Source organism: Nocardia sp. BSTN01 (genome assembly GCF_015354405.1).
Classification (GTDB): Bacteria; Actinomycetota; Actinomycetes; order Mycobacteriales; family Mycobacteriaceae; genus Nocardia.
In genome coordinates, this window is sequence record NZ_JADKYP010000004.1 from 1 (window position 1) to 230,686 (window position 230,686).

Here is a 230,686-nt window from a genome sequence, read left to right on the forward strand (position 1 = left end):
ATCGGTGGCGACCCGGTCATCGGCACCACCCACATCGACGCCATCGAGGCGTTCGAGAAGGACCCGGAGACCAAGCTCATCGTCATGATCGGCGAGATCGGCGGCGACGCCGAGGAGCGGGCGGCGGCCTACATCAAGGCCAACGTCACCAAGCCGGTCGTCGGCTACGTCGCGGGCTTCACCGCTCCCGAGGGCAAGACCATGGGCCACGCCGGCGCCATCGTCTCCGGCTCCTCGGGCACCGCCGCCGCGAAGAAGGAGGCCCTCGAGGCCGCGGGCGTGAAGGTCGGCAAGACCCCGTCCGAGACCGCCGCCCTGGCGCGCGAGATCCTGGAGAAGGCTTCGATCACCGCGTGATGGTTCGCTGCCGTGCGGCAGCGGGACACAGCGCGAAGGCCGCCTTGTCGTAACGGCAAGGCGGCCTTCGTTTTTCACTCGGCAGGTGAACGACGTGCTGCTGGGCAGGAGCAGCTCGCTGCTGTGGGCAGGGTCGGCAGCGATTGTCACGGGCAGGAGACAACCGTCGTTCAGGGTGCCGGGAACAGGTGGCACAGGCCCAGCGCCCGCACCACCGTGCAGAACATTTCCGAAACGTCCATCCGCTACCTCCGATCGTCTTCGGTGACAACACGATCGATCCGGGTATGCGGTTCATAGTGAATTCTCGAGCTTGCCGCCAGTGGCGTCGTGGCCGTGACCGGTGCGCTCGAGTGCAGTAGCGTCAAGGGCATTCAGCCTGAAAGCCGATGAAGGACTCGATAGGAGACGACCACATGTCCTACCCGACCGGGGGATCCGGGTACAACGCGCCCAATCAGACGCCCTCGCCCACACCCTCGTCCGCGCCCAGCTTCGGCCAGCAGCCGACAGGTAGTACCGGCGGCGGTTCGGGGCTTTCGGCGTTGAGCGCCAAGGGGCTGACGTTCTACCTGACCGTTGGAATCGCCGCGCTGGGCGTGATCAACTTCTTCCTGGGCTTCCTCGATTTCTCGACCTTCGACGAGGGCGCGATGAACAGCTCCAAGGAGCCCGACAAGGGCATGAGCCTGTTCCAGGAAGGCGGCACGGCGCCGCTGCTGCTCCTGCTGTTCGCGGGTCTGGTGGCCGGTATCGCCCTGCTGCCCAAGCAGGAGGCCAAGAACGCTGTGGTCGCGGCGGCTTCGGCGGCCGGCTTCCTCGGTGTCCTGTTCCAGGCGTTCGTGACGCCGACGCTGTACAAGACCGCGGGAACCGCCTGGGTCCTGGTCTTCCTGGCGCTGGTGCAGCTCGCCGCGGCCGTGGTCGCGCTGCTGTTCGAGAGCGGGATCCTCTCCGCGCCCGAGGCGAAGCCCGCGGCGGCCGCCGCCCCGGGTGCCGGCGGTGCGAGCGCCTACGGCCAGCAGTCCTACGGCCAGAGCCAGCCGGGTCAGCAGCAGTCCTACGGTCAGGCCCAGGCCGGTCAGCAGGGCGCCTACGGCCAGTACGGCCAGCAGTACGGCCAGGCGCAGGGGCAGGCCCAGCAGCAGGGTCAGCAGCAGGCCGCCTACGGCCAGTACGGTCAGCAGTACGGCCAGGGCCAGTACGGTCAGCAGCCGTCCGCGTACGGACAGCAGCCCTACGGCCAGCAGGGTCAGCAGGCGCAGCAGGGTTACGGCGCGCAGGGTGCGCAGTCGCCCTACGGTCAGCGCCCCCAGACCGGTGGTGACGAGGCCGCGACCCAGCACTTCGGCGCCGCGGGCCAGCAGCCCGGCCAGTCCGGTCAGCAGTACGGTTCGCTGAACTTCGGTCAGCAGGGCCAGCAGGGGCAGCCCGGCCAGCCCGGCGCGCAGCCGTTCGGTGGCGAGCAGACCGGCAACCCGGCCGCCGATGCCACCAAGGCCTTCCGTCCCGAGGACGACCAGAAGTAGATCCGCTCGACGCGACGATCGGCGAGTCAGGCGCTTTTCACGGCGCGCCTGACTCGCCGATCCGTTTCCAGCTGAGACCCTGTCATGTCGGTGGTCGTGTCGTGCTTCGGCGAGTCAACCGGACGAGTCAACCAGGATCCCGCGAGGTAGTTCTATGAAGTCCGCACTGGTCCGATGGGCCGACCTTCGCGAACAGCGGGCCGGCACGAGACCGGCGCAGGCTCGCCCGAACGCGGATGCGCCCCGGCGGCGGAGCGGTCACGGCGACCCGGACGCCGGCGGACCCGAGGATCCGGTATTCCTCTCGCTGAGTCCCGAGCGGGCCAAGGTGCTGCTCGTCATCGCGGCTCGGGCGTCGAGTTTCACCGTGGTCGCCATCGTGGCGATCGTGCTGATCACGCTGACGGCCGCGGGCAGCGGTATGACCGGCGCGTCCGGCGCGATCGCGGCCGGCTGGCTGGCCGTGCATCAGGTGCCGGTCGTGGTCGGCAGGACTTCGCTCGGGCTGCTGCCGCTGCTGCCGACCGCGGGCGTGTTGTGGCTGACCCTGCGCGACTGTGCGCATGCCGTCTCGCCGCGCTCCTCGCGGGCCGATCTGGGCTGGATCGTCGGCGCCGCGCTCGCCGGCCCGCTGCTGGTCACCGCCGTCTGCCTGGCGGTGGCCGAGGACGCCGCGACGGCGGTGCCGCTGCAGTCGCCCGATACGCTCACCGCCTTCTGCTGTGTGGGGGGTCTGCACCTGCTCGCGGCGGTCACCGGCATCGCCACCCGGCCCAATGCGCTGCGCGACCGGATCGCCTCCTCGCTGCCGGACTGGGTTTTCGCCGGGGCGCGGGCGGCGGCGCGGGCGCTGTGGCGGCTGCTGCTCGGCGGGGCGATTCTCACGCTGGTGTCGTTCGTGCTGCACTGGTCGGTGATCGGTGACACCTACGCGGGCGCGGGCAATATCGCGGGCTTCGTCGGACTGACCGTGCTGTCGCTGGCTTATCTGCCGAATGTCGTCATCGCGGCGACCAGCGTGCTGATCGGCGCGGACGTGCACATCGGCGCCGGGGCGCTGAGCGTCTTCTCGGTTGCCGGTGCGCCGGTGCCCGCGCTGCCGGTGCTCGCGGCGGTGCCGAGCGGACCCGCGGCGGGCTGGTGGCCGGTGTTGCTGCTGGTGCCGGCGGCCGTCGGCGTGCGTGGTGGCCTGGACTGCGCGCGTGAGTCCGCCGACGAGGTGCGCAGCCCGTGGGCGACGGTGTTCTCGGCGGCGCTCGCCGCTCTCGCGCTGTTGCTGCTGGGCCTGCTCGCCGGCGGCACGGTCGGATCGTTCGGGGAGATCGGACCGGGCGTGCTGGTCGCCGCGGGGCTCACCTTCGCCTGGCTGACCGTTGCCGGATATCTCGGATTGCTGTGTGGGCGAAGGTTTCTCGGAATCCCGCCCGCTGTGGTCGAGGTGGATCTCGGCGGGCGGCGCGGCCGGTACCTTCCCACCGACTACTCGCACGACGAGTACGACGAGGACGCGGATCACGGCTACGACCCCGACCCCGCCACCGCTCGCGACGACTACTACGACGACCGCGCCGAACCCGGCTACATCGACCAGCTGTACGACGACCCGCGCTACGTCGAATACGAATTCGAGGACGATGTCGCCGTCGAGGACGACTATCCACGACCGGCCTACCGCCGCACCGTCTCCACCGAGGTCGTGGAGGTCGACGGCGAACTGCTCGACGACGACCTCGCGCCCGCGCACGCCGATCCGGACGCCGAATTCGTCGCCGGAAACTCCGACATCGTCGACGCCGAAGTGGTAGAGGGTGACCTGCCGGAGAGCCCCGGCAGGGGCGGTCGTTAGGCTCTAACCCGGCGGACCTCGGGTTCGCCGCCCTCCGGCAGCCCCGACGCACAGGGAGTAGAGCGCTGACCACCCCGCCCGCCCAGCTGGTCCCTCCGACCGCGCCTGCGACCCTCGTCGTACTCGCCTCGGGCACGGGATCGCTGCTGCAATCACTGATCGCGGCCACCGAGCGGCCGGGCTTTCCGGCGCGGATCGCGGCCGTGGGCGTGGACCGGACCTGCGCGGCGACCGAGCACGCGGTGCGGGCCGGCATCCCCGACTTCCGGGTGGCCCCCGCCGACCATCCCGATCGGTCCGCCTGGGATATCGCGCTCACCGACGCGGTCGCGGCCTACGCACCCGATCTGGTGGTGTCGGCCGGATTCATGCGCCTGTTCGGCCCGAAGTTCCTGGAGCGATTCGAGGGCCGGATCATCAACACCCATCCCGCGCTGCTGCCGGCGTTCCCGGGCGCGCACGGGGTGCGCGACGCGCTGGCCTACGGGGTGCGGGTGACCGGTTCCACCGTGCATCTGGTCGACGCGGGTGTCGACACCGGACCGATCCTCGCTCAGGAGCCGGTCGCGGTGCTGCCCGGTGACGACGAGGCGAGCTTGCACGAGCGCATCAAAGTTGTGGAGCGTCGGCTGCTGGCGGACACCGTCGCCGCCGTCGCCACGCGAGGCATTGTCTGCGACGGACGAAAGGCAGTAATCCCAGATGAGTGAGGCCCCGGTGAGTGAGCGCAGCGAACGACCCGAAGACACGGGTGCACGCAGGGCGATCCGCAGGGCGTTGGTGAGCGTCTATGACAAAACCGGGCTCATCGAGCTGGCCACCGGACTGAACGACGCCGGTGTCGAGCTGGTGTCGACCGGTTCGACCGCCGCCCGCATCGCCGACGCCGGAATTCCGGTGACGAAGGTCGAAGACCTGACCGGTTTCCCGGAAACCCTCGACGGCCGGGTGAAGACGCTGCACCCTCGCGTGCACGCCGGCATCCTCGCCGACACCCGCAAGCAGGAGCACCTCGATCAGCTGGTGGAGCTGGGCGTCGAGGCATTCCAGCTGGTGGTGGTGAACCTGTATCCGTTCACGCAGACCGTCGCCAGTGGCGCCACCCCCGACGAGTGCGTCGAGCAGATCGATATCGGCGGCCCGTCGATGGTGCGCGCCGCGGCGAAGAACCATCCCTCGGTCGCGGTCGTGGTCGACACCGGTGACTACGACGACGTGCTGGCCGCGGTGCGCGGCGGCGGTTTCACTCTCGCCGAGCGAACCACGCTGGCCGCCAAGGCTTTCCAGCACACCGCGAGCTACGACGTCGCGGTCGCGAGCTGGATGACCAACGTGCTGACCGCCGAGGACGCCGCGGATTCGGCTGCGGGCGCGCAGTTCCCGTCGTGGATGGGCGGCGTGTGGACTCGCGACGCGGTGCTGCGCTACGGCGAGAATCCGCATCAGGCCGCCGCGCTGTATCGCAACGACTCCGGCCCGGCCGGGCTGGCGCAGGCGAAGCAGGTGCACGGCAAGGAGATGTCGTACAACAACTACACCGATGCCGATGCCGCCTGGCGGGCCGCGTGGGACCACGCCGAACCCGCGGTGGCCATCGTGAAGCACGCCAATCCGTGCGGCATCGCGGTCGGCGCCGATATCGCCGAGGCGCACCGCAAGGCGCACGCCTGTGATCCGGTGAGCGCGTTCGGCGGCGTGATCGCGGCCAACCGCGAGGTCACCGTCGAGATGGCCGAACAGGTGGCCGAGATCTTCACCGAGGTCATCGTGGCCCCCGCCTATGCCGACGGCGCGGTGGAGGTGTTGCAGCGCAAGAAGAACGTGCGCATCCTGATCGCCGACGAACCGCGGCGCGGTGGCGTCGAACTGCGGCCGATCAGCGGCGGCGCGCTGCTGCAGCAGACCGATATCGTCGATGCCGACGGTGACGACCCCGCCAATTGGACGCTCGCCACCGGCGAGCCGGCCGATGCCGAAACCCTCGCCGATCTCGAATTCGCCTGGCGCGCATGCCGCGCCGTGAAATCGAATGCGATTCTGCTGGCCCACGACGGCGCCTCGGTCGGTGTCGGCATGGGGCAGGTCAACCGCGTCGACGCCGTACATCTGGCGGTGCTGCGCGCCGGTGACCGCGCCAAGGGTTCGGTGGCGGCTTCCGACGCCTACTTCCCGTTCCCCGACGGTCCGCAGCAGCTGATCGCCGCGGGCGTGAAAGCCATTGTGCAGCCGGGTGGTTCGGTGCGCGACCAGCTGACCATCGACGCCTGCCGGGAGGCCGGGGTCACGATGTATCTCACCGGGGCGCGCCACTTCGCGCACTGATCGGTCCTCACGAACGTCGCCGCCCGCTGGTGCTCCAGCGGGCGGCGATGTCGTTCTATGGTCCGGTCGCGGGCGGACCGGCGAATCAGTTCGCGCTCAACACCTTCCGATCACCGAGCGGCTTCTTCAACGGGATCTCCAGGGTGCCGAAGACGGCGATCATGGTGCACATCCGGCCGGCCGCCTCGGGCAGCGTGCCGGCCTTCAGGGCGACGGTGACGGTGGTGTCGGTTTCGGTGGTGGTCGCGTCCACGCCGTAGCACTCCGGCGAGCCGATCTGGAAGTTCACCGCGATCCGGTCGGGCGCCACCCGGCTCCAGCTGTCGAACGGCAGCGGGTGCGGAGTGGTGATCGTCGAGTTGGCGGTGAACATCCGGCCGGGTTGCGGCGGGTTCTGCTCGGTGGGCGTGCTGACCGCCGCCGTGGTCGTATTCCCTTGTGCCCCACCGTCGTCGGAGTTCCCGCATGCGGTGACCAGCAGGGCCGGTAGTGCGAGTAGCGCGAGTGCCGCCGTGGTGATGCGGCGGCGTCCGGGGATGGAGTCCATGGGGGTCACCCTATCTGCGGGGGCGAGGCGGCTGTGATGCACGTCCCAGTGAACATTCTGCGAACGTCGGCGCGTAACGGCTGCGAAATCCGCGGCGGGGCAAGTATGGTTCGCAAACGATGAGCGAATGCGGCTCTGCGCCATCGAATCACCGATCGACACGACCTCTTCTCGAAAGGATCCACCGCGTGGGCGACACGTTGCAGGTAGGCGAGGAACTGGGCCTGGGTCAGGCCCTTCAGGGCGGCGCGTACACGCTGACTCTCCAAAACGACGGCAACTTGGTGCTTTCCGAGCCCGACGGCACCGTGGTGTGGGCGACCATGACGCACGAGCGTGGCGTCGAGCGTGCCGTTCTGCAGGAGGACGGCAACTTCGTGCTGTACTCCGGCAGCGGACCCGTGTGGGCCACCGAGACCAACGGACAGGCCGCCGATCATCTGATCGTGCAACCGGACCGCAACCTCGTTCTGTACGGCCGGGACGGCGCCTCGCTATGGGCGTCGGGCACCAATACCGACAACCCGATCGTGGTCGACGAGCCGGTCGCCGCACCCGCCGCCGAGCAGGTGCCTCCGCCGCCGGCGCCGGAACCCCGCACCTACACCGTGGAGTCCGGTGACACGCTGTGGGCCATCGCGGAACGGTTCTACGGCGACGGCAACCGCTATCTGGAGATCGCCGGTGCCAGCGGCATCGACAACCCGGATGTCATCAACGAGGGGCAGCTGCTGACCATTCCGTGACCGGAAACGACCGAACGCCCCCGGTGCCGCGGCACCGGGGGCGTTCGTTGTTCGTTCGCTACCTACTGGTGAACGGAAGCAGCGCCATCTCGCGCGCGTTCTTCACCGCGACCGCCACCTGCCGCTGCTGCTGCGGGGTGAGCCCGGTGACGCGGCGGCTGCGGATCTTGCCGCGGTCGGAGATGAACGTGCGCAGCAGGTTCACATCCTTGTAGTCGACGGTTTCGACGCCCGCCGCGATCAGTGGATTCTTCTTGGGCCGCCGGGCCTGCTCGGCGCGGATCCGCTTCGACGGTGCTCGCTTGACTGCCATGTGGGCCATCCTTTCTCGGCGTGAGCTCTGGTCCTACGCTGTCGCGCGGGCGCCCCGACCGCTCCTGCCGGTTCCTTCCGACGAGATCTGCGATGGTCTACCAACTCGATTTGTGTACACCGGGCAGCTCCCCCCGGTGGGCCAGCTCGCGCACACGTACCCGGGATAGTCCGAACTTGCGGAGATGACCGCGGGGGCGGCCATCGGTGGCGTCCCGATTGCGCAATCGTACCGGACTGGCGTCGCGCGGCAGTCGCTGCAGCGCGAGCTGTGCTGCCGCCCGGCGATCGTCGGCGGTGGCCGGATCGCGGATCAACTCTTTGAGCTCGGCCCGGCGTTCGGCATAGCGGGCCACGACGGCGCGGCGTTGCTCGTCGCGTGCGATCTTGGATTTCTTCGCCATCACCGCTCCTCGCGGAAGTCGACGTGCCGGCGCAGCAGCGGATCGTATTTGCGCAGCACCATGCGGTCGGGGTCGTTGCGGCGGTTCTTGCGGGTGACGTAGGTGTAGCCGGTACCGGCCGTCGACCGCAGTTTCACGATGGGCCGAATCTCGTTGCTGCGCGCCATCACACTCTCTCCCCACGCGCCCGGATACGAGCCACGACCGCTTCGATCCCGTCGCGGTCGATGGTCTTGATGCCCTTGGCCGAGACGCGCAGCGTGACGCGACGGCCCTCGCTGGGCAGGAAGTAGGTCTTGCGCTGGATGTTCGGGTCCCAGCGCCGGTTGGTTCGGACGTGGGAGTGCGAGACGGACTTACCGAAGCCCGGCTTGCGACCGGTGACCTGGCAGTGGGCCGACATGTGGCTCCTTTCTGAAAATCATTTTCGACAACGGTCGCCGCAGACTGTACCGTGGGCGTGGAGTAAATGAAAATCATTATCGAAAGGGGTTCCGGTGCTGTCACATCCCGACCGCCGCACGCCCGTCGTGCTGCTGGCGGGCTTCCCGGGGCCGGTCGCGGACGGTATGGATCACCTCGCGCGGCTGCTGGGCGCGGCGCCCGGCACCGTCGTCGTGCGACACGATCTGAGCTCACTGCCCGAAGGTGTGGTGCGCCGCCGGGTGCGCCTCGACGGCCGGGAGACGGCGAGCGTGCACGAACTCGCGCACGGTTGCGTCTCCTGCACGCTGCGCGCCGATCTGCTGCCGCTGCTGTGCCGGCTGGCGGCACGAGATTCGGTGCACCGCATCGTGATCGCGCTCGATCCGGCCTTCGAGGCGGAAGCGGTGTGTCATGCGATCGGCACCGTGCCCGTAGTGGACCTGGTGGGCCGCGTCGACGGGCCGGCCGCCCGCGACGTGCGCGTCGAGGCGGTGGTGACCGGGCTCGATGCCCGCAGCTGGCTGCCGGACGCGCTGAGCGACGAGACGATCGACGAACGGGCGGGCGGCCCCGGTGACGACGACCGGACGGTGGCGCAGCTCGCCGTCGGACAGGTCGAATTCGCCGACGCGCTCGTGGTTTTCGGTACGGACCAGGTCGGCGAGGATGAGCGCGACGTGCTGCGGTCGGTCGTGGATCGGCTGGTGCCCCGGGCTCCGTCGATCTGGGTCGGCGACGGGCGGGATATCGCCGCGGTGCGCATCGAGATGCTGCTCGACCGCATCCCCGCCGATTCCCGGCGTGGCCGCATCTTCGACGCGCACGCACCGTTGTTGCGCGGCCGGCCACCGCTGGCGGAGGAGAACGGTGTGGCGTTGATCGAATTCGCCACCGATCGCCCGTTCCATCCGACCCGCCTGCACGAAGCGATGGATGTGCTGTTCGACGGCGTGGTCACCGCGCGCGGACGGATCTGGCTGGCGACCCAGCCCGAGCGTGTGGTGTGGCTGGAATCCGCCGGCGGCGGAGTGCGGGTCGGCGACGCCGGAACCTGGCTGGCGGCCATGACTCCCGCGGAACGCGAATCGGTCGATCCCGATCGGCGGGCGCTGGCGGCGCTGCGCTGGGACGAGGATTTCGGTGACCGCGACATCTCGATGGTGATCCTCACCTGCGGTGCGGATCCGGACGACATCCGCACCGCGCTGCACTGGGCGCTGCTCGACGAGGCCGAGATGATCCTGCTGCGCAACACGCCGGATCTGGTCGCGCACTGGGCCGATCCGTTCGGTGAGTTCCACGAGGACCCCTGCGAGACAACGGAATCCGACAACGCAAACGGCCGCGGCGTCGAATCCCGGCCGAACGAAAGGTAGGGCGATGAAATCAGGGATCCATCCGGAGTACCACCCGGTGGTCTTCGAGGATGTGAGCACGGGCAAGCGCTTTCTCACCCGATCGACGGCGACGAGCACCCGCACCGTCGAATGGTCCGACGGCAACAGCTATCCGCTGATCACCGTCGACGTCACCGCGGACTCTCATCCGTTCTGGACCGGGGCGCATCGTGTCCTCGACACCCAGGGCCGGGTGGAGAAATTCGAACGCAAATACGGCAGGCGCACACCGCGTCCCGGTGCTGTGCGAGGGGAGAACTGACATGGCGGTGCCGAAGCGACGACTGTCGCGCGCCAACACCCACAGCCGGCGTTCGAACTGGAAGGCGACTCCCCCCGACCTGGTGCCGGTCAGTGTCGGGGGCGTCGTCCACAAGATCCCGCGCCGATTGGTCACCGCCGTCCGGCGTGGCCTGATCGACCCGACTCGGCTGTAGGACACGGGTTTCGGTCGCCGAAATTATGTGGCGTTTGCCTGAATCGAGCGACCAATTGGTTATCGAATAAATCGGAGTCAGCAGGGGTATCGGTGTTGCCGCGCTTGCGAGGCGGTAGCTGGACTGTGAATCGCCAACTGCTGGTTGGTTTTTGGTGGCGGAAAAAGTCCCGCGGAAACGCTGCTTTCCCGAGTCGGCCCCGGTACCCTCGTGGCTGAGGGCGGGTTCTCCTGGCAACAGGAGAACCCGCTCATCGCCACTTTCAGGCCCGATCGCTCATATCGTGCGACAGGCGCGGCGCTTCCAACGCTCGCTGTCCGGGCTGTGGCGCATCGTCCGGCTTCGGCCGCAATGCCTCCAGCAATGACTCCCAGCGCGCGATCTGCTCACCGATCACCGCCGCCGGGTTCTCCAGCAGGGCGGCCACCAGCGACAGCGGCCACGGCAGTTCGGCCGCCGGTGGCGCCTGGCGGGTCAGTTCCAGCACGGTCGTCTCCAGGTCGGCGATCTCGGTCCGCAGCTCGGCGATCTGCCGCAGGGCGGCGCCCAGCGCCTCGACGACCGTCCGTTCCGATATGGCGCCGCCGTCCGTGCCGTCGTCGTCGCCCAACTGGGGCCAGCCCGCCAAACCGGGACCGCGCAGCTGCACCTGTACATCGCGCAATATCGCTTCCTGCTCCGGAGTCACATCCGGTACCTCTCTCATCGCTCCCACCGCGGGCTGAAATGCCTGCTCCACACTGTAATTCGCGGCGCCCCTGCCGTGTGCGCCGAGATCGGGCGGGTGACGCCCGGCGCAGCGGTTACCCCGCGGCTGCCGGTCAGCCCTCGGGTGTCCCGTATCGGGGGGGCGGAGGCGGCGGTGCGCGGACGGCTGCACACTTGCCAACCCGTGCTCACAGACCGGAAAATGTCCGAATTTTCAGCTTCTTAACATTCCTGGCATCTTCTTGGCGGCTTATTAACGGCCTTTGTTACGTGTTCGTAATGGGTGCACGACAGCCTGTCTAAGGGTTTCGAGTTCGAGCTCAGGCGCCAGGGTATCGGCGCCGCAAACTGCTGAAGAAAGTGTATGAGGGAATGAAGCTCAGGAAGTTCGCCGCAACATCGGCTCTGGTCATCGCTGCTCTTGGGATCTCCACCGGCACCGCATTCGCAGCTCCGGCTCCGGCCGCCAACCCCGATATTCATTACACGGCAAACGTTGTCGACAAATCCGTCGTGGTGAAGACCGACGCGGGATCGCTGACGACCGAAGGCAACGAGTTCCAGGTCCGCGACAACCAGGGCCAGGTAGTAGCCGGATTTCCGCTGAGCTATCAGCACGACGGTCTGGAGTATCCGATCGCCGCGCAGATCGACGGTAACCAGGCCACCCTGGTTCCGAGCACCGACCGCGCCGCCGCCCACCCGGCGCCGATGCTGCACGATGTGGCCAGCCGTTCGGATCTGGACGCGGCCAACCAGAGCGCGATCAACGAGCTCGGTATCGCCACCAGCATCGGCACCCTCGTCGGCACCGCGATCGGCCTGGCCGGCGGTTGTGCGCTCGGTGCCGTCCTCGGCACCCCGTTCCTGGTCGTTCCGGGCTGGATCGGCGGCTGCCTGACCGGTGCCGCCCTGGGCGCCCCGCTGGGTGCCGCGGCCGGTCTGGTCGGCGTCGGCGGCATCTCCGGCGTGCTCGTCGCGATCGAGTACTTCAACCGGATCAACGCGCCCGCCGAATCGTAATCAGGAGTAGCGCAACGCGATCGGGGCGGGCCGTGCGGCCCGCCCCGATCGTCGTCTGTGCGCGGCCCGGCCGCCGCGAATCCGCTCAGCTCACCGGCTGCGGTGTCCGACTCGCCGGCCGCGCCTTGCCGGCCGGCGAAGTGGTCTGTCCGGCAGCAGAATTCGCCGCCTGGGCCAACTGCCGGGAGCGGGTGGTTCCGGTGCGGTCGGGAGCGACCAGGACCGCGGTGATCGGTACCGCCAGCGACAGCGTCCCCATCACGAACACCGGTACGAAGAGGGTGAACAGATCGTCGCCGTCGGGCTGGCCGACCGCGGTGTCGAGATGTACGTGCACCCCGGCCTGGCCGAGGTAGTGGATCGCGGTGACCGCCAGCGCATACAGCGCGGCCGTTCCGGCCAGTGGCAGCATCGCGTGGAAACGGGTGGTGGCCCACAGCACACCGATCGAGGCCGCGACGGCCAGCGCCCCCGCGCTCAGCGACATCCAGATGTTCACATCGACCGATCCCTGCACTCGGATCGCGCCCATGGCGAGCAGGTGCATGATCCCGATACCCAGGCCCATCACCACGCCGCCGCTGATCACCCGCACCAGCGTGCTCACCTTGCCCGTGATCACCAGACCGGCCAGGACTCCCGCCACCGCGACGACCGTCGCCACGACCATCCGGGCGATGTCGTAGCGGATCTCACCGGACGACACCCCGACGCCGAGCATGGTGACGTACACCGCCAGCCAGGTGCCGACGCCGCCGATGGACACTGCCGCCGCGGTGAGCCACACCATCCGGAACCGCGCGGTGACCGAGAGCGTCGACTGGCGGACACAGGCCAGTCCGACGACCGCGCCGGCCGCGGAAACCCCGAGTGCCAGGCCCAGCACCCAGTACCCCATGGTGAAGTAGTTCATCGCTTCCCCTCAGCTCGCACCGCTCAGCTCTGTCCCACCGTCGCGTGGGTGGCGGTCAACCGCGCAATCGCGTATTCGGTGACCGCGGCGAGCGCCCGCCGAACCTCCCCGGCGTCCCGGGCGTCGATATCGACCACCGGCACGCCCTCGCGGATCGACAGCGCCTCCCGCAGTTCGGCGACCGGGAAACGCGGTGCGCTCGGAAACCTGTTGACCGCCACCAGGAACGGCAGCCCGCGCGCCTCGAAGAAGTCGACCGCGGCGAAGCTGTCCTCGATCCGGCGCGTGTCGACCAGCACGACGGCGCCGATCGCGCCGCGGATCAGGTCGTCCCACATGAACCAGAACCGGCGCTGCCCGGGCGTGCCGAACAGGTACAGCGTCAGATTGCCGGGCAGGATGATGCGGCCGAAATCCATGGCCACCGTGGTGGTTTCCTTGCCCGGGGTGGCGGACAAGTCGTCGATGCCGTCGGATACGCCGGTCACCATGGCCTCGGTGCGCAGCGGCACGATCTCCGAGACTGCACCGACGAAGGTGGTCTTCCCGGCGCCGAACCCGCCCGCGACCACGATTTTGGTCGAGGCGGTGCGGCTGTCGAGCTCCGGGTGGGGCGGCATCGGAGCCGTCGAGTTCTGAAAGTGCATGGGGGGATTCTGGTATGGAAGCGGCGGTTGCGGGTGTGTGCCCGGGGAATTGGGTCCGAGCGGTCCGATCTGCGCGGAATCGGGCTGCGGCGCGGGCGGATACCGCTCGGCCGTCGAGGGCGCCCCGGTGGGCAGGGGCGGTGCCGCGGTGTCAAAGGGCACGGAGTCCACGCAGGGTCCTCTCCATCAGGGATCGCCGCTCGTCGAATGTGGCGTCCTCGCTGAGCGTGGTGTGCACCCGCAGTGTGCCGGCCACCACCAGGTCGCCGATCACCACCCGGATCATGCCCAGGGGACGTTGCAGATGGGCGGCGATTTCGGCGACCGAGAGCCGCCCCGCGCCCAGACGCAGAATATCTGTTCGAATATCGCCTGCGGGCCAATCGAATTGATTGGCGTAGGGCAGTGTTTCCACGACCGCCTCGAGAGGCAGTTCGACCGCGGGTTCGGTGCGCCCAGCGGTCAGCGCATAAGGACGGACGCGAGTGGTTGGCCGGCCGGACCCGGCTCCGAACGAGCTGGACATCGCAATCGTCAGACCGCCGAACGGGCCGTGGCTTGCACGACCGATCCGACTCGATCGACGAGCAGGGCCATCTCGTACCCGATGCGGCCGATGTCGTGCTGCTTGTTGGCCAGTACCGCCAGATGCGAGCCGTTGCCGACGCTCATCACCAGCAGATAGCCGCGCTGCATGTCGACGATCGACTGCATCACCTTGCCGCCGTTGAACAATTGCGCCGCCCCCGCCGACAGACTCGCCAGACCGGCGGTCACCGCGGAGAGCTGTTCGGCCCGATCGGACGGGAGGTGCGGACTGGTCGCCTGGAGCAGGCCGTCGGCCGAGACGAGCACCGCGTGCGAGACTCCAGGCACCTCTCTGGTGAAGCGGGTGACGAGCCAGTTCAAATTCTCGTCCGTACTGTTCTGCGCAGTGTCGGTCATGCAAAGCCTCCGTCGTTCTGCTGAGCGTTGTTCCGCCCGGCCTGGTCGTACCCGGCCGTATCGGCCGGGTCGTACTGGGCCGTGTTGTCTCGGACGCTGACGCGTCCGCTGCGGACGCCGCTCAAATGTCTGGACAAGTTGTTGCGGATTTCCTCCGGATCCCGGGCCTCGACGGCGTCGTCCTGCGTCACTCCGCCGGGCACCAGCTGCGCACCGGGCCGGCGGATGGGCAGGCCACCCGTGGTACGGGTGGTCGCGGTCGGGGTACTGGCGTCCGCTGCCGCCGCCCAGCCCTCGTCGGCGGGAGACGGCCAGGCGCCGGTCGGCGCGTTCGAAGACGGTTCGACCAGCCATTCGGACACCATGCGCTGATAGATCGGCGTGGGGGATTCCGGTTTGGCCGGCGCCTGAGCATCCTGCTGCGAGGCATCGTGCTGATAGGCATCGGGCCGGGGTGGCGCGAGAGTCGCGCCGTGGCGGGACAGCGGCGCCGGTTCGCGGTCCGGGGTGCGCTGTACCGGGGCCATGATCGCCGTTTCGGCCCAGAAATCGATCGGCTGCGGCTCGGGTTGCGGCCGTGGATCGGCCGGGGTGGGACGGCGCGGCGGCACGATCTGTTCCAGATCGCGGTCGGTCACCGGGTTCCACGGATCGGAGGCCGCGGCGAAATCCTCGCCGCGGTTCGCGGTTTCGGCCTCCTCGGCCTCGGCGCGCTCGTCGCGGTGGTTCTCCTCGGCGCGCTCGTCGTGGAAGGCGTTCTCGCGTCCGGTCTCGACACCGCGCAGCACGCCGTCGTCGAGCGGTTCCGGCGCGCGGTTGTCGTTCTCGGTGACGTCCGGCAGCGGGGTGAGCCGGGTCACCGGGGCCCCGGATTCGGAATCCGACGGGCCGGCCGGGCGGCGTTGCGGCAGTCCGGCGCTGGTGAATCGGGCCGGCTCCGAGGTCTCCCCGAATCGCTCCGGTGGATTGGGCACCGCGGTGAGTGTGCGGCCGGGAGCGGGAAATTCGGTGACCGGGGAGGGAAAGTCCGCGGCCGGCGTGGTGAACGTCGAGATGGGCGGTGGGACCACGGCCTCGGTGGGCGAGACCAGCGCACCCGGTAGATGCACACTGGCCGTGATACCCGGCTGCTGTGCCATCGTGGAGGTGCGGCGCAGGCTGACCGTGATGGTGTGCCGTGCCGCCAGGCGGCCGACCACGAAAAGACCCATGCGGCGGGCGGTTTCGATGGTGACCTCACCACCGGAGGCCAGGCGCTCGTTGATTGCGCGCATATCGTCGGCGGACATGCCGAGTCCCCGGTCGGTGATCTCGATCAGATATCCGCCGTCCACCGCGCGCGACACCGAGACCGCCACCGGCGTATTCGGCGGCGAGTAGCGCAGCGAGTTGTCGATCAGCTCGGCCAGCAGGTGTTCGATGTCGACGGCGGGCTCACCGGCGACGATACCGTCGGGCACCGAACCGATTTCGACGCGCTGATAATCCTCGACCTGGGAGACCGCGCTCCACAACATGTCCGACAGTGGCACCGGCGGCAGATGACCGCGGCGCAGCGCGGTGCCGGCGAGCACCAGCAGGTTATCGCCGTTGCGGCGCATGCGGGTGGCGAGGTGGTCGAGGCGGAACAGGCTCTGCAGGCGATCGGAGTCGTCCTCGTCGCGCTCCAGATCCTCGATCAGCGACAGCTGCTGTTCGACCAGTGATTGGCTGCGCCGCGAGAGCGTTTCGAACATATTGCTGATCTGCAGGCGCAGGCGGGCCTGTTCGGCGGCGAGGAACAACGCCTGGCGGTGCATGTCGTCGACCGCTCGGGCCAGCTGGCCGATCTCCTCGGTGGTCTGCACGTCGACCGGGACGATCTCCGGGGTCGCGCCACCGCCGCGCACGACCGCGAGTTCGGCAGGCAGGTCGGTGTGCGCGACCTGCAGCGAATCGCGGCGCAGGCGGCGAATCGGGACGACCAGCGAGCGGGCGACCGCCAGCGCCAGGGCCAGACCGGCCAGCAGCGTCACGACCACCAGCGCCACATCGCGCAGGACCGTGCCGCGCGCGTCGACCGAGCGGTCCGACAGTCCGGAGTCGATCAGGTCGACCAGATGGTTGGTGGCCTCGTTGTAGGTGTCGGTACTGGTCTGCAGCGACTGCGCGACGCCGGGCACGTTGATCGGCTCGACCGCGTTCTGGCTCATCGCCGCGATGCGCGTCTGTAACGCGCCCAGCAGCACATCCGGCTTCAGCGCCGATTCCGGCTGCACGACCGCGTACTGGTTGATCATGGTCAGCTCGGCGCCGGTGGCCGTCAGGACCTGAGCCAGCACGGCCGGGTTGTTGCCGATCTCGCCGCTCTCCAGCGCCAGCTGCTGCTGGGTGAACATCTGGCGGGCGATCGCGATGACACCCATCTGCACGTAATAGCGCTCGAGGGTGGTTTCCTTCGGCGTCGCCAGCGACGAGACGGCGTTGCTGACGTGGCCGTTCACCTCGCTCGCCTGTTTGACGACCTCCTGCGCCGCACCGCCGTGCAGGCTGTTGCGCAGGGTGCGCCCGGCCGCCAGCGCCTCGGTGAGTTCGGTGGCGACGCGCTTGTCGGCCGCCGAATTCTGCAGCGCCGTCTGCAGATCCGCGGCGGCCTGGTCGAACCGGGCCGCGGCCTGGTCCAGCGCCGACTGCGGAACGTGTTCCCCGTTGCCGAGGGTGACGGCGAGATTGTTGGCCGCCGAACCGAAGTCGAGGGTCGGCCGAATGATCCGCGCCTGCTCACTGGCCGTGTTCAGCTGTGAGATGGTGCCGAGTTCGTCCTTGATTCGAAGAACGGCGAATGCCGATGCCAGCACGACCGGCAGCAGTAGCACGATGCCGACCTTGCTAGTCACGGACAGATTGGACAGACTCCTCTGCCATGGCCGCGGTGCAGTGCCCATGCCGCTTCCGTCGCCTCCGCTCGCGCACGTGCCCCGGGTTCCGGCCGCCGCCCGCGTCTGGCCGTTCGGGTCCAACGGGTTGAGAACCAACTAGAGGTTTACTTTTACCGCAGGCAACATACCGCGAGAACACGTTCGCGGCAATTTGGAGGGGTCCAGCGACAACGGTCTAAATCGGCTCGGCGCAACAACTTTCGTGTGCGACACATACTTCTCGGAAGTATTTTCGATGATTCCGCAGGTCACCTGTTGTGGATGTGCGGCGTGTCGAATGGTCGGTTCTCAGTCGGCTCTCAGTCGATCCGGTCAAACTGGAGGCCATGCGCATTCTGGTAGTCGACGATGATCGCGCGGTGCGCGAGTCGCTGCGCCGGTCGCTCACCTTCAATGGATATTCCGTCGAGCTGGCGGTCGACGGCGTCGACGCCTTGGAGAAGGTCAGCGCGTCCCGGCCCGATGCATTGGTACTCGATGTGATGATGCCGCGGCTGGACGGCCTGGAGGTATGCCGCCGCCTGCGCAGCACCGGTGATGATCTGCCGATTCTCGTACTCACCGCCCGGGATTCGGTGTCGGAGCGGGTGGCCGGCCTCGACGCCGGCGCCGACGACTATCTGCCCAAACCGTTCGCGCTCGAGGAATTGCTGGCGCGTTTGCGCGCGCTGTTGCGCCGCACCACCGCCGACCCGGCCACCGATTCCTCGGAGACGATGCGTTTCGCGGATCTGTCCCTGGATCCGGTGACGCGCGAGGTATCGCGTGGCGAGCGCGCCATCAGCCTGACCCGCACCGAATTCTCGCTGCTGGAAATGCTGATGGCGAATCCGCGCCGGGTGTTGACGCGCAGCCGCATTCTCGAAGAGGTCTGGGGCTACGACTTTCCCACCTCCGGTAATGCGCTCGAGGTCTATATCGGCTATCTGCGCCGCAAAACCGAGGCCGAGGGGGAGCCACGTTTGATCCACACCGTGCGCGGGGTGGGTTACGTGCTGCGCGAGACCCCTCCGTAGGCCGGGTCGTCGTGGCAAGAGCTCATCCAGGGCACGGTGGCCGTCCCGATCGCGTGGCCCGGCTGGGGCCGCGTCCCGATCCGCACGAAATGCGCCCGCCGATGCCGCTGACCCGATCGGTGTCGCTGCGCTGGCGGGTGACGCTGCTGGCCGCCTCGGTGGTGGCCATCGCCGTCGCGGTGACCTCGATCGCCGCCTACGCACTGGTCGCCCGCGCCCTGTACGCCGATGTGGACAGTCAGTTGCGCAGCCGCTCGGAGGTGATGGTCAAGAACAACATCGACCTGCAGGGATTTCAGGCGATCATCATGTTCAGCAGCCTGTACTCCAACGATATCGGCATCGCGCTGATCTATCCCGACGTCGATGTGCCCTATGCCCCGCCGCAGCCGATGGATCCGCCGATCGGCCCGGCCGAGATGGCGGTGGCGCACGGTAAGGCCGATGTCTCGCTGCGGACCGCGAACAATCAGCGCGTGCTCGCCCGGCGCACGAAATCCGGTGCCACGCTGGTCATCTCGCGGTCGCTGGAACCCACCCGTGAAGTGCTCGACCGGCTAGCGTGGCTGCTGTTCACGATCGGCGGGTGCGGCGTGCTGGTCGCCGGAGCCGCCGGTGCGACGGTCGGGCGCACGGGGCTGCGGCCCATCGCGCGATTGACCGCGGCCACCGAACGCGTCGCGCGCACCGACGATCTGGCGCCGATCCCGGTCACCGGTGACGACGAACTGGCGCGGCTCACCGAAAGCTTCAATCTGATGCTGCGGGCGCTGGCCGAATCCCGCGATCGGCAGCGGCGACTGGTCGCCGACGCCGGACACGAACTGCGCACCCCGCTGACCTCGCTGCGCACCAATATGGAACTGCTCATCGCCTCCTCGCGCCCGGACGCGCCGCCGATTCCCGAGGAGGACATGGCCGGGTTGCGTGCCGATGTGATCGCCCAGATCGAGGAGCTGTCCACGCTGGTGGGAGATCTGGTGGACCTGGCGCGCGAGGACGCGCCCGAAACCGTCTACGAGCGGGTCGATCTCGGCGAGGTCGCCGAGCGCGCACTGGAACGGGTGCGGCGGCGGCGCGTGGACGTCGAATTCTCGGCGCAGCTGCGGCCGTGGTTCGTCTACGGTCACGACGCCGGACTGGAGCGGGCCATCCTCAACGTGCTCGACAACGCCGCGAAGTGGAGTCCGCCGGAGGCGCAGGTCATCCTCACCATGCGCGAAACCGGGCCCGGGCTCATGGAAATCGCCATCGACGATGCCGGGCCGGGCATTCCGCCGGAGGAACGGGAACTGGTCTTCGAACGCTTCTACCGCACCACGGTGTCGCGATCGATGCCCGGCTCCGGGCTGGGTCTGGCGATCGTGAAACAGGTGGTGTCCAAACACGGCGGCACGATCACCGTGGACACCTCCGAGCGCGGCGGCACGCTGGTGCGCATCGTCCTTCCCGGCGAACCGCCGGTCGCCGGAGAGCGCCGGGCGTGATCACCGGCGAACCCGAATCACCGGGCGCGCGCAAGGGCGCCCCATAAACTGGGACCCGTGCGGCGTCCCGCTTCCGCGGAAACCCGGATACGACACCGGATACGGCACGGAGTCACGGAGAACTGAAAGCACGGTCTCAGTCCGCTCTCAGTCGCTGTCACCAGGCTGGGCGACAGACTCGAGGAGAAACGAGAAATATGACCGAGGATTCGAGGGACAGGGATTCGAGGGACAGGCGCGACGAGCCGACCGGTTCGACTCCCCAGTCGGGAGGGCCCGAGCCGACTCCGCCGTCGGCAGGTTCCGGGACCGCCTCGCAGGAGGGGGAGGCCGGGAACGCCTCGCGCGGGTGGGGGCAACCGTCGCAGTGGGCAGGGCCGTCGTCGCAGGCCGGTGGGGCCGACCCGGGTGCGCAATCGCAAGGATCGGGACCGGCCGGGCCGAGTGGGGGCCCGCAGGTACCGCCCGGTGAGCACGCGTCCGGCGAGCATCGGACCGAGCAGTTCACGAGTCAGCAGGGCGGGCCCGACCGACCGGGGCAGGGGTGCGGACCGGGGCAGCATCCGGGGTTCGCCGCCGATCCCGCGGCCGGTCACACCGCGCCGATGCCGCCGTACAACCCGTACGCCTCGGGCCACACCTCGGGCCAGGGCTATCAGCAGCCCGGCTCGCACGCCTCCGGCACGCCCTACGCCGCCGGCGAGCAGCGCGCCGGTGACCCGTATCCCGCGGGTCCGGGCGCCGATCCCACCGGCGCCTACGCCGGGACTCCGCGTCGCCGCGGCCGCGCGGGCCTGCTCGCCGGCGCCGTCGTGCTGGCGCTCGTCGCGGGCGGTATCGGCGGTGCGGTCGGCACCCTCGCCACACGCTCGGACGACAACAACGCCCCGGTCGACAACGCTCTCAACGCGCCCGCGCCGGTCGATCCCGCCTCGGCGAGCGCACCGCCCGGATCCGTGCCCGCGGTCGCGCAGAAGGTCCTGCCCAGCGTCGTGATGATCCGCGTCGCGGGCGCTCGCGCGGAGGGTGAGGGCTCGGGCGTGGTGCTGTCGTCGGACGGGCTGATCCTGACCAACAACCACGTGGCCAGCGGTGCCGGCCCCAACGCCAAGATGGAGGTCGCCTTCCAGGACGGCACCACCGCCAACGCCTCGGTCGTCGGCGTCGACCCGGTGTCGGATCTGGCCGTCATCAAAGCGGCCGGCAAGACCAACCTGACGCCGATCGAACTCGGCACCTCACGCAACCTGATGGTCGGCCAGCCCGTAGTGGCGGTCGGCTCGCCGCTGGGCCTGGCCGGAACCGTCACCACCGGCATCGTGTCGGCGCTCAGCCGCCCGGTGTCGACCAGTGGTGAGGCCGGCTCACAGGGCACGGTCATTTCCGCGATCCAGACCGATGCCGCGATCAACCCCGGCAATTCCGGTGGCGCGCTGGTCGATACGAACGGCAAGCTGATCGGCATCAACACCGCGATCGCCACCCTCGGCGCCTCGGAGATGCCCGGTTCGCAGAGCGGTTCGATCGGCCTGGGCTTCGCGATTCCGGTGGATCAGGCCCGTCGCGTCGCCGATGAGCTCACCAAGTCCGGCCACGCCACCTATGCTCAGATCGGGATCTCGGTGCGCGCGCAGGACGACGTCAACGGCGCCCGGGTCCTGGACGTGACACCGGACGGTCCGGCCGCCAAGGCGGGCATTCCGTCGGGTGCGATCGTCACCCGGGTCGACGATCAGATCATCGACTCGGGCAATTCGCTGATCGCCGCCGTGCGGTCGCACCAACCGGGTGACAAGGTGAAGGTCACCTACACCGATCCACAAGGACAGAATCCGAAAACCGTCGAGGTGACCCTCGGCGCCGCACCGGCGGAGGGTGGCCGATGATCCGTGAACCGCGTCCTTTGACAGTGCTCCCGACACCCGACGCCGACGAGCCCGGGGGACCGGAGTGGTTGTCGCCCACGGACGCTACGGTGAGCAACATGGAAATCGATGCTCCCGTGGCGGGCCGGGCACTTGTTGTGGTCGTGGACGATCGAACCGCGCATGGCGGGGTGGACTCGCTGGGGCCGCTGGTGACCGAACTGCTCACCGAATTCGGCTTCCTCGTCGACGCCACGGTGTCGGTGGCCGGCGACGAGATCGAGATTCGCAACGCCCTCAACACCGCCGTGATCGGCGGGGTCGACCTGGTGATCTCGGTGGGCGGCACCGGTATGTCGCCGCGCGATGTCACCCCGGAGGCGACCCTCGAGGTGCTCGATCGCGAATTGCCCGGCATCAGCGAGGCGCTGCGCGCCTCCGGACTCGCGGCCGGTTCGCTCGACGCCGGTCTCTCGCGTGGTCTGGCCGGGGTCTCGGGCAGCACCCTGGTGGTCAATCTGCCGGGCACCCGCGATGCCGTGCGCGACGGTATGGCGACGCTCGGCCCGCTGGTGAGCCGGGTCGTCGACGAGCTGTCCGGCTTGGCGGAATAATCACGGTATGACCGATAAGCCGGCGGGGGCGCAGCGTCCGGGCGATTCGCACTCCGCGGATCGCCCGGCGAAGGGCCGCGCCCGGTCGGCCGCGGAGGCCGCGCGCTTGGCGCGGGTCTTCGGCGAGACGCTGCCGCGCACCAGCAGCGACGAACGCGCCCCCGACGGTGAGCTACCCCGCTCCTCGGACGACTGGCTGCGCGCGCAGGTGCCCCCTCATCACGGATAACTCGTGACGTTGACGCCGATACGTGCGGTAATCGACTGTGTCCCAGATCATGAGCCGTTTCACCGCCGGATGTTGGCAGCGGTGAGATGGGCCGTTTATTGTCCCGTTCAGGCGGCTTCACCTGCGGTTCTCGAAGCCTTCGGGTAGGTGCGGTCGTACCGCCCGGTGGCGTTCGAGGCCGACCTCGAGAACCTGATGAGGGGACATATGAATACGAACCGTGCGAACGGTCGGCGATGGGGTGCGCGTATCGCGGGCATCGGTGCCGTGGCGGCCGCCGCGCTCTGCCTGTTCTCCACCGGCGCAGCCAACGCCGCCACCTTCGTCGCGCTGCCCGGCGGGGACCTGTCCAAGACGCTCTCCGACGGCACCGTGGTGCATGTCTGGCTCGATGGCGAATCCGCGAACATCGATCCGTCGCTGGGCGCGACGCCGGTGCACCGCAATGCCTGGGTCTCCGGCAACGCCCATGTCGAACTGTCCGGCGACACCACTGCCGTGGGCGGCAGCATCTACCCCGGATACACCGTGGGCTGCCAGGTCGACATCTCCGGCGGCGGCGTCGACGGCGGTCCCAGCGCGAGCATGGACTGGAGCGACGGCGAGAATGCCAAGCCGGATGCCGGCGGAAATATCGGCGGCAACCTGACTCTCGGTCCGGGCCAGGCGAAGTCGTTCTACGTCCTCGACATCGAGAAGGACGACTTCGGACAGGATGTGCACAAGACCCGCAACAAGTTCCAGGGTGACAGCGGTTCGGTGGCTTGGTCCGACGAGACCATCGGCCTGACCGGATGTGGCGGTTACGCGCAGGCACGCGCATTCGTCAGCATCGAGGTCGAGACCGACAACGTCATTTCCTGGGTGACGCTGTGGGGTAAGCCGTTCAGCCTGGGCTGAGCTTTTCCGGATACGCGGCAGGGCCGGTGCCGTCACCGGCTCCGCTGCGTATCTCCCTGTCGGCGTAGGGAATCGACGTCGGCGAACTCGTGCCGGCCGCCGGCGCTCTTGCTGCCCTCCGAGAGCAGATCGCGGATCTCGGTGAGCAGTTCGACCTCGGTCATCACGGCTTCCTTCTCGGTGCCGTAGCGCTTCATCAGCCGGCCCGCCGGCAGCACCAGAATGAAGTACAGGATCGCCGCGATGAGAATGAAATTGACCACGGCGGTGACGATCGGACCGAGTGCGATGAATGTGGACGGCTTACTGGAATCCAGATAGAAGCCCCAGCCGTGTTCGTTCGCGCCACCGAACAAATCCACGAGGGGATTGACGATTCCCGTCACGATGGCGGTGACGACCGCGGTGAACGCGGTACCGATGACGACCGCGACCGCCAGATCGATCACGTTCCCGCGGAGCAGGAAATCCCTGAAACCTTTCAGCATTGCGGCTCCTGTCTCATCCGGCGTGTCCGCGCCGCGCCGTTCGGTCTGGTCGTGGCATCCGATGCGATTGCTTCCCGCTATCGAATGAGGTACTCGGGATGCTAACGGACAGTTGCGGCAAATGCTCGGCGAACACAGCGAACATCAGTGAAACACCACGGTCAGGGCGGTGTGCAACGATGCGGCCGCGACGGTGGTCGCATGCCCCGGATCGAGTGCCAGCAACACGATTCGTTCGGGGGACGCGCGGGTTCGGGCGCCGGTGTCGGCGGCACCGGAAATCAGGACGACCGCGGCATCGGTGGCGAGCGTGTGCGCGGACGGTGAACGCTCCCGTGGCGCCATCGCATCCGGATCGCTGTGCTCCCCGGTGTCTTCCGCGGCGACCACGTCCACTCGGTCGCCGGGGCGCAGAATCTCGGCAATGGCGTTGTCCGCCAGGCGCATCGGCACGATCCGGGCATTCGGCGTGCCGGTCGCCGCGGCTGCCAGGCGCGGGCCGACGATCCGGAGATCGGTGAGTATTTCCCCGGCGTGCACAGCGCCGGTCGACGTCGCGCCGAGCAGGGTCGCGGGATCGGTGACGGCGCCGTCCGGTACCGCGTCCGGCGGCAGGTCCGCATACCGCAGATCAGGGGGGGACAGCACCTGTCCGGGTTGCACGTCCCGTGCCGCGACCACCACCGGTGTGCGATGCCCGGCGGGGTCGCCCCGCAGGGCGACGACGGCTGCCGCGGCGGCCAGTCCGACCGCCGACAGCCGGCGGATCAGGGTCAGGTCGAGCCAGGGCGGCCGTATCCGAGACAGGAATTCGGTGCCCCGCGCATTGCCGAGATCGGTATCGACGGCGCGTAGCCGATCGAATCGAAGGGTTGCCATACCGGCCACCGTAGGGCGCGCGGCAGGTCGGTCATCCCGGAAAAGAGCAGGTCAGAACTTTTCTGTGGATAACGGAAAGGCTGTGGACAACTGAGGCCGGCACGGGCGGAGGACAACAACCGGCCGGGCGGTACGTGGCCGCCCGGTGCGGGGTGGGTCAGGCGACGGCGGTGCTGGTCGCCGAGGAGCTCGACGACGAACCCGAGCTGCTCGACGAGCTGGTCGAACTGCTGGAGCCGGCCGAATCGCTCGACTTGGATTCGCTCGACTTCGCGGCGGGCTCGCTGGCCGACGACGAGCCGTTGCGGCTGTCGGTGCGGTAGAAGCCGCTGCCCTTGAAGACGATGCCGACCGAGTTGAACAGCTTGCGCAGCTTGCCGTTGCACTTCTCGCAGGTGGTCAGGGCGTCATCGGAGAACGACTGCACGATGTCGAACTTGTCGCCACACTGCGTGCACTGATACGAGTAAGTAGGCACCTGCGAACCTCCACGGTTTTCGTCTTTTAGCACTCTACAGCCGACAGTGCCAACAGTGCCAATCCGGTATTGATTCCCATGGTGCGCGTGAGGTCGCACCGGCGCCACCGAGTCCGAGCGCCCGGTGCCCGCTTCATACGCTGGAATATCGACCGCCGATCTCGCGATCGCCGGCATCGAGCCTGCACAGTCCGGCCTCCGGCAGCAATGCCCACCCCATCCGGCGATCGTGGGGTTCCTCCGGCAGCACATCCAGCAGTTCCGTGTCTCGAACGACCGCCACCAGACGTGCGTCCGATCGCGCCGCAGGCAGCGTCCGGTCGTAGTACCCGGCGCCTCGCCCCAGCCGCACACCGCGCCGATCGACCGCGAGCGCCGGGATCACGATCACCTCGGGCCATTCGATCGCCGCTACGCCCAACGGCGGCCCTTCGGGCTCGAGCAGTCCGTAGCGGGCGCGCCGCAGCCCCTCGATGCCCGTGTATTCCGCCCACCCCAGCGGACCGGGCGGTCCCGTCACGGGGACCATCACTCGAACCCCCGCGACCCGCAGTGCGTCGAGCATCGCGACCGAACCGGGCTCACCCGCGACCGGGATATACCCCGCCACCCACCGCGAGCCCGCAGCCTCCGAGCCGGATCCTCCCGCCGGGCGGCGATCGTCGCTGTGCGGCCCATCGGTACGCGGCCGGTCGATGTCCAGCACCCGCGACACGGCCCGGCTCAGCGCCTCGGCCTCCGCGGCCCTGGTCTCCGGCGGCACCGCCGCCCGGGCGGCCAGCAATTCCGCTCGCCACCGCCCCTTGTCCCGCTGACCGGCGATCTCCACAGGGCTCACCCTAGGTGGGCGAACGGTGAGTTTGCCCGCTCCCGTGTTTCCAGGTGCCCTCGGTGGGGAATCGCTGACCCGACGCGGTACCGCGAACTCGCTGGTGAGGGTTGCTGCCGCACCGTTTCGGTGCGACGGCGCCGCCGTGGCCGCCTAGGCTTCCCAGATGCCGGGCCGGTGTCGAGCCGGTCCGACGACAAGAGCGATGGATAGGGTGTGCACTTATGACAGCTGACGCCGGATCGGACGCGACGCAGGCCGTGAGTTCCTGCTTCCGCACCGCGGTGGTCCCCGCGGCCGGACTCGGGACACGGTTCCTGCCCGCGACCAAGACCGTGCCGAAAGAGCTGCTGCCGGTGGTGGACACACCCGGTATCGAATTGGTGGCCGCCGAGGCCGCCGGCTCGGGCGCCCAGCGGCTGGTCATCGTGACCTCGCCCGGGAAGGACGGGGTCGTCGCCCACTTCGTCGAGGATCTGGTGCTGGAGAGCACGCTCGCCGAACGCGGGAAGTTCCAGCTGCTGGAGAAGGTGCGCAAGGCTCCCGGCCTGCTCGATGTGACCTCGGTCGTACAGGACGAGCCGCTGGGGCTGGGCCACGCCGTCGCCCAGGCCGAGCAGGCGCTCGATCCCGACGAGGACGCCATCGCGGTGCTGCTGCCCGACGACCTGGTGCTGCCGTGCGGGGTCCTCGACGTGATGAGCCGCGTCCGGCGCAAACGCGGCGGCACGGTGCTCTGCGCGATCGACGTCCCGAAGCAGGAGGTCAGCGCCTACGGCGTGTTCGACGTGGAGCCGGTGACCGACAGCACGAACCCCGACGTGCTGCGCGTGGTCGGCATGGTGGAGAAGCCGGCGCTCGAGGAGGCGCCGTCGACCTTCACCGCCGCGGGCCGGTATCTGCTCGATCGCGCCATCTTCGACGCCCTGCGCCGCATCGAGCCGGGTGCGGGCGGTGAACTCCAGCTCACCGACGCCGTATCGCTGCTGATCGCGGAGGGACATCCGGTTCATGTCGTCGTCCACCGTGGGTCGCGCCACGACCTCGGCAACCCTGGCGGTTATCTTCGTGCTGCGGTCGATTTCGCTTTGGAGCGAGACGAATACGGCCCCGCCTTGCGCGAGTGGTTGCAGCGTCGGCTTGCTCCGGATTGGAACCCGCAGCTGATCTCGTCGTGACGACGGGGTCGGCCGGGTCCCGTCACCGCGGGACCGGGTGATCAGTCGGAGTAAAGGGGAAGGGCGGCATGCGCTCGGTTGAGGACCAGCAGATCAAGGTGACCGCGGCGGCCGTGGCCCCGCGGCCGGTCCGGGTCGCGATTTCCGAGGCTCAGGGTCTGCTGTGTGCCGAGGATGTGGTCACCGAGCGTCCGCTGCCCGGATTCGATCAGGCCGCCATCGACGGGTATGCCGTGCGCAGCGTGGATGTGCAGGGCGCCGGCGCCGACATCCGCACCGAGGACGGTGATCCGATCGATCTGACGCTGCCGGTGGTCGGTGAGGTCGCCGCCGGTTCGCGCCAGCCGATCCGGTTGCAGCCGCGGCAATCGGTGCGAATCGACACCGGCGCTCCGCTGCCCACGCTGGCGGATGCGGTGCTGCCGCTGGATTTCACCGACGGCGGCCGAGCCCGGATCAAGATCTACGAGCCGGTCCGGTCCGGCGATTACGTGCGGCGCATCGGTGACGATGTGCAGCCCGGCGATATAGCGGTCCGGGCGGGCACCATCATCGGCGCGGCGCAGGTCGGCCTGCTGGCGGCGGTCGGCCGGGACAAGGTGCTGGTGCATCCGCGGCCGCGGCTGTCGGTCATCTCGATCGGTGGCGAGCTGGTCGACATCGACCGCACGCCCGGTCCGGGACAGGTCTACGACGTGAACTCCTACGCCCTGGCCGCCGCCGCCCGTGACGCCGGCGCCGATGTGAATCGGGTCGGCATCGTCAGCGCCGATCCCAAGCGCCTGCGCGATGTCGTCGAGGGACAGCTGGTGCGTTCGGAGGTCGTCGTGATCGCGGGTGCGGTCGGCGGCTGGGCCTCCGATCAGATCCGCGAGGCCCTGGAGGGGCTGGGCGAGCTGACCATCGATCGGGTCGCCATGCATCCGGGTTCCGTGCAGGGTTTCGGCCGGCTCGGCCGCGACGAGGTGCCGACGTTCCTGCTACCGTCGAATCCCGTTGGCGCGCTGGTGGTTTTCGAGATCATGGTGCGGCCGCTGATTCGGATCGCGCTGGGTCGCCGGCATCCGATGCGCCGCGTGGTGCGGGCCCGCACGATCATGCCGATCACCTCGATGGAGGGCCGCCGCGGCTACCTGCGCGCCCAGTTGATGCGCGACGAGCAGACCGGCGAGTACCTGGTTCAGCCGCTGGGAGTCAACGGCTCGTCGCATCTGCTCTCGACCCTGGCCGAGGCCAACAGCCTGATCGTCATCGACCCGGAGGTCACCGATATTCGCACCGGTGACGAGGTCCAGGTCGCATTTCTCGCGCAGCGCGGGTGATCTGTGGACATGAACGTATTCCGGGCCGCCCAGCATCCCGGCTGGCCCGCACATCTCGGTCCGGTTCGCGTCGCGGGCGGGCGGGTGACCCTGCGCCCGATCCGGCTGCGGGACGCGGCCGCCTGGTCGCGTATCCGGCTGCGCGACCGCGAACATCTGGAGCCGTGGGAGCCGACCGGCCGGGGTAGCTGGGAGGCGCGCAATCACGCCTCCAACTGGCCCTCGCTGTGGTCGAGTCTGAAGGCCGAGGCGCGGCGGGGTGCGATGGTGCCGTTGGTGATCGAGGTCGACGGATCCTTCGGCGGTCAGCTGACCATCGGCAACATCGTGCGCGGGGCGTTGCGTTCGGCGTGGATCGGCTACTGGGTCGCCAAGGATGTCGGCGGGCAAGGGGTGGCCACCGCCGCGCTGGCGATGGGCCTGGATCACTGTTTCGGGCCGGTGGGCCTGCACCGGGTGGAGGCGACGGTGCGCCCGGAGAATCTGCCCAGTCAGGCGGTCCTGCGCAATGTGGGCTTCCGCGAAGAGGGCACATTGCGACGCTATCTGGACGTCGACGGCGCGTGGCGGGACCATCTGCTGGTCGCGATGACCGCCGAGGAGGTATCCGGCACGGTCGTCGATCGCCTCATTCGCTCCGGTCGTGCCACGCCGCCGTGAGTGGCCCGGTCACACGGCGTGTCCCGTGTCGACGCGCCCGGGCGGAGTGCTGACCGGCTTGTGACGGATGGGACGGGTGTGGGCGGCGCGCCTGCGGGATATTCCTGTGACGCCGCATTAACCTACGGACGTCGGTGGTGCGTCCGGTGCCAGGACGGAACAGGTGGCGAGAACCTGCCCAGTGGTCGAGAAGGGACAGTGGTCAGGCGGGGACGGAGGTGGGAGCGCGATGCCGAATTCGATCTTGTGGATCGCGCTGGTCGTGCTCTGGGTCTTCGTGCTGTTCCCGATGCTCGCGGATCGGCATCCGCGGATCCGCCGCACCACGGACGTGGCCCTGGCAACCCGGGTGCTGCATCGAGGCGGTACCAGACGACGTGCGAAGAAAGGGCCGGCCACCGGACATGAGACCGATCCGGACTGGGTGCCGGCCCCTCGGCAGAAAAGGCTTTCCCACGGCGATGATGCGGAGGACCGGATGACGACATCGGCCGATGAGCCCGTCATCGAGGACGACCGGAACGCACCCGAGCGCGCCGAATCGGAGGTGACGCGGGCCCGCCGCAGTGCCGGTGATCCGCCCGGTCGCGCCGACGCGGCCGAAGAGCACACACCCATCGACGCCGCCGATGCCGAGCCGGACGGCGACGAACGCGACGACGCCGGCGGCACAGCCGAAGGCGAGGGTGACGGTGACCTCGTCGGAGACGTCCGCACCGACGATCCGGGCGATGCCGACGATCGTGAGGAGGCCGACGACGTTCCGGCCGCCGCCGAGACCGAGGATCGCCCGCAGACGAGCATGGCCCGCATCCCACCCGCACCGAGCGCGGCGGTTCCGGCCCGGCGCGGCGATGTGGATCCCGACGCCGATCTCGACGACTCCGAAGACGCCGACGACCTCGACGACCGCGTCGACGACGAACCCGAGTCGGCCGCACGCGATTTCGTCCCGTCCCGGCGTGGTCGTGGCGGGTTCGATCCGGAGGCCGACGCGATCGCGCGCGCGGCCCGGTATCGCTTCCGGCAGCGCACCGCACTCGGATTGGTCCTGAGCACACTGCTTTTCGGCGCCTTCGCGATCGTCGTGAACGCGACTCTGTGGTGGGGTTGTGCGCTGTCGGTGGTGGCGTTCGGGGCCTATCTGGCGTATCTGCGGCGGCAGGTGCGCTTCGAGGAGGACATCCGCCGTCGTCGCGCCGCGCGGCTGCCCGGGGCGCGGCAGCGCCCGGCCGGCCACGCCGAACCGGTTGCGCAGGACCAGGTCCGGGCCGAGCGGCGCCCGGGCATGGACCGCGACGCCGCTCGTGCCCTGCGCCGTCGCGCGGTGGTGCTCGACGTCGACGACGAGGACCCATTGTTCGACCATCTGGAGCACTTCGACGCCGCCGCTGCCCGGGCCACCCGGAACCGGGCCGCGGGTGGCGAAATCCGCCGCGCCGCAGGCGAATAGGATCCGACAGCGCGTCGCCGACGGCCGCCGCATCGTAGCCAGGGGCTGCGAGCGGCGGCCGTTTCGGCGTGCTGGGGCGATTTTCCATCGCTGGGAGCGGGTGAATCGGCATCTGTGGCTAACTTCCCGCATCCCACATGAGGGGTGGGGTGTGGTGAGCTGTCAGCCGGAATGTGAAACGCCCGTGTCCACTCACCGGGAGTGCCGAGAAGGCGGCAAATTCATAGATAACCTCTTGCCGTTGTGATCTGCCCGTTACGAGTGGCTCGCGGGCTATTTCGGGAGTAAGCTCGGGCATCGTGCAGAATCGCTGTCCACAAGATCGAAGGATTTAATCCTTCCGGTACGGATGCGTGGTCACGGGTATTGACACGCCGCAGCAGGTGAGGACGCTGCGCGTGGGGTAGCTGGGCGGTTGGAAGGGTTGATCGACGTGTATGAAAGCACTCTGCTATCGATTTTCACCGGCCTGCCGTCGTAACAGATCGAGAAATCGCGATGAACAATTCAACGGTCATCGACGAGATCGAGATCGATCTTGCCGAACGGGTCACCGCGCTCGATCTCTATCGTCGCTGGGAAATGCAGCAATGGCAGGCGCAGAGCCTGGAATACGAGCGTGATGCCGAGGGCTGGGCCCAGCTGCCGGCCTTCGCGCGGTTGCCGCTGCTGGCCACCCTCGCCCGCTTCCTGATCGGCGAGACGACCGTGACCGAGACCTTGGCGCCGCTGGCCTACGCCGCGCCCGAGGTCGACTACAAGATGTATCTGGCGACGCAGCTGGCCGACGAGGCGCGCCACACCGTCTTCTTCCGGCGTTACCTGGCCTTTCTCTCCGACACCCTGGGCAACGAGGAGTTGTCGCAGGTCAGCGGCGTCGATCGGGTGGGTGACCTGTTCGAGAAGGCGCTCGTGGACGCGGTCGAGCGGGTGCGGGCGGATCCGGCCGACACCGCCGCCTGGTACGAGGGGGTGGTGGTCTACCACCTGCTGGTCGAGGGTGCGGTGGCGATGACCGGTCTGCACACCGTGCTGGGCACCGTGCGGGCGCTGCCGCGCTTCGACATCCTGCGGACCGGCATCACGAATGTCGCCCGTGACGAATCGCGGCATATTTCCTTCGGGGTGCTCGCGTTGCGCAACGGAGTCCGCGGCGGATATCGCGAACATATTGTGGAGATGATTCGCAGACATCTTCCGGCGGCGGCCCGGACTCTGGTCGATCCGGAAACCCGGGATCCGTTTCCGCGATTGGTTCCGGTATTGCAGAAACGCGCCGAGATACTTCACGAACAATGGGAATTCGCGGAGAGTTCTCTCGGCCGGAGAATGACGTCGATCGGAATACCGCGCGACATTATTTCGGAACTCGCGGAAAACTGGCGCGAATCGTGCGCGGCAGCCGCCGGAGAATATTCCGATATACACGGCGAACCACATCCGATCACGTACCTCGTGCGGTGAACACAAACAATTCGGGAGCATTTCGTGGACGAAAATGAAGTGCGCGACCAGGTACGGGAACTGGTCCGTCGGCACGCCCCCCAGCCCTCGGCGGAATTGACCTCCGATGATGTGCTGGCCGAACAGCTGGGTTATGACTCGCTGGCCCTTATCGAACTCGCGCTCGGCCTGCAGGTGCGATTCGGAATCGACGCCGGCGGTGACTCCGGTGCGACGAATGTGGTGACCGTCGGCGATATCGAGCAGATGGTGTGCGACGCGCTGCGGGCGAAACAGCCGTGACGGGGCTGCTCGACTGGCTGGCCTACGACGGCGAGGACCGGGGCTGGACCATCGCCGACGAGGGCCAATGGCGGCGCGTCGGCTACCCGCGGCTGAGTGAGCGGGTGCGGCGGGTGGCCGCGGCCTGTATCGACGCCGGGGTGCGTCCGGGTGCGGTGGTTTCCATCGTGGAATCGGCTCCGGAACGATTCATGACCAATTTCTTCGGCGTGCTGGCCGCGGGAGCGACACCGAATCCGCTGGCGCCGCCGCTACCGCTGCAGAACGAGTCGGCGTATCGGCAGCAACTGTCGGCATTGCTGGCCGCGGCCGCACCGTCGGCGATCATCGTGGCCGAGGAACTCACCGCGGTGGTTCATCCGGTGCTCGAATCCCTGGGCGGGGTCACGATTGTCGGGACGTCGAATGAGACTCCCGCCGTGACGGAACTGCCGGGTTGCGAGCCCGACCGGATCGGGTTGCTCCAATTCACCTCCGGCAGTAGCGGTTCGCCCAAAGCGGTACGGGTATCGGTGGCGAATCTGGAGGCCAATTGCGCCGCGATCGACCGGTGGCTGGAGTTTCGGCCGACGGACCGGATCGCCACCTGGCTGCCGCCGTATCACGATATGGGGCTGATCGGCTGCATCATCACGCCGACCATTCTGAATCTGGACATTCAGGCCATGACGCCGATCGATTTCATTCGCGATCCGCTGTCGTGGCTGTCCTGTTTCGGCCGCGACGGTGCGACGATCACGGCGACACCGAACTTCGCGCTGGCGTATCTGCTGCGAAAGATGACCGACGAAGCCTTGGCCGGAATGGATTTCGATCCCTGGCGGGTGATGATCGTGGGCGCCGAACGGATCGATCCGGCGATTCTGCGCGGCTTCGCCGAGCGGCTGGCGCCATACGGATTCGATTCGCGCACACCGTGTCCCGCCTACGGGCTCGCCGAGGGCACGCTCGCGGTCTCCGGTCTGCGTCCCTCGGAGCCGGTGCAGGCCGCCGCGGTGACCCCCGACACCGGCGCCGTGGACGGTCCGTTCGACCTGATGTCCGCGCCGCTCGAGGACGGCCGGCGCTGGCTGGTCGGCTGCGGCGCACCGCTGGACGGGGTGACGGTGCGGACCGCGTCGACCGACGAATATGCCGGAGCGCCGGGCGAATTGATCGTCGGTGGTCCGAGCGTCGCTCGGGAGTACCAGACCGCGGAGGGCACTCGCGACCTGTCGCGTGCCGAGGACGGCGCGCTGGCGACCGGTGACGCGGGCCTGCTGGTGGGTGGGCAGCTGTATCCGATCGGCCGGGTCGGCGACGCGGTGAAGGTGCGCGGTCGCACGGTCTATGCCGAGGACATCGAGGCGGCCGTGGTGGAGGCGTTCGGCGTGCCCGCCAATCGTGTGGTCGCGCTGGCAGGCAACGCCTTCGGCGCCGCACGCGTCGCCGTGCTGGTCGAGGACAAGCCGGTGGAGGCTGTGCGACTGCGGCAGGTCCTGGCCGGGCAGCTCGGAGCGGAGACGTCGCTGCGGTTGTTCATCGGCGACCGGGGACTCATCGCGCGTACCACCAGCGGTAAGCCGCGGCGGCGGGTGATGTGGAACCAGTTGCTGCAGGGCGAATTCGACGCCCTGGAGAGGAGTTGACGATGGCGCCGGTACCGCTGTCGACCGTCGACCACATGTGGACGGCGAATATGGCCGGTCCGCTGCAGTTCGTGGTGGAGTTCGGCGAGGTGCTCGACGCCGATCGGATCGTCGAGGCATATGTCGAGACCGCCCGCGAATTCGTCGGCGCGGACGCGGCACTGGTGCAACTCGACGAGCGCACCCTGGCGCTCGACGTCGACGATCCGCGCCCCGCGATCCGGGCCACGGTCGCCGAATCCACCGTGCCGCTGAGTGAATGCCTCGACCCGGTCGAGATCGGGGTGGGCCATGTGCTCGCACGCGGCCGGGTGGTGACCCGCGGCGACCGCACGGCCGTCGGGCTGTCGATGTCGCACGGCTTGGCCGACGGCTACGGCATGTTCTTCTTCCTGGCCGCATGGGCGGCTCGGGCACGCGGTGCTCGCTTCCTGTCGCCGCGCTGCGACCGCCAGGTGCTGACGCGGCCGCAGGCCCGTGAACGCGACAGCGTCGATCCGGATGCGTTGCGCCGGGCCGGTTTCGTCATCGTCGAGCCGGATCTGGAGCTGCCCGAACTCGACGTCCACACCGGACGGCTCGACCTCACCGAATGCGAGGCGCAGGCCGAGGTTTCGGGCCTGTCTACCGCGGATCTGGTGGCGGCGGGCCTGTTTCGCGACTACGCGGCGACCAAGGACACCGACCGGGTGACCCTGGCCTGCCCGGTCGACATCCGTCGCTTCGTCCGCGAGCTGGGCCCCACGTATTTCGGTAACGCCTTCGTGCAGGTGCTGGTCGATGTCGACACCGAGCGGGTGCGCAACGCCTCGGTTCCGGAGATCGCCGGCTGGGTGCGGGACGCGGTCGCCACCGCGCCCGAACGCATCGACGACGCGATCGCCGAACTCGAGGCGTTTTTGCAGGTGCACGGCGTCGCGGGACTCGACCGGGTGTGGGGATATCCGCCGCAGTCGGGCTTCCTGGTCAGCAATCTGTCCCGGATCCCCGCCTCCTGGCTGGATTTCGGCGCCGGGCCGCCGGTCGGTCTGGTGACACCGGGCCGCCGGCCGCGCCAGGACGGGGCCTATCTGCTGCCCGATCCGGAGCGAGCGCACAGCCTGCAATGGGCCTCCACGCTCGAGCACGAACCGGCCGCGCGTTCGTAGAGAGACGAATCCGATATGGCTGCAGCGATGACCTACAGCATGGCCGTCGGCGATCGCGATGCGGCGCGCCTGGCCCTGCTGGATCAGCATTACAACCCGAGTTCCCGGGCCTTCCTCGAGTCGGTCGGGCTGTGTGCCGGTGCGACGGTGGCCGATATCGGCTGCGGGCACGGCGCGATGACGGCCTGGCTGGCCGAGCGGGTCGGGCCGGACGGCATCGTCTACGCCGTCGACGCCTCCGCCGAACAGCTCGAGATCGCCCGCCGGCTGGTCGGCGATCTGCCGCAGGTGCGCTACGTGCACGCGCGCATCGAGGACGCACCGCTGGAACCCGGATCGGTCGACTGGGTGTACAGCCGCTTCCTGCTGATGCATGTGACCGACGCCGCCGCCGCGCTCACCGCGATGGAGCGCATGCTCGCCGACGACGGTGCGCTGCTGCTCGAGATGTCCGACGTCGGGGCACTGCGATTCGTCCCCGCCGACGATCCGGCCGCGGATCTGTGGCGGGAGTGGTGGTTCGCCCTCGGCCGGGCGCGCGGCGCCGCGCACGACATCTACGACCGCACTCCGCAGCTGCTCATCGAGGCCGGCTTCATCATCGCGCGCCGCGATCGCTTCCAGCCGGTGTCGGCGATGCCGGAGGCGAAGATGTTGCACGCCTTGGGTTTCGAACAGTGTGTGCCCGCCTACCTGGAACACGCCGGCGCCGACCCGGCGGCCATCGATGCCCATCGCGCCTTCCTGCAGCGCGTCGTCCCGGATACCGACATCGCCGTCGAACTGTATGCGACCAGCCAGTATTTCGCCCGCAAACGTCCGCGGGCACGAAGATTGTGAGCCTCCGCCATGGTGAGAACACCAGCCGCGCAACCGAAGTCGATCATGGGGATCAGCGGTCTGCACAACAGTGTGCCGTTCAAGCAGGCCCGGTTTCCGGGACTGGAATGGCGTGATTATCGCATCACCCAGGGCTTCGATTCCGCGGCGGCGCTGCTGCACGAGGGCGAGCTGGTCAGCGCGGTCGCGGAGGAGCGGTTCACCGGCGAGAAGGCGACGGGCGCCTTTCCCGAACACGCCATCCGTTTCGGCTGCGAGCGGGCCGGGATCTCGGTCGATTCGCTCGACGTCCTCGCGCACGGCTTCTCCTACGAGCCGTTGCGAGCCGAATTCGATCACAGTGAGCTCGGGCGCGCGCGCTTCCGCGAGGTCTTCGCCCGGCAGGTGGTGCTGGACAAACTCGCGGAGACCTTCGGCGGTGACTGGGACGACCGGCTGGTGCAGGTGCCGCATCACCTGGCCCACGCGGCCAGCACGTTCTATCCGAGCGGATTCGATTCGGCGCTGATCCTGGTGGCCGACGGCATGGGGGAGCAGCACAGCGCGACCGTCGCGCTCGGAACGGATGCGGGCATCGAACCGATCGCGACGGTCTCGGAGCTGAATTCCCTGGGAATTCTCTACGGCGTCTTCACCTACTATCTGGGCTTCGCGTTCGGCCTCGACGAATACAAGATCATGGGGCTGGCGCCCTACGGTGACCACCGCAAACACTTCGCGGCGATGATGGATCTCATTCATCTGCGGCCGGACGGTACTTTCACGATTCCCATCCTGTACCGCAACGAAACCGATCTGGACCGGGAAACCTACCGCGGCACACTGAAAGCCGTCGAGGAGATCTTCGGGCCGGCCCGCGGCCCCGAGGACGAACTGACCGACCACCACCGCGATATCGCGGCCGCCCTGCAGGCGGCGCTCGAGGCGACGCTGCTGCATACGCTGCGGCACTTCCGCAAACAGACCGGCGCGAAGAATCTGTGCATGGCCGGCGGGGTCGCGCTCAACTGCACGGCGAACGGCGTGATTCTGCGCAGCCGCCAGTTCAAGCGCATGTTCATCCAGTCCGCGGCCGGCGACGACGGCACCGCGCTGGGTGCCGCGTTGTACGTCCACCATCAGCGTGACCAGGCGGCCCCCATCGCGGGCATCGAGACCCCGCTGAACGGCCCGGAATACTCCGACGACGAGATCGCGGCGGCGCTGACGGGCCGCACCGACTGCACCGCAACACGATTCGACGACTTCGCGGCGCTGGCCGCCGAACTCGGCCGCCGGTTGGCCGCCGGGCAGATCGGGGCGCTGTTCCAGGGGCGCCTGGAGTACGGACCGCGCGCCCTGGGCAATCGCAGCATTCTCGGTGACCCGCGCCATCCGCGGATGCGCGACATCATCAACGCGAAGGTGAAGAAGCGGGAGGGGTTCCGGCCCTTCGCCCCCGCGGTCCTCGACGAGTACGCGACCACGTATTTCGACATCAAGGACACCGAGGTCGACACCTACGCCTGGATGTTGTTCATCACCTCGGTGCGGCCGGAATTCCGCGAGGGATTGCCGGCGGTCACCCATGTCGACGGATCGGCCCGGGTGCAGACGGTGTCGCGGGACCGCAACGAACGGTTCTGGACGGTGATCGACGCCTTCCGGCGGGAAACCGGAACGCCGATCCTGCTGAACACCTCGTTCAACGTGAAGGGCCAGCCGATCGTGTGCACGCCGGCCGAGGGCCTGGACACCTTCGTCACCGCCGGACTGGACGTGCTGGCCATCGGCAATTACCTGGTAGAGCCGGTTCGCGCCGGATAAGTGGGATCGAGTTACTGTGCAAGCCGACTTTCTTCCCGGCGTCCTCGCCATCGCCACCGATTTCCGCCGCGCACCGGTGCAGCGATATCTGCGTGCCCGGGAGGAGTATCGTCCCGGCGCGTCGGGCCCGGCGGTGGCGGCGTTGGTCGCCCTGATCCACAGGCATTCCGAACACGCCGAGGTCACACTCGGCGTGATCGCGCCGGAGGATGATTCACCGATTCCGCTGCGGATCGCCGTCGATCCGGATCGCACGGCGGAAGCGCTGGCCACCGACGTCGACGACGCCCGGTCGCGGCTGGTGGCCGCGCGTGCCGACTTCGACCTCGACGAGCTGATCGAGAAACTCTGCCCCACACCGATTTTCGATCGGCATCCGCTGTTCCAGATCGCCTGTTGCGAGCTCACCGGCGACCACGATGCGGACGCGGCGGAGGATGCGCTCGAGGCCGTCGTCGGCTGCGATCTGGTCTTCGTCGACGATCGCGGCGTCGGCGAACTGCGCTGCGAATACGATGCCGAGCTGTTCGAGCCACAGACGGTGCGCCGGCTCCTCGCGCAGTGGGCGCTGCTGATCGACGCGTTCACCGCGCATCCGGATACCGCGCTCGCGGCCTTGCCGATGCTGCCGGAGGACGACCGGACGGCCCTCGACGAGTGGTCGGCCGGACCGCCGGCGGCCCGCCCGGCGACGACCCTGCACGCATTGATCGCCGAACGAGCGGCGCGCCGGCCGCACAGTCCCGCGGTGATTTCCGAGGCGGGCACGTTGAGCTACGGCGATCTCGACGACCGCGCGGCGCGGGCCGCCGGATATCTGAGCGCCGTGGGTGTGCGGCCCCGGCAGATCGTCGCGCTGTGCCTGCGGCGCTCGCCTCGCGTGCCGGTGCTGGCGCTGGGTGTCATGAAGGCCGGCGCGGCCTATCTGCCGCTGGATCCGGCGGATCCGGATGCGCGGCTGGCGACGATCCTCGCCGATTCCGGCGCGTCGGTAGTGCTGTGCGACGATGCCGACATCGCCGGACGCTTATCGGCCGAGGGCGTCACGGCGATCGATCTGGATGCGGTGTGGGACGACCTGGAACAGGTCGAGCCCGCGCCCGCGCGGGTCGGCGCGCCGACGGATCTGGCCTACGTCATCTACACCTCCGGCTCGACCGGCCGGCCCAAAGGTGTGCTGATCGAGCACGCGGCGATCTGTAATCGTTTGCTGCACGGCGCGATTCGCATCGACGAATCGGACCGCGTGCTACAGAAGACGCCGCTGACCTTCGACGTGTCGGTGTGGGATCTGTTCTATCCGCTGGTGCACGGTGCGCAGTCGGTGCTGTGCGATGCGGAGGGGCATCGGGATTCGCGCTACCTGCTGGAAACCATTCGCGCGCAGGAGATCACCGTCGCTCACTTCGTGCCCTCGATGCTGCGCACGTGGCTGGCCGAGCCGGGAGTCGAGTCGTGTACCTCGCTGCGCTGTGTGACCACCAGCGGTGAGGCGCTGCCCGCGGATGTGGCCGCCGAATTCCATCGGCTGCTGCCGGATACCGCGCTCCACAACTATTACGGACCGACCGAAGCGGCCGTCGACGTCACCTGTGAACAGGTACTTCCGGGAGCGGCGGTCACCCTCGGCCGGCCGATCGAGAACGTCCGCGCCATCGTCTTGGACACGGCGGGACAGCTTGTGCCCGTGGGAGTTCCGGGCCAGCTGCATCTGGCCGGAGTCTGCTTGGCGCGCGGTTATGTCGATCCCGCCGACGAGATCGGCCGCTTCGTGGCCGACCGGCGGACCGGAGAACGGCTGTACGCCACCGGCGATCGGGTGCGGCGGCTGGCGGACGGACGCCTGGAATATCTCGGCCGAGCCGACCATCAGCTGAAATTGCGTGGCCTGCGCATCGAGGCCGGTGAGGTCGAGTCGGCGTTGCGCACCGCCGACGGGGTGCGCGAGGCCGTGGTCACGGTCTTCGGTGACGATCCGCAGCGCAGCGAACTGGTCGGCTACGTGAGCCCCGCGGACGGGGCGGTGGCCGACGCCGATGTGTTGCGTGAGCATGCCCGTGCGCTGCTGCCGTCGTACATGGTCCCGGCGAGAATTGTTGTGCTCGATGAATTTCCGCGCAATACCGCCGGGAAGATCGACCGCGGGAGGTTGCCCGCGCCCGTCGCGACGGTGCGCAGCGCAACCACGGCGTCGCCGAACGAACTCTCCGACGCGATCGCGGCGGTGTGGGCGCGGGTGCTCGAATGCGACTCGGTTCCCGCCACCGCGAACTTCTTCGATCTCGGCGGCAATTCACTGCTCGTGGCCCGGGTGCACCTGGCCTTGGAAGAGGCACTCGGCATCTCGATCGCGCGCACGGACCTGTTCCGCTATCCGACCGTCGCCGCGCTGGCCGCGGCCCTCGCCGGCTCGGTGGCCGCCCGAGATGTGGCCGACGAGGCCGCCGACCACAGCGGTCCGTTCGCGGTGATCGGGATGGCCGTGCGCGTGCCGGGCGCCGCCGATCTCGACGAATTCTGGGATGTCATCGCGGGTGCGCGCACGACGATGACCGACCTCGACGACGAGCAACTCCGGGCCGCGGGCGAGTCGGCCGAGCGCATCGCCGCGCCGAATTATGTGCGCACCGCGGCGGTCCTGGACGATATCGCCGGATTCGACGCCGACTACTTCGGCTTCACCGCCCGCGAGGCGCAGGTCACCGATCCGCAGCACCGGCTGCTGCTGGAATGCGCGGTCGAGGCGCTCGAACACGCGGGCTACGGTGGTGCGCCGCAGCGGCCGCGCACCGGGGTGTTCGTGGGCGGACTGCCCAGCAGCTACTTCCATCGTTATTTCGCCGACGACTTCACCCAGTTGCCCTCCACCCAGCACTACCAGATCAAGGTGGGCAACGAAGCGGACTTCCTGCCCACCTCGATCGCCTATCGCCTCGACCTGCACGGACCTGCCGTCACCGTGCAGAGCGCCTGTTCGACCTCGCTGGTCGCGATCCATCTGGCCTGCCAATCCATCGGCCGCGGCGAATGTGAGATCGCGGTGGCCGGTGGTGTCGCCGTGCGAGTGCCCGATCGGGTCGGGTATCTGCATCAGGAGGGGATGGTCGCCTCGCCGGACGGGCACTGCCGCGCCTTCGACGAGCAGGCCGGCGGCACCATCTTCGGCAACGGTGCGGGCGTGGTCGTCCTCAAACGGCTCGACGACGCGGTGCGCGACGGTGACCGGATCTTCGCCGTGGTGCGCGGCACCGCGATCAACAACGACGGCGCGGCGAAGGTCGGCTTCACCGCGCCGAGTGTCGACGGCCAGGTCGAGGTCATTCGCCGGGCGCACCGTGTGGCCGGGGTAGCGCCCGCGGAGATCGGGTACGTCGAGGCGCACGGTACGGCCACCCCGATGGGTGATCCGATGGAGATCGCCGCGCTCACCGAAGCTTTCGGGGGACCGCGCGAGGATCGGTGCGACGTCGGGTCGGTGAAGGCCAATATCGGCCATCTCGATACCGCCGCCGGAGTAGCGGGATTCGTCAAGGCCGTACTGGCATTGGATCACGCGGTTCTGCCGGGACTGGCGAATCTGGAGCGGCCCAGCAGCCGCATCCCGTGGTCCGAGACGCCGTTCCAGGTTTCGCCGCGGTCGCGGGCGTGGCCGCCGGATCGGCCGCGGATCGCCACCGTGTCGGCGTTCGGCATCGGCGGCACCAACGCACACGCGGTGCTCGACGCCGCGCCGCCGCGCGCCACCACCGCCGTCCCCGCGGGCTGGAGCGGTCTGTTCCGGTTGTCGGCGCGTTCCGATGCGGCCCTGCGCGACCTCGCGCAACGCTACCTCGATCGGCTGACCGACGATACGGCCATCGAAGATATCTGCTACACAACAGGTTTCGGTCGCGAGCAGCACGAACGTCGGCTGGCCGCGGTGATCTCCTCGCTGCCGGAGTTGCGGGCGGTGCTGGCGGCGTACCTGCGTGGTGAACCCGCGGCGGCATTGTTCACCGAGGCGGAACAGCATGCGGACCGGCGGCTGTGCCTGGTCCTGGGCGACGCCCCCGAAGCCGGTGTCGACGCATTCCTCGACCTGTACGCCGACGATGCGGTGGTGCGGACGGCGCGGGCGGAGGTGACCGCCGCGCTCGGCGGCGCCGAACCCACCGGACTCCAAGCGGATCTGGCCCGGCTGTACGTCTTGGTGCAGGTGTGGCGGGCGTGCGGCCTGCGGTGGGATGCGGTGATCGGTTACGGCACAGGCGAATACGTGGCGGCGGTGATAACCGGTGTCGTGGATCTGGCGACCGCGATGCGACACGCCGCCGCTGCGACACCGCTGGCGCCGGGTGATCGCCGCGAGCTGTGGCTCGTCTCGCGAGCATCGGATGTCGAGTCGTGTGTGACGGCCGCGGGTTGTGATCGGATGCTGGTACTGGGCCGGCGCAGCGACGAACGCGCCCGACTGCGGCTGGCCGCCGATCGGCACGGGGTGCACACCGTACTCGCGGCCGACGGGCCACACGATGTCCAGCGGACCCTGCTGATCGCCGCGGCGAAACTCTATGCGATCGGTATGGATATCTGCCCGACGCCGTGGGGCCCGTTCGCGCTGGGGAGCCGGATCCCGCTGCCCACCTACGCCTTCCAGCGCAGCCGCTTCTGGATCGAACCGGAACGTGCGCTTCGCCGTACCGTCGGCGCCGCCGAGGACACCGGGCTGCCCGGCCGTCCGGTGGATCTGCCGCTCTCGGAGGAGATCCGCTACGAGCGGAGTTTCGCCTGCGACTCCCCGTCGTATGTGACCGATCACCGGCTGTTCGGCACCGCGGTCGTGCCCGGTGCCTCGCATATCGCGATGGTGCTGGCCGCGGCGGCGCACCACATCGACGGGCCGTACGCGCTGCGGGACACGTTGTTCCTCAATCCGTTCGCCGTGTCCGACGGCGGGAGCCGCCGCGCACAATTGGTGCTGCGCCCGAACGGTTCGGGCTGGGACGTGACCCTCGTCGCGGAAGAGGAATCCGCTGTGGGCGCGGCGTGGCCGGCGCTGTTCCGCACCGCGCTGGACAGTGCTCCCGCCGAATCGGATGCGACCTTCGGTGATGCCGATCGCGGCGATGTTCTCGCCCGCTGTCCGCAGCAGCTGTCCGGACTCGAGTTCTATCGGGACGTCTGGGTGCCGGGGCTCGACACCGGGAACTCCTTCCACTGGATCGAGACCATCTGGCGTGGCGACAACGAGGCACTGTGCCTGACGACCCGTCCCGAGGGGGTCGAGATCGGGCCGGAGCCGCTGCACGCGGGGCTGGTCGAAGCCGCGTTCCAGGTGCTCAACAGCTGCTGGAAATACGACAACGCTCTGCTGCGGGCCCAGGAGAACATCTACGTTCCGTTCAGTATCGACCGCTACTACTTCTCCGGCCGCCGCACCGAGGGCCCGCTGTGGATCCACGCCCGTTTGGCGGGCGGGCACGGCGCGGGGGACGAGGCGTTCACCGCGCATATCCGGATGTACGACGTCACCGGCGAATTGGTGGTCGCCGTGGACGGATTCGAATCGCGGCGCATCAGCCGCGCACAGGTGGAGCGGGCGCTCGCCCGCAAGACGGCCGATATCACCCACGAACAACACTGGCAGCGCACCGAGGCGGCCGGGGCGGGCGCCGAGCCGGTGTCGCTGCTGGTGATCGACGACGAACCCGACCGGTTGAGCCGGTTCGCGCGGGTGCTGCGCGAGCGGGCGATTCCGGCCGTGACCGTGTTGATCGGCGCGGAGGTACCGCCGGGATCGGGCATCACCCGCCACGTTGCCACCGACGCCGAAGCAGCGCCCTGGCCGGTGGAATTCGCCGCGGCGGATCGTCGCGGCTTCGTCGACCTGCGCGGTTTGTCCACGACGGACGGCGAGAGCGCGCAGTTCGTCGGCGAGGCCGCCCAGCGGTGTGCCGCGGCTGTGCGACCGCTACCGGCGCTGGCGTCCGAACGCGTCCGCGTGTGGTGGCCGACTCGTAGCGCTCAGCCGGTGACCGGCGACGTCGACGTCACCGATCCGGCCGCGACCATGCTCTGGGGTATCGCCACGGTCGTTCGACGCGAGTACCCGGAATTACACTGCAGCACAGTCGATCTGGACGACGATGCGGATTCGTCGCTGGTGCGGCTGGCGGAGGAGATCCATCGGTGGTCGCCGGAGATGCGGATCGCGCATCGCGGGAAGGACCGCTACGTCGCGCGGCTTCGCCGTGCACATCCGGGGACGGATGTGCGGATCCGGCCCGATCGCAGTTATCTCGTCACGGGCGGTCTCCGGGGCATCGGCCCGCGCGTGGCGCGTCTGCTGGCCGAACAGGGCGCGGGCCACCTCGTACTCGTCGGCCGCACCGCTCCCGATCCGGAGACCGCGCGGCTGCTGGACGAGATCCGCGACGGCGGTTGCCCGGTCACCGTGCACACCGCCGATATCGGCACCGAATCGCTCGCCGGCGTGATCGCCGCGGCGCCGCATCCGCTCGGCGGGATCGTGCACGCGGCCGGGGTGCTGGACGATGCGACGATCGCCGGGCTGGACGCCGGGCGATTCGAGAAGGTCCTCGCGCCCAAGGTCGGCGGGATTCGTTCGCTGCGCGACATCCTCGGCGCGGAAACCGATTTCGTGGTGTTCTTCTCGTCGCTGACGGCGACCGTCGGTGCGGGCGGGCAAGCCAACTACGCCGCGGCCAATGCCTATCTGGACGGGTACGCGTCCGTGCTGCGGGCCCAGGGTATCCCCGCGACCAGCATCGCGTGGGGTCCGTGGGCGGAGATCGGGATGGCGGCCCGGCTCGACGCCGAGGATCGCGCGCGGGCTCGGCTGCGCGGTTATCGCCCGCTCTCGCCGGAACAGGGACTGCGACTGCTCGCCGGCAATCTGGTCGCAGCCGGACCGACCGTCGTCGCCGCCGATCTGGACTGGCCGAAACTGGCCGCGGCCGCGGGCGGTGACCCGTGGTACGGAAGTATCGCCGCCACCCCCGCCGCCGCCGGACCGGCCGCATCGCTGCGGGAACGGGTTCTGACCGCTGCCCGGACCGACCGGCCGGCCCTGGTCCGTGACCTGACGGCCACCGAGGTGAAGGCGGTGCTGGGACTCGACGACGGGCATCTGATCGACCCGGAGGAGGGGTTCACCCAGCTCGGCATGGACTCCCTCGCGGTCGTCGAACTGCGCTCGCGCCTGCAGGACGGTTTCGGACTCGCGCTGCCCGCGACCTTCGGATTCGACTATCCGACCGTCGAGAAGGTGGCCGAATACCTTTCGGCCGCAATCGGTTCCGGGGAAGCCGACGTGCCGGCCCCGGCTGCGGTCCCTGCCCGGTCGCAACAGGTGACGACACAGGACGGACCACCACACGCCGCCGCCGTACCACCCAGGGGCTCGGCACCGACCGGGTCGTATTCGGACACCTCGGCCGCGCCGACTTCGGCTGCGCCAGCTGCGCCGGTTGCGGATCCGGCGGCGCCGACCGCCGCTGTCGCGAGTCCGGCCGGTCCGTCCTCGGCCGAGTCGCAAGCGGCAGCTTCGGAACCACCCCCGTCGGCGCGGCCCGCCGCACCCCCGTCGGAGGATCCGATCGCCGCCGAGCTGGCTCTGCTGGAGGCGGCATTACACAGCGACGCACAGTGGTGAGGGATATGTCCGCAGCACCTTCCGAATCCGCCGGCACCGGCGGTGCGACACCTGACCGCGAACACCGCATCGCCGCGGCCCTGCGCGCGGCCCGCGAGCGGCTGGCCGAACCCCGCCCGGCGGAACCGATCGCGATCGTCGGCATCGGCTGCCGCTTCCCCAGCGGCATCACCGATCCGGACAGCCTGTGGGACGTCGTCGCCGGTGGTGTCGACGCCACCGGCGAACAGCCGGGCGATCGGTGGGATGTGCACCGGTTCTACGATCCGGACCCGGACAAGCCCGGCACCATCTACACCACCCGCGGCGGATTCCTCGACGCCGTGGATATGTTCGACGCCGACTTCTTCGGCATTTCACCCCGGGAAGCGCGCGCGATGGATCCGCAGCAGCGGCTCCTGCTGGAGATCGCGTGGGAGGCGGTGGAGAACGCGGGTATCGCGCCCCGGCGGCTGCGCGGATCCGATACCGGGCTGTTCGTCGGATTCAGCTGGCGCGACTACGACCGCGTCGCCGTCGCAGATGTCCCCGAGGCCATGAACGCCTATGCGGGACTGGGCAATACACCGAGTATCGCGGTGGGCCGGGTGGCGTACACGCTGGATCTGCACGGACCGGTGTCGCTGGTCGACACCGCGTGCTCGTCGTCGCTGGTGGCGGTGCATCAGGCGGTGCAGAGCCTGCGCAACGGCGACTGTTCGACCGCGCTGGCCGGTGGCGTGAATCTGATCCTCTCGCCGTTCTCGACGATGTTCTGCTGCCGCATCCGCGCGCTGTCGCCGGACGGCCGCTGCAAGACCTTCGATGCCTCCGCCGACGGGTACGGCCGCGCCGAGGGAGCCGGTCTGGTGGTGCTCAAGCGGTTGTCGCAGGCACAGCGCGACGGCGACCGGATCTACGCGGTGATCCGCGGTTCCGCGGTCAACCACGACGGCCGGACCGGCGGGCTCACCGTGCCGAGCGCCCGCGCCCAGGAGGCGGTGGTGCGGGCCGCGCTGCGGACGGCGAATGTCGAACCGGCGCAGGTGAACTACATCGAGGCACACGGCACGGGCACCGCCCTGGGCGATCCGATCGAAATCGGCGCGCTGAATTCCGTCTTCGGCGCCGCACGAGCGCCGCTGTGGGTCGGGTCGATCAAATCGAACTTCGGGCACGCCGAGACGGCCGCGGGAATCGCCGGCCTGATCAAGGCGGCACTGGCCGTACAACGCGGTGTGGTGCCGCCGACCCTGCATGTACGGGAACCGAACCCGCGCATCGATTGGGCGTCCGGATCGGCGCGGGTGGTCACCGAGACCACATCGTGGCCGGCGGGATCGCGGATCGCGGGCGTCAGTTCGTTCGGGTTCAGCGGGACCAACGCGCACGTGGTGGTCGAACAGCCGCCGGTGGCCGTGCCATCCGCGACCGCCGTGCCCTCGGGTCTGCTGACGTTGTCCGCGCGGACCGACGAAGCGTTGCGGGCGCAGTCGCGGCGATTCGCGCTGGCACTGCGCACCGCCGAGCCAGCGCAGCTCGAATCGGTCTGCGCGACAGCCAATCTCGGACGGAACACGTTCGAGCACCGGCTCGCCGTGGTGGCCGGGAGTACCACCGCGATGGCGGCCGCCTTGGACGCCCATTCCACCGGACAGTGGCAGCTGGCGGTCACGACCGGCCATGTGCCGCGCGGTCGAGCCGTGCGCACCGCCCTGTTGATCGGCCATCGAGAACCCGGTGTGGAGCCGCTCGATCGCGAGAACTACACCGGCTCCGGCGTTTTCCGCACCGCCGTCGACGAATGTCTGGACGCGACCTCGTCGCGGGAGAGTTTCCGCACCGCCCTGTTCGCGGGGCTCGCACCCCATCAGGCGCAGCGGGTACCCGGCCTGGCGGATGCGCTGGCCTTCGTGCACCGCTACGCCCTCACTCGCCAGCTGCTGGCATCAGGACTGCGCCCGGCTGCCGTCCTGGGCGTCGGGGTCGGGGAGTACGTCGTCGCCGCGATCACCGGAATTCTGGAACCCGCTGTGGCACTGCGGGCTTCGGTGTCGACCGCGGCCCTGCTCGGCGAGCGTGCGGTCGCACGCACCGACGACGACGCCCTGCTCGACGCGGTGCTGCGCGAAACCGGGGCGCGCCGGTGCGGTCACACCGGCAACCGCTACCTGCTGGAGGCCGGTCCCGGCGGCCGCGAGCCGCTGCTGCAGCGCCTGCGCGCCGCCGGTATCGCCGCCACGACCCACGCCGAACTGCGCGATCACCTGGGAACGGCCGTCCCCGACCTGGGACAGCCGGGCGATCCCGAACTCACCGTCGTCTCCGCGCACACCGGGATGCGCCTCGGCCGCGAAGCAGCCGATCCCGCGTACTGGTCGGCCCGCCCGCTGTGGCCCGCACATCTGGACCGAGCCTTCGCCACGCTGCGGGAACTCGACTGCACCGTCGTCGCCGAAATCGCGGGGGCGACGCTGACCGACCTCGGCGGGAACCGCCTGACCGAATCCGAGAACCGCCGGCTCACCACGGGTACCACCCGCGGCGAACTGACCCGGTGCACGGCCGGACTGTTCGCGGCCGGAGCCGTCGACGACCTGCGTGACCTGCACGGCACCCACTACCCCCGGATCACGCTGCCCACCTACCCGTTCCAACGCCGCCGGTACTGGGTGGAAGCGCCCGGCTCGGCCCTCGGTGAACCGAGTGCGCCGGCCGCGACGGCGCCCGCTCCGCATGCCGAAGCGCTCGGCGTGGACGCCCGCGACGCCGCCCGGACGGCCACACTCGACACGGCCGACGCATCGCGTCCGGCGACGACAGCATCGGCCGAAATCCGGGAACCCGTCTCCGATTCCACCGTCCCCGAATCGGCGCCCCGCGCTGACGTAGATGCGACCACGCCGGACGCGTCGGCGACCGCGGCCGTCGAGCCCGCGCGGTCGGCCGCGGACCTGTTCCTGCTGCGCCGCCGGGTGAGCGCCGTCGTCGTGGCGAGTGTCCGGCAGGTGTTCCAGATGCCGGAGTCCGATCCCGTCGATCTGCACACCCCGCTGCAGGAACTCGGTTTCGACTCGTTGATGGCGATCGAATTGCGCACCGTCCTGGGCCGTGCCCTGGCGCTGCCGATCGAGGCGGCGTTCGCCTTCGAATTCCCCACGGTGACAGCGCAAATCACCGAGCTCACCGCTCGATTGGCCGTCGCGCCGACGATCCCGCCCGAACCGGTTGCGCAACCGGCGATGCCGGTACCGGCGACCGCGGCGGCACCGACGACGACCGATCCGGGCCCGGAGCACCACGACGCCGCGGCCGGCCCGCACCCCGCCCCGTTCGACATCCCCGTCAGCACGACCCGTACTCCGCTCGACGGGCTGAGCGAATCCGATCTCATCGCGCTGGCTCGCGCGGAAGTGGCCGCCCTGGAAGAGGTGCTGCGTTGACCCCGACCGCGACGAATCCGAGTGCGCTGCCCGAGGACGGCGACAGCAGCGAAGCCTTACGCGGCGCCATCGCCGCCTTGCGCACCGCCCGTGGGGCGCTGGCGCAGCGCAGTGAGCCGGTCGCCGTGATCGGTGCGGGCTGCCGCCTGCCCGGCGGGGTCGATTCGCTGGACGGCTTCGCCGAATTCCTGCGCGCGGGCGGCGACGGCGTGGTCGACATTCCGCCGGACCGCTGGGATGTCGAGCACTACTACGACGCCGATACCGACGCACCCGGCCGATCCTTCATCGCGAAGATGGGCGCGCTCACCGATATCGGCGATTTCGATGCCGCCTTCTTCGGTATCTCACCGCGCGAGGCCGAGGCCATGGACCCGCAGCAACGACTGCTGCTCGAGGTCACGTGGGAGGCGCTCGAGCACGCCGCGGTCCCACCGGAAACCCTGCGCGAAAGCCGAACCGGCGTCTTCGTCGGCATGTGCCCCAACGATTACGGCGCCGCGGCCACCGACCCGGCGGCGATCGACATCTACTCCGCGACCGGTCTGGCGCCGTCGGTGGCGGCCGGGCGCATCGCCTACCACCTCGGACTGCAGGGCCCCGCCCTGGTCGTCGATACCGCGTGCTCGTCCGCGCTGGTCGCGCTGCATCTGGCGGTGCAGAGCCTGCGTTCGGGAGAGTGCGATCTGGCCTTGGTGGCCGGAGTCAATCTGATCGTCTCCCCGCAGTCGATGATCTCGATGTCGAAACTGCGGGCGCCCTCGCCGAGCAATCGCTGCGCACCCTTCTCCGCGGCCGCCGACGGACTGGTGCGGGGCGAGGGATGCGGCGTCGTCGTACTGAAGCGCGAATCCGCCGCCCACGCCGCCGGCGACCGCGTGCTGGCCTCGATCGTGGCCACCGCCGTCGACCAGGACGGTCGTAGCAACGGCCTCACCGCCCCCAACGGCCGCGCCCAGGAACAGGTGCTGCGAGAGGCGTTGCGCGAGGCGAAGGTGGAGGCCGGCCGCATCGACTACATCGAGGCGCACGGCACCGGCACCCCGCTCGGCGACCCGATCGAATTACGCGCGCTCTCGGCGGTTTTCGGTGCCGAACGCGACCGACCGCTGCTCGTCGGATCGGCGAAGGGCAATCTGGGACATCTGGAACCGGCCGCCGGGATCGCCGGACTGCTCAAGGCCATCACGGTCGTCCGCGACCGGATCGTCCCGCCCACACTGCATTTCGACGCACCGAATCCGCTGATCGACTGGGATGCCACGCCGATCGTGATCCCCGCCGCCGCGCAAGAGATCCCCGGCGCCGAACCGGTCTACGCCGGGGTCAGCGCGTTCGGATTCAGCGGGACCAACGCGCATACGATCATCACCGCGGCCCCCGGAACCGGATCGGCACCCGAGGAAGCCGCCGAACCGGCGCGGGAACTGCTGGTCCTGCCGCTGTCGGCGGCAACCGGTCAGGCCCTGCGAGAGACGGCACTTCGCGTGCGCGACGCATTGGCGGCCGATACGCCCGCGCGGGACCTGTGCTTCACCGCGTCCCGCCGCGCCGCACTCGACCATCGTGCCGTGGTGATCGGCGAAACCGCCGCCGCACTGCAACGCGGCCTCACCGCCATCGCCGAGGACCGCGACCGCGCGGGCGTGATCCGTGGCCGCCGCGGCGAACCGGGCGCCCTGGTCTTCGTCTTCGCCGGATTCGGTGGGCACTGGCCCGGGATGGGCGCCCAGCTCATGGCCGATCATCCGGTCTTCGCCGAGGCGGTGCGGCGATGCGCGGCCGCCTTCGAACCCCATCTGGGCATCGATATCGCGGAACTGCTGGCCGCCGGCGAATCCGACGGCGGCCGTATCGATCTCGCCCAGCCCATGTCCTTCGCCGTGCAGATCGGATTGGCGGAGTTGCTGGCGGCGAACGGATTCCGCCCCGATGCCGTCATCGGCCACAGCGTCGGTGAGATCGCGGCCGCCCGGGTGGCCGGGGCACTGAGCGTCGCGGACGCGGCCGCGGTCATCGTTCACCGCAACCGGGTGCTGCGGGCGATCGAGGGAACCGGCGGCATGCTGTCGGTGCCGATGAGCGTCGGCGAGCTCGACGGATGGCTGGAGCGGATCGAAGGCGCATTCGACCTGGCCGCGGTGAACGGCCCCGCGCAGGTCGTCGTCTCCGGCACGGTCGCCGATCTGGACCGGCTCGAAAAGGCGCTCGCCGCAGCGGGATACGACCCACGCCGGGTGAAGATCGAATCGGCCGCGCACAGTCGTCAGCTGGATCCGCACCTGGACGCCTTCGTCGAACGGATCGCCGGCATCACCGCGATGCAGGGTGGCCGGGCCGCATTCCTGTCCACCGTCGAGTCCGACTACCTCCCCACCGGTGCGCTGACCGCCGACTACTGGGCCCGCAATCTGCGCAGCACGGTCCGCCTCGACGAGACGGTCGAGCGGGTGCTCGCGGAGGGCCCGGCGACCTTCGTCGAGATCGGGCCGAATCCGGTCCTGGTCGACGGTATTCGCGCCCGCATCGATGCCTCGAACGACCGGGGCGCGGTGGCCGGTTCCCTAAGGCGCAAGGGCTACGCCCGCCGCGACATCCTGGAGCTGATCGCCCGGTTGTACGTGCACGGACTACCCGTGGACTGGGCCGCTGCCGGGGTGCGCGGCCGGATCGTCGACCTGCCGTCGTATCCGTGGCAGCACAAGCGGTTCTGGGCGCGCTCCGATTGGGATGTGGCCGCCGAACAGCACGGCGGACAGGCTGTGGTCGAATCGTCCGTCAGCGGCGAACGCCTCCTGCAGCGGGTGGTCGATCCCGCCCGCTCGCCCTGGCTGCTCGACCACGCCGTGGGCGACACCCCGGTCGCCGCCGGTGCCTGGCTGGTCAATCTCGCCGCCGCGGCACGCCTGCAGCACGGTTTCGGACCGGGATGCCATTTCGCCGATATCCGGTTCGAACGAGTGCTGACCCTGCCCGAGTCCGGCCGCCGAGTGCAGGTGGTGTTGCGCGACAACGAATTTCGGATCAGCGCCCGTTCGGCCGAATCGAACGACGCGGCCACGGTGTGGACCGAGCACGCCCGTGGGCGGATCGTCTCGGGCGAGCACCTGCCGGAGGCGCCGGGCCTGAGCGCGGCACAGCGGCGCTGCCTCACCGCGGTCGATCCGCAGGATCTCTACGCGGCCTACACCCGCAACGGCACCCGCTACGGGCCCGCGTTCCGCACCGTGACGGAGCTGTCGGTCGGCGACGGCGAGGCGCTCGGCCGGGTGAGCGCGGTCACCGGCGCGCGCGATCCCGAGCAGGGAGTGACGGCGGCCGCGGTGCTGGACGGATGTTTCCAGGTGGTCGGCGCCCTGGCCGGGGACGAACTGTTCCTGCCGTCCGCGATCGGCGCCCTGTCCGTCGCCGACCACATTCCGCCTCAGGTCCACGCCCACGTGCGCCGCTACTCTCGCGAAGGACGCCTGCAGACCGCCGATCTCGACATCTACGCCGACGACGGTTCCCTCGTCGCCACGGTGCGCGAGTTGACCGCGACCCGCGTCGACAGCGCGGATACCGCCGAGGCCGCCGTCCTCGCGGTCGATTGGCAGCAGCACCCGCGTACGACCGGCCGGCTCTCGGGGCGCTGGGTGGTCGTCGGCGGCGACGCGGAGGACGACGTACCGCTGGGATCCGCAACGCTGATCCGGGAGCTCGTGGCGGCGGGCGCCGAGACCGCCACCGCCGCGGTCGCGCCGAGTGCCGACGAGAGCGAACCGGAGGCCGCGTCCTTCGATGAACCCGCGGACCACATCCTGTACCTCGCCGGAACCGAGGACGGCGCAACGGCATTCGCCGATCTCGCCGCCCTGCTCGGCCTCGCGCGCACCCTCGTGCGGATGACCTCCGCGCCGCGCCTGTGGGTGGTCACGCGAGGCGGACAGGCGGTGGCGCGGGAATGCGTCGATCCGTGGCAGGCCGGTCTGTGGGGTTTCGGCACGGCCCTGGCCGCCGAACACCCCGAATTGCGGACCACGCTCATCGACCTGGCCGCCGATGCGGGCGTGGACGGCGACGACGCGGCCGATTTGGTCGCGGAACTCGCCGACGGCAGTGAGCGACATATCGCGCTGCGCGCCGGAATGCGCTGGGTCGCGCGCCTCGACCGGGTCCGGCTGAACCCGGATCCGCCCGTCGTCGCCGCCGGAACCCGCGGGTTCGGGGTGGATATCGACGAGCCGGGCCGATTGCAGACGCTGACGCTGCGCGGACGCGGCCTCCCGCGACCGGGCCCGCGCGAGGTCGTCATCGCGGTGGCCGCGGCCGGTCTCAACTTCGCCGACGTCATGTGGGCCATGGGCTTCTTCTCGGATCTCGACGCCGTGCCCCTGGGATCGGAATGCGCGGGCACCGTCGCAGCCGTGGGCACCGACGTCGATACGGTGCGTGTGGGCGACCGGGTGGTGGCGGTGGCGCTGAACAGCCTGGCCACCCATGCCGTCGCGGACGCGGCACTGGTTCATCGGCTGCCGGAGACGTTCCCGCTCACCGACGCCGCGGCGCTGCCCACCGCCTACACCACCGCGTGTTACGCGCTCGAACATCTCGCCCGGGTGCGCCCGGGCATGCGCATCCTGATCCACTCGGGTACGGGGGGAACGGGTTCGGCGGCCATCGCGGTGGCCCAGCGGCACGGGCTGGAGATCATCGCCACCGCGGGCACCGAGGAAAAGCGCCGCTTCCTCCGAGAGCTGGGTATCGAGCACGTCTTCGATTCGCGCACTATGGAATTCGAGCAGCAGGTTCTCGACGTCACCGGCGGCGCGGGGGTCGATATCGTGCTCAACTCCCTCACCGGCGCGGCCGCCGAGGCGAGTCTGCGCACGGTCGCCGCCGACGGAATCTTCCTCGAGCTCGGCAAACGCGATATCTACGGCTCGGGGCGGCTGCCACTGGAACATTTCAAACGCCGGATCACCTACACCGCGGTCGATATGGCCGGACTGCACCGCGAACGCCCCGCCGTGTTCGCCGAACTTCTGCACCACACCCTGGACCGCGTCGTCTCCGGCGAACTGAGACCGCTTCCGGTGCAGACCTATCCGATCGCCGCGGCGCCGGAGGTCTTTCGTCTCATGAGCACCGGCGCGCACACCGGGAAACTGGTGCTGGTGACCGACGAGGCGGCCACCACCGACATCGTGCGCGGCGCCGCGCAGGGGCTGGCCGAACCCGGCTGCATCCTGATCACCGGCGGCCTCGGCGGGCTCGGTCTCGACCTGGCCCGCACCCTGGTCGAACGCGGCGGCGCGCAGATCGGGCTGCTGGCCCGCCGCGAGCCGAATGCCGAGGAACGCGCGATCATCGACGAACTCAATGCCGATGGAGAGCGGGTCCGGGTGGAGCGCGCCGACGTCGCCGACGCGGCCGAGGTCGGCGCCGCCGTCGCGCGGTTGCGCTCCCGGGTCGGCCCGGTGCGCGGTGTGTTCCATCTCGCGGCCGTCCTGCGTGACGCCGTATTGACCAACCAGAGTTGGGCCCAGTTCGATCCGGTGCTGCGCCCCAAGGCGTTGGGAGCGTGGAATGTGCACCGCGCCGTGGCGGGTGACCCCATCGAGTACTTCGTGATGTACTCCTCCACCGCGACGGTGCTGCCCTCGGGCGGTCAACTGAACTATGCCGCCGCCAACGCGTTTCTCGACGGCCTGGCCCACTACCGGCGCGCCCAGGGCCTGGCGGCTACCGCGGTGGCCTGGGGCCCGTTCCGCGATACCGGACTCGCCGCACGCAGCACCGCGACGGAGGAGTATCTGGCCGGCCGCGGAATCCGCTCGCTGACACCGGCGGCGGGGTACACACTGCTGGAGACGCTGCTCGACGACGGTCGCCCGCGCGCCGCGATCATCGGTCTCGACGCCGACGCCTGGCTCGGCGCGCACCCCTTCGCGCGCGCCGTTCCGCTGTACGAACCGTTGCGCGCCATGGGTTCCGGCGCCACCTCGGCCTTGGCGGACGAGTTGCGCTGCCTCCCGGCCGAGGAGCGCGACACCGCGCTGTGGGAGCTGTTGCTGAGCAGGACGGCTGCCGTTCTGCGCATCGACACCGACGAAATCGACCCGGCCACACCCTTTCTGGAGCTCGGCATGAGCTCGCTCGCGCTGCTCGAATTCAAGAACGGACTGTCGGCCGCCCTGGGCATCGACCTGCCCGGCGCGGTGCACTGGGAACATCCGACCGCGCGGGCGATGCACCGCTATCTGTCCGGCCGCCTACGCGAGGAGCAGTCCCGATGAGCGTCTACCTGCACGGGATTTCCTACGCGGTCGGCGCCCGCGAGCCGATCGCAGGCCTCGAACCGCTGCGGGAGGACCCGGCCATGCTGCGCGATATGCACGGCCTCGGCCTGTACCACTACTGCCGCACCGAACAGACGCCGCTGCAACTGGCCGCCGACGTCGTCGCGAGCACCCTCGATCGGATCCCGGTGGATGCCGCCGAGATCGACCTGCTGGTCTACGCGTCGTCGAGCCCCGAAACCGGAGCCCTGGCCGGTGGTGACTTCCTGCGCTTCTGTGAGCGTTTCGGTCTCACCCGCGCCACTCCGATCGGTGTCACGCTGGCCGAATGCGCGAATTTCGGGAGTGCCCTGCGCATCGCGCACAGCCTGGTCGCCGCCGGATCGGCTCGCAACGTCCTGGTGGTCACCTCCGACGCGTGCCCGGACCCGCACGCCCGTATTCTGCGCGACGCGCTCTCGGTCCTGAGCGACGGCGCCGCCGCCTGTCTGATCACCTCCGCCGAACCGTCGCGGATCGAGGTGCTCGGCTCGAACCAGGGCACCAACCAGTTGATCCGTGTGGCGAAGATGCCGGCCCTGGCGGGGCTGACCAAGCGTGGCCTGTCCCGCGCGGTGGCCGATATGCTCGACCGCGCCGGTCTGGACCGCGGCGACGTGCGCCGCATCATCGCCAACAACGTCAACGAGGAGGCCGTGCGGTTCATGGCCGATTCGGCCGGACTCGACCACGACCTGTGCTACCTGGACAACATCGCGGACTACGCGCATGTGCATTCGGCCGACAACCTGATCAATCTGCAGACCTATCTGGAGGACGGCGTCGCGCCGGGGGAGATCGTCATGACCATCAGCCACGGGTTCGGCACCTGGGGCGTCGCACTGTTGAGGATCGGCTGACATGCTCGCATTCGTATTTCCCGGTCAGGGAGCGCAATTCCCCGGCATGAGCAAGGCGCTGGCCGACACCTACCCGGTCGCGCGCGAGATCTTCGACCGCGCCGACGCGGCGATCGACTTCGGCCTGAGCGAACTGTGCTTCGCCGGCGACCCGGCGGAGCTGGCCCGGACCGAATACGCCCAGCCCGCGATCCTGGCCACCAGTGTGGCCGCCTATCGAGTGCTGGTGTCGGAGACCGGCATTCATCCGATGGTCGTGGCCGGGCACAGCCTCGGTGAGATCACCGCGCACGTCTGCGCCGGCGCCCTCGACGTCGAGACCGCGGTGCGCCTGGTGCGTCGCCGGGGCGCCCTGATGCAGGAAGCGGTGCCGCCGGGGGCGGGCGCGATGGTGGCGGTGATGGGTCTCGCCGCCGAGGAGGTCGACCAAATCTGCTCCGCCGCAGCGCGTTCCGAGGTCGTGGCGGTCGCCAACTACAACGGCGCGAGCCAGATGGTGATCTCCGGGCACACCGGCGCGGTCGGCAGGGCCCGGCAACTCGCCGAGGAACGCGGGGCGATCACCCGTGCGCTCGACGTCAGCGCGCCGTTCCACTGCGCACTCATGGCACCCGCCGCCGCCACCTTCCGATCCGAACTCGCCGGCGCCGCATTCACGTCACCGCGAATACCGGTGGTGGAGGGCACGTCCGGGCGGTGGCGAACCGACGCCGACCCGGTCGACTCGCTGTCCGCGCAGATCTGCGCACCCGTGCGCTGGGATGTGGTGATGGCCGGACTGGCGGCCCGCGGCATTCGATACGTGATCGAAGCCGGGCCCGGCGCACGCCTGACATCCATGCTGCGCCGATCGGAAAAAGGCATCGGCACAGCGCATTTCGGTGAGCCGCAGGATCTCGACGCGGTTGTCGCTCTCCTCGGTGACCGGCCGTGGCTGCGGCGCGAGCCCGGGTACTGGCAGCACGGTGACCGCGGCGACCTGTACGCGCCCGCTACCTCCGAGATCGTCTGGGCCGGTACCGACGAAGCCGAGCCGATGACCGACGCGGCCTGGACCACCCGTTCCGACGGCTCGCGTCTGCGTCGCTACGGCCCGATGGCGGTGATCACGGCGGACAACGCGCTGCGCACCTACGATCCGGCCGTCTGGACGCCGCGCGAGGACGGCGCCTATGTGCGCCGCGACCACACCGCCGTCGAGCACCCGGCCACCGGCGGTGACAGTTTCGACCCGGCGGACTGGATCGTCGACCCGTCCGGGACCATGTGCCGTCGCGACGGCTCCCGCGTCGTCTGGCCCGACGGCGACGAGTGGAGCTTCGCCACGCCCTGAGCGATCTCATACGGTCGTATTGACCGACGGTTCATACGTTCGTATGGTAGGTCTCATACGAACGTATGAAAGGGTGTGCGCGATGTTTCGTCTCGTGGAAGTGCTCGGTCTGTGCGCGCCGCTACTGGGAGCGGCGATCGTGCTGTACTACCGCCGGCGACTGGGGCGCGCCTTCGGCAGTGCGGTACTCGCCGCGGTGGTGGCGGTGATCGGTTCGGTGGTCGGGCTGGTCACGAGCCGGGCGATGTGGTTCGGTTCCGGTGGCGCCGAGGGCATGACACATCGCATGGAGTTCGGCGCCGGCGTCCGCAATCTCCTCCTGGTGCTGGCCTGGGCGCTGTTGCTGGTCGCCATCCTGCGCCGTCCAGCGCGGCCGGAGCAGGCGCGATGAGCAGCGCGCAGGTGGTGTTCGGCGCCGGTGAACTGGCGGTGGTGGTGCTGGCAGGGGTTTCGCTGGTGGCCGCGTCCCGAATGGTGCGCGGCTATCGCACCGCCGGGTTGTCGCTGGCCGCGGCGGCGGTGGTGTGGCTGGTTGCCGAGGGCGTACACCTGGTGCAACTCGAAGCCGTCCTGCCCGCCTTGCCGGGGCCGGACCACGAATCGGCCCGCATGCTCGTCACCCTGCTCGGCGACACCGTCTACTTCGGTCTGGGCGGTGCCGGGGTGCTGCTGCTCTTCTTCGCGGCCGTCGTGGAGCGGCCTTGCCGGGACGACGGCCGCCGGGAACCGGTGGCGCTGGCGCGTCGAGTGGGGGCGCGGGCGTGGCGCTACTATCGGGCTCGCGAGCAGCGGGAGAGGAGTCGACGCGGTGGGCGTTGAGCGGGCAGCGGCGGACGCAACCGCGACGGACCGTCGTGGCCACCTGCTCGACCGGCTGGCCGATGTCATCGCCGAGGATGGTATCGAGGGCGTCAGCATCCGCACACTGGCCGCGCGCGCCGAGGTGTCGATCGGTACGGTGCAGTACTACTTCTCGACGAAAAACGATCTCCTGCACCGGGTTTGGGAGTACGTGCGGGACGAGGCGGCCCACCGTTTCGATGCCGCGGCGGTGGCGCAACTCCCGCCGGAGCAGCGTTTGTCCCGCCTCGTCGACCTGCTCATCGCCCCCGGCAGCGAGGATCGCCTCGCCCGGGTGTGGTTCGCGCTCGTCGCGCGCGCCGCCCACGACCCCGAGATCGCGGCGCTGCATCGTGCCCAGTGGCAACGCACGGAGGATCTGATCGCCCGGGCACTGGTCGCCGTGAACCCGGAGCGGGCCGCCGAATCCGGTGACGCCGCAGCGGAACTGCTGGCGCTGCTCGACGGGCTGACCCTCGCGGTCCTCACCGAACCCGATCGCATGCCGCCTGCCCGGGCACGCCGGATCGCGCGTGGCTGGACCGATCGCTGGGTGGGCTAGCGACCGCCGCTCGTGCGTTGTCAGTGCACCCGTGAGGAATCCGGAATCAGCCGGCCTTCCTCGACCAGCACTCGCAGCGCGGCGCGGCGGCGCGGGCATTCGTCGGTGCGGCAGCCCCGGTGCATCTGCATGATCTGATGGGCCTTCTGCGGGGTGAGGTCGAGCGGTTCCATCCAACAGGTGCTGAACATATCCACGGTGTAGTCGCCCTCCTCGATCCCTGCCTACCCATCGGCCATCCCGTGCCGATGTCGGTCTGTCGAGGTTATGCCCCCACTTTCGGGGGCCGGAATGTGCCGAACGGACCGAATATTGGTAATTTCGGACTGTGGTTGGGATCGGTACGCCGTCCGATGTGTTGCCGCACGGCAGCGTCAGTGTGCGAATGATGGTCAGTGTCGGGCTCGCGCATGGATTGGACGAACCGCTGTTATTGGCGGGCACCGGAATCGAACCCGCGGATCTGGCCGATGAACAGGTGCGAATTTGGCCGGATCAAGAATTCGCTGTCGCGCGCAATCTGATTCGCGCGCTCGGCGACCGGCCCGGTCTGGGCGTGCAGACCGCCGCGCAGGCCTCCCTCGGCAAGGCCGGTCTGGTCGGCCTCGCGGCCCTGGCCAGCGCGACCATGCGCGATGTGCTGAACATCGCGGTCCGCTACCAGGATCTGGTCTCGGTCTCGGCGCGCTATCACCTGGAGGAGTCCGAAGGCGACGAGGTCGCACTGGTGGCCGACGGCTCGGGAATACCGGCGGACCTGCGCGGATACTTCGTCGAACGCGAGGTGGCGCTGATCTTCGTCGCTGAGCGGGCGCTCGATGTGACCATCCCCGCCGTACGCCTGGAACTGGAGCTGGGTGCCGATCGGGCCGCCGCACTGGCCGAGTTCACCTCGGTCGACAACATCCTCAGCGACTGTCCGCGAACCGCGCTGGTACTGCCGCGCTCGTTCCTGGAACTGCGCATGCCACATGCCGATTCGCATACCGCGAACCTGATCGAACGGCAGTGTCGCGAGGCGCTGCAGGTGCTGCTGGACGGCGGCTGGAAGTTGTCGACGCTGGTCCGCGAGCGCCTGCTGCGCGATCCGGGTTCAGTGCCGTCGATGGCCGAAGTAGCCGCTGAGCTGCACATCAACGTCCGAACGCTGCGCCGGCAGCTCGCCGCCGAGGGCGCCAGCTTCCGGGGCCTGCTCAACACCGTGCGGGAGAGCACCGCGGCGGAGCTGCTGCGCGCCGGGTCGACGGTCGAGGATGTGGCCCGCCGGCTCGGATATGCGGAAACGGCCAATTTCACTCATGCCTTCACGCGGTGGATGGGGATGTCGCCGCGGGCATACCGCCAGTCGCTGACTCGAAATCGATAGCGAATCGTGTCCTGACCCGTATTCGGATTTCAGGAATCCGTGATTTTCGGTGCCCGAAACAATGTGTGGCACGGTGTCCCGGATAACTCGCTACGGCCTTTTTCGCTGCCCACATTCTGCATTCGCAATATGGCGACCGAATGCCGAAGAATTGCGCTGCCCGGCCGCCGACGTCCGCGCTCGACCCGGTGGCGCGCTCGGGTCGTCTGCTGTCCGGTCCGTCGCCCCACCTTCCGCGGCGTGAGTGCTGCCTGTCATATAGTTTCCTAGTAAAATACCTGTTAACCTTCTTGGGTGTCGCATCGTGCTCCCGCCTCCTCACCCGCCGGTTTCCGTACCACCCTGCGGATGCTGTCGCTGCGCGGCGCCTTCCGGATGCGACCGGTCGCCGACACCTGGTATCAGGCGGCGCTGTGCGCGGTGATCGCCATCGGCGGGCCGGAGGTCGTGCTGCTGGCCACCGGGCAGGTGCAGCTCGCCTTCTACACCAGTGCCGGCGGTCTGTGCGCCCTGTACGGGCACGGCCTGCCGTATGCCGCCCGCGGCCGCACGCTGGCCTGGGTGGTGCTCGGAATGTTCGCCGGCACGGCGGTCGCGTTGACCGCGTCGGCGCTGATCGCCTCCGCGGCGGTGCGGGTCCTGGTGATCGCGGTGCTGGCCGGGCTGTACAAACTGGTCTGCGATGCCTCCCGGATGGGGCCGCCCGGCAACATCATCTTCACCTTCGTGGTCTCCAGCGCGGCCTTCATCCCGCAGCGTGCCGGGCAACTCCCCGGCCACCTCGCCCTGATCCTGCTGGGCGGCGTCCTGGCGTGGTGTGTCTGTATGGCCCCCGCGCTGATACGCCCGCACGGACCGCAGCGCCTCGCCGTGGCGCGCGCTCTCGAATCGACCGCTCGGCTGCTGCGGGTGTCGCTCGGCGATGCCGGAGTACCGCGTGCCCGGCACGACGCCGCGGTCGCCGTGCAGGCCGGATGGACCGCGCTGGCCCGGGTGCCCGCGACCGCCCGCACCGCGGCACAACGCACCGCGCTGGCCGGTCTGCTGGCTCGCGCCGAAACCCTCGCCGCCACAACCCGGCCCGCCGATTCCGGGTTGTCCCGGTATCCCTCCGATGCCGGAAGTGCCGGAGCGGAAAAGGATTTCACGACAACCCGGGAGCGAACCCGAATCGACGCCGAGTCGGGCGCCGACACCCTCGAGCAGTCCGCCCGCACTCTGCGCCGCGGCCGCGAGATACCCCGGATCCATTGCGCCGCTGCCGAAGAGTCCGAGATTCGCGGTATCGGCCTCGGCCGAACCGGTGGCACCCGCGGCCCGGCGTTGCGGCGCGTGGGACGGGCCTTCCTGCCCGGCGCCGCCGGACTGCCGCTCGCCGCCCGAGTCACCCTCGGTTCCGCGGCCGCGGGCTGGATCTCGTTGGGGCTGGGCGTGAATCGCCCGTACTGGGCGGTGATGACCGCCGCCGTTCTGATCGTCGCCAACACCGCGCAGTCGTGGCAGCGTACTGTGCAACGCGTGCTGGGCAATCTGGTGGGTGTCGCGCTGTTCACGGCGGTGGCGCCGTGGGCGCACAGCGCCGTCGCACTGGTGGTGATGGCTCTGGTCTGTCAGGTGATCGTCGAGGCCACCATCTCCCGGAACTATTGGGTCGCTTCGGTGTTCATCACACCGATGGCCCTGGCGATGGTGGAGTTCGCCACTCCGCGGCCGGCCTCCGAACTCGGACTCGATCGCTGGCTCGACACCTGTGTCGGCGCCGTGATCGCCGTCCTGATCTGTTTCGCCGTACCCAATCGCCGGGTCACCGACCGGGTGGCGGCGGCGCTGGGCGAACTCGATGCCGCGATCGGCCGCGCCCGCCGGGCGGTGGACTCCGGTACCGGTGGTCCCGCCGCCCGGGCTCGGCTCGCGGCCGCCCTGATCGAGGTCCGCACCTGCGCCGACACCGCGGCGGGGGAGTGGTGGAGCGCCCCGCTTCCCGACGAACGCATCATCGCCGCGGAACGCACCGGACATCAGCTGCTGGATCGGTTGCCGGTCCGGACCCTGGCGGCGGTGTCGTGATGACCGCGCGGAACCCGGCCCGAACGCGCGGTGCCGTCGCGGAGAACGCCGACGATGCCGTCGCCGAGGTGATGCGGCAGTGGGCGCAGGCCGCGCCCGAGCTCGATGTGAGTCCGATCGCGGTGATCGGCCGCATCACCCGCTGTGCGGCGCTGCTGCAACAGGTCGCCGACGCACCGCTCGGCGACGAGGACCTGGCGCGACCGGAATTCGACATACTGCTGGCGCTGCGGCGCGTCGGCGGTGAACTCACGCCGGGCCGGCTGGCACGCGAAACGTTCGCCTCGCCCGCGGCTGTCACCAAACGGCTGCGGGGGCTGGAAGAGCGCGGGCTCGTCGGCCGACGGGCCGATACCCGGGACCGGAGGGTCTCCCATATCGCGCTGAGCGCGGACGGCCGTGCGCTGATCGATCGGCTGATGCCGCGCCAGCTGGCCTACGAGGCGGGATTGCTGTCCGGACTACCGGACGCCGACCAGCGCGAACTCGCCCGAATTCTGGCCGATGTGCTGGTGCGGTGGGAAGGGCGGTTCGGCGGCTTGCCCCGCTGATTCCCGCGACGGCTCGGCCGGCGAGGACGCCCGCATCCGGTCGTGCGAGGACCGCGGACCGGATGCGGGTGGATTCGCCTGCGAATCAGCCGTTTCCGACGGCCGAGAGCGGGCGGATCAGGGGAACGCCGTCGGATGCGACGGGTACCGGGACGGCGAGTTTGTCGATCGCCGCGTAGTAGGCGGATTCGTATCCGGCGCCCAACTGGTCGACGGAGAACTTCTCCACCACCCGGCGCCGGCAGGCGGCCGGGTCGATCTCGTCGGCCGCGGCGATGGCCGCGGGCAGTTCGGCGGGATCGTCGCAGATGATGCCGGTGACGCCGTGCTCGACGACCTCTTCGACCGCGCCGCCGCGCAGAGCCACCACCGGGGTGCCGCAGGCCATCGCCTCGATCATCACGATGCCGAACGGCTCCTCCCAGCGGATCGGGAACAGCAGGCAGCGCGCCGAGGCGAGCAGCAGCCGTTTCGCGATCTGATCGGCCTCACCGAAGACGAAATCGGTGTCGCGCAGCAGCGGCCGCACCGCGTTCTCGAAGTAGGCCTTCTCCGGGGGCTCGTTCATCTTCGCCGCCAGCACCAGCGGGATCCCCGCCTCGTGCGCGGCGTGCAGGGCCAGATCGGGACCCTTGTACGGGGCGTAGCGCCCCAGAAACAGGCCGAAGTCCTGTTTGCGGGTCTGGAACGGCCATTCGGCCGGGCGGACCGTGTTGTAGACGCGGCCGACCCAGTTGAGATTCTCCGCGAGTGAGCGCTGCCGATCGCTGATCGCGACGAACTGCGCGGTATCGGTCAGCGAGCTGTAGTACTCCTGCGCCTCCCCGTCGACCGGACCGTGCACGGTGACGACGGTCGGAATGCCGAGGGCGGTGTACATCGGAGCATTCAGCGGCCCCGCGAAGGTGTGGTCGTGGACGACATCGATCCGTTCGGTCTGCGCCAATTCGGTGATGATGCGCCGAACCTTGAGCGCGTTGAGCACCTCCGGGAACGGATCGCCGAGGCGATCGGCGAGGATGTCGTCCCATACCCGGATGAACCGAGCGGTAGTCCCGGAGCGGCCGGCGCCCAGCAGGGTCACCCGGTGCCCGCGTGCTACCAGTGCGTCCGCCAGTTGAGCCACCACGGCTTCGACGCCGCCGTAACCGGCAGGCGGCACTTCGAAGTACGGCGGTGCGACCATCACGATGTGCAAGGGCGCGCCGGATTCGTGGAGCCGGTAGATCAAGGATTCCGAGTCCGCCAGTGAAGCGTCCTCCAAGGAGGCCGAGTACGCCGATTCCGGATAGTGCAGGGAGTCGTCGTACTCGACGGGACTGGAGCCGGACGGACCCGAGGAATCCGAGCCTGACGGGTTACTGCTCATGGTACTGCCTCCTCAACGTGTGAAGCTGCGACCAAGCATGGCGAGAGACCAGAAACCACCAGGCGTCTCTCGGGAACTTCGGTTTCCCTCATCGGGCGGGCCGGAGCGACCCGGTGGGTGATGTACCCAGCAGACGTCACGGTAACCCCTCGACAGTAAATTGTCCGGGAATGCCTGGTAGAACACGAAATTTGTGCGACCCGACCTGGGCCGACGGGTGGGATTGCCGAGCGGTAGGACATCGCGGCGGACCGTGTCGCCGCCCCTGCCGGGGTGTCCGGGGCCGGCGGCGGGCCCGGCGGTGGCACCCTCGGACGGCCGGCGTGGGCATACATGGCGCACATATATATAAGGCATAGATAGATCGACGAATTGAAATCTCGACAATTCGGGCAATCTAGACAAATTTCCATTGTGACGCGCCGACGATTTTACTGTTTCACGCCAGAGTATTGACCGTTGATTTACCATTGCCGCGCCGCTGCGAGCGGCGTCCGAATGTTCCGGAAAACGCCCTCATTTGCAGGTCGTACGGCGTAGAAGACGATAGCCGGTCGATGACTGAGCCTATTCGCCCGGAGTGTCCGGCGCAAAATTCAAGATCAAGTATATGAAGATCAAAAATGTTGCTACGCAAGAAGGTTGGTCTGTGTAAGCTGACCTCGATCACGACCTACTACGAGGTGGGATGGCGGCGATGGTGGTGTCGCAGTGAGTATCGACAAACTCCGGCTGCGCCGTGCGAGCTATATGGTAGCCGCATTCGGTGTGCTGGCTTTGGTGGTGACCGGTCCGCTGGATCGGTTGATGTTGGGTGTTTTCATCTGTATCGGGCTGGGGCTGGGATGGCTGAACGCGCAATTGACATTGCGGTCGGTCACCGGCATCACCCGCTCGGAATCGCCGAATAAGCAGGCGCTGGCCTTGTCGACGGCCGCGCGGCTGATCATCGTCACCGTGCTGGCGATCATCGTGGCGTTCCTGACGCGCCCGAACGGTGTGGGCATCTTCTTCGGACTCGCGTTGTTCCAGGTGATCCTCGTCTTGCATACCGTCGTGCCCGAGTGGAGAGGGCTCCGTCAGCAGTCATGAGCAGCACAATCGCGACGATGATCCTGGCCGATGAAGAGCCGAAGATCGAAGTAGGTCACCACGCCACCACCGAACTCTGGGGATTGACGTTCAACGTCGACACCATCCTCTCGACGGCGGTCGCCGCGGTGATCGTCATCGCCTTGGCTCTCTTCCTTCGGATGAAGATCACCTCGGGCGTACCGAACGGCGTCCAGTTGTTCTTCGAAACCGTCACCGTGCAGATGCGCGGACAGGTGGAGTCCGCGATCGGCATGCGTATCGCGCCCTTCGTATTGCCGTTGGCGGTAACGCTTTTCACCTTCATCCTGCTGTCGAACTGGATATCGGTGCTGCCGATGCAGTACGGCCGCGGCGAATTCATCTTCCCGCCGGCCTCCGATGTCAATTTCGTCTACGCCCTGGCATTGTTCGTCTTCGTCTTCTACCACGCCGCGGGTGTCAGACGCCGCGGTCCGGTGACGCATGTGAAACAGTTGCTGAAGGGCCACACGGGGTGGGGGCCGATGGTGTTGATCAACATCATCGAAGAGATCGCCAAGCCGTTGTCGCTGTCGCTGCGATTGTTCGGAAATATGTTCGCCGGCGGCGTCATGGTCGCGGTGATCGCGCTGTTCCCGTACTGGATCGCGTGGGGCCCCAACGCCATTTGGAAGTTGTTCGACTTGTTCGTCGGCGCCATTCAGGCGTTCATCTTCGCTCTTTTGACCGTCCTCTACTTCAGCCAATCCATGACGCTGGAGCACGAAAACCACTGAACGGCAGTCCCGATCGGCCCCACCGATCGGTCAACGTTGGAGAACAGGAAGAGAAAATGGCAGCAGATCCAGCAATCGTCCAGGGTGCCCTCATCGGTGGTGGCCTCATCATGGCCGGTGGCGCCATCGGCGCGGGTATCGGTGACGGTCTGGCCGGTTCGGCACTGATCAACGGCGTTACCCGGCAGCCCGAGGCCGAGGGCCGGTTGCGCGGTAACTTCTTCCTGACCGTCGGTCTGGTCGAGGCCGCGTACTTCATCAACCTCGCGTTCATGGCGCTGTTCGTATTCGCAACTCCCGGTAAGTAATCGGCGAGATGTCCGCGCGAACCGATGTGGTGGCCGAGGGGAACTTCCTCATCCCCAACGGCACCTTCTTCGTCGAGCTGATCATATTTCTGATCGTGCTCGGAGTCATCTGGTTCTTCGTCGTTCCGCCGATCCGCAAGGTGCTGACCGAACGCGAGGAGCGGGTGGAGGCGACCGCCGCCAACGCCAAAGAGGCGAAACAGGTCTTCGCCGACGCCCAGGCGAAGTATGAGACGGCGCTGGAACAGGCCCGTACCGAGGCGGCCGACATCCGCAACGAGGCACGGGCCCAGGGCCGGGCGATCATGGACGACCTGCGGACGCAGGCACAGCAGGAGGTCGACGGCATCGTCGCCGAATCCGCTGCTCATCTGCGCGCCGAGGCCGACCGCGTCAAGTCCGAGCTGCGACTCGAGGTCGAGCCGCTGGCCCAATCGCTCGCCGATCAGGTGGTCGGTGACAGTCGCCACGCCGGCACCGCCGGTCGTAGGAGGGGCAGGGATTCGTAATGATTGACACCAGCGGCGGTGTGCTTGCCGCAGGCGGATACCAGATCACCTTCGACTGGCCGGTCTTCTTCAGTCAGCTGTTCGGCTTCGCCGTCATCATCTTCATCATCTGGAAATGGGTCGTCCCGCCGGTGAAGAGGTTGATGGCCAAGAGTCAGGACGCGATCGCCAAGCAGCTCACCGAAAGCGATCACGCCGCACAGCAGTTGGAGGAAGCCAAGCGCTCCTACGCGAACGCCCTCACCGAAGCGCACACCGAACTCGAGCAGATTCGCGCCGACGCGCGCGCCGACGCCGAGTACATCGTGGCGCAGATGCGAGAAGCGGCCGCGGCGGAGGTCGAACGGGTGCGACGCCAGGGCCGCGATCAGGTCGCGCAGCTGCGTCGCCAGATGGTGCGCGATCTGGAAACGGATCTGGCGGCCGCGATGCTGGCGATCACCGAGGAGAAGGTGCGCGACCAGGTGGCCACCCCCGAGGCGAAGTCCGACAGTATCGAACGGTTCCTCGAGGACCTGGAGATCCTGGCGAACTCGTCGTCGGGCAAACGGCAGGCCCAACCGGGCTGGAACTGAACATCGTGTGCGAGTAGCCGGTGGACCACGGTCCACCGGCTACTCGTTTCACACGGAGACGGCGGCGGGCGGAATCAGCGCGTCGGCGAGCGCCGCGAGAGTGGGCGAACAGCCGGAATCGATACGGACGGTGGCCTTTTCGTCACCGCGGGTGGCGCCACGGTTCACGATCACGACCGGCTTACCGGATTTCGCGGCGCGGCGGACGAATCGCAGCCCCGACATGACCGTCAGCGAGGAACCCGCGACGATCATCGCGTCGGCCGCCTCGACCATCGAGAACGCCTCGGCCACACGATCTTTCGGGACGTTCTCGCCGAAGTAGACGATATCGGGCTTCAACATGCCGCCACAGACGGCGCAGTCGACCATGCGGAAACTGCCGGTCTCGCGGACCACGGCATCGGCGTCCGGCGCCACCTCGATACCCGTCGCCGTCGCCAATTCGGCGAAGCCGGGATTGGCCGCCTCCAGCCGGTCGGCGAGTGTCATGCGCGAGATCAGGCCGTGACACGACAGGCAGCGCACCCGCGCGTACGTGCCGTGCAGATCGACGACCGCGCGGTGCCCGGCCTTGGTGTGCAGCAGGTCCACGTTCTGCGTGATCAGCCCGCCGACCACGCCCGCACGTTCGAGCCGGGCCAGCGCGCGATGGCCGACATTGGGCCGCGCCGCGTCCATACGCCGCCAGCCGACGTGATTGCGCGCCCAGTAGCGCTGCCGGAACACCGGATCACCGACGAACTGCTGATAGGTCATCGGATTGCGGGGCGGTGAATCCGGCCCGCGATAGTCGGGGATACCGCTGTCGGTGGACATGCCGGCCCCGGTCAGGACCACGATCCGCCGGCCCGCCAGCACCTCCACCGCACGATCGAGGCCGGCTGTCGTCGGCAGAGTCGCGAGCTCGGACATGAATCCAGGTTACGAGCCCGGGCGCGATGTTCTCCCAGGGCCTATTCGATGACGCGGACCAGATCGTCGTCCGCCTGCTCCGGGTTGGTCACGTGGTAGTCCTTTCCGGGCCGCGAGCCGGCGACCGTCTCGACACAGGGACGGCGGCATTCTGCCCGCTCGTCGCTGAGACGACGCTGAGATCGTGACGGGCGAGGCCGTCGCGGGCGATGATGGGCCGTCGTGGTCGATGATGGGTGGGTGCATCGGTTCCGGCGCTGGACACATCCGTCGCGGTGGGGAGTGCGGATCCGGTCTGCCCTCGTGTCGGCCCTGGCGGTCGGTGTCGTGCTGCTGGTCGCCGCGGGCGCGATGGTCTGGTTGTTGCACCGCTCGCTGATCGACGAACTCGACGGTGCCGCCCAGGCCCGTGCCGCCGAGATCGCGGAGACGCTCGAACACGACCCGGCTCGGGTGCGCGAGCTCACGCGCGCGGAGGACGGGCGCATCGCGGCGGCCCAGGTCGTCGCGCCCGACGGAACGGTGATCTGGGGATTCGACGATCCGCACGGAATACTCGCCACGCCGCCGGCGGGAGCCGGACGCGCGGTCGGCCTGTCCGCCGCACCCGGATACGACGAGGACTTGCGGGTCGCGAGCCGTGTCGCCGAGACGCCGTCGGGCCGGTACCGGGTGCTGGTCGCGGTCGACACCGAATCGGTCGAGCGGGCGGTCGCCCGGGTCGGCGCATTGCTGGCGGTGGGGGCGCCGATCGTGGTGCTGGCCGCCGCCGCGGCAACGTATCTGCTGGTCGGCCGGTCACTGCGGTCGGTGGAGGCGATCCGCGAACGGGTGGCTCGGATCGGCGCCACCGAGCTGTCCGACCGGGTACCGGTACCGGCGCCGCGCGACGAGATCGCCCGGCTGGCCGAGACGATGAACGATATGCTCGCGCGCGTCGAGGCCGGACACCGGGCCCAGCGGCGCTTCGTCGGCGACGCCTCCCACGAATTGCGCAGTCCACTCGCCACGGTCACGGCCGCACTGGAATTGGCGCGTCACCGTCCCGAGATCGTGGACGCGGAACTGATCGACGGCACGCTGCTCCCGGAAGCCGAGCGCATGCGCCGGCTGATCGACGATCTGCTGACCCTGGCCGCCGCCGACGAGCAGGGACTCGAATTACGCACCGGCGACGTCGATCTCGACGATATCGCCCAGTACGCGGCCGCCGCCGCTCGCCTGCGAGGGGAGACAACGGTCGAGACGGACATCCGTCCGACCCGCATCGTCGGTGATCCGGAGCGGTTGGCGCGGGCGCTGCGCAATATCGTCGACAACGCGGTCGCCCATGCGCGTTCGCGGATTCTGATCGTGGCCGCGGAGAATTGCGAGCCGGGAGCGTCCGGCGCCCGCATCGTCGTGGACGATGACGGCCCGGGCATTCCCGCGGCGGACCGCACGCGGGTATTCGATCGTTTCGTGCGACTCGAGGCCGACCGATCCCGGACGACCGGAGGTTCGGGTCTCGGGCTGGCGATCGTCGCGGAGATCGTGGCGGCCCACGGAGGCGCCGTGCGCGTGGCCGAATCACCGTGGGGCGGAGCGCGATTCGTCGTCGATTTGCCGCTGACCGGACCGCCGGACCGGTGACTCAGTCCGGTGCGGCAGCGACCTCGGAGTCGATCAGCCGATAGCCGACTCCGCGCAGGGTTTCGATGCTGTTGCTGCCGAACGGCGTATCGATCTTCTTGCGCAGATAGCCGATATAGACCTCGACGACATTCTCCGGGCCGTCGTAGTGCGCATCCCAGACGTTGCGCAGGATCTCGGTTTTGGTGAGGGCGCTGCCCTTGTGCCGCAACAGGAATTCGAGGAGCCCGAACTCCCTGGGTGTCAAAGCCAATTCGGCACCGGCGCGGGAGGCCGAGCGCCGCCGCGGGTCCAGTCGCAGGTCGCCCGCGGCCAGAATCTCGGGCTGCTGTGGTGTGCGGCGGCGCAGCAGGGCGCGCAGGCGCGCGGTGAGCACGACGAAGGAGAACGGCTTGGTGAGATAGTCGTCGGCGCCCAGATCCAGCGCGTCGGCCTGGTCGTAGTCGCCGTCCTTGGCGGTGAGCATCAGCACCGGGGTGGAGATGTCGCGTTCACGCAGCCGGCGCAGCACCTCGTAGCCGCTCAGTTCGGGCAGCATGATGTCGAGCACGATGACGTCGAAGTCGTCCTCGGTCGCCCACCACAGGCCGTCGGTCCCGGTATGAGCCTGCTGGACGACGAAACCCTCCAGCTCCAAGCCGCGCCGCAGGGTCGCGGCGAGCCGGGGCTCGTCCTCGACCACCAGCACACGCATCTCCCCAGCATGCCCGACGCGTATCGGGGCCTCGGGGGCACTACCACCAGATGCCCGATTCGACGACCCACACGCCGCCGTTGTTCTTGCGGGCGGGCTGGGACAGGTGCAGGGAGACGCGCTGTCCGTTCGGTCCGGTCGCGACGGCGAGGTAGGCGCCGTCGTGGGCGATCGTCGGCCGCGACCAGCCGAAGCGCCCGGAGACGAAGGCGCGCGCGACGGCATCCTCGTCCAGCCGCCACGGCTGGTGACCGGCGTCGGCCGACTGCTGCAACTGTTCGGCCGCCTCGCCGCTGATGCCTTCACCGGGGAAGGCGGTGCCCGCCGGTGGCCGGTCGCCGGCGGGCGGGCTGGACGGAGAGACGACGGGAAGCTGGGCCGTCGGTGCGGCGGGTACTTCGTCGAGTCCGGACGGCGTCGGCTCGGTACCGCCGGAGCCGTCGTCGGTTTCGCCGGAGGTGTTCGCGGCGGCCGCTTGCGTCATCGACCGGTATCCGACGGTATTCGGTCCTTCCGAGGCCGGTGAGTCGGTCGAGCAGGCGACGAGGGTGGCGGCGACCGCGACGCCGGTCGCGACGGTGACGATGCGGAGTATGTCCGTGGCCCGGAGCTGCCGGTGGCCGGAGAAAAGAGGGAGTCGAGTGTGGGAGCGCATGGGCGGTCTCCTGAATGCGATCGGTGCCGTCATCGTGTGATCCGCGCGCGATCGGTGAGTGTTCGCGGCGGTGCGGCGGGTCGGCGCGATCGAGACCACTCCGTCATCGTGACGGTCGCGGGCGATGGTGATCGCTCACCTGCCGCGACCACGGCGTCAGCCCGCCGCGGATCTCGGCGGCCGCTGCCCGCACCCGCGGTGCGATCCGCCGCAGCGCCGCCGGACGATCACAGACGACACCCACCGCCGCCGACGCGTCGACGGCCACGGCCACCGCGGACAGCCCGGACCCGAATTCGTCGTCGTCGTAATCTGTTGCGCGACTGCCTATTCGATGGAGACGTCGATGCAGGGCCGCGAGATCGAATCCGGGCTCGACATCGGTCACCCGCGCGTCGACATCCTCCGGCGGCAGTTGCGCCAGCGCGACGCGGCCGAGGGTGCTGCGATGGGCCGCCACCCGGGTCCCGACCCGGGTGGGCACCGCCGTCGCGGCCCGGCCGCCGAGTTTGTCCAGGTAGAGCACCTCCCCGCCGTCCAGCGCCCCGAGATGGACGACGGCGGCGGTAGCCAGCAGCAATTCGTGCAGTATCGGCGCCGCGCAGGCACGTAGGCGGGACAGTCGCGCGGTGTCGGCGTTCCACGTGCGGACCCGCCGGCCCAGCGCGTAACCGTCCGCGCCGTGGGTGAGCCACTCCAGTTCGATGAGCTGCCGCACGATCCGATGCACGGTGGCGCGCGGCAGGCGGGTGCGGACGGCGATCTGGCCGAGCGTCAGATGCCGATCCGGCACCCGGAACAAGTCCATCACCAGGGTGGCGCGCTCGAGCATGGTCAGAGGCAGCTGAACTGCGGCTACCTCGGACATGTACCGATGGTAGGAGTCGCCCGTGGTGCGCGACGGCCAAGTTATCCATTCGGTACGCCGGGCTCACCCGCCGGATCCGGACGCCGATCCGGCGCCGAGGCCGTTCGCGGATCCGCTGGGCAGTTGCAGTTGTGCGTCGGGTGCGCCGGTGCCGTTCGGGTCGAGCATTCCGCCCTGTCCGGCGTAGGAGCTCTGTCCCGGTGGGGCCTGCAGGACCGTGAGGTAGTTCCACAATCCCGCCGCGAGCGCACCGCCGCCGACCAGCACCGTCCCCGCGACACCGCCCGCGCCGGCGAATGCCAGGACGGCCGCCGGAATCGTCGCCAGACACCCGGGACCGACCACCAGGCAGGTACTCGCTCCGACCGCGGCGCCGACGAGGGCGCCCAGCACGGTGCCGACGACCGTCCCGATCACCGGCCCGCGCGACATGGTGGTCGCGAAATCGTTGAGCGCCAACTGGTTCTCCATCGCGGAAGCCGCGGGGCGTCCGGCGATAACCGGTGTCATCGTGAGGGTTCGCCCGCCGTCGCCGATGCGGGTGTCGATGCGGTGGGCGATGCCGTCCACGGTGAAGCTCGCAGGCAGCGTCGCGACGGGAGTGCCGCCCACGGTCACGCGGACGGAACCGTCGGCACCCGCGCTGAATGCACCGGTGGCGAAGCCGCTGAGAACGATTGCCCCCGAGACGGTTTCGATACTCGGCGCGGGCGGCTCGGCGGTCGCGGTGGCGACGGTGACGGACGCGGTCAGGGCAGCGGTGGCCGCGGTCAGCGCGGCGATCGTACGGTGGGACATCGTCGCCTCCCGCGCTCAGCGACCGGTGTCCGGCACGCCGGGCCGGCCACGCAGATCGGGGGCGTATTCGCTGGTTCCCGGCGGTGCCAGCAGCGTCGTGACATAGCGGTAGAGCCCCACGGCGGTGGTGGGACCGCCGCCCAGCACCAGGCCCGCGACACCGCCCGCGGCCCCCGCGAGGCTGACGATCGGCAGCACCGCGACCACGCAGGCGACGCTCAGCACCGCGCACGAGGCGCCCGCGAGCGCGATGCCGAGCCCGACGCCGAGGACCGCGCCCACCGCCGTGCCGATCAACGCGCCGACGGACGTGCCGATACTGACCGCGTTGACCAGGTCGTTCATCGCGAGCTGGTTCTCCAGTGGGGAGGCGGCCGGGGTCAGGGCAGCGCGGCGCAGGCCCGCGGTGTCCGGTGTCAGCGTGAGGGTCGTCGCATCCGCGCCGATCTGCTCGCGGATCGGCATGCGCTGGTCGCCGATCGCGTACGCCAGCGGCAGGGCATCGAGCACGCGTCCCGCCTCGTCCCGGACGGTGACCGTAGTGCCGGCGGGGTCGACGGCGAAGGTGCCGTGCGTCAATTCGACTGTCACCGAACCGCTGTCGGTGGTTTCGGCGTGGTAGGTGACGACGGCCGGGACCGGATCGGCCGCTGCCGTCCCCGCCGCGGCCAGTGTTGCGGCGCAGACTGCCGCGATCGTCGAGATCCGAATCTTCATGGGGCGCCCCCTCGTCTCGATCCACCGGGCGCTCGGGACGCCCGGCCCCGGTTCGGGTGCGGTGTCGCACGCGACGTGCGGGGAGCCGGACCGTAGCGCGGCGGATTCGGAAGCGTCCGAAGGCGTCTCGCTCAGCGAGACAGATGTTCCTTCGTCGCCGGGAGTCCGGCCAGGAAGGTGGTGATCGCCGAGGTCACGGTCTCCGGATCCTCGACCATCGGCAGATGTCCGCAATCACTGAGGACGAGACGCTCACGTGGACACAATGTTTCGTCGAGCCGAGCGCCGGCGGCCGCCGACAGGATCCGATTGCGCCGGCCCCAGACGGTGCATATCGGCGGAAACTCGGGACCCGGAGTGAATTCGTCGAGCGCGGCGAAGGCGGGGAAGTCCTGCACCAGCCGGTCGAGGGCGAGCAGTCGGCCGCGATCGCTCCAATACGCCTGCAGGCGTGGGTCTTTCTGTAATTCCCGGTCCCGCCCGCGCGGGCCCAGTTGATGGGCGACGATCAGTGCGACGAGCGCCTTCGGCAGCGCGAGCCGCCGGGCCAACGGCGCGAGCGGCGCGAACCGGTCGAACCACATCAGCGGCGCCTGATCGCCGTGCCGCACGGTATTCCAGGTGAGCGGGTTGATCAGCACCAATCCGCGCACCCGTGCCGGATCGCCGATCGCGAAACCCAGCGACGTCGCGCTGCCCAGGCAATTTCCGACCAGCACCACCCGGTGCAGCCGGTGCTCGTCGAGAAAGGCCCGAAGCATCGCCACATAGTCGGCGAGCCGATATCCCTGCGGCTGTTCCGATTCCCCGTATCCGGGCAGATCCACTGCGAATACCTCGTAACGGCCCCGCAACGACGCCACCTGGTCGTCCCAGATCCGCCGCTGGGCGCCCGCATTGTGGATGAAGACGATCGGATCGCCGTGGCCCGCGTGGTCGTACACCACGCGCCGCCCTCGATATACGAATTCCGCCACGACTCCTCACATCTACGAACATCAGTGTTCGTAAGTGGGTACGGTACCGCACCCGCGCAGACCTCGCTGCTCAGCGGGCCAATTGCAATGCCAGCGTCGCCGCGGCCGGAATCAGATACAGGCCCGGGAAGATCGTGGTCCCGTAGGAATGGGCACGCACGGTGGTCGCCATCGCGCCGAGGAAATACAGAATCAATCCCACGGCCGCGGCCACTCCGACCGCTGGGACGAAGAAGCCCGCCACCAGCCCCAGCGCCCCGGCGGATTTGGCGAGGGCGAGCCAATTCCACCAGCTTCGCGGCACGCCGTACTGGTTCAGCGGTTCCACGACGAATTCGCTCTTGTTGAACAGTGAATAGCCGGAGAATCCGATCCACAGGGCCGCTGCGGTGCCGACGATGTAATACGCGATGTTCATACCGGTGTGACGACGTGGCGGGCCGCAGTGTGACACGGCGCCGCGGGCGATGGTCCGATCAGCGTCGCTGCAAGGTGATGCCCGCGATCGAATACGGGGCGTCGATCGAGGTCGCGGCGGCATTCACAGTGCCTTCCCAATAACCCTGCGGTGCGTCGACGGCATGCAGATCCCAACCCGTCGGCATCCCCTCGAACGTCACGTAGGTCTCATCGGGGCCGGCCGCGTTCTGGCGGCCGGTCTTCGAGGAATTCCCGCACACCAGCGTCACGGTCGCGCCGTCCACGAAGACCTGCAGGTCGCAGTTGTGCACGGGCGAGCCGATCATATTGTCGGGGTGCTGGGTGATGTGGTACGTCCCGGCCGGAAGGATCCCGTTGCGGGGAACTGCGGGGTCGTCGGCGGAGGCGGCGGCCGGCACCGCGGAAAAGGTGGCGGCGGCGAGTGCGGCTCCGGCCGCGGCGCGTCGAGCATTCATGGTCCGGCTCCATCGGTCGATCCATCGAAATCAGCCGGATGCCGGAGTCGTCTGGGCACCCGGGTCGCTCTGGTGGGAGGATTCCCCGCTCCCGCAAACGAAACCAGCGACACCGACATCGGCGCGGTGGCGCCGCATGCGACTGGTGATCATCGTGCGGACGAACTACCGCTGTCCCGAGATATCAAGTTTCAGGTCTCGGTGAGGTAAGAATTTGCGCCTGTCCGGGCCTACCGTTGAAGGCATCACCCGGTGCCGGACTCGGCGGTGAGCCAACCGCCGCAGCGGATGCACCGAGACAGTGCGGACCGCAGATCGCGAGCCCTCGCGGCGTCGATGCGCCGGTCCTGTCGGAAGAGGAGATGTCCTGTGCCACAAGCCTTTCGTTACTACGAGACCGGAGCGCCCGAGGTGCTGCGGTGGGAGAGCGTGGAAGTCGGCGATCCGGGGCCGAACGAGGTGCGGATTCGCCACCGAGCGGTGGGCCTGAACTTCGCCGACACCTATTTCCGTACCGGGCTGTACCCGGCGCCCCTGCCCGCCGGGATGGGCGTGGAGGGTGCGGGTGTGATCGAGGCGGTGGGCCCGGGTGTCACCGACTTCGCCGCGGGTGACCGGGTGACCTATACGGGCGGTCCGCTGGGGGCCTACAGCACGGAGCGCGTGATGCCGGCCGAACATCTGATCGCGCTTCCGGACCGGATCGGCTTCGACACCGCGGCGGCGATGACCATGCGCGGTCTGACGGCGGCGTATCTGCTGCGCCGGATCTACCCGCTGCGTCCCGGCGATACGGTGCTGTTGCACGCCGCCGCGGGCGGGGTCGGGCTGATCTTCACGCAATGGGCAAAGCTGCTGGGCGTCACCGTGATCGGCACCGTCTCCTCCGACCGGAAGGCCGAGATCGCGCGGGCCCACGGCTGCGATCACGTCATCGTGTACACCCGGGAGAACGTCGCGCAGCGCGTGCGCGAACTCACCGACGGCGCCGGTGCCCGCGTGGTCTACGACAGCATCGGCAAGACGACCTTCGAATCCTCGCTGGATGCGCTGATGCGGCGCGGGATGCTGGTGTGTTTCGGCACGGCCTCGGGTCCGGTGCCGCCGATCGACGCCATGACACTGGCCGCCAAGGGTTCGCTGTTCGTCACCCGGCCGGCACTGGCCGATTACATCAACGACGCGGCCGAACGCGCCGAACTGGCCGGGGAGCTGTTCGCCCACGTCGCCGCGGGCCGCATTCGCATCGACATCAATCAACGCTACGAGCTCGCGGACGCCGTGGCCGCACACCGCCATCTGGAACAGGGCACGAGCATCGGTTCGTCGGTCTTCACCGTGGGCCGGGAAGGACAGTCATGACAAGCATTGCCCCCGTGCATCTTTCGGCGCGCTGCGCGCCGTTCGGCGTGCGACCGCTCACCTGCACCATCGGCGCGGAGCTGTTCGATCTGGACCTCGCCGAGGTGGCACGCGACGACACGCTGTTCGCCGCACTGAAGCAACTGCTCCTCGAACACAAGGTGTTGTTCTTCCGGAATCAGAACATCAGTCGCGCCGAACATGTCGCTCTCGCACAGCGTTTCGGGCCGCTGGAGGGCCATCCCGTACTGGGCAGTGACCCCGAACATCCCGGCCTGGTTCGCATCTACAAGGATCTCGACAGCGCGCCGGAACATTACGAGAACGCCTTCCATTGCGATGCGACCTGGCGCGAGGCCCCGCCGATGGGGTGTGTGCTCCGCTGCGTCGAGACGCCCGCGGTCGGCGGCGACACCATCTGGGTGAATATGGCCGAGGCGTATCGCCGACTGCCCGAGTCGGTGCGCTCGCGGATCGCGGATTTGCGGGCGCGCCATTCCATCGAGGCCAGCTTCGGCGCGATGCGTCCGGACGAGGAACGCCTGCGGCTGCACGAGCAGTTCCCGGATGCGGAACATCCAGTGGTGCGCACACATCCGGAAACCGGCGAAAAGGTGTTGTTCGTCAACGCCTTCACCACACACTTCGTCAATTACCACACGCCGGAGAATGTGCGCTTCGGCATCGACTACGCGCCCGGTGCCTCGGAACTGCTGAACTATCTGGTCCGGCAGGCGAGTGTCCCCGAATATCAGGTCCGCTGGCGGTGGACCGAGAACAGCTTCGCCATCTGGGACAACCGCTGCACCCAGCACTACGCCGTGCAGGACTACTTCCCCGACGTTCGCAAGATGGAACGCGCGGGAATCATCGGTGACAAGCCGTTCTGAAAGTCATTTCACCACAATCCATTTCGATCGGAGTACAGCCATGTTCTTTCACGACGACGCCTTGTTCCCGGAGAACCAGGACAAGCTGGTCATCACCAGCGCGCCGTACGGGCCGGAATGGGAGCCCGACGATTTCCGCGAAGATCTGCCGTTGACCATGGCGGAACATATCCAGCAGGCGGTCGACTGCTACGAGGCCGGCGCCACCGTGCTGCACATCCACGTACGTGAACTCGACGGCAAGGGCTCCAAGCGCCTGTCGAAGTTCAACGAATTGCTCGCCGGGCTGCGCGAGGCCGTCCCGGAGATGATCCTGCAGGTGGGCGGATCGATTTCGTTCGCGCCCGAAGGCGAAGGCGCCGAGGCGAAGTGGTTGTCCGACGACACCCGTCACATGCTGGCCGGACTCGATCCGGCGCCGGATCAGGTGACGATCGCGATCAACACCAGCCAGATGAACATCATGGAGTTGATGACCGCCGACGATATCGCCGGTACGTCGATGCAGCGGCCGGAACTGGCCGAGGCATACCGGGAGATGACCGTCCCGGCCGGACCGGCGTGGGTCGCCGAACATCTGCGTCGCCTGCAGGCCGCGGGGATCCAGCCGCATTTCCAGCTGTCGAGCATTCCGCAGCTCGAAACGGTCGAGCGGCTGATCCGTCGTGGCGTGTACACCGGTCCGTTGAATCTGACCTGGGTCGGCATCGGTGGCGGCTTCGACGGACCGAATCCGTACAACATCATGAATTTCATCCAGCGCGTCCCCGACGGGGCGTGCCTGACCCTCGAGACGTTGATGCGCTCGGTATTGCCGGTCAATGCGATGGCGATCGCCATGGGCCTGCACACCCGCTGCGGTAACGAGGACACCATCTGGGGACGCAAGGGTGAGAAGTTCACCTCGGTGCAACAGATCCAGCAGCTTGCCCGGATCGCCGGTGAATTGGGCCGCGAGGTCGCCACCGCCAAGGAGGCGCGCGACATCTACAAGATCGGCACCACCTACGCCGACGCCGACGAAACGCTGGCGAAGATCGGGTTCGCGCCGAACCGGAAGCCCGGTCAGGTCGGATTCACCCACCACGCCTGACCACACGCGTCGCTGTGGCCGGTTGCGTCCGAGTCCGGACACTCGCCGTGGCCACGCGTCCGCTGACACAGAAAGATGTGCTGCACAGTGCAATTCATCATCGAACCGACCGTTGTGATCGTGCCCGGACTGCGCGATCACGTCCCGGATCACTGGCAGACCAGGCTGGCCGAGGATCTCGACCGGGTGCGCACGGTCGCGCCGCTCGAGCACGACAAGCTCGATCTACCGGCCCGGGTGGACGCGCTGGACCGGGTGCTGTCGGAGGTGGACGGCCCGATCGCCCTGGTGGCGCACAGCGCGGGAGTCGTGATCACCGTGCACTGGGCGCAGCGGGCCACCCGGGATATCCACAGTGCGCTGCTCGCGACGCCGGCCGACGTCGAAAAGCCCTTTCCCGCCGGCTATCCGACGACCGACGAGCTGAATCAGCGAGGCTGGCTGCCGATTCCGCGTCGCCGCCTCCCGTTCCCGAGCATCGTCGCCGCGAGCACCACGGATCCGCTGGCATCCTTCCGGCGGGTGGCAGGTATGGCGGAGGCATGGGGCAGCCGGCTGGTCGACCTGGGTGATGTCGGGCATCTCAATCCTGCCTCTGGTTTCGGACCCTGGGACCGCGCCCGGGATCTCCTCCGGGAGGCCGTCGACCTGGGCCGCCCGTCCGCCGCCGGGCAGGAGGTGTGATGACCGAGGTGATGACGTCGGCGGCCGCCGCGGTCGCCGATATCTCGTCCGGCTCGTCGGTGGCGGTGGGCGGATTCGGCTTGTGCGGCATCCCGGACACGCTGATCGAGGCGCTCGCCGCCGCGGCAGCGGACGACCTCGCCCTCGTCTCCAACAATTGCGGCACGACAGCGCACGGGCTGGGAATTCTGCTGGCGGACAAGCGGGTACGCCGGGTCATCGCCTCCTACGTCGGTGAGAACGCGGAATTCGCCCGGCAGTATCTGTCGGGCGAACTCGAAGTCGAGCTCACTCCGCAGGGCACCCTCGCCGAACGGCTGCGCGCCGGCGGCGCCGGTATCGCCGCCTTCTACACACCGGCCGGTGTCGGCACGCTGATCGCCGACGGCGGAATGCCGTGGCGTTTCGGGCCGAACGGCAGCGTGGCGGTCGCGTCGCCGCCGAAGCCGGTGGCCACCTTCGCCGGTCCCGCCGGGCCGAAGCGCTATGTGCTGGAGGAGGCGATCACCACCGACTTCGCCCTGGTGCACGCGCTCGTCGGTGACACCGCAGGCAATCTGGTCTTCGACAAATCGGCGCGCAACTTCAATCCACTGGTCGCGGCCGCGGGCCGGATCTGTATCGCCGAGGTCGAAACACTCGTATCCGCGGGCGATCTCGATCCCGACCGCGTCCACCTGCCCGGAATTTTCGTCGACCGCATCGTGGTGACCGGCCCGGCGCGGGGTCTCATCGAGAAGCGGACCGTGCGCATCGAGGAGAAGAAATGAGCGGCGTCATCGCCCGTTCCGGGTGGGATCGCTCCGCGATGGCGGCGCGGGCGGCGCGAGAACTGCGCCCGGGTGAATACGTCAATCTCGGTATCGGCCTGCCCACGCTGATTCCCGATCACCTGCCCGCCGATATCCGGGTCACCCTGCACTCGGAGAACGGCATCCTCGGTACCGGGCCCTATCCGGCCGAGGCCGAGGTCGACGCGAATCTGATCAATGCCGGCAAGGAGACCGTCACGGTGCTTCCCGGTGCGTCGTTCTTCGATTCCGCCACCAGTTTCGGGATGATCCGGGGTGGCCACATCGATACCGCGATCCTCGGCGGTATGCAGGTGTCGGCGACCGGTGACCTCGCCAATTGGATGGTGCCGGGCCATATGGTCAAGGGCATGGGCGGGGCGATGGATCTGGTACACGGCGCTCGCCGCGTGATCGTGCTGATGGAGCACACCGACAAATCCGGCGCTCCGAAAGTGGTGAGCCGCTGCACATTACCGCTGACCGGCGTGGGGGTGGTCCATCGCGTCATCACCGACCTGGCCGTTCTCGACATCACCGCATCCGGTCCGGTGCTGCGCGAATGCGCCCCGGGCGTGACCGAGGACGACGTCGTCGCCGCGACCGGCGCACCCGTCCGCATCGACCTCGGCGGACACTGACATCAGCGGTCATCGACCGTGTTCTTCGATGCGGCCCGACGCCATTGGCTCGGGCTGCATCCGTGATGGCTGCGGAACCAGCGAGTGAAACTGGCGGGGCTGGAGAAGCCGAGCATATCCGCGATCTCGGTGAGTGAACGTCCCTGATTTCCCACCACCCGGCGGGCCAGATCCAGCCGGGTGGTGTTCACGATCTCCGAGTAGGTGTGCCCCTCGTCCGCCAGGCGGCGGTGGACGGTGCGGCGGTCCACGCCGAGACTGCGCGCGATCTGGTCGGCGGAGCAGCGGCCGGTGGGCAGCAGCATGTCGACCAGTTCCTGCACCCGGTCGCGCATGGCCGTTACGTGGGCGGTGTCCACGACGCCGAGCAATTGTTGCGTGTACGGACGCAACAGCGGGTCCGACATCGGATTCGGGGTATCGAGATCGCTTGTGTAGAGCGTTATTCCGCTGAATTCCTGATCGAATCTCAACTGCGGCCCGAACAATCTCAGGTGCGTGCCGCGGTCCCGCGGCGCGGAATGGGTGAAGGTGGTTTCCGCCGGTTGCCATGTCGCGCCGAGGAATGCACGCAGAATTCCCTGCATCGCTCCCATGGCCAGTTCGGTGGCCTGCCGGGTACTGCGATGCTCGCCGATATCCAGACTCAGACGGACGTGGGCGATGCCGTTGCGTTCGGTGAGCCGGATATGCAGGGATTCGTTGTAGGTGTGCTGATGGCGCACCATCAGTTCCAGGGCGCTGCGCACATCGGGTTCCTCGCGGATCACCAGACTCAGCGGCCCCAGATTGGACAGCCGCCGCCGTTCCGCGAGCAGCAGGCCGAAATCCTGCCGTCCGGATTCGGCGGCGGAGCGCTCGAGAAGTTCGGTGACGGCCGCGGCGGGCACCCAGCGGTCCTGCAGGCTCAGGCCCGCGGGATCGAGCCCGGCCTCGCGAATCAGGCGGGCCGGGTCGAGTCCGAGAGATCGGCCGAGATCCACGTAATCGTTCAGTGCCGCGTACCGCGCCAAGGGTTTCATCAGCGCCTCGCTGTCCCAGATCGTTCACATCGGTGTCCCCGAGAGTAAAGCACGATAGGGCCGGCGACCCTACTGTTGTCTCCATCACATCGAGGTGGGCGCCCGATTCCCCGAGCGGCCACGGGCCCGAGCGTTCCGGCGCCCTACCTTCCCAGCTCCGGCGGGCGGTTGATCGCCCGCCGCGTTCGTAGGAGCACCCATGCAGTTGAACACCACCCCTGAGCGTCCCGCGGCGCCGGATTCGGTCGCATCGACCGGTCTGCCCGCCCGGGCGCGGCGATACCCCTGGCTGGTCTTCGCCCTCGCCTTCGGGCTGTTGCTCGCCGACTACATGTCCCGGCAGGTCCTCAGCGCGGTCTTTCCCCTCCTCAAAACCGAATGGGGTCTGACGGATTCGCGACTGGGATCGCTGAACAGCGTGGTGGCGCTCATGGTGGGGCTGCTGACCTTCCCGCTCTCGCTGCTGGCCGATCGGTGGGGGCGGGTGAGGAGCCTGGTGCTGATGGCGACGCTGTGGAGTATCGCCACCCTGCTGTGCGCGCTCGCGTCGAACTATCACCAGATGCTCGGCGCGCGGTTCCTGGTGGGCGTCGGTGAGGCGGCCTACGGCAGCGTCGGGATCGCGGTGGTCCTCGGTGTCTTCGCGCCGCGAGTCCATGCGGCGCTGAGCGGTGCGTTCATGGCCGGCGGGTCGTTCGGTTCGGTTCTCGGCGTCGCGGCCGGCGGTGCCATCGCGGTACACCTCGGGTGGCGGTGGTCGTTCGTCACGATGGCGGTGGCGGGCCTGCTGCTCGCCGCGCTCTTCGCGGCGCTGGTCGACGAGCGGAAACTCGCTCGGCATACGCACCCGGAATCGGCCGAACCGGTGACGCACAACGGATTTCGCGCACCGGTGTCGTCGCTGTTCACCAATCCGGCGGTGCTGTGCGCCTATGTCGGTGGTGGGGTGCAGTTGTTCGCCGCCGCGGTACTGCTGGCGTGGACGCCGAGCTTCTTCAACCGGGTCTACGGTCTGGCCGCCGATACCGCGGCCGTCGCCGCGGCGGGTGTCGTCCTGCTGATCGGCGCCGGAATGGTGTGCTGCGGCATCGTCACCGACCGGATCGGCCGCCGCGACCTCTCGCGCAAATGGCTCGCCGCCATCGCGTTCTGCTCGATCTCGCTGATCTGCCTGACGCTCGGATTCAGCATCGAACACGGTGCGGCGCAACTGATTCTGATCGGCATCGGCGCCTGGTTCTCGGGGGGTTCCTCGGGTCCCACCGCCGCCATGGTGGCCAACCTCACCCATTCGTCGGTCCGTGCCTCCGCGATGGGGACCCTGACGCTGTCCAACAGTCTGCTCGGAATGGCGCTGGGCCCCTTCGTCGTCGGCGTGCTCGCCGACCACTACGGCCTGACCGCCGCACTACGACTGGCCCCGCTCGCCTATCTGGTCGCGATCGCCGCCCTGGTGGCCGGTCGCTGCCTGTACCCGGCCGGGCTTCGCACACTCGCCGCTGTTCACAACCGATGATGAGGAATCCGATGAAATTCATGACACCCGCACTGATCACGGCTCTCGGGGTCACGGCCGCCGCCGTCACCACCGGTACCGCGCACGCGGAGCCGGATCGCACCGCGGTGCACTACGAGATCGGGCGCCGCGCGGATTCGGCCCTGGTGACGACTCCCGACGGCAAGCTGAAAGTCGTTGCGGACCAACTGATTCTCACCACTCGTGACGATCGGCCGGTCGCCGCCGTACCGCTGACCTTCGCCGTCGACGACACCGCCTATCCGATCACCGCCCGCATCGACGGCGACACCGCGACACTCACCCCCGACCGCGGCCACGGGCGGCCCACCGAGGCGCGGCGCGACGTGGTCTCCGTCCGGCAGGCCGCGGAATCGTTCACGCCCCGCGATTCGCAAGCGCTGGGCGCATTCGGTCAGCGTGTCGCCATCGCGGCCGGAGTCAGCGCGGTGCTCGGTGCGGTCATCGGCGGCGGAATCGGCTGCCTGGTCGGCGGCGCCGTCGGCGCGGCGATCTCCAGTCCGGTGATCGTGCTGCTGGCGCCGTTCGTCGGCGCGACCGTCGCCGGTTGCGTCCTGGGCGCCGCCACACTCGGCGCCGTGGGCTCGATGGCCGGCCTCATTCTGGCCGGTGGCCCGATCACGCTGTTCTCCGCCATCCAGTACTTCTCGACCGTTCTGGCGCCGTGCCCGCCCGAGCTGCCGTACTGCAAGGACCCCGCCCAGCCCGCGCCCGCCAAGTAAACGGCCGACAGGTTCGTCGACCACATCTCAGGAGGCATCGTGTTCGATTCACCCGCACCGGTTTCCACGCCGGTCGTCGACGGCATGCGGGCCGGCGGAAGCTGGAACCCGCTGTGGGATCAGCTCTACGAATGGGACCCCGAATGGACCGAACGGTTCATGGCCGTCAACGCCACACCGATCGAGCGGCACATCTTTCCCCCGGAATTCGTCGAATTGCTGAGCATCGCCATCGACGCGGCCTGCACCCACATGTACGCCCCCGGCGTACGCCGCCACATCCGTGCCGCACTGGATCTGGGCGTCCCACCCGAACAGATCCTGACCGTCCTCCAGATGGTCAGCGTCCTCGGCATCCACGCCTGCAACCTCGGCATCCCCATCCTCGCCGAGGAACTCGGCAACCCGCTCACGCCACCACGGCAAGCCGATCGATAACGTCGATCAACCGGGTGGGGTCGCCGCGCGGGCGACCCCGCACCGGGCCCACCTGGGACCCACCGACGGTTCTGGCAGGTCGTCTCAGGTGGTCCCATAGACGGTGTTCAAATCCACTAGCAGGGGCGCGTCCTGCCCGGCGACGGTATCCCCTGGACCGCTCCCGGCTGCCTGGAGGTTCTCGTCGAATCCGGCACCGCTGTAGCAGGCCAGAACTGTCCGACTGGTGTCATATCCTTTGGCCGACAGCAATTCTCGCGCGCGGCGCAGTCGGTCCACGTGGCCGAGGGTCATGGTCCGGTCCCACTTCGCCTCGCCCAGCGAGAGGATTCGGCGTGGTCGCCCGGTCTCCTCGGGGGCCAGCACCGCGACGTCGATCTGGATCTGCTTCTTGTCGCGAGGATCGTTGACGGTGGCCGCGGCGACATGCCCCGGGAAATCTCCGAATACCTCGTCGCCGACGGACATCGCCCACTCTCGGCATATTCCTTCGAAGTGCGGTCCCACGACTTGCGACCGGAACGTCGCCTGCGAATTACGCCATGCCGCTTCGGTATTGCCGCGCTCCAGTCGAGTCCACTCGCGGCGCATGATCGCCTCATAGAACACGATGAGAGGTTCGGCGATCCGGTACGTCGATTTGCCGCGGCTGAACGGATCGGTCTCCCGGGTGATCAGCTGTGCGTCCTCGAGTACCGACAGCGGATGGCCGATATCGGTCGAGGAGCGGCCGATGGTATTGGCGATCCCGCCGCGTGTCGTATGGCCGCCCGCAATGGCGCCTAGTACCGCGTGGTAGAGCGCTACGTCGCGGATTTCGGTTTCCTCGGCCAAGAGATACCGCGCCTCGCGGAAGAGAGGGACCTGGGGGTTGAGGACGGTGCGCAGTACCCAGGAGTCGAAGTCCGCCAGCGAGTTCGGCGCGTCGCCGGCCACGAATTCCCGCCGGTATGCGGGCGTGCCGCCGACGATGGCATGGACCAGCACGGCGAGGTGTGGGTCGTCGAGCCCCCAGAAGCGAGCCGAATCCCGATATCCGAGCGGTCTGACGATCAACTCCATGCTCGCCCGGCCGCGAAGAGGAGCGTTGCCGGACAACAACTTTCCCATGACCGACATCGCGGAGCCGCACAGCAGAATCCGCGATGCGCACTTCCGGGCCGAACCTCGCGGGTCGAGAGCGCGCTGCAGAACCGACGGCAGCGATGGGCTCGCCTTGCTCAGGTAGGGGAACTCGTCTATCACGACCAAGCCGTTACCCACCACGGCGAACAGTCGTTCCAGGGCCTCGTCCCAGTCCCGAAACGCGTAGCGGCCGCCACCGGCGTACGAGGCGACCGCTTCGCCGAACCCTTCGAGAGCCTCTATCTCGGTAGCGTCCGTGGCGGTGAAGAAGAAGCCGCCGACGGCATCCGCCAGGGCATCGAGCAAGAACGTCTTGCCCTGCCGCCGCCGCCCACTGACGATGCCGAGCCGCACGTCCGGACTCTCGGACGCCGCGAAACGAGTGAGTCCATCCCACTCGCGCTCTCGGTTGAACACCCGATCCGGTTTCACCAGGTTCGCCATAGTTAAAACTATACTTCTAAGAACTATAGATCTAACTTTTATCGTCGACTGAGCGCGAAGTGCGGCGTCCTGTGCCCCGCCCGTCCCGCTCGCCGTGTTGACACCGGTGGTCCGGTGTGGGGTCGCTACGCTGGCGCGGACCCCGGGAGAAGGAGCGTTCATGGGTGCCGCTGTCGATCGGTTGGCCGAGATCGCGTTTCCGTTGCCGGCGTGTCCGGACGAGAGCCGGGCGTTTCACGAACAGTGGCCGGTGCGGCTCGGGGACACCGATGGGGACGAGCGGCTGCGGCTCGATGCGGTGGCGCGGTATCTGCAGGACATCGGCTACGACCATCTGAAGGTGGTCGAGGACGGGGATCAGCATCCGGGGTGGATCGTGCGCCGCACGGTGATCGACGTGCTGCGGCCCATCGAGTTCGGGGATCGGGTCCATCTGCGGCGCTGGCCGTCGGCTTTGTCGAATCGGTGGTGCAACATGCGCATTCAGGTGCGCAGCGAAAACGGCGGTCTGATCGAGACCGAGATGTTCCTCATCCACGTCGATATCGAAGCCGGGCGGCCGGCGCGGATGACCGAACGGTTCATGGCGCCGATGCGCGCGGTCACCGACGAGCACCGCTTGCGGTGGCGCGCCGCCCTGCGCGAACAGTCCGGAGACGGCGGTGAAGTGCGGCCGTTCCCGCTGCGGGTCACCGATGTGGACCGCTACGGACATGTGAACAACGCGGTACACTGGGGGGCCGTGGAGGAGGCGCTCGCGCGATTCCCCGACGCACCGGCGCCGCCCTATCGGGTGATTCTCGAACATGCCGGGCCGGTGCTGGGCGCCGACGAGGTGCTGATCCGCGCCCGGCGGGACGAGGACGGGCTGCATGTGCAGCTCGAAGTCGACGGCAGCGCCCGTACATTGGCGCGGATCGAACCGCTGCCCGCTCGCTGAGAGGCTGCGCCGGGCGTTTGCCGCCGCCCGGCGCAACCCGCGATCAGCGCGGCGCGTTGGCCGGATCGGCGAGGGTCGGGGTGCGTCCCTGGTGGTGTGCCTGCCTGGCGTCGTCGAAGAACTCCCGGCTGAACAGTGCCGAGAGGATCGCGATGCCGCCGCGGTGAACGCGGAATTCGCTCTTGGTGCTGGTCCCGGTCAGCCGGACGATCCGGCCGGCGGCGTCCTGCGGCCGCGCGAAATCCTTCACCCGGCCACGCCCGGTCCACTCCAGGTCGCTGTGCTCGACGACCGCTTCGTTGGGAACGAGGAGTTTGACCATGGCGTGGTCGAGGTCGGCGTGAACCACGATCGGGTCGTCGCCCTCGATCCACGGCGAGCGCAGGTCGATGACGACGCTCGCATAGCGGGCCTTCACCGCGAAGTCGGTGGCGTGAGTCCAATCGCCGAGGCGCTTGGTCGTCTCGTGGTCGGCGTGAATGCGGACGGTCTCTGTCGTGACGGTCATTGCTCTGGTCCTTCCGGATCGCAGTGGACGGGTTCGCCTGCTCCTCGATAGTGGCACACAAACTAGTGTCAAAGCAACTAGTAATTTTAAAACTAGTTGTGCGGCACCTAGTAGGATGAGCCGCATGCCCACCCCCGACCGGTTCAAGCGATCCCCGCTCGCCATGGCGGTGCTCGGCATCCTGCACCTGGAGCCGATGCACCCGTACGCCATTCAGCGCCGCATCAAGGAGTGGGGAAAGGACAAGGTCGTCAACGTGGGGCAGCGCGCCCAGCTGTACAAGACGATCGCGCGACTGCAGGACGCCGGTTTGGTGACGGTCCGCGCGACGGGGCGCGACCAGCAGTATCCGGAACGTACGGTCTACGAGATCACCGACACCGGCCGCGCGGCCTGCACGGCCTGGATCACCGACATGCTCGCCGTGCCCCGCAACGAATTTCCCGAATTCCCTGCGGCCCTGTCGTTTCTGATGCTTCTCGGTCCGGACGGCGCCCGGGAGGAACTGGAACGCCGGCTGAAAGCGTTGCGCGCCGGGCATGCCGAGCTCGAGACCGGTATCGCCCAGGCCGTGCGATTCGGCCTGCCGAGGGTCACCATGCTCGAAGACGAGTATCAGCGTGCCGTCACGGAGGCCGAAATACGATGGCTGGAAGGCGTTGTCGCCGACCTCGCTGACGGCACGCTCACCTGGTCGTGGGAGTCGCTGGCACAGTTCCAAGACCAGGGCCCCACCGGCGGCTAGGTATGCGCACCGTGGCGAGGTGCGGCTCGATGGCCCTATCGTCGGATACGGTGCGACGTCGACACGTACCGGCGCGGACCGCCGGTGACCAACGAAACACAGGTGATGGCAATGGCAAAGATCGTGTTGTTCGGAGCGACCGGCTACACGGGCCGCCTCACGGCTCGGGCCCTGGTGGCTCGTGGCGCCGAGCCGGTACTGGCCGCCCGTAACGCCACCGCGCTGGGGCAGCTCGCGACCGACCTCGGCGGCGTCGAGACCGCCGTGGCCGACGTGGCCGATCCCGCATCGGTGCGCGCCCTGCTGGGGCGCGGCGACGTGCTGGTGACGACGGTGGGACCCTTCCTGCGGTACGGCGGCCCGGCGCTGGGCGCGGCGCTCGAGGCGGGCGCGCACTACTTCGACTCGACCGGCGAGGGCCCGTTCATCCGCCGGGTGTTCGATCGCGACGCCGAGGCGCGCCAGGCGGGTGCCGGTCTGCTGACGGCGTTCGGATTCGATTACGTCCCAGGCAATGTGGCCGCGGCCCTCGCGTTGCGCGACGCGCCGGACGCCGCCCGCGTCGACATCGGCTACTTCATCGCCTCCCCCGGCACCAGCGGCGGCACCCGCGCGTCCATGGTCGGGATGTTGTTCGAACGGGGCTTCGCCCTCCGCGACGGCGACATCGTGCCGGAGCGGACCGGTGCGCGGACCCACACCTTCGACGTGGAGGGCCGTGCGCTCACCGGCGCCTCGATTCCAGGGTCGGAACATCTCGTCCTGCACCGCGCCCACCCGAATCTGCGCGAGGCCGACGTCTATCTCGGAATGCCCGGTAACGCAGCTCGCGCGCTGCAGGCGACCTCGCTCGTCACGGACACCGTCGCGCGTGTGGCCCCCGTGAAGCGGCTGGCCGAACGCGCGTTGAGCGCCGTGGTCAAGGGCTCGACCGGGGGACCCGATGCGGCGACCCGCGCGCGCACCCGCACCTGGGCGGTCGCCGAAACCCGCGACGCCACCGGCCGCATCCTGTCCTCGGCCACGCTGACCGGCGTCGACCCCTACGACTTCACCGCCGAAATCCTCGCCTGGGGTGCGCAGACCACACTCACCGGCGGGCTCCTCGGCACCGGCGCCCTCGGCCCGGTCGAAGCCTTCGGCCTGGACGCGCTCACCGCCGCCGCGGCGGATGCCGGACTGCGCCCGGCCGAATCCGCGTAAACTGATTTCCGGACGTGCGAAGACCCGGCCGGGTATGGGTTAGTCCCGGTGACGCGAATCGTTGAACACCGCACCTTCCGCAGGTGCGACCTGTGCGTCCCTTCCGATGATGTTGTCCGCGAAGGGATTCGGTCATGTCGAGATTCACTGTCATCGTCGCCGGCGCCGGGCTGGGCGGGCTGGCGTTGGCGCAGGGGTTGCGCCGCCGGGGCATCGATGTCGTTGTGTACGAACGCGATTCCGCGGTGGATACCCGTCGCCAGGGCTACCGGCTGCATCTGGACGCCGCGGCGCGACGGGCGCTCCATCGGGTCCTGCCCGCGCCGCTGTGCGCACTGTTCGATGCCACCGCCGGCACCCCGAAACCCCGATTCACCGTGCTGGACAGTGCGCTGAACGAACGGTTCACCCGGGATTCGGCGGAACCGGCCTTCGCGGTCGACCGTCTGACACTGCGCCGCATCCTACTCACAGGTATCGAGGATCGCGTCGTATTCGGCAGGGCCGTCAGCGGTTTCCGCACCGAGGGTGATCGCATCGTCGTTCACTGCGCCGAGGGCGACGCCGCCGCCGACGTGCTGGTCGGCGCCGACGGAATCAATTCCGTTGTGCGTCAGCAGTATCTGCCGCATGCGCGCATCGTCGACACCGGGGTGCGTCAGCTCTACGGCGTGAGGTGATACCGCTGAACGCGCGGACTCGAAACATGTTCGACGACAGCATGTTCGGCATCTTCACCATGATCGCCGGCCCCGACGGGAGTTTCGTCGGTGTCGCGCCGGTCGAATTTCCGCAGGACCCGGCGACCGCGGCGGCCCGGCTCGTTCCGGCCGCGAAACTGCCGTCCGTCTATTCCGTTGTCGCAGGCCGTGATCTGCGCACCGCGCTGCACGATTACGAACAACGCCTGGTCGAGCACGGATTCGCCGCGGTCCGCACCGGGGCCGCGAACGGCCACCGCTTCCTGGGGCAGAACCCGCTGCCCGCGTAGCGGTACGGTGACGGCGTGGGCTCGGCGATCAGGCCCGTCCCACGCCGCGCGGTCCCCGCACGGGCATGGCAGGCTGCGGGCATGGAGCCCTCGCGCTGTGTTGTGCTGGTCCCGACCCACGGATCGATCGCACCGGATTTCGCCCGCAACCTGGCCCGGCTGGAGCATCGGGGTTACGAGGTCCGGACCGTCACGGGATTCGCCGCGATCGATCAAGGACGCAGCCAGATGGCCACCGACGCGTTGCGCGACGGGTTCGAGGGGCTGATGTGGATCGATTCCGATATCGCGTTCGACGTGGATTCGGTGGATCGGTTACGCGAACACGATCTGCCGGTCGTCTGCGGGATCTATGCGAAGAAGGGGGTGCGCGGCCTGGCCTGCCACGTGCTGCCCGGCACCGGGAACATTGTGTTCGGCGAGGGCGGGGGACTGCTGGAGATCAAATACGCCGCCACCGGATTCCTCTTCACCCACCGCGACGTCTACGAGACCGTCGCCGAACACGAGCAACTTCCGGTGTGCAACCTGCGGTTCGACCGCCCGACCGTCCCGTACTTCCTGCCCATGCTGGTGCCCGACGGCGAACACACCTGGTATCTCGGCGAGGATTACGCGTTCTGTGAGCGGGCGCGGCGCAGCGGCTATCGAATCATGGCCGACAGCTCGTTCCGGCTTGGGCATGTGGGGACCTACAGCTACAGCTGGGAGGAAGCGGGTGCCGATGCGCACCGCTACGCGAGTTACAACTATCGGCTCGGGTGAGCGGGCGGATCGCGCCGATCGAACGTGCGGACGCCGCTACCGGCTATTTCGCGGCGATCGATCCGTTCCGGGACGGGATTCGCAATGTGCGTCCCGCTGGGGTTGAATCGGGATATGCGGTCGGACTATCACGCGAATCTGCGGCAGCTCGCCGAGTTGCTGCACGCCATGTGTGAACAGGACCGGACCGCCGTTTCGGCGGCCACCTACGCGGTGGTGAACGCCGATATCGAACAGGCCGAGGCCGCGCTGGACGTCGTCGGCCACGTCGAGGAGATGGCGCAGCAGACCGAACAGGAAGCGCTGCGCCTGCTGGCACTGCAAGCCCCGGTCGCCAGCGAGTTGCGGCGTGTGGTGACCGCCATCCAGCTCACCGGCCACCTGCAGCGCATGGGCGCCCTCGCCGGGCATATCGCCACCAGCGCCCGCCGGCGCCATCCCGAACACGTCGTTCCCGAACCGGTGCGACCGCTGGTCGAGCGTCTCGGCTCCACCGCCTGCGCGATCGCCACCAGCGCCGCGGCGGTGCTCGAGACCGGCGACCCCTACGACGCGGCCGGTCTCGACGCCCAGGACGACGCACTGGACAATCTGCACGAGCAGTTGCTGGCCGCGGTGCTGGATCACCAATGGGCGCACGGCATCACGGCCGCGGTCGACCTCACGCTGCTGGGACGGTATTACGAGCGCTTCGCCGACAATGCGGTGGAAGTGGGACGTCGCACCATTTTCCTCACCACCGGCGAAACCGCCGACAACTGGGCGCCCGCCGACGAGTGATCGGTCCGGCCTCCGAAACTCATGGGGCGGAACCGTATTCGGCCAGCACCGTGCCGTGGCGGACGACTCCGGAGAGTCCGGGCAGCTCGGTCGGCGCCGACCAGGTGCGGAAGCCGTCGTAGCTGTCGCTGTAGAGATAACGGCCCTCGGTGTAGGCGTCGAGATAGATGCGATGTCCGCCGACGGGGAGCGGCACCACCGACGGCCCCTCCCGCGGGCCACCCCATCCGGCCCAATCACCCCTGGCGACAAAGGTATACGGGCCCAACGGGTTGTCCGCGACCGCCAGTTCGACCAGTTTGGTGTCCTCGTTCTTCACGAAGGCGTACACCCGTCCGTTCCACCGCATCAGCTGCGTGTCGATGAATCCCAGCGAATCCGGACCACTCGGGCCCACACCGAACAGCGGAATCGGCGGCGCCCACGTGGACAGTCCCACGCCGACCGGTAGCAGCAGATGCGGAGTGAAACCATGCCCCCAGGTCAGCGACACGATGATCCCGACTCGGCCCGCCGCATCGACGTACCACTCGGGGGCCCATGTCCCTTCCGGGCGTCCGGGCACCAGCATCGGCGCCGGGGTCATCTCCGTCCAGGCGATCCGGTCCCGGCTGCGTGCCAGGCCGATCGAGGTCGCGTCGGGGGCCGTGGTGTAGGTGAGGTAATACCAGCCGTCGGTGTGCAGCATCACGCTGGGATCGCGGGCCAACCCGGTCCGCGGCGTGAAGGTGTGGTCGGCGACCGGCGTGAACCGCGTCCCGTCCATCGATTCGTACACGGCCACGGTGGAGTCGTCGTCGGCACGAAAGGCGGCCATCGTGTAGCGGGTGGGCGCGCGCTGGGGATCGGCGCCGATTCCCGGTGGCGCCGACTGCGCGCGTGCCGTTCCAGGGGCCAGCAGGGGCAGACCGGCCAGCAGTGCGAGTGCCGCTCTGCGCCCTATCGCCATGACCAGCGATTGTGCGGTTCGCCCGCGACGATTCGCGGTAGGCGCGCCGGAGCCGATTCGCCTCCGCGTGGCGTGGCACACGCGTATCGGTCGCTGTAGTGGAATCGATCAACAGCGTGTGGCTCGGCCCGAACATGAAGTGATCTTGCTCGACACCATCGGCCTCGACATCCCGACCGTTGCGGTGGGATTCCGTCGCCCGACCGAAGAGGGAGAACTCACTGTGCGAACAACTCTCGTGGCGCCCGTGCTTGCTCTATTGATTGCGGGCGGTGCCGCCACGGCAAGTCCGGCCCGCGGGGAGTCCGAGCCGATTCCGATGAACCCGCGCACATCGTTCGCGATGGTCTCGTTGATTCCCGGAACGGCTACCGGCACAGGGAATTCGGATGAGAGGCGGCCCGCCCTGTCGATCATCAAGCTGTATCTGGTCGATTACGTGCTGCGTCACGGCGACGGATCCCGCTCGGATCGGCAGGCGGCTCAGCGCGCGATCCAGCTCTCCGACAGCGCCGCCGCGACTGAGCTGGATACCAAGTATCCGCACGCCATCGATGCCACCGCCGCGGAATTCGGTTCGGCCGACACCAGGCGCGGTTCGTTCTGGGGCGACTCCTACACCAGCGCCCGGGACGTCGCCGAATTCCTCGTCGTCAAGCAGCGCACCGATCCCGCCTCGCCGCTGCTGTGGTGGATGGCCACCGCGAGTCCGATCGCCGCCGACGGTACGGCGCAGAACTGGGGGACCGCGCACGTCCCGGCGACCGTCGGCACCAAATGGGGGTGGTCGGACGACGGCTCCTACGTCGCCTCGGCATCCTTCGGCCCGGGCTTCGCGATCGCCGCCTTCACCCACGGCGATGCGGACGACGAGAACGCCGACCTCGCGGCGTTCACGGGGGATAGGGGCGTTTCCGGCCGGGCTGTTCGGGCCGAAACGCGACGGTGTGCCAGACTGGATGGTGAGCACGGGTTGTTGCAGTGATCGCCCGGCTCGCAACAGGAAGTAAAACAAAAGAATGTCGCAAGGCACTGTGAAATGGTTCAACGGCGAAAAGGGCTTCGGATTCATCGCCCAGGATGAGGGCGGCCCCGACGTTTTCGTCCACTATTCCGAAATTTCGGGTTCCGGCTTCAAGTCCCTCGATGAGGGGCAGCGTGTCGAGTTCGAGGTAGGCCAGGGCCAGAAGGGTCCCCAAGCTCAGAACGTCCGCGCCATCTAGGAGCCGACAAACCAGCGAAACCCGCGCCCGCGGCGCGGGTTTCGTGCTTTTCTCCCACGGCTTTCCCGCCGCCGCGCGAGGCCACGTGGACAGGGATGGCCTGGTCGCGTAGAGTCGAAATAGATATCCGGTCCCACTCGCGTACGGCTGCCCTCGGAATGGCAGCGCGAACAGACGTTATTTCGTTTCGGGAAACGGTCCCTCGAACGCCGCGGAGGCAACCGGATACGAGTGCGCTACGACGAAATTTCGTGAGCTGCACAGGCTGTTTCGCCGGTCTTCTCGAGCATGCCGATACGAATGTATCGCAACCGATGCGGACACAGATGTGGACATGTCGTCCACCGGTGATGTCGGCCCGGCACCTGTTTCCGCAGGTCCCGAAATTGTCATTACACGGCCGATCTTCGGCCGAGTCAGGAGCGTCGGCATGACCCGACCGAACCACCATGTGCACAGCCCCGCGCGGCCCGACGTCGAGCCCGCCGCACGTGTCCAGTTCAAGGACTACGAAACGAAAACCGGATATGTCGACGGCGCCTGGTGGCCCCGTAGCCCGGATCTCGCCACCGAACTTCCCGGCCTGCTCGCGGCCGTATCGCCCGCCCTCGGCTCGATCCACCGGGTCGTGTACAACGCCGCCGAATGGAACCCGGTCGCGGGCTTCGAAGCGGTGCGTCTCGACGGGACCCGGCACGGCACAGCCCACACCGTCGAGGTGCTCGGGGCGCGCGACCGGCGTCGAGTACTGCTGATCATCCCGCCGCGCACCGATACCCATCGCGCCTGCGCTGTCATGGCTCTCGCGTGTCGCGCGAACGACGAATCGACGGTCGACGAACTCCTGGCCCAATTACCCGGCCGCACCGGGCGGGCCGCCGCCCTTCGCCGGTGGCGCAACGGCGCGACCGGCCGTGAGTCGGCAGTGGCCGGCCGCATCCATCCAACTATCGAAAGGCACCGCCTGTGAGCGAAAAACCTTTGGGACCCCAACTTTTCAGTCACCGGGACTCGGCCACCGACAGCCCGTCCGACGTCGTGGCGCGAGGGGACCTGCGACCGACTTTCTCCGCCGCGCCGGACACCTCGGCCGCGTCGCCTGACCGAACCGCCCGCCGCGCAGACGCGAAATAGCGCCGCGGCCGGCGAGAGCACTCACCGTGTCGTCGGCAGGGTGAACGCGGCGGTGCGGACGACGTCGTCGTGCATGAAATCCAGGAACAGCCGGTAGGTTCCGGGGCCGGGGACGGCGGTGTGGAAGGTGACGTCCGGGCCCGGGGCGGTGACGCCGTCACCGGGTTCGCCGTTGGGATGAACGTGCACGTAGGCCAGGTCACCCGCCCGCAGGATCACCAGATGTCCGTAGGCCGCCAGGTACGGCTGGAGGTCGGTGACCGGCTCGCCGTTCTTCCGCACGGTCAGGGTGAGCAGGCGGCCGTCGCCGGGCACCCGATCGCCGTCGGGATCGTCAGGCTGGTCCAGACGACCGCGACCGGCCGGACCCGTATCGGGCCCGGCCGGTCGAACAATTACCGGTCAGCTGAGGCCGGTCACTTCCTGGGCGATCGCGGCGAGCCGGGTCTGGGCGGCCGACACGACGCCGTGGCGCTTCTTGTGGGCTTCCTCGTAGGCGACGATCGCGCGGATGTCGGCCGGCTCGGTGAGGTCCTTCACCGCGGCGACGGCCTGGGACACGTTCAGCTCGTCGTAGTCGCCGACCGGCAACTCGCCGGGTTCGAGGACACCGGTGGTCGCGCGGATCGAATGCAGGGCGTCGGCGGCCGCGGCGGCGCCTTCGTGGCGCGTGACCTGTTCGGCGCTCTCCAACGCGGCATCCCGGGAGGCCGACAGCGTCTTGACCGCGACATCACCCGCGTGTGCGCCTCGGGCGAGCAGCTCACCGAGCGCGGGCGGGGTGGTGCGGACGGTGTCCAGCGCACGGTCCAGGCCGCGAGCCGACCAGGTGACGGGCAGGTTGAACAATTTCACCGCGGTGCCGGTCGCCGCCTGCAGCACGGTGCGGCGCAAGGCGGCCGGCCCGCCGAGGGCGTCCTCGGCCAGGACGGTGGTCAGCCATTCCACCGTGGCCGAATGCGCGGTGATCAAGCGGTCGGCCAGCGTCACGATCTCCCGCTGCCCCGCGGCGGTCGCGAGGGCCTTGATGTAGCGGGAGCGGTCGAGCAACTGGTGCTCCAGAGCCAGATCGCCGAGCAGGGCCTCGTCGAACGGCTGGGCCTGTTCGGCCATCGCCTTGATGGCGGCGACCGCGCGGCCGAGGAACGGGCCGACCACCTCGGGCACACTGCCCAGATCGCGGATGGCGGCCTCGATCGCCTCGGCGCGGGCACGGCCCTTGTCGGCGTTCTCCGACAGTTCCTTGCGGACGGCCTCGGTCCGCGCCTGCGCGATCCGGGTCTCGGCCACTTGTATCTCGGTATTGGTCAACGTCAGCAGTGCTCGTAGCTGGGCCAGCAGGGTGGACGTATCAAGAGTGCTCATGCGAATCTCGTCCTTCGGCGTATAGACAGCATCAGGTCGGGGCGCAACGTTGCACCATATGTCTGCGACTACCCGCCATTACCGACGACTAACATGTTCGGCGACGCCGCATGCGGGCACCGGGCACGCGCGGATCGGCCGAGTGGGCTGGATCCGCTCAGCCGAGGTAGGTCGACTCGAGCACGAGGTCCTTGAGAACCTTCTGGTATTCGGCGTGCGTCCGGTGCTCGCGGGTTGTCCACCGGGTGCCCTCCTGGCGACGCATGAACGCTCGATACTCCGGTGCCCCCGGATATTTCACGTTGTCCGCCACGACGACCGCACCGGGGCGCAGCCAGGCCCGGTCCAGGATCCGGTGGAGATCGGGAAGATATTCGTCCTTCTCGTGGTCGAGGAAGGCGAAATCCAATGCACCGGGGGAGAACTCGTGTTCGTCGCCCAATGTTCGGAGCGTCTTCCCGTCGTCGCCCAATGTGCCGACGATGACGACGATGCGGTCGCCGACGCCCGCGTGATCCCAGATCCGCTGGGCCACAGCGGCATTGGCCGCGTTGAACTCGATCGAGTACAGCACGGCATCGGCCGGCATGACCCGCGCCATGCGCAATGCGCTGTAGCCGCAATAGGTTCCGAGTTCGAGCAGGCGGCGCGGTTGCGCGGCGGCGACGGCCCGGTCGAGGATGCGACCCTTCTCGTCACCGATGTTGATCAGGTAGCTCTTGGTGTAGCAGAACTCGTCGATCGCCCGGATGACGTCGTCGATGTCGTTCTGTCGCGCATGCGCGCACACATAGTCGGCCAGCGCCTGTTCGCGCCCGTCACCGACCTGCCAGGTGGCGCCCATATGCCGGAGGCCGAACAGAAACCGCACATACGACCAGCGCAGGAACATCACCGGTTTGCCCACGGTCTCGTTGGCGGCAATCGCCAGGGCGATCGCGGCGACGGCGGCCAGCGCCGCGCGCGGGAGACGGAGACCGAACACCGCCGGCCGTCGCGCGGCCAGCATGATCGAGGACGCAGCCGACACCGCGGATGCCACGATCGCAGCGGAATGCTTGCTCACATGCTCTTCCCTTCGCCGTGCCGATTCAGTTCGGCCTCCAGGATCGGCCCGATGACCGCGAGCGCCTCGGGGTTGGTCATCTGCGCGTGGGTGACGTCGACCCGGTGCTCCGCGATCCGGCCGGAAACCCAGGGCCGCCACATCTCACCGGTCAGTTCGCCGGTGATGCCCTCGGTCGCTGAGAAGTACAGCAGATCGCCGTCATAGGATGCCGGCCGGTAGCTCGTCGACATGGCGACGCTGTCGACATAGCCCTGGTGCAGGCGTTCGAGCTGCTCGCGGGTCAGCCCGCGCCCGGGGCCGGGGCTGTCGGCGAGCACGTCCACCGCTTCGTCCAGCGTGAGCGGCCGCGTGTCGGGAGTGGCGGACTCGTTGCCCTGCAAGTGGGTGACCAGATCACGGACGGTGGGCGGTTCCGGCTGCGGCGCCCCCTCACCGAAGGCCACGCTGTCGAGCATGACGAGCAATCCCACGTCGTGCCCCCGGGCGCGCAGCCGGGCGGCGAGCGCGTGCGCGAGTTGGCCGCCCAGCGACCAGCCCAGCAGGTGGTACGGCCCTTCCGGTTGCACCCGCGTGAGTTCCCGCAGATACACCTCGGCGAGCTCGTCGACGCTGTTGTATCGCCGCGATTGCCCGGAGACGGCCGGCGACTGCAGCCCGTAGACGGGCCGGTCGGTGACGTAGCGCAGCAGGCCCGAATAGCACCACGCCAGCGGAACCGCGGAATGCAGGCATATCAGCGGCGTCCCGGAACCGCTGTCCCGCAACGGAAGAACCGGCTGCAACGCCGAACCGCCGACTGCCGCATCGCTGTTCCCGCCGGCTGCGGTGGCTTCGATGGCGGCGGCCAAGGTTTGCACCGTCGGGGTGAACAGCGACGAGATCGTCACCGTGGTCCCGGTCCGCTCCGACAGTTGCCGGCACAGTTCGACGCCCAGCAACGAATTGCCGCCGAGTTCGAAGAAATTGTCGTCCAAGCCGATTCGAGACTGTCCGGTCACCTCGGCGATCGTCTCCGCCACCGTGCGCTCGATCTCCGAGGCCGGCGCGCGGAACACCGGGCGCGGCTGCGTCTGCGGATCCGGCAACGCGGATCGATCGGTTTTGCCGCTGCTCGGATTGATCGGTATCTCGGGCAGCGGAACCAGCATCGCCGGAACCATGCCGGGCGGCAGGACGGTCCGCAACCGCGCCAAGACAGCGGCCCGGTCGAAATCGTCCTTCGCCTCCGAGGTCGGCACGACATAGCCGATCAGCCGATCGCCGAGTGTCTCCGACGTCCACACCCGCACCACGGCCTGATCGACCGTCGCGTCGGCGGCCAGGGCGCGTTCCACCTCGGACGGCTCGATGCGCTGTCCGCGCAGCGAGATCTGAACATCGCCTCGGCCGAGGTACTCCAGCGTGCCGTCGGGTTGCTCGCGGACCATGTCGCCGGTGCGATACATCCGGGTTCCCCACTGCCCGTACGGATTTGCCACGAAACTCTGCGCGGTGATTCCGGGCCGCCCCAGATATCCGCGCGCCAACGCGTCACCGGCGAGATACAGTTCGCCGCGGGCGCCACGGGGAGCCGGCCGCAGCCGGGCGTCCAGGACGAGAGTCTGCACGCCGGGCAGCCCGCGCCCGATCGTGATCGGCGAGCCGGGGGCGAGCGGTTCGGTCTGGGTCACCACGACGGTGGCTTCGGTGGGCCCGTAGGAGTTGAACATCGGTAACCGGCCCGCCCAGCGTTCGGCCAGTACGGGCGGACACTTGTCACCGCCGACGGTGACGGTCCGCAGCGCGGGCAGTCGATCCGGGTCGAGCGTGGCCAGGATGGCCGGCGTGACGATCAGCTGCGTGACGGCCGCGTCTTCCATCACCTGCGACAGCCGTTGTCCCGCAACGATGTCCGGTGCCAGGGCGATCAGCTTCGCGCCGGGGGCGAACGCGGAGAGATATTCGAGCATCGACGCGTCGCAGAATGGCGAATGTGCTTGCAGCACCACGGCATCGCGGCCGATGCCGTTACGGGTGCGCAGATCGTCGGCCAGGGCCGCCAGTCCTTCGTGGGTACTCAGCACCCCCTTGGGTTCGCCGGTGGATCCGGAGGTGTAGATCAGATAGGCCGGGTGCGCGGCCCGCAACGGTCGTATTCGGTCGGCGTCGGTCACCGCTGCGGCGGACCGGGAGGCGGCGGCGCGGGTGAACTCGTCGCTGTCGAGCAGCAACCAGTCGACCGTCGTGGTTTCCAGGGGTGTGCGCCATCTGGTGAGGGTGATGCCCAGCGTCGCACCGGAATCGGCGATCAGCTTCGCGACGCGGGCCGGCGGGTCGGTGGGATTGACCGGGAAGAACACCGCGCCCGCCCGGGCGACCGCCCACAACGCCATGACCGATTCCACCGACCGCGACAATGCCACCGCGACAACGACTTCCGGCCCGGCGCCGTGCGCGATCAGTTCACGCGCCCACCGGGCGGTCGTCTCGTCGAGTTCGCGATAGGTCACCGCGCGATCCGGCCCGCTCAGCGCGATCCGGGCACCGGCATCGATTCCGCCCGCGAGCAGGTCCGGCAGCAATCGCTGGTGGTGCCGCTGCTGCGGGGCGGCGATCGTGTGTGTACCGGCGACGGCCGCGAACACCGTGTCGGCGCCGTCGGCCCGCAGGAATCGGGTCAGGCAGTCGACGAACTGCTGCCGATACCCCTCCACTTCGTCTGCTCGGTACAGCTCCGGGTTGGCATGAAAGTCGATGACGAACGGCTCGGTGCCGAACCGGTAGCAACTGATCGCCAAATCCTCCACCGGCCCGGCCGAAAGCAATTGCGTCCGACCGCGAACGGCGCCGAAGTCGATGCTGTCGGGCAGGCTGAGGACGTTGATCAGCGGCCCGTAGCCGTGCCGGCCGGCCTGCCCCACGCCGTGGTCGCGGACCAGGTCTTCGTGCCGGTACAACTGATGGCGCAACGCGCCGATCATGCTCAGGCGTACCTCGCGAACCAGCTCACCGACCGTGCTCTCGGCCACGCCGCGCACCCGCAGGGGCACCACGTTCGAGACCATTCCCGCCGACTGCCGCAGGGCTCCGGTGGTGCGCCCGGCGACGGGCAGCGACACCGTGACATCGGTATCACCCGTCATCTGCGCCAGAAACGCGGCCACCGCCGCGACCAGCACCTCGGCCATCCCGGTGCCATACCGGTGGGCCGCGTCGCCGAGCCGTGCCATGACCTCCGCGTCAACGGTCGTGTGCGCGATATGCGGCCGGGCCGAGGGTGCGGCGTACCGCTCGCTGAGGCGGGTCACATGGTCGAGGCCGGCGAGCTGCCGTCCCCAGTACTCGCGATCGGCGGCGAACCGAGGCGAGGACCGATACCGCTGCTCGGCCGCCACGATCTCGGCCAGCGATACCGCCCGGCACGCCGCCGCGGGCCGCCCTCCGGTTGCGGCGGAATGCAATTCGGCCGTTCGCTGCAACACCTGAGCGGCGCCGAAGCCGTCGACGGCGATGTGGTGGCTGCGCGCGTAGCAGCGATACCGGCCGGGACCGAGGGTGAACAGCACCGTCTTCGTGACGTCGTCTCCGGTCAGATCGATGCCCGCGTGATGATCCCGGCTCATCCACTCCTGGGCGGCGCGTTCGGGATCGGGGTGATCACTGAGATCTATGCAGTCGAATCCGGTGTCCACATCGTGGTCGAGATATTGGCGCGGCCGCCCACCGACGATGGCGAATCGCACATGGGGTGACTGTAATTCGCGTGCGGCGCGGCGGGCGCACCGCTGGAGTAGTTCCAGGTCGAGATCGCCGTGCACATCGGTGTATTGCGAGATGGAGAACGGAACCGTGGGATGTAATTGCTGAGCCAGCCACAGTTCGTACTGCGCCACCGACAATTCGAAGAAGTCCGCGTCCGGAGTCGCGTCGTCGTGACGACGCGTGGAACTCGAAAGGTCTACCACCGCAATTCCTTACGGAGAAAGGTCGTTACCTCCGCCATCATCCGGCCGACCGAATCGGCGACGAAGAGGAGAGGTTGACAAATGCTGTCGTCGATATCGGCGGCGAGTATGTCCTGCACCCGGAACTCTCGCAGATCCGCGTTCACGAAGGACTCCATCTCGGTCACCGAGGACAGGATCGCGGCTCCGTATGCTCTCGGGTGACCCTTTTCGGCGACCACGCCGACCTCCAGGGTGAACCAGAACAACCGCGCGATCGCGGCCCGCTGCTCGTCGGAGGTGGCACGGTTGGCGGCGCGGCCGATGCAGCGATACAGCTCCGCGAATTCCGGATCGGCCAGTATCACCGCATGTCCGACCAGTTCGTGGATGACGTCCGGATCGGGCGAGAACGATTGCTCGGTCACCGGCCGCACGTCCGGAGTGGCGTGCAGAATGCCGTCGGCCATCGGGCCGTAGAACAGGCGGCCCGGTTGGCTTCCGATGGCCGGCGCCAACTCGAAACCGGTCAGCGAACGAAGCATGCCCGACACCTCGCTCATCTGCGGTACCCGCCCGGCGGGCAGCCGAACGAGGCGAGCCGCGGAGCGATAGTCCGCGCACGCGAGCTGTTCGTGCATGGCCTGAAGCGTCGCGAAAACGCGGGACCACAACGCGTCTTCATCTCTGCTGTAGACGAATTCGGGCAGAGGCTGCCCCGGGCGGCACGCGCGGGCGACCCGCTCACGCTCGGACCGAACGTCGAGACCAACCGTCATCGCAATCAATCCTCTCCTCGAGTTGCCTAAGTTGCGCAGGTCATCACCACTCGGAATCGATCGGCGCTGACAATAGGTGCGTTCTGTGTGCGCGAGTACCCCGGCCGATTTTCAGCAAACAAATCGGCAAAGCCGGCGAGGATAAAGTAGAAGGCGATTTCTCGCAATACATTCGGCGGAATTTCAGATGACAATTCGGTGCTGGCCGAGGGTGCTCGCGTGGGCAGGTTCGGCATCGGCCTCTCCGTTCTTCTCAGGCGAACAACGGTAATCAGTCAAGCTACTACAGGCCCGGGAGCAATCCGGGGAACCCGGCCGTGCGGGGTGGCCGTCAGCATCGGCGCCGGCAACGAGGGGGGATCCGCGAGGTCCGCATGCGCCGTCATCGTTCGGGCGGCCGGCGGTCGTGCTCGTATCGCCCGCATCGCGAGGTCGGCCTCGGCGGTGTCCCGGCGGCTCGGCAGCCGCTGTGCGATGTCGTACCGGCAACCCTGCGTCGGCGCTCTTGCCTCGCCTCGACGTCCCATTGGCATGTGGGGATTGTCGGGGCGAATGCCGCGTGCGGTAACCACCCGAACGCTGAAGATCGGTGCGCGTCGATATATTCTCAGGTCGAGGCTTGTATTCGGGGGAATTGCAGGAGCGGTCGAATCGGCGGTCCGGCCGGTACGTGGCACGGAAATGAGAAACTGTATTGAAAGAATCTTGCCGGAATTAACTTTCCAGACTGAATAATTAATTGCGGATAATGATATTTTCTTCCCGATTGGATTGCGCAATTTCGGCCATGGAAAGATGAGAAGAGGCTATATTTTAGAAACTCGGTGTTGCGGTCCGGTATTCGGTCGTAACGTTGCTCTACATTTTCTGGAGTCAGTCATGAGATCCATCTCTTCCCTGGTTCGTGCCGGCGTTCTCGCTCCGGTGGCGGTCGCGACCGTCTTTTGTCTGGCGGCACCGGCAAATGCCGCCCCGGTCAGCGTGAACTGGAACTGTAAGGGCACCATTTTCGGGATCGGCCAAACCTCGAGCATGATCACATCGGTCACCGGCACCGCGTCGGGTTCCGCGGTGGCCATCACTCTCACGCCGGGTTCGTCGTCGGTGCCCAGTTCGGCGTCCGGCTTCACCGTGAACAACATCAGCAACCTGAAGATGACGTTCCCGACTCCCGCGAATTCGACATTGGTCTCCGCTACCGCCTCCGGGGGTACCGTGGCCGGCACCGTCGCCACCTCGGGCGGGAATGTCGTTCTGACCGTGCCGGGTCCGATCGCCGGCGGCACCAGCTTCACGCCGCCGGCGGTGACCATCAATGTCACCGCTGGAACCCCCGGAACGCCGATCACCAGCAAGTACGCGGGGACCAGTTACACCAGTCCGGGTATGACCATGACGACCAACGTCGCTTTGGTCGGCAATGTCGCGACCTCGTGTTACCCGAACCCGTCGCCGACCCTCACGACCACCGCCGTCAGCTGATTTCGCGGGCAGCCGCCACGGCGTGACGGCCGGTGTCCGCACCGGCGGCCGGTGGTGAACATGCCCGGGCCGGGTTGTGTCAGCAGCCCGGTCCGGTCTCACCAGGGCCGGACGGGCGGCCGCGGTTCCTCATAGTGATTGCCCCGCTTCACGTTTGGTGCTGGGGCAGCCACTCGCACCGAATTCTGTGATGCACCGTATCGCATGGGTCGGTGTGTCGTACAGTGCATGTCCGACACAGCCACGGTCGCTTCGGCGACCGGAGCTGTGCCAGCTTTCGTGATGTTCGGCGGCCGCGGTTCGGGTTGCCGGCCAAATCGATTGACAGGAGCACATATGCCCACTTCACGCGACCGGCGGCGATCCCTACCGTACGCAGGGGAAATGATGGTCCACACACCCTGATCGGCGACTTCTCTTGAGCGGTGCCATGTTTCACAGTGATCGAGGGGAAAGCTCGTGTGCCCGAGACCAATCGAACCCGCCCGGATCTCGGCCGAACTCAAAAGCGCCCTGGGGTTCTACCACGGAACCGTCGAGGATCTGACCCGCGAATTGATCCGGGTACTGGGCGTGAACGAGACCGACCGGCGGGCACTGGAGATCGTCCTGGCCGACGACGAGAAGTCCACGACGCCGGGAATGCTGGCCGAACGGCTCGGCATCACCGCGGCCGGCGTCACGATCATGCTGAACCGGCTCGAGAAGCAGGGCTATATCGCCCGTTCGCTGCATCCGACCGATCGTCGTCGCGTGATCGTGATGGCGACCGACCTCGCGGCCCATCGCATACAGCAACTCGTCGTACCCATGATCGTCGAGAGTTACAAGATGTTGCTGAGCTGGTACGACTCCGCCGAACTCGAGATAATCGCCGACTTTCTCACCCGCGCCGGTGAATTGCAACGAATCCATCGGCAACGGCTGCGCGACGTGGATCCCTACTCCAGGGCCTGAAACGTCGACCACGAAGCCTCGTCCACAGAAATTCGAGGCGCTGCCGGATTCGGCGCCCAGACCTTGCCGTGAAGTCCGGTCACGCAATATGCGGGCGATGCTCTTCTCGGCAGAACATTGACGTATGGATGGCCCCGTTCGAGTTGTTCGGCGAGGCGACACCGTAATGCTCCCGCTTCGGTGTTCGCGGAACCGCCACAATTCGATATCCGATTCTCGGGCGTGTTTTCGGTGGTGCAGACGGTGTGATCACCGTTTCCCGGCAGCCGGCGCATCCGAAGGAAGAAAGCGAAGTGGGATGGGAACCGTCGACAACAGCGACAACCGAGCGGGTGCGCCGCGGGCTCGAATTCCGCGGTGGTCCGGGCGGCCGACCACCGAGCCTCCGGCCGATCGGCTCCGGCGGCAGCTCTCGCGCGCGGGTGTGGTCGTCGCGTTGGTGACCACGGCAATCGGGATAACGCTCGTGGTACGAGCGGATTCGAGTCCGCCGGTGCGTGTGAACGATTCTCGGGCGTACTCGGGCGAACCCACCGCACAGACCTTCGACGGCGCCGCCTCGCGAAGCGAGATCGCCGCTGCGAACGCGAGTACGGCCTTCGACGCCGCGAGCGAGCTCCCCGGACCGGTCGACGCCTCGGGCGATACCGACGCGGCTGCCGATCCCGGAACCGCCCCACCGGCTACCGATCCCGCCGACCCGGGTTCCGGCCCGGCCACCGGGACGGAATCCACGCCGCCCACGGCGCCGGATCCCTCGGCTCCCACCTCCACGGCCGAGCAGGGCGGAGCGAGTTTCTCTGCTACGGCGAGTCTTTCGATCCAGATCATGCCCGGCGTGCCGGACTCGGACCTTGTCGTCCCACCCCCGATGTCCACGCAGGCGGAGACGTCGACGGTCACGGTGACGGCCGACCCGCCTACGACGACCGCGATGGTGCCGACAACGACATCGCCCACCACCACAGCGGCGATTACGACACTGCCGACTACGACATTGCCGACTACGACGCCAGCACGGGCCCACACCGCGACGACGGCACCTACCGGTACTCCGACCAAGCCCACGACGGTGTTCCCACGCACCACGACGGCCACGATTGCGGCAAGTGCGACGCCATCCCCGTCACCAGAAGTCGTGACGACATCCGGGTCACCGAGAACCCCGGCGACCCGATCTACGACGACGGCGGCGCCGAAGACGACCGCGCCTCCGCCACACCCGAAGTCGGCGCGTCCGACGGATCCGGCGACAGCACGCCCACCGGCCACATCGCCGAAAGACGCAGGGGGATAGGTAGTTACACGATCGAGGGGCGCGGTGCACTCGGGCATCTGGGATCGTCGACGGATCATCCACGGCCCGCGCCTACGTAGCCGGATGGGATTCCGGCTGCCAGTCGTAGACGACTGTGGTGCGCAGGACGATGTCTTGAATCGAATGCCGGCGCGAATCGACCACCACCCAGAACAATCCGACAGCGAACATCACGCAGAACACCGCCCGCAGCAAGGCCCGCGGCCATCCCACGAGTTCGCCGTCGCGGCTCACCACCCGCAGTCCCATCATCACGGCGCCGACGGTGCGACCGCTCACGGCCCAGCATCCGGTGAGGTACAGCACCGACACCACGATGAATATGCTCGTCGACATGACCGCGCCGGTGTCCGGCCACGCGAAGTCCTGCGGTGAGAACAGCAGTCGAGCGAACGCCAGACACAGGTAGAGCCCGGCCATGATGGCCAGGACGACGGCGATATCGATTCCCGATGCGATCGACCGCGTCACGATTCCGGCGGGGCGATGAGCAGGGGCGCTCACTCCGTGCCCGATTCGGACGGTGCTCGCCGGAGCAATTTCCCGACGAACCCCGCGACCGCGTCGTCGGCATGCATCCCCTGGCTTCGGATACCGAGAACCGCCTCCGTAGACATCGAGTCGGTGGATTCCCGGATGATCCGGGGGAGATCGACGCCGTCGATCACGGTGTCGGCCAGCCCGACCAGGTCGACCCGTCCGATGATCTTGTCGACATCGATCCGTTCGGCCACCGCGTCGAGATCCACGTTGTCGACGACGATCGCCGTGAGGTCGACCGCGCCGAGCGCGGTCCGCACGATCCGGCCGATCACCGCCTGCAGCACCCGCTCGGTGAGATCATCGACGGCTTCCAGCGTCTCCGCACCCCGCTGTCCGAGTTCCGCGAGCACCGGCTCGACGCCCGGCACATGCCGGCCGACGTCGAATCCGAACCCCAGCACGCGCCCGGCAGCTCCGCCGACCTTCGCGGCGGCGCCGACCACCAGATTCACCGGCCTCGACATCGTGGTGCCGTCCACATCACCATCAAACTCGCTCGGCGCCGGGTGGGTATGCCTTTCGAGTTATTCAATTTTCAGACATCGTCCGAGGTCGGTCGGGGATACGGTCGCGCTGCCAGATCCGGCGGGACGTCGACAGTGTGTCGCTGCCCAGCTCCGGTGGAGTCGCCCAGATTCGGCGAATCCGTTCGGGGGTGTCGAATCGCGGCCATCCGGGGTCGCCGGTCGTGGCGAAGCCGATGAAGGCGTTGCGCATCGCCGCCGCGAGGTCGGCGAAATCCGGTGGAATCTCCGGCCCGATGAGCTGCGCGGCGAGCGGGCCGTGGGGGGGTATCGAAGGTGAAGGAAACGTCGAGGCCGTGGCAGGCCCGAAATGCGCCGTCGCGTGCCGGGCTCGGCCACGCGAACTCGTACAGGTAGGTGTCGTTTCCCGCCTCGGCGCACCACAGCGTGGGTATCCGGAATAGGGCGTCGGAGAGGATCAGAGCGTGCGGCTCCTCGTCGCTGATGCCCGGATTCCCCGTGCGGTAGGTCCGGACCGCGTTCGCGTCGAGCCCGCAGGCACGGGCGGTCTCGACGGGGTCGGAGCCGGACAGGTCGACATCCGCGGTGAACATCCGAGCCTCGTCCGTGGTGAATCCGCATACGAGTTCCCGGTTCGTTCCGGACGCTCGGTGGTCGAACCAGGGCGGCGCCTCGAACAATTCGCCGTCGACGATCATCGAGTACGGCGCGTTCGGATGGGTCCACCGGCCCGGCTCTGCCGCCATGGCAGCCACCGGCGCCATCTGTACCGCATGTATCGCTTCGGGCGCCAGCGCTGCACTAAAAAGGAGGTGCGATGCCGAAGATCGTCGATCGGACACGACGGTTTCAGTGATCTTGTCGCTTCAATTTCTGGTCGAAGTCCGCAACTCGAAGAGTCTGATGTGGACCGGCCTGCATACTGGACCTTGTCCCCGACGCCGACGTTGTGTTTACGGCTACTGGCGCATGCGGCGACCAAGACTTTCTTGTCCGACTGCTCGCAACAGCCCGCACATTCCGCTTTATCGACCACTCGACGAGAGGTTCGACGGATGTCAGGTTTCCGTGTAGGTGTCATGGATACGCTCGTTGCCGCTCGTCCGACAATTGACATGCTTACCCGAGGCAGCTATCTCGGTGCTCTTGCTGGTTCTGCCGACTCGTTCTGGGTCCCTGATCACGTCAACGGACTGCTCCCGCGATCGCTGTGGCAGCCGCAGTACTGCGGTGCGACACAGCTCATTCCCACCAGCGACGCGTTTCTGGAACCGTGGACCATGCTCGGGCACATCGCCGCCCAGAACCGAATCGGCCGCCTGCGCTTGGGTGTGGGGGTGACTGACACCGGACGACGGCATCCCGTTGCCACCGCGCAGGCCGCCGCGACACTGCACTTGTTGACCCGCGGCCGCGCGATACTCGGCATTGGTCCGGGCGAACGCGAGGGTAACGAGCCCTACGGAGTGGACTGGTCCAAGCCGGTCGCACGCTTTGAGGAGGGTGTCGCGACAATACGGGCACTCTGGGATTCCGGCGGGGAGTTGGTCGATCGAGACTCTCCGTTCTTCCCTCTACACAAGGCGTTGTTCGACCTGCCCCCATATCGAGGGAAATGGCCGGAGATCTGGATCGCCGCCCACGGTCCTCGAATGCTGCGGACGGCCGGGCGCTACGCCGACGGATGGTTCCCCGCCTTCCCGCAGCAGCCGCAGGATTACGCCCGACGTCTCGAGGTCATTCGATCGGCGGCCTCCGACGCCGGGCGCGACCCGATGTCCATCACTCCCGCGGTGTGGTTCTCGGTCGTCACGGGCAGCAATCGCGACGACGTCGATGCCGCACTGGATTCCACGCCCGCCAAGGCGTTGGGACTTACGGCCTCCGCCGAAGTTTTCAACCGCCACGGTGTCGAGCATCCTCTTGGGGTGAATTTCGCCGGCGCTCAAGACCACCTGCCATACGCCCTGGACGAGCAGGCAGCGTTGGCCTGCGCCAGCCAAGTCCCGCCGTCACTGATGCGGGAAATAGTGCTGAATGGGACCCCGGACGAGATAATCGAGCAGGCGGCGCGGTGGCGCGACTGTGGCGTGCGCTACATCGTCGTGGCGAACGTCAGCATCCTTCAGCCGAGCATGCGCAAAGGCTTGATGGCGACCCTGCCCTTCCTCAAGGTCGTCCGGGCGCTCAGGAAACTCTGACTGGGCGCCTTCTCCGCCGATACGACGCATTCGCCGAAGGGAGGCAACGACTTTCCGGACGCTGGCAGGGCATCGCAGGCGCACTGTGGCGCAGGTTCTTGCCGCGACGTGCAGAAGGTGTCAGGGAAACTCGAATACGGGCGAATCTCGCCGCTATCGGCGGCTCGATGAAACGTCCCTGATCAATGCCACTATTCGAACTGACCTTGATCGCACAGTTGTCCGGTCCCACTCTTCGGCGGCTACGGTCTTTCGACGCTGGTGGCGTGGGGCAGTGCTGCGGCTGCGAAGAGTCCGATGACGGCGGCTGCGGCGAGGGTGAGCATCGCGGTGGCGTAGGCGTGGCTGCTGAGTCCGGCAACGAGGATGGTGCCGGAGATGGCGGTGCCGAGCGAGGAGCCCAGGTTGGAGACGCAGCGTGAGAGTCCGGAGATTTCGCCTTGTTGTTGGTCGGTGAACGCGGATTGGACGATGTTGACCGAGGGGGTGAGCATCGAGCCGAGTCCGAGTCCGATGAGCAGCAGTCCGGGCGCGAATGCCCAGGGGTTGAGGCTGTGCCCGGCCAGGGCGATGAGAATGACGATGCCGATGGCGACGACGACGAATCCGGTCATGACGAGGGTTCGCTGGGCGAAGTGCCGGGCGAGCCGGGCCGCTGACAGCGAGGAGATGAGCAGTCCTGCGGTGGCGGCGGTGAAGATGATGCCGGTGCGGATGGGGTCGTAGCCGCGGACGACTTGCAGGTAGGCCGAGACGACGAACGACGTTCCCATCAGGATCGACCATTGCAGCAGTTGAGTGGCGAGCCCGAAATTCGAGGCGCGGCTGTGGAACAGGCTGGTCGAGACCAGGGGATCGCCGCCTGCTCGTTCGGTGGCACGCACGTGGAGGAAGAATCCGGCCAGGACCAGGATCGCAAGCGCGATCAGGATTGCGCTCCATCGTAAGTCGTTGTCGGCGGCGAGGATTCCGAGTACCAGGAGGACGAGCCCGGCTGCGGAGAGGATGGTGCCGGTGATGTCGAGGGTTCTGGTGGGGTCGGCGGGGAGGGGGTCGTGCACGCGTCGCGTCGATACCAGGATGGCGGCCACGACCAGCGCTTGGAAGGCGAATGCGGCGCGCCAGCCGAGGCTCGAGGCGATCAGCCCGCCGAGTAGCGGACCGGCGGCGGCGCCGATTCCGCCCATCGCCATCACGACACCGAAAGCTTTTGCGCGCGTGGTGGTGTCGGTGAACAGCAGGGTGGTGAGGATGTAGACCGGCGGGATCAGCAGCGCGGTGCCCACCCCTTCCAGCAGGGAGTTGCCCAGGGCCAGCACGCCCAGGCCCGGTGCGAGTGCGCTGAGTATCGCGCCGATGCCGTAGATCGAAAGTCCTATGGTGAAGCAGCGTTTGCGGCCGTAGCGGTCGGTGAGTTTGCCGCCGGGGATCATGAAGGCGGCCATGATCAGCAGGAACAGGGTGATCACCAGTTGCACCCCGGACACGTCGGCGTTCAGGTCGTGACTGATGTCGGTGATCATCACCGCCATGTTGGTGCCGGCGAAGCTGCAGATGAACTGTGCGAGCGCCAAGGGTGCCAGCACGCCGCGGGGCCGGGCCGGGGCATCGTGGTCGCTCATCGGCTCACGGCTTTCCGGCACCGGCTTCGAGTCGGTCGAGTTCGTCGTCGAGTGCTATGGCGGCGGCAACCAACGCCAGGTGGGTGAAGGCTTGCGGGAAGTTACCCAGTTGCTCACCGGAGGGCCCGATCTCCTCGGCGAACAGCCCGACGTGGTTGGCGTAGGTGAGCATTTTGTCGAATGCGTAGCGAGCGTGGTGAACGCGTCCGGCGCGGGCCAGCGCTTCGACCCAGAGGAAGCTGCAGAGGTTGAATGTGCCCTCGGAGCCGCGCAGCCCGTCCGGCGAGGCGGCGGGGTCGTATCGGTAGACGAGGCTGTCGTCGACCAGCTCGTCCTCCATCGCGTCCAATGTGCTGAGCCAGTCCGGGTCGTGGGGGGACAGGAATCCCATACGCGGCATCAGTAGCAGCGATGCGTCCAGCACGTGAGACCCGAAGTGTTGGACGTAGGCGCGGCGCTCTTCGTTCCAGCCACGCTCGAGAATCTGGTCGAACACGGCGTCGCGCGCGTGAGTCCAGCGCTGCAGATCCGCCGGGCGCGCATGCTCGGTCGCGAGGCGGATGCCTCGGTCGAATGCGACCCAGGTCATCAGCCGGCTGTAGGTGAAGTCTTTTCGGCCGCCGCGGGTTTCCCATATGCCTTCGTCCGGGCGATCCCAGTGGTCGGTCAGCCAGTCCAGAAGTTCGGCGAAGACCCGCCACCCGGATACGCTGCCGACATCGGAGGTCTGGGCGAGCGCATCGGCGACCTCGCCGTAGATGTCGAGCTGCAGTTGGTCGGCTGCGGCGTTGCCGACGCGCACCGGCGATGATTTGCGGTATCCCTCCCAGTGCTCGAGGATCTCCTCGTCGAGGCGCGGGTCGCCGTCGATGCGGTACATGATCTGCAGTGGTTCACCGGAGGGGGTGCTTCCGGGCAGTCGCTCCCGAAGCCAGCGGCGGAAGGCGTAGGCCTCGGCGGTGAATCCGAGATCGATCAGCGCCCGGACCGAGAGGGAGCCGTCGCGCAGCCACGTGTAGCGGTAATCCCAGTTCCGTTCGCCGCCGAGTTGTTCGGGCAGCCCGAGGGTGAGGGCGGCGATCGGTGCTCCGGTCGGTGCGTAGGTCAGCAGTTTGAGTGTGATCGCGGAACGGTTGACCATGTCGCGCCACCGTCCGCGATAGGTGGAATTGCGCAGCCATGCCTGCCACCATTCCCGGCAGTGCGCGAATTCGGCGGCCACTTCGCCGCGTTGCGGAGGTGTCGGGAACTCCCCACCCGCACCGGTGGTGGTCAGCACGAGGAACGCCGTCTGATCTTCCTCGAGGGTGAAGCTGCCGGTCGCGTCCGTGTCCTCGACACGCAGCACTATCGGGTCGGATGCTTGCAGATGCAGCGTGGTCTGGGGGCTTTCGAACATGACCCATTCGGGATCGTGTGCCACGGTGCGGTGTTCGGCGCGGCCGTAGTCGAAGCGTGGCCGGCAGGACACGGTGAAGGGCATCCGGCCTCGCAGCACCCGCACGATCCGGATGAGCCGATGCCGATCCGTCGGTGTGTCGGTGTCGATCGGCGGCATGAAATCGGCGACCTCACCGACTCCTGCGGGAGCCATGAACCGGGTGACGAGCACGGCGGTGTCCGGCATGTATAACTGGCGGACGGTAACCTCGTGCTCTGGCAAATCCGCCGCGACACGACAGTAGCCGCCTCGCTCGTGGTCCAGTAGGGCGCCGAAGAGGCTGGGTGAATCGAATCGCGGTGTGCACCACCAATTCACCGTGCCCGCCGACGACACCAGCGCCGCGGTCTGCAGATCGCCGACTATTCCGTGTTCGGCGATCGGAGGATACGCATCCATCGGGCCCTCCCGGAGGTGGCGGAAACCAGGTGAAACGATTCGGCCGGATCGTCGGGGCCGGTCGACATGAGGCGTATTCGTTTCTCATTGTGCGCCGCGAACAGGCGACCGCCGGGAGTTATGGCGAAATTACAGCAAACGATGCGAACTGGTGTCCTCCCTGAAGTACCCAGGGCGTCGACCGCGCCGCGGGCCGTGAACGCCGACTCGGGTGGGCTCCGCCGACTAGTCACATGTGAGGCTGTCAGGCCAGTACGCCGGCGAATGTATCCGCGCGAGCGCTGGCGCCGAATCATCCTTTCCACGCTGGACGCCCTCGAAGCCGCGAACTGACCGCCCCAGGTTCCCGAGCCGCGGAGAGCGGGAAAAGGGGGGAGTGGTAGCGCACGATTTGCGGCCAATGGCTCGAGAAATTTCCATTCCACATGGGATGTGACGTTTTTCGGCGCTGGAGGGCTATCGCAGATGGTGTCGACTCTGTTTGAATCAATCTATGTGCCGGTGGATGGCGTACTGGGGTGAGCCGATCCTCGTCGAGGATTTGTTGTTCCGCCCTGAACATTCTCTGATCGATCAGAGCTTGCACTCTCGTCTGGGAGAGACGACCACTAATGGTGACGGTTTCGGTATCGGCTGGTACGGCGAGGGTGCCGAACCTGCGGTGTACAAGGGGATCGAGCCGGCCTGGAACGACAGCAATTTGCGGGAGATCGCCGGTCAGGTGCGCACGTCGAGGTTGCTCGCCCATGTGCGAGCTTCGACCGGGACCGCGGTCCAGCGCAGCAATTGCCATCCGTTCCGGCACGATCGATGGTTGTGGGTGCACAACGGCGCGCTGCGCGGTTTCTCTGAAATCAGGCGCGACTTGTTGATGGCGGTGGATCCGACGCTGTTCTCCGACATGGAGGGCTCAACGGACACAGAAGCTTTGTTCTACCTCGCCCTGACCTTCGGTCTCGTCGATGATCCACTCGGTGCCGTGGCTCGCGCGGTCGGTTTCGTCGAGGACGTCGGGCACGCGAACGGAGTTGAGCATCCGGTTCAAATGACAGTCGCGACGACCAACGGTGAAAGTCTGTGGGTTTTTCGTTATTCCAGCGAGCGCCGATCGCGGTCCCTGTTCTTCTCCACCCGGCTCTCGGCGTTGCGGGCATTGCACCCCGAAGTCGAGGTTTTGCGCGAACTGGGCGGTGAGACTCGCTTCGTGGTGTCGGAGCCGCTGCGCGATCTCGAGGGGGCGTGGAACGAAGTGCCGGAATCCTCGGCTGCGGTAGTGGGATCCGGCGCCGACGCGATCTGGCCCTTCGCGCCGATCTCACCTGTCTGAGGTCGGCACAAGCGCCGATGAGCGTCTGCGGCGCCGTTGCCGTTTCGCGTGGCGCCTCGCCGCAACTACCGGCATGAGTGATGGACTGAGCAGTTGTGCGCGGATCGCTGGCGTTGCGTTTGTGCGGGGGGTCAATGACCTCCCGGTGCGGTACGGAGGGGTAATGCCGGCCGTGGTGTGCATCCCGGCCGTCAGGCCGGCTGACGGTCCTCGGTGGCGGCGCACCCTTCGGTGGTCAATCGTGACATCTGTTTCAAGACCTGAGTGGGGCCTCCGATGCGCAATGCTTCTCGTTGTCGAACTGCGCCGTTGCCGTCACGCAGAATTGCCGCCAACGTGCCGCGCGTGAATTCGTAGTCGCCGGACTGTTCGAGAGCGGGGCGGATATGCGAGAGCAGGTGTGCAATGGAGGCCTGCTTGGGAACGGAATGCGTTGTTGCAGCGTGGAATTGAGCGCAGGACAGGCCGTCGCGGGCCGCGCGCCGGCATGCCGCCCGGAGGTGTGCCAGTCCGACAGGGTCCGATGGCCGCCCGCTGTCTACTGCCGCGACGGAGGTGATGACCAGTGCGCGGACGAGGCTCGCGAAGAGTGCCGTTTCCTCTACCGTGGCCGGAACGTCGCTGATGCGGATTTCGATCGTGGGCAGATGCGAGGACAAGCGCACATCCCAATAGACCATCGCTGTGTCGAGGATGCGCCCGTCCTCGGCAAGCTTGGTCACCGCGTCGTCGTATTCGGCGGCGGATCGCAGGTACGGGGGAGGCCCGGCGCTGGGCCATCGTGCCCACAGCAGGTGGCGCCAGCTGGCGTATCCGGTATCGGCACCACCTGTGATCGGGGAATTCGCCGTCAGCGCCAACAGCGCCGGCAGCCATGGTCGAAGGTGGTTGCTGACCTGCACCGCGACGTCGCGGTCGGGCACGCAGACATGGACGTGGCAACCGCAGATCACTTGCTCGGCGAGTTCGCCGAAATGTGCGGCCATGAGCCGGTATCTGGGGGTGTCGGTTATGCACCGGGTCGGCGGTCCCCAGATCGGCACACCGACCGCGAGTGCCAGCGCACCTGCGCGTGCCGCTGCCTGCGTGACCGAGAGTCGAGCCCGTCGAAGTTCGCGGTGCAACTCCGGAATGCTTGCGCACACCGGCGTGCAGGTCTCGACCTGGCACTGAGATAGTTCCAGTTGCAGTTCGGCATCCGGGGAGCGTGCCGCGACGATGGTATTGGTCGGCGAGGGCAGGCCGGTGGCCGGATCGACAAGAACGAATTCCTCCTCCACGCCGACGGTGAATGGGTGAATATTATTGCCGTGCAATGGTTCACGTGGCTCACTCGACACCATGGACGTCACGGCCACCTCCCGGGTTGTTTGTGTCGAGGCATGCGCGCTCGCCGAATTCGCCGCATTGTTTATTGCTGACAGCTCGGACGGCGTTGGTGGAACGATCTGTCCCTGATTCTCCGAGTGCGGTCTGTACTGCTACGAAGTTCGGTTGAATTGAGTCTTGAAGCTTTTTCTCCGATTCGTCGACCAGCGTCATAGCCACGCTGGCGGAAGTTTTGTTTCCTGCTCCAGAATGTGAGTTACATGAAGTTTACCGGAAAATTGCCCACTAAACATGGCGTTGGTGAAGGTCTTGTGCCTTCCTCTTCGAACCCGACTGCATCCTGACTGACGGCGGAAGGGCTGTCCGGCGCGCGGCGGTGTCGCCAGCGGTGCGGGTGCGATGCGTCGGGAAGCTCCGCCGCGCTCGAGTGTGCGTTGCCGTCCTGATGCGCGGCGGTGGAGTCGCCCGGGACGAGGGTGGCTTTTACACGCGACCCGCCAGCGGCCTTGCTCGAGCAGGCGTGACGTCGTTGCGATTCGATCTGCGTGGGGCACGGCGATAGCGAAGGACGGTACGAGGTCATACGCGCGTGACCGGCGAGGCCAGTGCGCTGGTTGTGGCCGGGGGCGGTACTTGACCGGTCCCGGCCGCGGCGCCGAGGGCGGCGCCTGCGGCGGCACCGGCCAGACAACCGCCGGGTGCGCCGGCGAAGAAGATCGGCGGCATCAACGCCGCGCCGACCACGGCGCCGGCGACGCATCCGATGCCGAGCCCCGCGGCGGTACCGACCAGGACTCCGACTCCGGTCGCTAGACCGATCTGGTTGGCGGCGACGCCGATCGCATCGTTGAAGTCGCTCTGCGCGTCCACCGGCGTGAGGTCAGGAGTCGCCGACGCCACGGCGTCGGCGGGGTTGCGGCTGGGGGGGCCGTGGCGGCGCAGGTGTAGTCGGTCGCATTGCCGAACGGGCGCGGCATCGGCGGGGCGAATCCGAATCCACGACCGCCTACGAGATCACTTGCGGGGCCACACAACGGAGTCCGTGCCGGTCAACCGGCTCGGCCACGAGCCGGGCGAAGCTGTCGGGTCGACAAGCCGCCGAGCGCACCGACGAGCAGCTCGAAAGTTTATTCGCTTTCCGCGGTGTGGCTTTCGTTCCTCTGACTCGTCATCTTCACGAACCGCAAGATACTGACAGTGGCGCGACCGTCCTGGGTTTTCACCAGGTTCCTCGAATCGTCGCGTCGGTAACCATACGAAATGTCGCAGGCCTCGCTCGATGAACACCAATTCCGATAATCGCATAAATGGGATTAATTGGACATGCGGTGAGATGGTGCATGTCTGGTGAACTGCGGCTGCCGTGTGTCGAGGCGGTGAACCTTTTCGCAAGGCGCGATGGCTCGGGGGTCCGGGACGTCGAATTGAGCATCCGCTGAAGCATTTCCGGCTTCACCAAGGTCAGCGTGTGCGAGATCGACAGGCGATAACCGCGAGCGGTGTGTTGCGCCGCGGCGGAACCGACGTCAGGCCACGTTGTGGCGCCCGGTGGGGCGTTGTTGTCCGAACTCGCGCCGCAGGAGTGTCCCGGCTGCCTCGTCGACGAAGTCGGCATGCGTGTCGTGTCGGCCCGGGGCGGTCGCGCGTCGTTTCGGTTCGTCGTTGTCGTCGTCGGTGCGCCGCACCAGATACAGCAGTGCGACGCCGACGACGACCGGGACGTGGGTCAGCAGCCGGGTGGCGTCGACATCGCCTCGGATGACGTCGAAGACCGACGCGGTGGCCAGGGCGCCGACGAACACCGTGAGCATCGGCAGCTGCGCGGCGGCCGTTCGGGTGTGCAGTGTCGCCCACAGCAGCCCGATGCCGACGGCGAGGTTCCACGCGGCGCTCTCGTGGCTCATGTGGCCCATCATGAACGGCATGGCCTCATGGCCCATGCCGGTGTCCACGCCGAACAGTTGGGTCAGGGCGAGAGCGGTCTGGACGACGGCGACCACGCCGAGAGCAACTCGGAGCAGCGAGTACGCGGTGCGCGGCGCCGGCAGTTCGGCGAGAATCGCGTCGGTGAGGTCGGGGATCGCGGGCGCGGGGGCGAGCAGCATGGTGCGCCGCAGGCCCTCCGCGCGCGCATGCCAGGCCCGACAGGATGAACAGGTCGCCAGGTGCTGGTCGACCGCGGCGGCAGGCACCGGTTCCTGTTCGCCGTCGATACGCGCGGACAGCGCTTCGCGAGCCGTATCGCAATTCATGTCTCCATAGTCGTCCATCGAACAGCCGGAGTTCCCACGACCGTCTGTAGTACTGTGCTCGATGTGCGTGGCGTCGACGATGGAGATGACCTCACCGCACTCGCAATGGCCGCGGGGCGTGGTGACCGACGGGCCTTCGAGATCTGGGTTCGCGCTTTGCAGGCCGATGTCTGGCGGTTTCATGCCTATCGCGCGGGCGCATCGGCGGCTGATGATCTGACTCAGGAAACCTTCGTACGGGCGTATCGGAGCTTGCCTCGTTTCGCGGGGCGATCGACCTCGCGCGCATGGCTGTTGTCGATCGCGCGCCGGGTGGTGGTCGACTCGATTCGCGCCGCCCAGGCGCGTCCTCGGGTGCGTGACACCGACGATTGGGAAGCGGTCGCCGAGCAGCAGGGCACACCGCGCAGTCGTGGGCGTGGTTTCGAGGATCTGGTCGAGGCGCGGATGCTGCTCGACCAACTCGAGCCCGAACGTCGAGAGGCGTTGGTGCTGACGCAGATTCTCGGCCTGTCCTATCAGGATGCGGCCGATGCCTGTGAGGTGCCGGTCGGCACGATCCGGTCCCGGGTGGCGCGGGCGCGTGAGGACTTGTTGGCGGCCGCGTCGGAGACGACCGACGGCGTCGGCTGAGAATTTCACTGCGCCAGGAACTTCGGCGCCATCGTGTTCGACTGTCTGTATGTGGATACGCGAACCGACGTGGTGAGTTCGCAGCGGACGCTGCTGACGTGGCTGATGGTCACCGCGATGACGATGTCGATGCTGCCGCTGTTTCTGCTCGGTGCGCTGGGTCCGCGCTTGATCGCCGAATTCCGGGTCCCCACTTCGGCTTTGGGGGTGCTGGTCGCCGTCGGTTTCGCTGTGGCGGCGGCGCTGTCGCTGGTTGCGGGGCCGGTCGTGGCGGCGTGGGGAGCGCGCCGATGCCTGATCGGCATGTTCGTGGTGTCGGCGATCGCGCTGGGTTTGTTCGCCGCAGCGCCGGCGTTCCCGGTTCTGGTTGTCGCGGTCGCGTTGTCCGGTCCATCGCAGGCGCTGGCGAATCCGGTCACCAATCAGCTCATCCAATCGCGGGTCGAGCAGACCCGGCGCGGTGGTGTTGCCGGATGGAAGCAGTCGGGCGTGCAGTTCGGTGCCTTCTTGGCCGGGTTGCCGCTCGCCGCGGTGGCCGGTTCACTGAATTGGCGGGTCGCGGTGGCGATACCGGCACTGGCGGCCCTGCTCGCCGCGGGGGCGGCGGCGACGGTCGCCGGTGATTCCGAGCCGCCGCGCCGACCGGCGTGGAAGGTTGCGGTGCCGCGGGGTGACGCCGGGTGGATGTGTGGATATTCGGTGCTGCTCGGCGCCGGAATCTCTGCGATCAACACCTATACCGCCGTGTATGCCGCGCATCGGCTGGGGATGTCGGCGGCGGCCTCGAGTGGCCTGGTTGCGGTGCTGGGCGTAGCGGGAATTCTCGGGCGGGTGGGCTGGACTCGGCGTTCGGCATCGTTGCGCAGTCCCGCGATATTGCTGGCGCCGTTGGCTTTCGGCGCGGTCGGTGCGAGTCTGGTGCTGCTGCTCGCCGGTGCGACGCAGTCGTGGCTGGTCTGGCTGGGCGTGCTGGGGATCGGTGGGTGTGCGGTAGCGGCCAACGCGGTGTCGATGATGACGGTGATCGCCACTGCGGCACCGGAATCCGTCGGCCGTGACTCGGCGGTGGTGTCGGCTGGTTTCTTCGCCGGATTCGTGGTGGGGCCGACGATCTTCGGTGCGCTGATCGATGTCGGATCGCCGCATTTCACCGTGGCTTGGGTGGTCGTGGCGGCGGAGTTCCTCGCCGCCGCGGCGGTGTCGTGGTGGTGGCAGCGACGGGTGTCGCTGCGATGACCCGCAGCGCGGCCGCGGCGTGGTCACGAGGGCGGACGTTCCGGCAGGCGCTTCGGCATATGACGGACCGCATTGCCGAGACCGAAGCGTCGGTGGGAGAGCGCTTTCCGCTCTACGCCGATCCGGAGACCGGAGCCTGGGTGTCGACGCGGCGCGGATCCTGGGTGGCCGGCTTCTGGGTGGGGCAGCTGTGGCTGCGCGCGCGGCTGTCGGATTCGGGTGCCGACCGTGCGGCGGCCGAAGCCGCGGTGAGCCGTTTACAGCCTGCCGCTGAACTGGACACGGTCACTCGGGGCCTGCTCTTCTGGTACGGCTCGGCCGCTGGCACCCGTCTGGGAATCTCGGAAACCGGTGCGGCACTCGCGCAGGAGGCCGCGAGGCAGTTGGCCGCGACGTTCGACACCGAGGCGGGGATTCTGCCCTGGGGTACGGGGTTCGGTGATCCGTCTCGTCCGCCGGTGGGCCGAGTGGACGGTCTGGCCGGTGCGGTGCCACTGCTGGCGTGGGCGGGCGAGTCGGTGATCGCCGAGCGGTTCCTGCGTACTCTGCTGGTGCGTCTGCGATCGTCGCCGCGGGTGATTCCGGCGTGGGAATTCTCTGCGGGACAGTGGTATCCGCGTTCGGAGCCGCCGCCCGACTGGTCTCGAGGGGCGGCGTGGACCGCGCTGGCGGCCGCCGACGCCGGCTATTGGATCGATCCCCGCTTCGCGGATATGGCGGACGAAATACTGTCGCGTACTTCGCATTCCAACGGCGTTCCCACTGCTGCCACTGCGAGCGGACAGGTACCCGACACGTCTGCGGCCGCCATCACGGCCGTCGCATTGTGCAAACTCGGCCGCCCGGCTGCCGCGGCCGATCTGGTCGAGACCTTGATCCGCGACCACCTGTCCGGCGGCGATCGCCCTGGGCGTCTGCTCGACGGATGCTATGACGGTCTGCGGGACCTCGCGCCGAACCACGAATTGATATGGGGCAACTTCTTTCTCATGCTCGCCCTGGCGATACTCGAAGGTGAGGTGTCGGCCACGGCGTTGTGAGCAGTACCGGCCGGGCCACCCCGTCGTGGCCCGGCCGCTGATTCAGCCCTTCAGTGCGGCGCTGATCTTCGTTGCCGTGTCGTCGTAGACCGTGAGCAGATCGTTGCCGCTGGTCGGATAATTGCTCAGATCGAGCTGCCGGACGGTTGTTCCCGGCAGGACGGTACCGGTATCCATTTGCTCGTTGGCGAAGACCAGCTCCGGCTTGGCCGCCGACAGATCCGCCACCTGCTTGGCGGTCACCTGATCGGGTCCGTAGGTTCCCAGCACCTGGGCTCCGGACATCTGCGCGGCGAAACCCATGAACGTCTGCGCAACAACCTTGGGAGGCTGGCCGTTTCGCCATGCGGACTTGATTTGCGCGGCGAGTTGGTCGTATCGGGCCCCGAAGGTCTGGAGCCACTTGTCGGCCGCGGTGCGGGTTCCGAACATGTCTCCCAGCCGCTGCACCTCCTTGACGACGTTGTCGCGGCTGTTGTCGAGATTGACCGCGACCACCTTCGCCGAGGACCCGGCGGCGTCCTTGATCTTGGTCGCGAAGCCCTCGAAGGGTGCGTAGAGGACGTAATCGGCCTGCGACACCGCGGCCAGATCCGACGGTTTGGGGTCGTAGTCGGGCGCGTGCTTGATCGCCGGCGGCACGATGACGGTCACATGGGTCGCGCCGGCGGCCTCGGCGAAGGCCGCTTCCCAGGTACTGGTCGCGACTACGTTCGGGCCGTCGTGGTGCGGCTGGTCACTGGACCCACAGCCGGTCAGTGCAGATACGCCCGCGATCAGTGCAGCGAGACCGATCCCGAAGCGTGCGAACCGTTTTCCTCTGCGGAGGGCCATCCTCGTCTTCTCCCATCGGGTAACACATGAACGGCGAGGGCGACCGCCCCGGCCGCGAGCACCAGCACCGGACCCGGCGGCAGGTCGAACCACACCGCGAGTACGAAGCCGGTGACGTTCACCAGCAGACCGACGACGACCGCCGCGATCACCATGCCGGGTAGCGAATTGGCCAGCCGTCGCGCCGCCAGCGCGGGCAGCAGCGTGAGTGCGTCCACGAGCAGTGCGCCGGTCAGCCGGATTCCGGCTGCCACCGCCACCGCGACCAGAACCAGCAGTACGAGGGTCAACTGGTTGACCCGGACTCCGGAACACGTGGCGAGTTCACGATCGAACAGCAGCAACCCCAGTTGGCGGCGGCGCAGTACGAACAGCGCCGGGATCAGCACCGCCAGCACGCCGAGCAGGACGACATCGCTGGTTCGGGTGGCGAGAATCGACCCCCACAGCAGCTCGAAGGCGCCGTTGGCGTTGACACCCGAAATCGACAGTGTGAGTAGAGCTCCCGCGATCGCCAGGCTCATCAGCAGGCCCATCGCACCGGAGAGACCGGCTGGGCTGCGGGCCAGCGGCGTCAGCGAGGCGCCTGATATCGCGCACGCCACCAGTCCGCACAGTAGCGGGTCCAAGCCGGTCAGGATCCCGATCGCGATCCCGAACAGGGCCACGTGCATCATGGCGAACCGCACCGGCATGATGTCGAGTCCGATGATCACCACGCCGACGATGGGCAATCCGATGGCGCCGAGGATCAGGGCGACCAGCGCGCGCTGCACCGGAACCAGTTGCCACAGCTGCCAGAACTCGTTCGCGTGGTTCACCGCGCATCCTCTTCTCGGGAGGTGATCTCACGGAGGCTTCCGCCCGCCATCTCGAGTACGCGGTCGCAGCGCGCGGCCAGCGCGCGGTCGTGTGTCACCACCAGCAGCGTCACCGGTATGTCGGTCAGTAGCTTTGCGGCATCTTCCTGGCCGGCGAAATCCAATGCGGCGGTCGGCTCATCGGCCAACAGCACACCCGCGCCCGCGGCCACGCAGCCCAGCGCGCGGGCCAGATACATCCGCTGTAGTTGTCCACCGGACAAGGTGTGCAACGGGCGGGCGGCCAAGCTGCTCACGCCCAGATCGTGGGCTGCGGTCATGGCGGCGTCGAATGCGCCGCTGCTGTGCAGCAATTCGCGCGCCGGGAGCGGAAAGCGCCCCGCTGCCTGGCGCTGCGGAATCCACGCCACCGCGCGGCGGCGCAGGTCCCAGTCCTGCGCCGTACGCGCGGTGGCCCCGCCGACGGTGATCGTCCCGCCGGCAAGCGGATGCAGGCCGAGGATGGCCCGTAACAGTGTGGTTTTGCCCGAACCGTTCGTCCCGGTCAGCGCCACCCGTTCCCCACCGGGTATTCGCAGATCGACGCCGCGGACCACTGTGCGCCGTCCGTGCGTGCAGTCAACCCCGGACAGTTCCACCGTTGCGCCTTCGAACAATCTTCACTCCACCTTCTTCCGCACTAACAGGTCGGGCGGGGACCGGAATTAGTTCCCGGCGAGCGGGTTCCGGTTCGGGGCGGCCGTGGCAGGTCGGGTGTACTCGCGAATTACCCGGCGTGCGGTGGCCTCTATGTGGAATTCGTCGGGACCATCGAGAATGCGGGCCGCGCGAGCAACGCGCAGCAGTCGGGGCAGTCCCGTGGCGGCGGTGAGTCCCTCGGCGCCGAATATCTGTATGGCGTGGTCGGTGGCCAGGCCGAGAGCGCGGGCGGCGGCCACCTTCGCGAAGCCGACCTCCACGTGCGCGCGCCTATCCGCGGCAACTGCGGCGGCGGCTTGTTCGGTGAGCGCACGGGCCGAGCGAACAGCCAGTTCGGCGTCGAACACCATCTGCTGTACCAGTTGCCGCTGGGCCAGTGGCTGATCGTCCACCCGGCGCTGGGCTGCCCGCTCGGCCAGCAGTTCCACAGCTCGCTGTGCCTGTCCGACCCAGCGCAGTGCGCGCAGTGTGCGGCCCAGCGCCAGTCGCTCACCGGCCAGTGTCGCGCCCGCACCGACCGCGCCGATCAGCCGCGACGCGGGCACCATCACGTCGTCGAATTCGATCTCGTATTGGCCTCCCGTGCCGAGTACATCCAATTCCCGGACGACCCGGAATCCGGGTGCGGTGGCCGGAACGGCGAAGATCGACAACGACTCTCGCATCGCGCCCGGGGCGGTGCGGGCGACGACGAGTACTTCGTCGGCTGTTCCCGCGCCGGTGATGAACCATTTGCGCCCGGTGATCCGCCAACCGGTGCCGTCGGGGGTCGCCGCAGTCCGCAGTGCGGCGGGATCCGATCCGGCTACGCCGGGTTCGGTCATGGCGTAGCTCATCGTCAGCTGGCCGGAAACCAGTGCGGGCAACAGTTTTTCGCGCAGATCGGGATCGGCGTGGCCGTCGATCATCCGGGCGTTGAGCAGCGCGGCCGAGCCGAGCATCTCGGGTGCGTGATCGCTGCGTCCCTCGATCTCGGCGACGGTGAAGTAGTCGGCCGGCGTCAGCCCTCCGCCGCCGTACCGGGCCGGCAGTGGCAGAGCCCACAGCCCGGCATCGACAGCGTGTTCGCGTAGTTGGGCGCGGATGGCGCGATCACCGGCGTCGAGTGCTGCTTCTGCCGGAATCACCTGGTGGGCAACGAAATCGCGGATCCGCGTACGCAGTTGCTCGCATCGTGGGGAGAGTGTCGAGGGTTCGTCGGGCATGACCGCATCACACCATTGCCGGGAACTCACCCGCCACCGAGACCGACCTTATCGGACATCGGCATGTTTCTCGGTGGAAGGCAACCCATGACGAACACATCCGCATCCACACTCGCGGCCGAGCTGTTACCGACCGGCACGGTCGCCACCGTGACCGGGAGCGGACCGACCGCCGCGGTTGTCCGCGATCATCTCGGCGCCTTGGGTGCGACCCTGGCCGAGGGCGGGCCGCCCGGTTCCCCCGACGTCGTGGCGGCGGTCATGGTGGAGTCGGCCGAGGGCGTGCGGCGTGAGCTGGTGGTCGAATGGGCGGGACCGGTGCGCGTGCCCGGATGCGTGAACGAGACGGCGGTGCAAGCTGTCTGTGGTGTCATGCACGTCAACGGCCGGCGGTACGGCAGTCCGCAGGGAATCGGGCTGGATTACTGCTCCACCGCCACAGGTGTGCTCGCGACGACGGGACTGCTGGCCAGCTTGCTCTCACCGGAGCCCGAACTGACGGTGCGGACCAGTGTCGCGGAGGCCGCGTTGCTGTCGGTCTCGCAGTATCTGGCCGCGGCGGGCGCCGACGATCCCGAGGCGGTCGCCCTCGCACCCGGTGGCCCACCGTTCACCAGCGCCGACGGGGTCCGCTTCGAAATCGAAGCGCTGCAACCGGAACCGTGGGCGGCGTTCTGGACAGCCTTGCAGGCCGATCCGTCGGCGTGGCGGAAGGGCTGGCGTCCCTTCCAGTTCCGCTACGCCACTGCGACCGCGCCGTTGCCGGTCGAACTGCATCGGATCACTCGAACGCACACCTTCGCCGAGATCGCCGCCCGCGGGGCGGCAACCGGTGTGGCGGTGTGCCGGCTCTACAGCGCCGATGAATCCGCATTGTCCGCTGGACCGAGGTGGGTGCCGTGGGATGTCGATACTGTAGCCGGAGCTGTCACGCGCGACGAGCAGGTAGGCGCCGCTGCCGAACCACTCAGCGGCACAGTCGTATTGGAGGCCGGCCGCCGCGTTCAAGCTCCGCTGGCCGCTCACCTGCTACGCCTGCTGGGAGCGTCGGTGACGAGGATCGAACCGCCGGGCGGCGATCCGTTGCGGGATATGCCGCCCTGCAGCGGAGATGTGTCGAGCCGGTGGCTGGCGCTCAACCGGCACAAGGACGCGGTGCAGATCGATATCAAATCTGCCGCCGACCGCGCCGAATTGCGACGTCTTGTCGCCGAATCCGATGTTTTCCTCCACAACTGGGCTCCCGGCAAGGCCGAGGAGTTGGAGTTGTCGGCGCCACATCTGCCGGCGGGAACGGTCTACACCTACACCTCGGGCTGGTCGGGGGTGGATCTACCGGATCTGCCGCCGGGCACCGACTTCATGGTGCAGGCGCGCACCGGCCTGGCCGAGCTGGTCGGCGCACCGGAGACACCGGCCGCGCCGTCGCTGATGACCCTGCTGGACGTGCTCGGCGGCATGCTGGGCGCCGAAGCGACGGTCCTCGGATTGCTACGGCGTCGGCGCACCGGTACGGGAGTGGCGGTGCAGAGCAGCCTGCTCGGTGCCGCACGAACCTTGCGACGCTTCGGGATCACCGCCGAAACCGCACTGCGCCAACCCTTTCGCTTGGACGGACGATGGCTGGCGGCCACGGGACCCGGTGCGCACACTCCGGTCGTCACCGACCTCGCCGACCTGCTGACCGATCCCCGATTCGCCGACGTGGTGGCGCGAGACGAATTCGGCTGCCCCGCCCTGTGTCCCCCCTGGAGACTGTCGTGAACCGAACCTACGAAACCCGCTGGTACACCGATCTCGTCCCGATCGAGTTACGTCGATTATGGTCGGAGCAGGGCTATTACCCCGACCTCGATATCTTCACGATGTTCGCTCGGCACGCTGCCGCTCGGCCCGACGCGCCGGCGTTGATCGATGCCGATGGCATGCTCACCTACGCCGAACTGCTCGACAGCGCACGCCGGCTGGCGGCTGGTTTGGCGAATTTCGGTGTTGCCGCCGATGATGTCGTAGCCGTGCAGCTTCCCAACAGCCGCTGGGCATGCGTGGCGGATCTGGCGATCGCGGCGCTGGGAGCGGTCGCGCTGCCTTATCCGGTGGGCAGGGGACATCGCGAGGCGGCGAGCCTGTTGCGGCGATCCGATGCCGTCGCCGTGATCGCCCCGGCCGATTTCCACGGAACCGGTATCGCGGCGCAACTGCGCGAGATGGCCACCGACCTGCCGGCGCTGCGCGCGGTCGTGGCATTGGGCGGGCATACACCGCGAGGGTGTATCCCCATGCATGCGCTGCTGGCGCCGGAGGCGGCGGACTTCGAGCCGCATCGGCCCGATCCCGATGGGCCGGCTCGCATTCTGGTGACCTCCGGATCGGAGGCGGAGCCGAAGATGGTGCTCTACTCGCACAATGCGCTCATCGGCGGGCGGGGCGCCATGATGGCGGCGTTGCACGACGACCCCGCGGCGATGCGCAACATGTTCATGGTGCCGTTGGCCTCGGCGTTCGGTTCCAGCGGCACGGCGGTCACGCTCGCCGCGTTCGGCGCGACGCTGGTGCTGCAGCCGAAATTCGAACCGGCGGCGACCCTGTCGATGATCGAGAAGGCACGGCCGACTCATCTGCTCGGGGTACCGACCATGATCCGGATGCTGATCGACCGTCCCGAACTCGATGACACCGATCTGAGCAGCGTGCGTGCGGTGGTGCTGGGTGGTTCTCCGCTCGACGCGGAGACGATCCGGCGCGCCCGAGACCGGTTGCGATGTCCGATCGTCAATTTGTACGGCTCGGCCGACGGCGTCTCGTGCCACCCCGCCCTCGATGATCCGCCCGAGTGTGCCACCACGGCCGGACGTCCGAATCCGGCGGTCGCCGACATTCGGGTGGTCGATGCGGAATTGCGCCCGCTCCCAGCGGGAGAGATGGGCGAGATCATCTCCCGCGGACCCATGTCGCCGCTGTGTTACGTCGGGGCACCGGAGCTGGACCGGCGTCTGCGAACGTCCGACGGATGGACGCGCACAGGGGATCTGGGCCGCTTCGACCGGGCCGGATATCTGAGCATCGTGGGACGCCGCAAGGACGTCATCATTCGCGGCGGCCTCAACATCAGTCCGGCAGAGGTCGAAGGGTTGCTGATCACACATCCGTCGATCAGCGACGTCGCCTGTGTCGCGGTGCCGGACGCGCTCTACGGCGAGCGGATGTGTGCATGCGTTGCCGTGTCGGAACCGGTTACGTTGCAGGATATTTCGGACTTTCTCCGTCGGCACGGGCTCGAGCCGCGCAAGTTTCCGGAGCGGTTGCTGACGTTGGATCGCCTGCCGCTGGGACCGGCGGGGAAGGTGGACAGGCGGGTGCTGCGCGAGCAAGCGCAGAAGGACACCGAGTGAATCGGTGTATCCGTCGAAAGCTCGAATTGGCTAGCAGGGCAAAAGGTTTCACCGAGGGTGATTCAAAACACATTTCGTAACCAGCGGAACCCGAGTGCACAGCGTCCCGACTTGTTGACCGGCAGCCGAAACCGATCTGCCGATGAGGGACATCGAAATATGGAGAGAACAATGAAGTTTCGCATGGGAGCCGCGTTCGCCGCGCTCGCGGTGTCGACCGTGATCGCGTCGACCGGCACCGCGTCGGCAGACCCAGCGACCGCTGGACTGGACATCCACTTCCAGGCGCACGCCGTGAACGGCTCGGTGGTGCTCGACATGGATGCCGGTTCGGTGACGGTGGCCGACAACCACCTGCACTTTATCGACCGCAACGGTGCCGAGGTCGCGGCCCTGCCACTGGCTTACCGGCACGAGGGCAAGCAGTTGCCGATCGCGGCGCATGTCGCCGGAAACTCTGTCGAACTGACGGCGGTTACCGATCCCGCGGCGGCGCGGCCTGCCGATGCGGTGACCGCTCAGGAGATCGATGCCCTCTCGCATCCGAATTTCAATGCGGCGTTCGGTAATTTCAGTATGGAGATGATGGCCGCCGCGACGGTGGGCAGTCTGCTCGGCAGCACGGTCGGCGCCGGGATCGGCTGTGTCGCAGGCGGAATCGTCGGCGGCGCGGCTGGTGGAGTGGTGACGATCGGGGTGCTGGCCGTACCCGGCGCGATCGGTGGCTGTTTGGTCACGGGCGCTGCGCTGGCGGCGATGGGCGCTGTGGTCGGCACGATCGTCGTGGGTGTGCCGGCGTTGATCGCGGCCGGTGCGCAGTTCTGGAACGATACGCACTGACCTCGTCGGCGATACGACGGTGCCCGGCAGCCATGCAGGCCGCCGGGCACCTGTCTTCGTGGTCGTGTCCGCGCGGCACGAGACCGCGCCGGGGACCTGAGATCAGACGCCGGTGAGTTCGTAGCCGGCGTCGGTCACCGCAGTGCGCACGGAGTCGACGGGCAGCGGTGCGCTGCTGCGCACGGTGACGCGCCCGGCATCGACGTCGACATCGACCGCCTCGACTCCGTCGAGTGTCGTGAGTGCCCGGCTGACCGCGCCCGCGCAATGTCCACAGGTCATGCCTGCCACTGAATAGACCGTCTCGTTCATTCCGCGATCCTTCCTCGTTTTTCGATCGGCGGGAACCGCGAACCGCTTCCGTCCGACCTCTCGTATGTGACTTTTCGAGTAGTCGGCAACAGGATGGGACCCGAAACGAGATGACGACACCGGCGACCGTACAGGATCCACCCACCCGACGGGTGCGATTGGCTGTCTCCGGAATGAGCTGCGCGGCCTGTTCGGCGCGCGTCGAGCGCGCGCTCAACAAGATGGACGGCGTGGGCGCCAGCGTGAACTTCGCCACCGGCATCGCGACAGTGGACATACCCGCCCACCAAGAAGCAAAGACGCTGTGCGACACGGTGATCGGTGCCGGATATCAGGCCGCCGAACTCACCGACACCGATCCGGTGGTCGACACCGGTCCCGAGGATCGCGCGGCCGCCGATCTGTTCCGGCGCCTGGTGGTCGGCTTGCTGCTGTTCTTCCCGCTGGCCGACTTCTCGATCATGTTCGCGACGGTGGCGAGCGTGCGCTTTCCCGGATGGCAGATCCTGCTGACGGCGCTCGCGCTGCCGATCGTCACCTGGGCGGCGGCCCCGCTGCATCGTCGCGCACTCGCCGGGCTGCGCCACGGCACCACCAGCATGGAGACTCTGGTCTCGATCGGGATCACCGCTGCCACGGTGTGGTCGATGATCACCCTGTTCGTCCGGCCCGTCCCGGCGGTCACCCATCACGGGGTGTGGGCCGCGATCATGGGCGCCGATTCCATATATCTGGAAGTGGCGGGCGGGGTGACCGTCTTCGTGCTCGCAGGCCGCTACTTCGAGGCCAAGGCACGTCGGCGAGCAGGGGGAGCGCTGCGTGCGCTCGCGGCCCTGAACGCCAAGGACGTGACGGCACTCACCGCAGACGGCCGCGAAATCGTCATCCCCACAAGGGAGTTGACCATCGGTCGACGGTTCGTGGTGCGGCCCGGTGAGACGATCGCCACCGACGGCCGGGTGATCGAAGGGTATTCCAGCGTGGACGCCGCGGCCATGACCGGCGAGTCCACTCCGGTCGAGGTGGCTCCCGGCGACGAGGTCACCGGTGGCACCGCCTCGCTGACCGGCCGCCTGGTCGTCGAGGCCACCGCGGTCGGCAGCGACACCCAATTGGCCGGGATGATCCGTCTGGTCGAGGAGGCGCAGACCGGCAAGGCGGCGGTCCAACGGCTCGCCGACCGGATCGCCGGCGTGTTCGTCCCGGCCGTACTCACCCTCACCGCGTTGACTCTGGCCGGATGGCTGGTGTCCGGAGCCGATCTGGACACCGCGATCGGTGCGGCGCTGGCCGTCCTGGTGATCGCGTGTCCGTGTGCGCTCGGACTGGCTACCCCGACCGCGCTGATGGTGGCCTCGGGCCGTGGCGCGCATTTGGGCATCTTCCTCAAGGGACATCACGCGCTCGAGACCAGTCGCACGATCGACACGGTTGTCTTCGACAAGACCGGCACCGTCACCGAGGGCGCGATGAGCGTGGTCGCTGTGCATACCTCAGTTGCCGACAGCGACGAAATAGTCCGTACCGCAGCGGATGTGGAGTCGGCCTCCGAGCATGCGGTGGCCGCCGCCATCGTTGCCTACGCTCGTTCGCGAGGACACAACCCGCGAGCGGTCGAGGACTTCGTGGCGCTGCCGGGCCTGGGCGCGCGGGGCACCATCGCTGGGCAGCGCGTGTTGATCGGACGACCGGCACTCGTCGAATCCGAACACGTCGCGGTCGCCGAGGACCTGCGCCTGGCGTTGACCACCGAACAGTCCCTCGGGCGCACAGCGGTCTATCTGTGCCTGGACGGCCGTGCGGTGGCGGTGTTCGCAGTAGCCGACACCGTGCGGGTGGGTATGGCCGAAACGGTGGCACGGCTGCATCGGCGCGGATTGCGCACCATGCTGCTGACCGGCGACAACGCCGAGGCCGCGCGTGCGGTGGCCGAGGAGACAGGCATCGCCGAGGTTGTCGCGGATGTGCTGCCGGAGGGCAAGGTTCGCGCGATCCAGCAGTTGCAGCAGGAGGGGCGACGGGTCGCAATGGTCGGTGACGGCATCAACGACGGCCCGGCGCTGGCCACCGCCGATCTCGGCTTGGCGATCGGGCGTGGCACCGATGTCGCGATCGGTGCCGCCGACATCATCCTCGTCCGTGACGATCCGGCCGCCGTTCCCGATGCGCTCGAACTCGCGCACGCCACGCTGCGCACCATCCGCGGAAATCTGATGTGGGCCTTCGGTTACAACCTGGCCGCCTTGCCGATCGCCGTCGCGGGGCTGCTCAATCCGCTGCTGGCAGGTGCCGCGATGGCGTTCTCCTCGTTCTTCGTGGTGTGGAACAGCTTGCGGCTAAGTAATTTTCGATAAACAGCCGGATCCACCACGAGGGAGCAATTGTGCCGGTAACCGTATCCATCCCGACCATCATGCGGACTTTGACCGGAGGTGAGAAACGAGTCCAGGCGACCGGGGCCACCCTCGCCGAGGTAATCGGTGATCTCGAGGCCAACCATCCCGGTTTCGCGGGCCGCCTACTGTCGGACGGCAAACTCAACCGTTACGTCAACATCTACGTCGACGACGACGATGTGCGATTCATCGGCGGGCTCGCCGCCGAGGTCCCGGCGGGAGGCTCGGTCACCGTCCTGCCCGCGGTCGCCGGAGGCGCCGTGGAGGAGCCGCGGAAGGCGAACATGCAGATCGCGATCCTTCTCTACGACCGGTTCACCGCGTTGGACGCCATCGGACCGTATGAAGTGCTGAGCCGGATGCCGGACGCGGAGACGGTTTTCGTGGCCGAGCAGGCCGGACCGGTGCGCAACGATATGGGCAGTCTGGCGCTGACAGCCGACCGCACCCTCGGGGACGTGGTCCGCCCCGACATCGTGTTGGTGCCCGGTGGGCCGGGGCAGACGGCGCAGATGACCAATACGACCGTGCACGACTGGCTACGGGCGGTCGACGCCACCAGCACCTACACGACGTCTGTGTGCACGGGCTCGCTGCTGCTGGCCGAGCTCGGGTTCTTGACCGGCCGCCGTGCTACCTCGCACTGGCTGGGGCTGGAGGAATTGCGGCGGCGTGGCGCCGAGCCGACGTCGCAGCGGGTGGTGGTCGACGGCAAGTACGTCACCGCGGCGGGGGTTTCGGCCGGAATCGACATGGCCCTGACTCTGGCCGGCATGATCGCCGGTGACCGGCACGCGCAAGCCATCCAGTTGCTCACCGAATACGATCCGCACCCTCCCTACGACGCCGGATCTCCGGCGAAGGCACCGCAGGAACTGGTCCAGGAGATGCGCGCCGCCAGCCGTCATCCGAATTAGCCGATCCGCGAAGCGGTGCGCAGGCCATGCATCGGTGTACGAGCTTGCTCACCGCTTGTCCGGTTGGAACAAGCGGTGATGCCAGGGGCTATTGGCGCGATTTTGCTGTCCCGCACCGGCTGAAACGAAGAAGCTCGGCTTGGGACGGTGATGGTCGGATCGGGTCAGGCGACGGTGAAGTTTCCGCCGGTGCGCAGTGCGCGCTGGATCTCCTCGGCGAGTAGTTCGTGGTCGGCGTCGACGGTGACCCTCGAGAGTCCTTCGATGTCGAGATCCACGGTGACCCGATGAACATCCGGGATGGCGGAGATCGCCTTCTCCACGGTGCCGACGCAGCCTTGGCAGTGCAGACCATCCACGGAGAATGTGGCTACGGACATGTCGCTCCTGTCATCGATGATCATGGACGAATGAACGCAGGCCCCGATGGGGCGGTCACGACGCTACAAGCGGAACCCGAGTGAATATTACTGCGATTGCTACTTGTATGCCACGGCCACGGCAAGCGGCAGTACCGGCCGGGAAGACGAGCTCTCCCGGCTGATACCGCTGGTCACAGCGTTGCAGTGTCAGCGGCGTCCGGTGGGCGCGATCCGGCAGTCCGGTTGCGAGGACGACACGGGCCGGACGACCGCCGCCACCCAGCCGGCCGCCAGCACCCCCTCGCCCACCGCGGTCAGGGCGAACCATCCAGCTCCGAGTACGCCGCCTCCGGTGCGCAGGGACCAGAACGACAGCAGAGATACCACCGTCGCCAGGCCCGCGGTCATCGCACCTGCGCACATCCACGGGAAGCGGCGCGCGAGCACCGCCCGGACGGCCGTGCCGACGGCAGCCACAGAGATGACGATCGATATCCCCGGTAGCAGGGGTCGCGTGGCAGCTACGGCCGTCGGCGCTGCGGCCGTCAGAGATAGCGTGGCTACCCCGGCCGCTGCCAGCAGAATTCGCACGGCGACCGGGCCGAGGTGGACCTCGTCCATCACCGACCGTTCGATCCCGCGCATCGATCGTTCTACTTCGCGGAGCCACTGCTCGGTTGCCGGGTCAGCGAATCGCTCTGCCATCGAACTCCTGTGCTCAGGGCCGTTTCCGACCATCAATGCATTCATGCCGTACCCGATCGCCGACTGCGGCGAGAAGACGACTGTCGGGCGGTCGCGCGCAATCGCACACTGTTGCCGATCACGAGAAACGACGACATCGCCATCGCCGCTGCGGCGATCAGGGGATTCAGCAAGCCTGCCATCGCGAGCGGAATGGCCAACAGGTTGTACCCACCGGCCCACAACAGGTTTCCCCGGATGACGGACAGGGTCGCGGCGCCGAGGTCGAATGCCTTCGACACCGAGCGCAGGTCCGTGCCGAGAAGTACGACATCGGCCGAACCGACCGCGGCGTCGGCGCCCGACCCGACCGCGATGGCCAGATCCGAGATCGCGAGTGCCGGGCCGTCATTGAGCCCGTCACCGACCATCGCGACCCGCAGACCCCGGTTCTGCAAGTCACGAATCGTCTCCACCTTCTGCTCCGGCGGTACTTCTGCGACGATTTCGGGGATTCCCAGTTGGTCGCCGACCGCGCGAGCGGCGAAACGGTTGTCACCGCTCAGCAGGATTGTGCGCAGGCCGCGACCGTGTAACTGTGTTACCGCCGCGGCGGCGCTCTCGCGAATGCGGTCCGAGATGGCGATCACTCCGATCGCCACGTCGTCCACCGCTACAACGACGGTGGTCCGCCCGTCGAACTCGCTGCGCCGATGCGCGTCGCGAAGTTCGCTGGAGATCGAGATGCACTGTGAAGCAATGTATTTGAGGTGCCCGATGTGCACTCGCCGACCGTCCACCAGACCGCACGCACCCTGGCCGGGGACTGCGGTGAACGCGGTCACCCTTCGCGGCGTGCCGCATTCGCGGCGCGCGAGTTCCGCGATGGCTGCGGCGAGTGGATGCTCCGACACCTCCTCCACCGCGCCGGCCAGACACAACAGCTCGGCACGCGAAATTCCTGCGGCCGAGACGATCTCGTGGACGACCGGGATGCCGTCGGTGAGTGTTCCGGTCTTGTCGAAGGCGACCACATCCACGTGTTCGGTGCGCGCCACGGCGTCGTGGCCGTTGAAGAAGATACCCAGCTGGGCGCCGCGCCCGGCGGCGACCGAAAGCGCCGTCGGAGTGGCGAGCCCCAGCGCGCACGGGCACGCGACCACCAGCACTGATAACCCGACCTCGAGCGCTCGGTCAGCCGATGCTCCGGCGAACAACCAGCCGCATACGGTCAGTAGCGCCAACGCCATGACGACCGGCACGAATCGCGCCGCGAGCCGGTCTGCCAGTTGCTGCCACCGTCCCCTGCCCACCTGCGCGCGTTCGGCCGCGCGCAGCAACAGCGTCGAGCCGGTGCCGTCGGCAGCCGCCTCGACGATCAGATAACCCGAGCGGACGACTGTTCCCGCTGTGACCGCGACACCGCTGCACATCGCCGACGGTGTCGATTCGCCGGTCAGGACGGCGGCATCGATCAGCGACGTTCCCTCGACCACGAGTCCGTCGACGGCCACCGCCTCTCCCGCGCGCACGATGAACCGTTGCCCGGCACGCAGATCACCGGCGGGGATCGACATCCGACGACCTGAGTCGGTCAGAACCGCAACAGTTTTGGTGGTTCTGGAAACGAGATCGGTCAGCGCCGACCCGGCCCGCTGTTCGGCCGCAGTGCGCAGATATCGGCCGAGGAGCACGAAAGCGGTGACTCCGGCGGCGGTTTGCATCAGCAGGGTACTGGGAACCAGCTCGCTCGCTTGTGCACCGAGTGCCCAGCGCGTCACCGTGCTCACCACCGACCAGCCGGTGGCGGCACAAATTCCGGCCGACACCAGCAGGTCCATCGTCGCGACGCCCGTGCGCAGCTTCCGTAGCGCCGCCGCATGTATCGGATGAGCGGCCCATGTCACCACCGGCAACGCCGCGATCGTGGCCGGCACCGCAGCAGCGTCGGCCTCCGATCCGAAGGGCAGCATCGACGGGTACGCCACCATCAGAGTGAGGCATACCGCGACGACCACTCTCCTGCGCAACGCTGTCGATGGCGCAGCGGCCGGGGCAGAATGTGGCGACAGTGCCTGTGTTGCAACGTAACCGGCGGATTCGACGGCGCGACACAGTTCGGCCGGACTGCGGTCGACAGGCGCGTCGACAGCAGCCAGCCCGGTCAGTGGATTCACCGATGCCGCGACATCGCCCAGTGCCTGCAATCCACGCTCGACCCGCACGGCGCACGCGGTGCAGGTCATTCCCTCCACGGCAAGGGTCACCCGCCGAGTCGGCGGCGCGCTGCCGATCCGGCGCGTTGCCACGGTCATTCGGTCTCCCTTTCGGATCTCTGCGCGGGATAGGGCCACTGCGCAGCACACACTCTTCGGTCGGGCGACGCCCCGGTGTGGTTCCCGGCAGCGGGCGGTGTGTTGGGCGGACGTTTCTCGATGCACGGGTGTGATCTGCGTCCGTTCGGGAACTCCGCGCTGTTCGCATCCGACTCCTCGAAGATGTGGCACGTAGCGGAGCCGGCCGTCGATGCCGGACTCGGTCTTCCGGCGATGGTGTAGAGGATGCGACGAGCGCCCGACGAGATATCCGGGCACACAGACCGTGGCGACCGCGGGAATGCCATGCTCCTGATCGGAGCGTTCGCGGCGGTGGTGATCGTCCTGATCGTCACCCTCGCCGGCGGTCACTCCCGTTATGCCGATCAAGGGCTTCCCTTTCCGGGGTGGGGTTCGGCGGTCGGATACGCGCTGGTGCGCCTGGTGGCTGGGCTCGCGGGCGGACTGTCACTCGGATCGCTGATGTATGCGCTGTTCTGTGCGCCGGCCACCGCTGCCGGGCGCATCGAGGTCTGCGGCTATCGCGGGATACGGGTAGCCGAGTGGTCATCGGTGGTGTGGTTGCTCGCGTGCGGAGCCTTGATTCCGATCTCCGCGGCTGACGCGGCCGGAATATCGGTGCAGCGCATGATGAATATCGGAGGAACCGGTGCGCTGATCGCGGCCTCGACCGCTCCGAAGGCGTGGATCGTGGCCACGCTGTGCACGCTCGTGGTGGCTGTGGCCGTGCGGTTCGCGTTGTCGTGGAACAGCGTGTTCGGCGTGACGGCCTTGGTCGCGGTGGCGGTGCTGTGCCCTCCGGTAGTCGGCAATGCGGGCGAGGGCCCGAACCACGACTACGCGACAGGTGCGGTGATTCCGTTCACCGTGGCGCTGTCGGCGCTGGTTGGCCTGAGCTGGTGCGTGCTGAGCGGCCGTGCCGACGCGAATGCGAGCGAACGCGCGATCGTATTGTGGCGCTATCGAACAGCGCTCGGAATTTCGGTTGTGGTGATGGTGGGCACCGCGGCGATTCTGGTTCCGATTCTCACTCCGCCCTGGGCGTTCGGTGGCTGGTACGGCAGCCTCGGTGTGGTCGCGGCCGGACTGCTCGCATCGCATGCAGTGCTGTGGTGGTGGTTGGGTCGGACATCGCCGGATTCCGTGCGGGTGCCTGCTGTGCTGCGGGCGGTGGTGGTGGCCGAGCTGGTATGGCTGGGGATTTCGGTGGCCATGGCGATTCAGCCCGCTCCTGCCTTCCGGCACCGCTCGTTCACCGCGCAGCAGGTGTTTCTGGGTTTCGACGTGTCCGCCGCGCCGAGCGTGTGGCGTGTGGCGTCATTGTGGCGATTCGATGTGGTGCTCGGGACCTCGGCCATCGTGTTGGGGCTCGCCTATGTCGCCGGGATGATCCGCCTTCGTCGCCGCGGCGATCAGTGGCCGCGCTGGCGGCTGGTGTCGTGGCTGGCCGGTTGTGTGGGACTGCTGTTGGTGACGTCGTCGGGGATCGGTGCCTACGGCTATGCGATGTTCAGCGTGCACATGGCGGGTCATATGGCGCTGAATATGTTTCTGCCCGTGCTGCTGGTGCTGGGTGCGCCGGTGACGCTGGTGTTGCGAGCGGTCGAGCCGGCCGGTCGCAACACCGCGCCCGGACTGCGGGAATGGCTGCTGTGGCTGATGCATTCGCGGTTCACCCGTGTTCTCAGCCATCCCGCCGTTGCCTTGGCGGTATTCGTTGTCTCGCTCTACGGGCTGTACTTCACGCCGCTGTTCGACGAGCTGATCCGCTTCCACTGGGGTCATCTGCTGATGAACATCCACTTCCTGCTCACCGGCTACCTGTTCTACTGGGCGATCATCGGTATCGACCCGGGCCCGCGCCGGCTGCCTCATCTGGGAAGGCTGGGAATGTTGTTCGCGGTCATGCCCTTTCACGCCTTCTTCGGCGTCGCCGTGATGTCGATGGAATCTCAGGTCGGCAGCACCTTCTATCCCGAACTGAAGCTGTCGTGGATGAGCGATCCCATGCACGACCAGTGGATCGGCGGCACATTGGCCTGGATTTCCGGCGAGATCCCGGTCCTGCTCGTAGTCGGCGCACTACTGTCGCAATGGGCCAAACAGGACCGGCGCGAGGCCAAACGCAGCGACCGCCATCAGGAACGGTTCCCCGATGACGACGAACTGGCCGCCTACAACGCGATGCTGGCCGAACTCGGCCGATCCCGCCGCTAGACAAGCGCCTACGGCCGGAACGTCGCCCCTCCGATCCGTCGCAGAATTTGCGCGTCGTGAGGACGACTGTTCTTCCGTCCGGATCGGGTTCCCGGCCGCGGTTTGCCTGTGGCGGTCATGTGGCTGTCGATGCGGAAATGACGCTCGAGCGATACGACGTGGTGGCGGGGTTGTTCAACACCGCGTTCGGTGAGCGACGGTTGCTCGAGGTCACGACGTCGTCGGTCGAGGCGTTCCTGAAAAGCCTTGGCGCGGCCAAAGGGCCGTCGTCGATGCGGACCGGGCGCAATGTGCTGTCGGGGATGTTTCGCTACGCAGTCCGCAAGGCCGCGCTCAGCGTCAACCCTGTTCGAGAGTCGCAGCTGACGATGAACATCGAAGCCAAAGGCCGAACTGGCGGCACTCGCGACATCACCATCGAGAAGTTGCGGTTCATGCTCGCGGCGGTGCGGACCTCGCGGCTGCCGTGCCCGCGCAAGTTGTCTCGCGCGGAACGCAATCGCGGGACTCCGGTGAAGTCCTATACCGCGCCGACGGTCGCGGACTACTGCGAGAACACCGACCTGGCCGATTGGGTGACCCTGCTCGCGGCTACCGGCCTGCGTCGCAGCCAGACGCTGGGTGGCAGCGAGTCCGCGACGCCCTCGGCATCCCGGAGGACGTCACCGCCCACAGTTTCCGCGGCGCGGTCGCCACGATCCTCGACGACGCGGGTCTGTCGGCACGAGTCACCGCCGACGTTCTGATGCACGTCGATCCGGCCATGACCCAACGCCACCACATGGCCCGAGGCCGAGCCCACAGAGCAGCTGCCGATGCGCTGGACCGAGCCGTCATAGGTATTCGGGCGGAGAAAACCCGCCCTGACCTGCAAGCTGAGTGGAGCTTGCGGGAAGCTACTCGAAACAAGCGCACCTGTTGAATCGACTGGTCAAGACATCGCAGCGCGCCGGGGAGGAGGTGCGCCGCATCGACCCTGAGCCTGATCCGCGCCGCACGTCGAATGATCGGAAGAAGCCGACCAGGGCAGAGACGGCGGAGATGGTGCGGCGGTACCTGGCCGGGGCGTCGCTGGCAGAGCTGAAGGTCGAGCACCATATGTCGAAGAACACCGTCGCCAAGATCCTTCGGGACGCCGGTGTGACGATTCGCCCCCGGGGTCGGCGCAAAGGGCAGCTGGTCGGCCGCCCGCCAAGGACCACTCACGTTCTATAAGAAGCTGAGTGACCGATCAGGTTGCGTTACTCCTTCGCGAAGACTCTCGGTGTGCCGAATTCCTCGGAAGTCAAGGCCGACGCGGAGTCATGGTATTTGTGCCTACTCCACTCTTTGAGTCTGAGTTCGCCGGTTGTCTTGCGGCTGGTGAAGTAGCTTCCGCCAAGAGAGTTACCACGACCGGTGACGTATAGTTCGCACACACCTTGATGCTGGTTGCTGCGCGAACTCACCTCCGGCCGCGGCTTGTTTGTGTACACGAAGGTAACGCGCCAGCGGTCGTCCGACTCCTTGACAAGCTGGCCCATCCCGGTCGTCGATGAGGACTCTCCAGTGAACAACGTGACCCATATGGCGGTATCGGTCTGCTTGATCAGGAGCACGGTCGGGATGGGGTCTATCCGCCGGCCGTCGCGCTCGAAGTCACTCTGGAGTTCGCCGCGCCACGTTCCGTTTAGGTTCGGCTTCCCCGTGAAGTACCGGACGAATGGCCATGCCCATCCCCATCGCTCGTAGACGAGGAAGCCGAGTGTCACAACCGCACCTGCCATGGAGAACGTTCGCAGCGCCAACCATTGCCCATCATGGCGGCCGGACACGATCGCGATGATCAGCCAGATGGCGGCTGCGGAACCGATGGCAATACGCGGACGCAGCGAACCTCCCATTAGTTCGACCCCGCCTTGAGGTCGAAGAGACGCCAGACCTCAAGCATGAGCGTATTCGCCTCGGCCATGGTCCACTTCTGTCCGGACCCGAACAGTGGCTTGATCTCGTTGGGCTCCAACCACCCCAACGCGTCGCCGCCTTCCTGTGTTGCCGACCAGATGTAGGCAGTTGCGCTTGTCAAATCATCGGTCAGCGGTGTGTCGGATAGGTGGTTGAAGTGGTCGTTGGGAACGCGATACATCAAGCACTCCATGAAGTAGCTCGGGAGTTCCTTGATCCGCCCCGCCGCAACCAGGTCATTCTCAGCCCGCTTGAGGATGCGGACGAGCTTCTTGTACCGCCTGCTGGTGGCATTATTCTTGGCTCTGCCGTTCTCCAGCTGCTGAAGCGGGTAGTTCACGACTGACGTGCCGTCGGTCTTGAAGACCTTCTGGCCGCTGTGGTAAGCAATGCGGCCGTGCACGTCGTAGTAGTATTTCCGGAAATCGAACGACGGCACGATGTCCGCGCTTACCCGTCCTGAGTTTTCGATCAGTTCGATGGCGGTCGAGCCGGTGGTGTCGCAGTCCGATCCGAACCGTACCTTCAGGCTCTGGGCCAAGCTATTTCGAAAAGCGACACCCTCCAGTGGAAAGGTCTGTCCGCTTCCGGTCTGCTTGTCACTCTCGCGAAGTTCTGAGGTATCGAAGTAGTAAAAGTCTGTACGGACCACTGCGATATCGACATCGCTGTCCTGCCGAACATTGGTGTTATTCGCGTAGGACCCCTTCGGTACGTACGAGATCCGGACGTCCTCGTGGTCCACTTTCCAGATTTCTACAGCGTTGCGAACCATCCGCTCAGCGCGATCCTGTTTTGCCTGTTCATGGTCGCTGGACGGCTGGCAATACCTTCCGAGCTTGTCTTCCAATGCAGTCATTATGGTCCTATCGCGTGTATGCACACGCCGAAGTGAAAATTGGTATAAATAAGTCCCACCTGAGCATGATTATGTGATTCTCTGCTCAGATTGGCAATAGGAAAAACTCCGTTTTGGCCGGCTGGGAATCGTCGGTGCTTACGGGATCGCCGCGCGGGCCGTACATCGGGTGCGGCGCGCGCAGAACTAATCACATCGCTCAGGCCAGCTGGTCAGCTTCCAGTCGACGCTCTTGCCGCCGTACGGCGGCAAGACATTGCCCTGGCGATGGGCGCGGTGGTCGACGGGGTGCCGACGACCTGCCATACGCCGCTCTCCGGGCAGTTCAAGCCGGTGTGTGCGATCGTTCCAACCCCGCTCAAATTGGAGTCACCTTCCACTAGGCCGCCTGCGACTGCAGGTCGCAGGCGACGTGGCACCAGCAGCAGGTGTAACTCAGGTCACGATGTGTCTTCCCGTACTGACGGGTAGCACGTCCCCCTGATAGTTTGAGCGTCCTACCGTCGCAAGTAGACACCAAACCCCAGGACCAGAGCCCCCGCAGGCATCTGGCCTGGGGTTTGCTGTGTACCGAGCGTCGAGTTTACAGGGCCGTCCTCCGGTTTAGAAAGTATGCCGGACAGTAACTTAAAGCTTCAAACGATGATCTACGCCACACTGCCCAGGCGGGTCGCCGGCCTCTCGACCGGCTGTTGACCTGGAAAGATAGCCTTAGCTAATCGCTGGGAGCCTCGGCGACGCCAGGCTCGGCTGGCTCCTGAACAGCGGCAGTCGAACAATATCGTCGGCGTTGCCGGATCTTTGCGACGTGCGTCCCGGCCTCCAAGGTCGAACCGGGGCGGGCGCACCTAGTTAGCTGGCGCCTCTGCGATCCGTGAAGCAGCACAAGAAGACGGCCAACGTCGAGCTGGGCAGCAACACCCCTTCGCGGCGTCGTCCGCGGCAAGGCTCGCTTACGGGTGACAGGCCGCCGTCGACTTGTTCCATATGCGAAGGCCATTGGGCTGGCGCGCGGTGAGAGGGTCGATGCATGCAGCGTCAGCTCCACGCTTCTTCCGCCAGGGGCGCGCTGTTCAATTGAGCTTGTCTGGCTCGCCAGTCGGGAAGATGTTGATCCATCAGTTGGACGAATCGTCGACCATGGCCGCGTTCGAGATAGTGCAGCATCTCGTGAACCACGATGTATTCGAGGCAGCCGGGGTGTTTCTTGGCAAGTTCGAGGTTGAACCAAATGTGCCGAGTCGCGCGGTTGCAAGATCCCCACTTGGTTTTCATCCGCCGGATGCTCCATTTAGGAACTGAAAGGTTGAGCTGTTTCTCCCATGTTGGAATCAGAGTGGAAAGGCAACGGCGGAGCTGTTCGCGATACCAGCGATCGAGAAGTGCTCGACGCCGTTCAGGCGTCACGTCCGCAGGTGTGTAAAGGAGTAGATTGTGCCCTTCCACTTCGAAGTGGGTACGGCCGGGTCGAACAACTACCTTGAGGCGGTGCCTGACACCCCACACATAGTGCGATTCGCCAGTGACCATCTCGCGCACCGACTGTCGCTCAGCCGCCCGCAGCTGGTCTCGTTGGCGTTTTATCCACCCGAGCTGCTGGACAACGGCCAAGCGAACCTGGTCGTCGTCCAGCCGTACTGGGGCAGCGACCCGTACGCGACCTAATGGCGGATAGACGCCGATGTGCAGGTGTTTGATGTTCTTGTAGCTAACATCAATGTCGATCCCGCGGACGACCAGGTGGGCGCTAGTGGTATTCGCCATGCGCTTGTATCCGCTTGAGCAGTTCGTCAAGCTGGTCGAAGTCCGGGAGGACGTTTTGAAGGGCGCGCTTGACCTTCTTCTCCTTTATCCGATTCCCGACCCACGAGTCCGGTTTCGTGTGGAGTACTACGGTATCGACCAATGCGGCAAGTTCCGGTGCGTCTTCGAAATAGTCGACCAATGCTCTGCGACCACGGGTATCAGCCCACGCCGGGTACTTGCCGTCAAACTCGGACGTGCCCAGCTTGGTGGCCAGGTCCAGCATCTTCGCCAGAAAGTCCTTGTATTCGAGGGCTCCTCGGCGCCGCTCTTCAAGGATGGCATCAAGCAATGCGGACATTTTGTCGTAGTATTTGGGATTCAAGGCGTGCTCATCGATAATCACTTTGCGCACATTGTTCGTGATCGTTGCCGAGACCGCGTCAGGATTTCTCCTCATATCCCCTGGCAGCTTGTCGAGTGCGCCGGAGCCCAGATTTACGATCAGCTGCACAAGGCCAGCATCTTGGAAGTCGGAAACAACTTCGGAGGGCCTAGCACTAATGTACGTGTCGAGCAGGTGACGCATGCCGGCCTCGTATTGCTTGAAGTCAATATTTTCGCCGGCACCGATCTTGACCTCTAACCGGACGTTAACGTAATGCTCGATCTCCTTCTTGATCGCCGCGGCATCCGCATCGCTATAGCCAGCTTGATTCATCTCGTTGGCGATGTTGCCGTATGCACGAACCAGCGCCGTGACAGCTTTGTAGAGTTCGACGCGCTTCGGTTCGTTGGCCTTCAGCTGTGCAGCGTCGCCTTGGTCACGGGCGCAAAAGTACTGCTGATACTGCAGAGTGCCCTGTGGGGGTTCAACGGGCTCGCAGAGCGCTCGGATCCTCTCCAGCGCATCATCGAGGTCCTCATGGGCCTTGTCGAACCTGTCGGGTAGAAGACCCTCGACGTCTTCCTTGTCGTAGCCGTCGAGAGCTCCGCCGGTGTAGTCCTTAACCGCGGTCTTGAGTGAGTTGAATAGATCGCGGTAGTCGACGATGTATCCGTAATCCTTGTCCTCGCCATCGAGGCGGTTCACCCGGCAGATCGCCTGAAACAGCCCATGGTCCCGCATCGCCTTGTCGATGTACAGGTACGTCGCGCTCGGGGCATCGAAGCCGGTGAGGAGCTTGTCCACGACGATGAGCAACCGCATCTGGGCTGGGTCGTTGACGAAGCGGTCTTTGACGTCTTTCTCGAACCGCTCGACCTTTGTGATCGCCTTGTCCGCGGGTTCGTTGAAATGGTCCGCCAGCATCTGCCGGTAGATCTCGTACTGGCGAAGCTTCTCGGTGGCGCCTTCCCCAGAGTCTTCCTTGGAGATGCCGCCGGCCTTCGGCACATAGGAGGTGACGATGGCGCACTTGCCCTTGAAACCGGCCTGCGCGAACAGCTCGTAGAACTTGCACGCCTGGTAGATGCTGGAGCTGACGAGCATTGCGTTGCCGCGGCCATCTGACAGCCTGGGCCGTGTGTCCATATCGTACAGAATGTCGGTGACGATCTGCCTGGCCCGTGGCTCCGAGCTGACGACCTTCTGTACGGTGCCCCACCGCTTTTTCAGCTCGGCTCGCGACAGATCTGTCATGCCTCTTGTCTTCGCCGCGAACCACTTGTCGATCTTCTCTGGCGACGTCAGGTCCTGGTCAATGTTGCGCGCCTCGTAGCGCAGATCGAGCACGACGCCGTCTGCGACGGCCTCGTCGTACTTGTAGGTATGGATGAAGGTGCCGAACCGCTCGATGGTTGTCTTCTTGTCCGCCTTGAGCAACGGCGTGCCGGTGAAGCCGATGAACATGGCACCCGGCATCAGTTCCTTCATCGCGTCATGCATGACCCCTGACTGGGTGCGGTGGGCTTCATCGACAAAGACAAAAAGGTCGCCCTTCGCGCGGAAGCCCTTCGGAATAGCTGCCTTCAGTTCGCGGATGAAGTCGTTGTCATCGTCAGCATTATTCCTGGCTCCGGGCTTGCGGAACTTATGGACAAGGGAGCAGACCAACCACTCGTCGTTGGTGTTGAGGGTGGCGATCAGGTCGGCACCGCTCTTGGTCCGGTAAACCTGCGCGTTGACGCCGCGGAAGACCTTCTCGATCTGTTCGTCCAGCTCCGTCCGGTCGGTGATCAGCAGCACGCGAGTATCGCCAGGACGCTCGCGGATCCAGTTGGCCAGCCAGACCATGGTCAGGGACTTGCCTGAACCCTGCGTGTGCCAGATGATGCCGCCCTCACGCTTGGCGATCCGCTCTTGTGCTGCCTTCACGCCGAAGTACTGGTTATGCCGGCACGTCTTCTTCCTGCCGGAGTCGAAGACCATGAAGTCATGGACCAACTCAAGCAGGCGCTCCTTCGAGGATAGTTGCGTCAACGCGCGATCAAGCGGGTTGCCGATATCGGACGGCTCTTTCCACGTCAGCCAGTACTTGGCCGGAGTGTCGATGGCGCTGTAACGCAGGCCCTGTGTGTCGTTACCTGCCATTACCAGCTGCACCGTTGTGAAGAACGGGCGGATGAAGTCCGGTCGCTGGTTACCGATGCTTTGCCGAATCCCCTCGGCGACATCGATCTTCGAGCGCTTGAGCTCGATCGTTGCGAGAGCAATACCGTTGACGTACAGCACGACATCGGGCCGCTTGGCGTTCTGGCCCAGCACGGTGACTTCTTCCGCCACAGCGAAGTCGTTGTCGTTCAGGTGCTCCCAGTCGATGAGGTTGACAGTCTCCGTCTTCTCTCCGACCCCGAGCTTAACTTTGACCCCGTACCGCAGCAGGTTGTACACGTCGCGGTTCGCCTCATACAGGTCGCGGCCACCACCGAGCGACGCATCGCTCTTCAGTTTGTCGATGGCCTTGCCGATCAGGAGATCGCTGTAGCCGCGCTTGCTGAGATTCTTGGTGAGTAGATCAACTTCGATATTCGAGTTTCCGTCGCGATGCTTCCAATTGCCGAGGTAATCGTAGCCTAAGGAATCGTCGAACAGTCTAATAACCCGATCCTGAGTATCGCGTTCGGGTTGGCCGACATTGCTCACGCCAGATCCTCCTTGCCTGGTAGGCGTGTACGGCCAGTCAAGAGCTGCTGCATCATGCCTTGCCTGATAGCTTGATTCTTAACAAGCATTCGCTCCAGAGCAGTTATCTGCTGGTCCTGAACAAGGAGAGACGCAACGATCCGCTTTTGCTCGGCCAAGGGCGGAACCGGAATACGGACACGAAGGAGATTCTCCTTTGTAAGATGAGCCAGGCTGGACTTTCCCGCCAAGGCCGAAAGTTCTCCGGTATTTGCCAAGCGTTCCAGAAAGGCAACGAGCAGCCGTGGTTCATAGCGCCCTTTCGACCGGAGGCGATGAAGAGTGTTCAAGAAATATGCCTCAGGAATCTCGGCATTCCATACGCTTGCACGGCCGATTTCGCCGCCTTCACATACTAGGACATCTCCGGCCGTGAGGCGCAAATCCCGAATATCTGCATAGCTTAATGGCGCCAGCACGGACTCGGAGACCAAAACACGGCCCCACCGAACCGCTCTATTGTTGATGCACTCTTTCAGGACGCCACGATTGACGGCAGCATCGAGACGCTTTCCGAGCTGGACGTGAAACTCTTCTCCTACGCTGGAACTTCTCCAGCCCTTGCCCCTACCACTCAGGAGCTCCTGCGTCACCCCCTGTTTGATTGCTTCCTTCTTGGCAAGTATCCGCTCCACGGTCGCGATAAGGTTGTCAATATCTGTCAAAGCATCCGCAATCCGCGATTGCTCCGCCAACGGTGGAACCACGGTCGACAAGGCCGAAACAGTGCTTAGGTTCATTCCAGCCTTGGCCCCGGTGTCGGTCGCTCCGACGAAACGGCGCTGCGGCTCCCAACTCGCGAGGTAGTAGGCTACAAACCGACTGTCCACGAGCCGAGGGTCCAAGCGCACCCGTGCAATGTGCTGGTTCACATATGCGGGCATGGGAACTTGATCATCGATATACCCGATGATCCCGATATCGGCCGTGATCGACACGAGGATATCGCCAATTGCCAGCCGGGTCCGGCGCGCCTCGGCATCATTAGGGTCAATTTGAACAAAGCGCGAGTTACTCAGATCGAGGTGAATGCTGCTTCGGTCTAGGTTCGTAATGCGAACGAATAAGCTGCCGTGATCGGCGTAGTGCGCCGCCCAGCCTCGCGATCCGCTCGTCACCTGAGCGGCGAGTTCACCCAGCGTTTTCACTTGCCAGTCGGATGGAACCGCAGAACTCCGGGAATTCATCGCAAGATCCCCATCGAAGCAAGGTGTCCCTTAACCTTCGCTTCAATATCCGCAAGGGATGCCGCCATGTCCTCGACAGTCTCAGCGTACCGTTCGCCGAGCTCCTTGATACGGCTCACGAGTGCAAGCGTCAGCGATTCAGCCTCAGACTCCACGCGCCTCGCCACTACCGCGTGCCACTTGTCATCGATCACGAGCTGCTTGATCTCAGGCAGCGTAAGGTCGCCGTACTTCTTCAGGGTTGCAACATCGAGGGCAGCCTTGGCATCTTTGGCTGCCTTCTCAGTGATGGTTTTCTGGTTGTAGAGCTTGATCAGATGTTGCAGAGCCTCAATCTCTTCCGTGTCCGTTCCATCGTATTGGGCCACTTTGAGGCGTGTCGTGGCGAGGGCTTTGGTGACCTTTCCGTCATCCATCGCCTCAGCAAGTAGTCCGTCTTCGACGGCATGTTCCTCCACGTACTCCTCGACAGCACGGCTGGCCTCCTCAGCTATTACGTTCAGCCGGTCGACCTCTGTCTGCTCGTCCATAAAGTAACGGGCGACGACGAGCGTCGGCGGAATAAGATCCATCTTGTACTTGCCAGCGAAACGTCCCGACCGGATGATGAGATCCGGCGTCTCGGAAAGCCTGCGTTCCTTATCCTCGATTGCCTTGCGAGGCTTTGCCGCTTCGAGCCATCCGTCGTTCATGATGAGGAAGACATCGTCGTGCATCACACTATCCCAATAGGTCATAAGCTGCTCGTAGACGTCGTACTCGTCGAGAAGGGGAGTGTCCTTGAATCGGGCGAGAAGGTCATCGCTGATACGAGCGATTAGTTCCTTCGGAACGACGTTTTGGTCAAGTTCCTGCAGGACAGGACGGTGAGTAGCAAGCCAGTCGACTACCTGACCGCGTACATTGTTGGTGAACTTCTGGAACTCTTCAGAGTCCAAGATGACCTGCTGCACCTTGGGCACAGCGACCGCAAGGTCACTGTAACCTGGCCGGTTTGGTTCGAAGAGCGCAGCGCGGAGGCTGGGGAACGCCTCCCAATACCCACTGAGAGCATCCAGATCGCGGTCCGGGATCCCGCCGTGCAAATGAGCTTGCAGGTCCTGGATATCTTCGGGCTCCGAAGAGTCGATGTAGCGCGGAAGGTTGAGGTTGTAGTCGTTATTTGGGTTGGCTATTTCGTTGAGCGGCACCATGCGTGAATAGCGTTCGATCTCGGCCTGCCGATTGAAAACATCGACAATCCTGTGGATGTCCTGGCTGCGAAGGCGGTTCTTATTGCCGTCCTTCACAAAACCTTTGGCAGCGTCGACCATGAATACGCCGGTCCGCGCTTGGGCGTTCTCCTTATCGAGGACGATAATGCAAGCCGGGATGCCGGTGCCGTAGAAAAGGTTCGGGGGGAGTCCGATGATACCCTTGATGTAGCCGCGCCGCAGCAATTCTTTGCGGATGGTCGCTTCTGCATTACCACGGTACAAGACACCGTGCGGCAAGATGACTGCGGCCTTGCCATTGCTATTGAGGGACGAAAGAATGTGCAACAGAAAAGCGTAATCACCGTTCTTCGCGGGTGGTCGGCCGAACCGAAATCTCCCGTATTCGTTTTCGAGGCCGTTGCTCCAGGACTTGCTCGAGAATGGCGGATTGGCAACGGCGAAGTCGAAGGTGCGCAGCTGTATACCCGAGACGAACTGTGGACTGGTGATCGTATCGCCCTTGCGGATGTCCGCGTCCTCATTACTGTGAAGGATCATGTTCATCTGGGCCAGCGCCCAGGTTGCGTTGTCCTTCTCCTGGCCGTAGATCGTGATACCCCGAGGGGCTTCGTCGGCCACTTTGAGCAGCAAGGACCCCGAGCCGCATGTCGGGTCATAGACGGTGTGATCCTGCCTGGTATCCGGCCCGATGCCAACAACTTTGGCAACGACGCGAGAGACCTCGGCTGGGGTGTAGAACTGGCCTTTCGACTTGCCTGACTCCGTGGCGAAGTGCCGCATCAGGTACTCGTAGGCGTCACCAAGCAGATCGTCACCTTCCGCGCGGCTGCCCCGAAAGTCCAGGCCCGCGAAGATCGTCACGAGCTTCGAGAGGCGGTCCTGCATCTCTTTGCCCTTGCCGAGCTTCTCCTCGTCGTTGAAGTCGGCCAGATCGATGACCTTCTCTAGCTCGTTGGCCTCAGCAAGTTTGCTGATGATTTTGTTGATCTTGTCGCCGATCTCTTTATCGCCCTTTAGCGCGACCATGTCGTCGAAGGAGCCGCCGGCGGGCACGTCGATCAAAGAGGACCGATCGGTCTTAGCCTTGTCTGTCACGTACTTCACGAAGAGCAGCGTCAGGATGTAATCCTTGTACTGGCTCGCATCCATACCACCACGCAGCTCATCGCAGCTCTTCCACAACGAGCGATACAGGTCCGACTTCTTCAGGGCCATTACCACGCCACCCCCTCACCCCGCGCTGAAGCTGAGCCTAGCCGCGAGCCTGCGGCTGTGTGTGATACGCCCATACTGCGCTGCCCATCCTTCATGCTGAACGACTGGTGCCAGCGTCGCGATCGGCGAAGCTGGCGGTGGATGCAACTACGATAGCTGCGGGGGACGACACCTCAGAGACGAGACACAACCGGGATCGAAGGGCCACCATTTTCAAACTGCGCGATCGGATACGGTTGAGCTGGCACGATGGCAACTGGCCCGAACACCCCGCGCGCGGCAGTCGCATCGAGACCCCGGTGTCGCCCAGATCTCGCTGACCGGTTCGCCGCCAGGCTAATCGACCTTTGCGCGACACTCACTCTGCATGACAAGGTCCGCCGTCGGAAAAGTCCGAATTTGGGTGGCGGAAAGCCGTGTACGAGTCCACCACATAAGCTTCTCGCCGATACGCTTCGACAACATCTGGAGGGATTGCCACATGGCCAGGAAGATCACCGTCGAGTTGATCGACGACTTTGACGGCAAGTCGAAAGCCGAGGAGACGGTGTTCTTCAGCCTCGACGGCGTGGAGTACGAGATCGACTTATCGGTTAAGAACGCCAGCAAGCTGCGCGGCCTCTTCGAGCCTTGGACCGAGCCGGCGCGCAAGCTTGGCCGTACCCCTCGGGGTAAGAGCGGCAGGAGCAGTGCTATCCGCACTGTGGCCGATAAGGAACAGACCAAGGCGATTCGCGATTGGGCCAGGAACAACGGCTACAACGTGTCCAGCCGCGGGCGCATTCAAGCGAACATCATCGAGGCGTACAACAAGGCGAGTTAGGCCGGGTATCGGCCCAAGCCGGCGCTCGCGAGTCCCCGCGCCTGGCGGACAGGCATTTGTCACAGAAGCCTTGTCCTGCAATTTCTTTGGTGGTTGAGTGGTCACGAAGCTGCTCCACACGTTTCGGAGTAGTGTCGTGACACAAGGGGGATCGTTCATGTTGGTATGTCCTGAATGGTGCGTGGACCACCGCGAAGCGCCAGACGCCAGCGCGCCGGATGAGGACGCAGCGCACTGGGGACCGAAACAGACGCTTGTCATTCCCCCTCCGCCAGGAGCGGACGAACTGTCGATCGTGGTGCAAGCCTGCGCGTTCGATGATTTCGGTAGTCGTTGGTGTTGTGTCGATCTGGTTCTTCCGGACGAGGATTGGGTCCAGTTGCCGCCGGCCCTGGCACAACAGACCGCGTCGCTCCTCGTTTCGGCGGCGGACACGTGCGACGCCGTGGGATCGGTAGCCGGCCCATGCCCGTCGTGGTGTGAATCAGGACGCAGGGCGCATCCCGACGATGGGTCGGCGCTCCACAGCAGCCCCAAGACGCTGCTACGAAGCGATGAACCGCCGGAGCGCGACCTTCTGAGCGTCCAGGTGTTCGCCGACGACGAGAAAGGTGCTCGCACTACAAACATCGACTTGTGGCTGCAAAGCGGGGTTGCCACGTTGACAGCCGACCAGGCCCGTTTGCTTGCAGGCATGATCCAGGGAGAGGCGAAGCGCCTTCCTCCTGCGGACAGGTAGCCCAAGAGGCTGCAACGCACCTCGACGATCGAGACCCAGGAGACTAAGAACGTCACATTCTGGCGTACATGGTGGTCGACTCCATACGCGTACCCGACGATGTGTCGTTACAGACGATTGAAGCTCCAGGCAGCTCTCGTTCCGGGCACCCTCTGTCGGGGTGCTCTCCTATGCTTGATTCGCCCGGGAGGGACACGGTTGATACGAGGAGTTCGGACCAGATGAAAGCCGATGCGCTGCCACCAAAGACACTGTTCGACGGAAGGGTGCACTTCGAGATCCCTGTCTTCCAGCGTCCGTATGTCTGGTCAGAGGAAGATCAGTGGGAACCACTGTGGCAGGACGTCGTTCGAAGGGCTGAGCGGCTGATCGCAGCCGGGAGCGATGAGGACGCGCTCGCAGCGGTGAGAGCACACTTTTTGGGAGCCATCGTACTGAAGGCGCAGCCGGCCCACTCTGGCGATGTCACAAGGTTTGCCGTAATCGACGGCCAACAGCGCACAATGACCCTTCAGCTGCTACTTGCTGCAGCTCAGAAGGTATTCACCAGCCTCGGCTACGAAGATGAAGTTGAGGCGCTGGGAGAGCTGACTACCAACCGTGCTCAGCGTTTTCGAGGCAAGGCTGAACAACTCAAGTTGCGCCCTTCCCGAGCCGACCACGATGCGTTCACGGCTGTGATGACTGGCAGGCCCCTGAACGGGCTCGCCGACCATCGAATCGTGGAGGCTCACAGGTTTTTCCGCGATCGGGTCGAGTCTTGGGTCGTAAAAGACAGCCAGTCGGACGAGATTCGCCTGCAGCGGGCTCAGGCGCTGACCGGGGTTCTTCAGTCTCGGCTGATGGTTGTGACGATCGATCTCTCCCAGCATGACGACGCCCAGTTGATCTTTGAGACGCTCAACGACCGCGGCACGCCCCTCCTGAAAGCCGACTTGATCAAAAATTGGGTATTCCAGCAGGGCGAGGCACTTCATGCTGATATCGGTACATGGCCGGACCGGTTTTGGCTGGAATTCGATGACCCATGGTGGCGTGAGGAAATCCCCCAGGGCCGGCGCAACCGCGCACGTATCGATATCTTTCTTCAGTACTGGCTGACGATGCGGACGCATGCGGAGGTGCTTGTTGACGAAACCTTCCGAGGCTTCATGCAGCATGCCGATGCTCACTTCACCTCCGTCGTCGACGCCGAGGACTTCTTGGCCGCATTGATCAAGGACGCCAGCACTTTCCGAGGGCTAGCGACGATGTCGACAGACACGACGGTGGGTCGTTTCTATTACAGAGTTGTTCAAGAGTTCGAGCTGGCTGCGACAACGCCCTTGTTGATGTGGCTAGCTTCCGATAACCACGCATTCCCTGAAGACCAAGTCGCCCTTGCTCTTTCGGCCTTAGAAAGTTGGGTTGTCCGCCGGACGCTGCTGCGTCTCTCGCCGAGCGACGTCAATCGGTTCATGGTCTCAGCGTTGACGATGCTCGACGGCGTGGAGCCCGAGAAGGTCGGGACCGTGCTCAAGGGATACCTATCGATACAACAGGCAGAAACCCGTCGCTGGCCAACCGACGACGAGATCAAGACTGAGCTCCCCAGGCTACGGCTATACGGCCTAGTAAAGCAGAACCGACTCCGAGTAGTGCTTCTCGCCGTCGAGCAATTGCTCCGTTCTGAACGGAACGAGAGTGTCGCAGTCACCGGCGATCTACAGGTCGAACATGTCATGCCAAGGAAGTGGAAACAGCATTGGGACGAAGAGCCGCCGCTGAACGAGACCGCAGCGCGGGACCGCGACCGCCTAGTAGACAGTCTCGGCAATCTGACACTCACTACCCAAAGCCTCAACGGCGGACTGTCTAATCGCCCTTGGACTGACGGCAAAGCGAAACCCATTGCGCCGAGAGGTAAAGAGGCCGGCAAAGGAAAGTACTCGCTGCTTAACCAGTACAGTCTCCTTGCCTTGACGAAAGATCTTCTGAACGGTCATGAAGAGGCGTGGACCGAATCGGACATCAAGGACAGGTCGAAACTGCTGGCGGACAAGATTTGCCAGGAGTGGCCGGGCCCACTCGTGCCGGGTACTCCCGCTCGATCCAGCACGAAGTGACCGATAGGAAGTTCCGGCCTGCGGACTCTTGGAGCTGACTGCGCATCAATGGTGTGCCGCTTGGACAGCCTCTTTGTTTTCAGTAGCGGCGAGTTGTGGACTCAGAGTCCAGACAAATCCGACGCCGCTTCGGGGGAAGGCCCACCCGTCGAATCCGACCCTGACCGTCTTGCCGGGCACTGAATCAGGGCTGCGTTCAATCCGGGCGGTGCGGCTGCTGGCGATGAAGTCCAGAACCCGGACGCGTTCAATGTCGCAGTCGCTATAGTCGAGCTCGACCGTGATACCGCGAGTGGGCTGCTCAATGTCGATGTAGAGCAGATTGCCCCGCTGCTCGGTGAGGGTTCGGTAGGTGTAGGCAACAGTCACCGACTCCTCGGCCTGCCTCGCATCGAGGCCGAGGTCCACGCTGTATACCTGCCCGCCCTTGCGGGCGGCGCGACGGATCGGTCGGTCGTTACCGTCGACGCTGAACTGAACCAACTCGAACGCCGCGGGTTTGGTGGGATCGACCCCAGGCTTCGGAACCAGCACCCATGCCGAAGTTCCGTCGTGGCCGTTCGTCAGGTCGAGGTATTCACGGCGATTGGCGACGACAGCGAAGTGTCGGCTGTGATGTTTTGGCACGACCGTGTACTCCCAACGCACGCTGACGCCGAACAGATTTGAGTCGGCCAGCTCAGCATGAGAATCCTCGCTGTGCTTGCCAGGTATCCCCGGAAGCGGCGTGAGTCGAATCTCGACGGTGGCGTCGTACCAGCGCTCCGGGGCGCGTACCGCTTGGTCCCGGACATCTTGGTAGACCTCGTTGGCGAACGTCTCGTCACCGAGCCTGAGCGCCAAACTGTTTCGGATGATGTCGTCGAGCGTCTCCGGGCTGGCGACGCGGGCCAGATCTTGGTTGCCGAAGGCGAATCCGTCGATGACTGCATCGCGCATGGCTGGAGCAGAGTCGGCCAGAACCCGTTTCAAGCGGGCGGTGTCCCGCTGATCGCGGTCCTTCCCCATGAAGTAGTCGATGCCGAGGCCCAGCACGCCGGCCACAAGCAACGTTCCACCGACCTCGCTCCAAGGAAAGAAGTTGAGCCATACCAGATTTGGTATGAACGGCAGTTGCTTGCCGAAGACCATGAGCACCACACCTCCACCCGCCACAACGATCGCGACGACGATGGTCTGCAGTTTGTTGATGCGCTCAAGATGGTCCTGCATAGCTTACCTACATTGTAGCAATACAGGATTGACATGCCAACGCTAAAAGCGCAGGGCCGCAACGGAATATGGCCCGTTGCGGCCCTCGCATTCGGCCATTGTCAGCCGTTTAGTCGCCGTCGCCGCCCATGGTTCACCTCCCGCCGCCCCAGAACGCTTGGCCCGAAATGGCCACGCTGGCAATATCCTAAATTGGGATATTCGCTTGCGCAAGGTGCGGTTGGCCTTGTGGAAAAGTCGATATATTCGGCCGAGTACCAGCGGTTATGCGGCTTTCTGCGGCAGTTGCGGCGGGAGGCCGGGCTGACGCAGGTGCAGGTCGCGGCGCGGCTCGACGTCCCTCAATCCTTCGTCAGCAAGTACGAATCCGGCGAACGGCGCTTGGACGCTATCGAGCTGCTCCATGTGGTGCGGGCTCTCGACTCGACGCTCCTGCGGGTTGCTGCGTTCATCGAGGATGACGAAGCGTCCCGTCATAATTGAAAGCACGCGGCGCCGGCGTCGAGCCGACGCTCAGGCGAGCCTGTCATACAACAGCGCGATGTTGGCTCTGCAGCTTCCGCCCACGGCCTGGCGCAACGCTGATTGCTGGACCGCTACGGCAGGCTACCGCCTGCCACTGCTTGCCCTTGGGCCGCAATAGCGTTCGAGCATGCGGCAGCAGCGTCCCGCCCGCTCCTCCATGACCCGGACCATAGGCCGCGACAATAATGCTGCCAACTTGTTCGCCCACCAAAGAACATGACATAGCAACTACTGAAAACTTTCCGAGGCACGGACTTTCTGTCCAAATAAAGCGGAGGCTTATCCTGCAAATTTTGGCAACTTGACGTTCCTTGGGCAACAACCGGAGACATGCGACGTCGGCTGCGCCAGAATTACTACACCAGGGACATGGGGGGCCGGTCGGGGCCGCGATCATGTCGATCACTACTCACACTTGGAGACCGAACATGTACCGCCGTGCGGTCCTCACGATGCGACCCGTTGACCCGGTATGCCACACAGGATGGGGGCGATGGTGAACAACCCACCTCTCGACCAGAACGGCAGACCCGGTCGCGCGCCCACTTCATCAAAGCCATCCCCCGGCTACCGCCTGGCTAGCTATATTCCAGCAATTTCCGGCCTGGCACTCGGCGGATACTGGGCGGGGTGTATCGGTTTTGGAACCTTCCATCGCGCTGATCCAGTTCTCGATTACTGGTGGTTTCCAGGCGTTTGGTGGAAACACCTCATACTCCTCGCCGCTGCCCTTGGATTGGGCTCATCGTGGACGTTTTTCAGGATCAGGTTTACACGATCGGCCGCTCGCCCAAAGGAGATCACCACCGATACCGCGGGCACCGAAGACCAGCGCATCATCAAAGCGCTAATAATGCAGGCTATCAGCCGTTCCCAGGAACACGGAACTGCCACTCTCGCCCTGCTCGCCGATATGCTTGCCGAACCAAAAACCTACAGGCATCGCAGGGCGGAGAGCGTCGATCTCGACCGCCGTTCGATCAAGCGAACGGTCCAAACCGAGATCTTTCTCCATCCAGATCAGTTACCTCGCATGGATGACGCTTCGATCGAGGGTGCAATAGACTCCCGTCAGCATGGGCATGGATTTGCATTCAATGGCGCGATCCGAACCAGCGATCGGTACATTCTCATTCCGCTGGCTCAACAGGAAAAGGGGGTGCTTTATGATGGTTTCACCCTTGAGTCCAGCTCAGATGAAAGCGCCGCCTCTCTATCGTACGGCGGCGATTCCATGGCCACGTACGTGGCCGTGCTAATGCACCTCTACGCTCTCACCTTCGGCCTCGGTCACTATCAGGACTGGGGCGATCCTTGGAGAGAGAAATTTCTGTACATGATCAACGTCGCCACCTGGTCCGTCCATGGTTTGGCGAGCTCGTCCGACACATTGTCGACCACGGCGGCGGCGCGAGCCTTCGCTACCGTGTTCGAGAACGAATTGAGTAAGCTTGCCAGAAAGGATGGGCTGGAGGTCGACCAAAGCCAGAAGGATAAGCTACTCCGCATCGCGACTATTGGAATCGATCGCTACGTGATCGTGGTGCGGTGTCGAGCGGCGGAGTATCTCAATATTACCTACTCCTACACTCAACCAACAGCGGCGCTGTGGCAGAAGGCGCAGAAAGGCGATGTTGGCCTGCTGAGCAGGCTCCCATACTGGTTTATTTTCGACGTTCTGCGACTTCCGAGCGGTTACATGGAATTGTCCATGATCGGTGCCAGGTATGCGCGAAGTTACCACCTCAAGATCAGCGCGCCAGAGCGAGGATCATATATCGAGACGGCAAACACGCTCATCGCAATGGTCGATGGCCGGATACTGCCAGAAAACGAGAAGGAAATCGTCCAAGTCAACGCCAAAAGAGCAAAAAGATCGATCGAGCACCCTTACCTTCGAGGGGTCACGATATCTGGCTCCGACGCACATGCCTACGGCCGACATCTCGGAAAGCTTTTCCTGGGCAGCGACAACAAGGCCGGCGTGAGCATCGACGATGATGCAGTCGTTCTCGGTACCGGCCAAACAACAACCGAGAGTCATCGACAGGTAATCCGCAGCCAGGAGAAAGAGGGCGCTCAGCCTATCGTATTTAACCTCCGCCTGCGAGTGCGGGAGCTGCCGACAGGCACGGAATTATTCGCCATGATCGCATCGTGGTCACTTCTCCTGGTTACTGCCATACTCGCCCGGGTCCTCGGCGAAGGCGGCGACACGGATGTTGTCCTGGCGGCGCTCGCGTTACCAGCAACGATCGGCGCATTGGCCATCTTCTTCGTCGACGCATTCGAGAGAGGCATGATTGTTTCCATAGCTGGCTTTTCCCTGACAATTCTTACTGTCTTCGAGCTTATTTCCAACGGCGTGGTCTTTGCTACTGAGAAAACGAGCGAACAAGCCGAACTTCCATGGAGTTGGTACTGGGTCTGCGCCCTTGGGGTTGCCGCAGTGCTCACCGTCACCGCCACTGGGACGTTCTTGATACGCCTCTACCGCTACAGGAACAGTCAGACGAAGCGTACAATTGAAGTAACAAGTTACTAAGGCTAAACAAATGTAGTAAAATGAAGGTTACTTGTAACACCGAAAAGGAGGTGATGTGAATTACGAGCATTACACTGTCGATCGCGCCGGCCCCGAGCAAGTCCATCCGCGGGGTTGGATACACCGAATAACAAGGAGGATGGGAGCAGGAGCTGTTAGGAGTGACGCTATGACCAGACCTAAACCGCAGGGGGCTGAACCGTGGAGAAATCCAGGGAACCTCATCTTCATTCCGGGAGACGACTCCCTCGTCGCGCCGCTGCCCCCCGGCACGAAGGTAGGCAACGTACGAGAGATGGCGGATGGGTTCGAGTCCATCCACGCATCCTTCGGCGAGCTTGCCGAAGATCCTAAGAAGATGGGTCAGTTCGTCAACGATCTGATGACAAGCTGGGCTCCGGACCGCTGGGATAAAGAAACGCGTGCCCTGATTGCGAAGGCAGAAGCCGACGAGGCTTCGGAGCACAATGCCGGCGATGGCGGTGATCCACAACCTGCGGAGCAAGAGGGGGGCGGCGTGCCAGCTGCACCAGCAGCCGAGCAATCCGCTCCGAGGTCTCAGGAGGGCACCTCTCGTTCGAACTCAACAGAGGTCGGGCTCAGTGAGCGTCTTCGACGGCGTGTTCGTAACCTCGGGCGTGGAGCGTTGCCAGCTTAGTAGCTATACCTGCGACTGTCGCGAGGTAGATGCGACCGCCGCACAGCTCCGACTGCTGCGCCTACCTCTAAGCAGCCAATTCGAGTACCCACGCTAGATCGTGGCCAGGCGAGCTCGGCGACGAGTTCGCCAGCTGCTGGTTACCGGTAGACCGTACCTTCCGCTTCGAACCAAGCTACCGTTTCGTCGGCTCGAAGAGCGGCATTTAAGGAAGGGCTTCCAGGCTGGCGGGGTCGCTGACTTCGACGTTATCCCTGATCGGTTGCGACTCAACCCTCCGAGACTGCAGTAGGGACGAGTGAGGTTCACCCCGAATGGTGGACAGGGTTCTTACAGATTTCAGGCGGCAGCAGTTCGGAGTGAACGCTCGTAGGCGTCGGGGCTTTGGTTCCCGATCGCGGAATGCCGCCGGGTAGTGTTGTAGAAGGTCATCCACTTGTCAACCGAGACAACGAGTTCGGTCTTCGTGGCGTGTAGGTGTGTCGGTAGTAGTGTTCGTGTTTGAAACTCGACCACAGCGATTCGGAAGGGCTGTTGTCCCAACATATTCCGGTCGCTCCCATCGACCGGCGCAGCCCGTGACGCCAGCAGGCCCGCGCGGTCAGATGCGCGGTGAACTCCCCGCCACGATCCGAGTGCAGGATCGTGCCCTGGACCCGGCCGCCTCGCACCGCGACCGCGGCATCGATGGCGCCGGTGACCATGCCGGCGCCGATATGGTCGGCCAGAGTATAGGCGAGGACTTTGCGGGTGTGTCCGTCGCGGATCGCGCAGAGGAACATGTCGCCTTCACCGCAGGTCAGGTAGGTGATGTCGGTCGTCCAGACGGCATCGGGCCGACCCCGATCGAAGCGGCGAGCCACCAGGTCGGGCGGGAACGACGCCGCCGGATCGGCCACGGTCGTGCGCACTTTGAACGTGCGAGGGCTGATCCCTTCGAGCCCGGTGGCGGCCATGATCTTGGCGACGGTCTTGGCCGAGACCCGCTCGCCTCGATCGCGTAACTCGCCGGTGATCCGCGGTGACCCGTAGGTGCCGTGCGACTCGCGATGAACAACGGCGATCTTCGTTTCCAGGTCCGCGCGCCGCTGCTGGCGGTCGGTGAGAACCGTTGCCGCCCTGCGCTTGGCGAACGCGTAGTAGCCCGATTTCGATACCTGTAGCAGTCGTGCCATGCGGCGGATCGAAAACCGTTGCCCTGCAGGCTGTTCAGTACCGGCAACGCCGGTGACAGTGTCGGGGCCGGCGTACTCGGCCATCAGAGCGAACCGGGCCGGTTCGTCTGCATCGCGGCAAAGTACGCCGACGCTTTTTTCAGGAACGCGATGTCTTTGTCCTGCTCAGCGACCTGCCTTCGCAATCGCTGCAACTCGGCTCGCTCAGCGGAATCGAGAGGCCTTTCACCGTGGATCTCGGCGGCGGCGATCCTGCGCCGCTCGTCTTTGACCCACGTTCCCAGAAGACTTTCGTGAATACCCAGCTCACGGGCAACTTCAGCGACCGCGCGACCGGAATCGATCACACGATGCGCGGCCTCGACCTTGTACTCGGCCGTGAACGACCGACGCTTACGAGGAGGCATTACGACATCCTAACCAGCAGGAAAAACCATCCCGCTAACTCGGTGTCCACTCCCCGGGTGAACCTCAGAGCAGGTCGAATACCTGCAATACAGGTCAGCAGCACATATTGTCATGTGGAGCGCCGTATTACTTCTTGTTCGCGCGCGGCAGATCGGTCGTTGTCACCGACGCAGTCACCTCCGTCCTATGCCCCAACCGTTCCCGAACCTTCGGAGGCAACTTCCGCGGGTGCGGTCGCTCCGTGGGTGTGACCTGTGGCAACTCCCGACAAGCGGGGCGCGCGTGCCTCGTACGGCTTGTTATCGCGAAGCATCGCCCAGAGCACGTTGGAGCGTCGGCGCGCCAGAGACAAGATGGCTTGGATGTGGTGCTTGCCTTCCCCGATCTTCCGGTCGTAGTACGCCTTTGAGGTCGCGTCATAGCGGACGGCCTGATATGCGGACAGATAGCAGGCGCGAAGGAGCCGGCGGTCGTACCGATATGGCCGCCGGTGGTGGTTCCGTCGGTCGCCGGAATCCCGGGCTACCGGTGCCAATCCGGAAGCTGCGGCCAGTTGGTTCGCGCTCGCGTACAGGCGCATGTCACCCCGCTCGCAGCGATGAATTCGGCGCCAAGAGTGATACCGAAGCCAGGCATACTCGTAATCAAGGTGGCGTAGCGATGCCGGGCGAAGCAGGTCGCGATTTCGTCCTCAATCACGGAAGCCCGCGTCTTGAGCTCCAAGATGTCCCGTGCCTGGTCTCGAACCAGGGTGGACGCAACGTTTCGTCCGGGAAGCAAGACCTGCTGCGCAGCAGCAGCTTCGACTGCCTTGGTGGCAACCTTGAAGGAGATGCGAGCGCCGGCCTCACGTAGCCATTCGGCGATCGCCGTCACGCCAGCGTCCCGAACGGAATCTGGGGTGTTGAATTGAGTCAGCAGAAGCAGCGCCCCCTAGAGTGCGCGAAATCGAAGGTCGATTCCAACGCGGGAAACGACTCCACCAACAGGTGCCGCAGCCGATTGACCGCCCGAGCGCGATCCTCAACCAGGGAAGTCCGCTTGGTGATGAGCAGACGCAGCTCCGCGGTGACGGGATCGACAGCCTGAAGCGGTTGGAGGTCGCGCCGCATACGGGCATGGTCGGCAATGATCGCGGCATCCTTGGCGTCGGATTTTTGTTCGCTGGGATACATCGACGCGGCGACATGGAACGTTCGACCGGGCAGGTAGACGACCTGCCGACGCTTCTGATGTAGCAGCGTGACCAAAACTGTTGCTACACCGCGATTTATATCGACCGCCCAGGTGACCCTGCTGTTTGTTTGAAGGGTCGTCACTGCATCGATGAGCGCCAGGAGGTCGGCTTCGGTGTTGGCAACTCGCTGCGAAAACAGCTTGGCGCCACTGTTATCGATGACCACGCAGTGGTGGGCGCGCTTCCCGACATCAACACCTGCCCAGAGCTGCCTCCTACCCATACGTCGTCCTCTCCGACTTACACGTTGAGCGGTGGCCCGTGCGTGATGAAAGTAGCGATCCGCGCCGTCCTACCAAAGCAATGGGGCCACCGGTGGAGCAACGGCATGAGCTCCATCCGATCAGCCATGGTCGGCAGTGCGTGACCAGCCATCTTCGATGCTCCATGAACTATTCGGCGCCGTGTAGGTCGCGTATTGGTTTGCGTTACAAGATCTTTCATGTGATGGAACGGCTAGCGCGACTTGTAACCTCGACCGGTGACGGCGTGCCAACAACCGTGTCCCTCCGAGCGACCACCTTTACGCCGCGGTGCGATCGATCATGGTGTCCACGGTCCACCCGCATACAAGCTAGGGTGAAGCCGAGCGGACCAGACTTGCTGGCATACCAAGCGATGGTCACACGCTCCAGCGCAATGCCGTTCAGCTCGCCTCTAGTTCTGCGGGCTGCACGGCCAGTCCGCTCGGGATAGTCTGGCGCCGCCGGTCACGTAGCCGCACCGCGAGTTGCTCTAGTTCTTCGTAGACTGCTGGATTCTCCAAGCGAACACGCTCGGAATCCATCCATGCTCGAAAAATACTGCAGGCACGTAGAATTCGACCACCGACGGTGCGGTTGACAACCTCTTCGTCAAAGATCTTCATGTTCACGCCGGCCGCGAGGTACTCCAGATGAGCGAAGTAGGAGGTCAGCTGGTGAAACTCGGCGCTGTCGATGACCGCGGCCTTGCGCGCGAAGTCGGGGTCCTGATGAATCTCGGCGTACAACTCGTGTTGCCGCTGCAATGTCGAGGTGATGTAGGTGACCGTGGCACGTTGCTGTTGACGGCGATTCTCCCGCCTGGTCTCGTGCACCAATCTACCGAGGCCGGCGACCGCAACCAGGAGCGTCAAAGCAGGGACGATCGCGAGGAATGCGCTCATACCACCAACGATCGCGGACGAGATCGCCTCCCACAAGAGGCGATCCGTCCCGTCCGTAACGGCCGCAATGACGGAGGGACACAGTGACTCTCGCAATCAGCGCCTTCGCGCTTCTCATCTCCATCGGCTCAATCGTCGTGTCGACCACGATGGCCGTCCGCCAGCAACGGTTGTCGCGAAACGCAAACCACATCCCCACCATGTCGAACTTGATGGCGGAGTTTCGGTCCCCGAAGTTCCACGACGCCCACCGCACGGTGATGGCTCTGCCGAAGCCGAAGGAAGCAGGGATCGGCTTCTCCGATCTGCCCGACGACGAGCGCGACGCCTTTGTGAGCGTCGTGTACTTCTATCAGATGATTGCCACCCAGATCGCGATGGGCGTCCTCAACGAGGAGGTGATGCTCGCCCAGATTCGCGCTCGAATCGTTGGCGTCTGGGACGCGGTTGAACCTTATGTCCAGGCAGAACGGCTCAACAACCCCTACGGCGACAAGCACATGCTCAGTTTGCTCGAATACTACGTAGACCGTGCGCGACGCCTCCCCGACGATTCCGCGCGGGCACTCCTGAGCCCGGAGCATCTCCCAATCCGGCCGAGTAGCGAAACGCGCATACGCGAAGGCGAGCTCGACCATGAAGCGTGACGGACGCACCGGCGACACCGGCGCGGTCGCGGTCTTCTTGGACTTTGAGAACCTCGTGCTCGGTGCCGGAACAAGCTCAGTGAATACTAATCCAATTCCGGCCTCCGCTCTGCAGTGGCTGTGCCGCGGCTTCGGCAACGCCTCGGTGCGTCGTGCATACGCGGACTGGCGGGATCATCGATTCGGACAGTACGAGCGGCCCCTCGCCGAGAACGGAATCGACCTGGTACAGCTCGGCCGGTTCTCGCCTGGCACCCACAAGAACGCCGCCGACATCAGGCTGGCGGTCGACGCCATGGAGACGCTGATCGCTCACGCCGACATCGGCGTATTCGTGCTGGTCACGGGCGATAGCGACTTCACGCCGCTCGTGCAGAAGCTACGTGAGTACGGCAAGCACGTCATCGGGATCGGCACCAACGAAGCCAGCACGAGCGCCAGGCTGGCGTCGGTGTGTAGCGAATACAAATTCTGGGAGACGGTGCTCCGCCAGGCTGCGCCGAGCGTATCCGCCGCCAGCCAGGCGAAGCCGCAGAACTCGACGGGGAGCGTAGGCCAAGCCAAACAGCTACTCGTTGAGGCGGTCTCGCAGATCACGACCGATACGCCGACAGCCAGCGCCATCAAGAGCAAGATGCTGGCGCTTGACCCGACCTTCGATGAAAACCGCTACGGCTACACGAACTTTCGAGACTTCCTGGCCAAGGTGGGCGGTGCCAAAATCGTCGGCCGATCGGGCGGAGACATCACAGTGTCAGTACCGTCCGAGTAAATCCCGAGGAGGACCGTGGTGCTTACGTTCGCGCAGTCCATCTCCCAAGGAACTCCCGTGCTTCGGGCGCCTTGGCGTAAGGCCGCAGCGCTGCGGCGGCCTCATCCAAACGCTTCTGCAACCGGGCAGAGCCCAGATCCGCGACCGCCGGCAACATTCCGGTGAGTACCGAGCATGCCTGCGAGACGTCGCCATCCTGAATAAGGTTGTGCGCCAGGTGCAACTGCCATGACGCGCGCTCCCGTGGCCACATTGCTGAACGCTCGATCGCATCGCTCAGATGGGTCGTGGCGGCCGCATGGTCGCCGAGACGCATATATGCCTTGCCCGACACCCCGCTCATCTCGGCTTCGGGAAGGTATACCCAATCAGGGTCGTAGCCCCGGGTCGATTCGTAGGCCCGGAAGGCCCTTCCGATCGCCTTCGTTATTTCGGCCCTGTCACCGCGGGCGCCATGAGCTTCGGCCTCGCGGAGCGCCATCAGCGCTCGCAGCTTGGGGCCGCCTGCTTTAAGCGCGGCCCGCGACGCAGCCTGTGCGTACTGGGTCGCTCGTTGATCGGGAGCAGTGTTTGAGCCGAACCGATTGACCATGAGGTGGCTCGCGTTGCCCAGGGCATGTGCAGCAGCGACGCCATCGTCGGCCGCCGTGGCGGTTTGAGCAGCTTCTGCGTAGTACCGGCCGGCACTGTCCGGATCTCCGGAGTCGTAGTGCACCCAGCCTGCCGCGACCATCATTTCAGCGGTCACGCTCGCCAGATCGCTACCGACGGCGTCGCTGTAGCTGCCCACATTCAGTAGATGCTGTGCGTAGCGGACCTGCCCGGCCGCCACCGCACGCAGACGATCGCCACCGATAACGAGATCGAGGTCATGGATCTGGTTCACGCTGTCGGAAAGCGCGGACACATCGGCCGCTCCCACCTTGAGCGTCGATCCGGAAGCCACGTCCGTGCCGGCCCGCGAGGTTCCCGCGCTAACCACCGCCATGCTGCCAGCGCCGAGGGCGCCTACTCTGAAGAACTCGCGTCGCTTCACGGCCGCCTCCTCTTCGTCCTCCACCACCAGTATGTCAAGTGGCACGCCCAGCGCACGAGCTACGCGGCGCAACGTTCGGACATCGTGAACAGCAGGTCCGTCGTGTTCGAGCTGGGAAATCCCCGGCTGCGTGACGTGAATCAGGGCAGCGAGTTCCGACTGGGTCATACCGATGGACTTGCGAATGCGCCGGATCACTTCACCAGTTGTCATGTGCACGGCCGATCCCCGTCCTCAAAATGAAAATGCATCTCGGGAAGTTGCGCGAAAGCAAACCCGTTGCCGGGCAACGAGTTTAGCCACACAGCGGACCATATACCGGTTTCCGTATATTCAAAAGCAAGTGGGTATTTGCGGGCAAAAGCGCCGTCATTACGCCATATCGTCGTGACCGCACCCGACACCGGGGTGACGCCTCTTTCTCCTCCAATGGCGCGCCAGTTCGCTTGAGAGGCAAGCGAACTGACGGCGAAAGCCCTCGGTGTCGGGTGCACCGCCGATCCCGCAACGAACCGAGGTCCCGAACATGCAGTCGGCCACCATCACTCAGTCGGGCGCCGCCGTCGAACCGGAATTTGAAGCTGCGGTGAGCCGAGCCGCCCTGCTAAGGGCGCTAGACCGCGGTGCGGCAGAGCGGACGCCGAACGGCGCCTGGTCCGGGGCCGACGCTGCGACCGCCAGCGCCGGGCCGACGAAAGCCGACAGGCATCGACGGTGCGGAGCGTGATGCCCGATGCCCGCGACCTCGCGAAGCCGGCGGCAGCGCCATATCCGTATCGAGTCCGGTGCCCTTACACTCGACTACCAGGCGAGCGCGGAACAAGCCCGCGATGTGGCTCGGGAGCTGACGCAGCACTGTTCGGACCTCACCGTCACCATCGACGACAAGGTCTGCTGCGATCTGCCGCACCTTCCATGCGCCGGACTATGGGCATGACGGCCGCCGCTGGCTCCTCAGTGAGCGCATTGGTTACGTCACTACTGCGTTGCGCCGGTGAGCAATTCGCCGCGGCGCATCCGATCAACGACCGCGTCCGACGCCAGCTCGTCCCGCGCTTCGGGATGCTGCCAGTAGTAGCGGATCAGATACAGCAGAAGCGACGGGTCCAATGCCAGTGTCCACGCGGCGATGTCGATGGATTGTTCCAGCAACCCCTGCTGCAGTCGGTCGAGAAACCCACGCCCGTTCTCAACATCAACTCGTGCACCTGCCGTTGGATAGGTGCGCACCGTATGAGCGTTGTTCACTATGTCTGGCAGCACCGCGCCGACCTGGTCCCACGACAATGTCCGAACCGTACGGCCCATGGCCTGCGATATCCCGCCCGGGGACAGAACGACGTTGTACCGACGATGACGACCAAACAAAAAGAACACGAGGAACGCGATCATCGCCAGCACCACGGCGACGATGACGATCCCTCCGACATCTATCGCCGAGCCGGCCCCGTCGTCATCGCTCGAAAGGTGACGAACAAACAGCGCTCCGCGGACAACCAGGAAGATCGCGCCTGTCACGAGCCAAAGCATCAGGACCGGGCGCCAGGAGGACTTGACCTCGATCAACAGTCCGCCCGGACCGACTTGCAGGTTGGCCGGAAGGCACTTTCGCCGGACGCGCAAACTTGGCAACAGCATCAACACGAAGCTCACCGCCACGACCCCACCAAGCACGCCATAGAACGCCCTCAGCGTGTCTCCATGGGTTGCGAAGTCGATAGCGTAGGGAACTGCGATCAGGACACACAAACAGAAGAAGCCCAGCGCGAGCAGCAGTTTGGCCGGAGGACGCTGCGGGCCCCATTCGCTCGGCCACGGAAGCAGCGGTGATTGGATCCTCGTGTTCGCGGACAACCGGCATCCTCCTGGTTCGATTCCTGCGTCAGGCTACTTGAAGGGCTGTTCAGCGGCCCATGCACCGAACGAGCCGCCGAAAAAGCCACCCAGTGCCGCTCCGGCGCCAGCACAAAAGGCTGACCCGATCGGCCCGGCCGCTGAGCAAGCCCATGCACCGGCTTCCGCTCCAGCAAGGCCGCCCGCCCAGCCACCTGCCGTCCCGCCGGCCGCGTTGGCTGCCGCCTCGTCCAAAGGTTTGCCGTGACTCCAGTCGTCATAGTTCGTGTAGATATTGACCGCCGCGCCCAACGGGACACCGCCGAGCATCTTCCCGTCGGACTTGAGCAACTGGCTCAGCTGGGCTTTGCTGGCTGCGTCGGTGGCGGAGTCCATCGCGCCGACAAACGCGTGCCCGGCGCCCGGCGTTCCGGAATCCAGCAACTGCAGCGCTCGGGCCTGCGATGCCTGCGAATCCGCCATCGCCGCCTGCGCTTGGGCGGCCAAGGAGTTGCCAGCTGTCTCCGCGAAAGGAGCCGACCCTGCGGTCATTCCCGCGAACCCCGTCGCGAGCGGATGCTGAATCACAGTGTCCTTGCTGGAACCGTACAAGCTGTTCCACTCTGTACCCGCCCAAAGTTTGGTGTTGTCCCAAATCGTCTGCTTGGGCGCTCCGGTCGGCGCTTGGTTCGGGTCATATTGGAGTACAGAGCCATCTGGGAACTTGGTGACGATCCGACCATCAGCCAGCTGGGCCGTTTGCGCCGTCTTGCCCTGCGCGTCGGTGGTCGTGATCGTGCCATCGGGATTCATAACCGAGCGCATGCCAGCCGAATTGGCCGTGCCGGCCAGTTTGGGCTGCCCGTCCGGGCCAGGAACGTACTGTTCGAACGCGCGGAAGCCGTCTGGGCGTTGCCACTGGCGTTCGATGACGCCACCAGGTCCGAAGCGATCCGTCGTCGTGCCGCCGTTCTGCGGGTACGACTCAGACACCTTCGTGCCGCGCGAGCCGTCCGCGTTGACCGCGTAAGTACTGGTCTTACCGTTGCCCTCGGGCACCTTCTGGAACTGCTGCGACTTGCCGTCCGCGGCTGTCACCGTGACGCTAGTGATACCGGCCCCGTCCGGCTTCGTCGTCACGGTCGTGATCGGCGGCTGATTTCCGGTGGTTTCGGTCATGACGGTGGAGCCATCCGGCTGCTGCACGGAGGTCGAAACAGTCAGCGTCCCATCCGGATTTGGCGTCGTGGTCGTCGTCGAGCCGTCGGCGTTGGTCACCGTGATAGGGATGCCTTGCTCCAATTGCAAGGCGCCACCGAGGATCGGTGGCAACTCGCTGGGCTTCGCGGTGTCCGGGTGGGTCAGGCCAGGGAACATCGCGCGAATCTGCTTGGGCGGCAGCTCGTACATGGCGACGTGGTTGAGCGCCTGGTTCGCGATGTCGATCGCCGCCTTTGCGCCGACGGCAGTGTTCTCGGCGTGTTGCAGGGCGCCCAGCATCGCCACATGCTGCTGCTGGGCTTCATAACCCACCTGCAGCGTTGCCATAGTCACGTTGGCGGGCTCCTGTTGGGAGTTGCCGGCTGCGGCTTGGATCGCCTTGCGTTTGGCCTCCGCAGTCACTGTGCCGTCGTCGGCGACCTCAAAGCCCATGCCTACGATCAGGTTTCGCTTGTCGATCACGAACTGTTTGGCGTGCGCCAGTTCCGTCTGCTGCGTGGTGAAGGCCGTCTTGAGCCCGGCGATTTTCTCCATCAGGTGGCTGCCGGCGGTCTTCTCACTCGTCACCCGCGACGCGGCCGAGTCCGCACCGGCGCCCTTCCACGACTCGGCGAGATCATCCTGCGTGGTCAGCATCGACTGCAGCAGCTGATCCCCCTTGGTGACGACCTTGTCGAACTGTGTCGCACACGAACCGAGCACGTCCGGCTTCCACTTCTCGACATCGGAGATTTTCAGCGTCGGACGGCCCGGCTCCGGGCTCACTTCAGCCCGCCCATCTCACGTAGCTTCGCAGCAAAGTCGTCGTCGGCGATCTCGTACTTGTCACCAACCCCCTTGGCGATCTCGGCCATCTCTTGCGGCCGAGCCGCGAAGAACGTCAGGCCACCCTTCACCTGGTCGCGGGCCGAGTAGATGCTCGCTCCGAGGTCGACGCCGGGAAACAGGTCGCTCGCCTCGGCCGGCTCCGTCAATCCGTCTCGCAGCCTGTTGATTTCGCTGGACAGTCCGTCTAGCCACTTCGCCCACGCTCGTAGCGCGTCGGGATCAACCTTCATGGTCATCGGCGCCCCTCCCTGAAGCTATCTGAAGCAGTCGGAACTGCTCCGCTTTCACAACCGAACTACGGTACTACAGCTATTCGGTATACGTTCAACTCGGCGCGCTTCAATTGCACATGAGCGGTTGACAGAACCGATCCGATTCCCACGGCTCGCAAATTCTATCTCGCACGCGCATGCAATCCGTCTACTAAACCGCCTTCACGAAGAAAACCCGCTGCAGCATCCACGACTTGCCGACACGAGAGCCGTGAGGTGTCGATGACGATGTATCGGTCCGCAACCGCTGGCAGCGTTGATGAGTATGTAACCCGTGCGACTTCGGATTCTAGCGCAATATGTGCGCGATCAAATCTTCTCACCTGATTCGAGGTCCTAGTCGCCGCTCGCTCGAAAAGAGTATCTTGATCAGCATCAAGCTGAATAACGTAGAACTTGGCTTCCGCGGAGGCCGCAACTTCAGCAAGTATGTGCCATGTCTCGGGCGATGGTATCGTCGCATCATGCAAACATGAAATATTCAATCTCAGAGCCTTACGCCATAGAAGAAGCAAGGCAGCCCGAGCGGACTGCAGGTACTCGGTGGCGGTAACTGCAGCGTAATCGAGCATTGCCGACCTTATGGCTACTCCAATTTCGTCTGTAGAGAACCCCAGTAATCTGAACCTCTCACAGAGATCACCGCTAAGCGTGGTTTTTCCCGACCCCGGCGGCCCGCAAACTATGATCATCGCCAGTTCACTCATCGGTCCTCGTAAGTAAAAGTGGATAGCATGAATCATAGGGAGCTAGCTCCCGTTTCCCCGCTAAACTTCTAAAGTCTTCCGATTTTAAGCCAAGGAGAAACAGTCGCAACATGTCCGCTCGAAGGACGGACTCGGAGATAATCATGCAAAGCGCTACAATTGATTCGCAAACCAATAACGACGACGCCTTGAGCACACCTATCTCACGTTGTGCCGGCGAACTGGTCGAAGCGAAAATTGTTTGCAAATTCCGTAACACATCATTGACAGTGAGATTTCGCACGGCGAAATTTCGTAGTTCGAACGAGTGAAGAATATCTTGGAACTCACCCCCAATTTTGAGCAACGACCGCACATGACGCCCCCATTCAACCTCGAATTCATGGTAATTTCGGGATTTCAACGCGTTCGATGCAGCGCTCACAATCAATCCCAGCGATGAAAACGGTAGGCCTAGAAGCGATAGTTCTCCGGCGCAAAGAATCTTATTCGATACATCTCGGGCCGCCTTCTGGCTTTTGCTAAACTTTTCCCGGACTGGCACAGCATTTTCCAAAGTCACCCTGAGAGCCGCGTAGAGCCAGTGCGTTGACAGCTTTTCCTCTGCATACAGTCCTGCCGAGCCTGGATAGTCGATAAGCATATATCCGCCAGGCAGTAGCTTCCCGACCGCCCGATATCCTCCCACTCGTGCCGGTGGCGATACGATGCTATGAACTACCAGTGCGCCAGCGCCAGGTCGTGCGCCCGGAATATGCCAAGGTAGATGACCAGCTATTCCACCCAGGATGTCAGCATAAAGGATATCCAAAGGACCGCGGAGTCTGATGCGTCCAGGACGAATCTCCTTGAAGTCGTTGCGTAATAGCGTCCGGTCTCCATCTGCGGATTGAAAGAACACCGCCTGGCCCCTTTCGACAGCCAGACCGTCGAACACCGAGGATGGTTTGCCCGGCAGCAGTAGCTCGATCTGCCCCCCTCGACGGAACCGATAGTTGCCGTCTGGCAGGTTGCCACAGCATCGGTCCAGAGCCGCAAGGACCCGTTCTCCTGCCAGCCCCGAGACCACCATGTCCGATACCGAGCCAACGCCTATTCCTAGCCCCAAACATCTGTAAATTCCTGTAAGTAAAATTACCCTTGGATCGGTCGTTGATGCCGCGTCAGGAAGAGCAGCTATCAGCATAGTCTCGCGCGCGCGGATCGTGGGGGAATGAGAAGGGAGGCTACGCTGCAGTGCAAAAGAGACATCCGATATGGCGAGCTTGAGGGAACGTCCGAATATAGGCGCGTACAATTGTCTCACCGTACCATCCGGACTAATCATCAACTGTCCGGTAGCGAGCCCGCGACGCGAATCGAAAGGTTCGCTGTTGCGGTTTGTAGAAATCCTCGCTAGATCATTAATATATACGGTGGTCGAGGTCCCGAGCGCACTCCAGATCGCGGCAGCAGTAAAATCGATTGCAGATATGGACGCGGCCTGAAGAACGATTCCTCCCTCATTATTCAAAGGAGATCCCACAGAAACTGTTCCATTTTCTCGTATGCTTCGGACTGTGATTGCGATGCATTGAATACGCGATCGTACTTCTCCTTTTCGAGGCCCAGCACGGCGGGGTCGTTCAGCAACCAACCGCCGTCCACTGCCGTATCGGCAGACCTTCTGCTTCCGAGCAGGCCCACCGAGTCAAACAGGTGCGGGATATTAGAAAATCCAGTATCAACACACCGGAATTGGAGCCTCGGGAATATCAGTCCCCGGCGAAGGTGGTCGAGGTTTTCCAACATCTGCTCAACTACAGCATTCCGATCGGAAATCGATGCTACATATGGGTCGATTGTTTTCAGAAAACGCTCTCTCGAGTTTCTTATTACAAGGCGGGCGAGGGTAAATTGATCAAGCTTGTCTTGAAGTTCCTTAGTAAAGTTGCGCCCTGCCTTTCGGCGGCTCCTCTCTAACAGTACATGCTCCGGAATCAGAAAGGTTGGCCCCATGATGGTGACTCGAATCGTTTCGGAACCTTCCATAGCAACGCATACTGCGTCGAAGAATTCGGTGTGCGTAGTAATGAAGGGAGAGGTGAAGTCACCCGCGTTTACACGAACCTCGTCGATACCGGTAATTTTTTCAATGTTGATGCCAAGAGCGAGAACTACCTCAGCCAATCGCAAGGCGTACAGCTCAGGCTCGATGGCGCCGATCGGCAAGAGGCTATATTCACGTCGCTCAAGTGTCGAGTTTGCCACCTCTCTCAATAGAGTGAGAGAAGGAAACCGCGCTACAAGTTGCTGCGCTACTGCCAGAGTTGTAACGCCAAGATTCGATTCCAAGCTAGGCTCCAATAATAATTGGCTTGATTACCGAGTCGACATCTGCGGAAAGTATGGAGCCTATAGAATGGCCGCCATTTTCATTCCTGATCAGCGAGGTGCGCACGGGACCGGCAATACGTTCCGTAATGAAGCTTTCCCAATGCCGTGAAAGAATCTCGACATCGAATGTTGAGTCTTTATCTCCCACAACTCCAACAATATCGAAGGCGTTACGAAATGTTCGACTATCTGAGATATCGCGAGCGCAGCGCATAGACTGTTCCAGGATAACCTGGCGAGATGCTAGCCGAAAAGTATGTGGGCGAGTTCGCTGAACGTAGCTAATTTGTTCGCCAAGATCCTCCCGGACGCCATAACCGTAGTGATCTTTGCAATATCCAAGAATCGGCGCGAATAGGATAGCTACCTCGACACTTTCGTATGCTTTAACGAAATCGAGCGCAGCGATCGTTCCGTAGCTATGAGCTACAATTCCCCTAACCGCCGGCACAGAACCTTCCAGCGCACCGCCAGTTCTGGCGTTGGTTAATGCATTAGAATTGATATCGGTTGCCGCTCTCAAGAGCAATTCCGCATGAGACGACGGGCAAAATTTTCCATCACTGTCGTAGGTTCCCGGTGCCTGAGGGAAGAAGACTGCTACCCCCATCGAGCAGAGCCAACTTATCGCAGAGTTCTTGCCGATCGAATATGGAAAACCAGCGGCATACAAGTATGTTGAAGAAGGTTCAGTATCGGGCAGAAATAATTCCGCTGAATAGCTTGCTTGTTTGATTTTCAATGACTTCATCTGTGTCTCATTTCATAACTATATTACACTACTCGGCGAGAGGAAGTGGCGAACTCTGATGTTTTTCGCTTACAATGCTCGCCCATCGATTCGAGCTCGGGGAGGAAAATGGGCCCCACCTACCCGGTTCGAGTTCCGCTTGGCAGGCGGATTTCAACTGTCGAATTTTGTCGAGCATTTCATGGTCAATCGGCGAAGACTTCTCTACGTTTTCCTGCGTTGCATTTAGCTCCTCGCGGAGTCTCCCAACATTGTGGTCGTAGGCGGTTGTCTCGATGTTCCACTTCTGAACCAATCCAGCCTTTTCTTCGCTGCTAGCCTTTCCGTATTCATGTGCGAATTCTAATTGCAAATCTTGAATTTTAGAGAATCGGTCACTAAGATCTTGCACCATAATCTGAATTTTACTCATTTCCGATCCTATGAGTTTACGCAACTTGCGTGCTTCGAGCCGCTTCTGAGCTGCTCTCCGCCATACCCATCGGGCGACAGCCGAGAGCACGACCGCCACCGCAACGATGATTGGCCAGGCTGTTCCGACACCCTGGAGCACATCCCAAGCCTGACTCCAATCGGGCAGATGAATATCCACCGGTAATCCCTCCGCTTATCCTCGACGTATCAATTCGACGGCCTTGTTTCGATTTCTCGCTCTTTGCGCTGGTGAAATACGCTTTCGTTAGCTGTAGCTGGAATGTGCAGGTCGTCTCAGCTAAGACAGCAGCGAGGACGACACTTCTACTGCAGTCAGCGACTTCGTGCGCAATCATGCCGACACGCACGACGTTGCCGCTGACGCCGTCCTTCGAACCCCGTCGGTGAAGTACGCCTCCACGAACACACAACCGCGGGCCGTGCTCATCATCGCGCTGAGGGCATACGGGATCGGGCTATCGTGCGAGGGTTCAGGCTGGTCGAAGTAGTCGCGGGTGTCGGGTCGGTGCGTTATCACGTGCAACGTCCAGCCGCGAGGAATCTGATACGTGGCCGCGGGGTCGTTGTTCCAAAGGACGCGCCCCCATACAACCGCCTTGCACTTCGGCGAGGAACGTAGTTCGATGGTGCCGACTCGAGTACCGTCGGGTCCCTCTACCGGCGGGTGACTGGACACAACCTCCTCACTGGGCGGCGGGTCGGCGCAGTGACTCGCTTCCCCTTCGGTGCCACGTGGGTCTTTGCCATCGTAGAGCCTCTCCAGCGTAGCGGCGTCAGACATCGGGATCGTCGCTGTGTCGCTGGCGTTCTCCGATGAATTACTGTTCGTGCCGGACAGTGCAAACCATGCAGCCAGAGCGATGACAACGACCGCTAGGGCACCACCCCCTGCAACAATTCCCCTATTACGCTTGAGCTTTCGCGACGGCCCAAGTGCACCCGACTTCAGGCCAGGTGTCGGTTCCGGCGCTGAGGGTTCGAGCGCAGGTGCTGGAGACACGGGCCGTTCGTCCTGTTGCCGACGCAGTTCCTTCTTGACCGCGCTGACGATCTCGACGCGGTTGTGGTCAGCAAGCGTGCGGTCGACGAACCGTAGATAGCCCTCGACCACCTTCAAAAAGGCAGGTCGCGTGGGATATGTATCACGCCAACCGATTCCGAGCTTCTGCTCGACGATACTGCGTCGAGCCCTAATTCCGGCAGGGTACAGCTCGTCGTTATCGTCATAGAGCCGAATGAGAATGCCCACGGCCAGCGTCCGGTGCGCGTCGGATCGCTCCGTCGAGCTTGGCGGTTCACCTGGAAACGGTCTGGCTTTGGCATCGATGACACGAAGCAGCGCCAAGATCACCTCGCCGCGCCCCAAGTCAAGATCCGTATCACGCATCTTTTCAGCGAAAAGCCGCTGGAGGCCGGAGCGCTCTTCGAGCTGGATTGCCTTGCACGCACCCCGTTCGGGCGAGTCGGACGACAGCCAGTCAATATCCGCGATGATCGGCGGCAGCGCTCGGCCTTTCCCGCTGTCGTTCACCACAGACCTTTGGCACGAATCGCCAACATCGGAATGGTCCCCCTCATCTCAGTGTGCTGGCCACTGAGAGTGAATTCTACTCTTCCCAGAGACGTCGCGGCTCAAACATGTTGCGATGCTTGTTTTTTCGCTTAGTTAGTGTTACTACAAAGAGGGCGCGCATCAGTAGAAGGAAGCTTCCTGATGCACGAAGAAGAAGCACGTGAGAAGCTGCTCTACCACGGTCGTCACGACGACCAGGACCTGAGCCTTGCTTTACACATGGTCAAACAGATTGAGCTGGCGTGCGCGAAATTTTTTGCGTTCGTCTCTGGCTGCGACCGGGTCGAAGAAGGCGCCAACCAGGAAGTTCATCATGACTCGTTGTGGTGGTACTTCGACGCGTGGCTCTCTCCGCACGTGTATTACAGCGAGTTCCCGCCCAACTGCACGAGCGTGGAGTGGCGGCGTCTCAGCGGTGAGCCGTTGACGTTCAATCAGTTCCGCAACCTCATCCCGGCGATCTACCTGAAGATCGCCACGGAGTACATGCGCAATCCGTCACTCCTGGACTTCACCCGTGAGGGGAGCGGACGCCATGGCCGACTTCGTGCGCGAGTGGCGATACAGCTCGTCGGGCTGGCATTCACCCTCACCGGAGATTCTTGGCGCCGCTGGCCTCGTCTCCGAGCGTATCTCGACACCAAGATTGCCGTCGAGGGATACGCCGGCCGGATACCCCGCCGAGTGACCTCGCTGCTGCCATCGTTCGGGACGCCGGACGACGGTTCGGACTCGCCAAATACGACCGCCGACATGGCGCCAACCGCCCGCGAAATCGAGCACGGCGAGATCCTCACGCTCGTCTGCGGCGCATTCAGCCACTGGCCGGTCCTGACCTACGACACCGAGTTCATGGACCGGATCCGCTGATCACCCCGCCAGTGCTAACTGCACCGGCAATACCAGCACCCCCATCCATTTGCGCGCCCAACGCCGCCCGCCCTCCATTCGGAGAGCGGGCGTTTCATATCCAGTTTCCGGCTGCGGGGATCAGTCGAGCACGTCTCGCAAACGGGACGAACTGTGATCTCCACCACTCGGTCAACCGCTGTCAACCGTGGCAATAGCACACGTTCTGCGTCGGCACGCCGACCTTGTCAACCGCTTGACAAGCGTTGACATATCGGCTGGTAGAGAACCATTTTTGATCGCTCTAGGGTCGGAGTCGTCAGCAACGTTCAGCCTGCGCGACCAGTGCAGCAATCGCTCAGCAGTCCAACCTCTTTCGGTCGTGTCGGCCGCCGCCTCCAGGAGTACGTATGTCCCTCAGGTCCATCTCCCGCATCCAGATCGGGCTGGCCGACGAGTTGAAGCCGCTCGTGCCGCCCGGCGACGATCCCGCCGCAGCGTCGGCTATCGCGAACTTCGCGCTGGCGCAACACACCGTCTTCGACAAAAAATTGCGCCGGTTCCTCGCTACGGGCGCAGCGATCGGCCTGTCGTTGGCGGCCTTGACCGGCTGCACCTCGCTCCCTACGGACAAGGTGCAGACCGCGATCACCATCGTCGCCACCGCTACCAGCGCCGAACCGCGCGTGGCGCTGTCGGATTCGCTCGCCGCCGAGCTGACGAACATGGCCAAGCAGTCCAAACGCCCTGGCGACGCCACCGTACGCGTAGTGTTCTCGGCCACCGGCGACATCAGCACGAAGGACCTGACGCCCCTTCGGCCGAACGGCCAGGTGCAGCACGCCACGGCTGACGCCGATCGCCAGATCGCTGCGTCGGTACATGGACTGGCGGACCAGCTGGCGGAAGCACGGGCCGGTCAGCCCGGCCTCGACCTCCTCGGCCTGCTCGACCGCGCCAGCCAGGTGCCTGGCGACATCGCGGTCATCTCCTCCGGGATCACGACGGCCGCACCGGTCGATCTGCGCGTTGTCGGCTGGAACACGAAGCCGGACAGCGTTATCGACAGCATTGCGCGGCAGGGCCTCTTGCCCCACCTGGCCGGTCGTCACGTGACGTTCCATGGCCTTGGCATCGCCGGCGAATCGCAGCAGCCGCGCTTGCCGCCCTTCGCCCGCACCATGGTCGAACAACTGTGGACCGGGATCTGCCAGCGAGCCGAAGCGGCCAGTTGCACTGTCGCGCATGACGCGCCATCCGCGGCGGCACCGGTGTCCACCCTGCCGGTGCCGGTCGTGCCGGTGCCGGACGCCATCACCGAGGGCGGGTGTCCGGTGTGGGCGAGCTTGTCAGACCACACGCTGCACTTCTCCCCGGAGAGCGCCGTCCTGCCGGCGAATGCTGACGATGCCCTCCGGCCGATCGTTGTGTCCGCCGCTTCGTGCGATATCCAGTCCATCGACATCACCGGCCACATCGCCGACACCGGCAGCGGCCAGGACGACAGCGACCTCTCCGGTCGACGTGCCCGAGCCGTGGCGGAACGGCTTGTGGCGCTGGGGCTTCCAACTCGGCAGCTCGGCAGTGTCACCGGCAAGGGTGCCAGCGAGCCGGTGATGCCGGACATCGTCGGCGGCGTGCTGGATGAGCTGCGGGCCCAGCAGAACCGACGCGTCGAGCTGACTTTCCACCGCGGGGGCCAGTGATGTCCGTCCACCGTTCTACTCCCTCAGAACCCTCATCCCTTAACCAGATTGGAGATCGCACCATGACCATCCAACCGACTGCACCCAGCAATGGGCACTTCGATCACCACGACGCTATACCCGTCGCGACCACCACGCCGCCGGCCGCCGGACCCCGTCCAGCGTCACCGCCACCGGGCGTGCCCAAGCGCGACATCGCCTTGTCGCTGGCTACCGGCAAGCCGATCCCGCGCGAATGGCTACCGCAGGTGCTCGCCCTGGTCGATGAACAGCAACGCGTCGGCGTCACCCGCGATCCGGACACCTTCAGCCAGATGGAAGCCCTGGTAATGAGCAAGGGCATGCTGGCGGCCGAGAAGGCACGCGAGCAGGGGGCCGACCAGCTCGGGAACCTGGTGGAGCAGACAGCCGCCATCAGGGGCGAGATGACCACGGCGCGCGCCGAACTCGACCGCTTGGGCGAGCAGCCGGTCACCGGCATGAACGGTGATGTCATTCCGGTGCGCGAGGCGACCGAGCGCATGAAGACAGTCAGCGCGACCATCACCGAGGAACACGACGCGGGCAGCCTGAAGCATCGGCGGGTGCCGGTGTGGCTGCACCGTTTCTCGACGTGGGCGGCGGTGCTGGACTTCCCGGTGCTGCTGTACTTCCTGAGCCAGGTGTTCAATGTCGACCTGACCGGCATCGTCAACGGGGACGGCGCGGCGTGGGGTGGCAGCCTAATCCCGCTCGTCACGTCGGTCGTCTTTGCCTGTCTGGGTACTGCGGCCGTGGCGGTGGGGTTGAAGTTCTTCGGCCGGGATCTCAAGGGTTACAAGGACGAACACGGACATATCGCGTTGCCTGCGGGCAAGCCACGCATCCTGCCACTGGTGTTCGTAGCTTTGGCGACGATGCTCGCCGTCGGGGCCGGAATCGTCATGGCCTACCGGATCATCAGCGACAGCGTGGCGGCGGGCGGCGGCATTATTGGCGCGGCCATCCTGGGCGTGTTCTTCGCGCTCATTGTGGTCGTGGTGAACGTGGTGGTGTTCGCGGCGAAGTTCCGGGACGGCTCGCTCCAGACCGACGAAGTTGGTTATCTGGCCCGGCAACTCGAACCCATCGAGCAGCAGCGTGTGGCGCTGCAGCGCCAGCTGGATGGGCTCTCTGCGCAACTGCCAAGGCTCAAGCTGAAGGCCGAGCGTGTCTTCGCCACGACGCTCGCCAAGATGGGCGCGCCGATCAAGGGGGCGGATCAGGTGCGGCTGCTGGCCCGGTCGTACCACCAGGGGTGCGGCCCGGAGGCGACGCTGACTGATCAGGGCGGCAGCCCGAACGGCAATCTGCTTTGGCCGGCGGTCAGTGTCGACCGCTCGATCCTCGTCGAGCTGATGAACCGCCTGGACGAGCTGGTGGCCGAGGACGGCACACCCGCCACGGCGGACAAGAGGTGCGGGCCGATCTCCACGAGCGCGGCCCTGGTGCCGATCACCTCCACCGAGGCGGACGGCACCGACGACCTCGACGGGGAGTGGTGACTATGGATCGACCGATGAACCACCGGGTGGTCCTGAACGAACTCCGCCCGAAGGTGCCCCAGGGCGACGATCTCGAAGCGTGCAGTGAGTTGGTCAATTTCGTGGTGAGGCGCAGTTTGCGCCTCACCCGCGAGATCCAGCGCTATGCCGGCGAACGGGAAGATCTCGCGCCGCTAAGTAGTCGCTTGACCCTCGCCTTCGCCGGGTTGGTGGCGAACGAGGCGATCGACTGGGTGCGGCGGTGGCCGCGGTGAGTGGCGATTCGCCCCAGGGTATGGCCGAGGCGTTCAAGCGGGTCTGCATCGCCATCCTGCTCGGGGTGGTCGCGATCTACTTCGCCGTCACGCTTCTCCAGTCCATGTGGCCCGCGCTGGTCACGATTCTCGGCATCATCGGACTCGTCGCCATGACCATCGGCGGCATCATTATCTGGCGGAAAATGCGTGCCGGGTGGTAATCGAAATCCCCATATACGTCTCCAAACCTGACCTCTAGCAGACGTATTCGCGTCGGTGTAGTTGTTTTTGCAACGCTCGTTGCCTTTTGCGTGCACGCACAACATAGTGGCAACTGTGATTTTTGCGCACACGCAAAGATTTAATCGCATCGACGATTCACGTAATCACCGAAATGCCAACGTAATTCAGCGAGGAGGACACCTATGTCAAAAACCGGAAGGACCAACCCGAGACGAGCCGATCGAGAGGCCAAGCGGCGCAAAGCATATCCGCGCACCGAACATGCCATCACGGTGCGAAGCGAAAAGCGCACTTCGCCTGACCTTCACAAACTCAGCCGCGCGGTCATCGCCATCGCGTTGGCCGAGGTGGACGCAGAAAAGGACCGCGATAGCCGAGAGGAGGACCGTCATGACCACTGATACAGCACCGGAACTGTCCGCCGACTCCCTTGTCTGGCAACTTCTCTTCTGGCCCAGCCCATTCCGCGAAGGTGCCGCCACATCGCTGCTCCGCCATTGGGCCGCTCAGAAGCACGCCCCGCAGCTGATCCTCGAAGCACGCTCCACAGTCGATGGCGTGGAGTACCTTGTCGGCAGCCAGCTTCGGCAGGCCGCCGGTGTGCGACGCTCGGTCGAGCAGTTAGTGCCTGGGTCGGTCGTGACACCGTTCGACGCCGATGAGCGCGGCCCGATCGTCACGGCTCGCCGGCTAAAGCTGACCGCCACCGACTGGCCGCTCGAACCCATCGACCGAGTGGCCTCCAGCCGCTCCATCCTCAGCGCCCTCACTGCGGTGAAAAGTACTGAGCGCCTGGTCATTCAGGTGATCCTCGGTCCGCGCCGCCAGCCGATGCTGCCGCCGGTAACGGGACCGAACGGCGGGCACCAGTCGACAGCATCGAAAGTCTGGAGCGGGCTCCTGCCGGACCGACGACCGAATGCCAAGCAGGCCATCATCCGCAAGCTCGGCCAACACGGCTTCGCGGCCGTGATTCGGATCGGCGTCGAGGCCGGCACCGCGGAACGACGCAAATCCTTGCTGCTCAGCCTGGCCGCGGCCATCGGGACGGTAGAAACGGCCGGGGTGCACTTCAAGCTGGCTGACGAGAAGGCGGGGAAGGTCAACGAGCCGAAGGCGACGTGGTCGGTCCTCGCACCTTCTCAACCGCTGAGTGTGCCGGAACTGAGTCATCTACTGGCGTGGCCGGTGAGCGACCATGATGAGCGCTTCCCCGGGCAGCCGCCGCTGCATCCGAAGCCGGTGCGACCGACGCCGCCGCTCCTCACCGGCGAACGGGTCATCGCCGAGGCCAACGCACCCGGTATCTCCGGCACGCTCGGTTACGACGTACTCGACAGCATGCGCCACACCTGGGTGATCGGCCCCAACGGCACCGGCAAGTCGACGCTGCTCTTGAACCTGATTGTTCAAGACCTCAAAGCCGGGCGGCCGGTGGTGGTGATCGAGCCCAAGGACCTGGTGTCTGACATCCTGGCCCGCATTCCCGAACACCGGAAACAGGACATCGTCCTCCTTGATGCGCTCGATGAAGCACCGGTCGGCATAAATCCCTTGGCGCACAGCGAGGGCCGCACACCCGAGGTGATCGCCGATTCGCTGTTCGGCACCATCCATGCCATCCACGGCGACCTCGGCCCGCGGTCGGCTGACATCCTCCGAAACTCCTTGGAGGTGCTGGCCAAGCGCGACGACGCCAGCCTGACCATGTTGCCGCTGCTGCTCACCAATCCGGGGTTCCGCCGGTCGCTGACACAGCGAGTGATCCGCGAGGATCCGTTTGCGGCCGGACCGTTCTGGTCCTGGTTCGACTCGCTGTCGCCTGAGGCGGTCGACACCAAGATCGCGCCGCTCTCCAACAAATTGCGTCCGCTGCTCACGAAACAACTGAGAGCTGTTCTGGCGCAGCGCAGTCCGAAGTTCAACATTCGGCAGGTGCTGCGCGAGAACAAGGTGTTGCTGGTGCCCTTGCAGAAGGGTGTCATCGGGCCGGAGGCGGCGCAACTCTTGGGGGCGATCGTACTGGCCGAATTGTGGCAGGCAATCCGCGAACGGGCCGGTACGCCGGAAGATTCACGGACGCCGGTCATGATCTACATCGACGAGGTGCAGGACTATCTCAGGCTGCCAACGGATCTCGGTGATGCGCTGGCGACGGCGCGCAGCCTCCGCGCCGGGTTCCACCTGGCGCATCAGTACCAGAAGCAGTTGCCCCTGGCGATGCTGGACGCCTTTCGAAACAACGCCCGTAGCCGCATCGCCTTCCAGCTCCAAGCGGGCGACGCCAAGGACATGGCCACCGGGCAGTCCGTGCTCGCACCCGAGGACTTCGGCGCGCTGCCTGCGCACCACGTCTACGTCAACTTGATGCGCGACAACACCGTCCAACCGTGGGCATCGGGCGTCACGCTGCCGCCTCCACCGGAAACCAGCGATCCCAACGAGATCCGGCGCATAAGCCGTGAGCGGTATGGCCAGCCACTAGACGAGATCGAGGCCGGGTTCGCTGAGCTGCTCGACCAGGTCAACGGCGAGGCGGATGGTGCGCCTCGGCGGCGAAGGAGGCAAGCATGACGATGGAACATTCGCGCGACCGAAGCGAAAGCGACGGAGTAACTACATCTGCCAGCGGTATTCGTCCCGCTATTCGTCCCGACTCCACCACAAAACACCCTCTGACCCCACCATTTCCGTCCCTGCGGAAGCCGAATGATGGTGCCCTGTCGGGCACCACACCCGCCAGGAAGCGGCCCGTCCGCGACCTCGGCAAAGTGGCCAAGCAGCTCAGCGACCGAGACTGGTCCATCCTGCGGTCTGTTGCCGAACATCGCTACCTGACGGTCTCGCACATCCATGCGCTCCACTTCGGCGACATGCCTCCAGATTCTGGGCTGCGCAGCGCCGAGCGCGTGCTGGCGCGGCTACGCCGGGACCGCGTCCTGGCGGCCCTCAAACAGCGCATCGGCGGACATAAGGCGGGCAGCACCGCCACGGTCCACTATGTCGACGAGGTGGGCGACCGGCTGCTCCGCCAAGCATCGGCCCGGCAATCCCGGCGGCCGTTCCGAGAACCCACTGAACGGTTCCTCGATCACCAGCTCGGCATTGCCTCCGCCCACGTGGCGCTGGTCGAGGCGGACCGCGAGGAACGTATCGAGTTGGTGCGGTGCGCGATCGAACCCGCCGCCTGGCGCGCCTACCTGGGCATCGGTGGCGCACGCCTGACGCTCAAGCCGGACCTCTACGCCGAAACCGCCTGCCCGCCGAGCAGTGAGTACGTCGATGCGGCCTTCATCGAGATAGATATGGGCACCGAGAGCATCCCGACCTTGCTCAAGAAGTGTCACGAGTACGACGTCTACCGGCGGCAAGGCGTCGAACAGGACCGCAGCGACGGCGCGTTCCCGTTCGTGGTCTGGAGTATGAGCGCCGATACCGAAGCCAAGGCCGAACGCCGGCGCGCCGCGCTCCGCGAGGCCATCGACAAGGATCGCCACCTTCCCGCCGATCTGTTCCGCGTCATCGCGCCCGAACAACTGATTGCCGTCATGCAGAAAGGAGCCGATATATGAACGAAGACAACACGATTCACCACCACAACGCGCCCCAGAAGCGCCACGGCACGATCCTGGTCGACCCGCCGTGGAATATCGACCAGACTGGCGGACGCGGCGCAAGTCAGCATTACCCACTCATGACCGTCGAGCAGATCAAGAACATGCCGGTCGCTGACTTGGCTGAAGATGACGCACACCTTTGGCTTTGGGTCACCAACGGTTCATGGCGGGCAGGCTACGACGTCATGGAAGCCTGGGGATTCACCTATCGGTCGCCGCTGTCGTGGGTCAAGCCGCGCCTGCAGCTCGGGCAGTACCTGCGCAACATGACCGAACACGTCCTGTTTGGCACACGAGGGAAGGCCAAGGTCAACTTCCGGGCGCAACCGACCTGGTTCCTCGCCCCCGTGCAGGACCACAGCCATAAGCCTGAAGAGCAGTACGCCATCATCGAAAGAGTCAGTAGCGGGCCCTATTTGGAGCTCTTCGCCCGCCGTCGACAGCCCGGATGGAGTGTGTGGGGCAACGAAATAGATTCCGACATCGTAATTCCCGGCTACCCGGTGCCCTCCGACAGAAAACGAGCGCGCGAACCCCTCGATCATCCACGCGCCCGCCCTCAGTCCCGAGCAGGCTGAGCCTACAAAACCAAACTCATCGGTGTCATGCGGCCGTATCCGTAAGCACACCCAGCGCTTACCGGCCGCTCGCACCGAGGAGAAGGACCCATGTCCGAACCGTCGAGCAAGGAAATCACCCTTGCGATCCGTATCGACACCGCCCGCCACGCCCAGCTCAGCTGGATCGCCGAACTCCGCGGCACCAGTCTCAAGGCCGAATGCTTCAACGCCGTCGATGCCCACATCGAAGCCGCGAAGAACGACGCCGAGCTGATGGCCAAAGCCGACGCCGCGCGCGCCGCCATCGAAGAAGAAGCCCGCGCGAGGCAAACGGCGATCGCCAACCTGTTCACGGCAAGCCCGCCACCGCCCGCCGACGTCGAGGGCGCGCCACGTCCCGAGACCACGGTGGAGGCGAGCGAAGCCACGGAAACCTCTGCATCGCAGGGGAATCGGCGACCGCGAAACCGACGCGGGATCCAGCAAGGAGAAGGCGAGCAGACGGACAGCTGAGCCAAGCTCAGCACCCGGTGTAAGAGGCCGGCGGACAGCAGATCGAGGAATGCACAGACCTCACTGCTGTCCACCGGCCAACACTTAAACATAACTGAAAGGAGAAGAACATGAGCGAGAAATTTCAGAATTCACAACGTAATTCGGGCGAGGCGATACCGCCGGCCGAACAGAGCCACGACCGCGAGCAGCGCCTGGCGTGGGACATAGGCGAGGCGCTGCTCCAGGCGGTTTACGACGCCGCCCAGCACCCCGGCCAGGATGCTCGTTCAGCCGCGGCCACAGTCGCGCTGCAGCAGGTCCAGCGGACATATGACTTCGACGTGACCGAGGAAGACGATCTGCACGCGTTGGCAACGCAGGCCGACCATGTCGCCGACCGATTGGTCGAACTGATCGACGCCTACGAGGAGCTGACCACCAGCGATCTCCAAGGTGCCGTTGAAGCACTGGCCCTGCGGCTCGTCCATCACCAGCTGCCGGTCGGCCGCGTCAAGGGGACGAGAGGAGGTGATCATGAATGAGAGACATCCAAACAATCACGCGCACAGCGACTTCCAACCAGAGGCAGTCCATGCACCTACCGGTGACGAGCCAACCTACCGTGAGGCTGAATTCGCCCACGAGAAGGATCCACCGCGGTATCCGCGCATCTACGTCACCCGAGGACTGCCGCTTCGGGCCGAACTGACCGACGGCGCTTGGATAGACATGGCCCGCGACCCGCACAGCATTCACGCCGAGCTCTACAGCATGTTCGGCGAGCAGGAGGTCTACGACCGCGAGGGGCTCTACATCTGGGACTACCAGGGCTTTGCCGGCTTTACGCCGACTACCGGCCCACTGGGACTCGAAGGCGTGCATAGCATCGAACTCCTGACCGAGGTCGCACGAGGGATCATCGACTACGGCCCCGCGTTCTCCGCCTGGGCCAGCGCCCACGAAGACGACCCCAGCCAATTCAGTCGCTTCGAGCGCGCCTACCAGGGGCACTACGAAAGTGTCGACGGCTACGTGCGCCACCTGCTCGCACCGCTCGGGCTGGATGAAGTCCTAAAAGACGCCTTCCCGGACCAGCTCAAACACCTGGCCTACATCGACTACGACGCGATCGGCGAGCAACTGCTGGCGCAGGACGACATCGTGGCCTTTCCGGCAGAAGGCGGCGGCGTGTGGATATTCGACGAAAAAATATAAGAACAATGACCGATGGCAGAGTTTGCCGAAATAGCAATTAGTTTTGCGCATACGCATAAAAGGAGTTATTATTAATTCGTGAAATAAATGGGAGAATTTGTACATGGCCGCATCGCGGACCCACGAAGCCAAACGGATAGCCGTGATTATTCAGAAACGACGCAAAGACCTAGGCCTGACGCGCAGCGACCTCGCTCGCCGCACCGGCTTGGCGTATTCTTCAATACTGCGTCTTGAGGAAGGCGGCTTTGCTCATCCGAGCCCACGCTCACTGAAGGCCATTGCTGACGGACTGGAAATGCCGGTGGACATCCTGCTCAACGAAGCCGGATGGATACTCAAGACAGAGCGCCCGACCGATCGACCGCACATCGCGATCACGTACCACCGTGTCCCCGACGACGTCGCTCAGCACATCCAGGCACGCGTCAACATGCTCGTCAAACGCAGCGCCGCCGGGATCGACATCTACCACGAAGCCATTAACCGCAACTCCGATCCGCCTGCCTGACACCAGCTTGGCGACTAGCAATGACTGACAACGAAAGGAGATCGCTACAAAAGGGAGGCAACTGCAAAGAAATTCCGTTCACCACGCAAACGAAAGGAAAGAGAGACAGTTACAACAATTGGAAGGAGACCACCATGCCAACCACGACACCGTCAGTTCAACTTACCAATCCGAAACACCCGCACGCCGGTCCGCCGCCGCGAGGGATCATCGCCAAACTGCGCGCCCTCACCCCTCGCCACCCAGTGCGCTGGGAGCACAGCCTGCGCTTAGCCAAACAACAGACGATCGCCCTCATGCGAGAAGGGCGATCCTCCGGATTCACGCCGATAGAGCTCATCACCAAGCTCCCACGTATCCGAATCGAGTACTCGACCGACCAGCAAATCGCTCATGCCAGTTTCTGGGACGTTCATTCGCGGCAGTGGGTCATCTCGCTCCGTCGAGCCGATAGCTGGAAACGACATCGGATCTATCTGGCCCACGAGTTCAAGCGAGTGCTTGACCACGGCCGCGCATCGTCCCTGTACCCGAGCCCCTCGGTCAGATCCTCGGCCTGTGAGGCGGAGCGCGCCGCCGATTATTTCGCCCGTCACCTGCTTGTGCCGGATCAGCTCCTGCGACAAGCCCTGCGGACCGGCCTCACCGAAATCGGTGACTTGGCAAACCATTTCGCCGTTCCCGATGACGTCATACAGGAGCGCCTTCACGACGAGCGGGTCCTGACCGGATCCGCGCACCAGGGCAGCCTTGTCAGGAGGGCAGCATGACTGCTCCGATTACCACCGCCAACGATGTTGCCTTCACCCCGGCTGCGTTGTTCTTGTCCGTGGCTGCCGTGACTGAAGCAGAGGAGGCTGCTGGCGGTGAACCGATCCGCATTCAGCTGCAGCGTGAAGCAGGGTTCCGCACCGCGGCCCAACGCCAGCTCGGCATCGTGAAGGAATTCGTCGAGATCGGCACGCCCGCTATGAGTTTGCGGGGTCGACCCGTACTTCGACGATTGCTTGCCCACCTGGAACAGCACCCCGACATCCGCTACGTCATCTTCCCCTCAACTCGCCGGTTTGCGCTCACCAGCGCCCACGCGCAGCTGCTAGCCAAGCACTTCCGACGCCTCGACGTCCGGGTGCTTCTGCCGAACCAGGATTCCCAGCATCCGGTCGCACAGTCGTTCACGGAGACATGGGCATGACCCGTGCTATCGCAACCACGCCGCGTACGGAGCGCTCTGCCGTGTTGTCCGACGACACGCGCGCCCTGCTGCGCACCGTTGGGGCGGTGGCACTCAGATTGGCCGACAGCGGTATCGACGACCCTGCATGGTTGCGCGCCCAGATTGGCGGCCTGCCAGACGGTCTGGCGACCGCGAGCGCACAGTCGACACTCCTGACGGTTCCAGAGGCCTGCGAGCGGCTGCGCCTGAGCCGGTGGAGCATCTACCAACTGATTCACCGGCGCGAGCTCGGCACAGTGAAGATCGGGCGGCGACGATTCGTGCCAGTCAGCGAAGTACAGCGATTGGTCAATGAGTTGACCGTCGTTGGAGGTCGGGCATGACGGGGCGCAAGACCAACGGCGAGGGCAGCGTCTACAAGCGCAAGGACGGCCGTTGGGAAGGAGCTGTGTACCTCGGCACCGTAGGCGGCAAAGTGCGTCGCCAGCGCGTCTACGGCAAGACCCGCGCCGAAGCGCACACGAAACTGATGCGCGTCATTGAGGAAGCTCGGCGAGGCATCCTACCTCCCGACCACGTCTGGAAGGTGGGGGAATACCTGGACTTCTGGCTCGAACACGAAAAGCGCCGGGCACTTACACGCACCCGCCATGAAGGCGTCGTCCGCCTTCATATCAAGCCCTTTCTCGGCAACCACCGTCTCAACAGCATCACCGTCCGTACGGTGCAAGAATTCCTCGACAACCTTCGCGCCGATGGCCGGACCGTCGCCACGGTGCATCAGACTCGGAAAGTTCTCAGCGCCGCACTGACTTTCGCGATGCGCCAGGAAGTAATAGCCCGGAATCCGGCCCGTCTGGTCGAGCTGCCACGCTACAAATCGAAAGAAGCGAAGCACTGGCAGCCCGATGAAACCATCGCGTTTCTCGACGCCGCCCGTGCCGACCCGATGTACCCAATTTTCGCGCTCCTCGCGCTCTACGGGCTACGCATCGGTGAAGCCCTCGGTATCCGCTGGTGCGACATAGATTTCGAACACAACGTCCTCCACATTCGTCAGCAAGTCCAGCGGATCAACGGCGAACTCCTACAAGTCGAACTCAAAACCGAATCCAGCGAGCGAGACGAACCGCTGCTGACCCGAGCACGGCAAGCGCTCCTTCAACAGCGCCGCCATCAGGAACATGCCCGAACCGCAGCAGGTGAGGACTGGCAGGGCACCGGTGACGACAACGAACTAGCCTTCACGACACGCACCGGCCGCCCCCTCGAAGCCCGCAATGTCGCACGGTCATTCACGCGGATCTGCGAGCAACACGACTTGCGCCCCATCACCCTCCACGGAATGCGGCACAGCAACGCCACCGCCCAAAAGATCCTCGACGTCCACCCACGCGATGTTCAAGCGATCCTCGGCCACGGCGACATCCGAACTACTGGCATCTACCAGCACGTCGACCTCACCAGCAAACGGAGTGCGCTCGAAAAGCTCGAAGATCGTCTGTTTTTACCCCTGGGCGTGAGCGTGCGTAGCCGTCAAAACTACCGTCAAACCGCGGATTTCGCGACATCGATCAGCGCCGAAAGTCAACAAAAGAAAACGCCCACCCCTGTCGGGGAAGGCGCTTTCTTTGGTAGCAGCGACTGGGATCGAACCAGTGACCTTAGGCTTATGAGAGCGATCGAGGCCCCCTTGCAGGAGCGCCTGACCTCTATTAACGACCTCCTCCGAACACGTGCGCGCACGTGGAAATTCGGCTGCGTTGCCGTCAAAACTGCCGTCAACGCGGCGAATGTCAACGAAGTCCCTGAAAATTTGACGCTATGGGACTGGATCCCGCCATCTGCCGACCTCACACCACCATCCAAGGAGGTATCCGATGACCCAACGAACTCAGCCGAGCAAGAGCCACACCAGTGAGAAAGCGGTGCTCCTACTGCGGGTTTCGACCAAGAAGCAGCTCGATACTGCCATCGACATCGACCCCGACGGTCTGTCCATCTCTACCCAACGCGCCCAAGGACATGCCAAGGCCGACACGATGGGCGTGGACGTGGTCGAGGAATTCATCGAGCCCGGCTACTCAGCCAAGACGATCGACAAGCGTCCCGTGTTCCGGGAGCTACTCAAGTACCTCGCAGACCACCCCGAAGTCCGGTACGTCATCGTCTACATGCGCTCGCGCGCCTTCCGCAACCGCTTCGACGCCGCCATCATCGAAACTCAGCTCAACAAGATGGGCGTGCGCATCGTCAGCGCCAAAGAGGACTTCGGTGAAGGCCCTCACGCGGTGGCGATGGAGGGGATGCTCGACGTGATGAATCACCTGATGAACACGCTGCAGGGCTTGGACATTCAGGAGAAGATGCGCACCAAAGCTCGAAACGGCGGCACCCTCGGCTTCGCGAAAGTCGGCTACCTCAATGCTCGGGTCGAATACGAAGGCAAACAGATCAACACCATCGCCCTCGATCCAGGGCGGGCTCCCTTGGTACGCAAGGCGTTCGAGCTGTACGCGACCGGTGACTACGGACTTGAACGTCTCGAAGCTACCATGGCCGATCTCGGTCTGACCGCACGTGCACGCGGCACCATTCCGCAACGGCCTGTGTCGTTCAAGCTGTGGCACCGGATGCTGCAGGATCCCTACTACGCCGGCTGGGTTCAAGTGGAAGGCGAGCTTCGTCCCGGCCGACACGAGCCGATCGTCACCCAAGAACTATTCGACCGGGTGCAAGACGTCATGGACATGCGCAGTCGATTGGGACAGCGCGACCGCGTACTTCAGCACTACCTGAAGGGTGAGCTGTTCTGCGACCGGTGTCAGCGGCGCGGACGCAGCTCGCGGTTCATCTACACAGAAGCCCGCGGGCGAAACGGCCACCGGTATGGATACTTCCTATGTCGGGGCCGCCAAGACAGCCTCTGCGATATGCCCTACCTGCCCGCCGAACAAGTCGAACAAGCGGTCATCGACCACTACGCGAGCCTTCGGCTTCCGGCGGACTTTCACACCACCATCCATGAACTGCTGGACCAAGCCCTCGCCGACGAGCAATCCAGCGTCCGCACCATGCACATCAGCATGACTGCCCGGCTCAAGGAGCTCGACGCCAAGGAAGAACGACTACTCGACCTTGCCGCCGACGGGTCCCTGCCGCAGGCCAAGATCAAAAGTCGGCTCCGCGCTATCGAGACTGACCGCGCCAAGATTCAGGCGAGCCTGGTGGCCACCGGGGCCGAACTCGCGGTCGGGGTTGACATCCTCAAACGTGGACTGGATCTACTCACTGATCCCGCCCAGCTGTACCGGACTCGCACAGACGCCGTTCGTCGCCACCTCAACCGAGCCTTTTTCGAGCGCTTGTACCTCGATGTCGACGGCGTCACGGACGACCGCCTCAACCAGCCATTCGCCGACCTGCACGCAGCAGCTGGGATCCGGCCGGTCTGTGCCCACCCGAGCGCACCATCCCGCGCCTCGACACGCCCGAATATAGAAAGCGGCCTTACCCTCCGCGACGTCCTTAAGGACCCCGGTTCGAGTAAGACCGCTGTGGTGGAGCTAAGGGGAATCGAACCCCTGACCTTCTCGGTGACGGCGGGATGGACTACTTCGGGCAACCGTGGACTGTCAAGTGTGCGCTGGAATATGGTCCTGAGCAGGGAAGATGTCAATTCTCGACAACGGAGGACGACTGGAGACTCTGGTCGATATCGCTCACGGCGAGTGAATTAGTTGGGACTTAGTTGGAAGAGAGGAGGCTCGTCGCCACGGCGTGTCGTAGCGCCGACACGCGGTTGGTTTTCGGCATGAGCTAACTGTTGGCTGCCTGTAACTATCGGTCGACCTTCAACTCAGTTGGGGTCGCGCCGTCGAGGTGAATGCTGCGGTCGAGAGCTACGTTGTGCGGCATGCATGGACGTTCGGTCGCTCTCGCCGGTGTTGAGGTCCGGATCGAACTTGATACTTGAAAAGACCTGGTCTGTCGACAACTGGTAGCACTCGAACTGCTCGGCTCTACTTCCAACGCAGCCACTCGGGCAGGGGTTGATCGATTCGGACAGTCTGCGTCCGTTTCGGCATTTCCTCCGGCCCGGCGGTCAGGACCCTGCCGTCGGTCAAGCGGATCTCGAGATCGAAGTGCGACGCGGATGGGTAATGCTGGGTCCTGGATGGCTTCATCCCCGCAATTGTCGTAACCCGCACACCGAACGCGGATCGCGGTTTCTGGCCCAATCTCGCAGTTGGCTCTGCTGGGCGGCGGTCCGCACATGCTCCGGCCGGCTTCCCGTCTCCCCCGGGGGCATGCCCTTCTTAGCGCCCATGACGGTGGAGGCGCACGGGAACACGGTGGAGGCCGCCAGTCAGCAGGCCATGCGGCTGAAAGTCGAAGGTCGAAGGTCGCGGAATCTTCGGCTTCCTAACTGCTACCCCTCTGCCCCTCCGAGGAGATCGACGAAGAGCGGGCACTCTGCCGCGTGCCATTCCCTGACCAGGGGCCGGCCGTCTTCTAGGCCGAGCACCACCTCTGCCCGCCAAGGTAGGCAGTCGGGGCAAGCAGTGATCTCATAGCAGTTGCCGGCGGAGTCGAAGGCTTCAAAGTCCATGGAGGCGATCGGCGCATCGTAGGTCACCTTTGGTCTGCGCTCGCGTGCTGAGTCACTAAGGTTTGTCATGACGACAGTCTTCATCACCCATGGGCAAACGGAACCACGGCCGGTTGAATCAATCGTCCCGATCCTCGGTGAGCATTTCCTCAGAGCTCCAAGAGGTTACCGGCTTCATCGATGGCGGGGCGGTTGGGGCAAGGTTTGTGCATCTCGTCAGGCGGAACCGAAGAACAGCTGCCTTGCGCGTCGAACTGATTGGCAGGGTCAGTGCCACTTCGATCCAGGCAGCACCGTCGAGAGGTACCGCGCTGGGCATCATGATTCCCAGCTTTATCCGCCACGTCACGACGTCCGGGGCTAACACAACTAGTCCAGCTGGTTGCTCAGACGCTCCGTATGGGTTGATTGCTTTCGACGGTCGCCGCTCGGCGAAAATTGTTGAACCCGTTCGAGGTCGGACTTCAGCTGATGTGCTGAATTCGACGCCACCTGCACGGACCTCGAACCGTTCGCCCGTTGGCGCCACCACCGTTACGTTGTATCGGTGCTTCGGGAACAGTACGTGTCGACCAGGCAAGGTGTCGATCAGGATCGCGCCGCCCAGCGATAGCACTCCGACCTCTGGGATCTTCGCTTCGGCTGGCCCAAAGAGCGTCGCGTCAGCGTGAATGAGATCGAGGTTCGGGACCGCAGCTGAGGGAGCGAGGATCGACAATAACTCGGCCCTGGTCGCTGAACGGAGGCCGGTGCCCTCACGCCATGGCACTGCGGTTGTCGCCCAACCCGACCTCTGGATCTTCATCAGGTATGGCGCCTGGTCGGTCTCGAACTGAAGAGCGAAAACCGGGCCATGATCAGTAGCGACTCGAAGAACGGTGAGAAGCGGGGCGACCTCGTGAGCGAATTCCGCGCGGATCTGCATCCACCAGGTGTTCGGGTCGACGTCCTCGTCCAGCTCGATGACCTTGTGGCGGTTCTCGCTCAAACCCACGATCCACAGAATTGGGTGACCCCCTGAGGCATTAGCCATTCCAGCTAGCTGGCCAGCATTCTTGGGTTCAGGCCACGCTCCCTTGGCCTCTGTCCAGTCATCCTCGACCTTCCCGCCGTTGACGACGTAGTCGACGATCTCGTTCACCCGGATCTCGAGCTGGATCTTGTTCACGGAAAGTGAAGGTACCCGGCATGAGTGGGTCCCAGTTCGACTCGCCGTAACAGCGGAATCGAGTGTGATATTGCGGCCGAATGGTTGTCGACGTTGGAGGGCCGAAAACCGGTGAGGCAAGACAAGTCCGAGATCGGTCCCAAGGTATTTGATCTCGTCGCGAGTTGCCGGCGACGCTAGGTCTGTGCGTCGGCCGCCAACGGGTTCGTAGCTCCCTCGTCCGGGGCGTACCCGCCGGGTCGTTCGTGGGTCTGTCCGGTGGCGAGGTTGTGGATGTCTGTGAGTTCGGCGAGTTCGGGTGGTATTCGGCCGCGGAGGTGCCCGAGGTCGGGGACGATGAGTAGCTCGATCCGGTGGGTGGCGACGTGGTCGAGGAGTGCTTCGGGGACGATGAGGCTGCTGCTTTTGGTGAGGCCGGCGTAGTCGTACCCCAGGCGGCGTGCGACGCGGCGGGCCTGTAGATCCAGATCGTGAATGGTGCGTACGAGGTCGACGCATACGTAACCCATTGCGCGCGAGGTGTTCTCATCGTCCATGTATGTCTCCGGGTGATCGGTGGTCGGGGTGGTTTTCGGCCTCGACGCGACTGCGTATCGCAGCGACGGTGCGCTGTCTCGGGATGCGTTGCGGCCAACAGACGATCACCGAGTAGATGACGATCGACAGGACCAGGCAACAGACGAAAAAGGTGATCACAGGCGGTGTCCCGCCGTGGGGTGCGGTTCGTTCGGTGCGCAGGTGCTCAAGGTCTGTCGCCTTCCGTAGTCGCGTCTCGGGAACAGCCCGGCGCCGGGGCTCACGCCACCCCCGGCCCGCCTCTGTGCCGTGGATGCGCCGCATGTTGTTGCGGCGACCACCCGGCGCCGGGCTGGCTAGAACGCTACGAATCGGCGTCGGCGGTGGGCTAGAAGATTGCAGATGATTGCGCGGCAATGTCGTGCAATCTCGGCGGTGGGGTCTGAGAATTGCTTTGCACGCAACTACCTTTGAGCAAAGGAAGCTCTCATGACTGTATTGCGATTGCTCGGTTCGGGATCGAAAGATGGCGGATGCCCGGCGTTGTATGCCACCGATGGCGACACCTTGATCGTGCAGGGGCTTACTACTCGTGGCGGCAACGCGGTGCTGATCCCGCACTCGCAGTTGCTCGAGTGGGCCGAACCGGGTAGCACGATCACTATGGAAACCACCGAGACTCCGGCGTTGGTGCTTGTGGCCGGTACCCCGGTGACCGATGAGGTTCGGGCGCGGTTGATCTTGGATTCGGATGAGACTGCGGTGGAGGTTCCGCGATGCGGGCGATAGTCGGCGAACTCGCGGGTGAAGGTATTTACGCGAAGTTCTTCCGCAACGCTCAGCGCAGCGCCGTACATGTCGAGGTGCAAGACGTCTACGAGGTCCCCGACGAGTACGAACCGCTGGTGCGCTGGCGGGAGACCGGCGAAATCCTCGAAACGGATGGCGGCAGGCAATGGTGTGCCCTGGTCGCCGAGACCGTCGCCCGTGGCGTGAACGTCGCGCGGGTGCGGGTAGTTACGGTCCCTCACACGGAGTACACGAACTGGCTGCTCGATGCCTGCGCACCGAATATCACTGCGGGGGAACAGATTCGGTATCTACCGCGCCACCTCGTCGACGACCTGCCAGCCGATGACTTCTGGCTGTTCGACGGTGAGACGGTCGCGTTCAACACAGTGGACGACAACGATGCCAACCTCGGACTCGCTGTGACCACGGACCGGGCGATTGCCGGGGTGTGCGCTGATGCGTGGGCCCGTTTGTGGGCAGCAGGCATCGACCGCGACGACTACGTGCGTTCGGAGTTCGCTGCCCGGTGAGTACGAGTGTCGGACAGGCGAGGGCGGCCCTGGGAGCGCGGCTGCGTGAACTTCGCAGGGACGCTCGCCTGTCCGGCAAGAGCATGGCCGAATCGTGTGGGTGGCATCCGTCGAAGGTGTCGCGCATCGAGCTGGGTCGCCAGCAGCCAAGTGAGGATGATCTTCTCCAGTGGTGCCGGACAACCGGGTCGATGATGGTCTACGACGATCTGGTGGCGACGCTACGCAACCTGCAATCGATGTATCTGGAGTGGCGCAGAGTTGTCGCGTCGGGACGCGCCCACCGGCAACGCCAGTCGCTGGAGATCGAGGGCCGCGCCGATCATCTGCGATGGTTCGAATCCTGGGTTGTGCCCGGTCTGTTGCAGACACCCGACTACGCGCGCGCCATCCTGATCGAGTGCCGCAAACTGGTTCCCGGCGGACGCGACGATATCGAGGAAGCCGTTGCGGTGCGCATGACGCGACAGCGGATATTGCGTTCGGGGGGAAGACGTTTCGCTTTCATCATCGGTGAGGCGGCACTGCATCAGGTCGTCGGTTCGGCGGCGATCATGGCGGCTCAGCTCCAGGCGCTCATCGGCCACGCTGCGAACCCACGCGTCGATCTGTCGATCGTGCCGCTGGCTGCTGCGGCGCCGATCGGCTCGCATGGTTTTGCGATGTTCGACCGAGACAGCGTGATGGTTGAGACGATCAGCGCGGAACTCACGGTAACCCGCCCCTCCGAAATCGCCGTCTACGACGACGCTTTCAGGGCGATGCACGAAATTGCCGAACACGGGTCGGCGGCGGTCGGCATCCTCGCTCGTATCGCAGACGAACACGAACGAAAGCACGGTGCGGCCGATTCATGATGTCGATCTCTACAGATCGAGGTCATAGCCAGGCCGGGCGCCGATGTCAGGTTCCGCATGGTCGAGGAGGTCTGGCTCGAAACCATCGAATTCCACTCCGCCTGGTTGGGCGATATCGATGGCATCTTGGATCGCTTGCGCGTGTGACGACGGCTCGGAAGTTGTTTCTGTGTCGGCTTCTCCGTTCGGCGCGGCGGGTGCATGGGTCAGGTCGAGCCGGTGCCAGAGGGCGGCTGCGGGCATGTCGTCGGGGAGTGGGCGTTGGTTGGCGGCGGTGGTGAGGAGGGCTTCGATGTCGTGGCCGGCGTCGGCGGCGGTGTCTAGATATTGGGCGAGTACCGGCCACCAGGGGTCGGTGGGGAGGCGCGTGTCGATGCGTTTCGCGAGTGGGGACCAGGTGTGGGTGGCGGTGTGCAGGTCGCCGAGGGTATCGACGACTTGGGTCTCGAGATGCTGTTGGTGGTGGCGTTCTGCTGCGGGGTAGCGGCGGGGCCCGGTGGGGCGGAGGTCGGTGTCGGGGACGTGGTGGGCAGCACGCCATACCGCGAGTTGCGCTGTGAGGTCGTGGTTTTCGAGTATCGGGTGCGCCCATTTGGGTGCCGACGAGGGGGTCCATGCCTGGGTATCGGCGTGAATCTGGTGGGTCAGTGTGGTGATGATGCGTGCCCGGGCGTGAAGCTGTTGGGTGGTCTCGTCGTCGGGGAGTTCGGCGGGGATTGCGCGGGTCCAGGGCAGCGGCCCGGCGCTGGTGGAGTGGGTGCCGGTGGTGTCGAGGCGCCAGTCGAGGACGGCGGCCGGGTCATGCGCGGTATCGAGTTCTCGTTCGCTGGCGGCCTGTTGGAGTGCGCGGACCGGGTTGTGTCCGGTGATGGCGAGGGTGGCGAGATGTTGGCGCAATACGGGGTAGGCGGGGGAGTCGGTGAGGCCGGGCAGCAGTTGCTCTGCGGCGTGATCGAGTCCGTCCATGACTTCTTCGCCGAGGATCTTTTCGACAGCCAGGCCGATGGCGTCGTGGTAGGTATCGACGGCGCGACCGAGTCGTCTGTGGGGATTGAGCGTGTCGCAGAGATCCGCGTGGGCGCTGGTGTGGGTGGCGTCGCGGGCGAGAATGCGTTGCAGGACTTCAGTGCTGGTGCGAGGAAGAACGGCGGGTTCGCTCCAGTGGGAGTGTTCGTCACCGTCGCTGGTGGTTGCGATGTAGGCGTGGTTGGCGTGGATGCCGCGGGTCATGGCGACGTAGAGCTGGTTGCGGGATTCGCGGCCGGTGAGCGCGACGTGGCAGGTGTCGACAGTGATGCCTTGGGCGGAGTCGATGGTCATCGCGTAGCCGAGGCGCACGTGTTCGGCGACATAATCGGCGGGCAATAGGGCCGTGGCGCCGGGTTGTCGGCCGGTGCGCAGGTGTGTGGCGGTGAGGCTGCCGTCGGGGTGGACGGCGGTGATCGTCCAGCGGTAACCGTTGCGGACCCAGTCGTTGTCGCCGAGACGGATGCGCGGGTTGTTGCGCCGGGTGCAGATGATGTCGCCGGCCGAGGCGGCCCGGCCGTCGGCGAGGACCACTTCCGGGCCGGGAGGTGTGGTGGCTCGGGTGAGGCGGTCGGTGCGGGCGCGGGTGTTGAGGTCGGCGACGAGGTCGTGGGTGGGGGCGAGCATGAGGGTGTCGCGTCCGGCGTGGTGGTCAGCGAACCATGCCATGTAGGTCTTGTCCGCGATGGCGGCCGGGCTGCCGGAGTGGATGCGCTGGTGGTCGAGGTAGTAGCCCAGACCGGCCGGATCGCCCTCGCGGAGGGCGAGGCTGGCGGCGGCTTCGTGGGGGTCGGCGATGCGGACGACGTCGGTCATGGTGACCGAGTTGGTGAGGTCGGTGGCGGTGCCGCCGGGGTCGATGGAGGGCAGTTGTGCGGTGTCGCCGAGGCAGCGGATGGTGGCGTCGCGGTGGGTCAGGAACTCGAACAGGCGCAGTCGTTTGTCGTCGCCGAGTTTGACGTGCTCGTCGACGACGACAAGTGTGCGGGCGTCGATTTCCAGCAGCCATTCCGGCAACTGTGGCGGAGATGGAGAGTCGGTGATCGTGTGAGCGGTGGCTATGTGCTGGTCAAGGATGTGCAGTAGACGGTCGACGGTTTCGACTCGGATACCGGTGGTTTCGGCGAGGACCGCGGCTGCGGCGGCGGTGGGCGCGAGGCCGAGAACCGTGCCGCCGGAGGCGTGCCAGGCGTTGACGAGCACGCGCATCGCGGTGGTTTTCCCGGTGCCGGCGGGCGCATTCGCAACCGCGATCCGTAGCGGTGAGCACGCAAATACGGTGACGACCGCGACTTGTCCGGGATTCACCGGCTTGCCGAGATTGGCGGGATCGGTGTTGTAGGAGTCGATCGCCGAGGCGACCACAGCGGCGGGAAGAGTGCGGGCGCCGGGTTGTACCGAGAGGTCGACGAGGCGTTGTTCGGTGCCGAGCCGACGCGCGGAAGTGTAGGTCTGACTGCCAGGAACGGTGTAGACGCTGGTCCCGTCGCGACGCTGAAAGCCCGTCGGTGGATGCTGGAGAACAGCTTCGGCGGTGACGTCCGGATCGCCACGCGCGAGGGACCTCGCGGGCGATAGCGCTTCGCGGACGACGGCTTCGACCACGCTCGGCCACTGGGTCGGATGGATGTGTCCGCGGGTTTGGCGTTCGGTTTCCGCGCGGATGTGGTGGTGCTGCCACACCGAGCGTTGCCCGGAAACGACGTCGACGACGTGGTCGGCGGTGCGGGAAATCCACGCCTCATCGATCGTCGGGCGAGAGTGGTCGGCGCGGTTGAGCGCCGAAGAGACGATCCCTTCGACCGCATTCGGTCCGCCGAGCAGTGTGGCTGCGTCGGTGTGCCAGTCGTGGCGTTGTTGGGCGTAGGAACGTGAGAGGTGTTTGGCGGGGCGCGTTTCGAGAGTGGCGCGCTCAGCGAGAGCGAACAGTTCTTTCGGTGTCGGTTCCCGTCCGAGTTGCTGCTGGAACGACACCGCGAGCGTGCCGAGTCTGTCGGTGATGGCGGTGTCACGACGCGACCAGTGGCGGATCAACTCGATTGGAATTCCTTTGATTTCGCGGATGGGTCGCTTGTTCGGGGTGGGCGCGGGCCGTTCGGTGAAGCTGATGCCGAGGCTGGTTTCGAGGTGGTGTTCGAGGCGGGTGTTGTAGATCTCGCTGACGACCACGAGGTTGCGATAGAAGTGGGTCGCATCCAGCGTCCGCCATTTCCCGTCGAGGGTGCGTACCCGGTTGGCGATGAGCATGTGGGTGTGCAGATCGGGGTCGCCGGAGCGTGATTCGCGGTGGGTGAACCGTGCGGCGATGAGTCCTTCGACGTCGACTTGCCGCACGCCGCGGGTGCCGAGTCGGGTGTAGGTGGCGTTGTTTTCCAGCCAGGCGGTGGCGTCGTCGACGGCGGCATTGTGGGCGGCGTGGATGGCGTCGGCGATGGGTTTGGGGGCGATGGCCCACAGCGCGGAGACGCTTTTGACGGGTGAGAAGGTGATGTCGAACCCGGCGACCGCGGCCGATTGGGGGCGGGAGATGCGGGCGACGAATCCGGACAGTTCGCGATCGTCGAGCGGTGGGCGGTCGTAGTTTTCCACGAACATCGTTGTTGCGACCTCTGTCCGGATCCGGGCGCGGGTGTCTTTGTCGATGGCGGTGTTGGCGTCGAGCCCTCGGGAGAGGTTGTGTTCTCGGTATGCCTGGGCGCATTGGGTGCGGAAGGTGTTGTCGCCGTGGCGGACCGGGAAGGCTTTGCCGAGCTGGCTTGCCTTTTTGGCCGCGTAGACAGCGTCCTTGGGTTTGGCGCCCTTCGCGATCACTTCGGTGACGATCCGGTATTCGATGGCGGTGGCGTTGGGGTGCCGGCCCAGGCCGAACAGGCACCGCATCTGGTCCTCGGTGACTTGGTCGCCGGCTGGGATGTCGAGGGCGGCAAGGCCGGTGCCGTGCCAGGTTCCGGGTGCTTCGCCGCGGGTGGAGTAGTACTCCGCCAGGCTCGAATTGCCCAGGTCGGTGGCGTCGGCGGCGGCTACCTGGCGCTGGTAGTACAGGTAGCTGGTGCCGGCGAGAATCTTGTGCAGCGTCGCTGTCACGTATTCATCAGACACCCAACGACATTCGGATCGCGAGGGCTGGAAGGGAGGTAGTTTGTATCAATTCTCGCCGTTTCGCCAGGTCGTAAGGAAATTCTCAGCCGGAGTGCAGGAGGTCTGCATGTGGTGAGTGGCTTATGGGGGTGTAGTGGGTGTGCATGTGTGATGTGAGGGGAGAGATGTGTTGGTGAGGATATGGGGCGGTAGGGGAAAGGTTGTGTGGAGGGTGTTGTGTGAGTAGCTGGTTGGTGCTTGATGGTTGGGGCTGCTGCAGAGACGGGTGACAACTATGACGCGATCGTGCCCACCTCTTTGCAGGCACGAGGAAATGGCTGTCCCGCAACCTATCGCTAGGCAAATGTCGCGCTACCGTCCGCGTGGGCGGGTGAGCATCGACATGATCTGATCGGTGCTGACTGTAGTGCGCTGCTGTGGGTTGTCGATCATGAATCGGATCGTGGCCAGTAGCGCATTGGTCTCGACCGTCCACCCGGCGGGACGAGGCCACTGATCACCAGCCGGCCGAACCTCGTTCGACAACAGCCGCGCGCTGGAACGCTCGACCACGACTGTCGCCGGGCAGGTCACACTGACGACCGGAATCGCTGCGCGACCTGGGCCGGCGCCGAGCGCCGCACCGGTGACCTCGCACCACGCGAACTCACGGTCATATCCCTGTACCGGACACACCACACGCAGAGTGTCGGGACCGAAGGTCATCCGGTTCAAGCACAGCGAAAGGCACAGCCCCACAACGGTGATGCCGAAACACAGGGCCACCAGGCCGAGACCGAGAAACCCCGCAGGAACCAGCCCTGCAATCGCCCCGCCGGCCAGCACCGCTCCGTACAGCGACACAACAAGAAACAGCAGAGTCGGCGCATGGGAGTAAGGGCGCCAGCCGAGCACCGCGACACCGTCGACGATCCTCACCGCCGGTCTTCTCGGTGTTCTGCTGCACGCCAGAAACATCAGGCCATTGATCCCCACGGCGACGTGTAGGAAGAGTGGCGGTCCGGGAACTGCGGCCAGAGCAAGTACGCACGTCCCGAGCAACACATACCCACCCCCGCTCGAGCGGGGCCAGTGTTCGACCCAGCGGTATTCCGCCGGTCTGCCGTCGGTCTGCGTCACGACAGCCATTATCACCGGCTGGTGCGACTTGTCTGCTTCTCTGCGTGTGTGGCTCGGGGTTATGGGCGATTGCCGGACTGATTCTGGTGATAATCCGTTGCGGTGCACTGCTTTCTGCAACGCATACGAGCATTTCATGGACGGCGAGTAGGCCGATGCCGCGGTAGACCCGCTCGCAAGAATCTACTTCGCTGTGGCGGACGACGCGGACGGCATCCGCGCCGAGACGGGTGTGCCTTGTCGGCGGTCCGTACTTCCCTGAGCAAGTCGGTGACCAGGCTCAGGCCGAGTTCGCGTGCCTCGCCGGTCGTCCAGCCAGTTCGCGCACACAACCTTTCCAGGTCTGCCAGGTTCCATGTTCACTCAAAACACGCTGCGATCCGGAGCAGTCCGGGCGGCGTCATCGTAGTCGACACGCACGAGGGGGAGTACCTCCTTTGCGGAACCGGCCTGCGCGAACGTATTCCCGCCGAGAGATGTTCGAGGAACGTACGTTATCGATCCACGGCCGGGTGCCAGGAGGGACCTTCCTCTGCGATCTTTGCAGGGGCCCGATACTACGGTTGCCTCCGTGAGGGTTGATGAAGACTTCCCCGAGGAGCGGGGCCGGACTCTCGTCGGTGAGGTCGAAAGAGACAGCGATGGCGAGTGGTTTTTCTCGGATTGGTATGCGGTGGTGTTCCCGGGAGAGACGGTGGTGTACCCGGGCGAGACCTGGGGCGGCGTTGGGCGCCACCACAGGCAGGGATCGATTGCTCCGGACACCGTGGTGATTGCCTTCGGTGGGACGGTGGTGGCGCTTGCCGATACCGGCCACCTCCACCTTCTCAACCTCTATGTTCACGACACCGAGTACTACCAGTTCCTGCGGTTGCGGCAAGTACTCGATCCACGGCGGTGGGACGACATACCGTGGGCGCCGTTGCGGCCGGGGCAGTTACTTCACGCGTGGGACAAGTTCCACGGCCTCGACTACTTTCGTCTGCCGGGACGGCCGCCGGTCGCCTACGGATACGCCGATCCCAGTCTGCCGGGGCTACCGGCCGCGATGAGCTACGGCGGGGACTGGTACGACCTGACCGCACAAGCTGGCCTGGAGTACCCGACAGGTCTGCCGGCGGAGCCGGTCCAGGCATCCACGGCCAGGCTGTTGCGCGCGATTCACGAGAACGATCTCGCCGCTGTCGTCGAACAACTCGATGCCGGTGCCGATCCCAATGCTGGTGAGGCCCCTGGTGGTGTCCACCTCAGCTTCTGCGAACCTCGTGCACCGACAGCTGTGGGAAACGCGTACTCACCCGAGATCGCCACCGCGCTGCGGAACGCAGGCGCCGTAGGTTGAACACCCGGGCTCCGATCAGCACGCCAACCTCGGACGGCGGTGTCGTTTCGTCCGGTCGGTGCGCCGGCGGCAGATACAGGACGTTCGCCGGACCGGTTCGGCCTGTCGTATCGAGCGGTGTGAGGGATCGGACGCGGCTGTCCGTGGCCAGGTCGTAGCCGGGACGTCGGATAGGTACGCGGCTGGATAGGGGCCGCCGCTGTGGCATTCGATGTGCGCGGTAGGCGCCTATCGTGAGTGGGTCACCGTCCTGGACTGGATCGGTGTGTGAAGGGTGAGCGGGGTAGCTGGTGGTGCTGGCGAAGTGTCTTCCATGGCGGCATGGCGCGGGGCGGGTGATCAAGCGGTCGTTGATCTATTCGGCGGCCGATCCTGGGCTGCTGGCGCAGGATCGGGCGACGATCGTGGTGCACCGCACGCGGGGTGGGTGGCAGATGCGGTACCACGCCTTCGGCGTTGTGGTGGACGGCCACGAGGTGGCGAAGCTGCGCAGAGGCGGGACCGTCGAGGTGTCGGTGCTTCCGGGGACGCACCGGGTCGAGTTGACAGTCAACTGGTCAGTGGCCAGTCCCAGCCGCCGGGTGACGGTGTCGGCGGGCCAGCGCAGCTACCTGGTGAACACCGCGAAACCCTATCTGCAGGCGCTGGCTGCCGTTCACAGTCGCGAGTTCCTCACCCTGGACCTTGCATCCGAACCACCGTCAACTGCCGAACGCATGCCGCGCGAGGGCATTTGACCAACAACCACCCGAGCGCGATCACTCTCCCAACCATCTGGCAACGAGGGACGCGCGCCCGCCGGGTGGGGCAGCGGTCTGGTTGAGTCTGCGGCTTCGCACAACCAAGGATGTGGAGCCTCCTCGAGCCGCGCTCCCGGCCGCACCAGGGCGCCAGACGGGGTCAATCGGTCGCGCGCGCGGCCGCGTATTCGGGGAAGCGCTCCCGCAGTGCGGTATCGAACGCGGTGGCATCGGCCAGAGAATCTCTTTTGTGGAATTGCTCACGATGCAGGTACCAATCCATCAACGCCGCCGCATCCGATACGCGGTCGTCGAGAATGCACAACAACAGAGTGCCACGCAGCAACGTCGGGTCCGGATTGGTCTCCCACGGAGCGATAGTGGGCTCGCGCGCCGTTTGCAGCAGGGCGGGAAAGGTAGATCGTTTGTCGAACCACGTACGTACCGGGCCGCGAACACACGCCATGAAATCAGCGACCGCGTCATCAACAACATCGGCGTAAATCATGATCGGAAACGTCTCCGTATCATCGAGTAGCTCAAAGAGTCCACGATTGATGTCACCGCGACTGAGGCCTTCGCCAGGTAACTCTTCCATGAGCTTGTCGACAGCCGGTGACCCGATCCTCGCGGTACCCGACAGGCTCAGACCACCGTCATGTTGCCGCTCGATATAGGCGTCGAGTACTTGAGTCATGCCGGGGATCGGAGCCTGGGCAGGGTGAAACGAGAGTTTCGTCCACAGGACTTTCTTGGCGCTGGGTCCCGCCTGGGGTGGTGCGGCGAGGGTGTAGCCTTCGGCCTGCATGACCTTGGGGAGGCGGGTGATGATCTGCTTGGTCCACGCGATCTGGAAACGTGCACCCACGCCTAAATCCCTTCTCGGACAGCAATTTCGTGTTTGCCCGCCAGTGCGTCTGCGAGCGTGAGCGGTGGCCAGGGTCGCGGGCCCGTTCGGACACTCGGCCGTGCTCGAATTCGGCGATAGCACCCAGGGATCTGGAAGAACGTGCGCCTGATCGCGGTGGCGGTGTCGCTGCCCTGATCAAGCACCACCATCGACGCCGCGCGGTCCTGCAGTGTCTTCGATTAGCGGGGCGAGTCTCGCGTCGACGTGGTGCAGCGTCTCGAGCCGAAGGTGGCCGCTCGGTGCCGCTGCGGCCCGCTCACCCATTCCATGCAAATCAGCACACTGCAGAACCCGCGGATGCACTTGTCACCAGCGCCATTGGAGGTGGCCATCGCCGAGGAATTCGAGCGAGTACGCCTGGTGGTCCAATCCGTCCTGGGTCTTGATTGTCCATGTGCCGTACTCGCACCAATCAACATCAGCCTGTGTCACGTCGTGGCGAGCCAACTCCTGTATGCAGAGTCGGTCGTATGAGTCGTCGTCCTCGGGCAGGTCCTCCGTCTCGTTCAGCCACTGCAGGTAGCTGGCAGCTCGGTCCGAGCGTGCTCCCCGTGCAGGGTCGGAATCTTGCAAAGTACCGTTAGCCCAGGGGGTTTCATAGGAGTATGCGGTGATCAAGCCGACGGGCTCCTGATTGCGGAACAGCTGCATCGGCGTTCGTAAATCCATAGGGTCAGGCTAGAGGAGCCACTCCGGGGCGCATCGTGCTGTGAATCCGGCAACGCAGGCGTGCTCGTAGATACATGAGCTGACGTAGGGGGGAAGTAGTCGCCGAGTTCGATCCACAGCGGGCCGGCTGGGCTCGTCGAGCACGCCCCCGTCGGCGAGGAGCGGCCCTGGTAGCCATCACGCGGTGACTGCCGCGGCCGTGGGGTCATGGCCGGAATCCGATGCTGATTCGGGTGATGATCGGTTGCGGTGCGCGGTCCTGGTAGAGGCAGCTCAGCATCTCACGCACGGCCAAGACGCCCAGTCCGCGATAGACCGGCGCGCAGGAATCGACCAAGGATTGTTCGATGGCGCGGACCACCACTCGCGCCGAGACCGACTCGCCGCGGCGGCGGTCCGGGTCGTGGGTGCCCGTGCCCGCCAACTCGATCAAGGCCCCCTCGGCGAGAGCGTCGTTGAGTTCGGTGTAAGGGCATGGTGCGCAGGCGAATTCGACCGATGATGGTTCGCCGTCGGGGATAGGCTCGAAATCCACTACGGCGTAGCCCCAGTCGGGCGCACAATTGCCCGGCGATTTCTTCGAGCGCACCGAGACTCCGCGCACCGGCCGGGCCAGCAGGATCGTCATGTCGCGATGATACGAGGCTGCGAACGGTCGAGCACCGATCTCGACTGCGACCCTGCGGTCGATCCGAGGAAGTCAGTAGCCGGCGTCGTCCGGACCAGCAAGCGCCGCTTCTCGGGAAACGCCCGGGCCGCAGAGGATCCGCCACCATCAGACGGGGTCAGCATGTCGTTGGGTTGCTGTAGCTTTCGGGCAGTGATCGCGGATCGGCGCGGTCCGCGTGGGTGGAAGGCGCGACAGCGTTGAGTGAAGAACAGGTCCCTGGCACCGCTGGTGCGCCGGTCGGTGGAGGCAAGCGGCGAGGTTGGGTGCGGTGGGCGCGGTTCGCGGGGCCGTTGGTCGGGGCCGTGATCGGGGTGACGGCAGCCAACTGGGGACAGCTGTGGCACTCCGGTCACGCTGATGCCGATGCCCATGCGGTGGTGGTGTTGCCCGCGGCGGTCGAAGGGTATGCGCAGCAGACCGATGCCGACGCCGCGGCGCTGGTTCAGCAGATTCTCGCCCAGGGCCAAGGCAAGAAGGGGATCGGTACGCACGTGGCCGGTGTGTACGGGCCGGATGGATCCAGTGATGTGGTGGTTGTGGAGGCGTTGACCGGGCATGCGGGGCACCCGGATCAAGACATCGCCGACGATATCGACAAGCAGCGGGCCGCGACCGGGGTGACGATGAGTCCGGTGGATGCCGGCCCGCTGGGCGGAAAAGCGGTGTGTGGCACGGGAACCAGTCAAGGCGCGGCGGCGGCGATCTGCGAGTGGATCGACGCCGACACCTTCGGGCGCCTGGTCTGGAGTGGCGCGCTCGCAGCGGACGGTCCGAGCCATCTGCAGGAGATCCGCGCCCAGATCGAGCACACGTACTAAAGGGAACGACCAGCATCATGCGGATAGACCTCGACCGTGCCCTCGCCGTCGTCCAGGCCGCGATAGCGTTCGACTGGACCTGGACCACCGACGACCTGCCCGGCTTCGCTCACCGTGTGGGTTGGCAGGTCGAGGGTCTCGACCCACCGACGATCACCACCAACTTCGATGTCAACCGCACCGACGCGGTGGCCTACCTCGACCACAGGCCTCGGCCCGTCGGCGCCCGGTCGGTCCACCGCATCTGCTACTACTACACCGACGTCGTGCTCGACGACCCGAGCGTCAAACCGCAGCTGGACAACGCGTTCAACACAATCGCCCCCCGGATACACGAACTCGCGGGCGAGATCCTGACCGAAACCTGGTCGCGCAACGACACCCGGATGTTGCGCTGGGATCTTCCGAACCTGGTCGTGAAACTCTGGGTCAACGACGGTGCCGGGGATATCGATCTGGTCAATCCAGCGCGGCAAGCGCGTGACGACGAGTTCGACCGAATGCTCGAGTCGTCGGAAGAAGACACCGGCTGAAGCACCTTCCAAGTACTGGGCCCGAGCTCGTACTGAGCTGGAAATGAACTACCGCGCGGACCGGGTGCTCGATTTCGACGCCTCGGTCAGATCTGGATAGCTTCGGGTGGTCGGCGGGCGATCATGAATCGGTGCGGGAGATGCCCAACTCGGCCTCGAGATAGGACATTGCGACGTGGCCCCAGGAGGAGAACGTGACTTCGTTTGGACCGTTGACGCCGAGGACATCGCGGAACGTGGCAGCCGTCCGCTGTGCCACATCACCGAATGCCACATTCCTCCAGTGGCGTCCACGCGGTGCTAGCCACCCTGGGTGTTCAAAGCCGTAGGCCTGCTGGGGCGCCCATGTCCACCCCAACCGCGTCATCCGCTGATGAAACTCGTCTCGACTGAGCCCGGCCGACTCCCACATGACCGACTCATTGGCGATGGCGAAGTTGTCATTCACGAACTGGACGAAACACTTGTCCCGATCAACTCCCGGCGCCGACAACGTCAGCATCGCACCTTTCGGTAGCGTGGTGAGGACCCATTCGAGTCGCTCAACGAAATCTGCCCAGTCGCAACATTTTTCGTCAGTGCCGCGTTCACTCGGACGATCCGGGGCGATCGAGGTCAGCTTGCGTGTGATCCCGTGGAGAGCGTCGACGGGCCCGTTGTCGTCGAACGTGCTGTAGCGCAACCGCTCCGGCGTCGCCTCCAGCCCGTCACGGAGAACCTCGATTACTGCGGCAGCGATCTTGGAGCGCGCGACCGGGTCATTTGGCCAGTAGGTGCGCCATTGCAGCGCGGTTTCCGGGCGCCGGGCGACTCTGGCTCGTGCTCGACTATGGGCAGGCCGTGCCAACTCCTCGGGTGTCCATTCTTCGGCGGCTTCTTCGGCGGGGGTGACCCATCGCGGATCGGGCATCCACACCGCGAGCTCGGAGACGACCCGCGTGCTCGAGTCTGCCCCGACAATCGTGCTGATAGATGTTCTTCGGTGCGATCGAAGCACCGACAACAAACGGTCACGGACTTGGTGATCGGCCGGAACGGGAACCTTGATCAGTACCTCGTCGCCCCAGACGTAGAACATCACTTCGTGTCCGGACGCGTTGTCGCGCAGCCGGATACCGTTCCCGGAGCGCGGTTGGTCCTCGCCGAAGTCGAACAGATACTCCGGCATGTCCTCGAGGATCCGCGCCCAGCCGTTTTCAGTCATCTTTGTCTCCCCGATCCTGTTGTCGGCGTGACCATACGTGCCGGTACCGACAACGAAACGATCACCACCGAGCAGAGTCTGCCGCGGCGGTCTACCCGCCCGTCTGCGTCACGACAGCCATCGCCGGCCGATCCTTCTTGTCTGCAACTCTGACATCTGCCGGGAAGACCTACTACTGAAAGGCGTGGGAAACCCCCAGATCACCTGCGAGTCCGCACGAAAATGTCAGCGTCTCGGCCGCTTCGAAATGTCAGTGCACACGCTACTGGCGAACTCGAGGACATTCAGGCCGGCTGCCGCGCCTGCCGGGGCGGTCGGGCTTTCTCAGCGTGGCATCGGATTCCGGTCCCCGGAGAAGGCCTGGCCGCGCGCGGACAGCGCCTCGGCTGGCCAACGGCCACGCGAGTGTGTTTCCAACCACGGACCGTTTAGCAATCCGCGTACACGGTACGTGCTACTGCCCATGTCTGCGAGACATGTTCCCCCGGAATACATCTCGTGAACGACCGTATCCGGGCGCTGCTGACCAACGACAGCCCTACACACTCCGGGGGTTTCTGGCGTTCGGTCAGCGCAGCATGCGGCATGCGCGGGCGCTGGGAGTCGATGTTGTCGTTGGGGTCGGATACGTTTCTCGCGACAGAGTGACACGGGAGGACGATCATGACGGCCAAGGGCTTGGAGAAGCTGCAGGCTGCGATCCCTGAGCTGGTGTTCATCGAGTTCGACGATGATGCCGAACCGATCCAGAAATGGAAGTTCGTCAGGTTGCGCGACCGCGGTTCCGGTAACGAGGTCGTGGTCTACGAGAACGGGAAGTCGGTCGAGATCACGATCGCCGGCCCGGTGGATCCGGATGCTCCGCCCCAGGCGCGCACGGTGTTGCAGAACGGGGCGATTTGGCCGCGCGGGTCCGCTGACGGCGAACGCTTTGTTATCGGCTGGAACCCTATGCGCGCCGAAGACAGTTACATCCAACAGGTGTCGGCTTCGGTCATCGAGATCATGCGCGACGGGCTGGGAATGGACCTCGAGCGCGTTCGCTACACCGCGGGCGACGAAACCGGATACCAGCCCGGGCCGTGGGCACTGCGTGACCTGTTGACCGCCGAGCAACCCACCGAGCGCGGCGCGCCCGATCGGTGCACCGACTGGACGGATTTCGCCGAGCGATTGGAATGGGTATTGAGCACTATGCCCGGCTACGACATCGTGACCGTCGATGCCCCGGCAGTGGTTGATCTCGGTTCGATCCAATTCCAGCAGGACGATGGGAGATTGGAGGCGACCATGATCACATCGGACACCGTCGCTGGGTTCGGTGACCAGGACCTTCGGCTGCGGGCACTGGGCTGGCGAGCGACAGAGGGACCGGGAGACCCCTATGTGGAATGGCTGTATGGCCCGTTCTGTTCGTCCGCCGGTTTCATCGACCGTCGCCTTGACCGAATTCCGCACCTCGCGGTCGACACTTTCCGCACGGTGCACGGCGTCAACAGCCCACAAGACCTCGCTATCCGCGGCGATGAGCAGACCGTTGTCAACGGCCCCCAGGCTTATATCAGCAGAGAACTCGGCATCCCCTGTCTTCCCTGGGAAAGTCCCGCGACAGCCGCGACGGCGTAGGCGGTGTATCGCGACCGCCACCCACACCGCGAAGCCGGGATCCGATGGCGGGCAGTGGCCGTGTTCGTGCTCGCGACCGTTCTTGCGCCCGCGCTGGTTTCGTGCGCGCAATCGCATCGCGGCGGAACCGAATCAGCAAGCGGCTCAGGGTGGACGAAGATGCCTGAGCTCACCTATCTCAACGATTTCCCGGTCGAGCCACAGATGACGGAGCAGATCGCTCAGGCGAAGACCGTCGAGCACTTATCGGAGACGATTCGAGGGCTTCCCGCGGAGTGGACTCTGACCATCGGTGATCACTGGCAGGGCGAGCCATCGAACCACGCGCGAATGCTGGACAAGTGCACCTTCGAAAAGGAGGTGCCACATGCGCCGTACGGACTTTGGATCGACTATCACTTGGACGGCAGCAATGATCCGCTGGCCGAGTATCTACCGGCTCTACGTTCGATCTGGAAGTCCTTGGGATGGACTCTGACGGAGAACGTGGCAAATCCCCGAGTCCTCAAAGCGACCACGCCTGACCATTTCGCCCTGACAGCCGCCCAAACCCCTGGCACCGGTGAAACGATGATCACGACGACGTCGCCGTGTTTTCCGGAGACGAATCGCGGTGGCGCCGGCCCGTTGCCGGGTTCCATCCCTCGCTCGTGATCATGTGTAGTCGGGGGTTCAGTGGGTCCAGGTTTGGGTAGCGTACGACCGATGGTGCTGGTGGCGCCCGGCATAAGTAGCTGAGCCGCGGCGGTTGTCCGGTTGGCGTGACGGTCGGTGCGAAGCTAGCCCGCCTGCCGGTATCGTGGCGTATGCGAGGAGCTGACTGGTCTCGGGTAATAGACCCGTCAGGAGTATGTCGTGGCAAAGGAACGCCCGTCCTCATTCCGCCCGCATCTGTCTGCCGTTTGTGCGAGGCGCCCTCATCAAAGTGATCGGAGCCTGGTCCCGGTTTCCGAATTCGGCGGACCACCCGCCATCGTAGCTAACTCTCAGCGAACATATCTCGCTTGATCTTGGCCGCAATCCGATGTCTTCTGATGCGGAGTATCCGGCCAGGCCGATCCGGCGATGGGTGACCACCAGCGCAGCCGCTGCGCATATTCATGTGCATCCGGAAGTCCTTCGGCGCTGGAACCGGCAACGAGACAGGTATCCGTGGCTGCCCAAGCCCAAGCGTGTGGGGAAGGACTTTCGTTGGGATCTCGATGCTTTGGATGCGGCGCTGGATGCGCTCGACGAGGAGTGAGATCGGCTGATCGGTTTCGGCGGTGACGCGAGGGAGGCCGGCGCGGGCGATCGGGGTTCCTGGTTCGCCGATGCTGACGGAGTTGTCGCCGGGGCATTGGTGTGCTCGGCTTCTGGTGCGCGATGCGTCCGGGAGGCGGCGTGACCTCAAGCGGGTGTCGCCGGTGCGGCTCGATGCGCGTGGCCGGAAGATCCCGGACCGCAACGGCTCTCGGGCGCTGGATGAGGTTTTGGCCGCGGCCGCCATGATCCGGGTCGACCTCGGTGGGGAGCTGTCGGAGTCTACGACGGTTCGCAAGCTGTGGCTGCTGTATCGCGCGTATCTGGAGGAGCAGGGGCGTGCGCCGGGGACGCTCGAGCGGTACGACGTGGTGGCGGAGTTGTTCAACACCGCGTTCGGTGAGCGACGGCTGCTCGAGGTCACGACGTCGTCGGTCGAGGCGTTCCTGAAAAGCCTTGGCGCGGCCAAAGGGCCTTCATCGATGCGGACCGGACGCAACGTGTTGTCGGGGATGTTCCGCTACGCCGTCCGCAAGGACGCGCTCAGCGTCAATCCTGTCCGAGAGTCGCAGTTGACCAAGAACATCGAAGCCAAAGGCCGCACCGGCGGCGCTCGCGACATCACTATCGAGGAGCTGCGGTTCATGCTCGCGGCGGTGCGGACCTCGCGGCTGCCGTGCCCGCGCAAGCTGTCTCGCGCGGAACGCAATCGCGGGACGCCGGTGAAGTCCTATACCGCGCCGACGGTCGCGGACTACTGCGAGAGCACCGACCTGGCCGATTGGGTGACCCTGCTCGCGGCTACCGGCCTGCGCCGCAGCCAGACGCTGGGTCTGCTGTGGTCGGACATCGACCTCGACGACTGCACGCTGCGCGTGAGCGGCAAGGTTGTCCGCGTGAAGGGCCAAGGCCTGGTGCGGGTGGAGAAGGACGACGATCCGAAGAACCGTCGCGGAGTGATTGCGCTGCCCGAGTTCGCGGTGGAGATGTTGCGCCGCCGCAAGGTCGCGCTGGCCGCCCGCAGGCTCGCGTCACCGCCGGATCCGAACGCGACGGTCTTGGATCTGGTCTTCCCGTCCACGGTGTGGACGCTGCGCGATCCGCAGAATGTCGGCCACGAGTGGCAGCGAGTCCGCGACGCCCTGGGCATCCCGGACGACGTCACCGCCCACAGTTTCCGCGGCGCGGTCGCCACGATTCTCGACGACGCCGGCCTGTCTGCCCGAGTCACTGCCGACGTCCTCATGCACGTCGATCCAGCCATGACCCAACGCCACTACATGGCCCGAGGCCGCGCCCACAGAGCAGCTGCCGATGCGCTGGACAGAGCCGTCAGCGGACAGTTCTGAAGAACCACGCTCAGCGAATTAGTTGGGACTTTGTTGGAAGATCCGACCAACGAGGTAGGTCTTCGGGCGGAAGAAACCCGCCCTGACCTGCAAGCTGAGTGGAGCTAAGGGGAATCGAACCCCTGACCTTCTCGATGCGAACGAGACGCGCTACCAACTGCGCTATAGCCCCGTGGCTCGTTTCCGTGCCAACGGAGGAGAACTTTAGCAGGTGGGGGCGGGAGATTCCGAATCGGCTGGTCGAGGTGGGGAAATGCGGGGTCAGGTGGGTTCGGGGGTGGGTGGGGTGAGGTGGAGGCCGGTGGCGGCGTCGGCGAGGACTGTGTCGAGCATGGCGGGGGTGAGGCGGCCGGTGAAGGTGTTCTGCTGGCTGACGTGGTAGCTGCCGAACAGTTCGAGGCGGTGGCGGCCGGGGCGGGCGGGTTCGATCGAGTAGCGCACGCCGTGGCCGAATTTGGGTCGGGGGCGAGGGACCTGCCAGCCGGCCGCGGTGAGGGCGGGCATGAGGGCCTGCCAGCCCGAGGAGCCCAGGACGACGACGGAACGGACTGTGGGGGAGAGCAATTCGAGTTCGTTGATCAGCCAGTGCCGGCAGCGGTCGCGTTCGTCGATGGTGGGTTTGTTGTCGGGGGGCGCGCAGTGCACGGGGGAGGTGACGCGGGTGCCGATCAGCCGGAGCCCGTCGTCGCGGCGAATGGCGGTGGGCTGGGTGGCGGCGCCGATGGTGTAGAGGGAGGCGAAGAGTACGTCGCCGCTGCGGTCGCCGGTGAACATCCGGCCGGTGCGGTTTCCGCCGTGGGCGGCGGGGGCGAGGCCGACCAACAGCATGGCGGCGTCGGCGGGGCCGAAACCGGTGACCGGGCGGCCCCAGTAGGTTTCGTCGCGGAATGCTGCGCGCTTCTCGCGGGCGACCTGTTCGCGCCAGGCGACCAGTCGCGGGCAGGCGCGGCAGTCGGTGAGCGCGGTGTCCATGGCGTCGAGGTCGGGATAGTCGGCCGACGCTGTCGCGGCGGTGTTCGGTGTTTCGCTGTGGACGGTGCGACGCACCATCGGTCCTCCGTTCGGTCGGTGCCCCTGCGAGTCTGCCCGTTCCGCGGTGATCGTGTCACACCTATCGCCGTCGGTAGCTGTCTGTTTGCGAGACCCGGCTCGCCGTCCGATGCATGCCGATTCGTGGCTTGTGGGCGATTCGTTCGATCCGGCGCGAGGTGTTCGCGGCGGCGACGAGAGCCGCCGATTTTCGGGATGGGGGCGGCTGTCGGTCGAAAAGCCGACAGGTCGCTGGGAATCGGACCGGTCGGATGATCAGCTGTCCCGGCAGCAGACGCGCAGGTCCGTAGCTTTCGATGTTGATAGCATGGCGTTTCCAGCCGGACGGTCCGCCGCAGCACCGGTTGCGCGGCCCAACGCGATCACATCGAGAGAGTTCTTGCATGCAGTTCGAAATCGTCGAGCGGGACGAGACGTGGGTCGCCGGGCTACCGGTGCGCAGTCCGAAACGTGCGCTCGGAGAACTGCGCGACCGTGATCTCGAGGCGGCCTGGGCCGCGGTGCTGCATCAGGAATTGGGCGGCCCGTTGGCCTCCTCGTACACCGATTACGCATCCGATCTGGGCACGTTCAACACCCAGATCGTCGGCTACGAATGCACCTCGTTCGACCGGGTGACCCGCGGGCATATCGTGTCCCGGCTGCCCGCCGGCGCCTATGCGCGTTTCTCCGCGGTCGGCAATTTTCCGCAGATCATGACCGACCTGTGGACCCAGATCGCCTACGCCGAGGAACACAACCAGATCAAACGCACTTTTACCGGGGATTTCGAGTGCTATCCGCACGCGTACAAGATCGATCTGTACCTGGCGGTAGATCCCCGATGACGTATTCGATCGTGGTCCGCGACGCGGCCATCTACGGCGGCCTGGTGGTGCCGCGGGTCCGGCCGAGTTTCAAGGTCAGCAACAGTGAGCTGATCGAATTCCTGCGTGACCGGCTGCGTGATCGCGAGATCGGCGGTCCCCTCTACACCGTGTACGTGCCCGATCCGGCCGGAAATTACAACGTGCTGGTCAGCTACGAATATCACGCGCCCAAAGAGGTGCCGGTCGGCGATGTGATGATTTGCGTCCCGAAGGGCGTATATGCCCGATTCGAACCCAACGGTGATTATCACGATCCGGTCGAGGACGTCTGGGCTCAGGTCGACGACGCCACCGCGTCGGCCGAGATCACCCGCGCGTATCGCGAGGAGATCGAGGTGTGGCGTGGTCCCGACCGGCTGGAGTTGTTCATCTCGATTCTGGTGTGAAATTAGATTGCCATCAGGTAACCAATTGGGAACCGGGCGGTCTTTTTGTTCTGTGTCGTGCATGACACCGACTGGATGACCTCGATCGATACCGCGCGCCACGCTCGGGTTTCGGAAGATTTGCCGGACGTCTGGTCAATTTCGGAGGGATGACGGATACTTCCCTAGGTGGCCATACCCGACACCGGCGGTACCGCATGCCGAGCGGAGGTGGCCGAACGATCGCGCCGCGCCGCGCAGCAACAGAGTAGGAACCGTATGACTGGGCTGGATGTCGCACCGGAGGCGCTGCGACGATATGGCTGCTGACCACCCTGTGCGACCCCGCCGTACGGCCCTCGTGCCGGCCCTCGGCGAATTCTCCGCCGCACCTCTCCGCGAACTCGCCGCGATTTCATCGCAATACGTCGATACACTAGCGTCGGTTCAGGGCGGATTCATCGACGCTCGGGGCGTGGACGTCCTTCCCTTGACATGCCGTGGATAGCGCGATCGGAGACAAGGTGCCTCGGCGAACGCTCGACTCGTTGGTGACCCAGGTCGCCGCGGAGTTGATGGGTGTCGACGCCACGACGATGGTGGCGGCGACCGAACGAGTGCTGGCCAAACTGGTCGACTACTTCGACGTCGATTTCAGTTTCGTCCGCCATACCGACCGGGAACGGCGGGCGACGGTGCTGGTCGCCGAATGGCCGCCGCGTCAAGGGGTGCCCGACCCCGACCCGCTGCGTGTGGTGTATTTCGAACAGGCCGATTCGGTGTTCCGCGCCGTCGAACACGCCACCGAACCGATGATCGCCCGCCCGACCCCGGAATTCTCCGACTATCAGGAGACGATTCGCCGTTCCGGACTGACCGACGTGACGACCGCGACCGTTCCGCTGATGTCGCGCGGTGAGCCGACCGGGCTGCTCGGATTCATGAAACAGGGCGACCGGCAGTGGAGCACCCGGGAGATCAACGTCCTGAAGGCGATCGCGGCGTTGCTGGCGCAATTGCAGGCCCGGGTGGTGGCCGAGGAACGGCTGCGCTACATCGCCCTGCACGACGACCTCACCGGATTGGCCAACCGTCGCGCCCTGCTCGAACATATGGAGGAGCGGCTGCGTCCGGGCAGTTCGGGGCCCGTCGCCGCCTTCTTCCTCGACCTCGACCGGCTCAAGGCGCTCAACGATTTCCTGGGGCATACCGCCGGTGACAATTTCATCCGCACCCTGTCGTCGCGGCTGAAGGAACATCTCGATCCGAACGACATGATCGCGCGGCTGGGTGGCGACGAATTCGTCATCGTTCCGGCCAAACCGGTCGATCCGGTCGCGGCGGAACTCGAGGCCACCCGGATTCAGCAGTTGATCACCCGCCGGGTGTCGGTGGGCGGGGAAACGGTGAGCCGCGGCGCGAGTGTCGGTGTGGCGCTGGGTATGCCGGGAGAGACCACGGTCGCCGATCTGCTGCGCCGGGCCGACCACGCGCTGTTGTCGGCGAAATCGGGTGGCGGCAACGGCGTCGCGGTGTTCACCGATGCCATGCGCGCGCAGTTCGAACTGCAGGACGACGTCGAGTTGAATCTGCGCGGCGCGGTCTCCGACGGTTCACTGCTGCTGCACTATCAGCCCGAGGTGGATCTGCGGACCGGGCGCATCGTGGCCCTGGAGGCGCTGGTGCGCTGGCAGCATCCCACCCGCGGACTGCTGCCGCCGGGCGCCTTCGTGGGGGTGGCCGAGGCGACGAATCTGGCCGGCGAACTCGGTCGCTGGGTATTGCGCACGGCCCTGGCGCAATTCGCGAAATGGCGGCGCGCCGGGCTGGCCTCGAACGTGGTGATCCGGATCAACGTCTCGCCGGTGCAGTTGGTGAGCCTGGACTTCGTGGAATGTGTCGAGGATGTGCTGCGCCGGCACGGAATCGACGGTAGTTCGGTGTGTCTGGAGATCACCGAACACGTCGTGGTCTCGGATCTGACCCGCACACAGGTGACCTTGCGCGGACTCAAGCGCATGGGCGTGCAGATCGCGATCGACGATTTCGGCACCGGCTACAGTTCGCTCTCGCATCTCAAGGCCCTGCCGGTGGACGCGGTGAAGATCGACCGTGGTTTCGTGCAACGGCTCGGCGCCAGCACCGACGATCTGGCGATCGTGAAATCCATTGTGGGACTTGCCGGTTCGTTTGGCCTCGGCGTGGTCGGCGAAGGGGTGGAGACGGCGGTGGCCGCGCGCACCCTGGTCGGGCTGGGCTGCTACCGGGCGCAGGGCTTCCTCATCGCGCGTCCGATGCCCGCCGACGAGGCCGAACCGCATCTGGCGGAGGGGCGGATCCCGCTCGACCTGGAACTCCCGCGGGTTTCCCGTGGGGCTCATCGGATCTGATTCTCGGGTATGGCCGCCGCCGAATCCGTGGGTTCGCCATGGCTCCTGGTGGAAACGCTCGCGCCCGGGAGTGGGCCGACCATCGTCGCCGACGGGCCTCGCGTCCGGGAATGGACGAGTCTTTCGCGCGCCGGACGCTCGCTCGGAGCGGTTGCCTCCGCCTTGGCGACCGCCGCCGTCGAGCTAGCGGCAGCGGCCGTTCCGTCCGGCTCGGTCGCCGAGTCGGCCGATAACAGGATCGTCGTGTCCGAGGGCGGCTGGACCGCGATCGCGGTGCCGGTCTTCTGCTCGTTCGGGGCAGTGCACGGGGTGCAGTTGTGGGTCGGTGCCGCGGGACAGCAGCCGCCGCCCCGCCGTGCGGTCGCGGCATGGGACTGGGATTCCGATACCGAACTCGCCCACCACGGCCCCGGCCTGGAGGAACTGGCCTTCGCCCGCGCCCGCGAACACGTGCGGGTGGTGCGCACGCCGCCGGAGGTGTTCGGGCGGATGGTGCGCTTCGACGAGCGGATGGGCTACACCGCGGTGGTGGCGGGCACCGATCCGGCCGGGCGCTGGCAGGGGGAACTGGCGATTCGCGGTGACGACGAGATCGTGCGGAACTTCCAGCTGGTCATCCGGGTGCATCGCGAGGATCCGCATCTGGCCGTCTCGACCCGGACCGCGCATGTCACCCGTGCGCTGTTGCACGAGATCACCGACGTCAGACCGCCGCGCCCGGATACCGATCTGGCGATCACCCGGGCGGTGTCGCGGTCGCCCGATGCCGGTGTGGGATTCGTCGAGTTGGCGATGGGGCTGGTATACGAGTGGGCCAGTCCGCCGCCACCGCCGCTGGAACGCTGGAGCACCGAACGGCCGATCGTGCATCCCGATGATCAGCGGGATTACCGGGCGGCGTTCGCGGCCGTCTTCGCCGATGAGACCGGCGCGCCGGCAAGGGAACTCGTGTTTCGTCTCCGATTCGAGGACACCGAATGGATCCCGGTGCGCGCCGAGCTGTCGCGCCTGGGTTCCGAGCGCGCCCACGGCATGATCCGGGTCCGGCCTGCCGCACGCTGACGCGAGTGTCGCCGTCGAGAGGTGAGGCGGTGCGCGCGGTTGGTGCAGCCTTCGGCGAGCATTCATCCCGTGTTCGTCCCGCCGGTTCGCGGGACGGGGACGATCGGCGCGTGCGCATCGCTCAGCTGGCGAACTTCTACGGGCCGCGTTCGGGCGGACTTCGCACCGCACTGCATCACCTCGGCGCCGGTTATGTGGCGGACGGGCACGAGGTGGTGCTGATCGTGCCGGGCGCGCGCCGGGGCGAGGAAATCCTGCCCAACGGTGTGGTGCGGATGACCGTGCCGGCAGTGGGGATTCCGTGGACGGGCGGGTATCGCGCGGCCGATCCGCGCCGAGTCGCCGATCTGCTGGCGGGGCTGGCGCCGGATGCGCTCGAGGTGTCGGACCGGCTGACTCTGCGCGGTTTCGGACGGTGGGCCCGCCGCCGTGACATCGCGTCGGTGATGATCTCGCACGAGCGTCTCGATCGATTGCTCGGCCAGGTGCTGCCCACCTCGGTCGCGCGGCGAGCCGCCGATGTGGCCAACCGTCGCACCGCCGCCGATTACGACATGGTCGTCTGCACGACCGCGTTCGCCCGCGCGGAATTCGACCGGATCGATGCCCCGAATGTGGCGCTCGTCCCGTTGGGGGTGGATCTGGAGCTGTTCACGCCGCATCGTCACGATCGGGCCCTGCGGGCGCGCCTCGGTGGTTCGCATCTGGTGGTGCACTGCGGGCGGTTGTCGGTGGAGAAGCGGGTCGATCGCAGTATCGAGGCGGTGGATCACCTGCGCCGGGGCGGGGTGAACGTGCGCCTGGTGGTCGCGGGGGACGGGCCGCGCCGCGATGCGCTGGTCCGGCAGGCGCGCGGCGTGGCGGCATTGCCCGACGGGCGTCCCGGCGTCCATTTCGCCGGATTCATCGACGACCGAACACATTTGGCGACCCTGCTGGCCAGCGCCGACATCTCCCTCGCGCCCGGTCCGCACGAAACCTTCGGCCTGGCGGCGCTCGAGGCGCTGGCCGCCGGCACTCCGGTGGTGGCGAGTCGTTCCTCGGCGCTGGCCGACATCGTGACCGCCGAATGCGGCGCCGTGGCCGCCGATCACCCGTCCGCCTTCGCCGAGGCCGTCACCGATGTGCTGGCCCGCCCGGCTGCACAGCGACGGCGTGCGGCGCGATCGCGAGCCGAACAATTCCCGTGGCCGGTCGCGGTCGCCGGGATGCTGTCGGTATTGCGCGGGTTGTCCTAGCCGCGACGTGCCCGTGCGGCCCGGTACGGATGCGGTGTGTCGGGGAACACGTATGCTCCAGGGCGACGGAGATAGTCAGTCCGGATGCCGGCCCAGCACCGACATCACACCGCAGAGCATTCGAGGAACGGCGTGCGTGATCGCTTGAAGTCCGTGAGCGGCAAGAAGACTCTGGTCACCGGCGCGGCCAGCGGAATCGGTCGGGCGACCGCGATCGCCGCCGCCGCGCAGGGGGCCGAACTCGTCCTGACCGATATCGATGCCGCCGGGCTCGCGGACACCGTCGAGGAGATCGGGCGCACCGGCGGCAAGGTGCTGGAATCGCGGGCTCTCGACATCAGCGATTACGAGGCGGTCGCCGCCTTCGCCCGGGACGTGCACGATCGGCACGGCAGCCTGGACGTGGTGATGAACGTGGCCGGCATCTCGGCGTGGGGCACCGTCGAGAATCTCGAGCACCGGCACTGGCGCTCGATGGTCGACGTGAATCTGATGGGCCCGATCCATGTCATCGAGAGCTTCGTACCGGAGATGGTGCGGGCCGGGCGCGGCGGCGCGCTGGTCAACGTGTCCTCGGCGGCGGGGCTGCTGGCCTTTCCCTGGCATGCGGCCTACAGCGCGAGCAAATACGGGCTGCGCGGCGTATCGGAGGTGCTGCGCTTCGACCTGGCCCGGCACGGGATCACCGTACATCTGGTGGTGCCGGGCGCGGTGAACACCCATCTGGTGCAAACCGTCGAGATCGCCGCTGTGGACCGCGACGATCCGCGAATTCAACGGTATGTGAAGCGTTTCCAGTCGCACGCCGCCTCACCCGACCAGGCCGCGCAAGCCATCTTCCGCGGTATCGAGAAGAATCGCTTTCTCGTCTACACCTCGTTCGACGTGCGGTTCGGGTATTGGTGGGCGCGAAAGTTCGCCTGGCCCTACGAGTTCACGATGCGCCGCGCCAACGACCAGTTCAACCGCTTCCTGCGCTGAGCTCGGCGAGAAGTCACCCGCACATCTTCTCGGCGCACGCCGCCACATCGGAATCCGTGACATCTTCTCGGCCCGCCGCGGTCGGTTCCTCGCATCCCTCGCCCCGCGTGCACTCGATGCTCACATCCAGCGTGCGCGCGCCGGGGCCCTCGTCGCCGAGTCGGTCGTGATAGTTGACGATCCGGCAGCTGCCCAGTGACAGGCAGCCACAGCCGATGCAGTCGGTGAGGCTGTTGCGCAGCCGGGTGAGTTGTTCGATCCGCTGATCGAGATCGGTGCGCCACGTTACCGACAATCGTTCCCAATCCTTCCGATTGGGCGTACGCCCCTCCGGTAGGGTGTCGAGAGCCTTGCGAATTTCGCTGAGCGGAATTCCGACGCGCTGCGAGATCCGGATGAATGCCACCCGGCGCAGCGTTTCCCGGGAGTATCGGCGCTGGTTTCCGCTGGTGCGGCGGCTGGCGATCAGGCCCTCGCGTTCGTAGAAATGCAGTGCCGACACCGCGACGCCGCTGCGTTCCGACAGTTGGCCGGGGGTGAGCTCCTTGGCTTGCCACGTCGTATGCTGCATACCTCAACGATACTTCAGGTTTTTGGCGGCCGGGTGAGAACCGGGAACTTCGCCGCCGAGCGGAGGGTGATAGCGTCCGGCGCCGGATCCGGCGTGGTCGGCGAACAATTTCGTGCCAACCCGGCGACGGCCCATTACGGTCGGGATATGGGACCAGAGGCTGTGCCCCCGGCGCGACCGTTTTCCGTGACGACCGAGGTCGGGACGCTGCGCGCGGTACTGCTGCATCGCCCGGGCGATGAGCTGCGCCGACTCACGCCGCGCAACAACGATCAACTGTTGTTCGACGCCATCCCCTGGGTCGAGCGGGCTCAGCAGGAGCACGAGACCTTCGCCGATGTGCTGCGCGGCCGGGGCGTCGAGGTGCTGTTGCTCGCCGATCTGCTGACCGAGACGCTCGCGGTCAGCGGCGCCGGACGCAGTATGGGCATCACCGCGGCCGTCGACGCCCGCCGCATCGGCTACGCCCTGGCCGAGGAACTGAAGACCTATCTGCGCGCGGTGCCCGCGCCGGATCTGGCGCGAATCCTCATGGCCGGCATGACCTTCGACGAATTGCCGTTCGAACCGGATGCCGCCTCCCTGGTGCGGCGCATGCACCACGGCACCGATTTCGTCATCGAGCCGCTGCCGAATCTGCTGTTCACCCGCGATTCCTCGTTCTGGGTGGGCCCCAAGGTGGCCATCACCTCCCTCGCGCTGCCGGCCCGCGCGCGTGAAACCTCGCTCACCGACCTGGTATACGCGTTCCATCCGCGGTTCCTCGGCGTGCGCCGGGCCTACGAATCGCACACCGCGCCGATGGAAGGTGGTGACGTGCTGCTGCTTTCGCCCGGTGTGGTCGCGATCGGGGTGGGTGAGCGCACGTCGCCGGCGGGTGCGGAAGCGTTGGCGCGCAGTCTCTTCGACGATGCGCTGGCCCACACGGTGCTGGTGGTGCCGATCGCGCAGAACCGGGCCACCATGCATCTGGACACCGTGTGCACCATGGTCGACCGCGATGCGGTGGTGATGTACCCGGGTGTGCAGAATTCGTTGCGCGCGTTCACCATTCGGGCCGACGGCGATGCGGTGCGGATGAGCGGTCCGGATCCGTTCCTGCCCGCCGCGGCCGAGGCGATGGGTATCGGCAAACTCCGGGTCATCGACACCGGGCTGGACGGGGTGACCGCCGAACGGGAACAGTGGGACGACGGCAACAACACCCTCGCACTGGCGCCCGGGGTCGTGGTGGCCTATGAACGCAACGAGAATACGAATACACGGCTGGCCGATGCGGGTATCGAGGTGCTGACCATTCCGGGATCCGAACTGGGTTCCGGGCGTGGCGGGCCCCGCTGCCTGTCCTGCCCGCTGTCGCGTGACGAGGTGTGAAAGCCGATGCTGGATATCCCGGTCGACCATCAATCGACGGTCCCGCCGTACGAACAACTGCGGCTGGGCATCGTCGCCCGGGTGCAATCCGGCGAACTCACCGCCGGAACCAAGATTCCGACGGTGCGCGCGCTGGCCGTTCAACTCGGCTTGGCGCCGAACACCGTCGCGCGCGCCTACCGCGAACTCGAACAGGACGGTGTGCTCGAGACCCGGGGGCGGCTCGGATCGTTCATCGCCTCCTCCGGTGATCCGACTCGCGACGCGGCCGGGCGCGCGGCCACGGAATACGTTGCGGCGGTACGCCGATTGGGGCTCGACGACGAGGCGGCGCTGCGGTACGTGCGGGCCGCGCTGGGCGAGACCCCCTAGCCGCGTCGAACCTCAGCGCCAGCTGGGTAGCCAGAGGTGGTCGTGCCAGTTGGACGGCGTGATCGGCAGGGCGGTGAGAATGGGCCACAGCCAGATGAAGTTGGCGATCACCAGACCCAGGTACAGGCACACCAGAAGTAGTCCGAGACTTCGGCGTTCGCCGGCCAGCGCGAACCACCGTCCCGACCGGGCCCGCACGAGGGGCGCGGGGCCGAGGATATCGCCGAGCGTCAGGGCCAGGCCCATCGCGAGGAACGGCGCCATCGGGACCGCGTAGAAGTAGTACATCTGCCGGTCCAGATCCGCGAACCACGGCAGCAGCCCGGCGCCGTAGCCGACCAGCATCGCCGCATATCGCCAGTCGCTGCGGGTGGCGGTGCGCCACAGCGCCCAGGCGAGCATCGGCAGCGACAACCACCACATCGCCGGCGTACCGATCAGCATCACGGCCTTCACACAGACCGCCTGCCCGCATCCGGTGACACCGTTGTCGGCGTAGTAGTACAGCATCGGACGCAGGCCCATCGGCCACGACCACGGCTTGGATTCCCAGGGGTGATGGTTACCGGCCGAATTGGTCAGGCTCTGATGGAATTTCAGCGATTCGGCCTGGTTGTGCCACAGCGAACGCAACGCATCCGGAACCCATGACCAGGTGCCGCCGGTGCCCACGGCATTGCCCACCGAATAGCGGTCGTAACCGTCCTCGCTGGCGAACCAGCCCCAATAGGTGGCCAGATACACCAGCAGCGGAATCGCCACCAGCGCATACAGAGCCGGTCCGATATCGCGGACCGCCGTGCCGGCCCAGGGGCGCGGCACCCCGTATGCCTTGCGCGCGGCCACATCGAAACACACCGTCATGAGCCCGAAGAACAGGATGAAATACAGGCCCGACCATTTCGTCCCGCACGACAACCCCAGCAACAGACCGGCCCCGAACCGCCACCACCGCACACCCATTCGCGGGCCGAACACGCTCGCCGCTATCCGGCCTTCGGCGTCGGCCCGGGCGAGGCGGGCCCGCATCTCGTCGCGATCGACGATCAGGCAGCCGAAGGCGCCGACGACGAAGACCGCCTGGAAGATGTCGAGCATGCCGATCCGCGAGGACACGAAGGTCACGCCGTCGGCGATCAACAGCACACCGGCGATCGCGCCGATCAGCGTGGATCGGGTCATCCGGCGGGTGATGCGGATGACCAGCAGGACCAGCAACGATCCGAAAATCGCCGCGGTGAATCGCCAGCCCCAGCTGGTGTAGCCGAACAGCGCCTCACCCAGCGCGATCATCTGCTTACCGACCGGCGGATGCACCACCAGCCCGTAGGCCGGATTGTCCTCGACGCCGCCGCCGGTGAGCATCTGCCAGGCCTGCGGTGCGTAGTGCTTCTCGTCGAAGACCGGGGTGCCGGCGTCGGTCGGGTAGTTCAACATGGTGAACCGGGTGACCGCGGCGACCACCGTCAGGAATAGCGTGACCAGCCAGCCCCGGGCCCGGTCGGTCGGTCCGAAATCGGGTGCGGGGCGCAGCGGCGCCGGACTGGACAAGGCCGGGCCCGCGCCGATCGCCGGTCGCGTATCGGTCAGCTGGGTCACGCTCCGATCGTATGCGGTCGGCGGCGGCGGGCCGCGCGGCGGTGAGCCGACCTGCGGACTCGGGCGTGGTCCGCCCCAGGGGTAGCGTTTGCCCGGACCGGGCGCGGGTGCGCGGTGGCGGCCGGTCGGATGGGTCGGCCGGTGGTGGAAAGGACGGCGATGGGCGAGCACGGCGGGCGGTTGGTGCTGGCGGCGACGCCGATGGGCGATATCGGTGATGCGTCGCAGCGGTTGCGCGACGCCCTCGCGAGCGCGGACGTCGTGGCCGCCGAGGACACGCGCCGGACCCGGGCGCTGGCCAAGGCGCTCGAGGTCGAGATCACCGGGCGGGTGGTGAGTTTCTACGATCACGTGGAGGCCGCGCGAATTCCGTTGCTACTGGACGAGATCGAATCCGGGAGGACCGTCCTGCTGGTGACCGATGCGGGGATGCCCTCGGTCAGCGACCCCGGTTATCGCATGGTCGCGGCATGTATCGAGCGGGACCTGCCGGTGACCTGTCTGCCCGGGCCCTCGGCCGTCACCACCGCCCTGGCCCTGTCCGGTCTGCCCATGGAACGGTTCTGCTTCGACGGCTTCGCCCCGCGCAAGTCCGGGCAGCGCAAGCAGTGGCTGGCGACGCTGGTCACCGAGCCGCGTGCGGTGGTGTTCTTCGAGGCCCCGCACCGGCTCGCCGGCTGCCTGGCCGATGCCGCCGAGGTGCTGGGCCCCGGACGCCGGGCCGCGGTGTGCCGGGAGCTGACCAAGACCTACGAGGAGGTCGTGCGCGGCGGACTCGGCGAGCTGGCGGAATGGGCCGTCGAGGGCGCGCGCGGAGAGATCACGGTGGTGGTCGAAGGGGCACAACCGGTTTCGGCCGACCCGGTCGATCTGGTGGACGAGGTGGAGGAACTGGTCGCCGACGGCACCCGCCTCAAGGACGCGTGCGCGCAGGTCGCCGCGCGTGCGGGCGGAGTGTCGAGGCGTGAACTCTACGATGCGGTCCTGGCCGCGCGCGCGGAGTAGCGCGGATAGGCTCGACCGGATTCGGGGTGAGGGAAATGCGAGCCGGGTACACGGCTCGATCACACGCGCGCGACGACCGGCGCGAGCCCCAGCACGGTATTCGCGAATTCGATGAAGGTGGGCGCCATGGCGGGAACTCGATGCGCGCCCTCGTGAACCAGCACCCGCCGCGTACGTTCGCCGATGGCATCGGGGATCAGGGCGATCACCTCGTCCGGTAGTTCCGGGATCGCGGGATCGGCGGTGCGCGCCTGATCGTGGAAATTGCGATAGAGGGTGGCGAAGCGGTCCACCGCCAGATCGCGGAACTCCGCGGTCGCGTCGCCGACCAGCAGCGATTCCACCAGAATGAGCCGCGCGAAATTCGGTTCGGCCGCCACCACCGAACAGAACGTGCTGATCATGGTGGCGATGCGCTGGCGCGGATCGGCCTCCTCGGGCAGGTGCGCCAGCTCCTCCGCGATCCGGGTGCGGATGATCTCGACACCGGTGTGCACCGCCTCGATGAAGCAGTGTTCCTTGTTGCCGAAGTGTTCGTAGAAGGTACTGCGTGAGACGTGGGCGCGGCCGACGATATCGGTCAGCGTGACCGTGGAAAAGCCGCGGGCGCCGACACATTCGACCATCGCGCCGATGAGTCGGCCCCGGGGGGTGCCGAGCGCCTGTGCGCGAACGCTGCGGTGGCGCTCGGCGAAATCCGCATCCATAACCGGCTCCGGTCGCCTGCTTCTACTTCGGTTCGATGTACTTCGGGAACACCGGTTCCGGCGCGGGCAGGGCCAGTCCGGCCTCGATCGGCGTCGCGAGATCGGCGAAGGTGCGCGCCGTCTGACCGAGCTGATCGAGAATCCGCCCCGCCGAACCCGGAATCACCGGCTGCACCAGGATCGACACGATCCGCAGCACCTCGAGGGTCACGTACAGCACGGTCGCCTCGCGGGCCACATCCTCGGGCGTGCCCGACTTGGCCAGCGCCCACGGCTGCTGTGCGGAGAAGTACTTGTTCGTCTCGCCGAGAGTCAGCCAGATCGCCTCGAGCGCCAGATGCAGCTGCTGGCCGTCGAATTCGGTGCGGCAGCGCTCCAGCAGGCCGTTCGCGCGATCGAGCAGTTCCCGGTCGGCCTCGGTGAATTCGCCGGGAGTCGGGACGGTGGAATCGAAATCGCGCGCCACCATCTTCAGGCTGCGCTGCACCAGATTGCCGTATTCATTGGCCAGATCGGTGTTGATCCGCCCGACGATGGCGTCGTGGCTGTAGGAACCGTCCTGGCCGTAGGAGATCTCACGCAGCAGGAAGAACCGCACCGCGTCGAGACCGTACTGGTCGACCAGTGCCAGCGGATCCACCACATTGCCGACGGACTTCGACATCTTCTCGCCCTTGTTGAACAAGAACCCGTGCACGAAAACGCGTTTCGGCAATTCGATACCCGCCGACATCAGAAATGCCGGCCAGTAGACGGTGTGGAAGCGGGTGATGTCCTTGCCGATGATGTGCACATTCGCCGGCCAGAACCGCTGGAAGGCGGCCGAATCGGTATTCGGGAATCCGACACCGGTCAGATAGTTGGTGAGCGCGTCCACCCAGACGTACATCACATGCGCCGGATCACCGGGCACCGGCACACCCCAGTCGAAGGTGGTGCGCGAAATCGACAGATCCTTCAGGCCGGCCTTCACATAGCTGACGATTTCGTTGCGCCGGGTCGCGGGCAGGATGAAATCCGGTGTGGTCTCGTACAGTTCGAGCAGCCGGTCCTGATATTTCGACAACCGGAAGAAGTAGTTCGACTCCTCGGTCCATTCCACCGGGGTCCGGGTTTCGGTCGCCAGGCGCGTTCCGTCCTCGCTGACGGTGGTCTCCTCCTCGGTGTAGAAGGCCTCGTCGCGCACCGAGTACCAGCCCGAATAGGTGTCGAGGTAGATATCGCCGCTGGCCTGCATGCGCTCCCAGATCGCGATGCTGGCGGCGAGGTGATCCTCGTCGGTGGTGCGGATGAACCGGTCGTAGGAAATGTCGAGCGCCTTGTCCATGCGTTCGAACACATCCGAATTGCGCGCGGCGTATTCCTCCACGGAGACGCCGGCGGCGCGCGCGGCCTGCTGCACCTTCTGGCCGTGCTCGTCGGTGCCGGTCATGAAGAACACGTCGTAGCCGTCGAGGCGCTTGAACCGGGCCAGCGTATCGGTGGAGATGTACTCGTAGGCATGGCCGATATGCGGCGCGCCGTTGGGATAGGCGATCGCCGTGGTGATGTAGAAGGCCGGTGATGTGCGTTCGGGTGCGCTCATGGTGTGTCCACTCTAATCCGCCGCCGATAATCCCTCGCGTCGATATCCCGTCGTCCACTCGGCGCTCCCGCCGGGTTCACCTGCCGTCGGCGCGGTGTGTCTAATCTGGTCCGATGCCCGGTAAACGACCCGCACCCGAGCCGCCCGAACCGCTGTCGCCGTTGATCGACGCGCACACCCACCTCGATGCCTGCGGCGCCGAGGACGCGGAATCGGTTGCCGCCATGGTGGATCGGGCCGCCGCCGCGGGTGTCGGCCGGGTGGTGACCATCGCCGACGACCTCGATGCCGCCCGCTTCGCCGTCGACGCCGCGCACTGGGATCCGCGCGTGTACGCGGCGGTCGCCCTCCATCCGACCCGCGCGAACGCCCTGGACGATGCCGCCCGCGCGGAGTTGGAGAAGCTGGCCGCCGACCCCCGGGTGGTCGCCGTCGGCGAGACCGGGCTCGACTACTACTGGCCCGGCAAACTCGACGGTTGCGCCGATATCGAGGATCAGGTCGAGGGCTTCCGCTGGCATATCGACCTCGCGAAACGACTCGGTAAGCCGTTGATGATCCACAACCGCGAGGCCGATCACGACGTGCTGGCGGTCCTGCTCGACGAGGGCGCACCGGAGTCGGTGATCTTCCACTGCTTCTCCTCCGACGCCAATATGGCGCTGGCCTGCGTGGCCGAGGGGTATCTGCTCAGCTTCTCCGGGACGGTGAGTTTCCGGAACGCGCACGAACTGCGCGAGGCCGCGAAGCTGGTGCCGGACGAGCTGATCCTGGTGGAGACCGATGCGCCGTTTTTGACCCCGCACCCGTTCCGGGGCGCGCCGAACGAGCCGTACTGCCTGCCCTACACCGTGCGGGCCCTGGCCGAGCTGCGCGAACAGGATCCGGCGGCGCTGGCCGAGATCACGACCGCCAATGCGGAGCGGGTCTACCGGTTGCCGAGGCGCTGAGCCTCCGCGCGTGCGGTGTGTCACATAAAGCGCGACCGGAATGCGAGGTGTGCTCCAGTTCACTTACGATTGCGCAGTCGTGATATTTCCGGATCGTCGATATCGAATCGTGATGTGGAAATCCCCTGTTCCACGGCATGTAGTTGCCAGGGACTGACCCCCTCGTTATCGTATTGTGACCATGCCGGAGTTTCGGATATCCGCTCTCCAGCGGATCAACGCGTCGCGCTCGCCGCTGCTGTATGCGGCGATCGCCGCGATGCTGATCACCCTGATCATCGGGGCGAGTCTGGCGATCGTCAGCCGCAAGACCGTCACCCTGGTCGTCGACGGCCAGCACACGACCGTCACGACCATGGCGGCCAGTGTGAAGGGTGTGCTCAAGGCCGGCGGCTACAAGCTGGCCGGTAAGGACTCGGTGTCGCCGTCCGGGGATGCCGACGTCGTCAACGGTGCGACCATCACGCTCAATCGCGCCCGGCAGATCTCGCTGACCTTCGACGGCAAGACCAAACAGGTGTGGACCACCGCGTACACCGTCGCCGACGCGCTGACTCAACTGCAGCTGCCCGGCGACGTCTTCGTCTCGCCCGCGCGTCCCACCCCGTTACCGCTGCAGGGCGCCGCGCTGGCCGTCACCAGCCCGCGCACCGTGCAGCTGTCCGACAACGGCGAACCGATGAGCTACGTGCGGCTGGCCGCACCGACGGTCGGGGAGCTACTGCAGGTGCAGGGCGTGCCGCTGACCGGCGAGGACACCGTGCAGCCGGCGGCCGTCACCCCGCTGCACGACGGTATGAAGATCACCGTCACCCGCAAGCACACCGAGAAGGTCACCGAACGCGAACCGCTCGACCCGACCGAGAACGTCATCGAGGACACCGACCTCAACATGAGCCGGACCGTCGTCGAGAATCCCGGCAAGGCGGGGGTGCAGGACGTCACCTACGCGGTCTCGATCGTCAACGGCAAGGAAGATTCACGCGAGGCCGTCGGGCATACCGTCGTCGTGCCCGCCCAGCCCAAGACGGTCCGCAAGGGCGCCAAGCCCGGCACCGAGGTTCCGCCCGTGCGCGACGGTGCGGTCTGGGACGCGCTGGCCAAATGCGAATCCGGCGGCAACTGGGCCATCAATACCGGCAACGGGTACTTCGGCGGCATTCAGTTCGACCAGAGCACCTGGTCCCGGCAGGGCGGTTTGAAGTACGCCGAGCGGCCGGATCTCGCCACCCGGGAAGAGCAGATCGCGATCGCCGAGGTGACGCGGGCCCGGCAGGGCTGGGGTGCCTGGCCCGCGTGCACGAGTCGCCTAGGGATCAGCTAGTCACATGAGCGCCCCACCGTCCACGCGGATCTCCGAGCCGGTGATGTAGCGGCCGTCCTCGGAGGCGACCATGGCGACCACACCCGCGACGTCGGCAGGCTCGCCCAGGGCGCCGCCGTTGAGCCAGCCGGTCAGCCGGGAGAAGAGGTTCCAGTCGGCGTCCTCGGGGGTTTGCAGGTTGTTGGTGATACCGCTGGTGATGCCACCCGGGACGATGTTCACCGCGCGCAGGCCCTTCTGCGAATACTCCAACGCCACCGCATGGGTCATCGCGTTCACGCCGCCCTTGGATGCGGCGTAGGCCGCCATGTACGGGTTCGCGCCGAGGGCGGCGGTGGAGGAGAAGTTCACGATCACCGGATGCTCGGACCGCAGCAGCGTCGGGATGGCCGCCTGCATCATCAGGAAGGTGCCGGTGAGATTGATGCCGATCACCTGATTCCAGCTCTCGAACGCCATCTCGTGGGTATGCGCGGTGCGCATGATCCCGGCCGCGTTGACCAGCACGTCCAGCCCGCCGAGATGGTCGACGGCCGCGGCGACGGCGGGGCGCACCGATTCCGGATCGGCCACGTCGACGGTGACGGTATGCAGTCGATCGCGGTCCGAACCCACCTCTGCCACCGTCTCTTTCAGCCCGGGCTCGGAGATGTCGGCGCCGACCACGTGCGCTCCCTCGGCGAGCATGCGCACCACGATGCCCCGCCCGATGCCCGAGCCCGCCCCGGTCACCACCACCCGTCGTCCCTCGTGCCTGCGCATCATTGCGGCCGTCCTCTCCTGCTGCGTCGCGCGGTGGGACCGGATGTGCCACCGCCTGTTCCGCGAGTACACCGAAACTAGAACGTGTATCAATTGACGTCAACGCTCCACGACGCCCCGGCCTGGGGATTTCCGGACCGTGCGGTGTGTGCACCGTAAAATCGGCAGACCCCCGACGATGTGAGGTGGCCCCATGCGGTTGTCGAAATGTTCGGCTCGGATCCGGCGGTCGCTCACGGCCGCGGCCCTGTTCACCGCACTGGCGGCCGCCTCGGTCGTCGCGGTGCCGGAAGTGGCGGCCGAGCCGGCCGGAACGACGATGTCGGTCACCGCGCAGCCGGACGGCTGGCACGGTATGACCGGAGGGGCGCTGCTCGACTATCGGACGACGACCTCGCAGGGAGCGCCCGTTCCGGCCGGCGGTGCGGTGTTCCTTCCGCCGGGTGAACCGCCGGCGGGTGGCTGGCCGGTGGTCGCCTACGACCACGGGACGAGCGGACTCGGCATGGGCTGCAGCGGCATCTCGAATCCGGGCACCGCGCCCTACCCGTCCGGTCGCGCCAAGGAAGACCGCATCCTGCAGTACTTCCAGTCCAAGGGATTCGCGGTGGTCGCACCCGACTATCTCGGGCTGGGCCCGTTCGACACCGGGCCGCATCCGTATCTGGAGCGGCAGTCCGAGGCGACCGCCACCATCGACCTGCTGCGTGCGGCGCGGGCGACCTATCCGCAGTTGTCACGTACCTGGATCGCCGTCGGCGCGTCGCAGGGTGGTCAGGCCGCGCTGGGCACGGGCCATCTCCAGCAGAGCTATGCGCCCGAGCTGGACTTCCGCGGGACGATCGCGGTCGACCCGGAATCGGATCTGGAACATGTGCTGCCCATCGCCGGGCCGTGGGTACCGAATATCCCGCAGCTCGGCGACGGCAGCACCGCCTTCATCGCGGGGGTGCTCGTCGGGATGCGGGAGACCCGGCCGGACGTCGACGTCGACAGCTATCTGAGCCCGCGGGGGCGCGAACTGCTCGAC

General features: G+C 65.9%; 212 protein-coding genes, 1 tRNA gene, 3 pseudogenes and 1 riboswitch (1 of these 217 cut by a window edge). Of the genes and pseudogenes, 126 read left to right on the plus strand and 90 right to left on the minus strand.

The features are described 5' to 3' along the window. The 5 genes and pseudogenes from IRT45_RS05090 to purH form a co-directional block, all read left to right on the plus strand. Positions 1-357 (plus strand): annotated as a pseudogene (locus tag IRT45_RS05090) (succinate--CoA ligase subunit alpha); the annotation flags it as partial. 416 nt (positions 358-773) lie between these two features. Continuing rightward, on the plus strand, positions 774-1,886 hold the full coding sequence (locus IRT45_RS05095) for a DUF5336 domain-containing protein (RefSeq protein ID WP_194804720.1): 1,113 nt from the start codon (positions 774-776) through the stop codon (positions 1,884-1,886). A 154-nt stretch (positions 1,887-2,040) separates the two neighbouring features. Beyond that, entirely contained in the window at positions 2,041-3,732 is a 1,692-nt protein-coding gene (locus IRT45_RS05100) for a DUF6350 family protein (protein WP_194804721.1), read from the plus strand. A 65-nt stretch (positions 3,733-3,797) separates the two neighbouring features. Next, a complete protein-coding gene (purN, locus tag IRT45_RS05105) occupies positions 3,798-4,442 on the plus strand; it encodes a phosphoribosylglycinamide formyltransferase (protein WP_194804926.1) in 645 nt (214 codons plus the stop codon). Beyond that, positions 4,435-6,054 (plus strand): bifunctional phosphoribosylaminoimidazolecarboxamide formyltransferase/IMP cyclohydrolase, encoded by a 1,620-nt coding sequence (purH, locus tag IRT45_RS05110; protein ID WP_194804722.1) that lies wholly within the window; start codon positions 4,435-4,437, stop codon positions 6,052-6,054. The genes purN and purH overlap by 8 nt, the downstream gene beginning before the upstream one ends. Positions 6,055-6,139: 85 nt before the next feature. On the opposite strand, the gene IRT45_RS05115 is transcribed toward purH, so the two are convergent. Then, complete coding sequence (locus tag IRT45_RS05115) at positions 6,140-6,601, minus strand: hypothetical protein (protein ID WP_194804723.1); 462 nt, start codon at positions 6,599-6,601, stop codon at positions 6,140-6,142. Positions 6,602-6,789: 188 nt separating this feature from the next. Here IRT45_RS05115 and IRT45_RS05120 point away from each other — a divergent pair, with 188 nt between their 5' ends. After that, complete coding sequence (locus IRT45_RS05120) at positions 6,790-7,347, plus strand: LysM peptidoglycan-binding domain-containing protein (RefSeq protein WP_194804724.1); 558 nt, start codon at positions 6,790-6,792, stop codon at positions 7,345-7,347. A gap of 58 nt (positions 7,348-7,405) precedes the next feature. Here IRT45_RS05120 and rpsR read toward each other — a convergent pair whose 3' ends face one another. The 4 genes from rpsR to rpmB all read right to left on the minus strand — a co-directional run bounded on the left by rpsR (position 7,406) and on the right by rpmB (position 8,466). Beyond that, positions 7,406-7,660 carry a 30S ribosomal protein S18 gene (rpsR, locus tag IRT45_RS05125; protein WP_040722001.1) on the minus strand — a complete coding sequence of 85 codons (255 nt, stop codon included), beginning with the start codon at positions 7,658-7,660 and terminating at the stop codon, positions 7,406-7,408. Positions 7,661-7,757: 97 nt separating this feature from the next. Continuing rightward, a complete protein-coding gene (gene rpsN / locus IRT45_RS05130) occupies positions 7,758-8,063 on the minus strand; it encodes a 30S ribosomal protein S14 (RefSeq protein ID WP_036505472.1) in 306 nt (101 codons plus the stop codon). Continuing rightward, complete coding sequence (gene rpmG, locus IRT45_RS05135; protein WP_036505471.1) at positions 8,063-8,230, minus strand: 50S ribosomal protein L33; 168 nt, start codon at positions 8,228-8,230, stop codon at positions 8,063-8,065. The genes rpsN and rpmG overlap by 1 nt, the downstream gene beginning before the upstream one ends. Next, positions 8,230-8,466, minus strand: coding sequence for a 50S ribosomal protein L28 (gene rpmB, locus IRT45_RS05140; RefSeq protein ID WP_194804725.1), 237 nt, complete (start codon positions 8,464-8,466; stop codon positions 8,230-8,232). The genes rpmG and rpmB overlap by 1 nt, the downstream gene beginning before the upstream one ends. Before the next feature lie 94 nt (positions 8,467-8,560). Here rpmB and mrf point away from each other — a divergent pair, with 94 nt between their 5' ends. From mrf to rpmF, 3 genes are read left to right on the plus strand one after another with little or no spacing between them, the layout of a single operon-like run. Continuing rightward, entirely contained in the window at positions 8,561-9,865 is a 1,305-nt protein-coding gene (gene mrf, locus IRT45_RS05145) for a ribosome hibernation factor-recruiting GTPase MRF (protein ID WP_375540059.1), read from the plus strand. Positions 9,866-9,869: 4 nt separating this feature from the next. Continuing rightward, complete coding sequence (locus tag IRT45_RS05150; protein WP_194804726.1) at positions 9,870-10,148, plus strand: type B 50S ribosomal protein L31; 279 nt, start codon at positions 9,870-9,872, stop codon at positions 10,146-10,148. Position 10,149: 1 nt separating this feature from the next. Then, positions 10,150-10,323, plus strand: coding sequence for a 50S ribosomal protein L32 (rpmF, locus tag IRT45_RS05155; RefSeq protein WP_063006645.1), 174 nt, complete (start codon positions 10,150-10,152; stop codon positions 10,321-10,323). 262 nt (positions 10,324-10,585) lie between these two features. Here rpmF and IRT45_RS05160 read toward each other — a convergent pair whose 3' ends face one another. Then, complete coding sequence (locus IRT45_RS05160; protein WP_194804727.1) at positions 10,586-11,029, minus strand: hypothetical protein; 444 nt, start codon at positions 11,027-11,029, stop codon at positions 10,586-10,588. A 374-nt stretch (positions 11,030-11,403) separates the two neighbouring features. On the opposite strand from IRT45_RS05160, the gene IRT45_RS05165 reads away from it, so the two are divergent. After that, a complete protein-coding gene (locus IRT45_RS05165; protein WP_194804729.1) occupies positions 11,404-12,054 on the plus strand; it encodes a hypothetical protein in 651 nt (216 codons plus the stop codon). Positions 12,055-12,139: 85 nt separating this feature from the next. Here the strand turns inward: IRT45_RS05165 and IRT45_RS05170 are convergent, their stop codons facing one another. The 5 genes from IRT45_RS05170 to IRT45_RS05190 all read right to left on the minus strand — a co-directional run bounded on the left by IRT45_RS05170 (position 12,140) and on the right by IRT45_RS05190 (position 17,435). After that, the gene (locus tag IRT45_RS05170) at positions 12,140-12,967 is read right to left on the minus strand and encodes an MHYT domain-containing protein (RefSeq protein WP_194804730.1); all 828 of its coding nucleotides are present in this window, start codon (positions 12,965-12,967) and stop codon (positions 12,140-12,142) included. 23 nt (positions 12,968-12,990) lie between these two features. Next, positions 12,991-13,614, minus strand: coding sequence for an ATP/GTP-binding protein (locus IRT45_RS05175; RefSeq protein ID WP_228533681.1), 624 nt, complete (start codon positions 13,612-13,614; stop codon positions 12,991-12,993). Positions 13,615-13,765: 151 nt separating this feature from the next. After that, positions 13,766-14,140 (minus strand): DUF742 domain-containing protein, encoded by a 375-nt coding sequence (locus IRT45_RS05180; protein WP_051025076.1) that lies wholly within the window; start codon positions 14,138-14,140, stop codon positions 13,766-13,768. Positions 14,141-14,148: 8 nt separating this feature from the next. Continuing rightward, positions 14,149-14,559 carry a roadblock/LC7 domain-containing protein gene (locus IRT45_RS05185; RefSeq protein ID WP_030515097.1) on the minus strand — a complete coding sequence of 137 codons (411 nt, stop codon included), beginning with the start codon at positions 14,557-14,559 and terminating at the stop codon, positions 14,149-14,151. Next, the gene (locus IRT45_RS05190) at positions 14,556-17,435 is read right to left on the minus strand and encodes an ATP-binding protein (RefSeq protein WP_309240805.1); all 2,880 of its coding nucleotides are present in this window, start codon (positions 17,433-17,435) and stop codon (positions 14,556-14,558) included. Before IRT45_RS05190 ends, IRT45_RS05185 begins: the two co-directional genes overlap by 4 nt. Positions 17,436-17,803: 368 nt before the next feature. Here IRT45_RS05190 and IRT45_RS05195 point away from each other — a divergent pair, with 368 nt between their 5' ends. The 6 genes from IRT45_RS05195 (at position 17,804) to IRT45_RS05220 (ending at position 23,588) form a co-directional block, all read left to right on the plus strand. Continuing rightward, positions 17,804-18,493, plus strand: a complete 690-nt coding sequence (locus IRT45_RS05195; RefSeq protein ID WP_039780838.1) for a response regulator transcription factor — start codon at positions 17,804-17,806, stop codon at positions 18,491-18,493. Between the two features lie 89 nt (positions 18,494-18,582). Beyond that, on the plus strand, positions 18,583-19,980 hold the full coding sequence (locus IRT45_RS05200) for a HAMP domain-containing sensor histidine kinase (protein ID WP_194804928.1): 1,398 nt from the start codon (positions 18,583-18,585) through the stop codon (positions 19,978-19,980). Positions 19,981-20,585: 605 nt separating this feature from the next. Next, positions 20,586-21,866 carry a S1C family serine protease gene (locus tag IRT45_RS05205; RefSeq protein ID WP_228533683.1) on the plus strand — a complete coding sequence of 427 codons (1,281 nt, stop codon included), beginning with the start codon at positions 20,586-20,588 and terminating at the stop codon, positions 21,864-21,866. Positions 21,867-21,964: 98 nt separating this feature from the next. Continuing rightward, entirely contained in the window at positions 21,965-22,459 is a 495-nt protein-coding gene (locus tag IRT45_RS05210; RefSeq protein WP_081879443.1) for a molybdenum cofactor biosynthesis protein B, read from the plus strand. Between the two features lie 7 nt (positions 22,460-22,466). After that, the gene (locus tag IRT45_RS05215) at positions 22,467-22,688 is read left to right on the plus strand and encodes a hypothetical protein (protein WP_194804734.1); all 222 of its coding nucleotides are present in this window, start codon (positions 22,467-22,469) and stop codon (positions 22,686-22,688) included. Between the two features lie 207 nt (positions 22,689-22,895). Continuing rightward, a complete protein-coding gene (locus IRT45_RS05220) occupies positions 22,896-23,588 on the plus strand; it encodes an MspA family porin (RefSeq protein WP_194804736.1) in 693 nt (230 codons plus the stop codon). 32 nt (positions 23,589-23,620) lie between these two features. On the opposite strand, the gene mscL is transcribed toward IRT45_RS05220, so the two are convergent. From mscL to IRT45_RS05240, 4 genes are all read right to left on the minus strand, one after another. Beyond that, positions 23,621-24,076, minus strand: coding sequence for a large conductance mechanosensitive channel protein MscL (gene mscL, locus IRT45_RS05225; protein ID WP_194804737.1), 456 nt, complete (start codon positions 24,074-24,076; stop codon positions 23,621-23,623). A 144-nt stretch (positions 24,077-24,220) separates the two neighbouring features. Next, positions 24,221-24,955, minus strand: coding sequence for a Flp pilus assembly protein CpaB (gene cpaB, locus IRT45_RS05230; RefSeq protein ID WP_194804739.1), 735 nt, complete (start codon positions 24,953-24,955; stop codon positions 24,221-24,223). Between the two features lie 157 nt (positions 24,956-25,112). Continuing rightward, the gene (locus IRT45_RS05235; RefSeq protein WP_194804741.1) at positions 25,113-25,433 is read right to left on the minus strand and encodes an FmdB family zinc ribbon protein; all 321 of its coding nucleotides are present in this window, start codon (positions 25,431-25,433) and stop codon (positions 25,113-25,115) included. A gap of 133 nt (positions 25,434-25,566) precedes the next feature. Further along, a complete protein-coding gene (locus IRT45_RS05240) occupies positions 25,567-26,262 on the minus strand; it encodes a 5-formyltetrahydrofolate cyclo-ligase (protein ID WP_194804743.1) in 696 nt (231 codons plus the stop codon). Between the two features lie 224 nt (positions 26,263-26,486). On the opposite strand from IRT45_RS05240, the gene IRT45_RS05245 reads away from it, so the two are divergent. The 18 genes from IRT45_RS05245 to IRT45_RS05330 all read left to right on the plus strand — a co-directional run bounded on the left by IRT45_RS05245 (position 26,487) and on the right by IRT45_RS05330 (position 59,034). Further along, a complete protein-coding gene (locus IRT45_RS05245) occupies positions 26,487-27,440 on the plus strand; it encodes a UTP--glucose-1-phosphate uridylyltransferase (protein WP_194804745.1) in 954 nt (317 codons plus the stop codon). Positions 27,441-27,508: 68 nt separating this feature from the next. Then, a complete protein-coding gene (gene glp, locus IRT45_RS05250; protein WP_036505452.1) occupies positions 27,509-28,762 on the plus strand; it encodes a gephyrin-like molybdotransferase Glp in 1,254 nt (417 codons plus the stop codon). A gap of 9 nt (positions 28,763-28,771) precedes the next feature. Then, on the plus strand, positions 28,772-29,422 hold the full coding sequence (locus IRT45_RS05255) for a GNAT family N-acetyltransferase (RefSeq protein ID WP_194804747.1): 651 nt from the start codon (positions 28,772-28,774) through the stop codon (positions 29,420-29,422). A gap of 229 nt (positions 29,423-29,651) precedes the next feature. Continuing rightward, positions 29,652-30,875 carry a gephyrin-like molybdotransferase receptor GlpR gene (gene glpR / locus IRT45_RS05260; RefSeq protein WP_194804749.1) on the plus strand — a complete coding sequence of 408 codons (1,224 nt, stop codon included), beginning with the start codon at positions 29,652-29,654 and terminating at the stop codon, positions 30,873-30,875. Between the two features lie 498 nt (positions 30,876-31,373). Continuing rightward, a complete protein-coding gene (locus tag IRT45_RS05265) occupies positions 31,374-32,339 on the plus strand; it encodes a hypothetical protein (RefSeq protein ID WP_194804751.1) in 966 nt (321 codons plus the stop codon). A gap of 24 nt (positions 32,340-32,363) precedes the next feature. Then, positions 32,364-32,621, plus strand: a complete 258-nt coding sequence (locus IRT45_RS05270) for an acyl carrier protein (protein WP_194804752.1) — start codon at positions 32,364-32,366, stop codon at positions 32,619-32,621. Beyond that, entirely contained in the window at positions 32,591-34,249 is a 1,659-nt protein-coding gene (locus tag IRT45_RS05275) for an AMP-binding protein (RefSeq protein WP_194804754.1), read from the plus strand. Before IRT45_RS05270 ends, IRT45_RS05275 begins: the two co-directional genes overlap by 31 nt. Before the next feature lie 2 nt (positions 34,250-34,251). Beyond that, positions 34,252-35,397: an acyltransferase gene (locus IRT45_RS05280; RefSeq protein WP_194804757.1), complete on the plus strand. Its 1,146-nt coding sequence runs from the start codon at positions 34,252-34,254 to the stop codon at positions 35,395-35,397. Positions 35,398-35,412: 15 nt separating this feature from the next. Beyond that, positions 35,413-36,237, plus strand: coding sequence for a class I SAM-dependent methyltransferase (locus IRT45_RS05285; protein ID WP_194804759.1), 825 nt, complete (start codon positions 35,413-35,415; stop codon positions 36,235-36,237). Between the two features lie 9 nt (positions 36,238-36,246). After that, positions 36,247-38,043 carry a carbamoyltransferase C-terminal domain-containing protein gene (locus IRT45_RS05290; protein ID WP_194804760.1) on the plus strand — a complete coding sequence of 599 codons (1,797 nt, stop codon included), beginning with the start codon at positions 36,247-36,249 and terminating at the stop codon, positions 38,041-38,043. A gap of 16 nt (positions 38,044-38,059) precedes the next feature. Further along, on the plus strand, positions 38,060-45,697 hold the full coding sequence (locus IRT45_RS05295; protein WP_194804761.1) for an amino acid adenylation domain-containing protein: 7,638 nt from the start codon (positions 38,060-38,062) through the stop codon (positions 45,695-45,697). A gap of 5 nt (positions 45,698-45,702) precedes the next feature. After that, positions 45,703-49,119, plus strand: coding sequence for a type I polyketide synthase (locus tag IRT45_RS05300; RefSeq protein WP_194804762.1), 3,417 nt, complete (start codon positions 45,703-45,705; stop codon positions 49,117-49,119). Beyond that, the gene (locus IRT45_RS05305) at positions 49,116-55,397 is read left to right on the plus strand and encodes a type I polyketide synthase (protein ID WP_194804763.1); all 6,282 of its coding nucleotides are present in this window, start codon (positions 49,116-49,118) and stop codon (positions 55,395-55,397) included. Before IRT45_RS05300 ends, IRT45_RS05305 begins: the two co-directional genes overlap by 4 nt. Beyond that, on the plus strand, positions 55,394-56,299 hold the full coding sequence (locus IRT45_RS05310; protein WP_194804764.1) for a 3-oxoacyl-[acyl-carrier-protein] synthase III C-terminal domain-containing protein: 906 nt from the start codon (positions 55,394-55,396) through the stop codon (positions 56,297-56,299). The genes IRT45_RS05305 and IRT45_RS05310 overlap by 4 nt, the downstream gene beginning before the upstream one ends. 1 nt (position 56,300) lies before the next feature. Continuing rightward, entirely contained in the window at positions 56,301-57,632 is a 1,332-nt protein-coding gene (fabD, locus tag IRT45_RS05315; RefSeq protein ID WP_194804765.1) for an ACP S-malonyltransferase, read from the plus strand. An 82-nt stretch (positions 57,633-57,714) separates the two neighbouring features. Further along, positions 57,715-58,023, plus strand: coding sequence for a hypothetical protein (locus IRT45_RS05320; RefSeq protein ID WP_194804766.1), 309 nt, complete (start codon positions 57,715-57,717; stop codon positions 58,021-58,023). Then, positions 58,020-58,451, plus strand: a complete 432-nt coding sequence (locus tag IRT45_RS05325; RefSeq protein WP_194804767.1) for a hypothetical protein — start codon at positions 58,020-58,022, stop codon at positions 58,449-58,451. Before IRT45_RS05320 ends, IRT45_RS05325 begins: the two co-directional genes overlap by 4 nt. Further along, positions 58,441-59,034, plus strand: a complete 594-nt coding sequence (locus IRT45_RS05330) for a TetR/AcrR family transcriptional regulator (RefSeq protein ID WP_194804768.1) — start codon at positions 58,441-58,443, stop codon at positions 59,032-59,034. Before IRT45_RS05325 ends, IRT45_RS05330 begins: the two co-directional genes overlap by 11 nt. Positions 59,035-59,054: 20 nt before the next feature. Here the strand turns inward: IRT45_RS05330 and IRT45_RS05335 are convergent, their stop codons facing one another. Further along, positions 59,055-59,225, minus strand: coding sequence for a hypothetical protein (locus tag IRT45_RS05335; RefSeq protein WP_157104017.1), 171 nt, complete (start codon positions 59,223-59,225; stop codon positions 59,055-59,057). A 137-nt stretch (positions 59,226-59,362) separates the two neighbouring features. Here IRT45_RS05335 and IRT45_RS05340 point away from each other — a divergent pair, with 137 nt between their 5' ends. The 3 genes from IRT45_RS05340 to IRT45_RS36660 all read left to right on the plus strand — a co-directional run bounded on the left by IRT45_RS05340 (position 59,363) and on the right by IRT45_RS36660 (position 63,018). Beyond that, positions 59,363-60,400 carry an AraC family transcriptional regulator gene (locus tag IRT45_RS05340; RefSeq protein ID WP_194804769.1) on the plus strand — a complete coding sequence of 346 codons (1,038 nt, stop codon included), beginning with the start codon at positions 59,363-59,365 and terminating at the stop codon, positions 60,398-60,400. Positions 60,401-60,694: 294 nt separating this feature from the next. Continuing rightward, positions 60,695-62,467, plus strand: a complete 1,773-nt coding sequence (locus IRT45_RS36655; RefSeq protein WP_309240806.1) for an FUSC family protein — start codon at positions 60,695-60,697, stop codon at positions 62,465-62,467. Then, positions 62,467-63,018: a MarR family winged helix-turn-helix transcriptional regulator gene (locus tag IRT45_RS36660; protein ID WP_228533685.1), complete on the plus strand. Its 552-nt coding sequence runs from the start codon at positions 62,467-62,469 to the stop codon at positions 63,016-63,018. Before IRT45_RS36655 ends, IRT45_RS36660 begins: the two co-directional genes overlap by 1 nt. An 85-nt stretch (positions 63,019-63,103) precedes the next feature. On the opposite strand, the gene IRT45_RS05350 is transcribed toward IRT45_RS36660, so the two are convergent. Then, positions 63,104-64,204 carry a glycosyltransferase family 4 protein gene (locus tag IRT45_RS05350; protein WP_228533741.1) on the minus strand — a complete coding sequence of 367 codons (1,101 nt, stop codon included), beginning with the start codon at positions 64,202-64,204 and terminating at the stop codon, positions 63,104-63,106. A gap of 951 nt (positions 64,205-65,155) precedes the next feature. On the opposite strand from IRT45_RS05350, the gene IRT45_RS05355 reads away from it, so the two are divergent. The 5 genes from IRT45_RS05355 to IRT45_RS05375 are packed head-to-tail and all read left to right on the plus strand — an operon-like array spanning position 65,156 to position 67,629. Then, complete coding sequence (locus tag IRT45_RS05355; RefSeq protein WP_309240807.1) at positions 65,156-65,479, plus strand: hypothetical protein; 324 nt, start codon at positions 65,156-65,158, stop codon at positions 65,477-65,479. After that, on the plus strand, positions 65,476-66,237 hold the full coding sequence (atpB, locus tag IRT45_RS05360) for a F0F1 ATP synthase subunit A (protein ID WP_174372335.1): 762 nt from the start codon (positions 65,476-65,478) through the stop codon (positions 66,235-66,237). Before IRT45_RS05355 ends, atpB begins: the two co-directional genes overlap by 4 nt. Before the next feature lie 56 nt (positions 66,238-66,293). Next, positions 66,294-66,545: a F0F1 ATP synthase subunit C gene (locus IRT45_RS05365; protein WP_025352811.1), complete on the plus strand. Its 252-nt coding sequence runs from the start codon at positions 66,294-66,296 to the stop codon at positions 66,543-66,545. An 8-nt stretch (positions 66,546-66,553) separates the two neighbouring features. Continuing rightward, positions 66,554-67,054 (plus strand): F0F1 ATP synthase subunit B, encoded by a 501-nt coding sequence (locus tag IRT45_RS05370; protein ID WP_036524281.1) that lies wholly within the window; start codon positions 66,554-66,556, stop codon positions 67,052-67,054. Continuing rightward, positions 67,054-67,629, plus strand: coding sequence for a hypothetical protein (locus IRT45_RS05375; protein WP_194804771.1), 576 nt, complete (start codon positions 67,054-67,056; stop codon positions 67,627-67,629). The genes IRT45_RS05370 and IRT45_RS05375 overlap by 1 nt, the downstream gene beginning before the upstream one ends. Positions 67,630-67,677: 48 nt before the next feature. On the opposite strand, the gene IRT45_RS05380 is transcribed toward IRT45_RS05375, so the two are convergent. Beyond that, the gene (locus IRT45_RS05380) at positions 67,678-68,544 is read right to left on the minus strand and encodes an NAD-dependent protein deacetylase (RefSeq protein WP_194804772.1); all 867 of its coding nucleotides are present in this window, start codon (positions 68,542-68,544) and stop codon (positions 67,678-67,680) included. A gap of 222 nt (positions 68,545-68,766) precedes the next feature. Here IRT45_RS05380 and IRT45_RS05385 point away from each other — a divergent pair, with 222 nt between their 5' ends. Continuing rightward, entirely contained in the window at positions 68,767-70,176 is a 1,410-nt protein-coding gene (locus IRT45_RS05385; protein WP_309240808.1) for an ATP-binding protein, read from the plus strand. 1 nt (position 70,177) lies between these two features. Here the strand turns inward: IRT45_RS05385 and IRT45_RS05390 are convergent, their stop codons facing one another. The 8 genes from IRT45_RS05390 to IRT45_RS05425 all read right to left on the minus strand — a co-directional run bounded on the left by IRT45_RS05390 (position 70,178) and on the right by IRT45_RS05425 (position 75,781). Continuing rightward, positions 70,178-70,870, minus strand: coding sequence for a response regulator transcription factor (locus IRT45_RS05390; protein ID WP_194804773.1), 693 nt, complete (start codon positions 70,868-70,870; stop codon positions 70,178-70,180). Positions 70,871-70,910: 40 nt separating this feature from the next. Continuing rightward, complete coding sequence (locus IRT45_RS05395) at positions 70,911-71,525, minus strand: hypothetical protein (RefSeq protein ID WP_194804774.1); 615 nt, start codon at positions 71,523-71,525, stop codon at positions 70,911-70,913. Between the two features lie 103 nt (positions 71,526-71,628). Further along, a complete protein-coding gene (locus IRT45_RS05400; RefSeq protein WP_194804775.1) occupies positions 71,629-72,393 on the minus strand; it encodes an IclR family transcriptional regulator in 765 nt (254 codons plus the stop codon). 63 nt (positions 72,394-72,456) lie between these two features. Next, positions 72,457-73,191, minus strand: coding sequence for a hypothetical protein (locus IRT45_RS05405; RefSeq protein WP_194804776.1), 735 nt, complete (start codon positions 73,189-73,191; stop codon positions 72,457-72,459). Positions 73,192-73,206: 15 nt separating this feature from the next. Continuing rightward, the gene (locus IRT45_RS05410) at positions 73,207-73,908 is read right to left on the minus strand and encodes a hypothetical protein (RefSeq protein ID WP_194804777.1); all 702 of its coding nucleotides are present in this window, start codon (positions 73,906-73,908) and stop codon (positions 73,207-73,209) included. A gap of 131 nt (positions 73,909-74,039) precedes the next feature. Beyond that, positions 74,040-74,885: an alpha/beta fold hydrolase gene (locus IRT45_RS05415; RefSeq protein ID WP_194804778.1), complete on the minus strand. Its 846-nt coding sequence runs from the start codon at positions 74,883-74,885 to the stop codon at positions 74,040-74,042. 70 nt (positions 74,886-74,955) lie between these two features. Then, the gene (locus tag IRT45_RS05420; RefSeq protein ID WP_194804779.1) at positions 74,956-75,303 is read right to left on the minus strand and encodes a DoxX family protein; all 348 of its coding nucleotides are present in this window, start codon (positions 75,301-75,303) and stop codon (positions 74,956-74,958) included. A 58-nt stretch (positions 75,304-75,361) separates the two neighbouring features. Further along, positions 75,362-75,781 (minus strand): hypothetical protein, encoded by a 420-nt coding sequence (locus IRT45_RS05425; protein WP_194804780.1) that lies wholly within the window; start codon positions 75,779-75,781, stop codon positions 75,362-75,364. Positions 75,782-76,150: 369 nt separating this feature from the next. Between IRT45_RS05425 and IRT45_RS05430 the strand changes: the two genes are divergently transcribed. The 6 genes from IRT45_RS05430 (at position 76,151) to IRT45_RS05455 (ending at position 81,242) form a co-directional block, all read left to right on the plus strand. After that, the gene (locus IRT45_RS05430; protein WP_194804781.1) at positions 76,151-77,143 is read left to right on the plus strand and encodes a quinone oxidoreductase; all 993 of its coding nucleotides are present in this window, start codon (positions 76,151-76,153) and stop codon (positions 77,141-77,143) included. After that, entirely contained in the window at positions 77,140-78,033 is an 894-nt protein-coding gene (locus tag IRT45_RS05435) for a TauD/TfdA family dioxygenase (protein WP_194804782.1), read from the plus strand. Before IRT45_RS05430 ends, IRT45_RS05435 begins: the two co-directional genes overlap by 4 nt. Before the next feature lie 40 nt (positions 78,034-78,073). Beyond that, positions 78,074-79,126, plus strand: a complete 1,053-nt coding sequence (locus tag IRT45_RS05440) for a 3-keto-5-aminohexanoate cleavage protein (RefSeq protein WP_194804783.1) — start codon at positions 78,074-78,076, stop codon at positions 79,124-79,126. A gap of 87 nt (positions 79,127-79,213) precedes the next feature. Beyond that, complete coding sequence (locus IRT45_RS05445) at positions 79,214-79,810, plus strand: alpha/beta hydrolase (protein ID WP_309240809.1); 597 nt, start codon at positions 79,214-79,216, stop codon at positions 79,808-79,810. Then, positions 79,810-80,580: a CoA transferase subunit A gene (locus IRT45_RS05450; protein ID WP_194804785.1), complete on the plus strand. Its 771-nt coding sequence runs from the start codon at positions 79,810-79,812 to the stop codon at positions 80,578-80,580. The genes IRT45_RS05445 and IRT45_RS05450 overlap by 1 nt, the downstream gene beginning before the upstream one ends. Next, complete coding sequence (locus IRT45_RS05455) at positions 80,577-81,242, plus strand: 3-oxoacid CoA-transferase subunit B (RefSeq protein WP_194804786.1); 666 nt, start codon at positions 80,577-80,579, stop codon at positions 81,240-81,242. Before IRT45_RS05450 ends, IRT45_RS05455 begins: the two co-directional genes overlap by 4 nt. 2 nt (positions 81,243-81,244) lie before the next feature. Here the strand turns inward: IRT45_RS05455 and IRT45_RS05460 are convergent, their stop codons facing one another. Then, complete coding sequence (locus tag IRT45_RS05460) at positions 81,245-82,264, minus strand: AraC family transcriptional regulator (protein ID WP_194804787.1); 1,020 nt, start codon at positions 82,262-82,264, stop codon at positions 81,245-81,247. A gap of 199 nt (positions 82,265-82,463) precedes the next feature. Between IRT45_RS05460 and IRT45_RS05465 the strand changes: the two genes are divergently transcribed. The 3 genes from IRT45_RS05465 (at position 82,464) to IRT45_RS05475 (ending at position 84,961) form a co-directional block, all read left to right on the plus strand. Continuing rightward, positions 82,464-83,780 carry an MFS transporter gene (locus IRT45_RS05465; RefSeq protein ID WP_194804788.1) on the plus strand — a complete coding sequence of 439 codons (1,317 nt, stop codon included), beginning with the start codon at positions 82,464-82,466 and terminating at the stop codon, positions 83,778-83,780. An 11-nt stretch (positions 83,781-83,791) separates the two neighbouring features. Further along, a complete protein-coding gene (locus IRT45_RS05470; protein ID WP_194804789.1) occupies positions 83,792-84,523 on the plus strand; it encodes a hypothetical protein in 732 nt (243 codons plus the stop codon). Between the two features lie 84 nt (positions 84,524-84,607). Continuing rightward, positions 84,608-84,961 carry a carboxymuconolactone decarboxylase family protein gene (locus IRT45_RS05475; RefSeq protein WP_228533749.1) on the plus strand — a complete coding sequence of 118 codons (354 nt, stop codon included), beginning with the start codon at positions 84,608-84,610 and terminating at the stop codon, positions 84,959-84,961. An 84-nt stretch (positions 84,962-85,045) separates the two neighbouring features. Here IRT45_RS05475 and IRT45_RS05480 read toward each other — a convergent pair whose 3' ends face one another. Further along, positions 85,046-86,692 (minus strand): ATP-binding protein, encoded by a 1,647-nt coding sequence (locus IRT45_RS05480; protein WP_194804791.1) that lies wholly within the window; start codon positions 86,690-86,692, stop codon positions 85,046-85,048. Here IRT45_RS05480 and IRT45_RS05485 point away from each other — a divergent pair. Next, positions 86,691-87,470, plus strand: coding sequence for an acyl-[acyl-carrier-protein] thioesterase (locus IRT45_RS05485; RefSeq protein ID WP_194804792.1), 780 nt, complete (start codon positions 86,691-86,693; stop codon positions 87,468-87,470). The genes IRT45_RS05480 and IRT45_RS05485 overlap by 2 nt on opposite strands. Positions 87,471-87,513: 43 nt before the next feature. Here IRT45_RS05485 and IRT45_RS05490 read toward each other — a convergent pair whose 3' ends face one another. Then, a complete protein-coding gene (locus IRT45_RS05490; RefSeq protein WP_194804793.1) occupies positions 87,514-87,978 on the minus strand; it encodes a hypothetical protein in 465 nt (154 codons plus the stop codon). A gap of 124 nt (positions 87,979-88,102) precedes the next feature. On the opposite strand from IRT45_RS05490, the gene IRT45_RS05495 reads away from it, so the two are divergent. The 6 genes from IRT45_RS05495 to IRT45_RS05515 all read left to right on the plus strand — a co-directional run bounded on the left by IRT45_RS05495 (position 88,103) and on the right by IRT45_RS05515 (position 92,462). Continuing rightward, on the plus strand, positions 88,103-88,723 hold the full coding sequence (locus IRT45_RS05495) for a PadR family transcriptional regulator (RefSeq protein ID WP_228533687.1): 621 nt from the start codon (positions 88,103-88,105) through the stop codon (positions 88,721-88,723). A gap of 111 nt (positions 88,724-88,834) precedes the next feature. Further along, positions 88,835-89,926 carry a trans-acting enoyl reductase family protein gene (locus IRT45_RS05500; RefSeq protein ID WP_194804795.1) on the plus strand — a complete coding sequence of 364 codons (1,092 nt, stop codon included), beginning with the start codon at positions 88,835-88,837 and terminating at the stop codon, positions 89,924-89,926. A gap of 134 nt (positions 89,927-90,060) precedes the next feature. After that, a complete protein-coding gene (locus tag IRT45_RS36665; RefSeq protein ID WP_228533689.1) occupies positions 90,061-90,606 on the plus strand; it encodes an NAD(P)/FAD-dependent oxidoreductase in 546 nt (181 codons plus the stop codon). A 26-nt stretch (positions 90,607-90,632) separates the two neighbouring features. Continuing rightward, the gene (locus IRT45_RS36670) at positions 90,633-90,917 is read left to right on the plus strand and encodes a hypothetical protein (protein WP_228533692.1); all 285 of its coding nucleotides are present in this window, start codon (positions 90,633-90,635) and stop codon (positions 90,915-90,917) included. 81 nt (positions 90,918-90,998) lie between these two features. Continuing rightward, positions 90,999-91,682 carry a hypothetical protein gene (locus IRT45_RS05510; protein WP_194804796.1) on the plus strand — a complete coding sequence of 228 codons (684 nt, stop codon included), beginning with the start codon at positions 90,999-91,001 and terminating at the stop codon, positions 91,680-91,682. Positions 91,683-91,796: 114 nt separating this feature from the next. Continuing rightward, entirely contained in the window at positions 91,797-92,462 is a 666-nt protein-coding gene (locus tag IRT45_RS05515) for a PhoU domain-containing protein (RefSeq protein WP_194804797.1), read from the plus strand. Positions 92,463-92,481: 19 nt separating this feature from the next. Here the strand turns inward: IRT45_RS05515 and IRT45_RS05520 are convergent, their stop codons facing one another. Then, positions 92,482-93,411 (minus strand): hypothetical protein, encoded by a 930-nt coding sequence (locus tag IRT45_RS05520; RefSeq protein ID WP_228533694.1) that lies wholly within the window; start codon positions 93,409-93,411, stop codon positions 92,482-92,484. A 145-nt stretch (positions 93,412-93,556) separates the two neighbouring features. On the opposite strand from IRT45_RS05520, the gene IRT45_RS05525 reads away from it, so the two are divergent. The 3 genes from IRT45_RS05525 (at position 93,557) to IRT45_RS05535 (ending at position 95,604) form a co-directional block, all read left to right on the plus strand. Further along, positions 93,557-94,396 (plus strand): hypothetical protein, encoded by an 840-nt coding sequence (locus IRT45_RS05525; protein WP_194804798.1) that lies wholly within the window; start codon positions 93,557-93,559, stop codon positions 94,394-94,396. Between the two features lie 34 nt (positions 94,397-94,430). Continuing rightward, entirely contained in the window at positions 94,431-94,634 is a 204-nt protein-coding gene (locus tag IRT45_RS05530; RefSeq protein WP_194804799.1) for a cold-shock protein, read from the plus strand. 430 nt (positions 94,635-95,064) lie between these two features. After that, complete coding sequence (locus tag IRT45_RS05535) at positions 95,065-95,604, plus strand: DUF5994 family protein (protein WP_194804800.1); 540 nt, start codon at positions 95,065-95,067, stop codon at positions 95,602-95,604. A gap of 185 nt (positions 95,605-95,789) precedes the next feature. On the opposite strand, the pseudogene IRT45_RS05540 reads toward IRT45_RS05535, so the two are convergent. The 7 genes and pseudogenes from IRT45_RS05540 to IRT45_RS05570 all read right to left on the minus strand — a co-directional run. Then, positions 95,790-96,095: pseudogene (locus IRT45_RS05540) on the minus strand (hypothetical protein); the annotation flags it as partial. 75 nt (positions 96,096-96,170) lie between these two features. Beyond that, positions 96,171-97,133, minus strand: a complete 963-nt coding sequence (locus IRT45_RS05545; protein ID WP_194804801.1) for a ferritin-like domain-containing protein — start codon at positions 97,131-97,133, stop codon at positions 96,171-96,173. Positions 97,134-97,290: 157 nt separating this feature from the next. Further along, positions 97,291-98,025, minus strand: coding sequence for an O-methyltransferase (locus IRT45_RS05550; protein ID WP_194804932.1), 735 nt, complete (start codon positions 98,023-98,025; stop codon positions 97,291-97,293). Positions 98,026-98,195: 170 nt separating this feature from the next. Further along, the gene (locus IRT45_RS05555; RefSeq protein WP_194804802.1) at positions 98,196-102,146 is read right to left on the minus strand and encodes a non-ribosomal peptide synthetase; all 3,951 of its coding nucleotides are present in this window, start codon (positions 102,144-102,146) and stop codon (positions 98,196-98,198) included. Then, entirely contained in the window at positions 102,140-102,904 is a 765-nt protein-coding gene (locus IRT45_RS05560) for an amino acid hydroxylase (RefSeq protein WP_194804803.1), read from the minus strand. Before IRT45_RS05560 ends, IRT45_RS05555 begins: the two co-directional genes overlap by 7 nt. A 26-nt stretch (positions 102,905-102,930) precedes the next feature. Next, positions 102,931-103,140: a hypothetical protein gene (locus tag IRT45_RS05565; protein ID WP_194804804.1), complete on the minus strand. Its 210-nt coding sequence runs from the start codon at positions 103,138-103,140 to the stop codon at positions 102,931-102,933. Positions 103,141-103,710: 570 nt separating this feature from the next. Continuing rightward, positions 103,711-104,226 (minus strand): hypothetical protein, encoded by a 516-nt coding sequence (locus IRT45_RS05570; protein ID WP_194804944.1) that lies wholly within the window; start codon positions 104,224-104,226, stop codon positions 103,711-103,713. Here IRT45_RS05570 and IRT45_RS05575 point away from each other — a divergent pair. Both IRT45_RS05575 and IRT45_RS05580 read left to right on the plus strand, forming a co-directional pair. Next, entirely contained in the window at positions 104,210-104,386 is a 177-nt protein-coding gene (locus tag IRT45_RS05575) for a hypothetical protein (RefSeq protein WP_228533696.1), read from the plus strand. The two genes, IRT45_RS05570 and IRT45_RS05575, sit on opposite strands and share 17 nt — an antisense overlap. A gap of 459 nt (positions 104,387-104,845) precedes the next feature. After that, the gene (locus IRT45_RS05580; RefSeq protein WP_194804805.1) at positions 104,846-105,343 is read left to right on the plus strand and encodes a MarR family transcriptional regulator; all 498 of its coding nucleotides are present in this window, start codon (positions 104,846-104,848) and stop codon (positions 105,341-105,343) included. Between the two features lie 249 nt (positions 105,344-105,592). On the opposite strand, the gene IRT45_RS05585 is transcribed toward IRT45_RS05580, so the two are convergent. Genes IRT45_RS05585 through IRT45_RS05600 form a run of 4 tightly spaced genes read right to left on the minus strand, consistent with a single transcriptional unit; the run spans position 105,593 to position 108,531 of the window. Next, a complete protein-coding gene (locus IRT45_RS05585; protein ID WP_194804806.1) occupies positions 105,593-106,678 on the minus strand; it encodes a hypothetical protein in 1,086 nt (361 codons plus the stop codon). Positions 106,679-106,712: 34 nt separating this feature from the next. After that, complete coding sequence (locus tag IRT45_RS05590) at positions 106,713-107,165, minus strand: RDD family protein (RefSeq protein WP_194804807.1); 453 nt, start codon at positions 107,163-107,165, stop codon at positions 106,713-106,715. Further along, the gene (locus IRT45_RS05595) at positions 107,162-107,683 is read right to left on the minus strand and encodes a hypothetical protein (protein WP_375540060.1); all 522 of its coding nucleotides are present in this window, start codon (positions 107,681-107,683) and stop codon (positions 107,162-107,164) included. The genes IRT45_RS05590 and IRT45_RS05595 overlap by 4 nt, the downstream gene beginning before the upstream one ends. 56 nt (positions 107,684-107,739) lie before the next feature. After that, positions 107,740-108,531, minus strand: coding sequence for a hypothetical protein (locus IRT45_RS05600; protein WP_194804808.1), 792 nt, complete (start codon positions 108,529-108,531; stop codon positions 107,740-107,742). A gap of 213 nt (positions 108,532-108,744) precedes the next feature. Here IRT45_RS05600 and IRT45_RS05605 point away from each other — a divergent pair, with 213 nt between their 5' ends. Then, positions 108,745-109,890 carry an LLM class flavin-dependent oxidoreductase gene (locus IRT45_RS05605; protein WP_194804809.1) on the plus strand — a complete coding sequence of 382 codons (1,146 nt, stop codon included), beginning with the start codon at positions 108,745-108,747 and terminating at the stop codon, positions 109,888-109,890. A 242-nt stretch (positions 109,891-110,132) separates the two neighbouring features. Here the strand turns inward: IRT45_RS05605 and IRT45_RS05610 are convergent, their stop codons facing one another. Both IRT45_RS05610 and IRT45_RS05615 read right to left on the minus strand, forming a co-directional pair. After that, positions 110,133-111,512 carry an MFS transporter gene (locus IRT45_RS05610; protein ID WP_194804810.1) on the minus strand — a complete coding sequence of 460 codons (1,380 nt, stop codon included), beginning with the start codon at positions 111,510-111,512 and terminating at the stop codon, positions 110,133-110,135. Positions 111,513-111,516: 4 nt separating this feature from the next. After that, complete coding sequence (locus tag IRT45_RS05615; protein WP_194804811.1) at positions 111,517-113,352, minus strand: glycoside hydrolase family 15 protein; 1,836 nt, start codon at positions 113,350-113,352, stop codon at positions 111,517-111,519. A gap of 505 nt (positions 113,353-113,857) precedes the next feature. On the opposite strand from IRT45_RS05615, the gene IRT45_RS05620 reads away from it, so the two are divergent. Further along, complete coding sequence (locus tag IRT45_RS05620) at positions 113,858-114,679, plus strand: class II glutamine amidotransferase (protein ID WP_194804812.1); 822 nt, start codon at positions 113,858-113,860, stop codon at positions 114,677-114,679. A gap of 191 nt (positions 114,680-114,870) precedes the next feature. Here the strand turns inward: IRT45_RS05620 and IRT45_RS05625 are convergent, their stop codons facing one another. The 3 genes from IRT45_RS05625 to IRT45_RS05635 form a co-directional block, all read right to left on the minus strand. Further along, complete coding sequence (locus IRT45_RS05625; protein WP_194804934.1) at positions 114,871-116,022, minus strand: glutamate--cysteine ligase; 1,152 nt, start codon at positions 116,020-116,022, stop codon at positions 114,871-114,873. A 565-nt stretch (positions 116,023-116,587) separates the two neighbouring features. Further along, on the minus strand, positions 116,588-116,878 hold the full coding sequence (locus tag IRT45_RS05630; protein ID WP_194804813.1) for a hypothetical protein: 291 nt from the start codon (positions 116,876-116,878) through the stop codon (positions 116,588-116,590). A gap of 265 nt (positions 116,879-117,143) precedes the next feature. Beyond that, a riboswitch (cobalamin riboswitch) is annotated at positions 117,144-117,284 on the minus strand. A 250-nt stretch (positions 117,285-117,534) separates the two neighbouring features. Further along, positions 117,535-118,260, minus strand: a complete 726-nt coding sequence (locus IRT45_RS05635; protein ID WP_194804814.1) for a zf-HC2 domain-containing protein — start codon at positions 118,258-118,260, stop codon at positions 117,535-117,537. A 105-nt stretch (positions 118,261-118,365) separates the two neighbouring features. Here IRT45_RS05635 and IRT45_RS05640 point away from each other — a divergent pair, with 105 nt between their 5' ends. Genes IRT45_RS05640 through IRT45_RS05650 form a run of 3 tightly spaced genes read left to right on the plus strand, consistent with a single transcriptional unit; the run spans position 118,366 to position 121,169 of the window. After that, entirely contained in the window at positions 118,366-118,893 is a 528-nt protein-coding gene (locus IRT45_RS05640) for a sigma-70 family RNA polymerase sigma factor (RefSeq protein ID WP_051025490.1), read from the plus strand. Between the two features lie 51 nt (positions 118,894-118,944). Then, positions 118,945-120,129, plus strand: a complete 1,185-nt coding sequence (locus IRT45_RS05645) for an MFS transporter (RefSeq protein ID WP_309240810.1) — start codon at positions 118,945-118,947, stop codon at positions 120,127-120,129. A gap of 59 nt (positions 120,130-120,188) precedes the next feature. Beyond that, positions 120,189-121,169 carry a hypothetical protein gene (locus IRT45_RS05650; protein WP_228533698.1) on the plus strand — a complete coding sequence of 327 codons (981 nt, stop codon included), beginning with the start codon at positions 120,189-120,191 and terminating at the stop codon, positions 121,167-121,169. 42 nt (positions 121,170-121,211) lie between these two features. On the opposite strand, the gene IRT45_RS05655 is transcribed toward IRT45_RS05650, so the two are convergent. Genes IRT45_RS05655 through IRT45_RS05670 form a run of 4 tightly spaced genes read right to left on the minus strand, consistent with a single transcriptional unit; the run spans position 121,212 to position 124,728 of the window. Continuing rightward, complete coding sequence (locus tag IRT45_RS05655; RefSeq protein WP_194804816.1) at positions 121,212-122,003, minus strand: metal ABC transporter solute-binding protein, Zn/Mn family; 792 nt, start codon at positions 122,001-122,003, stop codon at positions 121,212-121,214. After that, on the minus strand, positions 121,946-122,824 hold the full coding sequence (locus IRT45_RS05660) for a metal ABC transporter permease (RefSeq protein ID WP_194804817.1): 879 nt from the start codon (positions 122,822-122,824) through the stop codon (positions 121,946-121,948). The genes IRT45_RS05655 and IRT45_RS05660 overlap by 58 nt, the downstream gene beginning before the upstream one ends. Next, a complete protein-coding gene (locus IRT45_RS05665) occupies positions 122,821-123,480 on the minus strand; it encodes a metal ABC transporter ATP-binding protein (RefSeq protein ID WP_194804818.1) in 660 nt (219 codons plus the stop codon). Before IRT45_RS05665 ends, IRT45_RS05660 begins: the two co-directional genes overlap by 4 nt. Before the next feature lie 48 nt (positions 123,481-123,528). After that, positions 123,529-124,728 carry an acyl-CoA dehydrogenase family protein gene (locus tag IRT45_RS05670; RefSeq protein ID WP_194804819.1) on the minus strand — a complete coding sequence of 400 codons (1,200 nt, stop codon included), beginning with the start codon at positions 124,726-124,728 and terminating at the stop codon, positions 123,529-123,531. Positions 124,729-124,815: 87 nt separating this feature from the next. On the opposite strand from IRT45_RS05670, the gene IRT45_RS05675 reads away from it, so the two are divergent. The 3 genes from IRT45_RS05675 (at position 124,816) to IRT45_RS05685 (ending at position 128,960) form a co-directional block, all read left to right on the plus strand. Continuing rightward, the gene (locus IRT45_RS05675) at positions 124,816-126,492 is read left to right on the plus strand and encodes a CoA transferase (RefSeq protein ID WP_194804820.1); all 1,677 of its coding nucleotides are present in this window, start codon (positions 124,816-124,818) and stop codon (positions 126,490-126,492) included. Continuing rightward, on the plus strand, positions 126,489-128,120 hold the full coding sequence (locus tag IRT45_RS05680) for a class I adenylate-forming enzyme family protein (protein WP_309240811.1): 1,632 nt from the start codon (positions 126,489-126,491) through the stop codon (positions 128,118-128,120). The genes IRT45_RS05675 and IRT45_RS05680 overlap by 4 nt, the downstream gene beginning before the upstream one ends. Before the next feature lie 171 nt (positions 128,121-128,291). Beyond that, complete coding sequence (locus tag IRT45_RS05685) at positions 128,292-128,960, plus strand: hypothetical protein (protein WP_194804821.1); 669 nt, start codon at positions 128,292-128,294, stop codon at positions 128,958-128,960. A 102-nt stretch (positions 128,961-129,062) separates the two neighbouring features. On the opposite strand, the gene IRT45_RS05690 is transcribed toward IRT45_RS05685, so the two are convergent. Further along, positions 129,063-129,272: a heavy-metal-associated domain-containing protein gene (locus IRT45_RS05690; RefSeq protein ID WP_194804822.1), complete on the minus strand. Its 210-nt coding sequence runs from the start codon at positions 129,270-129,272 to the stop codon at positions 129,063-129,065. A 110-nt stretch (positions 129,273-129,382) separates the two neighbouring features. Here IRT45_RS05690 and IRT45_RS05695 point away from each other — a divergent pair, with 110 nt between their 5' ends. Beyond that, positions 129,383-131,626 (plus strand): cation-translocating P-type ATPase, encoded by a 2,244-nt coding sequence (locus IRT45_RS05695; protein WP_194804823.1) that lies wholly within the window; start codon positions 129,383-129,385, stop codon positions 131,624-131,626. Positions 131,627-131,655: 29 nt separating this feature from the next. Beyond that, positions 131,656-132,585 carry a DJ-1/PfpI family protein gene (locus IRT45_RS05700; protein ID WP_194804824.1) on the plus strand — a complete coding sequence of 310 codons (930 nt, stop codon included), beginning with the start codon at positions 131,656-131,658 and terminating at the stop codon, positions 132,583-132,585. 164 nt (positions 132,586-132,749) lie between these two features. Here the strand turns inward: IRT45_RS05700 and IRT45_RS05705 are convergent, their stop codons facing one another. The 3 genes from IRT45_RS05705 to IRT45_RS05715 all read right to left on the minus strand — a co-directional run bounded on the left by IRT45_RS05705 (position 132,750) and on the right by IRT45_RS05715 (position 135,946). Continuing rightward, positions 132,750-132,965 (minus strand): heavy metal-associated domain-containing protein, encoded by a 216-nt coding sequence (locus tag IRT45_RS05705; protein WP_194804825.1) that lies wholly within the window; start codon positions 132,963-132,965, stop codon positions 132,750-132,752. A gap of 189 nt (positions 132,966-133,154) precedes the next feature. After that, on the minus strand, positions 133,155-133,652 hold the full coding sequence (locus IRT45_RS05710; protein WP_194804826.1) for a hypothetical protein: 498 nt from the start codon (positions 133,650-133,652) through the stop codon (positions 133,155-133,157). 41 nt (positions 133,653-133,693) lie between these two features. After that, complete coding sequence (locus IRT45_RS05715; RefSeq protein WP_194804827.1) at positions 133,694-135,946, minus strand: cation-translocating P-type ATPase; 2,253 nt, start codon at positions 135,944-135,946, stop codon at positions 133,694-133,696. 246 nt (positions 135,947-136,192) lie between these two features. Between IRT45_RS05715 and IRT45_RS05720 the strand changes: the two genes are divergently transcribed. The 3 genes from IRT45_RS05720 to IRT45_RS05730 all read left to right on the plus strand — a co-directional run bounded on the left by IRT45_RS05720 (position 136,193) and on the right by IRT45_RS05730 (position 139,399). After that, complete coding sequence (locus IRT45_RS05720; protein WP_194804828.1) at positions 136,193-138,184, plus strand: cytochrome c oxidase assembly protein; 1,992 nt, start codon at positions 136,193-136,195, stop codon at positions 138,182-138,184. A gap of 137 nt (positions 138,185-138,321) precedes the next feature. Continuing rightward, a complete protein-coding gene (locus IRT45_RS05725; protein WP_194804829.1) occupies positions 138,322-138,930 on the plus strand; it encodes a hypothetical protein in 609 nt (202 codons plus the stop codon). Between the two features lie 172 nt (positions 138,931-139,102). Continuing rightward, positions 139,103-139,399 (plus strand): helix-turn-helix domain-containing protein, encoded by a 297-nt coding sequence (locus tag IRT45_RS05730; RefSeq protein ID WP_194804830.1) that lies wholly within the window; start codon positions 139,103-139,105, stop codon positions 139,397-139,399. Between the two features lie 26 nt (positions 139,400-139,425). On the opposite strand, the gene IRT45_RS05735 is transcribed toward IRT45_RS05730, so the two are convergent. From IRT45_RS05735 to IRT45_RS05760, 6 genes are all read right to left on the minus strand, one after another. Then, positions 139,426-140,067, minus strand: a complete 642-nt coding sequence (locus tag IRT45_RS05735; RefSeq protein ID WP_194804831.1) for a hypothetical protein — start codon at positions 140,065-140,067, stop codon at positions 139,426-139,428. Then, positions 140,067-140,987, minus strand: a complete 921-nt coding sequence (locus IRT45_RS05740) for a nucleotidyltransferase (protein ID WP_194804832.1) — start codon at positions 140,985-140,987, stop codon at positions 140,067-140,069. The genes IRT45_RS05735 and IRT45_RS05740 overlap by 1 nt, the downstream gene beginning before the upstream one ends. A 1,038-nt stretch (positions 140,988-142,025) precedes the next feature. Further along, positions 142,026-142,751, minus strand: coding sequence for a M48 family metallopeptidase (locus tag IRT45_RS05745; protein WP_194804833.1), 726 nt, complete (start codon positions 142,749-142,751; stop codon positions 142,026-142,028). Further along, complete coding sequence (locus IRT45_RS05750) at positions 142,735-145,815, minus strand: type I restriction endonuclease subunit R (RefSeq protein WP_194804834.1); 3,081 nt, start codon at positions 145,813-145,815, stop codon at positions 142,735-142,737. Before IRT45_RS05750 ends, IRT45_RS05745 begins: the two co-directional genes overlap by 17 nt. Next, the gene (locus tag IRT45_RS05755; RefSeq protein WP_194804835.1) at positions 145,812-147,041 is read right to left on the minus strand and encodes a restriction endonuclease subunit S; all 1,230 of its coding nucleotides are present in this window, start codon (positions 147,039-147,041) and stop codon (positions 145,812-145,814) included. The genes IRT45_RS05750 and IRT45_RS05755 overlap by 4 nt, the downstream gene beginning before the upstream one ends. After that, positions 147,038-149,473, minus strand: a complete 2,436-nt coding sequence (locus IRT45_RS05760) for a type I restriction-modification system subunit M (RefSeq protein ID WP_194804836.1) — start codon at positions 149,471-149,473, stop codon at positions 147,038-147,040. The genes IRT45_RS05755 and IRT45_RS05760 overlap by 4 nt, the downstream gene beginning before the upstream one ends. Before the next feature lie 481 nt (positions 149,474-149,954). Between IRT45_RS05760 and IRT45_RS05765 the strand changes: the two genes are divergently transcribed. The 3 genes from IRT45_RS05765 (at position 149,955) to IRT45_RS05775 (ending at position 153,140) form a co-directional block, all read left to right on the plus strand. Continuing rightward, positions 149,955-150,296 (plus strand): Lsr2 family protein, encoded by a 342-nt coding sequence (locus IRT45_RS05765; RefSeq protein ID WP_194804837.1) that lies wholly within the window; start codon positions 149,955-149,957, stop codon positions 150,294-150,296. Positions 150,297-150,393: 97 nt separating this feature from the next. After that, positions 150,394-151,035, plus strand: a complete 642-nt coding sequence (locus IRT45_RS05770; protein ID WP_194804838.1) for a DUF6907 domain-containing protein — start codon at positions 150,394-150,396, stop codon at positions 151,033-151,035. Between the two features lie 221 nt (positions 151,036-151,256). After that, positions 151,257-153,140, plus strand: coding sequence for a DUF262 domain-containing protein (locus tag IRT45_RS05775; protein ID WP_194804839.1), 1,884 nt, complete (start codon positions 151,257-151,259; stop codon positions 153,138-153,140). 45 nt (positions 153,141-153,185) lie between these two features. Here IRT45_RS05775 and IRT45_RS05780 read toward each other — a convergent pair whose 3' ends face one another. Then, positions 153,186-154,352, minus strand: coding sequence for a hypothetical protein (locus tag IRT45_RS05780; RefSeq protein ID WP_194804840.1), 1,167 nt, complete (start codon positions 154,350-154,352; stop codon positions 153,186-153,188). Between the two features lie 228 nt (positions 154,353-154,580). Here IRT45_RS05780 and IRT45_RS05785 point away from each other — a divergent pair, with 228 nt between their 5' ends. The 3 genes from IRT45_RS05785 to IRT45_RS05795 all read left to right on the plus strand — a co-directional run bounded on the left by IRT45_RS05785 (position 154,581) and on the right by IRT45_RS05795 (position 158,080). Next, entirely contained in the window at positions 154,581-154,835 is a 255-nt protein-coding gene (locus IRT45_RS05785) for a helix-turn-helix domain-containing protein (RefSeq protein ID WP_194804841.1), read from the plus strand. A gap of 535 nt (positions 154,836-155,370) precedes the next feature. Beyond that, a complete protein-coding gene (locus IRT45_RS05790; protein ID WP_194804842.1) occupies positions 155,371-157,422 on the plus strand; it encodes a hypothetical protein in 2,052 nt (683 codons plus the stop codon). Positions 157,423-157,591: 169 nt separating this feature from the next. Further along, positions 157,592-158,080 (plus strand): hypothetical protein, encoded by a 489-nt coding sequence (locus IRT45_RS05795; RefSeq protein ID WP_194804843.1) that lies wholly within the window; start codon positions 157,592-157,594, stop codon positions 158,078-158,080. 428 nt (positions 158,081-158,508) lie between these two features. On the opposite strand, the gene IRT45_RS05800 is transcribed toward IRT45_RS05795, so the two are convergent. The 4 genes and pseudogenes from IRT45_RS05800 to IRT45_RS05815 all read right to left on the minus strand — a co-directional run bounded on the left by IRT45_RS05800 (position 158,509) and on the right by IRT45_RS05815 (position 162,047). After that, on the minus strand, positions 158,509-159,339 hold the full coding sequence (locus IRT45_RS05800; protein WP_228533700.1) for an IS3 family transposase: 831 nt from the start codon (positions 159,337-159,339) through the stop codon (positions 158,509-158,511). Next, positions 159,339-159,662 carry a transposase gene (locus IRT45_RS05805; protein ID WP_194804845.1) on the minus strand — a complete coding sequence of 108 codons (324 nt, stop codon included), beginning with the start codon at positions 159,660-159,662 and terminating at the stop codon, positions 159,339-159,341. Before IRT45_RS05805 ends, IRT45_RS05800 begins: the two co-directional genes overlap by 1 nt. Positions 159,663-159,952: 290 nt before the next feature. Next, positions 159,953-161,123, minus strand: a pseudogene (locus tag IRT45_RS37700) (IS110 family transposase); the annotation flags it as partial. 423 nt (positions 161,124-161,546) lie between these two features. Continuing rightward, a complete protein-coding gene (locus IRT45_RS05815) occupies positions 161,547-162,047 on the minus strand; it encodes a DUF4760 domain-containing protein (RefSeq protein ID WP_194804846.1) in 501 nt (166 codons plus the stop codon). A gap of 83 nt (positions 162,048-162,130) precedes the next feature. Between IRT45_RS05815 and IRT45_RS05820 the strand changes: the two genes are divergently transcribed. After that, entirely contained in the window at positions 162,131-162,694 is a 564-nt protein-coding gene (locus IRT45_RS05820; protein ID WP_194804847.1) for a hypothetical protein, read from the plus strand. Next, positions 162,684-163,466: an NYN domain-containing protein gene (locus tag IRT45_RS05825; protein WP_194804848.1), complete on the plus strand. Its 783-nt coding sequence runs from the start codon at positions 162,684-162,686 to the stop codon at positions 163,464-163,466. The genes IRT45_RS05820 and IRT45_RS05825 overlap by 11 nt, the downstream gene beginning before the upstream one ends. Positions 163,467-163,488: 22 nt before the next feature. On the opposite strand, the gene IRT45_RS05830 is transcribed toward IRT45_RS05825, so the two are convergent. The 10 genes from IRT45_RS05830 to IRT45_RS36695 all read right to left on the minus strand — a co-directional run bounded on the left by IRT45_RS05830 (position 163,489) and on the right by IRT45_RS36695 (position 174,456). Next, a complete protein-coding gene (locus IRT45_RS05830; protein ID WP_194804849.1) occupies positions 163,489-164,715 on the minus strand; it encodes a helix-turn-helix domain-containing protein in 1,227 nt (408 codons plus the stop codon). A gap of 765 nt (positions 164,716-165,480) precedes the next feature. Beyond that, entirely contained in the window at positions 165,481-166,356 is an 876-nt protein-coding gene (locus IRT45_RS05835; RefSeq protein ID WP_194804850.1) for a hypothetical protein, read from the minus strand. Between the two features lie 33 nt (positions 166,357-166,389). Then, complete coding sequence (locus tag IRT45_RS05840) at positions 166,390-168,321, minus strand: RHS repeat protein (RefSeq protein WP_194804851.1); 1,932 nt, start codon at positions 168,319-168,321, stop codon at positions 166,390-166,392. Then, positions 168,318-168,620, minus strand: coding sequence for an ESX-1 secretion-associated protein (locus tag IRT45_RS05845; RefSeq protein ID WP_194804852.1), 303 nt, complete (start codon positions 168,618-168,620; stop codon positions 168,318-168,320). The genes IRT45_RS05840 and IRT45_RS05845 overlap by 4 nt, the downstream gene beginning before the upstream one ends. A gap of 158 nt (positions 168,621-168,778) precedes the next feature. After that, positions 168,779-169,399, minus strand: coding sequence for an AAA family ATPase (locus tag IRT45_RS37955; RefSeq protein ID WP_375540061.1), 621 nt, complete (start codon positions 169,397-169,399; stop codon positions 168,779-168,781). Continuing rightward, positions 169,356-170,888, minus strand: a complete 1,533-nt coding sequence (locus IRT45_RS05855; RefSeq protein ID WP_194804854.1) for a hypothetical protein — start codon at positions 170,886-170,888, stop codon at positions 169,356-169,358. Before IRT45_RS05855 ends, IRT45_RS37955 begins: the two co-directional genes overlap by 44 nt. Next, on the minus strand, positions 170,873-171,697 hold the full coding sequence (locus tag IRT45_RS05860) for a hypothetical protein (protein WP_194804855.1): 825 nt from the start codon (positions 171,695-171,697) through the stop codon (positions 170,873-170,875). The genes IRT45_RS05855 and IRT45_RS05860 overlap by 16 nt, the downstream gene beginning before the upstream one ends. Position 171,698: 1 nt before the next feature. Beyond that, complete coding sequence (locus IRT45_RS05865; RefSeq protein WP_194804856.1) at positions 171,699-172,490, minus strand: hypothetical protein; 792 nt, start codon at positions 172,488-172,490, stop codon at positions 171,699-171,701. A gap of 28 nt (positions 172,491-172,518) precedes the next feature. Beyond that, complete coding sequence (locus tag IRT45_RS05870; RefSeq protein WP_194804857.1) at positions 172,519-173,082, minus strand: hypothetical protein; 564 nt, start codon at positions 173,080-173,082, stop codon at positions 172,519-172,521. Between the two features lie 174 nt (positions 173,083-173,256). After that, entirely contained in the window at positions 173,257-174,456 is a 1,200-nt protein-coding gene (locus tag IRT45_RS36695) for a YjfA family protein (RefSeq protein WP_228533707.1), read from the minus strand. A 183-nt stretch (positions 174,457-174,639) separates the two neighbouring features. On the opposite strand from IRT45_RS36695, the gene IRT45_RS05880 reads away from it, so the two are divergent. From IRT45_RS05880 to IRT45_RS05965, 18 genes are all read left to right on the plus strand, one after another. Continuing rightward, entirely contained in the window at positions 174,640-175,368 is a 729-nt protein-coding gene (locus IRT45_RS05880) for a hypothetical protein (protein WP_194804858.1), read from the plus strand. A gap of 389 nt (positions 175,369-175,757) precedes the next feature. Next, positions 175,758-177,053, plus strand: coding sequence for an OmpA family protein (locus tag IRT45_RS05885; protein ID WP_194804859.1), 1,296 nt, complete (start codon positions 175,758-175,760; stop codon positions 177,051-177,053). Positions 177,054-177,115: 62 nt separating this feature from the next. Then, positions 177,116-178,576, plus strand: a complete 1,461-nt coding sequence (locus tag IRT45_RS05890) for a hypothetical protein (RefSeq protein WP_194804860.1) — start codon at positions 177,116-177,118, stop codon at positions 178,574-178,576. A gap of 2 nt (positions 178,577-178,578) precedes the next feature. After that, on the plus strand, positions 178,579-178,830 hold the full coding sequence (locus IRT45_RS05895; RefSeq protein WP_228533709.1) for a hypothetical protein: 252 nt from the start codon (positions 178,579-178,581) through the stop codon (positions 178,828-178,830). Next, on the plus strand, positions 178,818-179,033 hold the full coding sequence (locus tag IRT45_RS05900) for a hypothetical protein (RefSeq protein ID WP_228533711.1): 216 nt from the start codon (positions 178,818-178,820) through the stop codon (positions 179,031-179,033). The genes IRT45_RS05895 and IRT45_RS05900 overlap by 13 nt, the downstream gene beginning before the upstream one ends. 204 nt (positions 179,034-179,237) lie before the next feature. After that, the gene (locus IRT45_RS05905) at positions 179,238-179,456 is read left to right on the plus strand and encodes a hypothetical protein (RefSeq protein WP_194804863.1); all 219 of its coding nucleotides are present in this window, start codon (positions 179,238-179,240) and stop codon (positions 179,454-179,456) included. Further along, on the plus strand, positions 179,446-181,629 hold the full coding sequence (locus IRT45_RS05910) for a type IV secretory system conjugative DNA transfer family protein (RefSeq protein ID WP_194804864.1): 2,184 nt from the start codon (positions 179,446-179,448) through the stop codon (positions 181,627-181,629). The genes IRT45_RS05905 and IRT45_RS05910 overlap by 11 nt, the downstream gene beginning before the upstream one ends. Then, a complete protein-coding gene (locus tag IRT45_RS05915) occupies positions 181,626-182,627 on the plus strand; it encodes a replication-relaxation family protein (RefSeq protein ID WP_228533712.1) in 1,002 nt (333 codons plus the stop codon). Before IRT45_RS05910 ends, IRT45_RS05915 begins: the two co-directional genes overlap by 4 nt. Next, complete coding sequence (locus tag IRT45_RS05920) at positions 182,624-183,250, plus strand: MT-A70 family methyltransferase (RefSeq protein WP_194804865.1); 627 nt, start codon at positions 182,624-182,626, stop codon at positions 183,248-183,250. The genes IRT45_RS05915 and IRT45_RS05920 overlap by 4 nt, the downstream gene beginning before the upstream one ends. Before the next feature lie 90 nt (positions 183,251-183,340). Next, positions 183,341-183,745 carry a hypothetical protein gene (locus IRT45_RS05925; protein ID WP_194804866.1) on the plus strand — a complete coding sequence of 135 codons (405 nt, stop codon included), beginning with the start codon at positions 183,341-183,343 and terminating at the stop codon, positions 183,743-183,745. Between the two features lie 110 nt (positions 183,746-183,855). Further along, the gene (locus tag IRT45_RS05930) at positions 183,856-184,269 is read left to right on the plus strand and encodes a hypothetical protein (RefSeq protein ID WP_194804867.1); all 414 of its coding nucleotides are present in this window, start codon (positions 183,856-183,858) and stop codon (positions 184,267-184,269) included. Then, positions 184,262-184,942, plus strand: coding sequence for an antirestriction protein ArdA (locus tag IRT45_RS05935; RefSeq protein WP_194804868.1), 681 nt, complete (start codon positions 184,262-184,264; stop codon positions 184,940-184,942). Before IRT45_RS05930 ends, IRT45_RS05935 begins: the two co-directional genes overlap by 8 nt. Before the next feature lie 103 nt (positions 184,943-185,045). Further along, on the plus strand, positions 185,046-185,453 hold the full coding sequence (locus IRT45_RS05940) for a helix-turn-helix domain-containing protein (protein WP_194804869.1): 408 nt from the start codon (positions 185,046-185,048) through the stop codon (positions 185,451-185,453). A 20-nt stretch (positions 185,454-185,473) separates the two neighbouring features. Further along, on the plus strand, positions 185,474-186,223 hold the full coding sequence (locus tag IRT45_RS05945; RefSeq protein WP_194804870.1) for an ImmA/IrrE family metallo-endopeptidase: 750 nt from the start codon (positions 185,474-185,476) through the stop codon (positions 186,221-186,223). Further along, entirely contained in the window at positions 186,220-186,648 is a 429-nt protein-coding gene (locus IRT45_RS05950; RefSeq protein WP_194804871.1) for a recombinase family protein, read from the plus strand. Before IRT45_RS05945 ends, IRT45_RS05950 begins: the two co-directional genes overlap by 4 nt. Next, positions 186,645-187,013: a helix-turn-helix domain-containing protein gene (locus IRT45_RS05955; RefSeq protein ID WP_194804872.1), complete on the plus strand. Its 369-nt coding sequence runs from the start codon at positions 186,645-186,647 to the stop codon at positions 187,011-187,013. Before IRT45_RS05950 ends, IRT45_RS05955 begins: the two co-directional genes overlap by 4 nt. Beyond that, positions 187,010-188,551, plus strand: coding sequence for a tyrosine recombinase XerC (xerC, locus tag IRT45_RS05960; RefSeq protein ID WP_194804873.1), 1,542 nt, complete (start codon positions 187,010-187,012; stop codon positions 188,549-188,551). The genes IRT45_RS05955 and xerC (IRT45_RS05960) overlap by 4 nt, the downstream gene beginning before the upstream one ends. Then, on the plus strand, positions 188,511-190,370 hold the full coding sequence (locus tag IRT45_RS05965; protein ID WP_194804874.1) for a recombinase family protein: 1,860 nt from the start codon (positions 188,511-188,513) through the stop codon (positions 190,368-190,370). The genes xerC (IRT45_RS05960) and IRT45_RS05965 overlap by 41 nt, the downstream gene beginning before the upstream one ends. A gap of 990 nt (positions 190,371-191,360) precedes the next feature. On the opposite strand, the gene IRT45_RS05970 is transcribed toward IRT45_RS05965, so the two are convergent. Further along, positions 191,361-192,410, minus strand: coding sequence for a hypothetical protein (locus IRT45_RS05970; protein ID WP_194804875.1), 1,050 nt, complete (start codon positions 192,408-192,410; stop codon positions 191,361-191,363). 176 nt (positions 192,411-192,586) lie between these two features. Continuing rightward, entirely contained in the window at positions 192,587-192,946 is a 360-nt protein-coding gene (locus tag IRT45_RS05975; protein WP_194804876.1) for a hypothetical protein, read from the minus strand. 469 nt (positions 192,947-193,415) lie between these two features. On the opposite strand from IRT45_RS05975, the gene IRT45_RS05980 reads away from it, so the two are divergent. Genes IRT45_RS05980 through IRT45_RS05990 form a run of 3 tightly spaced genes read left to right on the plus strand, consistent with a single transcriptional unit; the run spans position 193,416 to position 195,105 of the window. Beyond that, entirely contained in the window at positions 193,416-193,715 is a 300-nt protein-coding gene (locus tag IRT45_RS05980) for a hypothetical protein (protein WP_194804877.1), read from the plus strand. After that, the gene (locus IRT45_RS05985) at positions 193,703-194,248 is read left to right on the plus strand and encodes a DUF6879 family protein (protein WP_194804878.1); all 546 of its coding nucleotides are present in this window, start codon (positions 193,703-193,705) and stop codon (positions 194,246-194,248) included. Before IRT45_RS05980 ends, IRT45_RS05985 begins: the two co-directional genes overlap by 13 nt. After that, the gene (locus tag IRT45_RS05990) at positions 194,245-195,105 is read left to right on the plus strand and encodes a helix-turn-helix transcriptional regulator (protein WP_194804879.1); all 861 of its coding nucleotides are present in this window, start codon (positions 194,245-194,247) and stop codon (positions 195,103-195,105) included. Before IRT45_RS05985 ends, IRT45_RS05990 begins: the two co-directional genes overlap by 4 nt. 9 nt (positions 195,106-195,114) lie before the next feature. Here IRT45_RS05990 and mobF read toward each other — a convergent pair whose 3' ends face one another. Further along, complete coding sequence (mobF, locus tag IRT45_RS05995; protein ID WP_194804880.1) at positions 195,115-199,215, minus strand: MobF family relaxase; 4,101 nt, start codon at positions 199,213-199,215, stop codon at positions 195,115-195,117. A gap of 366 nt (positions 199,216-199,581) precedes the next feature. Further along, entirely contained in the window at positions 199,582-200,148 is a 567-nt protein-coding gene (locus tag IRT45_RS06000) for a hypothetical protein (RefSeq protein ID WP_194804881.1), read from the minus strand. A 742-nt stretch (positions 200,149-200,890) separates the two neighbouring features. On the opposite strand from IRT45_RS06000, the gene IRT45_RS06005 reads away from it, so the two are divergent. Continuing rightward, positions 200,891-201,691, plus strand: coding sequence for a hypothetical protein (locus IRT45_RS06005; RefSeq protein ID WP_194804882.1), 801 nt, complete (start codon positions 200,891-200,893; stop codon positions 201,689-201,691). Positions 201,692-202,026: 335 nt separating this feature from the next. Then, positions 202,027-202,428: a hypothetical protein gene (locus IRT45_RS06010; RefSeq protein WP_194804883.1), complete on the plus strand. Its 402-nt coding sequence runs from the start codon at positions 202,027-202,029 to the stop codon at positions 202,426-202,428. 163 nt (positions 202,429-202,591) lie between these two features. Here IRT45_RS06010 and IRT45_RS06015 read toward each other — a convergent pair whose 3' ends face one another. The 3 genes from IRT45_RS06015 to IRT45_RS06025 form a co-directional block, all read right to left on the minus strand. Continuing rightward, positions 202,592-203,299 carry a hypothetical protein gene (locus IRT45_RS06015; RefSeq protein WP_194804884.1) on the minus strand — a complete coding sequence of 236 codons (708 nt, stop codon included), beginning with the start codon at positions 203,297-203,299 and terminating at the stop codon, positions 202,592-202,594. Positions 203,300-203,647: 348 nt separating this feature from the next. After that, complete coding sequence (locus tag IRT45_RS06020; RefSeq protein ID WP_194804885.1) at positions 203,648-204,010, minus strand: hypothetical protein; 363 nt, start codon at positions 204,008-204,010, stop codon at positions 203,648-203,650. A 205-nt stretch (positions 204,011-204,215) separates the two neighbouring features. After that, on the minus strand, positions 204,216-204,638 hold the full coding sequence (locus IRT45_RS06025) for a hypothetical protein (protein WP_194804886.1): 423 nt from the start codon (positions 204,636-204,638) through the stop codon (positions 204,216-204,218). Positions 204,639-204,877: 239 nt separating this feature from the next. Here IRT45_RS06025 and IRT45_RS06030 point away from each other — a divergent pair, with 239 nt between their 5' ends. Beyond that, the gene (locus IRT45_RS06030) at positions 204,878-205,498 is read left to right on the plus strand and encodes a hypothetical protein (protein ID WP_194804887.1); all 621 of its coding nucleotides are present in this window, start codon (positions 204,878-204,880) and stop codon (positions 205,496-205,498) included. A gap of 17 nt (positions 205,499-205,515) precedes the next feature. Beyond that, positions 205,516-206,031, plus strand: coding sequence for a DUF6301 family protein (locus IRT45_RS06035; RefSeq protein ID WP_194804888.1), 516 nt, complete (start codon positions 205,516-205,518; stop codon positions 206,029-206,031). 121 nt (positions 206,032-206,152) lie between these two features. Here the strand turns inward: IRT45_RS06035 and IRT45_RS06040 are convergent, their stop codons facing one another. Further along, positions 206,153-207,235 carry a hypothetical protein gene (locus IRT45_RS06040; RefSeq protein WP_194804889.1) on the minus strand — a complete coding sequence of 361 codons (1,083 nt, stop codon included), beginning with the start codon at positions 207,233-207,235 and terminating at the stop codon, positions 206,153-206,155. 663 nt (positions 207,236-207,898) lie between these two features. Between IRT45_RS06040 and IRT45_RS06045 the strand changes: the two genes are divergently transcribed. From IRT45_RS06045 to xerC (IRT45_RS06060), 4 genes are all read left to right on the plus strand, one after another. Further along, complete coding sequence (locus IRT45_RS06045; RefSeq protein ID WP_228533714.1) at positions 207,899-208,861, plus strand: hypothetical protein; 963 nt, start codon at positions 207,899-207,901, stop codon at positions 208,859-208,861. 54 nt (positions 208,862-208,915) lie between these two features. Further along, on the plus strand, positions 208,916-209,515 hold the full coding sequence (locus tag IRT45_RS06050) for a hypothetical protein (RefSeq protein ID WP_194804891.1): 600 nt from the start codon (positions 208,916-208,918) through the stop codon (positions 209,513-209,515). A 415-nt stretch (positions 209,516-209,930) separates the two neighbouring features. Continuing rightward, positions 209,931-210,104, plus strand: coding sequence for a hypothetical protein (locus IRT45_RS06055; protein WP_194804892.1), 174 nt, complete (start codon positions 209,931-209,933; stop codon positions 210,102-210,104). A gap of 70 nt (positions 210,105-210,174) precedes the next feature. Beyond that, positions 210,175-211,452, plus strand: a complete 1,278-nt coding sequence (gene xerC / locus IRT45_RS06060; protein ID WP_194804893.1) for a tyrosine recombinase XerC — start codon at positions 210,175-210,177, stop codon at positions 211,450-211,452. A gap of 99 nt (positions 211,453-211,551) precedes the next feature. Here the strand turns inward: xerC (IRT45_RS06060) and IRT45_RS06065 are convergent. Both IRT45_RS06065 and IRT45_RS06070 read right to left on the minus strand, forming a co-directional pair. Continuing rightward, a tRNA-Ala gene (locus IRT45_RS06065) sits at positions 211,552-211,624 on the minus strand. Between the two features lie 89 nt (positions 211,625-211,713). Next, positions 211,714-212,424, minus strand: a complete 711-nt coding sequence (locus tag IRT45_RS06070; RefSeq protein ID WP_194804939.1) for a uracil-DNA glycosylase — start codon at positions 212,422-212,424, stop codon at positions 211,714-211,716. 461 nt (positions 212,425-212,885) lie between these two features. Between IRT45_RS06070 and IRT45_RS06075 the strand changes: the two genes are divergently transcribed. The 6 genes from IRT45_RS06075 to IRT45_RS06100 all read left to right on the plus strand — a co-directional run bounded on the left by IRT45_RS06075 (position 212,886) and on the right by IRT45_RS06100 (position 219,407). Further along, positions 212,886-213,329, plus strand: a complete 444-nt coding sequence (locus IRT45_RS06075) for a GyrI-like domain-containing protein (RefSeq protein ID WP_194804894.1) — start codon at positions 212,886-212,888, stop codon at positions 213,327-213,329. Continuing rightward, positions 213,326-213,757, plus strand: coding sequence for an effector binding domain-containing protein (locus IRT45_RS06080; RefSeq protein WP_039780726.1), 432 nt, complete (start codon positions 213,326-213,328; stop codon positions 213,755-213,757). Before IRT45_RS06075 ends, IRT45_RS06080 begins: the two co-directional genes overlap by 4 nt. Before the next feature lie 554 nt (positions 213,758-214,311). After that, positions 214,312-216,126 (plus strand): EAL domain-containing protein, encoded by a 1,815-nt coding sequence (locus IRT45_RS06085; RefSeq protein WP_063064525.1) that lies wholly within the window; start codon positions 214,312-214,314, stop codon positions 216,124-216,126. 9 nt (positions 216,127-216,135) lie between these two features. Continuing rightward, positions 216,136-217,188, plus strand: coding sequence for a GAF domain-containing protein (locus tag IRT45_RS06090; RefSeq protein ID WP_194804895.1), 1,053 nt, complete (start codon positions 216,136-216,138; stop codon positions 217,186-217,188). 110 nt (positions 217,189-217,298) lie between these two features. Further along, a complete protein-coding gene (locus IRT45_RS06095; protein ID WP_194804896.1) occupies positions 217,299-218,426 on the plus strand; it encodes a glycosyltransferase in 1,128 nt (375 codons plus the stop codon). 84 nt (positions 218,427-218,510) lie between these two features. Next, positions 218,511-219,407 (plus strand): SDR family oxidoreductase, encoded by an 897-nt coding sequence (locus IRT45_RS06100; RefSeq protein WP_194804897.1) that lies wholly within the window; start codon positions 218,511-218,513, stop codon positions 219,405-219,407. A 13-nt stretch (positions 219,408-219,420) separates the two neighbouring features. On the opposite strand, the gene soxR is transcribed toward IRT45_RS06100, so the two are convergent. Beyond that, a complete protein-coding gene (gene soxR / locus IRT45_RS06105) occupies positions 219,421-219,978 on the minus strand; it encodes a redox-sensitive transcriptional activator SoxR (protein WP_194804898.1) in 558 nt (185 codons plus the stop codon). Between the two features lie 147 nt (positions 219,979-220,125). On the opposite strand from soxR, the gene arcA reads away from it, so the two are divergent. Together arcA and IRT45_RS06115 are read left to right on the plus strand one after the other, a co-directional pair. Further along, the gene (gene arcA, locus IRT45_RS06110) at positions 220,126-221,352 is read left to right on the plus strand and encodes an arginine deiminase (RefSeq protein ID WP_194804899.1); all 1,227 of its coding nucleotides are present in this window, start codon (positions 220,126-220,128) and stop codon (positions 221,350-221,352) included. Between the two features lie 6 nt (positions 221,353-221,358). Then, positions 221,359-221,724, plus strand: a complete 366-nt coding sequence (locus IRT45_RS06115) for a GntR family transcriptional regulator (protein ID WP_030515196.1) — start codon at positions 221,359-221,361, stop codon at positions 221,722-221,724. 12 nt (positions 221,725-221,736) lie between these two features. On the opposite strand, the gene IRT45_RS06120 is transcribed toward IRT45_RS06115, so the two are convergent. Then, positions 221,737-223,323 carry a phospholipid carrier-dependent glycosyltransferase gene (locus tag IRT45_RS06120; RefSeq protein ID WP_194804900.1) on the minus strand — a complete coding sequence of 529 codons (1,587 nt, stop codon included), beginning with the start codon at positions 223,321-223,323 and terminating at the stop codon, positions 221,737-221,739. Between the two features lie 159 nt (positions 223,324-223,482). Between IRT45_RS06120 and rsmI the strand changes: the two genes are divergently transcribed. Next, the gene (rsmI, locus tag IRT45_RS06125; protein ID WP_194804901.1) at positions 223,483-224,328 is read left to right on the plus strand and encodes a 16S rRNA (cytidine(1402)-2'-O)-methyltransferase; all 846 of its coding nucleotides are present in this window, start codon (positions 223,483-223,485) and stop codon (positions 224,326-224,328) included. Positions 224,329-224,387: 59 nt separating this feature from the next. Here the strand turns inward: rsmI and IRT45_RS06130 are convergent, their stop codons facing one another. Both IRT45_RS06130 and metG read right to left on the minus strand, forming a co-directional pair. Next, positions 224,388-225,035 carry a TetR/AcrR family transcriptional regulator gene (locus IRT45_RS06130; RefSeq protein ID WP_194804902.1) on the minus strand — a complete coding sequence of 216 codons (648 nt, stop codon included), beginning with the start codon at positions 225,033-225,035 and terminating at the stop codon, positions 224,388-224,390. Between the two features lie 22 nt (positions 225,036-225,057). Beyond that, positions 225,058-226,620 carry a methionine--tRNA ligase gene (gene metG, locus IRT45_RS06135; protein WP_194804903.1) on the minus strand — a complete coding sequence of 521 codons (1,563 nt, stop codon included), beginning with the start codon at positions 226,618-226,620 and terminating at the stop codon, positions 225,058-225,060. 113 nt (positions 226,621-226,733) lie between these two features. On the opposite strand from metG, the gene IRT45_RS06140 reads away from it, so the two are divergent. Both IRT45_RS06140 and IRT45_RS06145 read left to right on the plus strand, forming a co-directional pair. Further along, positions 226,734-227,570, plus strand: a complete 837-nt coding sequence (locus IRT45_RS06140; RefSeq protein WP_194804904.1) for a TatD family hydrolase — start codon at positions 226,734-226,736, stop codon at positions 227,568-227,570. Between the two features lie 196 nt (positions 227,571-227,766). Continuing rightward, complete coding sequence (locus tag IRT45_RS06145; RefSeq protein WP_309240815.1) at positions 227,767-228,894, plus strand: transglycosylase family protein; 1,128 nt, start codon at positions 227,767-227,769, stop codon at positions 228,892-228,894. Here the strand turns inward: IRT45_RS06145 and IRT45_RS06150 are convergent, their stop codons facing one another. Next, positions 228,895-229,656 carry an SDR family NAD(P)-dependent oxidoreductase gene (locus IRT45_RS06150; protein ID WP_194804941.1) on the minus strand — a complete coding sequence of 254 codons (762 nt, stop codon included), beginning with the start codon at positions 229,654-229,656 and terminating at the stop codon, positions 228,895-228,897. A 193-nt stretch (positions 229,657-229,849) separates the two neighbouring features. Here IRT45_RS06150 and IRT45_RS06155 point away from each other — a divergent pair, with 193 nt between their 5' ends. Then, positions 229,850-230,686, plus strand: the 5' portion of a protein-coding gene (locus tag IRT45_RS06155; RefSeq protein WP_194804905.1) for an alpha/beta fold hydrolase. Its footprint extends 348 nt past the window's final position; the window shows 837 of its 1,185 coding nt (coding positions 1-837); it begins with the start codon at positions 229,850-229,852; its stop codon lies off the right edge, out of view.

Excerpts from the sequence above, each read along its gene's own strand:
- IRT45_RS05365 (WP_025352811.1), top strand. The coding sequence starts at position 66,294 with ATGGCAGCAGATCCAGCAATCGTCCAGGGTGCCCTCATCGGTGGTGGC.
- IRT45_RS05760 (WP_194804836.1), bottom strand. The coding sequence starts at position 149,473 with ATGGCCCTGAAGAAGTCGGACCTGTATCGCTCGTTGTGGAAGAGCTGC.
- IRT45_RS05735 (WP_194804831.1), bottom strand. The coding sequence starts at position 140,067 with ATGGGAGGTTCGCTGCGTCCGCGTATTGCCATCGGTTCCGCAGCCGCC.
- IRT45_RS05175 (WP_228533681.1), bottom strand. The coding sequence starts at position 13,614 with ATGCACTTTCAGAACTCGACGGCTCCGATGCCGCCCCACCCGGAGCTC.
- IRT45_RS05210 (WP_081879443.1), top strand. The coding sequence starts at position 21,965 with ATGGAAATCGATGCTCCCGTGGCGGGCCGGGCACTTGTTGTGGTCGTG.
- IRT45_RS05400 (WP_194804775.1), bottom strand. The coding sequence starts at position 72,393 with ATGTCCGAGGTAGCCGCAGTTCAGCTGCCTCTGACCATGCTCGAGCGC.
- IRT45_RS05550 (WP_194804932.1), bottom strand. The coding sequence starts at position 98,025 with ATGTTCCTGCGCTGGTCGTATGTGCGGTTTCTGTTCGGCCTCCGGCAT.
- IRT45_RS05440 (WP_194804783.1), top strand. The coding sequence starts at position 78,074 with ATGTTCTTTCACGACGACGCCTTGTTCCCGGAGAACCAGGACAAGCTG.
- glp (WP_036505452.1), top strand. The coding sequence starts at position 27,509 with ATGCGCTCGGTTGAGGACCAGCAGATCAAGGTGACCGCGGCGGCCGTG.
- IRT45_RS06025 (WP_194804886.1), bottom strand. The coding sequence starts at position 204,638 with ATGACGATCCTGCTGGCCCGGCCGGTGCGCGGAGTCTCGGTGCGCTCG.
- IRT45_RS05980 (WP_194804877.1), top strand. The coding sequence starts at position 193,416 with ATGACTGTATTGCGATTGCTCGGTTCGGGATCGAAAGATGGCGGATGC.
- arcA (WP_194804899.1), top strand. The coding sequence starts at position 220,126 with ATGGGACCAGAGGCTGTGCCCCCGGCGCGACCGTTTTCCGTGACGACC.
- IRT45_RS05845 (WP_194804852.1), bottom strand. The coding sequence starts at position 168,620 with ATGACCATGAAGGTTGATCCCGACGCGCTACGAGCGTGGGCGAAGTGG.
- glpR (WP_194804749.1), top strand. The coding sequence starts at position 29,652 with ATGCCGAATTCGATCTTGTGGATCGCGCTGGTCGTGCTCTGGGTCTTC.
- IRT45_RS05605 (WP_194804809.1), top strand. The coding sequence starts at position 108,745 with ATGTCAGGTTTCCGTGTAGGTGTCATGGATACGCTCGTTGCCGCTCGT.
- IRT45_RS05160 (WP_194804727.1), bottom strand. The coding sequence starts at position 11,029 with ATGAGAGAGGTACCGGATGTGACTCCGGAGCAGGAAGCGATATTGCGC.
- IRT45_RS05740 (WP_194804832.1), bottom strand. The coding sequence starts at position 140,987 with ATGACTGCATTGGAAGACAAGCTCGGAAGGTATTGCCAGCCGTCCAGC.
- IRT45_RS05940 (WP_194804869.1), top strand. The coding sequence starts at position 185,046 with ATGGCCGCATCGCGGACCCACGAAGCCAAACGGATAGCCGTGATTATT.
- rpmB (WP_194804725.1), bottom strand. The coding sequence starts at position 8,466 with ATGTCGGCCCACTGCCAGGTCACCGGTCGCAAGCCGGGCTTCGGTAAG.
- rpmF (WP_063006645.1), top strand. The coding sequence starts at position 10,150 with ATGGCGGTGCCGAAGCGACGACTGTCGCGCGCCAACACCCACAGCCGG.
- IRT45_RS05670 (WP_194804819.1), bottom strand. The coding sequence starts at position 124,728 with ATGCCCGACGAACCCTCGACACTCTCCCCACGATGCGAGCAACTGCGT.
- cpaB (WP_194804739.1), bottom strand. The coding sequence starts at position 24,955 with ATGGCAACCCTTCGATTCGATCGGCTACGCGCCGTCGATACCGATCTC.
- IRT45_RS05455 (WP_194804786.1), top strand. The coding sequence starts at position 80,577 with ATGAGCGGCGTCATCGCCCGTTCCGGGTGGGATCGCTCCGCGATGGCG.
- IRT45_RS05490 (WP_194804793.1), bottom strand. The coding sequence starts at position 87,978 with ATGACCGTCACGACAGAGACCGTCCGCATTCACGCCGACCACGAGACG.
- IRT45_RS05910 (WP_194804864.1), top strand. The coding sequence starts at position 179,446 with ATGACCACTGATACAGCACCGGAACTGTCCGCCGACTCCCTTGTCTGG.
- IRT45_RS05650 (WP_228533698.1), top strand. The coding sequence starts at position 120,189 with ATGACGGACCGCATTGCCGAGACCGAAGCGTCGGTGGGAGAGCGCTTT.
- IRT45_RS05390 (WP_194804773.1), bottom strand. The coding sequence starts at position 70,870 with ATGCGTGTGCTGGTGGTCGAGGACGAGCCCCGGCTCGCCGCGACCCTG.
- IRT45_RS06090 (WP_194804895.1), top strand. The coding sequence starts at position 216,136 with ATGGCCGCCGCCGAATCCGTGGGTTCGCCATGGCTCCTGGTGGAAACG.
- IRT45_RS05565 (WP_194804804.1), bottom strand. The coding sequence starts at position 103,140 with ATGCCGAACCTGCCCACGCGAGCACCCTCGGCCAGCACCGAATTGTCA.
- IRT45_RS05170 (WP_194804730.1), bottom strand. The coding sequence starts at position 12,967 with ATGAACTACTTCACCATGGGGTACTGGGTGCTGGGCCTGGCACTCGGG.
- IRT45_RS06045 (WP_228533714.1), top strand. The coding sequence starts at position 207,899 with ATGACGGCCAAGGGCTTGGAGAAGCTGCAGGCTGCGATCCCTGAGCTG.
- IRT45_RS05100 (WP_194804721.1), top strand. The coding sequence starts at position 2,041 with ATGAAGTCCGCACTGGTCCGATGGGCCGACCTTCGCGAACAGCGGGCC.
- IRT45_RS05635 (WP_194804814.1), bottom strand. The coding sequence starts at position 118,260 with ATGAATTGCGATACGGCTCGCGAAGCGCTGTCCGCGCGTATCGACGGC.
- IRT45_RS05915 (WP_228533712.1), top strand. The coding sequence starts at position 181,626 with ATGACGATGGAACATTCGCGCGACCGAAGCGAAAGCGACGGAGTAACT.
- IRT45_RS05935 (WP_194804868.1), top strand. The coding sequence starts at position 184,262 with ATGAATGAGAGACATCCAAACAATCACGCGCACAGCGACTTCCAACCA.
- IRT45_RS05200 (WP_194804928.1), top strand. The coding sequence starts at position 18,583 with ATGCGCCCGCCGATGCCGCTGACCCGATCGGTGTCGCTGCGCTGGCGG.
- IRT45_RS05220 (WP_194804736.1), top strand. The coding sequence starts at position 22,896 with ATGAATACGAACCGTGCGAACGGTCGGCGATGGGGTGCGCGTATCGCG.
- IRT45_RS05255 (WP_194804747.1), top strand. The coding sequence starts at position 28,772 with ATGAACGTATTCCGGGCCGCCCAGCATCCCGGCTGGCCCGCACATCTC.
- IRT45_RS05755 (WP_194804835.1), bottom strand. The coding sequence starts at position 147,041 with ATGAATTCCCGGAGTTCTGCGGTTCCATCCGACTGGCAAGTGAAAACG.
- IRT45_RS05535 (WP_194804800.1), top strand. The coding sequence starts at position 95,065 with ATGACCCGACCGAACCACCATGTGCACAGCCCCGCGCGGCCCGACGTC.
- IRT45_RS05610 (WP_194804810.1), bottom strand. The coding sequence starts at position 111,512 with ATGAGCGACCACGATGCCCCGGCCCGGCCCCGCGGCGTGCTGGCACCC.
- IRT45_RS05805 (WP_194804845.1), bottom strand. The coding sequence starts at position 159,662 with ATGCCTCCTCGTAAGCGTCGGTCGTTCACGGCCGAGTACAAGGTCGAG.
- IRT45_RS05945 (WP_194804870.1), top strand. The coding sequence starts at position 185,474 with ATGACTGACAACGAAAGGAGATCGCTACAAAAGGGAGGCAACTGCAAA.
- IRT45_RS06140 (WP_194804904.1), top strand. The coding sequence starts at position 226,734 with ATGCCCGGTAAACGACCCGCACCCGAGCCGCCCGAACCGCTGTCGCCG.
- IRT45_RS05245 (WP_194804745.1), top strand. The coding sequence starts at position 26,487 with ATGACAGCTGACGCCGGATCGGACGCGACGCAGGCCGTGAGTTCCTGC.
- IRT45_RS05375 (WP_194804771.1), top strand. The coding sequence starts at position 67,054 with ATGATTGACACCAGCGGCGGTGTGCTTGCCGCAGGCGGATACCAGATC.
- IRT45_RS05780 (WP_194804840.1), bottom strand. The coding sequence starts at position 154,352 with ATGCAGGACCATCTTGAGCGCATCAACAAACTGCAGACCATCGTCGTC.
- IRT45_RS05795 (WP_194804843.1), top strand. The coding sequence starts at position 157,592 with ATGACCAGACCTAAACCGCAGGGGGCTGAACCGTGGAGAAATCCAGGG.
- IRT45_RS05615 (WP_194804811.1), bottom strand. The coding sequence starts at position 113,352 with ATGGATGCGTATCCTCCGATCGCCGAACACGGAATAGTCGGCGATCTG.
- IRT45_RS05530 (WP_194804799.1), top strand. The coding sequence starts at position 94,431 with ATGTCGCAAGGCACTGTGAAATGGTTCAACGGCGAAAAGGGCTTCGGA.
- IRT45_RS05950 (WP_194804871.1), top strand. The coding sequence starts at position 186,220 with ATGACTGCTCCGATTACCACCGCCAACGATGTTGCCTTCACCCCGGCT.
- IRT45_RS05465 (WP_194804788.1), top strand. The coding sequence starts at position 82,464 with ATGCAGTTGAACACCACCCCTGAGCGTCCCGCGGCGCCGGATTCGGTC.
- IRT45_RS05675 (WP_194804820.1), top strand. The coding sequence starts at position 124,816 with ATGACGAACACATCCGCATCCACACTCGCGGCCGAGCTGTTACCGACC.
- IRT45_RS05280 (WP_194804757.1), top strand. The coding sequence starts at position 34,252 with ATGGCGCCGGTACCGCTGTCGACCGTCGACCACATGTGGACGGCGAAT.
- IRT45_RS06115 (WP_030515196.1), top strand. The coding sequence starts at position 221,359 with ATGCTGGATATCCCGGTCGACCATCAATCGACGGTCCCGCCGTACGAA.
- IRT45_RS05585 (WP_194804806.1), bottom strand. The coding sequence starts at position 106,678 with ATGCCCGAGTGCACCGCGCCCCTCGATCGTGTAACTACCTATCCCCCT.
- rpmG (WP_036505471.1), bottom strand. The coding sequence starts at position 8,230 with ATGGCGCGCAGCAACGAGATTCGGCCCATCGTGAAACTGCGGTCGACG.
- IRT45_RS05290 (WP_194804760.1), top strand. The coding sequence starts at position 36,247 with ATGGTGAGAACACCAGCCGCGCAACCGAAGTCGATCATGGGGATCAGC.
- IRT45_RS05485 (WP_194804792.1), top strand. The coding sequence starts at position 86,691 with ATGGGTGCCGCTGTCGATCGGTTGGCCGAGATCGCGTTTCCGTTGCCG.
- IRT45_RS05890 (WP_194804860.1), top strand. The coding sequence starts at position 177,116 with ATGACCATCCAACCGACTGCACCCAGCAATGGGCACTTCGATCACCAC.
- IRT45_RS05500 (WP_194804795.1), top strand. The coding sequence starts at position 88,835 with ATGGCAAAGATCGTGTTGTTCGGAGCGACCGGCTACACGGGCCGCCTC.
- IRT45_RS05450 (WP_194804785.1), top strand. The coding sequence starts at position 79,810 with ATGACCGAGGTGATGACGTCGGCGGCCGCCGCGGTCGCCGATATCTCG.
- IRT45_RS05725 (WP_194804829.1), top strand. The coding sequence starts at position 138,322 with ATGACGCTCGAGCGATACGACGTGGTGGCGGGGTTGTTCAACACCGCG.
- IRT45_RS05800 (WP_228533700.1), bottom strand. The coding sequence starts at position 159,339 with ATGGCCGAGTACGCCGGCCCCGACACTGTCACCGGCGTTGCCGGTACT.
- IRT45_RS05515 (WP_194804797.1), top strand. The coding sequence starts at position 91,797 with ATGCGGTCGGACTATCACGCGAATCTGCGGCAGCTCGCCGAGTTGCTG.
- IRT45_RS06130 (WP_194804902.1), bottom strand. The coding sequence starts at position 225,035 with ATGGATGCGGATTTCGCCGAGCGCCACCGCAGCGTTCGCGCACAGGCG.
- IRT45_RS06150 (WP_194804941.1), bottom strand. The coding sequence starts at position 229,656 with ATGCGCAGGCACGAGGGACGACGGGTGGTGGTGACCGGGGCGGGCTCG.
- atpB (WP_174372335.1), top strand. The coding sequence starts at position 65,476 with ATGAGCAGCACAATCGCGACGATGATCCTGGCCGATGAAGAGCCGAAG.
- fabD (WP_194804765.1), top strand. The coding sequence starts at position 56,301 with ATGCTCGCATTCGTATTTCCCGGTCAGGGAGCGCAATTCCCCGGCATG.
- IRT45_RS05695 (WP_194804823.1), top strand. The coding sequence starts at position 129,383 with ATGACGACACCGGCGACCGTACAGGATCCACCCACCCGACGGGTGCGA.
- IRT45_RS05420 (WP_194804779.1), bottom strand. The coding sequence starts at position 75,303 with ATGAACATCGCGTATTACATCGTCGGCACCGCAGCGGCCCTGTGGATC.
- IRT45_RS05790 (WP_194804842.1), top strand. The coding sequence starts at position 155,371 with ATGGTGAACAACCCACCTCTCGACCAGAACGGCAGACCCGGTCGCGCG.
- IRT45_RS05425 (WP_194804780.1), bottom strand. The coding sequence starts at position 75,781 with ATGAATGCTCGACGCGCCGCGGCCGGAGCCGCACTCGCCGCCGCCACC.
- IRT45_RS05195 (WP_039780838.1), top strand. The coding sequence starts at position 17,804 with ATGCGCATTCTGGTAGTCGACGATGATCGCGCGGTGCGCGAGTCGCTG.
- IRT45_RS05865 (WP_194804856.1), bottom strand. The coding sequence starts at position 172,490 with ATGAAGTCATTGAAAATCAAACAAGCAAGCTATTCAGCGGAATTATTT.
- IRT45_RS05405 (WP_194804776.1), bottom strand. The coding sequence starts at position 73,191 with ATGTCCCACCGTACGATCGCCGCGCTGACCGCGGCCACCGCTGCCCTG.
- IRT45_RS05955 (WP_194804872.1), top strand. The coding sequence starts at position 186,645 with ATGACCCGTGCTATCGCAACCACGCCGCGTACGGAGCGCTCTGCCGTG.
- IRT45_RS05560 (WP_194804803.1), bottom strand. The coding sequence starts at position 102,904 with ATGACGGTTGGTCTCGACGTTCGGTCCGAGCGTGAGCGGGTCGCCCGC.
- xerC (WP_194804893.1), top strand. The coding sequence starts at position 210,175 with ATGCTGACGGAGTTGTCGCCGGGGCATTGGTGTGCTCGGCTTCTGGTG.
- IRT45_RS05335 (WP_157104017.1), bottom strand. The coding sequence starts at position 59,225 with ATGTTCAGCACCTGTTGGATGGAACCGCTCGACCTCACCCCGCAGAAG.
- IRT45_RS05285 (WP_194804759.1), top strand. The coding sequence starts at position 35,413 with ATGGCTGCAGCGATGACCTACAGCATGGCCGTCGGCGATCGCGATGCG.
- IRT45_RS05930 (WP_194804867.1), top strand. The coding sequence starts at position 183,856 with ATGAGCGAGAAATTTCAGAATTCACAACGTAATTCGGGCGAGGCGATA.
- IRT45_RS05925 (WP_194804866.1), top strand. The coding sequence starts at position 183,341 with ATGTCCGAACCGTCGAGCAAGGAAATCACCCTTGCGATCCGTATCGAC.
- IRT45_RS05545 (WP_194804801.1), bottom strand. The coding sequence starts at position 97,133 with ATGAGCACTCTTGATACGTCCACCCTGCTGGCCCAGCTACGAGCACTG.
- IRT45_RS05510 (WP_194804796.1), top strand. The coding sequence starts at position 90,999 with ATGGAGCCCTCGCGCTGTGTTGTGCTGGTCCCGACCCACGGATCGATC.
- IRT45_RS05205 (WP_228533683.1), top strand. The coding sequence starts at position 20,586 with ATGCCGCCGTACAACCCGTACGCCTCGGGCCACACCTCGGGCCAGGGC.
- IRT45_RS05895 (WP_228533709.1), top strand. The coding sequence starts at position 178,579 with ATGGATCGACCGATGAACCACCGGGTGGTCCTGAACGAACTCCGCCCG.
- rpsR (WP_040722001.1), bottom strand. The coding sequence starts at position 7,660 with ATGGCAGTCAAGCGAGCACCGTCGAAGCGGATCCGCGCCGAGCAGGCC.
- IRT45_RS05775 (WP_194804839.1), top strand. The coding sequence starts at position 151,257 with ATGAAAGCCGATGCGCTGCCACCAAAGACACTGTTCGACGGAAGGGTG.
- IRT45_RS05265 (WP_194804751.1), top strand. The coding sequence starts at position 31,374 with ATGAACAATTCAACGGTCATCGACGAGATCGAGATCGATCTTGCCGAA.
- IRT45_RS05495 (WP_228533687.1), top strand. The coding sequence starts at position 88,103 with ATGCCCACCCCCGACCGGTTCAAGCGATCCCCGCTCGCCATGGCGGTG.
- IRT45_RS05625 (WP_194804934.1), bottom strand. The coding sequence starts at position 116,022 with ATGGTGTCGAGTGAGCCACGTGAACCATTGCACGGCAATAATATTCAC.
- IRT45_RS36660 (WP_228533685.1), top strand. The coding sequence starts at position 62,467 with ATGACCGCGCGGAACCCGGCCCGAACGCGCGGTGCCGTCGCGGAGAAC.
- IRT45_RS06040 (WP_194804889.1), bottom strand. The coding sequence starts at position 207,235 with ATGACTGAAAACGGCTGGGCGCGGATCCTCGAGGACATGCCGGAGTAT.
- IRT45_RS05720 (WP_194804828.1), top strand. The coding sequence starts at position 136,193 with ATGCGACGAGCGCCCGACGAGATATCCGGGCACACAGACCGTGGCGAC.
- IRT45_RS05640 (WP_051025490.1), top strand. The coding sequence starts at position 118,366 with ATGGCCGCGGGGCGTGGTGACCGACGGGCCTTCGAGATCTGGGTTCGC.
- IRT45_RS05215 (WP_194804734.1), top strand. The coding sequence starts at position 22,467 with ATGACCGATAAGCCGGCGGGGGCGCAGCGTCCGGGCGATTCGCACTCC.
- IRT45_RS05180 (WP_051025076.1), bottom strand. The coding sequence starts at position 14,140 with ATGTCCAGCTCGTTCGGAGCCGGGTCCGGCCGGCCAACCACTCGCGTC.
- IRT45_RS05880 (WP_194804858.1), top strand. The coding sequence starts at position 174,640 with ATGCACGAAGAAGAAGCACGTGAGAAGCTGCTCTACCACGGTCGTCAC.
- IRT45_RS06085 (WP_063064525.1), top strand. The coding sequence starts at position 214,312 with ATGGGTGTCGACGCCACGACGATGGTGGCGGCGACCGAACGAGTGCTG.
- mscL (WP_194804737.1), bottom strand. The coding sequence starts at position 24,076 with ATGCTGAAAGGTTTCAGGGATTTCCTGCTCCGCGGGAACGTGATCGAT.
- IRT45_RS05095 (WP_194804720.1), top strand. The coding sequence starts at position 774 with ATGTCCTACCCGACCGGGGGATCCGGGTACAACGCGCCCAATCAGACG.
- IRT45_RS05710 (WP_194804826.1), bottom strand. The coding sequence starts at position 133,652 with ATGGCAGAGCGATTCGCTGACCCGGCAACCGAGCAGTGGCTCCGCGAA.
- rpsN (WP_036505472.1), bottom strand. The coding sequence starts at position 8,063 with ATGGCGAAGAAATCCAAGATCGCACGCGACGAGCAACGCCGCGCCGTC.
- IRT45_RS05115 (WP_194804723.1), bottom strand. The coding sequence starts at position 6,601 with ATGGACTCCATCCCCGGACGCCGCCGCATCACCACGGCGGCACTCGCG.
- IRT45_RS36665 (WP_228533689.1), top strand. The coding sequence starts at position 90,061 with ATGTCGAGATTCACTGTCATCGTCGCCGGCGCCGGGCTGGGCGGGCTG.
- IRT45_RS05380 (WP_194804772.1), bottom strand. The coding sequence starts at position 68,544 with ATGTCCGAGCTCGCGACTCTGCCGACGACAGCCGGCCTCGATCGTGCG.
- purH (WP_194804722.1), top strand. The coding sequence starts at position 4,435 with ATGAGTGAGGCCCCGGTGAGTGAGCGCAGCGAACGACCCGAAGACACG.
- IRT45_RS05520 (WP_228533694.1), bottom strand. The coding sequence starts at position 93,411 with ATGGCGATAGGGCGCAGAGCGGCACTCGCACTGCTGGCCGGTCTGCCC.
- soxR (WP_194804898.1), bottom strand. The coding sequence starts at position 219,978 with ATGCAGCATACGACGTGGCAAGCCAAGGAGCTCACCCCCGGCCAACTG.
- IRT45_RS05150 (WP_194804726.1), top strand. The coding sequence starts at position 9,870 with ATGAAATCAGGGATCCATCCGGAGTACCACCCGGTGGTCTTCGAGGAT.
- xerC (WP_194804873.1), top strand. The coding sequence starts at position 187,010 with ATGACGGGGCGCAAGACCAACGGCGAGGGCAGCGTCTACAAGCGCAAG.
- rsmI (WP_194804901.1), top strand. The coding sequence starts at position 223,483 with ATGGGCGAGCACGGCGGGCGGTTGGTGCTGGCGGCGACGCCGATGGGC.
- IRT45_RS06080 (WP_039780726.1), top strand. The coding sequence starts at position 213,326 with ATGACGTATTCGATCGTGGTCCGCGACGCGGCCATCTACGGCGGCCTG.
- IRT45_RS05975 (WP_194804876.1), bottom strand. The coding sequence starts at position 192,946 with ATGGACGATGAGAACACCTCGCGCGCAATGGGTTACGTATGCGTCGAC.
- IRT45_RS05370 (WP_036524281.1), top strand. The coding sequence starts at position 66,554 with ATGTCCGCGCGAACCGATGTGGTGGCCGAGGGGAACTTCCTCATCCCC.
- IRT45_RS05350 (WP_228533741.1), bottom strand. The coding sequence starts at position 64,204 with ATGGTCGCACCGCCGTACTTCGAAGTGCCGCCTGCCGGTTACGGCGGC.
- IRT45_RS05985 (WP_194804878.1), top strand. The coding sequence starts at position 193,703 with ATGCGGGCGATAGTCGGCGAACTCGCGGGTGAAGGTATTTACGCGAAG.
- IRT45_RS37955 (WP_375540061.1), bottom strand. The coding sequence starts at position 169,399 with ATGATTCATGCTATCCACTTTTACTTACGAGGACCGATGAGTGAACTG.
- IRT45_RS05395 (WP_194804774.1), bottom strand. The coding sequence starts at position 71,525 with ATGCGCTCCCACACTCGACTCCCTCTTTTCTCCGGCCACCGGCAGCTC.
- IRT45_RS05690 (WP_194804822.1), bottom strand. The coding sequence starts at position 129,272 with ATGAACGAGACGGTCTATTCAGTGGCAGGCATGACCTGTGGACATTGC.
- IRT45_RS05475 (WP_228533749.1), top strand. The coding sequence starts at position 84,608 with ATGCGGGCCGGCGGAAGCTGGAACCCGCTGTGGGATCAGCTCTACGAA.
- IRT45_RS05300 (WP_194804762.1), top strand. The coding sequence starts at position 45,703 with ATGTCCGCAGCACCTTCCGAATCCGCCGGCACCGGCGGTGCGACACCT.
- IRT45_RS05165 (WP_194804729.1), top strand. The coding sequence starts at position 11,404 with ATGAAGCTCAGGAAGTTCGCCGCAACATCGGCTCTGGTCATCGCTGCT.
- IRT45_RS05920 (WP_194804865.1), top strand. The coding sequence starts at position 182,624 with ATGAACGAAGACAACACGATTCACCACCACAACGCGCCCCAGAAGCGC.
- IRT45_RS05765 (WP_194804837.1), top strand. The coding sequence starts at position 149,955 with ATGGCCAGGAAGATCACCGTCGAGTTGATCGACGACTTTGACGGCAAG.
- IRT45_RS05410 (WP_194804777.1), bottom strand. The coding sequence starts at position 73,908 with ATGAAGATTCGGATCTCGACGATCGCGGCAGTCTGCGCCGCAACACTG.
- IRT45_RS05435 (WP_194804782.1), top strand. The coding sequence starts at position 77,140 with ATGACAAGCATTGCCCCCGTGCATCTTTCGGCGCGCTGCGCGCCGTTC.
- IRT45_RS05655 (WP_194804816.1), bottom strand. The coding sequence starts at position 122,003 with ATGGCCCTCCGCAGAGGAAAACGGTTCGCACGCTTCGGGATCGGTCTC.
- IRT45_RS05310 (WP_194804764.1), top strand. The coding sequence starts at position 55,394 with ATGAGCGTCTACCTGCACGGGATTTCCTACGCGGTCGGCGCCCGCGAG.
- IRT45_RS05745 (WP_194804833.1), bottom strand. The coding sequence starts at position 142,751 with ATGGCGAATACCACTAGCGCCCACCTGGTCGTCCGCGGGATCGACATT.
- IRT45_RS06035 (WP_194804888.1), top strand. The coding sequence starts at position 205,516 with ATGCGGATAGACCTCGACCGTGCCCTCGCCGTCGTCCAGGCCGCGATA.
- IRT45_RS06020 (WP_194804885.1), bottom strand. The coding sequence starts at position 204,010 with ATGGATTTACGAACGCCGATGCAGCTGTTCCGCAATCAGGAGCCCGTC.
- IRT45_RS05470 (WP_194804789.1), top strand. The coding sequence starts at position 83,792 with ATGAAATTCATGACACCCGCACTGATCACGGCTCTCGGGGTCACGGCC.
- IRT45_RS05460 (WP_194804787.1), bottom strand. The coding sequence starts at position 82,264 with ATGAAACCCTTGGCGCGGTACGCGGCACTGAACGATTACGTGGATCTC.
- IRT45_RS05965 (WP_194804874.1), top strand. The coding sequence starts at position 188,511 with ATGACCCAACGAACTCAGCCGAGCAAGAGCCACACCAGTGAGAAAGCG.
- IRT45_RS05185 (WP_030515097.1), bottom strand. The coding sequence starts at position 14,559 with ATGACCGACACTGCGCAGAACAGTACGGACGAGAATTTGAACTGGCTC.
- metG (WP_194804903.1), bottom strand. The coding sequence starts at position 226,620 with ATGAGCGCACCCGAACGCACATCACCGGCCTTCTACATCACCACGGCG.
- IRT45_RS06070 (WP_194804939.1), bottom strand. The coding sequence starts at position 212,424 with ATGGACACCGCGCTCACCGACTGCCGCGCCTGCCCGCGACTGGTCGCC.
- IRT45_RS05715 (WP_194804827.1), bottom strand. The coding sequence starts at position 135,946 with ATGACCGTGGCAACGCGCCGGATCGGCAGCGCGCCGCCGACTCGGCGG.
- IRT45_RS05885 (WP_194804859.1), top strand. The coding sequence starts at position 175,758 with ATGTCCCTCAGGTCCATCTCCCGCATCCAGATCGGGCTGGCCGACGAG.
- IRT45_RS05815 (WP_194804846.1), bottom strand. The coding sequence starts at position 162,047 with ATGAGCGCATTCCTCGCGATCGTCCCTGCTTTGACGCTCCTGGTTGCG.
- IRT45_RS05905 (WP_194804863.1), top strand. The coding sequence starts at position 179,238 with ATGTCAAAAACCGGAAGGACCAACCCGAGACGAGCCGATCGAGAGGCC.
- IRT45_RS06075 (WP_194804894.1), top strand. The coding sequence starts at position 212,886 with ATGCAGTTCGAAATCGTCGAGCGGGACGAGACGTGGGTCGCCGGGCTA.
- IRT45_RS05685 (WP_194804821.1), top strand. The coding sequence starts at position 128,292 with ATGAAGTTTCGCATGGGAGCCGCGTTCGCCGCGCTCGCGGTGTCGACC.
- IRT45_RS05705 (WP_194804825.1), bottom strand. The coding sequence starts at position 132,965 with ATGTCCGTAGCCACATTCTCCGTGGATGGTCTGCACTGCCAAGGCTGC.
- IRT45_RS06100 (WP_194804897.1), top strand. The coding sequence starts at position 218,511 with ATGCCGGCCCAGCACCGACATCACACCGCAGAGCATTCGAGGAACGGC.
- IRT45_RS36670 (WP_228533692.1), top strand. The coding sequence starts at position 90,633 with ATGTTCGACGACAGCATGTTCGGCATCTTCACCATGATCGCCGGCCCC.
- IRT45_RS05320 (WP_194804766.1), top strand. The coding sequence starts at position 57,715 with ATGTTTCGTCTCGTGGAAGTGCTCGGTCTGTGCGCGCCGCTACTGGGA.
- IRT45_RS05620 (WP_194804812.1), top strand. The coding sequence starts at position 113,858 with ATGGCGTACTGGGGTGAGCCGATCCTCGTCGAGGATTTGTTGTTCCGC.
- IRT45_RS05325 (WP_194804767.1), top strand. The coding sequence starts at position 58,020 with ATGAGCAGCGCGCAGGTGGTGTTCGGCGCCGGTGAACTGGCGGTGGTG.
- IRT45_RS05830 (WP_194804849.1), bottom strand. The coding sequence starts at position 164,715 with ATGACAACTGGTGAAGTGATCCGGCGCATTCGCAAGTCCATCGGTATG.
- IRT45_RS05825 (WP_194804848.1), top strand. The coding sequence starts at position 162,684 with ATGAAGCGTGACGGACGCACCGGCGACACCGGCGCGGTCGCGGTCTTC.
- IRT45_RS05480 (WP_194804791.1), bottom strand. The coding sequence starts at position 86,692 with ATGAACGCTCCTTCTCCCGGGGTCCGCGCCAGCGTAGCGACCCCACAC.